This is a genomic window from Pseudomonas sp. WS 5021 (assembly GCF_012985535.1).
Classification (GTDB): domain Bacteria; phylum Pseudomonadota; class Gammaproteobacteria; order Pseudomonadales; family Pseudomonadaceae; genus Aquipseudomonas.
This window is the reverse complement of sequence record NZ_JAAQWP010000002.1, coordinates 1-230,686: the sequence shown is the minus strand read 5'-3', so window position 1 is coordinate 230,686 and position 230,686 is coordinate 1. Positions and strand designations below refer to the sequence as shown.

At 61.0% G+C, this 230,686-nt stretch carries 181 protein-coding genes, 2 tRNA genes and 3 pseudogenes (1 of these 186 cut by a window edge); 94 read left to right on the top strand and 92 right to left on the bottom strand.

The genetic code is table 11. The annotated features are described in order from the left end of the window. The 4 genes from HBO19_RS07385 to HBO19_RS07370 form a co-directional block, all read left to right on the top strand. Positions 1 to 146 carry the 3' end of a sigma-70 family RNA polymerase sigma factor gene (locus HBO19_RS07385; protein WP_169952967.1) on the top strand. The gene continues 370 nt to the left of window position 1, outside the view, so only the last 146 of its 516 coding nucleotides appear in the window; its start codon lies beyond the left edge, outside the window; its stop codon occupies positions 144 to 146. Further along, positions 143 to 1,081, top strand: a complete 939-nt coding sequence (locus HBO19_RS07380) for a FecR family protein (protein WP_170057184.1) — start codon at positions 143 to 145, stop codon at positions 1,079 to 1,081. The genes HBO19_RS07385 and HBO19_RS07380 overlap by 4 nt, the downstream gene beginning before the upstream one ends. Before the next feature lie 65 nt (positions 1,082 to 1,146). Beyond that, positions 1,147 to 3,558, top strand: coding sequence for a TonB-dependent siderophore receptor (locus HBO19_RS07375; protein ID WP_170057183.1), 2,412 nt, complete (start codon positions 1,147 to 1,149; stop codon positions 3,556 to 3,558). A 140-nt stretch (positions 3,559 to 3,698) separates the two neighbouring features. Further along, the gene (locus HBO19_RS07370) at positions 3,699 to 8,693 is read left to right on the top strand and encodes a glycosyltransferase (protein WP_170057182.1); all 4,995 of its coding nucleotides are present in this window, start codon (positions 3,699 to 3,701) and stop codon (positions 8,691 to 8,693) included. 19 nt (positions 8,694 to 8,712) lie between these two features. Here HBO19_RS07370 and HBO19_RS07365 read toward each other — a convergent pair whose 3' ends face one another. Continuing rightward, complete coding sequence (locus HBO19_RS07365; protein ID WP_170057181.1) at positions 8,713 to 10,035, bottom strand: PLP-dependent aminotransferase family protein; 1,323 nt, start codon at positions 10,033 to 10,035, stop codon at positions 8,713 to 8,715. A 91-nt stretch (positions 10,036 to 10,126) separates the two neighbouring features. Here HBO19_RS07365 and HBO19_RS07360 point away from each other — a divergent pair, with 91 nt between their 5' ends. The 5 genes from HBO19_RS07360 (at position 10,127) to HBO19_RS07340 (ending at position 14,921) form a co-directional block, all read left to right on the top strand. After that, complete coding sequence (locus HBO19_RS07360) at positions 10,127 to 11,017, top strand: DMT family transporter (protein WP_170057180.1); 891 nt, start codon at positions 10,127 to 10,129, stop codon at positions 11,015 to 11,017. A 52-nt stretch (positions 11,018 to 11,069) separates the two neighbouring features. Further along, positions 11,070 to 11,564, top strand: a complete 495-nt coding sequence (locus tag HBO19_RS07355) for a PaaI family thioesterase (protein WP_170057179.1) — start codon at positions 11,070 to 11,072, stop codon at positions 11,562 to 11,564. A gap of 46 nt (positions 11,565 to 11,610) precedes the next feature. Further along, a complete protein-coding gene (gene yghX / locus HBO19_RS07350) occupies positions 11,611 to 12,498 on the top strand; it encodes a YghX family hydrolase (RefSeq protein ID WP_170057178.1) in 888 nt (295 codons plus the stop codon). Positions 12,499 to 12,540: 42 nt separating this feature from the next. Beyond that, entirely contained in the window at positions 12,541 to 13,464 is a 924-nt protein-coding gene (locus HBO19_RS07345; protein WP_170057177.1) for a LysR family transcriptional regulator, read from the top strand. Positions 13,465 to 13,694: 230 nt separating this feature from the next. Then, entirely contained in the window at positions 13,695 to 14,921 is a 1,227-nt protein-coding gene (locus HBO19_RS07340; RefSeq protein WP_169952948.1) for an MFS transporter, read from the top strand. Between the two features lie 44 nt (positions 14,922 to 14,965). Here the strand turns inward: HBO19_RS07340 and HBO19_RS07335 are convergent, their stop codons facing one another. From HBO19_RS07335 to HBO19_RS07320, 4 genes are all read right to left on the bottom strand, one after another. Further along, entirely contained in the window at positions 14,966 to 15,934 is a 969-nt protein-coding gene (locus HBO19_RS07335; protein WP_222934686.1) for a DUF2931 family protein, read from the bottom strand. A 92-nt stretch (positions 15,935 to 16,026) separates the two neighbouring features. Next, entirely contained in the window at positions 16,027 to 18,441 is a 2,415-nt protein-coding gene (locus HBO19_RS07330) for a DUF3772 domain-containing protein (protein ID WP_169952944.1), read from the bottom strand. Between the two features lie 104 nt (positions 18,442 to 18,545). After that, positions 18,546 to 20,264, bottom strand: coding sequence for a hydrogenase maturation protein (locus tag HBO19_RS07325; protein WP_170057175.1), 1,719 nt, complete (start codon positions 20,262 to 20,264; stop codon positions 18,546 to 18,548). A 162-nt stretch (positions 20,265 to 20,426) separates the two neighbouring features. After that, on the bottom strand, positions 20,427 to 21,308 hold the full coding sequence (locus HBO19_RS07320; protein WP_170041214.1) for a LysR substrate-binding domain-containing protein: 882 nt from the start codon (positions 21,306 to 21,308) through the stop codon (positions 20,427 to 20,429). Between the two features lie 134 nt (positions 21,309 to 21,442). Here HBO19_RS07320 and HBO19_RS07315 point away from each other — a divergent pair, with 134 nt between their 5' ends. The 3 genes from HBO19_RS07315 (at position 21,443) to HBO19_RS07305 (ending at position 24,906) form a co-directional block, all read left to right on the top strand. Then, positions 21,443 to 21,793 carry a RidA family protein gene (locus HBO19_RS07315; protein ID WP_170057174.1) on the top strand — a complete coding sequence of 117 codons (351 nt, stop codon included), beginning with the start codon at positions 21,443 to 21,445 and terminating at the stop codon, positions 21,791 to 21,793. A gap of 41 nt (positions 21,794 to 21,834) precedes the next feature. Next, entirely contained in the window at positions 21,835 to 23,226 is a 1,392-nt protein-coding gene (locus tag HBO19_RS07310) for an FAD-dependent oxidoreductase (RefSeq protein WP_169952936.1), read from the top strand. Positions 23,227 to 23,562: 336 nt separating this feature from the next. Then, positions 23,563 to 24,906: an MFS transporter gene (locus HBO19_RS07305; RefSeq protein ID WP_170057173.1), complete on the top strand. Its 1,344-nt coding sequence runs from the start codon at positions 23,563 to 23,565 to the stop codon at positions 24,904 to 24,906. Positions 24,907 to 25,012: 106 nt separating this feature from the next. Here HBO19_RS07305 and HBO19_RS07300 read toward each other — a convergent pair whose 3' ends face one another. Next, positions 25,013 to 25,948: an AraC family transcriptional regulator gene (locus tag HBO19_RS07300; protein WP_169952932.1), complete on the bottom strand. Its 936-nt coding sequence runs from the start codon at positions 25,946 to 25,948 to the stop codon at positions 25,013 to 25,015. A 162-nt stretch (positions 25,949 to 26,110) separates the two neighbouring features. On the opposite strand from HBO19_RS07300, the gene HBO19_RS07295 reads away from it, so the two are divergent. From HBO19_RS07295 to HBO19_RS07235, 13 genes are all read left to right on the top strand, one after another. Continuing rightward, a complete protein-coding gene (locus HBO19_RS07295; RefSeq protein ID WP_170057172.1) occupies positions 26,111 to 28,135 on the top strand; it encodes a TonB-dependent receptor in 2,025 nt (674 codons plus the stop codon). 9 nt (positions 28,136 to 28,144) lie between these two features. Next, complete coding sequence (locus HBO19_RS07290) at positions 28,145 to 29,410, top strand: MFS transporter (RefSeq protein ID WP_170057171.1); 1,266 nt, start codon at positions 28,145 to 28,147, stop codon at positions 29,408 to 29,410. An 18-nt stretch (positions 29,411 to 29,428) separates the two neighbouring features. Next, positions 29,429 to 30,529: a hypothetical protein gene (locus HBO19_RS07285; RefSeq protein WP_170057170.1), complete on the top strand. Its 1,101-nt coding sequence runs from the start codon at positions 29,429 to 29,431 to the stop codon at positions 30,527 to 30,529. A gap of 43 nt (positions 30,530 to 30,572) precedes the next feature. Then, positions 30,573 to 31,061 (top strand): PhzA/PhzB family protein, encoded by a 489-nt coding sequence (locus tag HBO19_RS07280; protein ID WP_170041207.1) that lies wholly within the window; start codon positions 30,573 to 30,575, stop codon positions 31,059 to 31,061. Positions 31,062 to 31,084: 23 nt separating this feature from the next. Then, entirely contained in the window at positions 31,085 to 31,573 is a 489-nt protein-coding gene (locus HBO19_RS07275) for a PhzA/PhzB family protein (RefSeq protein ID WP_169952922.1), read from the top strand. A 23-nt stretch (positions 31,574 to 31,596) separates the two neighbouring features. Continuing rightward, positions 31,597 to 32,814 carry a 3-deoxy-7-phosphoheptulonate synthase gene (locus HBO19_RS07270; protein ID WP_170057169.1) on the top strand — a complete coding sequence of 406 codons (1,218 nt, stop codon included), beginning with the start codon at positions 31,597 to 31,599 and terminating at the stop codon, positions 32,812 to 32,814. Further along, positions 32,811 to 33,434, top strand: a complete 624-nt coding sequence (locus HBO19_RS07265) for an isochorismatase family protein (RefSeq protein ID WP_170057168.1) — start codon at positions 32,811 to 32,813, stop codon at positions 33,432 to 33,434. Before HBO19_RS07270 ends, HBO19_RS07265 begins: the two co-directional genes overlap by 4 nt. Next, the gene (locus tag HBO19_RS07260; RefSeq protein WP_170057167.1) at positions 33,431 to 35,344 is read left to right on the top strand and encodes an anthranilate synthase family protein; all 1,914 of its coding nucleotides are present in this window, start codon (positions 33,431 to 33,433) and stop codon (positions 35,342 to 35,344) included. Before HBO19_RS07265 ends, HBO19_RS07260 begins: the two co-directional genes overlap by 4 nt. A gap of 2 nt (positions 35,345 to 35,346) precedes the next feature. Next, the gene (locus HBO19_RS07255) at positions 35,347 to 36,183 is read left to right on the top strand and encodes a PhzF family phenazine biosynthesis protein (RefSeq protein ID WP_169952913.1); all 837 of its coding nucleotides are present in this window, start codon (positions 35,347 to 35,349) and stop codon (positions 36,181 to 36,183) included. 38 nt (positions 36,184 to 36,221) lie between these two features. Further along, positions 36,222 to 36,848, top strand: coding sequence for a phenazine biosynthesis FMN-dependent oxidase PhzG (gene phzG / locus HBO19_RS07250; protein ID WP_275941748.1), 627 nt, complete (start codon positions 36,222 to 36,224; stop codon positions 36,846 to 36,848). A gap of 256 nt (positions 36,849 to 37,104) precedes the next feature. Beyond that, positions 37,105 to 38,604, top strand: coding sequence for a 4-hydroxyphenylacetate 3-hydroxylase N-terminal domain-containing protein (locus tag HBO19_RS07245; protein WP_170057166.1), 1,500 nt, complete (start codon positions 37,105 to 37,107; stop codon positions 38,602 to 38,604). 146 nt (positions 38,605 to 38,750) lie between these two features. Then, positions 38,751 to 39,791, top strand: coding sequence for an NADP-dependent oxidoreductase (locus tag HBO19_RS07240; protein ID WP_169952907.1), 1,041 nt, complete (start codon positions 38,751 to 38,753; stop codon positions 39,789 to 39,791). Further along, complete coding sequence (locus HBO19_RS07235) at positions 39,791 to 40,987, top strand: MFS transporter (RefSeq protein WP_169952905.1); 1,197 nt, start codon at positions 39,791 to 39,793, stop codon at positions 40,985 to 40,987. Before HBO19_RS07240 ends, HBO19_RS07235 begins: the two co-directional genes overlap by 1 nt. A gap of 188 nt (positions 40,988 to 41,175) precedes the next feature. Here the strand turns inward: HBO19_RS07235 and HBO19_RS07230 are convergent, their stop codons facing one another. The 22 genes from HBO19_RS07230 to tssB form a co-directional block, all read right to left on the bottom strand. Further along, positions 41,176 to 42,300, bottom strand: a complete 1,125-nt coding sequence (locus HBO19_RS07230; RefSeq protein ID WP_170057165.1) for a type VI secretion system ImpA family N-terminal domain-containing protein — start codon at positions 42,298 to 42,300, stop codon at positions 41,176 to 41,178. A gap of 23 nt (positions 42,301 to 42,323) precedes the next feature. After that, positions 42,324 to 42,764 (bottom strand): type VI secretion system baseplate subunit TssE, encoded by a 441-nt coding sequence (tssE, locus tag HBO19_RS07225; RefSeq protein WP_170057164.1) that lies wholly within the window; start codon positions 42,762 to 42,764, stop codon positions 42,324 to 42,326. A gap of 3 nt (positions 42,765 to 42,767) precedes the next feature. Further along, the gene (tssJ, locus tag HBO19_RS07220; RefSeq protein ID WP_169952899.1) at positions 42,768 to 43,292 is read right to left on the bottom strand and encodes a type VI secretion system lipoprotein TssJ; all 525 of its coding nucleotides are present in this window, start codon (positions 43,290 to 43,292) and stop codon (positions 42,768 to 42,770) included. Then, positions 43,273 to 44,370 (bottom strand): type VI secretion system baseplate subunit TssG, encoded by a 1,098-nt coding sequence (gene tssG / locus HBO19_RS07215; RefSeq protein ID WP_169952897.1) that lies wholly within the window; start codon positions 44,368 to 44,370, stop codon positions 43,273 to 43,275. Before tssG ends, tssJ begins: the two co-directional genes overlap by 20 nt. Beyond that, the gene (gene tssF, locus HBO19_RS07210) at positions 44,334 to 46,103 is read right to left on the bottom strand and encodes a type VI secretion system baseplate subunit TssF (protein ID WP_170057163.1); all 1,770 of its coding nucleotides are present in this window, start codon (positions 46,101 to 46,103) and stop codon (positions 44,334 to 44,336) included. Before tssF ends, tssG begins: the two co-directional genes overlap by 37 nt. Before the next feature lie 24 nt (positions 46,104 to 46,127). After that, on the bottom strand, positions 46,128 to 47,705 hold the full coding sequence (gene tssA / locus HBO19_RS07205) for a type VI secretion system protein TssA (RefSeq protein ID WP_169952893.1): 1,578 nt from the start codon (positions 47,703 to 47,705) through the stop codon (positions 46,128 to 46,130). Next, positions 47,702 to 51,073, bottom strand: a complete 3,372-nt coding sequence (locus HBO19_RS07200; RefSeq protein WP_170057162.1) for an ImcF-related family protein — start codon at positions 51,071 to 51,073, stop codon at positions 47,702 to 47,704. The genes tssA and HBO19_RS07200 overlap by 4 nt, the downstream gene beginning before the upstream one ends. A 9-nt stretch (positions 51,074 to 51,082) precedes the next feature. Then, entirely contained in the window at positions 51,083 to 52,201 is a 1,119-nt protein-coding gene (locus HBO19_RS07195; protein ID WP_262386241.1) for a hypothetical protein, read from the bottom strand. Between the two features lie 116 nt (positions 52,202 to 52,317). Further along, positions 52,318 to 52,581: a PAAR domain-containing protein gene (locus tag HBO19_RS07190; protein ID WP_170057160.1), complete on the bottom strand. Its 264-nt coding sequence runs from the start codon at positions 52,579 to 52,581 to the stop codon at positions 52,318 to 52,320. A gap of 39 nt (positions 52,582 to 52,620) precedes the next feature. Next, positions 52,621 to 53,280, bottom strand: a complete 660-nt coding sequence (locus HBO19_RS07185; RefSeq protein ID WP_170057159.1) for a hypothetical protein — start codon at positions 53,278 to 53,280, stop codon at positions 52,621 to 52,623. Positions 53,281 to 53,591: 311 nt separating this feature from the next. Continuing rightward, the gene (locus HBO19_RS07180; RefSeq protein ID WP_170057158.1) at positions 53,592 to 54,059 is read right to left on the bottom strand and encodes a hypothetical protein; all 468 of its coding nucleotides are present in this window, start codon (positions 54,057 to 54,059) and stop codon (positions 53,592 to 53,594) included. A gap of 2 nt (positions 54,060 to 54,061) precedes the next feature. Continuing rightward, positions 54,062 to 55,033, bottom strand: a complete 972-nt coding sequence (locus tag HBO19_RS07175) for a hypothetical protein (RefSeq protein ID WP_170057157.1) — start codon at positions 55,031 to 55,033, stop codon at positions 54,062 to 54,064. A gap of 46 nt (positions 55,034 to 55,079) precedes the next feature. Further along, positions 55,080 to 55,811 carry a hypothetical protein gene (locus tag HBO19_RS07170; RefSeq protein WP_170057156.1) on the bottom strand — a complete coding sequence of 244 codons (732 nt, stop codon included), beginning with the start codon at positions 55,809 to 55,811 and terminating at the stop codon, positions 55,080 to 55,082. Further along, a complete protein-coding gene (locus HBO19_RS07165) occupies positions 55,808 to 58,489 on the bottom strand; it encodes a hypothetical protein (RefSeq protein WP_170057155.1) in 2,682 nt (893 codons plus the stop codon). The genes HBO19_RS07170 and HBO19_RS07165 overlap by 4 nt, the downstream gene beginning before the upstream one ends. A gap of 30 nt (positions 58,490 to 58,519) precedes the next feature. Continuing rightward, positions 58,520 to 60,898: a type VI secretion system Vgr family protein gene (gene vgrG, locus HBO19_RS07160; protein WP_170057154.1), complete on the bottom strand. Its 2,379-nt coding sequence runs from the start codon at positions 60,896 to 60,898 to the stop codon at positions 58,520 to 58,522. 2 nt (positions 60,899 to 60,900) lie between these two features. Beyond that, a complete protein-coding gene (tssH, locus tag HBO19_RS07155) occupies positions 60,901 to 63,570 on the bottom strand; it encodes a type VI secretion system ATPase TssH (RefSeq protein WP_170057153.1) in 2,670 nt (889 codons plus the stop codon). Between the two features lie 155 nt (positions 63,571 to 63,725). Continuing rightward, a complete protein-coding gene (locus HBO19_RS07150; protein ID WP_065952232.1) occupies positions 63,726 to 64,217 on the bottom strand; it encodes an Hcp family type VI secretion system effector in 492 nt (163 codons plus the stop codon). A 23-nt stretch (positions 64,218 to 64,240) separates the two neighbouring features. Then, positions 64,241 to 65,959, bottom strand: a complete 1,719-nt coding sequence (locus HBO19_RS07145) for an OmpA family protein (RefSeq protein WP_170057152.1) — start codon at positions 65,957 to 65,959, stop codon at positions 64,241 to 64,243. Between the two features lie 7 nt (positions 65,960 to 65,966). After that, positions 65,967 to 66,650, bottom strand: a complete 684-nt coding sequence (gene tssL, locus HBO19_RS07140; protein WP_170057151.1) for a type VI secretion system protein TssL, short form — start codon at positions 66,648 to 66,650, stop codon at positions 65,967 to 65,969. Further along, positions 66,647 to 68,002, bottom strand: coding sequence for a type VI secretion system baseplate subunit TssK (tssK, locus tag HBO19_RS07135; protein ID WP_170057150.1), 1,356 nt, complete (start codon positions 68,000 to 68,002; stop codon positions 66,647 to 66,649). The genes tssL and tssK overlap by 4 nt, the downstream gene beginning before the upstream one ends. A gap of 23 nt (positions 68,003 to 68,025) precedes the next feature. Further along, complete coding sequence (tssC, locus tag HBO19_RS07130) at positions 68,026 to 69,564, bottom strand: type VI secretion system contractile sheath large subunit (protein ID WP_170041189.1); 1,539 nt, start codon at positions 69,562 to 69,564, stop codon at positions 68,026 to 68,028. Between the two features lie 33 nt (positions 69,565 to 69,597). After that, entirely contained in the window at positions 69,598 to 70,101 is a 504-nt protein-coding gene (tssB, locus tag HBO19_RS07125; RefSeq protein WP_169956516.1) for a type VI secretion system contractile sheath small subunit, read from the bottom strand. A 322-nt stretch (positions 70,102 to 70,423) separates the two neighbouring features. Here tssB and HBO19_RS07120 point away from each other — a divergent pair. Together HBO19_RS07120 and HBO19_RS07115 are read left to right on the top strand one after the other, a co-directional pair. Continuing rightward, a pseudogene (locus tag HBO19_RS07120) lies at positions 70,424 to 71,564 on the top strand (IS3 family transposase). Between the two features lie 249 nt (positions 71,565 to 71,813). After that, positions 71,814 to 72,026, top strand: coding sequence for a DUF1508 domain-containing protein (locus HBO19_RS07115; protein WP_170057149.1), 213 nt, complete (start codon positions 71,814 to 71,816; stop codon positions 72,024 to 72,026). A 677-nt stretch (positions 72,027 to 72,703) separates the two neighbouring features. Here the strand turns inward: HBO19_RS07115 and HBO19_RS07110 are convergent. The 6 genes and pseudogenes from HBO19_RS07110 to HBO19_RS07085 form a co-directional block, all read right to left on the bottom strand. Further along, a pseudogene (locus tag HBO19_RS07110) lies at positions 72,704 to 72,949 on the bottom strand (Arm DNA-binding domain-containing protein); the annotation flags it as partial. Between the two features lie 229 nt (positions 72,950 to 73,178). Next, positions 73,179 to 73,254, bottom strand: a tRNA-Gly gene (locus tag HBO19_RS07105). 63 nt (positions 73,255 to 73,317) lie between these two features. After that, a complete protein-coding gene (gene pgsA, locus HBO19_RS07100) occupies positions 73,318 to 73,878 on the bottom strand; it encodes a CDP-diacylglycerol--glycerol-3-phosphate 3-phosphatidyltransferase (protein ID WP_029293776.1) in 561 nt (186 codons plus the stop codon). A 32-nt stretch (positions 73,879 to 73,910) separates the two neighbouring features. After that, on the bottom strand, positions 73,911 to 75,734 hold the full coding sequence (gene uvrC / locus HBO19_RS07095) for an excinuclease ABC subunit UvrC (protein ID WP_169956616.1): 1,824 nt from the start codon (positions 75,732 to 75,734) through the stop codon (positions 73,911 to 73,913). Between the two features lie 16 nt (positions 75,735 to 75,750). After that, positions 75,751 to 76,392, bottom strand: a complete 642-nt coding sequence (uvrY, locus tag HBO19_RS07090) for a UvrY/SirA/GacA family response regulator transcription factor (protein WP_029293774.1) — start codon at positions 76,390 to 76,392, stop codon at positions 75,751 to 75,753. 151 nt (positions 76,393 to 76,543) lie between these two features. Then, complete coding sequence (locus HBO19_RS07085; RefSeq protein ID WP_169956521.1) at positions 76,544 to 76,909, bottom strand: helix-turn-helix transcriptional regulator; 366 nt, start codon at positions 76,907 to 76,909, stop codon at positions 76,544 to 76,546. 81 nt (positions 76,910 to 76,990) lie between these two features. Between HBO19_RS07085 and HBO19_RS07080 the strand changes: the two genes are divergently transcribed. Continuing rightward, positions 76,991 to 77,230: a DNA-binding protein gene (locus HBO19_RS07080; protein ID WP_169956523.1), complete on the top strand. Its 240-nt coding sequence runs from the start codon at positions 76,991 to 76,993 to the stop codon at positions 77,228 to 77,230. Positions 77,231 to 77,265: 35 nt separating this feature from the next. Here HBO19_RS07080 and HBO19_RS07075 read toward each other — a convergent pair whose 3' ends face one another. Continuing rightward, entirely contained in the window at positions 77,266 to 77,715 is a 450-nt protein-coding gene (locus tag HBO19_RS07075) for a GNAT family N-acetyltransferase (protein ID WP_169956618.1), read from the bottom strand. A 171-nt stretch (positions 77,716 to 77,886) separates the two neighbouring features. Here HBO19_RS07075 and HBO19_RS28430 point away from each other — a divergent pair, with 171 nt between their 5' ends. The 13 genes from HBO19_RS28430 to HBO19_RS07015 all read left to right on the top strand — a co-directional run bounded on the left by HBO19_RS28430 (position 77,887) and on the right by HBO19_RS07015 (position 94,550). After that, on the top strand, positions 77,887 to 78,021 hold the full coding sequence (locus tag HBO19_RS28430; protein ID WP_262376865.1) for a hypothetical protein: 135 nt from the start codon (positions 77,887 to 77,889) through the stop codon (positions 78,019 to 78,021). A gap of 339 nt (positions 78,022 to 78,360) precedes the next feature. Continuing rightward, positions 78,361 to 79,431 carry a 3-deoxy-7-phosphoheptulonate synthase gene (locus HBO19_RS07070; RefSeq protein WP_169956525.1) on the top strand — a complete coding sequence of 357 codons (1,071 nt, stop codon included), beginning with the start codon at positions 78,361 to 78,363 and terminating at the stop codon, positions 79,429 to 79,431. A gap of 80 nt (positions 79,432 to 79,511) precedes the next feature. Then, the gene (locus tag HBO19_RS07065) at positions 79,512 to 79,793 is read left to right on the top strand and encodes a peptidylprolyl isomerase (RefSeq protein WP_032861429.1); all 282 of its coding nucleotides are present in this window, start codon (positions 79,512 to 79,514) and stop codon (positions 79,791 to 79,793) included. Between the two features lie 135 nt (positions 79,794 to 79,928). Continuing rightward, positions 79,929 to 81,788 (top strand): extracellular solute-binding protein, encoded by a 1,860-nt coding sequence (locus HBO19_RS07060; protein ID WP_170057148.1) that lies wholly within the window; start codon positions 79,929 to 79,931, stop codon positions 81,786 to 81,788. Then, complete coding sequence (locus HBO19_RS07055; RefSeq protein WP_170057147.1) at positions 81,788 to 82,864, top strand: microcin C ABC transporter permease YejB; 1,077 nt, start codon at positions 81,788 to 81,790, stop codon at positions 82,862 to 82,864. Before HBO19_RS07060 ends, HBO19_RS07055 begins: the two co-directional genes overlap by 1 nt. Beyond that, the gene (locus HBO19_RS07050) at positions 82,864 to 83,886 is read left to right on the top strand and encodes an ABC transporter permease (protein ID WP_170057146.1); all 1,023 of its coding nucleotides are present in this window, start codon (positions 82,864 to 82,866) and stop codon (positions 83,884 to 83,886) included. Before HBO19_RS07055 ends, HBO19_RS07050 begins: the two co-directional genes overlap by 1 nt. A gap of 14 nt (positions 83,887 to 83,900) precedes the next feature. Next, positions 83,901 to 85,478, top strand: coding sequence for an ABC transporter ATP-binding protein (locus HBO19_RS07045; RefSeq protein WP_170057145.1), 1,578 nt, complete (start codon positions 83,901 to 83,903; stop codon positions 85,476 to 85,478). 105 nt (positions 85,479 to 85,583) lie between these two features. Beyond that, a complete protein-coding gene (locus tag HBO19_RS07040; protein ID WP_169956536.1) occupies positions 85,584 to 86,990 on the top strand; it encodes a sigma 54-interacting transcriptional regulator in 1,407 nt (468 codons plus the stop codon). A gap of 278 nt (positions 86,991 to 87,268) precedes the next feature. Continuing rightward, the gene (locus HBO19_RS07035; protein ID WP_029293751.1) at positions 87,269 to 88,660 is read left to right on the top strand and encodes a GntP family permease; all 1,392 of its coding nucleotides are present in this window, start codon (positions 87,269 to 87,271) and stop codon (positions 88,658 to 88,660) included. Between the two features lie 7 nt (positions 88,661 to 88,667). Next, a complete protein-coding gene (locus HBO19_RS07030; protein WP_057959252.1) occupies positions 88,668 to 89,441 on the top strand; it encodes a 3-hydroxybutyrate dehydrogenase in 774 nt (257 codons plus the stop codon). A 145-nt stretch (positions 89,442 to 89,586) separates the two neighbouring features. After that, on the top strand, positions 89,587 to 91,539 hold the full coding sequence (locus HBO19_RS07025; RefSeq protein WP_170057144.1) for an acetoacetate--CoA ligase: 1,953 nt from the start codon (positions 89,587 to 89,589) through the stop codon (positions 91,537 to 91,539). Between the two features lie 144 nt (positions 91,540 to 91,683). Beyond that, positions 91,684 to 94,233, top strand: a complete 2,550-nt coding sequence (locus tag HBO19_RS07020) for a PAS domain-containing protein (protein ID WP_169956564.1) — start codon at positions 91,684 to 91,686, stop codon at positions 94,231 to 94,233. A 41-nt stretch (positions 94,234 to 94,274) separates the two neighbouring features. Next, entirely contained in the window at positions 94,275 to 94,550 is a 276-nt protein-coding gene (locus tag HBO19_RS07015) for a peptidylprolyl isomerase (RefSeq protein WP_029293742.1), read from the top strand. Between the two features lie 108 nt (positions 94,551 to 94,658). On the opposite strand, the gene HBO19_RS07010 is transcribed toward HBO19_RS07015, so the two are convergent. The 8 genes from HBO19_RS07010 to HBO19_RS06975 form a co-directional block, all read right to left on the bottom strand. Further along, complete coding sequence (locus HBO19_RS07010; protein ID WP_170057143.1) at positions 94,659 to 95,567, bottom strand: sugar kinase; 909 nt, start codon at positions 95,565 to 95,567, stop codon at positions 94,659 to 94,661. A 117-nt stretch (positions 95,568 to 95,684) separates the two neighbouring features. Beyond that, positions 95,685 to 96,893, bottom strand: a complete 1,209-nt coding sequence (locus HBO19_RS07005; RefSeq protein ID WP_170057142.1) for an amino acid deaminase — start codon at positions 96,891 to 96,893, stop codon at positions 95,685 to 95,687. 17 nt (positions 96,894 to 96,910) lie between these two features. Beyond that, on the bottom strand, positions 96,911 to 97,675 hold the full coding sequence (locus tag HBO19_RS07000) for an IclR family transcriptional regulator (protein WP_169956620.1): 765 nt from the start codon (positions 97,673 to 97,675) through the stop codon (positions 96,911 to 96,913). Positions 97,676 to 97,855: 180 nt separating this feature from the next. Then, positions 97,856 to 98,245 (bottom strand): RidA family protein, encoded by a 390-nt coding sequence (locus HBO19_RS06995; RefSeq protein ID WP_032857221.1) that lies wholly within the window; start codon positions 98,243 to 98,245, stop codon positions 97,856 to 97,858. Between the two features lie 15 nt (positions 98,246 to 98,260). Beyond that, positions 98,261 to 99,028 carry an amino acid ABC transporter ATP-binding protein gene (locus HBO19_RS06990; RefSeq protein ID WP_169956570.1) on the bottom strand — a complete coding sequence of 256 codons (768 nt, stop codon included), beginning with the start codon at positions 99,026 to 99,028 and terminating at the stop codon, positions 98,261 to 98,263. Beyond that, a complete protein-coding gene (locus tag HBO19_RS06985) occupies positions 99,025 to 99,675 on the bottom strand; it encodes an amino acid ABC transporter permease (protein ID WP_057440845.1) in 651 nt (216 codons plus the stop codon). The genes HBO19_RS06990 and HBO19_RS06985 overlap by 4 nt, the downstream gene beginning before the upstream one ends. A gap of 12 nt (positions 99,676 to 99,687) precedes the next feature. Beyond that, positions 99,688 to 100,350: an amino acid ABC transporter permease gene (locus HBO19_RS06980; RefSeq protein ID WP_169956572.1), complete on the bottom strand. Its 663-nt coding sequence runs from the start codon at positions 100,348 to 100,350 to the stop codon at positions 99,688 to 99,690. A gap of 52 nt (positions 100,351 to 100,402) precedes the next feature. Next, positions 100,403 to 101,248 carry a transporter substrate-binding domain-containing protein gene (locus tag HBO19_RS06975; RefSeq protein WP_170057141.1) on the bottom strand — a complete coding sequence of 282 codons (846 nt, stop codon included), beginning with the start codon at positions 101,246 to 101,248 and terminating at the stop codon, positions 100,403 to 100,405. A 306-nt stretch (positions 101,249 to 101,554) separates the two neighbouring features. On the opposite strand from HBO19_RS06975, the gene HBO19_RS06970 reads away from it, so the two are divergent. Next, a complete protein-coding gene (locus HBO19_RS06970) occupies positions 101,555 to 101,917 on the top strand; it encodes a thioredoxin family protein (RefSeq protein ID WP_170041174.1) in 363 nt (120 codons plus the stop codon). On the opposite strand, the gene HBO19_RS06965 is transcribed toward HBO19_RS06970, so the two are convergent. The 3 genes from HBO19_RS06965 to rpiB form a co-directional block, all read right to left on the bottom strand. Next, positions 101,914 to 103,476, bottom strand: coding sequence for a TerC family protein (locus HBO19_RS06965; RefSeq protein WP_169956578.1), 1,563 nt, complete (start codon positions 103,474 to 103,476; stop codon positions 101,914 to 101,916). The genes HBO19_RS06970 and HBO19_RS06965 overlap by 4 nt on opposite strands. A gap of 422 nt (positions 103,477 to 103,898) precedes the next feature. Beyond that, positions 103,899 to 104,879, bottom strand: a complete 981-nt coding sequence (locus HBO19_RS06960; protein WP_029293725.1) for a sugar-binding transcriptional regulator — start codon at positions 104,877 to 104,879, stop codon at positions 103,899 to 103,901. A gap of 63 nt (positions 104,880 to 104,942) precedes the next feature. Continuing rightward, a complete protein-coding gene (gene rpiB / locus HBO19_RS06955; RefSeq protein ID WP_029293723.1) occupies positions 104,943 to 105,404 on the bottom strand; it encodes a ribose 5-phosphate isomerase B in 462 nt (153 codons plus the stop codon). A gap of 282 nt (positions 105,405 to 105,686) precedes the next feature. Here rpiB and HBO19_RS06950 point away from each other — a divergent pair, with 282 nt between their 5' ends. From HBO19_RS06950 to dhaL, 7 genes are all read left to right on the top strand, one after another. After that, positions 105,687 to 107,174: a sugar ABC transporter ATP-binding protein gene (locus HBO19_RS06950; protein WP_170057140.1), complete on the top strand. Its 1,488-nt coding sequence runs from the start codon at positions 105,687 to 105,689 to the stop codon at positions 107,172 to 107,174. Continuing rightward, entirely contained in the window at positions 107,171 to 108,148 is a 978-nt protein-coding gene (locus HBO19_RS06945; RefSeq protein WP_169956582.1) for an ABC transporter permease, read from the top strand. Before HBO19_RS06950 ends, HBO19_RS06945 begins: the two co-directional genes overlap by 4 nt. Before the next feature lie 55 nt (positions 108,149 to 108,203). Beyond that, positions 108,204 to 109,211, top strand: coding sequence for a substrate-binding domain-containing protein (locus tag HBO19_RS06940; protein ID WP_169956584.1), 1,008 nt, complete (start codon positions 108,204 to 108,206; stop codon positions 109,209 to 109,211). A 155-nt stretch (positions 109,212 to 109,366) separates the two neighbouring features. Further along, positions 109,367 to 110,122, top strand: a complete 756-nt coding sequence (locus tag HBO19_RS06935; RefSeq protein WP_169956586.1) for an SDR family oxidoreductase — start codon at positions 109,367 to 109,369, stop codon at positions 110,120 to 110,122. Between the two features lie 26 nt (positions 110,123 to 110,148). Beyond that, positions 110,149 to 111,264 carry an alcohol dehydrogenase catalytic domain-containing protein gene (locus HBO19_RS06930; protein ID WP_029293713.1) on the top strand — a complete coding sequence of 372 codons (1,116 nt, stop codon included), beginning with the start codon at positions 110,149 to 110,151 and terminating at the stop codon, positions 111,262 to 111,264. Between the two features lie 156 nt (positions 111,265 to 111,420). Beyond that, on the top strand, positions 111,421 to 112,422 hold the full coding sequence (locus HBO19_RS06925; RefSeq protein ID WP_169956588.1) for a dihydroxyacetone kinase subunit DhaK: 1,002 nt from the start codon (positions 111,421 to 111,423) through the stop codon (positions 112,420 to 112,422). A 3-nt stretch (positions 112,423 to 112,425) separates the two neighbouring features. Next, positions 112,426 to 113,073: a dihydroxyacetone kinase subunit DhaL gene (gene dhaL / locus HBO19_RS06920; protein WP_169956590.1), complete on the top strand. Its 648-nt coding sequence runs from the start codon at positions 112,426 to 112,428 to the stop codon at positions 113,071 to 113,073. An 18-nt stretch (positions 113,074 to 113,091) separates the two neighbouring features. Here the strand turns inward: dhaL and HBO19_RS06915 are convergent, their stop codons facing one another. Then, on the bottom strand, positions 113,092 to 113,967 hold the full coding sequence (locus HBO19_RS06915; RefSeq protein WP_169956592.1) for a LysR substrate-binding domain-containing protein: 876 nt from the start codon (positions 113,965 to 113,967) through the stop codon (positions 113,092 to 113,094). A 150-nt stretch (positions 113,968 to 114,117) separates the two neighbouring features. Here HBO19_RS06915 and HBO19_RS06910 point away from each other — a divergent pair, with 150 nt between their 5' ends. Continuing rightward, positions 114,118 to 115,644, top strand: a complete 1,527-nt coding sequence (locus tag HBO19_RS06910; protein ID WP_170057139.1) for an MFS transporter — start codon at positions 114,118 to 114,120, stop codon at positions 115,642 to 115,644. Here HBO19_RS06910 and HBO19_RS06905 read toward each other — a convergent pair. Continuing rightward, positions 115,637 to 116,242 (bottom strand): LysE family translocator, encoded by a 606-nt coding sequence (locus tag HBO19_RS06905; RefSeq protein WP_169956596.1) that lies wholly within the window; start codon positions 116,240 to 116,242, stop codon positions 115,637 to 115,639. The genes HBO19_RS06910 and HBO19_RS06905 overlap by 8 nt on opposite strands. Before the next feature lie 66 nt (positions 116,243 to 116,308). On the opposite strand from HBO19_RS06905, the gene HBO19_RS06900 reads away from it, so the two are divergent. The 3 genes from HBO19_RS06900 (at position 116,309) to HBO19_RS06890 (ending at position 118,501) form a co-directional block, all read left to right on the top strand. Beyond that, on the top strand, positions 116,309 to 117,226 hold the full coding sequence (locus tag HBO19_RS06900; RefSeq protein ID WP_170057138.1) for a LysR family transcriptional regulator: 918 nt from the start codon (positions 116,309 to 116,311) through the stop codon (positions 117,224 to 117,226). Positions 117,227 to 117,316: 90 nt separating this feature from the next. Then, positions 117,317 to 117,817 carry an AAA family ATPase gene (locus HBO19_RS06895; RefSeq protein ID WP_169956600.1) on the top strand — a complete coding sequence of 167 codons (501 nt, stop codon included), beginning with the start codon at positions 117,317 to 117,319 and terminating at the stop codon, positions 117,815 to 117,817. A gap of 63 nt (positions 117,818 to 117,880) precedes the next feature. After that, the gene (locus tag HBO19_RS06890; protein WP_170057137.1) at positions 117,881 to 118,501 is read left to right on the top strand and encodes a LysE family translocator; all 621 of its coding nucleotides are present in this window, start codon (positions 117,881 to 117,883) and stop codon (positions 118,499 to 118,501) included. 352 nt (positions 118,502 to 118,853) lie between these two features. Here HBO19_RS06890 and HBO19_RS06885 read toward each other — a convergent pair whose 3' ends face one another. The 3 genes from HBO19_RS06885 to HBO19_RS06875 form a co-directional block, all read right to left on the bottom strand. Then, positions 118,854 to 119,891 carry a GGDEF domain-containing protein gene (locus tag HBO19_RS06885; RefSeq protein ID WP_169956604.1) on the bottom strand — a complete coding sequence of 346 codons (1,038 nt, stop codon included), beginning with the start codon at positions 119,889 to 119,891 and terminating at the stop codon, positions 118,854 to 118,856. A gap of 182 nt (positions 119,892 to 120,073) precedes the next feature. Further along, positions 120,074 to 121,342 carry a methyl-accepting chemotaxis protein gene (locus HBO19_RS06880; protein WP_170057136.1) on the bottom strand — a complete coding sequence of 423 codons (1,269 nt, stop codon included), beginning with the start codon at positions 121,340 to 121,342 and terminating at the stop codon, positions 120,074 to 120,076. 91 nt (positions 121,343 to 121,433) lie between these two features. After that, positions 121,434 to 122,336 carry a hypothetical protein gene (locus HBO19_RS06875; RefSeq protein ID WP_170057135.1) on the bottom strand — a complete coding sequence of 301 codons (903 nt, stop codon included), beginning with the start codon at positions 122,334 to 122,336 and terminating at the stop codon, positions 121,434 to 121,436. A 302-nt stretch (positions 122,337 to 122,638) separates the two neighbouring features. Here HBO19_RS06875 and HBO19_RS28425 point away from each other — a divergent pair. Beyond that, a pseudogene (locus HBO19_RS28425) lies at positions 122,639 to 122,740 on the top strand (VOC family protein); the annotation flags it as partial. Between the two features lie 267 nt (positions 122,741 to 123,007). Here HBO19_RS28425 and HBO19_RS06870 read toward each other — a convergent pair. Then, a tRNA-Cys gene (locus tag HBO19_RS06870) sits at positions 123,008 to 123,081 on the bottom strand. A 239-nt stretch (positions 123,082 to 123,320) separates the two neighbouring features. Beyond that, a complete protein-coding gene (gene ggt, locus HBO19_RS06865) occupies positions 123,321 to 125,045 on the bottom strand; it encodes a gamma-glutamyltransferase (protein ID WP_170057134.1) in 1,725 nt (574 codons plus the stop codon). Positions 125,046 to 125,189: 144 nt separating this feature from the next. Between ggt and HBO19_RS06860 the strand changes: the two genes are divergently transcribed. Further along, positions 125,190 to 126,476, top strand: a complete 1,287-nt coding sequence (locus HBO19_RS06860; RefSeq protein WP_170057133.1) for an MFS transporter — start codon at positions 125,190 to 125,192, stop codon at positions 126,474 to 126,476. A 105-nt stretch (positions 126,477 to 126,581) separates the two neighbouring features. Here the strand turns inward: HBO19_RS06860 and HBO19_RS06855 are convergent, their stop codons facing one another. The 14 genes from HBO19_RS06855 to HBO19_RS06790 form a co-directional block, all read right to left on the bottom strand. Further along, positions 126,582 to 127,085 carry a nitrous oxide reductase accessory protein NosL gene (locus HBO19_RS06855; RefSeq protein ID WP_170057132.1) on the bottom strand — a complete coding sequence of 168 codons (504 nt, stop codon included), beginning with the start codon at positions 127,083 to 127,085 and terminating at the stop codon, positions 126,582 to 126,584. Between the two features lie 26 nt (positions 127,086 to 127,111). Further along, on the bottom strand, positions 127,112 to 127,942 hold the full coding sequence (locus HBO19_RS06850) for an ABC transporter permease subunit (protein WP_170057131.1): 831 nt from the start codon (positions 127,940 to 127,942) through the stop codon (positions 127,112 to 127,114). Next, positions 127,939 to 128,850: an ABC transporter ATP-binding protein gene (locus HBO19_RS06845; protein WP_169957087.1), complete on the bottom strand. Its 912-nt coding sequence runs from the start codon at positions 128,848 to 128,850 to the stop codon at positions 127,939 to 127,941. The genes HBO19_RS06850 and HBO19_RS06845 overlap by 4 nt, the downstream gene beginning before the upstream one ends. After that, the gene (locus tag HBO19_RS06840) at positions 128,850 to 130,097 is read right to left on the bottom strand and encodes a nitrous oxide reductase family maturation protein NosD (protein WP_346266486.1); all 1,248 of its coding nucleotides are present in this window, start codon (positions 130,095 to 130,097) and stop codon (positions 128,850 to 128,852) included. Before HBO19_RS06840 ends, HBO19_RS06845 begins: the two co-directional genes overlap by 1 nt. A 172-nt stretch (positions 130,098 to 130,269) precedes the next feature. After that, positions 130,270 to 132,192 carry a TAT-dependent nitrous-oxide reductase gene (nosZ, locus tag HBO19_RS06835; protein ID WP_169957073.1) on the bottom strand — a complete coding sequence of 641 codons (1,923 nt, stop codon included), beginning with the start codon at positions 132,190 to 132,192 and terminating at the stop codon, positions 130,270 to 130,272. Positions 132,193 to 132,230: 38 nt separating this feature from the next. After that, positions 132,231 to 134,411: a NosR/NirI family protein gene (locus HBO19_RS06830; protein ID WP_170057129.1), complete on the bottom strand. Its 2,181-nt coding sequence runs from the start codon at positions 134,409 to 134,411 to the stop codon at positions 132,231 to 132,233. 110 nt (positions 134,412 to 134,521) lie between these two features. Further along, positions 134,522 to 135,802, bottom strand: coding sequence for a C4-dicarboxylate TRAP transporter large permease protein DctM (dctM, locus tag HBO19_RS06825; protein ID WP_099169959.1), 1,281 nt, complete (start codon positions 135,800 to 135,802; stop codon positions 134,522 to 134,524). Continuing rightward, positions 135,802 to 136,434: a TRAP transporter small permease gene (locus tag HBO19_RS06820; protein WP_169957076.1), complete on the bottom strand. Its 633-nt coding sequence runs from the start codon at positions 136,432 to 136,434 to the stop codon at positions 135,802 to 135,804. Before HBO19_RS06820 ends, dctM begins: the two co-directional genes overlap by 1 nt. A gap of 145 nt (positions 136,435 to 136,579) precedes the next feature. Further along, the gene (locus HBO19_RS06815; RefSeq protein WP_169899204.1) at positions 136,580 to 137,563 is read right to left on the bottom strand and encodes a TRAP transporter substrate-binding protein; all 984 of its coding nucleotides are present in this window, start codon (positions 137,561 to 137,563) and stop codon (positions 136,580 to 136,582) included. Positions 137,564 to 137,686: 123 nt separating this feature from the next. Then, a complete protein-coding gene (locus tag HBO19_RS06810; RefSeq protein ID WP_170057128.1) occupies positions 137,687 to 138,508 on the bottom strand; it encodes a CoA ester lyase in 822 nt (273 codons plus the stop codon). A gap of 14 nt (positions 138,509 to 138,522) precedes the next feature. After that, positions 138,523 to 139,719, bottom strand: a complete 1,197-nt coding sequence (locus tag HBO19_RS06805; protein ID WP_169957078.1) for a CaiB/BaiF CoA-transferase family protein — start codon at positions 139,717 to 139,719, stop codon at positions 138,523 to 138,525. A 9-nt stretch (positions 139,720 to 139,728) separates the two neighbouring features. Next, positions 139,729 to 141,078, bottom strand: coding sequence for an MmgE/PrpD family protein (locus HBO19_RS06800; RefSeq protein WP_170057127.1), 1,350 nt, complete (start codon positions 141,076 to 141,078; stop codon positions 139,729 to 139,731). A 10-nt stretch (positions 141,079 to 141,088) separates the two neighbouring features. Continuing rightward, the gene (locus HBO19_RS06795; protein ID WP_169957080.1) at positions 141,089 to 142,252 is read right to left on the bottom strand and encodes an acyl-CoA dehydrogenase family protein; all 1,164 of its coding nucleotides are present in this window, start codon (positions 142,250 to 142,252) and stop codon (positions 141,089 to 141,091) included. A gap of 28 nt (positions 142,253 to 142,280) precedes the next feature. Next, the gene (locus HBO19_RS06790) at positions 142,281 to 143,099 is read right to left on the bottom strand and encodes a MaoC family dehydratase N-terminal domain-containing protein (RefSeq protein ID WP_170057126.1); all 819 of its coding nucleotides are present in this window, start codon (positions 143,097 to 143,099) and stop codon (positions 142,281 to 142,283) included. A 131-nt stretch (positions 143,100 to 143,230) separates the two neighbouring features. On the opposite strand from HBO19_RS06790, the gene HBO19_RS06785 reads away from it, so the two are divergent. Together HBO19_RS06785 and HBO19_RS06780 are read left to right on the top strand one after the other, a co-directional pair. Beyond that, on the top strand, positions 143,231 to 144,118 hold the full coding sequence (locus tag HBO19_RS06785; RefSeq protein WP_170041597.1) for a LysR family transcriptional regulator: 888 nt from the start codon (positions 143,231 to 143,233) through the stop codon (positions 144,116 to 144,118). Between the two features lie 92 nt (positions 144,119 to 144,210). Continuing rightward, the gene (locus HBO19_RS06780) at positions 144,211 to 145,002 is read left to right on the top strand and encodes a MipA/OmpV family protein (RefSeq protein WP_170057125.1); all 792 of its coding nucleotides are present in this window, start codon (positions 144,211 to 144,213) and stop codon (positions 145,000 to 145,002) included. A 563-nt stretch (positions 145,003 to 145,565) separates the two neighbouring features. Here HBO19_RS06780 and HBO19_RS06775 read toward each other — a convergent pair. The 3 genes from HBO19_RS06775 to miaE all read right to left on the bottom strand — a co-directional run bounded on the left by HBO19_RS06775 (position 145,566) and on the right by miaE (position 148,322). Next, positions 145,566 to 146,846, bottom strand: coding sequence for an ATP-binding protein (locus HBO19_RS06775; RefSeq protein WP_169957368.1), 1,281 nt, complete (start codon positions 146,844 to 146,846; stop codon positions 145,566 to 145,568). Between the two features lie 4 nt (positions 146,847 to 146,850). Next, a complete protein-coding gene (locus tag HBO19_RS06770; protein WP_169957369.1) occupies positions 146,851 to 147,558 on the bottom strand; it encodes a winged helix-turn-helix domain-containing protein in 708 nt (235 codons plus the stop codon). Positions 147,559 to 147,719: 161 nt separating this feature from the next. Beyond that, positions 147,720 to 148,322 carry a tRNA isopentenyl-2-thiomethyl-A-37 hydroxylase MiaE gene (gene miaE / locus HBO19_RS06765; RefSeq protein WP_170057124.1) on the bottom strand — a complete coding sequence of 201 codons (603 nt, stop codon included), beginning with the start codon at positions 148,320 to 148,322 and terminating at the stop codon, positions 147,720 to 147,722. Positions 148,323 to 148,479: 157 nt separating this feature from the next. On the opposite strand from miaE, the gene HBO19_RS06760 reads away from it, so the two are divergent. Then, positions 148,480 to 149,346 (top strand): universal stress protein, encoded by an 867-nt coding sequence (locus tag HBO19_RS06760; protein WP_170057123.1) that lies wholly within the window; start codon positions 148,480 to 148,482, stop codon positions 149,344 to 149,346. 655 nt (positions 149,347 to 150,001) lie between these two features. Here HBO19_RS06760 and HBO19_RS06755 read toward each other — a convergent pair. After that, positions 150,002 to 150,472 carry a DUF1289 domain-containing protein gene (locus HBO19_RS06755; RefSeq protein WP_170041082.1) on the bottom strand — a complete coding sequence of 157 codons (471 nt, stop codon included), beginning with the start codon at positions 150,470 to 150,472 and terminating at the stop codon, positions 150,002 to 150,004. Between the two features lie 395 nt (positions 150,473 to 150,867). On the opposite strand from HBO19_RS06755, the gene acnB reads away from it, so the two are divergent. From acnB to HBO19_RS06730, 5 genes are all read left to right on the top strand, one after another. Then, positions 150,868 to 153,477, top strand: coding sequence for a bifunctional aconitate hydratase 2/2-methylisocitrate dehydratase (gene acnB, locus HBO19_RS06750; RefSeq protein WP_169955792.1), 2,610 nt, complete (start codon positions 150,868 to 150,870; stop codon positions 153,475 to 153,477). Positions 153,478 to 153,792: 315 nt separating this feature from the next. Then, positions 153,793 to 154,686 (top strand): alpha/beta hydrolase, encoded by an 894-nt coding sequence (locus HBO19_RS06745; RefSeq protein WP_170057122.1) that lies wholly within the window; start codon positions 153,793 to 153,795, stop codon positions 154,684 to 154,686. 25 nt (positions 154,687 to 154,711) lie between these two features. After that, entirely contained in the window at positions 154,712 to 155,983 is a 1,272-nt protein-coding gene (locus tag HBO19_RS06740; protein WP_170057422.1) for a glycosyltransferase, read from the top strand. Between the two features lie 118 nt (positions 155,984 to 156,101). Next, a complete protein-coding gene (locus HBO19_RS06735; protein WP_169955743.1) occupies positions 156,102 to 156,827 on the top strand; it encodes an autoinducer binding domain-containing protein in 726 nt (241 codons plus the stop codon). Positions 156,828 to 156,855: 28 nt separating this feature from the next. Further along, positions 156,856 to 157,434, top strand: a complete 579-nt coding sequence (locus HBO19_RS06730) for an acyl-homoserine-lactone synthase (protein ID WP_169955744.1) — start codon at positions 156,856 to 156,858, stop codon at positions 157,432 to 157,434. Between the two features lie 42 nt (positions 157,435 to 157,476). On the opposite strand, the gene HBO19_RS06725 is transcribed toward HBO19_RS06730, so the two are convergent. Next, positions 157,477 to 158,754: an HAAAP family serine/threonine permease gene (locus HBO19_RS06725; RefSeq protein WP_169955745.1), complete on the bottom strand. Its 1,278-nt coding sequence runs from the start codon at positions 158,752 to 158,754 to the stop codon at positions 157,477 to 157,479. Between the two features lie 237 nt (positions 158,755 to 158,991). Between HBO19_RS06725 and HBO19_RS06720 the strand changes: the two genes are divergently transcribed. The 8 genes from HBO19_RS06720 to HBO19_RS06685 all read left to right on the top strand — a co-directional run bounded on the left by HBO19_RS06720 (position 158,992) and on the right by HBO19_RS06685 (position 165,679). Beyond that, positions 158,992 to 159,186: a hypothetical protein gene (locus HBO19_RS06720; RefSeq protein ID WP_169955746.1), complete on the top strand. Its 195-nt coding sequence runs from the start codon at positions 158,992 to 158,994 to the stop codon at positions 159,184 to 159,186. A gap of 433 nt (positions 159,187 to 159,619) precedes the next feature. Then, entirely contained in the window at positions 159,620 to 160,114 is a 495-nt protein-coding gene (locus HBO19_RS06715; protein WP_170057121.1) for a DUF4822 domain-containing protein, read from the top strand. Between the two features lie 54 nt (positions 160,115 to 160,168). Then, positions 160,169 to 160,588 (top strand): hypothetical protein, encoded by a 420-nt coding sequence (locus HBO19_RS06710; RefSeq protein WP_169955748.1) that lies wholly within the window; start codon positions 160,169 to 160,171, stop codon positions 160,586 to 160,588. Between the two features lie 157 nt (positions 160,589 to 160,745). Next, positions 160,746 to 161,699, top strand: coding sequence for a 2-hydroxyacid dehydrogenase (locus HBO19_RS06705; protein WP_169955749.1), 954 nt, complete (start codon positions 160,746 to 160,748; stop codon positions 161,697 to 161,699). Positions 161,700 to 161,828: 129 nt separating this feature from the next. Continuing rightward, positions 161,829 to 162,896, top strand: a complete 1,068-nt coding sequence (locus HBO19_RS06700) for a phosphotransferase family protein (protein WP_169955750.1) — start codon at positions 161,829 to 161,831, stop codon at positions 162,894 to 162,896. A gap of 17 nt (positions 162,897 to 162,913) precedes the next feature. Further along, complete coding sequence (locus HBO19_RS06695; RefSeq protein ID WP_169955751.1) at positions 162,914 to 163,681, top strand: SDR family oxidoreductase; 768 nt, start codon at positions 162,914 to 162,916, stop codon at positions 163,679 to 163,681. Between the two features lie 72 nt (positions 163,682 to 163,753). Next, a complete protein-coding gene (locus HBO19_RS06690; RefSeq protein ID WP_170057120.1) occupies positions 163,754 to 165,187 on the top strand; it encodes a PLP-dependent aminotransferase family protein in 1,434 nt (477 codons plus the stop codon). A gap of 84 nt (positions 165,188 to 165,271) precedes the next feature. Next, positions 165,272 to 165,679 (top strand): cupin domain-containing protein, encoded by a 408-nt coding sequence (locus HBO19_RS06685; protein ID WP_170057119.1) that lies wholly within the window; start codon positions 165,272 to 165,274, stop codon positions 165,677 to 165,679. A 29-nt stretch (positions 165,680 to 165,708) separates the two neighbouring features. On the opposite strand, the gene HBO19_RS06680 is transcribed toward HBO19_RS06685, so the two are convergent. Then, positions 165,709 to 166,338 carry a DNA-3-methyladenine glycosylase I gene (locus HBO19_RS06680; protein WP_170057118.1) on the bottom strand — a complete coding sequence of 210 codons (630 nt, stop codon included), beginning with the start codon at positions 166,336 to 166,338 and terminating at the stop codon, positions 165,709 to 165,711. 217 nt (positions 166,339 to 166,555) lie between these two features. Here HBO19_RS06680 and HBO19_RS06675 point away from each other — a divergent pair, with 217 nt between their 5' ends. The 3 genes from HBO19_RS06675 to HBO19_RS06665 all read left to right on the top strand — a co-directional run bounded on the left by HBO19_RS06675 (position 166,556) and on the right by HBO19_RS06665 (position 169,428). Next, positions 166,556 to 167,881: a C4-dicarboxylate transporter DctA gene (locus HBO19_RS06675; protein WP_170057421.1), complete on the top strand. Its 1,326-nt coding sequence runs from the start codon at positions 166,556 to 166,558 to the stop codon at positions 167,879 to 167,881. Between the two features lie 152 nt (positions 167,882 to 168,033). After that, on the top strand, positions 168,034 to 168,735 hold the full coding sequence (locus tag HBO19_RS06670) for a FadR/GntR family transcriptional regulator (RefSeq protein ID WP_169955755.1): 702 nt from the start codon (positions 168,034 to 168,036) through the stop codon (positions 168,733 to 168,735). A 15-nt stretch (positions 168,736 to 168,750) separates the two neighbouring features. After that, complete coding sequence (locus HBO19_RS06665) at positions 168,751 to 169,428, top strand: GntR family transcriptional regulator (protein ID WP_170057117.1); 678 nt, start codon at positions 168,751 to 168,753, stop codon at positions 169,426 to 169,428. A 1,304-nt stretch (positions 169,429 to 170,732) separates the two neighbouring features. Here HBO19_RS06665 and HBO19_RS06660 read toward each other — a convergent pair. Beyond that, a complete protein-coding gene (locus HBO19_RS06660; protein WP_170057116.1) occupies positions 170,733 to 175,592 on the bottom strand; it encodes an NAD-glutamate dehydrogenase in 4,860 nt (1,619 codons plus the stop codon). A 684-nt stretch (positions 175,593 to 176,276) separates the two neighbouring features. Here HBO19_RS06660 and HBO19_RS06655 point away from each other — a divergent pair. The 12 genes from HBO19_RS06655 (at position 176,277) to HBO19_RS06600 (ending at position 191,733) form a co-directional block, all read left to right on the top strand. Then, positions 176,277 to 177,707 carry a DUF6543 domain-containing protein gene (locus tag HBO19_RS06655; protein WP_170057115.1) on the top strand — a complete coding sequence of 477 codons (1,431 nt, stop codon included), beginning with the start codon at positions 176,277 to 176,279 and terminating at the stop codon, positions 177,705 to 177,707. A gap of 93 nt (positions 177,708 to 177,800) precedes the next feature. Then, positions 177,801 to 178,154 (top strand): hypothetical protein, encoded by a 354-nt coding sequence (locus HBO19_RS06650; RefSeq protein ID WP_170057114.1) that lies wholly within the window; start codon positions 177,801 to 177,803, stop codon positions 178,152 to 178,154. 245 nt (positions 178,155 to 178,399) lie between these two features. Beyond that, complete coding sequence (locus HBO19_RS06645) at positions 178,400 to 179,359, top strand: MoxR family ATPase (protein WP_003218556.1); 960 nt, start codon at positions 178,400 to 178,402, stop codon at positions 179,357 to 179,359. Positions 179,360 to 179,364: 5 nt separating this feature from the next. After that, positions 179,365 to 180,297, top strand: a complete 933-nt coding sequence (locus HBO19_RS06640; protein ID WP_169955760.1) for a DUF58 domain-containing protein — start codon at positions 179,365 to 179,367, stop codon at positions 180,295 to 180,297. Then, positions 180,294 to 180,788: a DUF4381 domain-containing protein gene (locus tag HBO19_RS06635; protein ID WP_169955761.1), complete on the top strand. Its 495-nt coding sequence runs from the start codon at positions 180,294 to 180,296 to the stop codon at positions 180,786 to 180,788. Before HBO19_RS06640 ends, HBO19_RS06635 begins: the two co-directional genes overlap by 4 nt. Beyond that, on the top strand, positions 180,781 to 181,869 hold the full coding sequence (locus HBO19_RS06630; protein ID WP_169955762.1) for a VWA domain-containing protein: 1,089 nt from the start codon (positions 180,781 to 180,783) through the stop codon (positions 181,867 to 181,869). The genes HBO19_RS06635 and HBO19_RS06630 overlap by 8 nt, the downstream gene beginning before the upstream one ends. Continuing rightward, positions 181,866 to 183,602: a tetratricopeptide repeat protein gene (locus tag HBO19_RS06625; RefSeq protein WP_169955763.1), complete on the top strand. Its 1,737-nt coding sequence runs from the start codon at positions 181,866 to 181,868 to the stop codon at positions 183,600 to 183,602. Before HBO19_RS06630 ends, HBO19_RS06625 begins: the two co-directional genes overlap by 4 nt. After that, entirely contained in the window at positions 183,599 to 185,239 is a 1,641-nt protein-coding gene (locus HBO19_RS06620; protein ID WP_170057113.1) for a BatD family protein, read from the top strand. Before HBO19_RS06625 ends, HBO19_RS06620 begins: the two co-directional genes overlap by 4 nt. A 479-nt stretch (positions 185,240 to 185,718) precedes the next feature. Next, complete coding sequence (locus tag HBO19_RS06615) at positions 185,719 to 186,042, top strand: hypothetical protein (protein ID WP_262386239.1); 324 nt, start codon at positions 185,719 to 185,721, stop codon at positions 186,040 to 186,042. 209 nt (positions 186,043 to 186,251) lie between these two features. Further along, positions 186,252 to 187,493 carry an exonuclease SbcCD subunit D C-terminal domain-containing protein gene (locus tag HBO19_RS06610; RefSeq protein ID WP_170057112.1) on the top strand — a complete coding sequence of 414 codons (1,242 nt, stop codon included), beginning with the start codon at positions 186,252 to 186,254 and terminating at the stop codon, positions 187,491 to 187,493. Further along, a complete protein-coding gene (locus HBO19_RS06605) occupies positions 187,490 to 191,128 on the top strand; it encodes an AAA family ATPase (protein ID WP_170057111.1) in 3,639 nt (1,212 codons plus the stop codon). The genes HBO19_RS06610 and HBO19_RS06605 overlap by 4 nt, the downstream gene beginning before the upstream one ends. Continuing rightward, a complete protein-coding gene (locus HBO19_RS06600) occupies positions 191,125 to 191,733 on the top strand; it encodes a glutathione S-transferase (protein WP_169955767.1) in 609 nt (202 codons plus the stop codon). The genes HBO19_RS06605 and HBO19_RS06600 overlap by 4 nt, the downstream gene beginning before the upstream one ends. Before the next feature lie 21 nt (positions 191,734 to 191,754). On the opposite strand, the gene HBO19_RS06595 is transcribed toward HBO19_RS06600, so the two are convergent. The 3 genes from HBO19_RS06595 to HBO19_RS06585 all read right to left on the bottom strand — a co-directional run bounded on the left by HBO19_RS06595 (position 191,755) and on the right by HBO19_RS06585 (position 193,542). Continuing rightward, positions 191,755 to 191,934: a hypothetical protein gene (locus HBO19_RS06595; RefSeq protein ID WP_169955768.1), complete on the bottom strand. Its 180-nt coding sequence runs from the start codon at positions 191,932 to 191,934 to the stop codon at positions 191,755 to 191,757. Positions 191,935 to 192,089: 155 nt separating this feature from the next. Beyond that, the gene (locus tag HBO19_RS06590) at positions 192,090 to 193,265 is read right to left on the bottom strand and encodes a lactonase family protein (RefSeq protein WP_170057110.1); all 1,176 of its coding nucleotides are present in this window, start codon (positions 193,263 to 193,265) and stop codon (positions 192,090 to 192,092) included. After that, a complete protein-coding gene (locus tag HBO19_RS06585; protein WP_169955770.1) occupies positions 193,252 to 193,542 on the bottom strand; it encodes a DUF5629 family protein in 291 nt (96 codons plus the stop codon). The genes HBO19_RS06590 and HBO19_RS06585 overlap by 14 nt, the downstream gene beginning before the upstream one ends. Before the next feature lie 141 nt (positions 193,543 to 193,683). On the opposite strand from HBO19_RS06585, the gene HBO19_RS06580 reads away from it, so the two are divergent. Continuing rightward, positions 193,684 to 198,537, top strand: coding sequence for a DUF6543 domain-containing protein (locus HBO19_RS06580; protein ID WP_170057109.1), 4,854 nt, complete (start codon positions 193,684 to 193,686; stop codon positions 198,535 to 198,537). A gap of 45 nt (positions 198,538 to 198,582) precedes the next feature. After that, a complete protein-coding gene (locus HBO19_RS06575; protein WP_170057108.1) occupies positions 198,583 to 203,244 on the top strand; it encodes a hypothetical protein in 4,662 nt (1,553 codons plus the stop codon). A 65-nt stretch (positions 203,245 to 203,309) separates the two neighbouring features. Here HBO19_RS06575 and HBO19_RS06570 read toward each other — a convergent pair whose 3' ends face one another. Further along, positions 203,310 to 205,685: an RND family transporter gene (locus HBO19_RS06570; protein WP_170057107.1), complete on the bottom strand. Its 2,376-nt coding sequence runs from the start codon at positions 205,683 to 205,685 to the stop codon at positions 203,310 to 203,312. 15 nt (positions 205,686 to 205,700) lie between these two features. After that, on the bottom strand, positions 205,701 to 206,741 hold the full coding sequence (locus tag HBO19_RS06565; RefSeq protein ID WP_170041594.1) for a YCF48-related protein: 1,041 nt from the start codon (positions 206,739 to 206,741) through the stop codon (positions 205,701 to 205,703). 328 nt (positions 206,742 to 207,069) lie between these two features. On the opposite strand from HBO19_RS06565, the gene HBO19_RS06560 reads away from it, so the two are divergent. Further along, positions 207,070 to 208,185: a Gfo/Idh/MocA family oxidoreductase gene (locus tag HBO19_RS06560; protein WP_170057106.1), complete on the top strand. Its 1,116-nt coding sequence runs from the start codon at positions 207,070 to 207,072 to the stop codon at positions 208,183 to 208,185. Positions 208,186 to 208,307: 122 nt separating this feature from the next. Here HBO19_RS06560 and HBO19_RS06555 read toward each other — a convergent pair whose 3' ends face one another. The 10 genes from HBO19_RS06555 to HBO19_RS06510 form a co-directional block, all read right to left on the bottom strand. After that, positions 208,308 to 210,011: an AMP-binding protein gene (locus HBO19_RS06555; RefSeq protein ID WP_169955775.1), complete on the bottom strand. Its 1,704-nt coding sequence runs from the start codon at positions 210,009 to 210,011 to the stop codon at positions 208,308 to 208,310. 27 nt (positions 210,012 to 210,038) lie between these two features. Beyond that, the gene (locus HBO19_RS06550; RefSeq protein WP_170057105.1) at positions 210,039 to 211,337 is read right to left on the bottom strand and encodes an acetyl-CoA C-acetyltransferase; all 1,299 of its coding nucleotides are present in this window, start codon (positions 211,335 to 211,337) and stop codon (positions 210,039 to 210,041) included. Continuing rightward, entirely contained in the window at positions 211,334 to 212,236 is a 903-nt protein-coding gene (locus HBO19_RS06545; RefSeq protein ID WP_170057104.1) for a MaoC/PaaZ C-terminal domain-containing protein, read from the bottom strand. The genes HBO19_RS06550 and HBO19_RS06545 overlap by 4 nt, the downstream gene beginning before the upstream one ends. 2 nt (positions 212,237 to 212,238) lie before the next feature. After that, a complete protein-coding gene (locus HBO19_RS06540; protein WP_170057103.1) occupies positions 212,239 to 213,582 on the bottom strand; it encodes a 3-oxoacyl-ACP reductase in 1,344 nt (447 codons plus the stop codon). 143 nt (positions 213,583 to 213,725) lie between these two features. Beyond that, positions 213,726 to 216,251 carry an acyl-CoA dehydrogenase gene (locus HBO19_RS06535; protein ID WP_170057102.1) on the bottom strand — a complete coding sequence of 842 codons (2,526 nt, stop codon included), beginning with the start codon at positions 216,249 to 216,251 and terminating at the stop codon, positions 213,726 to 213,728. Positions 216,252 to 216,556: 305 nt separating this feature from the next. After that, a complete protein-coding gene (locus tag HBO19_RS06530; RefSeq protein ID WP_170057101.1) occupies positions 216,557 to 218,002 on the bottom strand; it encodes an outer membrane protein transport protein in 1,446 nt (481 codons plus the stop codon). A gap of 124 nt (positions 218,003 to 218,126) precedes the next feature. Next, on the bottom strand, positions 218,127 to 218,651 hold the full coding sequence (gene praB / locus HBO19_RS06525; protein ID WP_169955781.1) for an alkane oxidation protein activator PraB: 525 nt from the start codon (positions 218,649 to 218,651) through the stop codon (positions 218,127 to 218,129). 129 nt (positions 218,652 to 218,780) lie between these two features. After that, entirely contained in the window at positions 218,781 to 219,275 is a 495-nt protein-coding gene (praA, locus tag HBO19_RS06520) for an alkane oxidation protein activator PraA (RefSeq protein WP_170041041.1), read from the bottom strand. Between the two features lie 147 nt (positions 219,276 to 219,422). Further along, positions 219,423 to 220,700, bottom strand: coding sequence for an alkane 1-monooxygenase (locus HBO19_RS06515; protein ID WP_169955783.1), 1,278 nt, complete (start codon positions 220,698 to 220,700; stop codon positions 219,423 to 219,425). Positions 220,701 to 221,026: 326 nt separating this feature from the next. Further along, entirely contained in the window at positions 221,027 to 222,025 is a 999-nt protein-coding gene (locus HBO19_RS06510; protein ID WP_262376859.1) for an alpha/beta hydrolase, read from the bottom strand. A gap of 300 nt (positions 222,026 to 222,325) precedes the next feature. Here HBO19_RS06510 and HBO19_RS06505 point away from each other — a divergent pair, with 300 nt between their 5' ends. Genes HBO19_RS06505 through HBO19_RS06495 form a run of 3 tightly spaced genes read left to right on the top strand, consistent with a single transcriptional unit; the run spans position 222,326 to position 225,614 of the window. Beyond that, positions 222,326 to 223,882: an NAD(P)/FAD-dependent oxidoreductase gene (locus HBO19_RS06505; RefSeq protein ID WP_170057100.1), complete on the top strand. Its 1,557-nt coding sequence runs from the start codon at positions 222,326 to 222,328 to the stop codon at positions 223,880 to 223,882. After that, on the top strand, positions 223,879 to 224,775 hold the full coding sequence (locus HBO19_RS06500) for an SDR family oxidoreductase (RefSeq protein WP_170057099.1): 897 nt from the start codon (positions 223,879 to 223,881) through the stop codon (positions 224,773 to 224,775). The genes HBO19_RS06505 and HBO19_RS06500 overlap by 4 nt, the downstream gene beginning before the upstream one ends. Next, on the top strand, positions 224,775 to 225,614 hold the full coding sequence (locus tag HBO19_RS06495) for a metal-dependent hydrolase (protein WP_170057419.1): 840 nt from the start codon (positions 224,775 to 224,777) through the stop codon (positions 225,612 to 225,614). The genes HBO19_RS06500 and HBO19_RS06495 overlap by 1 nt, the downstream gene beginning before the upstream one ends. 44 nt (positions 225,615 to 225,658) lie before the next feature. Here HBO19_RS06495 and hemN read toward each other — a convergent pair whose 3' ends face one another. The 3 genes from hemN to HBO19_RS06480 form a co-directional block, all read right to left on the bottom strand. Next, positions 225,659 to 227,059: an oxygen-independent coproporphyrinogen III oxidase gene (gene hemN, locus HBO19_RS06490; protein WP_170057098.1), complete on the bottom strand. Its 1,401-nt coding sequence runs from the start codon at positions 227,057 to 227,059 to the stop codon at positions 225,659 to 225,661. Continuing rightward, a complete protein-coding gene (locus HBO19_RS06485) occupies positions 227,031 to 228,356 on the bottom strand; it encodes a coproporphyrinogen III oxidase (protein ID WP_170057097.1) in 1,326 nt (441 codons plus the stop codon). Before HBO19_RS06485 ends, hemN begins: the two co-directional genes overlap by 29 nt. 82 nt (positions 228,357 to 228,438) lie before the next feature. Next, positions 228,439 to 228,882, bottom strand: coding sequence for a hypothetical protein (locus tag HBO19_RS06480; RefSeq protein WP_169955789.1), 444 nt, complete (start codon positions 228,880 to 228,882; stop codon positions 228,439 to 228,441). A 328-nt stretch (positions 228,883 to 229,210) separates the two neighbouring features. Here HBO19_RS06480 and HBO19_RS06475 point away from each other — a divergent pair, with 328 nt between their 5' ends. Together HBO19_RS06475 and HBO19_RS06470 are read left to right on the top strand one after the other, a co-directional pair. Further along, positions 229,211 to 229,816 (top strand): SCO family protein, encoded by a 606-nt coding sequence (locus tag HBO19_RS06475; protein ID WP_169955790.1) that lies wholly within the window; start codon positions 229,211 to 229,213, stop codon positions 229,814 to 229,816. Further along, positions 229,816 to 230,286: a copper chaperone PCu(A)C gene (locus tag HBO19_RS06470; RefSeq protein WP_169955791.1), complete on the top strand. Its 471-nt coding sequence runs from the start codon at positions 229,816 to 229,818 to the stop codon at positions 230,284 to 230,286. The genes HBO19_RS06475 and HBO19_RS06470 overlap by 1 nt, the downstream gene beginning before the upstream one ends. Positions 230,287 to 230,686: the final 400 nt, after the last annotated feature.

Genomic DNA, 230,686 nt, shown 5'->3' with positions numbered 1-230,686 from the left:
CACGGATCCGCGAGACCTTTATCCTGCGCCACCTCGATGGCCTGGATCAGGCCCAGATCGCCGAGCGCCTCGGGGTTTCGGTGCGCACCGTGCAACAGGACCTGGTGGAAGCCCTGCTGGCCTGCGACGCGTGCGCCCAGGCATGACCCCGGCCATCCTGCGCCAGGCTGCCGAGTGGCTGGTGCGCCTCGACCATCAGCCCGACGCCGCCAGCCAACAGGCTTTCCACGCCTGGCTGGCCGCCGACCCGCAACATCCATTGGCGGTTGCGCGCTTGCAAGGCCACCTGTCGCCACTCAAGCAGGCGCCGGCCCGGGCCGCGTTGCGCCGGGCGCGCCAACAGCCGAAGGCGATCAAGGGCCTGGCCCTCACCCTGTTAATCGGCCTGTTTGCCCTGCCGGCCTATCAGTACAGCCAGCGCGGCTACCTGTTCGCCGACCTCAGCAGCGCCAGCGGCCAGTGGCAGCAACAACGCCTGGCCGATGGCAGTGCCCTGCAACTGGATGGTGGTTCGGCGGTGGACCTGCACTTCGACGCCCACCAACGGCGCATACGCCTGCTGCGCGGTGAGCTGCTGGTGGACGTGGCCAAGGATGCCCAGCGCCCGTTCTATGTCGACACCCCGCAAGGCAGCATTCGCGCCCTGGGCACGCGTTTTATCGTCGAGCGCAGCGGCGATGCGACGGTGGTCAGGATGCTCGAATCGTCCACTCGCATCGACAGCGGCACCCAACAATTGACCCTCAACCCCGGCCAGCAGGTGCGCCTGGAGGCAAGCGGCCCAGGGCCGGTGGAAAAATTCGATGCCCGCGCCCACGAGGCCGCCTGGAACACCCACCAGTTGCTGGCCAACGACGAGCCCCTGGCGGATGTGCTGGAGCGCCTGGGACGACATCGCAGCGGCCTGTTGCTGTTCGATCGCCAGGCCCTGCAAGGCTTGCGGGTCACGGTCATGCTGCCGGTCGACGACCCGGCGCGGGCCTTGCGCCTGCTCCAGCGCACGCTGCCGATCGAAGTCAGCAACTACACACCGTGGGTCACCCATGTGTCCTTGAAAAACAGCGCGAATAATTCTCAATAAAGTCTGCGTGTTTTCGGTTTTGCCGCGTCCTTTCCTTGGCCAACATCCAAAGGAGCACCGATTACATGTCTTCCAACCCATCCTCCCGTGGCAGCCTGCTGCTGGCCAGCCGCCTGCTGTTTGGCTGCCTGCCGCTGGCATTACCGGCCATTGCCTACGCGCAGCAACAGGTCCAGGCCTTCGATATCGCCCCAGGCCCCCTTGGCGAAGTGCTCAGCCGCTATGCCCAGGCCGCAGGCGCGCCGATAGCCTTCCAGTCGCAACAAGTGGCCGGCCTGAACAGTGCAGGCGTGCGCGGCAGTTACAACGTAGTGGATGGCTTTGCCAAGGTGTTGGAAGGCACCGGCTTTGCGGCGCAAGCCAGCGCCGATGGCTACCAGTTGCAGGCCTTGACCGAGGCCAGCGGCACCCTGGCACTGGCTGCCACCCAGGTCACCTCCAACCAGTTGGGCACCGTCACCGAGGGCACCGGCTCCTACACTCCGGGCACCATTGCCACCGCCACACGCCTGGTCTTGACGCCCAGGGAGACCCCGCAGTCGATCACCGTGATCACCCGCCAACACATGGACGACTTCGGCCTCAACGCCATTGACGATGTGATGCGCCACACCCCCGGCATCACCGTGTCGACCTACGACAGCGAGCGCACCAACTACTTCGCCCGTGGGTTTTCCATCGAAAACTTCCAGTACGACGGCATCCCCACCCTGCGCAACTCGGCCTACTCGTCCGGCCAGACCCTGACCGACATGGCGATCTACGACCGGGTGGAGATCCTGAAAGGCGCCACCGGCCTGCTGACCGGTGCAGGCGCGCCGGGGGCGACCTTGAACCTGATCCGTAAAAAGCCCACCCGTGACTTCAAGGCCAGCATCGAACTGGGTGCCGGCAGCTGGGACAACTACCGCTCCCAGGTCGACGTCAGCGGGCCGCTGACCGACAGCGGCAATATCCGCGGGCGCGCCGTGGCGGCCTATCAGGACAAGCATTCGTTCATGGAGCGCTACCAGCGCAAGACCAGCGTCTACTTCGGCTCACTGGAAGCGGATCTTGACGACGACACCTTGCTGACCGTGGGTTTTGACTATCAGGACAACGACCCCATGGGCTCGGGCTGGTCCGGCAGCCGCCCGCTGTTCAACACCAAGGGCGATCGCATCGACGTCAAGCGCTCCTACAACAACGGCGCCAAGTGGAGCCGCTGGGAGCAATACAACCGGGGCGCCTTCGCCACCCTGGAGCGCAGCTTCGCCAATGGCTGGGTAGCCAAGGCGCAAGTGACCCACCAACTCAGCGGCTACCACGCGCCCCTGGGCTCGATACAGAGCGCGCCAAATCCCGACACCGGCCTGTCCACGGTCTACGCCAATAAATTCACCGGCCAGACCCGTGCCAATGCCGCCGATGTGTACCTCAGCGGCCCCTTCAGCCTGCTGGGGCGCGAGCATGAACTGGTAGTGGGTGGCTCGGCCTCCAACTCCCACTGGAAAGGCAAGGACTACGGCAGCCCCAAACACGCCAACGGCAATGTGGTGGACTTCTGGAACTTCGATGGCAACTTTGCCGAACCCGACTGGGGCGCCCCCACCTACGTCAACGACCTGACCACCCGCCAAAGCGCTGGCTACATGACCTCGCGCTTCAACCTGGCCGACCCGCTGAACCTGTTCCTCGGCGCCCGCGTCGCCAACTACAAGCTGCGCGGCACCGACGACTCCACCGAAACCGGGCGCCTGGTGCCCTACGCCGGCGTGACTTACGACCTGAACGAAAACTTCACCGCCTACGCCAGCTACACCGACATCTTCATGCCGGAAAGCTACAACCGCGACCGCAACAACAAGCTGCTGGAACCCTCCGAAGGCAAGAACTACGAAGGCGGCATCAAGGGTGAATTCTTCGGCGGCCGGCTCAACACCAGCCTGGCCTACTTTGAAGTGCACCAGAGCAACCGCGCAGAAGCCGACGCCGAATACAACGCCGCGCCGACCAACCCGTCATTGGGCTATGCCACCAAGGGCATCGAAGCCAAGACCAAGGGCTTGGAGGCCGAAATGTCCGGTGAACTGCTGCCCGGCTGGCAGGCCCAGGCTGGCTACACCCACAAGATCATCCGTGACCAAAGTGGGCAGAAGGTCTCGACCTGGGAGCCCGAGGACCAACTCAGCTTCTACACCACCTACAAACTCAAGGGCCCACTGGACCGCTTGACCGTGGGCGGCGGCGCGCGCTGGCAGAACCGAAGCTGGCAGGAACTGTACAACCGCTACAAGGCCAAGAACGAGGAGTTTGCCCAGCAAGCCTACTGGCTGGTGGATGTGATGGCGCGTTACCAGGTCACCGAAAACCTGTCGGCGACGCTGAACCTGAACAACGCGTTCGACAAGAAGTACTACACCAATATCGGCTTCTACAACACCGCCTATTACGGCGATCCGCGCAACGTGATGCTGACGACCCGCTGGGATTTCTGATCAGAACATAATTGAAACATAAGGAAAGTCATCGGCTGCCAAAACAAGGGAATCAACCTGGGGCAAACCGCTACACAAGGCTAACGCCCGGTAGCGGTTGACACCCAGGCCCATTCCCGAACTTTGAGGCAGCAATCCTTATGAGCAGTATTTCCCAGCCCAGCCCTGCGCAGCGCCCCCCACGCCAGCTACTCAATCTGCCTGTCACGCCGTTGCCCTCGCGGCACAAGCGTGAAACTCCCACCCCATCTGAATCAGCTGAACATCCTCGCACCGTGGGCGATCGCGAATTGGCGACGGCGTATAGCTCGGCATTACTGGAGGTCGCCAATCGCCAAAAGAATGTGACGATCAACACGATTGCTCCCGACTCCACATTCGGCCAGTGGTGGGCACAATTGCAAAATGCCTTCAAGTCGCCCGACGTCCGTCAGTGGCTTGAAGAAAAAGGCATCAACACCCGCTCGATCACCCTCCACCCGGAGTCAGGAACACTCTCTTTCAAGCGCCAGCACTACCTTGACCCCGAACAGAAGCGCCACACAGTCGGGCTCGACGACGCACGCTGGGCAGCCATCAGTGGGCCCATTCTGCAGGCCGGCAAAGTCATTGCGGCGGGCCACGCTGACACGACGTTCTCGCCCCCCGCAAGCGATATCCATGACCCGGTTCCCTATTGGCTGGTCGGGCACTTTTACAATGAGCGGCTGGACCTGACGGGCCCGTCGATGCGCCTGCGTGCTGAACAAATCGATCAACAGCAAGGCTTTACCAAGCTCGATCCCACCACCAGCGCCGATTTGATCAAGGCGCGCAACGACAGCGCTCTGTACGTGCAAAAAGCGCACTTGGGGGATATTGTCAGCCGCCATCAAGCCATCGCCGAGCTTCGTCACCTGGCGTCTGGCGTCGAATCCGGCAGCGAATATGTGGGGCAAATCCAGAATGCGCTGACCAAAACGATGATCGACCTGCCGGCCGACAGCACTTACCAACCCAGCACCAGCGGCCAACCCAATAGGGTCAGCCTACTGCAGTTTATCCAAGACCATGGCTGGGATATCCCGACCGATCACGCACAACTGGTCAACCTTGCCAGCGCCCTCGCCACGCCACCCCCCAAGGCTGCGAGCAATGGCAACCTGGGTGGCGCGCTGGCCTGGCCCGTATCGCTTGACCAGGACAGCCAGGAACAATTGCAGTCGGATATACGCGCAGGCCAGTTCGGCGATCTGACCCTGCGGCCCTTTCACCGTGTGCTGGATTATCTGCTGCAAGGCAGGCAAGTCTCGCCTCAAGAGCAGAGTAATCCACGCCTGTTGATTGATACCTTGATCAATTCTGCCCGAGGCCAGGCACTGGGCAGTGCCATCCAAGCCACCTTCGCGGCTCGCGCCGTCAAAGGCAGTGCCGCTGATTGGCTGCTGGCGGCCTTGAACGTGGAGAGCACCAGCGCACCCACCGGCCAAGTACCCGGCGAGATCGCGGGCTACCGGCTGGTTTCGCCCGGCAACGTCGGTAAGTCGGCCGCCACGGTCTGCGAGGAATTGGCCGCGCACCTGCTGGCCCAGGGGCGTGCAGCCTCGCCCGCGCAAGCCACGCTTCAAGCCCATCTGCTACTGGCCAGCCGGGCGCCGGCGTTCCTGGTCAAGGACATTCCGGAGCAGGTAGTGGTGGGAACCCACAGTTGGGTCAGCCTGGCCACGGCAACCGCGCGCATTGAAGCAAAAGCCCCCGGGGCAACGGCGACGATGAGCTATGCGCAGATCATGCTCGACGCGGGTACAGCGCCCATCACGGAAGAAGAACGGCAGGTGGAATACAGGGCCCAGAGCGAGGCGATCAAAGACTGGGGGGCAGCCAGCGGCATGGGTTACCCCGTGACGCCCGCCGCAATAACTGCCGTGCGCGAGGCATTCAGCGCGCAAGTGCGCGAACTCAAGGAGGCCTCCGAAACCCAACTGCCGCCCATGCCCACCACCAAAGCCATTGCCCTGGAACAGCTCAAGCATGCGCTGCCGGAGATGGACCCGGCACTCTTCGACAAAAAATGCATTACCTCGCAGCCCGCCAGCAGGTTTTTCCCCGGCCCCTACTCGATCCTGGACCTGTATATCGACGGTCGCGGGCTCAACGGGGCACCCGACTCGGCGGACAACTGGGGAGAGACCGGCCGTGCCTTTGTAAGGGACCTGACGTACGGCACCATCAACATTGAGCCTGATGGCAAACCTGCGGCGTGGGTTTGCTCATCGACTGCGATCAACCTCGACGAGGTCATGCCCAAGCTCAAAAACCTGGCGCGCCCCTTGGAAGTGTTCAAAAGGACATTTGCCGACTACGCCAACGACGTCAAAAAAACCACGGCTACCCAGATCAAGCTACTGATTTCCAAACTGCCGCTCACCGACAGGCAGAACCTGGAGTTCGGAAAAATAACCATCAGCAAGGAGATGCGCTACACACGGGACGATCAGCCCATTCAGGTTGAACCGGGTGTTGTCCTGGTCAAGACCGAACGCAACGGTAGCGTCATGACCTATGCCATTGACCGCTTGAAGGGCACGGTGACCCGGCGGCCAGACCAGAGTTACAAGGAGTACGCTCCCCAGAGCGGTTTCATGCATTCCTCTGGCGGTAAAAGATTCGATGCAATAACACCCTCGGGTCAGTACGCAGCGGGCATAACCCAGGAAACCCCAGGTGTAGAAGACGCCCCCAATAGCTTCAGCAGTGCCAGGACCCGCTACATTGCTGATGCCTTGATCAAGGACATGGAACTGCCTGCTGTAGAACGCTATGCCAAGGGCGCCACCACCTTTGATACGGAAGTACCGACCTATAAGATCCTTGAAGAGATTGCGCTCAATCTCATTCCCTTCAGGTCGGCCATCAAGAACTTTATCGAGGGCAATATCGGCAGCGGCATTGTCGATCTGGCGTTTGATATCTTCGGTTTTGCAATCGGCCTGGGGCCGGCCGCCAAAGGCGCAAAAGCCCTAGCCACCGGAGCATCGGCCCTGTCGAAACTGGGGCGTACCGGGCAGATCATTGGGCGCGCGGCGGTTGGTGCGCTCAATCCAGTAGGGGGTATCGATGACTTGGCGCGCTCTGTCGTAAGCCTGGGGCGTACCGCCCACAAGGGCGTCAAATCCTTGCGCGGCAGCTACCGCAGTGTGAACCTGCTGGAACTGGCAAAAAAACCTGACATTGCCGAAGGCACCTACAAAGCAGCCAGCGGCGCACTTGAAAACAAGGCCCTGGCCAAGTTCGATGAGGCGAGCCAAAAGTGGTATGCCTTTGACCCTCGCACGCAACAGGCGTACGGCAAATCACTGGACCATTTCGTCGTTGATACGCCCAGGTTAAACGACCCCAACAGCTTGCCGGCCATCGGCGCCGAGGTGGCAAAGACCGCCAGCCAGCAGCACGGTCTGGCAGCAACCGGTACGTTCCGGATTGGGCAAGAGACAGTCGAGGGGAACGTCGTACTGTTCCAGGGCAACTGGCATCAATACGACGTGCTCAAGAAAAGAGCCTTTGGCCCCCCACTGAATGATTTCAAACCCAGCCGGGTGGCCGCCAATGGTGAGATGAAATCGCTCAATACCGACCTATTGGGTTACGAAATCAAACATATCGCGGCGGATGAGCTCAGGACTAAAGGGCTGCAAGGCAATGTCTACACGGGCCAGAGCCATAAGGAATACGTCAGGGTCGATGGTGCGTTTTATGAGTCGCGTTTGAAAGAGGGACAGCGGGTCATCGTCCACCCCGGCGGCGCGGGCGCGGATATCCCCGTGCAGGATCTGGGCATGGCTGGGTGGGCCCCCACATCCAGGGCCAACCAGTTGCTGGGAGGGGCCGGCAGCGCGCCAACACCCTGGAAACTTGGCGACAGTACGTATGTAGTGCCAATGGACGATATCAAGGCAACGGGCAACCCAGCGTCGCCCTATGCCATCAACTACATGGGCGAAGACCAGAGTGTCAGCTTCAATAGCTCCATCGGTACATGGAAAGCCACCCGCCTATTGAGCGGCGCTGAACGGCCAAACCATCTCTACTACTGGAGAACCGGCAAAGGTAAATGGCAGCGGGGAACCATCGATGAGCTTAAAAAAGCCAAGCGGATCGACGCACACAACTACCATTTTGTTGAGGCCCCCGCGCCGATCACGATAAATGTCCCCAAAGATGTGCAGCCTTTACCCAAAGAACTGCATTATTTCTGGGCTGGCCAGGACATTCCCGCCAACCTGGTCGACAACATGGCCAACAATGCAAGCAAAGCGTGGGGGTATAAATCTGTGCTGCATGTGGATGCCGATAACCCAGCGGTTTTTCAACAGATAAAAAGCAAACTGCAAAGCAAGGCCCCTGGCCTGACGGTGATGAACCTCAATGAAGACGAGGTTTTCAAACAGCTGAAAAACGGCGAACTGTATAACTACTTTCGCCAAGGCCAGGGGAAAAACCTGGCCGCCGCGTCGGATGTTGCACGCTATCCCATCATGAATAAATACGGTGGCATTTATCTCGATACCGATGATGTCATTCAAGCTGACATCGGCAATACGCTACTAAAAGCGGGCGCCAATGATGTCCTCCTGAATAAACCTGTGGCCCATAGCCTCACTGACTACCACCCGTTCTACAACACCAGCAACTTTGCAACGCAGCCTGGCAACCCTGTCATTACCGATATGATCGCCGAAATGAACCAGCGGTTTTCCGCCAACAAGCCCTACTTCGCAGCCAATCGCCCCACCGTTACCCGAGGGTCAAATGGGCAGGTGCAATACACCCCTGAGTTCAACGCCTATGAGCGCAAAATCTTTCAGACGGTGGGCCCCAATTTGTTTAACGACGTACTTAAATCGAAAAGACCGGACATGTACGACCTGGGTTTCGATGGCATTGCCAAAGAATCAAAAGTTGTCGATAACAAAGTCGTCTCATCCGGGCCGGTGGTCAACATTGAAGCGCGCCTGCGCCAGTTTTACACGAGCAAGGGCATTGTCCCTTCCGAGCTGTTGGGCCTGCGGATCAAGCAAATGAAGGAGCACTACTACCCGCTGTTCCATCAGTTCAAGGTCAAAGTAGGCGCCGAACACTCCTGGATCGACGGCTGAGACCGCGTGCGGCGGGTGGTTACTCAACCACCCGCCGTACCTTGAGCAACGCCGCGCGCAACGCGCTCTTGTCCACCGAGCCCAACGCCAGCCTGATTGCATGGGGCACATGCCCTGACACCGCAAACGGCTCGGCAGTGGACACCGAAACACCCTCCTGCGCCAACGCCATGGTGACCTGATCCGCCCGGGCATCCTCCCCCAACGGCAGCCATAAAAAATACGACGAGGGATGGCTGATGTACTCCACCCCCGCCAGCACCTCAGCCGCCAGCGCCTGCCGGGCCTGGGCGTCCTGGCGTTTTTGTACCTCCAGTTGGAGTACCGTGCCGTCCTCGATCCAGCCGGTGGCGATGGCCGTCATTACCCCCGGCGCATTCCACACCGTGGCCATGACCGTCCTTTCCAGCGCCGCAACCCACGCCAGTGGCGCCACGACGAACCCCACCCGCAGGCCGGTGGCGACACTCTTGGACAGCCCGCCCACGTACACCGTGCGCTCCGGCGCCAGGTGCGCCAAGGGCGCTGGCGCGTGCTCGACGAGGAAGGCATAGGCGGCGTCTTCGATCAGGATCAGCTCGTGTTCGCGGGCGATGCGCACCAGCGCCTCGCGCTGGTCGAGCCCCAGCACCCAGCCCAGGGGGTTGTGCAAGGTCGGCATGCAGTACAGCGCGCGCACCGGGCGTCGGCGACACAGCTGTTGCAACACTGCCAGGTCCGGCCCGCGCGGCGTGACCGGGATCGCAACGAGCTCCAGGTGCAAGGTCTCGGCCAGCACCTTGAAACCGGAATAGGTCAAGGCATCCACCGCCACCACATCGCCGGGCTTGAGCAACGCCATCATGCTCACCGCCAGGCCATGCTGGGCCCCGCTGACCACCAGCACCTGCTCGGCCGCGACACTCAGGCCACGGTGCAGCAGATGCCGCGCCATCACCGCCCGCTCATGGACGCGCCCGGCATGGGGCTGGTAACGCAGCAGCGCTTCCAGGTCGCCAGACAACGCCAATTGGCGCAAGGCCGTGCGCAGCAGGTCGGCCTGGCCGGGCAAGGACGGGTAGTTGAAATTCAGATCGAGCATGCCCGCCGCCACCGCCATTTGCCCACTGCCTTGGCCGGGCGCCAGGGCAATTTCCCGCACAAAAGTGCCACGCCCGGTCTCGCCGCTGACCAGGCCCATGGCCTCCAGTTCGCTATACACCCGGCTGGCCGTGACCAGGGCCAGGCCATGGGTGGTCGCCAATTGGCGGTGGGTCGGCAGGCGGGTGCCGGGCACCAGGGTTCCAGCACGGATATCCCTGGCGAAAGCATCCACCAGGGACTTGTAGCGGGCACGGGGCATGGGCGATGTATCCATGACAATTTTTTGATTGTCGCAATCTTCAGCCCTAGGATGCCCGAAACGCAACCCTCCCCTGTCGAGCGCCCCCTGCATGGAACAAACGTCCCGGACCATCCCCCCCGAACATAGCCGCAGCGGCTGGATCAATGGCTTGATCGGCGTGCTGATTTTCAGCGGCTCGCTGCCCGCCACCCGCTTGGCGGTGCTGGAATTCGAACCGGTGTTCCTGACCGTGGCCAGGGCGAGCATTGCCGCCGTGCTGGGCCTGTGCCTGTTGTGGCTGTTGCGGGAACGTCGCCCCGCGCGCAACCAGTGGGGGCCGTTGCTGATTGTCGCCCTGGGGGTGGTGATTGGCTTCCCGTTGCTCACCGCCCTGGCCTTGCAGTATGTGACCTCGGCCCACTCCATCGTGTTTATCGGCCTGCTGCCCCTGGCCACCGCGGTGTTCGGTGTGCTGCGCGGCGGCGAGCGACCGCGCCCGGTGTTCTGGCTGTTTTCGATCCTGGGCAGCCTGCTGGTGGTGGGCTATGCCCTGGCCCAGGGCCTGAGCGCCGCCCCCGCCGGCGACCTGCTGATGCTATTGGCGGTGCTGGTGTGCGGGCTGGGATATGCCGAAGGGGCCAAGCTGGCACGCACCCTCGGCGGCTGGCAGGTGATCTGCTGGGCGCTGGTGGTTTCGCTGCCGGTGGTCGCGCCCCTGACCTTGCTCCTGGCCCCCGCCTCCTTCACCGGCATCAGCCTGCCGGCGTGGCTAAGCCTGGGTTACGTGGCGCTGTTCAGCATGTTGATCGGCTTTGTGTTCTGGTATCGCGGGCTGGCCCAGGGCGGCATTGCGGCGGTCGGGCAGTTGCAGTTGCTGCAGCCGTTCTTCGGCCTGGCGCTGGCGGCCAGCCTGCTGCATGAACCGGTGAGCCTGGGCATGCTCGCCGTGACCGTGGCGGTGATTGCCTGCGTGGCCTTGGCTAAGAAGTTTGCGCGATAGGGGCGTGGGCCTTTAGGCTCATGGATTGGCCCAAGAACAATAAGGATGCACGATGCACACCCCTTCCCTGCAAGAGACCACGGCGCCGGACGGCGTCTGCTACGGCTGTGGCCCCAGCAACGCCCACGGGCTGCATATCAAGAGCCGCTGGGATGCGGACGGTGTGCATATCGTCGCCGAGCACCTGCCCGACGCCCAATACTGCGGCTGGCCCGACCTGGTCTACGGCGGCCTGATCGCCATGTTGGTCGACTGCCACTCCAACTGGACCGCCATGGCCTATCACTACCGTGCCGAACAGCGCACACCTGGCGAGTTGCCGCGTATCGACTGCGTGACCGGCAACCTCGGCATCAAATTCATCAAGCCCACCCCCATGGGCGTGCCGCTGACCTTGCGCGCGAAGGTCGAGGGTGAGGTCGGGCGCAAGAGCCGCGTGATCTGCGAGGTGTACGCCGATGGCGTGCTGACGGCGATTGGCGACTCGATCTTCGTGCGTGTCGATACCGGGCGCCTGGCCGATACGGCCCATGGCCGCCAGGCCTGAGAATGGTCTACATTCAACGCCACGTGCCGAAAAAAGGAACCTGACGATGACGCGCCTGACCGCTAAAGACTTCGCCCCTGAGCTGCTGGAGCTCTACGACGGCTATGCCCACGGCAAGATCAACCGTCGCGAGTTTCTCGACCGCGCGGCCCTGTTCACCTTTGGCGGCCTGACCGCCTCGGCACTGCTGGCTTCCCTGAGCCCCAACTACGCCCTGGCCGAGCAGGTGAAATTCACCGACCCGGACATCGTTGCCGACTACATCACCTACCCCTCGCCCAAGGGCAACGGCGCGGTACGCGGCTACCTGGTCCGCCCGGCGAAGGCCACAGGCAAGCTGCCGGCGGTGGTGGTGGTCCACGAAAACCGTGGGCTCAACCCCTATATCGAAGACGTCGCCCGGCGCCTGGGCAAAGCCGGGTTTATCGCCCTGGCGCCCGATGGCCTGAGTTCGGTGGGCGGCTACCCCGGCAATGATGAAAAAGGCGTGGCGCTGCAACAGACCGTCGACCCGACCAAGCTGATGAATGACTTCTTCGCCGCTATCGAATGGCTGATGCATCACGACGCCAGCACCGGCAAAGTCGGCATCACGGGCTTCTGCTACGGCGGTGGCGTGACCAACGCCGCGGCTGTGGCCTACCCGGAACTGGGCGCGGCCGTATCGTTCTATGGGCGCCAACCTGACACCAGGGACGTGCCGAAAATCAAGGCGCCGATCATGTTGCACTTTGGCGAACTGGACACACGGATCAACGAAGGCTGGCCGGCTTATGAAACCGCCTTGAAAGCCGCAGGCACGACCTATGAAGCCTACATCTACAAGGGCGCCAACCACGGCTTCCATAACGACTCGACCCCACGCTACGACGAGGCTGCGGCGAACCTGGCCTGGGAACGCACCTTGGGCTGGTTCCGTAAGTACCTCGTGTAATCACACCGCCCCCTGATCAATTCAAATCAAGAAGCAGCAGACATGATCGAAACCCGCCTGCTACGCCAGTTCATTGCTGTGGCTGAAGAACTGCACTTTCACAGGGCCGCCATGCGCCTGCACATGGCCCAGCCCCCTCTGAGCCAGGCCATCAATCGCCTGGAGGGCAAGCTGGGGTTCAGTCTGTTTACCCGCAGCAAGCGCGGGGTAAAACTGACCCCAGCCGGTGGCGCATTCCTCGACGCCGCCTATGGCACCCTCAAGGCGTTGGCGCTGGGCATCGAACACGCGCGCCAGGTGGCGCAGGGTATCGCCGGCAAACTCACGGTGACTGCCGTGTCGATCACCTACTACGAGCCACTGCTCGATAGCCTGCGCCGGTTCCGCGAGACGTTCCCAAAGGTGCAATTGATCATCAAGCTGATGCCTTCTGCCAGCCAGGCCCAGGCCATTGCGTCGGGGGAAGCGGATATTGCCTTCATACGCAAATTGCCGATGGCCGCACCAAACATTGCGTCGCGCCTGTTGCTGGATGAGCAGATCGTGATGGCCCTGCCGGCCGATCACCCCAAGGCCGGCGACGACCAGATCGACTTGCGGGACTTCGCCGGCGAAGACTTTGTGTTCACCCCTCAAGCCCTGGGCAGCGGTTATCACAGCCAGCTTATCGCCCTGTGCGAGGCCGCCGGCTTTTACCCTCGGGTGGTACAGGAAGCCGCGCAGCTCCATACGCTGATCGGCCTGGTCGCCTGTGGCTTCGGCGTTGCCCTGGTGCCGGAGTCGATTGCCAACTCGATCCTGCGCGACAAGGTCGTGTTTCGTCGCATCGCCCCGGTAAGCGCTTTCCCCAACCCAGCCATCGGCCTGTACCTGAGCTGGAACACCGACAACCCATCACCGTTGCTGGACAGCTTTATCGCCCTGCTCGACTTCAGCGCCACTGCTGTGCCTTCGACCACCGATTAGTCGCTGCCCGTGAGCGTGCCACGGCATTAGCACCGCAGAGACGGGTGATCGCTAGCGCTGGCGAGTCGAATCGGGGGCTGGACATGTCAAAACCGTGGGTCGCATTGATTGCAGTGATGATGACTATCAAACCGAGCGGCCTGTTTAATTGGCAACGCTGATTCCTATAATCGCCTCCACATTCTTCCCCGGCCTGGCTTCAGGCTGCATTCCCCCCGGATCTTCGCCCCATGCCAAGCGCTAGCCAGGCCCCTCATAGCCTTCCCGAACATAATCAACAGAGCGTCAAACAGCAGTGGCTGGCGATTCTCTCGGTTGCCGTGGGGGCCTTTGCCCTGGTGACCAGTGAGTTTCTGCCGGTGGGCGTGCTCAATGATGTCGCCAGTGACCTGGGCATCAGTGCCGGCCACGCCGGTTTGATGGTGACCCTGCCCGGCATCATGGCCGCCCTCGCCGCGCCCTTGCTGTCGGTCAGCATTGGCACCATGGACCGTCGCTATCTGCTGATCGGCCTGACGCTGATCATGATCATTGCCAACTCGGTGGTGGCGTTGGCCAGTGATTTTGGCCTGCTGCTGTTCGGTCGTGTGCTGCTGGGCATCAGCATCGGTGGTTTCTGGGCCACCGCCATCGCCCTCAGCGGCCGCCTGGCGCCCAGGGGTGTGGGCGTTGCCCAGGCCACTTCGATCATCATGGTCGGCGTAACCCTCGCCACCGTGCTGGGCGTGCCGGTAGGCACCTGGCTGAGCGGCCTGATGGGCTGGCGCATGACGTTCCTGATTACCGCACTGATGGGCGTGCCGGTACTCCTGGCGCAGATTTTCCTGCTGCCACGACTCAATCCGGAGAAGGCCATTCGCGTCAGCGACCTGCCCGCCTTGTTTATCAACCCCCAAGCGCGGGTCGGGTTAATCGCGGTGTTGCTGATCGGCCTGGCGCACTTTGCCGCGTACACCTACGTTGCGCCCTTCTTCAAGCACAGTGCCGGCTTCGATGGACCAACGATTGGCTCGTTGCTGCTGTTGTTTGGCGTGGCCGGGGTGATGGGCAATATCTTTGCCGGTTTTGCTGCCAACCGCAGCGTACGCCACACCCTGTTGCTGGTGGCGCTGATGATCGGCACCAGCACTGCGCTGTTCCCCCATTTCGCCACCGGCATGACCGGCGCAGCCATGCTGATCGCGCTTTGGGGCTTCGCCTTCGGTGCCTTTCCGGCCTGCGCCAGTATCTGGATGTTTGTCGTGGCGCCCAAGGATGTCGAACGCGGCATGCCGCTGTTCGTTGCGTTGTTCCAGGTGATCATTGCCCTGGGCTCGTTCTTTGGCGGGCGGATCGTCGACCAACTGGGCAGCTCGGTGCTGCTGAGCCTCGCCACAGTGCTGGTGGGCTTGGGTTTTGTGACGGTGTTGGTGCTGGGACGCAATGTCAGCAACAGCCTTGCGGCCCAGCCCTGCTAGCTGGCTGAGCATTGCAGTGGGGCTCTCCCATCGGCAGGGGGAGCCTACTCGATCCTGCGAGACAGCCTGACGTTGGCTTTGCCGATGGGCAACTCCTGCGCGCCCGACCTTAATGCCAGGGAAACCCTGGTGTTTTGCGCGTCAACCTTCACCACCAGGTCGATATCTTTTTGCTTGCCCAGTTTCTGGAAAGCCTCAAAGATTTCTTCTTCATCGAAGGCGTCAATCCACACGCCATACCGGCCGTTTCCATTGCGCCAATAGAGGCCACAGAACTTTGGGATGGCCCTTTTGGCGTAGTGGTTATCCTGTAGATCCTTTGCGAATAAATTTTCCTGCTCGCCGTTGTAGGCACTGAAGCCAAAATCGAGCCACTCGCCCTTCTCCAGGACAACCACCGGTCTCCAGCTATATTTCTCCCGGTAGACGCCATAGATTTCTGGCGCAGGATAGCCTTGCGTCAGTATTTTTTGCCGGATTTGCGGGCTGAAGGTCTTATAGGAAGGATCATTGAGCATGCGCTCTGCATAGCCGTCTTTAAACATGTACTGGGCATTGCTGTAGGCGCTTTGCTTGGTAATGGTTGTAGCATGCGCCTGAAAGGCCCCGACTTCCTTCTGATGCCCCGCTCCGCTCAGCCACAGCACCACCCGGCCCTGTGGCGCCAAGCCCACGACAAAGGTGCTGTAGGTGTCTTTTTTATGGGTGTCCTGATCGATAAAACCCTCATCCAAGAGGCGCTTGATCGCGTCTTTGTCCAAGACCCAGTGACCGCTATAGAACGTGCGCTCCACCAGCGAGTACCAGGTAAATTCCAGCTGATAGGGCACGCCCTTTTTTTCGATCGCGGTGGTCATCGTTCCGCCCTGGCTGCCCCAGCCGGTGTTCTGCGTGCCCCAGATCGCATCAAAACCGTAGGTAAAACCCTCAGCGATTATGGCGCCACGGTAAACCTCCATCGGGTATTCCTGTGGTGCAGATACCGTTCCCGTCCAGCTGTAGGTTTCTGGCATGTCTTTACTCTTGCACGCGGCCATCGAAAAACAGAACAACAGCGCAGCAATCACAGTTATCGGGGTTTTTATTGTCACGCAGCGCTACCTCGTCATGGCTTTACAGGAACATCGCCCGCCACTGCGCTTCCCTCTCCCGGAACCAATACCAAGCTCTGGGGCGAAGACAACGTAATGCCCATTTCCTGAAGGCGCGCAAGCAGGATGAACAGCAAGTCACTGCGGGTGCCGGACACCGAGCGCGGGCTGTTGACGTAGCCGCTGACCCCAATGATCAGGCCGTCCCTGGCCAGGTCCTTGAACGTGACCGAGGGTGCCGGCGTATCGAGAATCGCCTCGTGCTCGGTAAACGACTGCATCAGCAGTTCGCGAACCTTCAATACATCGGTATCCAGCGGCAACGTGAGGGTAATGCCCACCACGCCCAAGGCGTTGCCCATGGTGACGTTGCGCACGTTTTGCGAGATGAATTGCGAGTTCGGCACGATCACCGTCGAGCGGTCGGACATCTGGATCTCGGTGGCCCTGACGTTGATCCGCCGAATATCGCCCTCCACGCCCCCCAGGCTGACCCAATCGCCAACCTTCACCGGCCGCTCCGTGAGCAGGATCAGCCCGGAGATGAAGTTCTGCACAATCGCCTGCAAGCCGAAGCCGATGCCCACCGACAAGGCACTGACCACCCAGGTCAGGCTGGTCAGGTTGATCCGCAGGATCGACATCACCAACAGAGTCAGCAGCACAAAGCCCAGGTAGCCCACCAGGGTCACCAGGGAGGCGCGCATGCCGGCGTCCATGTTGGTTTCCGGCAGCAGCCGCTCGCTCAGCCAGCGCTTCAAGGTGCGCACGGCGAACAGCCCGATGACAAACATCAGCAGCGCAATGAGGATGTCCTGGGGAATGATGTGCAGGTTGCCCAGGGTCTTGCTGGACTCGCCCAGTTGGCTGAAGCCCTGGAGCAACTCGCTGGGGCTGGAGCCTGCCGGAAGGAAAGCCGCCATCACGGCGGTGAGCAGCAGCAATGTACGGCCAACGCCCGCCAGCACCGTACAGGCCTGGGCCTGGTGCCGTGGCGACAGCCCCAGGGCATTGGCCAGTGCCAGGCCGCTGGGCTGCTTGGGCGAAAGCAGGGTTTCGCAGACGTCGCCGAAAAAGGCGATCAGCAGGTAGGCCGACGCCGCCACGACGCTGACCCACAGCAGCTTGACGGTAAGGAAGTAGGCCAGGGACAGATACCCGGTGAACAACGCGAGGACAATCACCGCCACCCAGATTGACGCCACAAAGGGCAGCATACCGGCGAGCCCACCCGGGCGCGGCAGCTCGAGTTTTTTGCGCACATGGCGCACGCGCAACATCGCGGCGATAAAGATCAACGCGGTGGTCAGGGCCGTCAGGCCATTGAGCGCCACGGTCAGCGCCAGGCTGGCGCCAGTGACGTTGTTGATGCGCTCCTCGGTGGCCACCAGCATCAGCGCCACCGCCAGAATCGCCGGGAAAGGCCCCAGGGCACTGGCGATTTCATCGGCAATGGCCGGTAACCGCCAGGACGGTCGCGGCAGCATCAGCAAGGCGCGGCCAAGGCCCGCAATAAACGCACAGAACGTGGCCAGGGTGACCAGATGATCGGAAAGCCGGGCCAGGTTTTCGCTCAACACCGCGTTGCTCTCCAGCCCCCAGCGCATCAGCGAGACCGCCCCCATGATCGTCAGGATCGACGACAACCCCACCGCCACCGCCAACGTACTACGCCGCAGGCGCCCCTCCGGCAGCCAGCGGATCATTGCCCAGGTGAGCAGATGCTCCAGCAGTCGCCGGCCGAAACTCCAGATCAGCACCGCCGCCAGCAGCGTGCTGAAGAACGCCCAGCGGTTCTCGGGGCTGACGGCACTCTTGAGGGCGACGATACCTTCGGCCTTGAGGTTGTCCAGGCGTTGCAAGTCCTCGCTGGTGGGGCGGATCAGGGTCGACCAGAAGGTGGGGCTGAAGGGCGAGTCGGTACGTGAAGTGACTTGGGAGTTGAACAGATTGCGCCGCAGGTTGACGATCTGCGCGGCGAGGTCGCGGCTCGTCTGGCTCAGTTGCTTGGCCTGCTGCTCATCCTCAAGCAGGCTGTTCTTCTTGCGGGTCAGGGCATCCCGTTGCTCGGTGAGGCTCTGCGCTTCGCCGGGCTGGGCCGCGCCCAATACCTTGAGTTGATCGTCAAGGCGCTCCATCTCGGTGGCGCGCACCGTGAGCAAGGCCGCGGCCAGCTGTTGCACCTGCAGCGCACCCTGCCGAAACTCCGCCAGCTTTTCGTCACTGGTACTGACCGGCACGCTCTGGCGAATCAGCTCAAGCTGCTGGCTGAGCTGCTTGAGGTCGGCGTCTTCGGGCAACAGCGGCAAACTGTCGACGACCTCGACTGGCGCCGGTGTGGCGCCCGCCTCTGCCCATCCCGCCGGGCTGATAGCCAAAACCATGGCCAACAAGGCCTGGCAGATGACGCCCCTATAAATTCGCCGCATCAACAATTCACCCTTTCTGTCTTTTTTCCATTGGCATTATGGACCGCCAGGGCCGAAAGGAAATTCCGCCCTGGCGGCAAAAGAGTAGATGCGGGGTGTTCCTCTCAGTCAACCAGCGTGGCCTTGGGCACCAATGCCCACGGCGCCATCAAGCGCTGCGGGGTCTGGCAGGTCTTGCGCTTGAACACGAAGTTGTGGCACTTCTCGGCGAACTGTTGGCGGTTTTCCACCATGTCCAAGCGCATCTGTGCCAGCTCGTTTTCGCGCAGGTGTGCAATCTGCTCCAGGTCCATCTGGGCTTTACGCGCGCGATGCAAGGCGTACTTTTCATCGGTCAACGCGTCGCTGGCCTGTTGCAGCAACCATGAGCCAAATGCCCGTGGGCAGCGTGGGCCGATATCCTGGATCATCCCCCACTGGCGGCCCTGGAAGGCGCTGATCGGCAGGCATTGCTCGATGAGCCTGTGGGCGATTTCACTGCCGACCGCGCGCGGCAGGCTGTAGGTCCAGTATTCGGAGCCATACAGGCCCATGGTCTTGTAATGCGGATTGAGCACCACCCCCGCCCGGGCGAATACGACATCGGCCGCCAGCGCCAGCATCACACCGCCGGCTCCGGCGCTGCCTGTCAGGCCACTGACCACCAGTTGCCGGGCTGTCAGCAGTTCCTGGCAGACATCGTCGATCGCCTGGATATTGGCCCAGGCCTCCAGCCCCGGCACCTCGGCGGCCTGAATCACGTTGAGGTGCACACCATTGGAAAAACTCCCACGCCCGCCCCGGACCAGCAGCACCTGGGTGTCCCGCGCCTTGGCCCAGCGCAGTGCCGCGACGAGGCGCTGGCACTGTTCGGTGCTCATGGCACCGTTGTAGAACTCAAAGGTCAATTCGCCAACGTGACCGGACTCTTGATAACGAATCGGTTGATACGCCATCTCATCGAACCCTTGGTGGGCAATCGAGCCGTCCAGCACCGGTACACCCGCCAGTTGCCCAGCCAGCACGTGACGGGCCGGCAACTTGAAGGTTTCCTCGCCGGGCTGGGCCTTGCGCTTGAGCGAGCCGATCCACAGGCTGTGATCACCGGCCGCGACCAATACCGCGTCATCCTGTACCGCGAGGATTTCCCCCGCCGTACCCCGGCGCGAATCCAGATGCGCGTCATACAGGTAATACTGGCCGCCGGCGAGGCTCGCCAACACACCGGGCTGGCCGTCGGCGGCGTCGATGGTGCGTTTGATGAACCGGGCGCAGTCGTACCAACTGAAGGTGCGGTCAGCTTGCTTCATGTTCGGCTGCAAACGCCCGATGACGTCAGGTTGCGTGTAGTCGAGGGGCACCGGCACGAAACCGCGGGCGAATTTTTCTACTACATCGCGGATGCAATAGATCGCCGCGTCACTCACCGCGCCGTTGTACAGCTCGGATTTACGCACATCGGCGGGCATGTCGAATTCACAGGTCGACCAGATCGGGCCGGCGTCCATTTCCTCCACCGCCTGCAAGGCCGTGACGCCCCAGCGCTTGACCTGCTGGGTGATGGCCCAGTCCAGTGCGCTGGCGCCACGGTCGCCAACAATCCCCGGGTGAATGATTACCACCGGGCGATCCGGATTGCTCCAGAGCTGCTGCGGCACCCGGTCCTTGAGAAACGGGCAGATCACCAGGTCCGCCGCCGATTCCTCGATCTGCCGGCAGACCGTGGCTTCATCGGTGAACAGCACCACACTGGGCACATGGCCCAACTGGCGCAAATCCAGCCAGGCCCGTTGGGTCAAGCCGTTGAACGCCGACGACAACAACATAATCTTCAATGACTGCATGACTGACTCTTCCTTGAGAATGCATGGCCGCAGGCTCCTTGAGCCATCCTTGGCCTTTTATGGAAACCCAAGGGTAGAGGGAGTGTCAGGAAGGGTAGATGACCGAGATCAATCTTGTGTCAGCCAGTGGTTGATCGGCTGCGGGGGTTGCCACGCAGGGCATCAATCGTGCCCGTCCAGCCCTTCTCGAACCAGGTCCAGAAAGGTCGTCAGGATACGCCGGGAGCTCTGCGCGCGCAGGCACACCAATGTCTCGGTGAACTGGCGCTGACAATCGATGATCGGCAACCCGCGAAGCCTGGAGTCCGAGCCCAATTCGGCCGCAGAAACGACACCGACGCCCATGCCAATGGCTACCGCCTCGCGCGCGGCTTCACGCCCCTCCACTTCGATCGCCTTGCGAATGCGCAAGCCCGCCGCCGCCATCTCTTCCTCGAGGGACAGCCGCGTGACCGAGCCCTGCTCGCGTAAAACCATGGGAGTGTTGTCCAGGTCGGCCAGGCAAACCGATTCACGCTGGGCCCAGGGGTGGTCATGCGCCACGAACACAAGCATGGGATCGCTGCGCAGATGCAGCGTCAGCAGGCGATCGTCGTCGATGCTGCGCCCCAGCAAGGCGATGTCTGCCTGATGGCCGAACAATCGCTGCAGGACTTCATCGGTATTGGCGGTCTCAATCTTCACATCCACGCCTGGGTATCGGCTGCAGAAGCGAGAGACATAGGGCAAGACATGCACCGGCGCATCCACGGCCAGGTTCAGCGTGCCCGTCGACAAGGTCCGGTAGTCCGTCAGCATGTCGTGGGCATCGATACTGATATCGAACAGGCGCTGAGTCAGGCCGAACAGCCGCTCGCCCACCTCCGTAAGGCGCACCAGGCGCTTGTCGCGGTAGAACACCATCACCCCGTAGTAGTCCTCGAGCTTGCGAACCTGGTCTGACACCGCAGGTTGGGACAGGCACAGCTGGTTGGCCGCCCGGGTGAAGCTGCCGTTCATCGCGACCGCATGGAAGGCCTTGAGCTGTGTATGGGAGATCGTCATTGCAGCACCTATCTATAGTTTCAGCTTATTCATGCATACGCTAAATCGATTTCATTTATGGAAAATAAACTGCAAGCATGTTTTTCACAAGATGCCCAAGCCGTTATGCCCCAGCCGCTTACAAGGAATGCGCTATGGAAGTTGAACGTTTCGCTGTGTCAAAACGCCGTTCGGACATGGTCCGCTACAACCATCACCTGTACATCGGCGGGCAGGTTGCCCAAGACCTCGCAGGAGATATCCAAGCGCAGACCCTTGAAGTGCTCCTGGGTATCGAACAACTTCTGCTCAGTGCCGGCAGTAGCCGCGAGCGGGTCCTTTCGGTGCGCATTCTGCTCGCCGATCGCGAGGACTATGCAGGGCTGAACAGGATCTGGGATGAGTTTTTTCCTGCCGGCCACGCACCCACCCGTGCCTGCACCCTGGCGCAATTGATCGACCCCGGCTGGCGCGTGGAAATGATCGTAGTCGCTGCGTGCGACTGATTCATAAACCTGCCTCGTAACGATCCAACGGAGACGACCCTATGCGCCCCTACTGGCTGGACCAGGCCTTAAAACATCAACCCGCTGCGCCTTGCCCGCCCCTGCGCCAGAACACGCGCGCCGACGTCTGCATCGTTGGCGCAGGCTATACCGGGCTGTGGACTGCCATCATGCTCAAGGAGCAGAACCCCGAGCTTGACGTGGCGATTGTCGAGGCCGATATCTGCGGCGCCGGTGCCAGTGGGCGCAATGGCGGGTGCGCACTGTCCTGGTCGGCCAAGTACTTCACCCTGGAGCGCTTGTTCGGCACCCAAGAGGCAATACGCCTGGTCCAGGAGTCGGAGCAAAGCATCTACGCCATCGGCCGCTTTTGCGACAAGTACGCGGTCGATGCCGAGTACCGTCTCGACGGTACGCTCTACACGGCGACCAACCGTGCGCAAATCGGCTCCACCGATGGGGTGATCGCCGCGCTGGAACGCAACGGTATCAACTCGTTTTCCAAATGTGCGTTGCCCGATGCACAACGCCTGGCTGGCTCGACCCGCCACCTTGAGGGCTGGTTCTCGCCAGCGGCGGCCAGCGTACAGCCGGGCAAGCTGGTCCGCGGGCTGCGCCGAGTGGCCTTGGACCTGGGCGTGCGTATTTATGAAAGCTCGCCAATGACCCGCCTGGAAGAAGGCGCGCCAGCGATCATCCATACCCCCAACGGGAGCGTAACGTGCGACCGGGTCGTGTTGGCGATGAACGCCTGGATGGCCAGGGCTTTTCCACAATTCGCGCGTTCTGTGGCGATCGTTTCCAGCGACATGATCATCACCGAGCCACGGCCTGACCTGCTGGAAAAAATCGGCCTGACCAACGGCGTCACGGTTCTGGACTCGCGGATATTCGTCCACTATTACCACAACACCCCGGACGGTCGGATCATGCTCGGCAAAGGTGGCAACACCTTCGCGTATGGCGGACGTATCCTGCCGGTGTTCGACCAACCGTCGCCCTATGCAGGACTGTTGCGCAACACACTCAAGGATTTTTTTCCGGACTTCGCCGACGTCGGTATCGCCGCCACCTGGAATGGCCCCTCCGACAGATCAGTCACGGGGCTGCCGTTCTTCGGCCGCATGGGCTCAAGAGGCAATGTCTTCTATGGCTTCGGCTATTCCGGCAGCGGCGTTGGCCCTTGCCATATGGGCGGGCAGATCCTCTCGTCACTGGTGCTGGGCCTGGACAACCCGTGGACGCGCTCGCCACTGCTGCAAGGCCCGCTAGGCCACTTCCCTCCAGAACCGATCCGCTACCTCGGCTCCCTGATGGTGCGCAACGCCATTCGGCGTAAAGAGCATGCCGAAGACCACAACCGGCACCCTCGTCGATTCGATGTGCATCTGGCCAAATTCGCTGCCGCCGCCGGCAAGGCCGACAAGGGTTGACCCACCTCAGTCAGCCCGCATAACAGGCACCACAACGATCTTAGCCACCGTTTCAGCGATGGCTTTATCGGCTCCATGCATCACTCCTCACAACAATAATATTGCTGGAGAAGATCATGACCCACACTGCGTTTGGATATGCACCTCTACTGCCCCCCCGAGCCTTCAGCAGGCCCTGCCTGCTGGCGACAAGGCGCCCTTTACCACTGACAGCCTGACTCCATTCTCACGGCCATCTGATCGATGCCGTGGGCCTGGACGGGCTCGTACCGCAAAAACAAAAACAAAAAAATCCTCTTTTGCGCTGTCTGGCACCTTTTACGGGATCAGAACACCATGAACAAAAATAATCCGTCGGTCCTTGCAAGCAGTTGGCACTCCCTCAAGCGTTGGCGCGTGCAGGTTTTCCTGATCACTTGGGTGGCTTATGCCGCCTTCTACTTCACCCGCAAGGCGTTCTCCGTCGCCAAGCTTGGTATTGGCGAAGACCCAGGCTTTATGCTCGAAAAGACCATGATGGCCAACCTCGACGCCCTCTATCTGGCCGCCTACGCCATAGGTCAGTTTCTCTGGGGAAACTTCTCGGACCGTTTCGGCCCCAGGATCGTAGTCCTGAGCGGCCTGGCCATTTCGGCGGGGGCAGCGCTCCTGATGGGGACCTACGCCACCCTGCCGATCTTCGCGTCTTGCATGATCATTCAGGGTCTTGCGCAATCGACCGGGTGGTCAGGCTTGTGCAAGAACGTCAGCAGCTTCTTCAGTACGGGAGAACGCGGCCGCGTACTTGGCTACTGGAGCACCTCCTACGCCTTTGGCGGCTTGGTGGCTACCCCATTTGCCGGCTGGTGGGCTTACCAGGTCTATCACGACTGGCGCGTAGCGTTCATCAGCAGCGCGATCGTGGTGCTGGTGGCGACCGTGCTGTTCTTTTTCCTGCAACGCAACTGTCCGGAAGACGTAGGCCTGCCGGCTGTAGAAGTTGAGCTCGAACCGGTCAGTAACGTCGTAGTACCACGGGAAAGCATGTGGGCCGGTTTACGGATCGTGATGAAGAATCGTACGGTATTGGTGCTCGGCCTTGCCTACTTCATGCTCAAGCCCGCCCGTTACGCGATCCTGCTGTGGGGCCCGGTGATTATCTACGAGCGCATGCCCGAGATCGGCAAGGTAGCCTCTGCCATCGTGCCTACCTCTTTTGAGCTTGCGGGTTTAGTCGGCCCCATCCTCATCGGTATTGCATCGGATAAATACTTCGGTGCGCGTCGTGTGCCCGCCTGTGTCCTTAGCCTGGTTCTGCTGACTATCTGCCTGGCGCTGTTTGTTCCCGCGATGCAAAGCGGCAGCCTGTACATGGTGGTCGGCCTGCTATTTATGATGGGCCTGACACTCTACGGGCCGGACTCGATGATCTGTGGCTCGGCGGCGATTGACTTCGGCAGCAAGCACGGCGCGGCTTCGGCCGCCGGCTTCGTCAATGGGTGTGGTTCGGTCGGTGCGGTTTTGGGCGGCTTGCTGCCGGGTTACTTCGACACCATCACCGTATTCCTGGTGTTCACCGCCACGGCCCTGCTGGCCAGCCTGATGCTGGTGCCATTTTGGAACAGCCGGCCAAAGACCGTGGAAAACCCGCAGTTGGTCTCAACCCCGACGCCGCCGGTCAGGGTCAGCACTGCCTCTTGATCGCCAACCCTGCAAGGCCCAAGCGCAGGCATGGAGACGGTCGCCTTGGCCTGCTCCGGCCATGCGTCAGGCCTGGCCTATGAGGCACTTGGGGCCGCAGGGCCGGTCATTTTGCCTGGCGCAATGATTTGGGGGTGCGCCCGTAATACTTTTCAAACGCAGCGCTGAAGCTCGAAAGGTGTTGAAACCCGACCTTGTACGCCACCGTAGACACATACATGCCCGACTCCAGCAGCTCCCTGGCCTTTGCCATGCGGATATCCGTGAGCATGCGGTAAGGGCTGGTGCCAAACACCTTGCGAAAGCCCTGTTTAAGCTTGAATTCATTGGTGCTCAACGTAGCGCACAGATACCCGACGGTTAATTGCCGATCGAATTGGCTCATCAGGATATCCCGTGCGCTCAGCATCAAATCCTGGTCTTTTGCGCGGATCTTGTCCTCTACAGGCGTTGGCGCGGGGGCAAGCGGGCGGATCTGCTCCGACAGCAACCCGAGTGCGGCAATGTGGATATCGAGCAGCCCTCCAGCCTGGTCGTGCAGATGGACCAATGAATCGGCCAGCCTCTGGGTGGCCGCACCGTGCTTGCCGCAAAATAAATGGTTGGCCGACAGGTCCTTGGCATTGTCCAACAGCAAGTATTCCAAGCCGTACCGCTGCAGCAGTGGCGCCTTGGCCACCAGACGCAACTGGCGGATAGCCTGTTTGGCCGGATAACACCGCTCTCCCCGCAAACTGCCGTAGGTGGCGACGGTACTATGGCCGCCTATGAAGTCGTAACGCTGCCCGTCCATACCGGTACTGCTCGATTGTCCGGACAACGCAATCGCCACCGTCAGGGCACGCTCCCCTTCAAACGACCCAACTTCCACCAGGTCAAAGTTTGGATTGAAACTGGAGTAGGTCACTGCCAGGCCATCCTCGAATGTCAGCGAGTCACTGAAGCAGGTTCCCAGGCTTTCCGGTAACTGGGAGCGACGCCAAGGCGATTGCCCCAGGCGAGAAGGTGCGGCCCTGTCCGTGGAAGAAAACCGATAGCTCATTTTCATCATTCCTTGTGTTGCGCTTACCCAATGACGGGGGGAGATCTCCGAAATGCCAAACAGATAATCCGGACCTCCAAAAAAGTGTAACAAGATTTATTCGCATTGGCATCCTATAGTGGCCCGACCTTAATTAGCGCCTATTTCGGGCCTGGCTACCACATGAATTATGCCCCTGACTCGGTGCTGCGCACCGTTTTCATTGCGTTGTCTGCCCTTGCCTGCCCGGCAGCTGTTTATGCACAAACCGCGTCGGACTCTGCCGAAAATGCAACCAGCATCGCCCTCCCCTCCGTGGTGGTGACGGCCGACAAGATTGAGCGGCCGCTGGAAATGGTACCCGCCAGTGTCGCGGTGATTGATGGCCAGGATCTTGAGCAATCGGGCATCACGACTATGGAGCAACTGGAGGGTCGCATTGGCGGGTTGTCCTTCCAGCCCTTTGGCCAGGCCGGTATGAAAGCACCGGTGATGCGCGGCGTGACGGCCGGTATCCACTCCTATTCTTCCTCGGTACTGCTCCTGGTCGATGACGTTCCCACATTGATGGCACAGGGCTTCGAGAACAGCCTCCTAGATGTGGATCGTGTCGAAGTACTGCGTGGACCGCAGTCCACCTTGTACGGGCGCAATGCAGAGACCGGCGTGGTCGCCATCCACAGCCAGCAGATGGAAGATACCCCACGGGCCACGGTAACGACCGAGCTGGGCAGCCGGGACAAGCGGGACGTGCGCTTCGCCTTGAGTGGCCCGCTGGTTGCCAACACCTTGTATGGCAGCGTTTCCGGCTCGATCGCACGGCAGTCCGGGTTCATTCATAACACCTATACGGGCGGGGATGAGGACCATACCCACCACAAATACCTGAACCTGGGACTGCGCTGGACCCCAACCGACGCCGATGAAGTGGTCACCCGTTACACCCGTCAGGATTACAACGATGGTGCGGCGCTCTGGGGCAATGCCGGCCAGCCCAGCGACCGCGTTGCATCCACCACGCCCAGCTGGAACCGCTCCCTGGGCCAGACCTTCTCGATCAATGCCTCGCACCTGTTCGATACGGGCCTGCGCCTGCGCTCCATCACTGCCTACAACGACTACCAGGACAAGGTCCTGCAAGACTCCGACTTCATGCCGGTAGAACGCCTGTACATCGGGCGCGACAACCATATGCGCACCCTGTCGCAGGAGTTCCGGGTGGAGGGGCAACTGGGGCGGGCCGACTGGTTAGTAGGCCTATACGGTGATCACGGTAACAACGACTTGCGCAACTTTGCCCTGCGCAGCCCCGTCTTCTCTGATTATGGCGGCCGCTTGAAGACAGATTCGGTGGCCCTGTTCACCCACTGGAATGTGCCGCTCAACGATGACTGGAGCGTTTCGGCGGGCGCGCGCATCGAGCGCATGTCGGCAGGCATCACCCCCACCGGTGGTGGACACAGCAGCCAGGACTGGACCTATGTCTCGCCGAAGCTGAGCCTGCAGTACCAGATCAATGCCTCCAACCAGTGGTACATCAGTGCCAGCCGAGGGGTACGCGCCGGCGGCTATAACATCTTTGTTTCCAGGCTCAACTACCCCTCTTATTCGCCAGAAGATATCTGGTCCTACGAGACCGGCCTCAAAGGCTGGGCGCTGGACAAACAGCTGCGTTACTCCCTCGCGGCCTACGTGATGAAAATCGACAACATGCAAGTGCAAATGCAGCCGGCGGTGGGCGTGATCTACACCGCCAGCGCCGCCAAGGCGACGTCCAAGGGCGTAGAGCTGGACCTGGACTATCTGCTCGGTGCCGGCTGGCAAGTGACCACAGGCCTGGCCTTCAACCACACCACTTACGACAGTTTTCAGGACGGTGCGACCAACTACGCGGGCAACTACAACACCTTTGCCCCCCGACTCAATGGCCATGTAGACCTGCGCTACACCGCGCCACAGAGATGGTATGCCCAAGGCAGCGTGGTGGGCACCAGCAAGATCTACCTGGATGCCGGCAACCGTTACGAACGCAATGGCTACGGCCTGCTGAATCTGGTGGTGGGCTATCCCTTCGGCCAGTGGGAAGTGGCGGCTTATGCCAACAACACGCTCAATAAGAAGTACGACGCCGAAGGTTACAACGCCGGCTACTACACCATCTACAGCCCGCCACGTGAAGTCGGCGCGCGACTGACCTGGCGCATGTGAGGCGTGGTGATGAACACAACTTTCTGGTGGCCACGACAGCTGCTGATCGGCTGGATCAACCTCGCCCTGACGGCACCGTTGATTTATCTGTTCATCGGCCTGCCGTTGGTGATGCGCGAACACGGCTGGAGCGCTACACAAATTGGCCTGATGCAGATGACGGGGTTGCCGGCGCTGGGCAAGTTCCTGCTGGCGACACCCATCGACCGCTGGCAGGTAGGCCGGAACAATTATCGCAATTGGGGAATGCTGCTGGGCGTGGGTTACATCGCCACCCTGCTGTTGCTGGGCCTCCATGATTTGGCTGAGACACCATTTGCCCTGTTGTTCGTGCTAGCCATGGCGGTCAGCCTCTTCGGTACCTGGGTCGATTTGCCCATCAACGCGCTGGCCATCCGGATGCTGCCGCAAACCCAGCGCATGCAGGCCGGTGCGATTCGTTCAACAGCCACCTCGCTGGCGGCAATCGTCGGCGGTGGCCTGATGCTGATCCTGCACAGCCGTACAGGTTGGGCCGCGCCCTTGTACGTTTTGTCTCTCGGGGTGCTTTCGGCAGTGCTGCTGCTCCCGCTGCTGCGAACACCGACCACACTTGCCTGCCCTGTTCCCGAAGAGCGCGACGCCTTTATATCCAGGCCCAGTATGGGGCAATGGCTGGCGTGGTTTACACAACCCGGGCACCGCACCTGGACCGTATTGCTGATCTTGTATTTCCCGTTGATCGGCACCGTCTGGGTGTTCCTCAAGCCGTTGATGCTCGACCAGGGTTTCAGCCCTGAACGCATTGCACAGATTGTCGGCGTGGGTGGCGGGGTGGTCGCCGCTTTCTCCAGCCTGGCCGGGAGCTATGTATCGCGAAAGTGGGGAGTGCGCGTTGCGTTGCCCTTGTTTGCGGCCGGCAACCTGCTGACGCTGGGCACGCTGGCCGCCAGCACGCTGCTTTGCTGGGGGCCTGACGCAATGGCCGTCGCGGCTTTGCTGGTGGCCCTGATGATGGGCGCCAGCGGCGGCCTGGTGTTCGGTTTGATGATGTACCACGTACGGCCCGGGCTGTCGGCGCTGGACTACGGCATCCAGTCGAGTCTGTTCGTAGCAGGTCGCACGCTGCTGCCGATTCTCGCCGGCGTGTTGCTGGACCACACCGGTTACAGCGGCCTGTTCGGCTGCCTGCTGGCCGCCCTTGGCCTGATGCTGGCCTACCTGCTCGGCTGGAGCCTGCGCGCCCCGCGCAAACCCGCCAGCCAAACACCCTCACCCACACAGTCGGTTGAATAATTTCAAGGAGATGACCCGATGCAAGAGCTGAAAGCGCCGAGCACCCTCGCTCAACTGATACCCCTTGAGCGCGTCCGTGAAGTTGCCGCCCGCCACGCGTTGAACGCCGACCAGCAAGGTGTGCTGGCCGCCGAAGTGGTGGAGGCGCTGACCTGCGCCGGTTTTTCCCGCTACTTCGTGCCAAGGGAACAGGGCGGGCACCCCGGCACCTTCGTCGAACTGTCACAGCGCATCGTGGCTGTGGCCAAGGCATGCCCTTCTGCTGCCTGGTGCGCCATCATCCAGGCGGTCGTGGGGCGCATGGCAGCCTACCTTCCAGTGGCTGCACAACAGCAAATCTGGGGAGACAGCCAGGACGTACGCATTTGTGCCTCGTTCCGCTCCACCGGCAAGGTCGAGGCCGTCGCCCAGGGCTGGCGCTTGACGGGGACATGGCACTACCTCTCGGGCGTTGATTTCGCTGATTGGGCTTTGCTGTGCATTGAGGTCGATGACGGGGAGCAACGCTTCGCCGCCATTCCCGCCGGTACCTGGCAAGTCCTCGACAATTGGCAAACCCTGGGCATGCGGGGCACAGGCAGTCACTCGATCATCCTGGACGCAGTGGTTGTACCGACGCATATGACCTTTGCCAGAACCGACTTGATGAAAGGTGGTTCCCGCCACGCCCAGGGCCCGCAGTACCAGGCCTCACCGATTGCCGCCGATGCCCAGCTGTTTTTGGCCTGTGGCCTGGGGGCCGGCTGGCAGTGCCTTGAGCAATGGCGTGACAGCCTCCCCAGCGAGGCAGTGGGTGAAGTGGCCATGGCCTATGCCAGCGCGGAAGCTGCACTGGAGACCTGCGGCCTGTTGCTGCACAACAGTTGCCAGGCGATTGACCAGGGTGAGTTATCACCACTGCAAATCGGACGTTGCGCCCGTGATGCGAGCTTCGCTGCACAACTGCTTCTGGACGCCGTCAACCGCATCTTCCGCCTGAGCGGCGCCCAAGCCCACTTCAGCAGCAATCTGGTGCAGAAAAGCTGGCGTGACGTGCAAACGCTGACGTCGCACATCGCGTTAAGGCCTGACTTCAATTTCATCGGCTATACCCGGCATGCCCTGGCGAACAGGCCGTAGCGCAATGCCCGCCAGGACAGCGGTAGACAGGGAGGCTTAAATCATGCAGGACACCTCACCAATGACAGGCTTCGCAAACCACCTGCAGTTGCGTCGGATCAATCGCGCAACCGTCGAGCGCTACATGCACATGAAGGGCGCCGAACGGCTGCAACGCCACACCTTGTTCAGCGAGGACGGCTGCGGCGGAAACTGGACCACGGCTACCGGAGAGCCCCTGGTTTTCCAGGGCCACGAGAGCCTGGCACGCCTTGCCGTATGGCTCGAGCAATGTTTTCCCGACTGGGAATGGCACAACGTACGGATCTTCGAAACCGACGACCCCAACCACCTCTGGGTGGAGTGCGACGGGCGCGGCAAGGTGCTGATCCCGGGCTATCCGCAAGGCTACTGCGAGAACCACTACCTGCACTCATTCGAACTCGATAACGGCAGGATCAAGCGCAACCGCGAGTTCATGAACCCTGTGCCCAAGCTGCACGCACTAGGCATAGCCATGCCGCAAATAAAGCGCGACGGCATTCCCGTCTAAATACCATCAAAGGAGTATTGATGATGCCAGACACAACTAACCAAGCCGACTTCAGTGGCGCCTCCGATCTTCGCGAGAAGAATCGCGTCACCGTTGCAACCTACATGAATACCAAGGGCCAGGATCGCCTGCGTCGACATGAGTTGTTCGTCGAAGATGGCAGTGGCGGTCTATGGACGACGGATACCGGCGCACCGATCGTGATCAGCGGTAAACAGAAACTCGCGGAACATGCGGTCTGGTCGCTCAAGTGTTTTCCGGACTGGGAATGGTACGACATCAAGATCTTCGGTACCGACGACCCCAATCACTTCTGGGTCGAGTGCAAAGGCCACGGCAAGATCCTCTTCCCCGGTTACCCGGACGGCTATTACGAAAACCACTTCCTGCATTCCTTCGAGCTGGATGACGGCAAGATCAAGCGTAATCGCGAGTTCATGAACGTCTTCCAGCAACTGCGCGCACTAAGTATTACGGTGCCGCAAATCAAACGCGAAGGTATTCCCACCTGATAGCCAGCCAAGCAGGGTCAATAATGGACGATTTATTGCAACGCGTGCAGCGCTGCGAGGTGCTGCAGCAACCCGACTGGGACGATCTGTCGTGCCTGCGCAAGGTTCAGGAGTGCCTGCGGGCCAGCCCGGCGTTGATCCGGGTTGGCGATACCCTGGCACTGCGTGCACAGCTTGCCCGTGTCGCCACGGGCGAGGCGCTGGTGATGCAGTGCGGCGACTGCGCCGAAGACATCGACGACCACCAAGTACACAGCGTGACACGCAAGACCGCACTGCTTGAGACGCTCGCCGGGGCGCTGCAAAAGGCCGGGGGCCGCCCGGTAATCCGGGTCGGGCGGATTGCCGGGCAATATGCCAAGCCTCGATCCAAGCCCCATGAACAGGTCGGCGAACAGCTGCTGCCGGTGTATCGCGGCGATATGGTCAACGGTCATGCGGCGAATGCCAGACAGCGTCAGGCCAACCCACAGCGGATCCTCAAGGGCTATGCATCGGCGCGCAACATCATGCGTCACCTGGGCTGGGACGCCCCGCGCGATCTTGATAAAGGCGCCCCGCCGGTGTGGACCAGTCACGAGATGCTGTTGCTCGACTACGAGCTGTCGATGTTGCGCAAGGATCACCAGCACCGGGCCTACCTGGGGTCGACCCATTGGCCTTGGATTGGCGAGCGCACCCGACAGTTGAACGGCGCGCATGTGGCGCTGCTCAGCCAGGTGCTCAACCCGGTGGCCTGCAAAGTCGGCCCGCAGATGGGTCGCGAGCAGTTGCTGGGGCTTTGCGAACGGCTCGACCCGCAACGCGAGCCAGGACGGTTGACGTTGATTGCGCGAATGGGCGCACAGGCCGTCGGCGAACGCCTACCGTCGCTGGTAGAAACGGTACGTGCAGCCGGCCATCCGGTGATCTGGTTGAGCGATCCGATGCATGGCAACACTATCGTCGCCCCTTGCGGCAACAAGACCCGCATGGTGCAAACCATTAGCGAGGAAATCTGCACCTTCAAGCATGCCGTGACTTCAGCCGGTGGCGTGGCCGCCGGCCTTCACCTGGAAACCACCCCCGACAACGTCAGCGAATGCGCGACAGACGCGGCAGGTTTGCTCCAGGTCAGCCGCCACTACACCAGTCTCTGCGACCCACGCCTCAATCCCCAGCAGGCACTCGCTGCAGTGATGGCCTGGAACGGCTGGCAAGCAGCCCCCACTGCAAACTTCCCACTGGAGACTGTCGCATGACCGGCATCCCAAACATCGTCCCGTATGCCCTGCCCACCTCCCGCGACCTGCCTGTCAACCTCGCACAATGGCGTATCGACCCCGAGCGCGCCGTACTGTTGGTGCATGACATGCAACGCTACTTCCTACGGCCCTTGCCCGACGCCCTGCGTGAAGAAGTGGTGGGCAACGCCGCGCGCATTTGCCAGTGGGCGGCTGACAACGGCGTGCCGGTGGCCTACACCGCCCAGCCTGGCAGCATGAGCGAAGCGCAACGCGGGCTGCTCAAGGACTTCTGGGGGCCCGGCATGCAGGCCAGCGCCACTGACCGCGAGGTGGTCGACGCCCTGGCGCCCAAGCCTGGCGACTGGCTGCTGACTAAGTGGCGCTACAGTGCGTTCTTCAACTCCGACCTGCTGGAGCGGATGCACGCCAATGAGCGCGATCAGTTGATCCTGTGCGGGGTGTATGCCCATGTCGGGGTGCTGATCTCGACCGTAGATGCCTACTCCAACGATATCCAGCCGTTCCTCGTGGCCGACGCTATTGCCGACTTCAGCAAGGAACACCACTGGATGGCCATCGAATACGCCGCCAGCCGCTGTGCCATGGTCGTCACCACTGACGAGGTGGTGTCATGAGCCAAGCCGCCGCCCGCCTTATGGAGCGCATCCTGCAACCGGCGCCCGAGCCGTTTGCCCTGCTGTACCGGCCGGAGTCCGGCGGCCAGGGACTGCTGGACGTGTTGATAGGCGAGATGTCGCAGCCCACGGTCCTGGCCGATATCGACTTGCCCGCCACCTCGATCGGCGCGCCTCGCCTGGATGTATTGACGCTGATTCCCTACCGCCAGATTGCCGAGCGTGGCTTTGACGCCGTGGACGATCAGTCGCCATTGCTGGCGATGAAAATCACCGAACAGCAGCCCATCGGCATCGAACAGCTACTGGGGTTGCTGCCCGACGTGCCCATCCAGTTGAACAACGAGCGCTTCGACCTCAGCGACGCAAGCTACGCCGAGATCGTCAGCCAGGTGATCACCAACGAAATCGGCTGCGGTGAAGGCGCAAACTTCGTGATCAAGCGCACCTTCCTCGCCGAGATCAGCGAATACGGACCAGCCAGTGCCCTGTCGTTCTTTCGTCATCTGCTAGAGCGGGAGAAAGGTGTCTATTGGACATTTATCATCCACACCGGCAACCGCACCTTCGTCGGTGCATCCCCCGAGCGCCATATCAGCGTCAAGGAGGGGCTTGCGGTGATGAACCCCATCAGCGGTACTTATCGCTATCCGCCCGCCGGTCCCAACCTGGCAGAGGTCATGGAATTTTTGGCCGACCGCAAGGAAGCCGACGAGCTGTGCATGGTGGTCGACGAAGAACTGAAAATGATGGCGCGCATTTGTGACGACGGCGGCCGCGTGCTCGGTCCTTACCTCAAGGAAATGGCCCACCTGGCCCACACCGAATACTTCATCGAAGGCAAGACCCGGCGCGATGTACGCGAAATCCTGCGCGAAACCCTGTTCGCCCCTACCGTCACCGGCAGTCCACTGGAAAGCGCCTGCCGGGTCATTCAACGCTATGAGCCACAAGGCCGGAGGTACTACAGCGGCATGGCTGCGCTGATCGGCAGCGACGGCAAGGGGGGGCGTACTCTGGATTCGGCGATCCTGATTCGCACCGCCGACATCGATGGCAACGGCCAGGTGCAGATCAGCGTGGGCTCGACCATCGTGCGCCACTCTGATCCAGTGACCGAAGCTGCCGAAAGCCGGGCCAAGGCCGCCGGGCTGATTAGCGCATTGAAAAACCAGGCGCCCTCGCGCTTCGGTAGCCACCTGCAGGTGCGGGCGGCTTTGGCCAGCCGCAATGCCTACGTTTCCAACTTCTGGCTGATGGACAGCCAGCAACGGCAACAGACCCATGCCGATTTTAACGGGCGCCAGGTGTTGATCGTCGACGCGGAAGACACCTTCACCTCGATGATCGCCAAGCAACTTCGTGCCCTGGGTCTGGTGGTAACGGTGTGCAGCTTGCGCGACGAATACAGCTTTGATGGTTATGACCTGGTGATCATGGGCCCAGGCCCCGGTAACCCGAGCGATACCCAACTGCCAAAAATCGACCATCTGCACGTGGCCATCCGCTCCTTGCTGCGCCAGCAGCGACCGTTCCTCGCGGTGTGCCTGAGTCATCAGGTGCTGAGTCTGTGCCTGGGCCTGGAGCTGCAACGCAGAGCCATTCCCAACCAGGGCGTGCAAAAACAGATCGACCTGTTTGGCCACGCCGAACGGGTCGGTTTCTATAACACCTTCGCCGCCCAGAGCAGCAGTGACCGCCTAGACATCAACGGCATCGGAACCGTCGAAATCAGCCGCGACAGCGAGACCGGGGAAGTACATGCCCTGCGTGGGCCATCGTTTGCATCCATGCAGTTTCATGCCGAGTCGCTGCTGACCCAGGAAGGCCCACGCATCATCGCCGACCTGCTACGCCATGCCCTCCTCCACACACCTGTCGACAGCAGCGCTTCGGCCGCCGGGAGATAACCATGCACCAATACGTCATCATCGACGCCTTTGCCAGCGTCCCTCTGGAAGGCAATCCGGTCGCGGTGTTCTTTGACGCCGATGACTTGTCGTCCACGCAAATGCAACGTATCGCCCGCGAGATGAACCTGTCGGAAACCACCTTCGTGCTCAAGCCGCGCAACGGTGGCGATGCGTTGATCCGGATTTTTACCCCGGTCAACGAACTGCCGTTTGCCGGCCATCCATTACTGGGTACCGCTATTGCGTTGGGTGCGCAGACCGACAATCACCGGCTGTACCTGGAAACCCGGATGGGCACCATCACTTTTGAACTGGAGCGCCACAACACCAGCGTCATCGCCGCCAGCATGGACCAGCCCATACCGACCTGGACCACCTTGGGACGCGATGCGCAATTGCTCAGCGCCTTGGGGATCAGCGGCTCGACCTTTCCTATCGAGATCTATCACAACGGCCCGCGCCATGTGTTTGTCGGCTTGCCGGATATTGCCGCGCTGTCAGCGCTGCACCCCGACCATCGTGCCCTTGCCAGCTTCCATGACATGGCCATCAACTGCTTTGCCGGCGCAGGGCGGCAGTGGCGCAGCCGGATGTTCTCACCGGCCTATGGCGTGGTCGAGGATGCCGCCACCGGCTCTGCGGCCGGGCCCTTGGCAATTCACCTGGCACGCCACGGCCAGATCGAGTTCGGCCAGCAGATCGAGATTCTGCAGGGCGTGGAAATCGGCCGGCCGTCGCTGATGTTCGCCAGGGCTGAGGGCCGGGCCGATCAACTGACGCGGGTTGAAGTATCGGGCAATGGCGTCACGTTCGGCCGGGGGACCATCGTGCTATGAACCCTTCACTACAAGGCAAGCCCCTGCTGGGCAAAGGTATGTCGGAGTCTCTCACCGGCACGCTGGATGCGCCGTTTCCCGAGTACCAGACGCTGCCCGCCGATCCCATGGTCGTGCTGGCCAACTGGTTGGAGCGTGCACGCCGCGTGGGCATCCGCGAACCTCGGGCGCTGGCGCTGGCCACCGCCGACAGCCAGGGCCGGCCATCGACACGCATCATCGTGATCAGCGAAATCAGTACGCGTGGCCTGGTGTTCGCCACCCATGCCGGCAGCCAGAAAGGGCGCGAACTACTGGAGAATCCCTGGGCCTCGGGGGTGCTGTATTGGCGTGAAACCAGTCAGCAGATCATTTTCAATGGTATCGCCGAGCAGCTTTCGTCGGAGCGCGCCGACGCACAGTGGCAGAGTCGGCCCTATGCAACCCACCCCATGTCGGTGGCCTCGCGCCAGAGTGAAGAACTCATCGATATTGAGTCGTTGCGCGCGCAAGCCCAGCGTCTGGCACTAGTCGGCGGCCCGCTGCCACGCCCACCCGGATATTGCCTGTTCGAGTTGTGCCTTGAGTCAATTGAGTTCTGGGCCAACGGCAGCGGGCGGATGCATGAGCGGCTGCGCTATGACCGCTGCGCCGAAGGCTGGAAACATCGCCGGCTACAGCCGTAGGACAGTGCAATAAACACGCTTTGAAAAACCGGGTTGCTGCAACTTCGAACACATTGCACGAACTTCAATATTCATGACACCCGGTCAACAAGACAAGAGTCCGGGTGGGAAACAACGCGTACTCGAAATGCCAAACAGAGAATCCGGATCGCCAAAGTCTGTAACGACATTAATTCCCATCTGAATCTTATAGTGGCGCTAGAACGTTGTCCTTGATCCAGCGCTAGACAGCGGGCCAGAGCCTACGCAAACAACGTTGAACATTACTGAGGTTGCTACCATGCCAGATCTGCAAAACAAGCGTAAATATCTGAAAAGTGCAGAATCCTTCAAAGCTTCACTGCGTGATGACCGCACTGTTATTTATCAAGGCCAAGTTGTTGAAGATGTGACTACACACTTCTCTACGGCTGGCGGCATATCGCAAGTTGCAGAAATCTACGAGGAACAGTTCAGCGGTAAACACGACGACATTCTGACGTACGTACGCCCCGACGGTTACCTGGCCTCTTCTGCCTATATGCCCCCCAGAAACAAAGCAGACTTGGCGTCGCGACGCCGCGCAATCATGTACGTTGCGCAAAAAACCTGGGGCACCCACTGCCGTAGCCTGGACATGATCGCCAGCTTCGCCGTCGGCATGATGGGACACCTGCCGACATTCAGGAAAAAATGCCCCGAGTACGCAGAAAACATCACCGATTACCATGACTACGCCGAGCGCAACAGCCTGTATTTGTCCGAGGCCATTGTTGACCCTCAAGGCTATCGGGCACGGACCCACGGCACCGACCTCAACCTGACGCCGCCCGATCGTGCGGTGATGCGGATCAACAAGCAAAACGCCGAGGGCATCTGGATCAGCGGCGTCAAAGGCGTGGGCACGGTAGCACCGCAATCCAATGAAATATTTGTCGGCAGTTTGCACCCCGCGGCGCCCGACGAGTCATTCTGGGCCTACGTCCCTGCCGATGCGCCGGGGGTGAAGATTTTCTGCCGGGAGATTGTCTCCCAGCCCCACGCCAGCGCCTACGACCACCCGCTCACGTCCAAAGGCGAAGAAGCCGAGGCGATGGTGGTATTCGATAACGTGTTCATTCCACGCTGGCGAATCATGGCGGCAAACGTCCCAGAACTGGCCAACGCCGGTTTCTTCAACCTGTGGACCTCATACAGCCATTGGTACACGCTGGTGCGTCTGGAAACCAAGGCGGACCTGTACGCCGGACTGGCCAAGGTGATCATGGAAGTCCTGGGCCTTGAGGGTATTGCGGTGGTTCGCCAGCGGGTCAGCGAAATAGTGCAGTTTTCAGAAATACTCAAAGGCATGTGCATCGCGTCCATCGAAACGGCCGAGATGTCCGACGGCGACATACTGCTGCCTGGCCCCAACGCACTGGCCGCCGGACGGGTATTTGCCATGGAAAAACTGCCCCGGGTGCTGCATCTGCTCAGAGAGCTGTGCGGACAAGGCCTGATCCTCAGGTTCAACGAGAAAGACTTGGCCGCCGACGCCGCCTTTGGCCAGAAGTTCTCCTGGTTTCTTGACACGCAAAGCGTGGGCGCCAGAGAGAAGAACCTGCTGATGAATCTGGTGTGGGACGTGGCCGCCAGTGAGCACTCCACACGGGCGTTGGTGTTTGAAGAGCAGCACGCACTCAGCGAGCCCCTGCTGCGCGATCGCCTGGTGCTGGACTACGACTACCACCAAAGCACCAGCCTGATACGCCGCATGGTGGGGCTCAACGCCAAATAGACCTAACTGCCGCGCAGGCGCCGCGCAATGAGCCCGGCGCTCGATCAGCGTTGCCCGCCTTGCGGCCTCTGGCATCTCGTAGTTTCCAACCTTCAACGGCTACACCGCCCCAGGAACCTCCAAATGAATACAGCAGGAGCCCGTTCATGACGGAACAAACACTCAAAGCGCGCGAGGTCAAACTACTCGGTTACAACTCACGCGCACTCAAGGCCGAACATTTTGCGGTGGTCGAAACCGCGCTTGCAGCACCCGGCCCCGGGCAAGTACTGGTGCGCAACCGCTGGTTTCGTGTCTCTATCTCTACCCGCTTGATGGCCGAAGCGGGTGCCGAGGAGGTAAAGGGCATTCCCTTTCCACCACTCAAGCCTGGCGACACGCTCGCCGATGGCGCCATTGGCGAGGTGGTACAGGTCGGCGCCGGCGTTGATCTGAGCATCGGCAGCCTGGTCATGCATCCTTTGGGGTGGCGCGATTATGCAATGGTGCCGGTCGCACAATGCACGTACATCGACAGCCCGGTCGTTGACCCCGCCGCGTGGCTCGGGCATGGCTGGACCGCCTTTGCCGCGCTGGTCAAGGGCGTGCAAGTGCGTCCGGGCGATACGGTCTTTGTCACCAGCGGTGCAGGCGCGATTGGCTCAATGGCCGGGCAAATCGCCCGACTGCTGGGTGCTACGCGAGTCATCGGCACGACCAGCAACCAGGAGAAAGCCCGCTGGATGCAGGCGCAGTTGGGTTATGACGCGGTGGTCACACGCGAAGGCGAGCCAATCCGCGAGCAACTGGCCCGCGTTGCTCCAGAGGGTATTGACGTTATCGTCGACATGGTCGGCGGCGAACAACTGGCGGCCGCGCTGGAGATCGCCCGGCACGGTGCACGTTGTGTATTGCTCGGTGCAGTGTCAGCGGAACTGAACCCCCACAGCGCAACCCTGAAGGCACCGGTGGAGCTCGACACCTTCCAGCTGATTCTCAAGGGCGTGACGATACGCGGTTTCAGTGCCGACGAAGAGGCACCAGAAATGTTTGACGCCTGGATCCGGCAACTGGCGCTGTGGCAGCGCGGCAGCGGTATTCGGATTGCCCACACATTGGTCAAAGGCCTGGACCAGGCACCGCTGGCGTTGCAAGAAGCCTGCGCGGGCCACCTCAAGAGCCTGGTCCTGGTGGAGTTGGAACAGTGATGGACACCTCAACCGTTTCACCTCAAGTCAATACCACCGCGGCGCAATCATGGCTGCTGTGGGTGGGTTTTATCCTGGTGTCGCTGAACCTGCGGCTGATCTTCACAACAGTTGGCCCATTGTTGGAGAACCTGCAACTTGGCTTTACCTCCACCTTGCTGGTGACGACCTTACCTCTGGCACTGCTGGGTCTGTTCTCCATGGCCGGCGTAAGGTTGCGACACTGGCTGGGAGAGGAGCGTGCGCTGTTTTTCGCGCTGATCCTGCTAAGCATCGGTTGCAGCGTTCGCGGGCTGGGTGAGTCCGGGCTGATCGTGGGCACCGTAGTGGGCAGTGTGGGTATTGCCGTGATGAACGTGATCATGCCCGTGCTCGCACGAAAACGCTTCGGTCCGCAACGCATGGGTATGGTGATGGGGATCTATGCATTGATGCTTGGAGCCGGTGCGGTACTGGGTGCCAGCGTTTCGCTGCCGCTGTTCCAATGGCTGGGGGCTGATCGCGCCTCGGCGTTCCACGCCCTCGGGCTCTGGGCCGTCCCGGCCTTGCTGGCCTTGTTACTGTGGTTGCCACAGTTGCGGCACGCCGCGCACCATGGGTTGGGCAGCGGTCATAGCGGGCCGAGCGTTAACGTTTATCGCAACCCCACGGCCTGGGCAATCACGCTGTTTTTCGGACTGCAAGTGCTGAACCTGTTCGTGTTTCTGCCGTGGATGCCCACCCTACTCAGGGACCGTGGCACCGATGTGGCTACTGCGGCGCTGATTTTCTCGGTCTCGCAACTGAGCCTGATGGTCGCCAGTTTTTTCACGCCTTTGCTGGCTGCACGCACCCAGGACCACCGCCCGCACATCACTTCAGTCATCCTGTTGTGCCTGGCCGGAACACTGGGGTTAATGTATGCGCCTTTGCCCAGCGCCATCGTGTGGGCCGGTGTGCTCGGCTTCGGGCAAGGTGCCGGGCTTTCTCTGGGGACGTTCCTGTTCGTTGCCAAGGCCGCCAGCATCGACACCGCCACGCGTATTTCGGCCATGGCGCAAACGGTGGGTTATCTGATTGCCGTCGCGGGGCCCCTGGTAGTCGGGGCACTCTATCAACACAGTGGAGACTGGAACCTGCCGGTGTTGTTGCTGGTGGGGATTTTGCTGATTGAATTGATCGTGGCGCTGCCGGCGGGGCGTAACGTCAAGGTGTGAGCCTTCGGAGCGGGATTTTGCGCAGATCTCGCTCCAACCGGGGGCGCTGCTTGAAGTATTGCCCCTGCGAAGTTGGGCTAACGCTTGGGCAGGGTAATGCGGTTCGGGTGGCCTCGGCCACAGCCAAGAGCCATTGCGCGCTGAAAGGAAAGGAGCTCGCCTTGCAGGTGAACACTTGGGTCGGCACTTTATGATCGACCACTTTCCCCCGCCAATGCGGTCTGCTCACAGGCACCCACCTGCGGTACCAGTTGGATATCCACACGCCGATTAACGGTACGTCCGGCCTCGGTCGCATTGCTGGCGATAGGCTGTTTGGCCGCCAAGCCCTGCACCGCGAAACAACTGTCGGCGATGTCGCCCATCTGCTGCATCCAGTCGCGCACGGCTGAGGCGCGGGCGTGGGACAGGGCCAGGTTTTGTTCCACAGGTCCGGTCGCATCGGTATGCCCTGCGATCACGATCAGCCAGCCCGGTTGGGCTTTGATACCGACCAGGGCATTGATCAGTACTTTGGTCGAGCCTGGCTTCAGGATTGCGCTGCCGGCATCGAACAGCGACAGGCTGTCCAATCGCACGGGTTCGGGCATGAGGGGTGGACGGTCTTGATTTGTCAGCCATGTCTGCCAACCAAGTCCCGCGAGCAAGGCGATAATCAGCATCCCGGCAAACAGCCACAAGGCCAGACGTCGCCTGCGTGGTTCCACGTCAGGGGGAGGCATGATCACCACAGGTTTCACCAATGTCGGTGTCATCACTCTAACGGGATCCAGCACTATTTCGCCCGATGCATAGCGCTGTTCAAGGCGCTGGATAAGGCTGCCCACCTGGTAGCGCAGAGCCTGCAATGTCTGCAGAGGATTCGCCGCCTGAGAAAGTAAACGCGCATGCAAACGTGCCAGCTCGGTGTCCAGTTGAACCAACGCGGACACACTGTGGGCGGTCATCGCCATGCTGCGCATCAGCGGTTGCAACTGATCGAACAACCACCCCAGCAGGTCCGGACGCACCGACGCCATCGGCGGCCACAGGCGTGCCCACTCGCGACTCAGGGCTTCCAGCAACACCACGCCCTGGGTGATGTCCTCCAGCCCATGACGTTGACCGCGTGCCAAGGTGTAAAAACACGCTGTTTGTAGGTCGGCACCATTTTGTTGGAACAACGCCAGGCAGCTTTGCTCCACCTTGGCCCAGTCCACATCCGGGCAAGCAGGATGGCTGAGCTTGGCCAATTCCTCACGCAATACCGTAAATTCACTGAAGCCGCGCGGATCACCGCCGACTCGAATACGCATCTCAAACAACGCCGTCATTGGGCTTCCCTTCCGTTCTAGGTTCAAGGCTTGGTCAGGTAGTGCTGTCGTTTCAAGTGACGCACCAGCACTTTGCCCCCGGGCGCCAGGGTGGTGCCGAAGCTCATGTGCTGCCCATCTTTGAGTTGCGCGTCCAGGGCATACTCCAGATGCCCCGGCAGCGTCTGGGGCTGCAGTTCGATGGCGACCGCTGCCAGACGCGGTTCGTACTTGAGCAGGGTGGCGGTCATGGTGCCGATCAAGCCATGGGCCGTGGCGGGCAATCCCTGCAGGATCAGGCCCATGTCCGGCAGCCCGTAATCGGGCAGATGGCTGAGCGCACCGGCGCGGCTGTTGAGGATGCGCTGCAGGTTGTCCAGCACCGAGAGGGCGTGCTGGTCTTCCTCACTGACCTGATGCAGATCCAACTCACCGTCGAAATTTTGCAGCAGCATTTCGTACAGCGAGGGGTTGTACTCGGTCATGGTTCAGTCCTTTGCCAAGGGCCGCAGGGTCAAGCGATTATCCCCCAGCTCGATGACCCGAGCCCGATCCGGGTCCAGGTCATCACGGGTCAACGTCAGGCGCCAGGTGTTCAACTGGGTATCAGGACTGCGAAACAACGCCACCACCGTGACGAACTGCGCGTCCTTGTCCATCGGCACATTCAACTGCGCGCCTTCCTCGGGCTTCACCACCACCGAGCGTTTGTCCAACAACGCGCTCGCCAGCAGTTGATTGTCATCGCCCAGCAGCCCGTCGTAGGTGGCCTGCTCTACCGCCTTGCTGTCGCGCAATTGATACACCCGCACCAGGGTCGGCACCGACAAGGCGCTCATGTCCGTGGCAGAGGTGTTCAACGCCGCGCGTGCACTGAAATCCAGATGCAGGGTTTTCACCTGCTTGTAGAAGATCGCCTTGGTAGTGGATGCCGTGCCATCCGCAACGGTCTGGGCCAGACCACACCCGCCGAGAGCCGCGAATATCACCAGACTAAAAACGGTACGCAACATGCTGTGTTTCCCTATTGTGGGGATTAATCGAAAGGCCTTGGTAGCGGCCCAGGTTGATCGTGAGAGTGTCGTGTTCGGCCACCTGCCAAGCATCGCTTCCCAAGCCCAGCACCCCGGTCATGCCCAACCGAATAGGGGCTTGCCCCAGCACCGGTGCGGGCAGGCTGTGCACTGGCAATGACAACTGCAGTTTCGCCGTGCAGCGCCACCCGAGGTACACGCGCAGCAGCACCAGCAGATCGCTGTACAACTCACCACCGGGCAACCAGCCGATGGCTTCCTGCGTGTCTTCTGTGTAGAGCGTCAGCCGCAGTTGGCTGTTGGCATCAAGGCCAACGCTGCCCAACGGCGTCCCCTGGGACAAGCTCACTGGACGTTGGCGGGAAAGGCTGGCCGGATGTTCCAACGCAATTTTTTGTGGCCAATGCGGGGTCACCTGCGCCTGGGTGTTGGGCGCCAGTAACTTGACCAGCGCGGTGATGCCCTCGGCATTACGTGTGGGCAGGCGCATCACACTGAGCAGGGCCAGAAAACGCGAGACCGGCGTGGCGATCTGCTGGGCGGTGCCAGGAATCCCTAAGCCGATCAGGCCCAACAGGCATTGCGAGGTGGCATCGGTGCCGCCTGCTTCGAAAGTCGCCGGGTAGGAATACTTGCGCCAGATCCGGTAGAACTGGGTGAAGATCCGGTGGTTGAAAATATCCAGGAAGGCTTCCAACGCTTCATGCCCTTCCCGGCGCTGCGCGATGTCATCCAAAAACACCGTCGGCATCGGCGAGTCGACGCCGTACAACCCGAGCAGACGAGTGCGTACTGTCGCCGGCCGTTCCGGATGAGCGACATCGGTTTCAATCGACTTCAACTCGCTGGCTGGAAAGCCCATCCCCGGATCAGGCCGAAAGCGCACCGCATCATCAGCCGGGTGCGCGGTACTGCCCAAAGGCGGATGACCGGGCAGAGCCTGCTCCAGCAACTGGCAAAAGCGGTACAGGTTAGCCTCGGCTACTTGGTCCTGCAGGGCGTCGAGCAGGCCGCCGGCTTTCAGCCGGGAATACGCTGACTGTGGTTCTCGTTCCATCGCAGGCACTTTCCAGTAGGTTGCAGGATCAGCGTGAGCTGGGTGTACAGATGAATGTCGGCATACAAGGAGAAGAAGCGATTGAGCATCTCGCCGAACAGGCTGATGTCGCCCTCCCCCGAAAAGCCATTGGCATCCAGGGTGATTTCGATATCCACCCCACGCAGCAGAAAGCCCTTCTCGAAACGCTGCACCAAATGATGTTTGACCTCGACGATCGCCGCCAAACGACGGCGATTCAGTTCACTGCCGGTCCAGTCGTACAGCGCCAAGGTGCCGCGCAGCACCTCGGCGTTGTCGAGCATCGGTAAGAAGTTCGAGCCCAGGTGACTGAGCACCCGCCAGTGAAAGCGGTCGCGGTTCGGCGGGTAACACGGCAAGGTCGGCGCACACAGATTGCGCACGCGCAAACCGGCCTGGGTGGACTGCACCACCGTATCGAGCAAGGTGCTTTGCAGTGCCTTGCGCGGCAACTGGCCGTGGGTGCCGGTCAAGCGCAATGACAGGCTTTCACGCTCGCGCAGGCGGTCCTTGTCAAAACCCTCGCCGCCGAGGATCAACCAGGTGTCATGCAAACCATTCGCTGCGCGCTTCAGGCGTGTATGGAAGTAGCGTTCTGGGGCATCAAAGCGCAGCATGCCGCCCTTGTGACGAAAGCTGGTGAACGGCACGTAGTCCTGGCGCTCGGCGTTCCTCGACGCAGTGACCCGGTCCACCGAATAGATCTCTGTATGGCCGTCCTGCAATCGCATCGGGCGTAGCAAGTAGTCGGTTTGCAAGGGCGCCAGGGTCAGCGGGTCGGCCTCCAGCGCAAACAGATTGATCACCGGTACCGCGTGCAGGCGGATGTGCTCGCTGCTCAAGTCGAAGTTGGCTGGCCAGGGTTCACGCAACACCACTTCAAGTTCGAACCAGGCCGTGCCAGGCGCAATCTTCAACTGCTCCAGGCCGCACAAGGTCACGAACATGAATTTTTCACGGAAACTGAAATATTCCAACAGCAACTGGTAACCGCTGAAGGCGCTGTCGCCCTTTGGCCACAGCCGGTCTTCATCGGCAAAGCCCTTGGGCGCAAAATGCGCGGTCAGTGGCTGGCGCTCGGTCTGGCCGGGCCAGCGCACATACATCGCTTGTGCATTCAGGGTCAGCGCCTGATGCAACGCGCTGGCCAGCGGCGTATCGGCATTCAGGTATAGCGGCAAACGGCTGAGGTCGATCAGGCTCCAGTCAGTCAACGCCCCACAGGCAAAGCGCAGCCGCAACACCGAGCGACCATCCATTTCATGACCGCGCGCCACCGATTCCAGCGCCAGCGGTCGCAGGGTCAAGTCCTGGGTGGTGGTGTAACGGCAACGGGTGCGTTGCGGGCCGATCGGCTGCGACAGCACCTCAAACCCCTGAGTGATCAACTCGCTACGTTTCATCTGCGTCAGTTCAGGCACCAGTTCAACCACCGACAGCGATGGAATGGTGCGCAGGTAATGCGGCCACAGCAGGCTGACCAGGCCTTCGGTCAGTTCCGGCAGGTCGTCGTCGAGTTTTTCGCGCAAGCGGCCCATCAAGAATGCGAAGCCCTCGAACAGGCGCTCCACATAGGGATCCTGCGCTCCCGGTTTGTCCAGATTGAGCTGCGCCGCCCGATCCGGGAACGCGTCCGCGAACTCCTTGCCGGCCTCGCGCAGGTAGCGCATTTCGGCATCGAAGTAGCGCAGTGTCAGATTGTCCATGTTCACAGAAAGAATCCTGATGTAGGAGGGTTAGCCGCAAAGCACTGCGGCGCGTACCGGATCGATGGCTACCAACGCCGCCAGCAAAGCTTCCATGCGCCGCGCCAGGGTGGGTTTGTCGGCGTCATTGCGCTGGGCTTTCACCCGCAGCAGTTTGAGCAGCCGCGCTTTGACCTCGAAATTCAGCTCGGGCTCCCACTCGGCCAAGGCGTGACGTTGCGCCGTGGCGTCCAGTTCGGCCAACAGATGGATGGCCAGGTCGCTCTTGCTGTACTGCTCGGCCACCCGCGCCATCAACAGGCGCAGCAACCAGCGTTGGCGCCCGGTGTGGATACCGGGGCGTGCGGCCAGCCAGGCCAGTGCCTGATCCACGCCGTCGCTGTCAGCCTGGGCCACGGCCTCGCCTTCCAGGGACAGGATGTCGGTATCGCCAGTGGCCGGTGCCGCCGAGGGTACGGGCAACCATTGCTGGGGCTGGTTGCCGCTGACGTGCTGGGCGATCCACTCGCGGGTGGTTTCGTCGGCAAACGGGCTGCCGTCGCTCCAGCACAGCACCTCCAGACCCGGCAGGCGTTCAAGGAACATGCCCAGGTCACGCTTGGCGATATCGGCCCAGCGATCCTGCGGCGTGGGTTGTTTGCTCAGGGCCTGATACAAGAACCACTGCAGGTCCAGCCAGAAATGGTTCACGCCCTCCGCATAGATCCGCTCGACCTGCTCGATCAACTCCGACCAGTTCTGTTGCAGGTACAAACGTTTGAGCTGTGCCCGGTATTCACCGCGCGGCGGCGCCAAACGCGTGTTGCCGTTAGCCTCCTGCGGGGGTGTCTGATGCACGGTGTCCCAACGCAAGCTCTTCATCAACCGATGAGCCGCCAGCCAACCCAGAGGTTGCTCACGCAGGTAGCCCGCCAATGCCCGACCGCTGTCCAATAGATCACGCCCGGACTTGATCTGCGGCGCTGGCGCATGCGCAGTTGACTCATGGCTGGCGGTGTTCTGCGGCACCAACGCGTCCATGCCGCCGGACTGCGCCAGCCTCGCGGACAAGGCGGCATACAATGGCGCCAAATCAGGGCGTTGCTCCTGCGGCCACACATTCAGTCCGCGCTCCAGCCAGGCCAGTGCTGCGGCGGTGCGCTCGGCCTCGGCCTTGACCACTTCCGGGTACAGCGACAGCGTGTCGAGCACCTTGCCACCGGCCAACCATTCCAGGGCCATTTTGCGGCTGTTGGGGCGGATAGGCAGCACCGCATCGGCAAAGCGTTCCACCAACGCCGCCAGCAGGCTGAGACCATCGGCCAGGCCGACTTCGCCGTCCTTGTGCAAGCGTGCCCACAGGTAATAGGTGGCAACGCGCAGGTCCTTGCAGCTGTGGGTCAACAGCTTCTGCGCCAGTTGGGCGACTTGCTCGGCATCGGCGCCCGAGAGCTTGTTGACCTCTTCGCGCATGCGCTGGAAGTCATCGTCGTAGCCGGGGTCTTCGCCGACGGGGGAGTCGGTGCTGATGGGCTGCAACCAGGGTTGCCATTGGGCGGCCTGTTCGCGGGCGACGGACAACGCGTCGCGCTCGCCGAGGCAGCGGGCGATTAAGGTGCGTAGGCTCATGGGAAACTCCCGTTTTGCGCATAAGGCGTTTCGGCGGCGTTCTCGCTGAGAAATATCTGCCGGGGCAACTTGAAGCCCCTTAATTTGAGCAGGGCCAGCGGCCCGGCATCCAGCTCAGTGCGCAGGTGCCAGATCAGGTTCAAACCATCGGGCGCTTTGAGTACCATGCGGTAGCGACTGTCACCGTCGTCCAACGGCGTGACCTTGGCTTTTTCCAACAAGCGGATCAGGCCCCAGGTGCCGGGGTAATCGCCGAACAACCGCTCGCCGGCCAGCAGACTGGTCCAGCTCAGGCTGACGCCGGGATAGTCACTACGCCCCGGCCAGTTGAACCGCTGCCAACTCTCCTTCTGGTTGAAATACTGGTGCTTGTCGCCGTTTAGGATGAAGGTGGTTTGCACCACATCGCGCACGGGCTTGCCTTGCAGTTCAAAGCTCAGCCCCATGCCTCCGTCGGTGTAGAGCACATCGGCCAGGTCGCTGAGCTGGTTGATGGCGGTCAGAAACTGCGGGTTGAAGCGCAGCCCTTGGCTGTGGCGCGGATCGGCCACCCAACGGCTGCCCTCCTTGCGCAACACGCCGCTCAATTGCCGCTGCAAAAATTGCTCGATGCGGCCGGAGTCCGTGCGGATCATCTGCCCCAGCATCGGCAAGGACGCATCGCTGGCAGTGGCTGTAAATGGGTAGCGGCTGGCGAACGCATCTTCCCAATGGCTGACGATAGAGCGTTGCCACTGGCTGTTGATTCCTGCCGCCGCCGGCTGCAGGACACGTTGCCAGGCGTGTTCCAGCGGCTGCACGAACAGCGTTTGCGCCGCCCCGCCCCACTCCGCGCCCAGGCTGGCGGCCATCAGGCTGCCGTAGGATTGGGTGTCGGTCAGGTCGATACTCCTGCCTTGAAAGACGGTTTGCGCCAGTGCCTGGGTCATTTCCAGCGGATCGGGCGCCGTGCTGACTTGCTGCAGTTTCAGGCGTACCCGAGTTACGCGGGTGAGGAAGGATTGGAGACTGAGGCCATCAGCGCCGCTCTTGCCTTCGGGGCCTTTGCCCAGCAGCGCCAGCAACGGGCCGAAGGTTGCGTCCAAGGGGCTGTCGGGTAGGTGGGCCAGTTGGTCGAGCAGCGGGGCCTTGTCCTGCCCGATCAGCTTTTGCGCGGACTTCATGAGCGAGTCGGCCAGCGCCTGGGTTCGAGTGCCCGCCTGACCGTGATAGGCCACGGTATTCATCAGCGCAATCAGTGGGGATTGGCGCACGTCACTCATCAGCGTCAACTGGTCAATTACTTCGGCGAGGCTCCCGGCCTCCTGCCAGCGCAGGCTGTTGAGCAGATCCAGCCAGGCGCTGGCGTAGTCCTGGAAGTACCGTTCGGTAAGACGCTCGCGGAGCTGGTCCGGGCTCAAGCGGGTGTCGATGTCGGTAGGTTTGTCGCTGAGTACCCAGTCGATTTCCTCGCGGCGGGCATCGGCTATTTCGTCGATGGCTTGGCGCACCTGGCCTTCCCAGGCCTGGCGGGTGAATACGCCCGGCACGCTGGCATCGGTGGAGAACAGGGCCAGGGCATCGGTGTCACCCACCAGTTGGTGAAGACCCAGGTCCGGGTAGTGATTGGCGGTGTCATCGAGCAGTTGTTGGTACAGGCTGGCCTCGGCATTGCGTTGGCCCAACTGGCCGAGCAGTACCTGCCGGACTTGCGCGACCAACCTGGGGTCGGCCTGGATGCGCCAGCCGGGGTTCGCGGCCAGGTGTTCGCCATAGAACCGCCACAGGTTGGGCGCCAGGCTTTGCCAAAGCCCTGGTGATATGCCTGTGCGTGTAGGCTCAACGTCGCTCAGGGTTGTGACCAGGAGACTGGCATCGGCTTTTTCCGGGCGCGCCATCATCAAATAGGCTTTGAGCTGGGCGTAGGCATCGCGGGCACGTTCAGCACGTTCAGGGCTGTCCGGGGCCAGCCTGACCAGCGCGTTGAGCTGTTGGCGCAACGTAGCGGCGGCCGGGTCGCGGATCAGGCGGTTGTTGGCCTCCACATAACGTGGCCACAGCGTTTCAAGCAGTGCTTGATTTTGGTTCAAGCCAAAGCGTTGGTACCACGGAGCGCCGCCCTGGACGCGATCATCCAGGCGTGCCAGCTCGCGGACCAGTTCGTTGAGGGCCTGGAGTTGTTCGTCACCTGGCGAGGAGTGTTGCAGGGCAGTCAGTGAGCTGTGTATCTGGGCGATCTGCGCGCGGTTGCTGACGAAAGACAGCAGCAGACCCGCTCCCCACAGCACGGCCAATCCCAAGGCCAGCGCATAGGTGATCCGGTGTGCGCTCCAGCCCAATCGACGGCCACTGGCCGCTTTATCGTTGAGAACGCCTTGCCAGGCCGTATTCACCGGCCAAAAGTGTTCAAGCGTGCTCTCAACAGGCGGCACCGGCAGACTGAACCATAGGCCGCGTAACGGTACACCGCGGGAAAACGTGCCCAATAGCGGCGTCAGTACCTGGCGCCATCGGGCAATGCCCTCGGCCTGTAAATCGCGGGACAGCCGCAGGAGGAAGTCATGGGTCACGGCATCATGCATTTGCGCCAGGCCCGCGCGGCGCAAAGGGCCGAGCAAACCATCCAGACTGTTTTCTAGAATCAGGGGGGTGACACGTGACGGCAGCAGGCAGCCCACGGGTTGGCTATCGCGATCGGCCTGAGACCATGCACTGTCGCCCACCTGCCATAGGTGCAGCGGCAACTGCCAACGCAACGCACGGGCCAGGGTTTGCAGGCGACGGGCACCGGCGCTCATGGCGGCTGCATCGGTGCATTGGTCTTTGCTCAATGCCCATACCACCCCATTGAGCGCACGCCTGCGGCACAGGCCCCGCCACTGCAAAAGCAACGACTCTTGGGGGTCACCTTGGACGCTACCGGCCCACAGCAGCACGGTGTTTTGCCCTTCCAGCCAACGCTGCTCGCTCAACCCTGGGGCAATCGCCTCAATCTGCTCAGGCTCACCGACCACCAACAACAGTCGAACTCTGCGCCGCCAAAAGAAGCCATAGCGTTCTCGAAGATAAGCACCATTGGGAACGGCACTTTGCGCAACCTGAGCAACGTGAGGTTTAGGACGGGCCGCTTGCGGCTGGAGGTTCTTTGCGTCCTGCTTGCGATACGCCGAACGCCCCAGCTCACGGCCCAGCAAGTGGTAACCCAGCAGAAACAGCACCACGATCAACGTGGTTGCAGCGATCGCCAGCAGCCAAAAGGACTGGCGTTCGCTGCCAGGCTGAATACCCAACCAGTCCGGGTAGCGCCATACCATCACCCCCAGCAGCGTGCCAGCCAACAACAGCATGCCAGCCAGCACCCAGAAGCCTACAAAGCGTCGAAACTGCATTCGAGATCCCTATTTCGAAAGCGGCAGCACAGGCGTCATCGCTGTGCTCCAGAGCCCTGCATCAGTGCAGCCGCTCCCGCTGAAAATAAACTGCGGCCCAGCGCCGCCCTGCATGGTTTGTGTTGCAGCGGCAATGGCCAGCCACGGTGCGGCTTTGCCTGAGTAGCCCAGCGATATGTCCAAGTCCTGGATTCCTTGGTCACGCGTCACCGACATGGGCGCCTCACCCAGTACGGCGTTTATCGCCGCATGACGTTGAGCATCTATTCCTGCCCGCCAAACATGGCGCACCGATTTCGCATCCACCGGTCCCCAGTTCAAGGCTTGCGTCACGGCGTAGTGCAACGCTTCAGTCGATGGTTGCTGTTCAAGCTCCGGGCGATGCAGAACAGCCACAGGAGGCAAAGTCGTTTGCGTCAAACGGTTGCCAAGCAGCAACCCCACTAACACCTCACCTGTTGCTTCGGGCTGCTTCGGTGCGAAGTGCACTGCAATCACCAGCAGCAGTGCCTGATCGTCGCGACACTCATCGAGCCACTGGTCCAGCGCGGGCAAACCACATCCCTCCAAGACGACGAGCGTTTGACGGATACCCGACTTACGCAAAGCCTGTTGCCATACACGGTCCCATGCGCGATCCAGCAAGCCGCTCTCGACCTCCAGCAACACTGCCAGCGGCGTTTCATCAGGCAACTGCTTCAATGACGGCGCCAGCTCGGTAAACAACTGCCCCAGCGTGCGCAGCAATGCAGGCTCGGGGTCTTCATTTACATCGCCAGCCAAACGGCTATGACGTAGCGTTACGCTATCCCATCGGGCGGGTTGCGCCTTTAGGGCTTTGATACTCCCGAGCAACGCATCCATCTGTGCTGCAGGGCTTTCGTCCGGTTTGCGCAAGGCGGTATGCAGGCTTGCGCTCAATACCTCCAGTGAGCGCCGCCCTTGGCGAACTCTCTGCACCAAATCATGCTCACGGGCCTCATCCCAACCATCTGCCGCGTGTTGCTGGCCGAGATACAAGAGCACCCTTGCGGAACTCAGCACACACCAGCCCAGAAACGGGATGCCCAAGGCCAATCCCCAGAACATAGGCGGCTGCTGGCTTACCGGTGCAGTACTGAACAGCAACGCACCCCCTCCTCCCAACAACAGGACGAGCACCAACAGACCAAGCCACCGCCACATACGAGGACGGGCCGGCCGAAGCGCCAGGGCCGGCACCTGATCCATCCTGACCGGCATGGTTAGCTGGCACCTGCAACGGGCAGCGATGAAATCAACGTACAGCCACACGCACAGGCGTGCCCTTCAAAGGCTATCGGGATGCCGTTGTCACGGAAGACCAGGTGGCCCTCGGAAATTTCAGTACGGCCATGGCCTGGGATTGGGCAGTCCACGGGGTCACCTTCACGGGCGACGCCGATACCGCCGAATTTCATGGTGATGGAACCGGAGAGGACTTCGCCTTCGCCGGTTGTTTTGTCGCCTATGCGGATGACTCCTTTCATGCATTACTCCTATGTAAAATACTAATCAGCCAAACAAATTTATTTACTAATCCAGATCCCATCCACGAACTCCAGAAGCTCAGAGCGCGAAATTGAATCCAGATCTTCCACGCGAAGAAGTTTACCGAATTGACTTCCAACATCATTCGTTTTTATTTTCATAGAACCCCTATAATTCATGATATAGGCGGGCAAAAAACAATATGGGGCGGACTGGTTGTTTGTAGGCTGCTTTAGCAATGTTACAAATACACTTTCACGCAATTTAACAACATCAACTTTCTCACACAAAGGATGCGAAGCCATTATGTCAGAAATACTGGATGGATCTTTCCCCAATGCCTCTACGGTGAATTCCTTCCCAAGATACAACCTTTGGATTTCACGCTCGCCGGTCACGGATGCCCCGCCAATCAACCAACCGGTATTATCATGAGAAGTACACTTACAGTCGCACGCGATTAGAAACACACCTTTTTCCTTGCGATTCCAAGATATGGATGCTCGCGGAGCCTCGCATGCCGCTAAGATATTCTTCCCTTCACTGCCGACATCCATAGAGCACTCACCTGAAAAATTACAAACAGCCTCACCCTCAACATCTAAAACATGAGGCTCCTGCGCCCACACTGCCAATGGCACCGTCCCGAAAAGCACAGAAGATACAATCAACCCTAAAGCGTTATATATCACAGACATGCCTTCCTCTTATATCTGCTACAAGATGAAAATTTTTATTATCTCGCCTGGCCGAATACTCACCAATACTAGCCAAATACGGATACCTCCAGCCAACACCCCATCAACATAACTTTGACATAGCGCCAAACTACCTTCACCGCCAACTTGGCACTAAAACAACACGAGCCCGCCATCACAAATATCTTCCGGTATTGCCCATATTGGGCCAGCCCAGAGCATTGCAAAAAAGAAAGCTACGTTTTTAACGAGAACGCCAGACACTCTCAAAGGCACTAGCGAAATTAATAAAACCATTTATTTACACCAATTCAATGGCCCGCAACCCGGCTGGAAATTGGAAATTCCAGACCATCAATATCCGCATGAGCCCCACATACTCCCAACCCAAGCGCGGTCGGGTCAACGCCACCCGAAGACACTTTCAATAGATCGTATTTTTTTTCTATAAGCACCAGACCAAACTTTGAATCATACTCTAACGCACCACCTTTAACAGCCATCTGAAAAGCAAAAGAACAAATATGCTGGTCGGCTTGAGCACTATAAAGCTCAACAAAATAACCAGACGAATTCTTCCTGACTTTTAAGGTATCTCTAAAGCTATTCGAGCAACTCTCTTCCGACCCGACATAAGTGCAAAAACTGCTATCCTTAGAATATTCACCAGCCCAAGTAATATCGAGGACAGCTTTTGGATCACCCCCGCCCCCCGCTTTAGCCGAAGTAAAGACGACAACGAGAACGCAGGTTAAGAAAAAAGACCATCCACTTTTCATTTCTATTTGCCTCCCCTTAGATAACGAGCTCTTTGTCGCCCCTTTTCGTACTGCGCCAACTCCGGAGTCTCCTCAATATAACGTGCCAGCGACTCCGGGTCATTTCCTGAAATGTAAGGCAACTGCCCAGACCATATACTTCCTTCAATCGACTCCAGGCGGTCGAAATCAAGATACCCAAGCAACGAGCCATCTTGGTTCTGTAGGTAATTTGGCCCTACAGAATTTTCCAGTTTACGGAAATCACCTTCGCCGCTGACTATTACTTCTGCTCCTCGCGGCAGAAGATCGAGTACTTTGCCTTGGTGCGACCGATTACGCACATTAAGGCCGTGCTGCTCGGAAGGCCCAGCGCGAACATCTTTAGCGGTCTCCGGGACGAAACGAACTGTACTCTCCGGCCAAAAGGCTGGCCGGGCGATGGTTAAATCGCCTTCGTAGGCCGTTCCGTCTTGCAGATGCATGTACAAACTGTAGAAAATTAGACTGGGAGGAGACTTCGGCTCTCCCTCAATCGCTGGTGGCTCAAGACGGTGACGAACCAACACAAAGTTACGGGAGTAAGGCTTCATCACATGCAGCTTATTGACGATATAAACTGTTCTTGCTGAGTTCTTATTAATACGGTAAGCCACCACCTCGCCATCGGCCAGACAATGCACACTGGCATCATTCGGAACTCCAGTGCCACTATCAAAATGCACACCACCATGCCAAAGCCCGCCCACTCCCAGTGGATATGAACCCGCCGCCGCATTAGCCAACTGCGTTAGTTGCTGTAGTGGAGTGCTCTTATCCTTGAAGGGATGACTCCAATTTTTTATTGCCTCAGGTCGCAACTGGGCAGTCACCGGCGGATGATTTCGGGCGGGCTTTCCATCAGACGTCGGATAGAGCGGTGCCTGCGAACCCTTAGTTTGCGAGTCACTGGAACTAAATATATTAGCAAGCCGTTTGAAAACGCCATCAGCCATGGTGTGTTCGCTCCTGGTTATGAAAAGATGTCATCACCTTTCAACGCTATTGCTCTCTATAGCCGCCATGCGTCCACGAATACCCCCGTATTTTATTTAAGGCCCCCGTATTACCGTATTTCAAAATGCGCCCCTCAACGTCCCGCTCAATCGGATCAAAAATAATTTCACCAATAGTAACTTCACCTCCTACCAGCTTCGCATCACGAATACGAATCGAGCCTTCATACTCATACCAAGATGATACTTCTTTTATATAACCACCAGCCTGCCCAGACGAATCATATATAACAGCCGAAAATATTACCGCCTCGCCCTCGCCATCTTTTCGCTCATAACTTCTGTGCATATAAATCACAACAAATCCAGACTCTTCACCCCACAAGTAAATAGGATATAGATCATTAATCCGCCCTTTCCTTAACTCAGCACTTTCAAAAATATCAAAATCAAATGGCATATATGTCAAGCACTGACTGTCCAGCTTTATTTGACTCAGAGGCAGTTTGACGTCTCTTGGTCTCAAAACAGAAAAAGGCCTGGGCGGATATTGGTTGAATTCCCGAAACACACTTAACTCTGATATTTTTCGCCCAGTCTCATTAGCTTTCAAGCTAGTCAAGCAGCGCATAGCTGACAAGCCATCGCCCGTCCCACTCGATACTTCGCCAGCAATCACCTCGGATAAAACATCGTTACCAGCGCCGTGAAATGCAGCGCTACAACTCATCGAAAAAGTCAACCCCGCCAGCAATACCCACGACAACGTGCTCTTCATTGCGTGATCTCAATTATATTCGGAGTATATTTACCAACATGTAAATGATGGTGATGCCCATCATAATGAACCGTTCGCGGAAGCAGCTTTAACTTTCCACCTTTCTTATATTTCCAAGCATACTGGGTTTGCCAACCGAACTTATACAAAGCCTCATTCATTTTCCCTTGCCTGACCTCATCCAGAGCATCGACTCCAGCCGCCTGATCAAGATAAGTCGGCGTATTCCACGCCTCATCAATTCGCAAGAATCGAAAATCTCCATTCTCTCCATTTATATGCGACGCACTTACACCCGGCGAACCATCAGACATACTAAAGCCCGTCGACACCACGTCTTGATAACCAATATCCATTAGCGCGCCAATGAGACTAGCCAAAGCAGACTGGTTAAGATACTTCCTATCTGTACCAGCAAACCTGAACCCAAAATTCCTAGCGGGTTTCGAACCAAGCCCCGACACATCCATCAAATAAATAATCTCGCCCCCCTTTACACCTTTCCTAACCCACCTTTCTGCTTTAGTGCCCACAAACTTTCCGAAATCATGCTCCACTCCCGAGTTATCAATATAAATATAACAAGCATCTCGCTCTTGCTCCTCGGATGCGTTGATCAAGACTATCTTTTCGATCCGTCCACTCTGGTGTATTCGATACGTTGTGTTGGTAATATTGTATATATTAAAGCTTCCCATCAACCCTATCGGATGAAAGTGATAGACCTTCCCATCAGCCGGCAAACCAACCTTCTCCGCCACTTCCTCCCACCAACTCAGCTGTTTGATCCGTTCCTTCTCCGCCAGCCAATTAGTATGCGGAGTCGAACCGCCGTGACCAAACATCTCATCCAACCCATCCCACTTCTGCGGTTTGTAATACCACTCACTTTCGCAACATATAATTAGCTGCGAGATTGATTGGGCCTGAGCAGGTATTCGAATTGCCGCTTGTATTTCCTCAGCGGTCATTTTCTTATTGCCATCACGATCAATGATGTCGTATAGCCGCTCCTTTAGCGGCCCTGAGTCCCCTGCATCCGCTAACGCGCCATAGCGTTGGAGTTGCTGATCCGTGAAACGCTTAAGTGTTCGAAGGAACGCCGCCACAAAGGCAGGAACAGAGGTATAGTCCGTGATGACAGCATAGCCATGCCATTCCCATGGACTGACCCATGGGGTAACGCCCACCTCCTCGCGCACCCAGCCGTTCAATAGCTTGTTGTCGACATCGTTGAGAAGCTGATTAAGGCGATACCAGTTGTAAGCCTTGTGCCCTGCAGTTGCAGGTACTGTAATTTTTTCTGCAGTAGGCAAGCTATCAAGTAGGCTTTGTGGGATCAATAAATCCGCACCGCTTACTGCGTCGGCCGTACTTAAGGTGGGTAGTTGTTTGGTGCTGAAATGGTCTTGATGGGCCACCACGGGTGTTCCCTTGACCAACTTCAACCAAGTCTTACTCGTGGCGGGTAACTTCGGTGCCCACTCGCGGCACTCCCTAATGAATTGATCTACATCCTCTTCGCTAAAAACCTCGAGATGCAGCTTCTTTTCCGGTTTATCAGCGGCATAGTCCTGGTACCACCCGATGTGACCGATTAGTTCTCCGGCCTTGATCGGGATCGGCTCGTCAAGCACATTCACGCAGTCATATCGGGGCGTACGCAGACTTTGTAGCGACTTGAAATAGACGTATTGAGTGACATGCTCCAACTTTCGAAATTCACCTTCACCACTGACCTTGACTTGAGTTCCGGCTGGCAGCTTTTGGCCAATGGTTTTACTTTTAGGTGTCGCGTCGACATGGACGTTCAACTGATTCTTGAGGCGATACTCTCCCCCCTCAACCGACTCCAGACGGTCGAAGTCAATGTACCCAAGCAACGAGCCATCCTTGTTCAGCAGGTGACTTGGCCCCAAAAACTTTCCCAGTTTACGAAAATCCCCCTCGCCGCTGATCGTTACCTGCGCTCCCCTCGGCAGAAAACCGAGCACTTTGCCTTGGTGCGCTCGATGACGAACATTAAGTCCATACTGTTCGGGAGTTCCGGTACTTACATCTTTCGCGGTCTCCGGAACGAAACAAATTTTACTCTCCGGCCAAAAGGAGGGTCGGTCAATGGTTAAATCACCTTCGTAGGTCGCCCCGTCTTGCAAGTGCATGTACAAACTGTAGAAAAATAGACCGCGAGGAGGAGACTCCGTCTCTCCCTCAATCGCAGGTGGCTCAAGTCGGTGACGGACGAGTACAAAGTTACGAGAGTAAGGCTTCATCAAATGCAGTTTATTGACGACATAAACTGTTTTTGCTGAGTTCCGATCAATACAGTAGGCCACCACCTCACCGTCGGCGATACAGTGCACACTGGCTTTATCTAAACTGCTCAACGTACCGCTGTCAAAATGCACACCGCCATGCCAAAGACCGCCCACTCCCAGCGGGTATGAACCCGACGCTGCATTGGCCAGCTGCGTTAGTTGCTCTAGCGGATTGCTCTTTTCCTTGAACGGGTGGCTCCAATTTTTTATTGCCTCAGGTCGCGACTTGGCAGTCACTGGCCCCATATTTCGGAGCCGCTTTCCATCCGGCGTCAAATAGAGCGGCTCCTGCGAACCCTCCGATTTCGAATCACTGGGGCTAAATATATTGGCAAGCCGTTTGAAAACACCATCAACCATGGTGCGCTCCCTCCTGGTTACGAAAAGAAGTCATCCCGAGAAAACCGTCGAACTCAAAGAGTCAGCGTCATACTCAGTCACCGGGGGAAGTTGTGGCATCTGCGCTACTTGTTTGGCAGCCCCCACTACGTACTCGTAGCTCGCCGACTTGACGATGTAATCCCCTTCGGTGCCCGACTCGATGCTGAACGGGTCCAAGGTGATGTAGCTGCCACCCGCATTAAGGATGATTTTCTTCTTGGCCGTAATACGGATCTCGTCCTCTGTACTGCTGATCTCCAGCCCATGGCGTGCGATCAACTCCAGTTTGTCGTTCTGTGCCTGGATGCTCACCGGCCCTTGGTTGGCAATCAGCTTGATGCCCAGCTTGCGCACGAACACGCTTAGCCCCTGTCCCACACCCATGAACAGGCGCTTGACCACGCTGATATCGGCTTGCCCGCCGGCGTTCAACATCAGGTTGTGCTCAGCGGCTAGTTGCAGATGCTGGCCGCTGGTCAGTGCGATGCCCTGTGGGGCGCTGAGCAGCAGTACCGCCGATTTGAGCTGTTCCAGGTCTTTCTGCAGCAGATTCAGTTGCGCCTGCACATCCGCCGGATCGGCATGGCTGGCTTCGGCATCCACCGAGAGCGCCTGCAACTGCTCACCGGCCTGCTGCAATCGGCCCACGGCGGCGTTCATCTCCAGCATTGGCCCCTGCGCGCGGCGCTGGGCGTCGGCACTGATGAACAGGCCTTTGCCGCCACGGATCGCGGCATGCCCATCGGTGCGCAACTCCGCGCCCTCCCCGCGAGGCTGGCGCTCGGCATCCACCAGATGGCCAAGGTTGAGCTGGCTCTTGCCGCTGTGTTCGGTGCTGAGTTTGAGGTGCTCCTGCCCGCGGGTGTCGTCCATGCGCAGCTTGTTGTTGGCCGGGGTGCGCAGCACGTTGCGCTTATCGTTGCGCAGGGTAACGTGGTCCACATGCTGGCTGTCGTGCAGGGCATGGGCGATGTAGGGCCGGTCCGGGTCGCCTTGCTCGAAGGCCACCGCCACTTCGGTGCCTGCAATCAGCGGTAAATGCAGGTCATGGGTGTCGCCGGCGTAGGGCCGGGCCAGGCGTAGCCAGACGCTTTCCTCACCAGCCTTCCAGCTGTCGCGATCGAACAGGAAGTTCACCCGGTAGCGCCCTTCCAGGTCGATATGGGCGTAGGGGTCGTTGGCCTGTGGGCTGGTGATGCGGGCCGGGACAGTGCCCGCGATTTGCGGTTTTTCCTTCAGTTCTGGACGAAAGCACACCGTTTCTGAATAGGGCATGGCCTGGAAGATGGCCTCAAAGCTGCTGTCGCGGGAGGCCTTGGTAGTCAGGCCGATGATCACCGCACCCGGCGTGAAGGCCTGAGGCGCACCGCCGGAGACCTTGAGCACCTGGCCCGGCGCCAAGGTGGCGCTGCTGCTGATGCCGCTGAGTTGGGTCTGCCCATTCAGGTAACGTTCGTGACGCAGACGCGCATAGAAGTAGCCGCTTTCGCCTTCCAGGTCTTCGTCCTGGGACTGCGCATCGCCGAGTACGCGGTAGGGTTCAGCGTAGTGGTAGGCCTCGCCATAGGTGGTAGTCGCGCCCCGGCTCTGGTCGATTTCGCCGCTCAGGTGGGCGCCGGCATCGCGGTGATGGTAAGCCCGGAAATGCACCTGCTGCTCGACCACTTCGTGGCTCGATTGCAGTTGCCACACCGCATCCTGGCCGCTGCTGCCCAGCCCGGATTGCGGGCGAAGGGGCAGCTCGATGTCGAACTGATAGTGGCGTTGATCGTCGCGAAACTCGACCACATCGATGCCCAAACGCTCGTCGCTGGTGAAGCGGTACCAGATGCCGACCTCGGCCAGCAGGCGGGCAATAAAGACCAGGTCGCTTTCACCGTATTGCATGACCTGTTCGCGCTTGGGGTAGTCGCGTTTGAGGATGAACAGAAAGTCCTGACCTTCCAAGCCGTGGCGGTTACGCAAGATGCTTTCGACGATCTCCGGCACCGATTGGTGCTGGTAGATGCGAAACTGCCGGCCACGACCGAGCAGGGCCAGGCGTGGCTGCAGGGTGATCGCATAGGTGGCCTGGTCATTGGAGCCGGACTGACGCTTGAAGCCGGTGACCACACCCTGCAGGGTGCGCAGCGGTTTGACCTCTGGCGCGCTGAACCCGGCGACCGGCAGCTTTTGCGGTGCGGCGTGCAGGCTGAAGCTGGCGTCCTGGCCGAGCATACTTTCCGCAGCCAGGTCACGCTCGGTGCTGGTGAATTCCACGCGATAGGTGAAAGGTTGGCTCAGGTGTTCTTGACCTTCAAAGGCCAGAACATCGAGCCTGGCCTCAACGTTGCGCACACTCAGCGTATGCCGGCTATGGTCGAAGAAGTTTTGCAATCCATCAAGCATGCTCACACCTCCAGCGCAACGGGCTGAGCCGTGTCTTGAACATCGGTGAATTGCAGGCTGATGCCTTCGTCGTCGCTATAGCCGAGGCGCACGCCGTGGGTACGTTGCTGCGCCGCGCGGCGCTCCAGCAATTGCTGGCTAAGCACCGGCAGGATTTGCTCGTTGAGCAGGCTGTCGATGTTGCGTGCGCCTGAATCGGGCAGCAGGCAGGCGGCAACCAGCGCGTCATTCAGGGCGTCGTCAATCTGACAGTCCAGGCCGTAATGGCGCTGCAGGCGCTTGGCGACCTGGGCCAGCTTGATCGCCACGATGCGCTTGAGTGCATCGGCCTGCAGCGGGCGATAGATCAGGGTTTGAAAGCGTGCCAGCAACGCGGGTTGGAAGTGCTCACTCAGGATAGGACGCAGCAGTTCATGCAGCACGCTGTCCGGTGCGTCAGGTTGTTCCTGCACACAGGTTTGCAGCAGGTCGCTGCCGAGGTTGGAGGTCATGAGGATGACGGTGTTGCGAAAGTCGATCTCGCGCCCTTCGCCATCGCGCATGAAGCCGCGATCAAAGACCTGGTAGAACAGATTGAGCACGTCGCGATGGGCCTTTTCCACCTCGTCGAGCAGCACGACGCTGTAGGGCCGTTGGCGCACGGCTTCGGTAAGCACACCGCCCTGACCATAACCGACGTAGCCGGGCGGTGAGCCCTTGAGTTGGCTGACGGTGTGGGCTTCCTGGTATTCGGAAAAGTTGAGGGTGATCAGTGATTTTTCGCCGCCGAACAGGCTGTCGGCCAGGGCCTGGGCGGTTTCGGTTTTGCCCACGCCGCTGGTGCCGACCAGCAGGAACACGCCCAGCGGCGCCTTGTCATCGGTGAGGCCAGTTTTGGCCGCGCGCAAGCGCTGGGCCATAGCGCTCAAGGCCAGTGCTTGCCCGATGACACGCTCGCCCAGTTGCTGCTCCAGCATCAGCAGGTTGGCCTGTTCATCCTTGAGCAAACTGCCCAGCGGCACCCCGGTCCAATCGGCAATGACTTCCGCTACGCTACGTGCCTCGACGTCCAGAGACAGCAGGGGTTGATTGCCCTGGACATCGCTCAACTGCCGTTGCAGCTTCGCGCAGGCCTCTAGCTGCAACGGCTGCGCTTGACGCGCATCAATCAGTTGCTGGGTCAGGTCAAGTTCTTGCCGATATTGCTGTTCCAAGTCAATGTATTGGCGTTGCAGCTCAGCGTGTTGGGCGGCAATCACCGCCAGGCGTTCATTGGCACCATGCCCGCCAAGGCGCTGATCCTGTTCCAGCGCCTGGCCCTCCAGCTCCAAGGCCACTTGCCGGGCACTCAGGCGGATCAACGCCTGCGGTTCGCAGTCCAGGCTCATGCGCACTCGGGCGCTGGCGGTGTCCAGCAGGTCGACCGCTTTATCGGGCAACTGGCGACCGGTGAGGTAGCGCCGCGACAGGCTGACCGCAGCCTGCACGGCCGCATCCTGAATGTGCACGCCATGATGGGTGGCGTAGCGCCCTTTGAGGCCACGCAACATCAGGCTGGCGTTGGCATCATCCGGCTCATCGACCTTGACCATCTGAAAGCGCCTTTCCAAGGCGGCATCGCGCTCGAAGTACTGTTTGTACTCGCTCCAGGTGGTCGCAGCGATGGTGCGCAACTCACCTCGGGCCAAGGCGGGCTTGAGCAGGTTGGCCGCGTCGGCGCCGCCAGCCTGGTTGCCGGCACCGATCAGGGTATGGGCTTCGTCAATGAACAACAGCACCGGTTGTTCAGACTGTTGCACCGCGTCGATCACGTTTTTCAGCCGTTGTTCAAACTCGCCTTTGACGCCTGCGCCAGCTTGCAATAAGCCAAGGTCAAGGGTGCGCACACTGACTGATTTGAGACTGTCGGGCACCATACCGTGGGCGATGCTCAACGCCAGGCCTTCGACCAGTGCGGTCTTGCCGACACCGGGTTCGCCCACCAGAATCGGGTTGTTCTTGCGACGGCGGCTGAGGATGTCGATGACCTGGCGGATTTCGTCGTCACGGCCAAACACCGGGTCGATCTGCCCTTGTGCTGCCTTGGCAGTGAGGTCGTGGGTGAACCTGTTCAGCACCGCCTGCAACGCCTCCACTTTTTTCGTTGCGCTGGGTGGGAGTATGGCGAGCTCACCTGAAGACATTTCGGGATCACTTGGCTCGACTGCCCCCTGCACTTCAGGGCGTTCCTCGGACGATTGATCCAACAGCACCAAGAGGCGCTGCAACTGAGCCTCACTGAGGCTGAGCAGTGGCCATGCGGTTTCACACACCAACAAGCTGGGCGTTTCCATCAACGCGCTCAGCAGGTGTACGGAACGCAGACTGTCGTTGTTGTCGTCCAGCGAGGCCCGCAACCAGGCGTTTTTGATCAGTTGCTGCAATGGCTCCGACAGTTGCGGCTTGCTCTGCACGCTGCGAGGTAGTTGATCAATGTGTTCAAGCAGCCCGTACCACAGCGTCTCCATATTCCATTCGTAACGACGCGCGATCACGGTCAGGTCACCGTCTCCCTGCCCCAGCAACTTGAGCAGCCAGTGTTCAATGGTGATCTGTGCGTGCGCACGGCTTTGGCACAGCGAGGCCGCTGCACTCAATGCCTGGGCGCAGTAGGGGTTGAGGCGGCGAAGCAAGCGAGTGGAATTGGGTGCCATACGGTTACATCCTTGTGCGGGGATCAGGGTGTGTCGTCGATAAAACCAGCCGGGGTTGTGCAACTCGATGTGTTTGGCTGAACGCCCGCGAACGGACGCTCAACCCAGCACACCGGCAGCCAGCAGGCGAAAGCACGCCTGCGGCTCCGTGCTTATCACGCGCTTTGGCGTTCGTTCCACGAATCGGAGTGGATGATGTTGCCGTCCTTGTAGGTCCAGGTGACCTTTTCGTAACGCAACTCGACCTGCTCCAGGTGGTTGTGCTTCTCTTTGGCTGGGTCTTTGACGTCGTGCATTTTCGGTGCGACTTTCACCACCTTGACGTTTTCCAGTTTGGTGATGAAATACTCGACTTCTTCCCCGGCGTCGTCGATGCGATACCACTTGAACTCAGCACTCTTGAGGGTTTGCCCGGTGGTCACGGCCTTGTAAAGGTAAGGGCTGGACGAATCGATTTCCTTGGAAAACAGAAACGGGGTATGTACGCGCGTCCCGGTCAACTTGCCGGTGTTGTTGTCGGTGGGGATGTACAGGCTGTGGTCCTGGGCAACCACTTCGATGCTGCCTTCGCGCTTTTGCACGTCCACCGAACCTTTGATGCTTGCGCCGCCGTCGTCTTGCAGCCAGAGGTAAACGGGAATTGCCATGTGAAGCTCCTTTTCTTGGAAATTTAACTGTCGCGGGATACGACAGGGGGTTGCCTGTCCGGCTCCGCGGTAGAGAGCACGCACGCCCCTGCCTCCGGTACCAGACGGATATCTACGCGGCGATTGGCTGCACGCCCCGCTTCGGTGTCGTTACTGGCGATCGGCTGGCTGGCGCCGAAGCCCTGCACCGCAAAACAGCTGTCGGGCATGCCGCCCATCTGCTGCATCCAGGCATGCACGACGGCAGCGCGGGCGTGAGATAGCCGAAGGTTGTTATGTGAGTCGCCGGTAGCGTCGGTATGCCCGGCGATCACGATCAGCCAGCCTGGCTGCGCCTTGATGCCGACCAGCGCATTGATTAGGACTTTGGTCGAATCCGGCTTGAGCTGGGCACTGCCGGTAGCGAATAGCGACAGGCTGTCCAGCCGTACGGGGTTGGCAATTCGCGTGGGCGGTGTGGTCGACGGTGGCTCAACATGCGCGGCCAGCACTGCCAGCAACGGGGCGCGCAGGCGTTCGCCGCGGTACAGGCCCAGGCCGAATGCCAAGGGCACGCCGTGCCGGTAGTAAGCGTCCAGGCGCTGGGCATCCTGGCGAAGGACGGTTACCGCGTCTTCACGCCAAAGAAACCCGCGCTGCTCACGCTGAGTCGGCTGTGGAATGGCCGCATAACGCCGTAGATCGTCACTGACCTGACGCACCAACAAGGTGTTCTGCCACGCTGAGCTTGCGAGTGCGACTACACCTGCGACGGCGAATAACCACACTGCTGCAATGCTTGCGCGATGTACCGGGGAGCGCAGCGGACCGAGCGGGAACAGGCAGAGCAACGCGTCCGGGAACGGCAAGACCGCATCCGTCACCACCGGCCTGTTGTCAATCAGCGCCACTTTGCTGCGTAACCATTGCTGCCACAGGCTCCCTTTCACGGCATAAGGCAATGCCGGCACCAACTTGACTGCGCAGATAGTTGCCAAACCTGGAGAGCTGCGAGTGCCGAGGTGTGGCAGCACGGCGTCATGCAGCCAGGCCACAACGCTGTTCAGCTGCACACTCGCGTGCATCCGAGCCGCCTGTATGGACGAGCCAGTGATTTGCTGCTGCCACTCATCCAAACTGACGCAGGCCCCCGCATCACGCACACGGGCCTCGGCCTGGCCGTTGTTCCAACTGAACCAAGGCTCCTCGCCCTGCAAGGTTTGCAGGTAGCTCACCAGCAACAGCGGCAGCGCAATGCCGCGCTTGCGTGCCAAGGCCACCTGGTGATTGAAGGCACGCACTTGACCGGCGAGTACGGCCCCATCGCTATGCGCGCCGGGGTTGACGGTGAACATCACGCCAAGTTGCCCTCCCCAGCCTGGGCGCAAGGCCAGGACGCTATCGGTGACGACCGGCAGCTGCTTCAGGCTGGGCACGCGCACATAGCAACCTTGCTCGGTGACACGCAAGGCCAAATGCTCGGCTGGAACAATGCCGAATAGGCCCTCCAGGCCATCACCGCAAACCAGCACGACGGGGTGACGGAACGACGCCGCAGGCAGGGCCATGTTATCGGCCAGGCGTACCGACCCGCGCTGCCGTTCGACACGGTGACGCAGCGATACCCAGGCCCACGCAACACAACACACGGCTATCAACACGCCGAGGGCACGTACCCATATCGCGAGCGGAATGATGGCCAGCAAAGCCAGGACCAGTGCCCCTGCCCACAGGTAAAGTATTCGATACAGGTTGAAGGTCATCTGGCCCTCACGCCTGATCAGGCAAGAGCGAGGCAATTGCGCCGCTCAATAGGTGATCCATTCCCCACCATGTGGCCGCAAGCAACATCCCCACGGCCACTACATGGACCAGAGGTGAGCGCAGCCAAGCCAGGCCTGCGATCAGCTCACTGCCGTTCGCCTGGGTTATCAGGCTTTGACTGACCCGAAGTGGAGTGATCCGTGCACTGAGGTCAACCAATAACTGCTCACGCTCGGGATCACTCAGATCACGATAGCGCCCACGAAACCCCAACATCAGTACCCGTTGAAAGGCCGTCAGCACCTGCCGATCGGGCGCAGGCTCGCGCAAGACGTCGCGCATGTCCTCGTACAGAAACTCGCCCGCCTGATGGCGATTAAAGAACTTGGTCTGCAACGGTTCGCTGGCCCAGGAGGCGTGCGCGTCACCTTCGGCGCAAGTGAGTACGGTTTCATCCAGCAACGCGCACTGAGCATGACTGATGCGGTCTATGCTGCGTTGGCTCAGGCCCGCCAGTTTCAACTGCTGCCGAACGTGTTCAACCTGCTCAACACAAAGTTGCGACAGGTCCTGGCTGCGCGGCACGGAGGCGCCTTGGCGCAACTCGACCACCAACAGGTAGGTGTCCTGCAACAGCGCATCGATATCCACAACCACTGCTGTGTGTTCTTTGGAAGCCGTCAGGTTCATGAGCGCAGCACCGCAAACAGTTCAAGTTTCACGTCGGCCAAGGTGCTTGGCACATAGAAAGCGCATACCCCTTCGTCCACCACCGCCTGCCCCTTTGAATGATCAAGGTCCAGCGCGAAATACTGGTTTTCCAGACGCAATGGAATCGCCGCCGGTACATGGCTGAGGGATTGCAGCGGAATACCGTCGAGCGCCGCGTTGACCAGGTAATTGACCTCGTCCGGCGTACCGATCTTGCACAGACGTGGGAACTGGTCCTGCAGCTGCGCCGCCGGTAGTCGGCAGCGCACCGACAGATAGAAATCAGCACCATCACGCTCGCGCAGCCGAGGGTCGTTCAGCGTGACCTGCCAGCGATTGGCGCCATGCTCCTCCAGCTCCAAAGCAATGACCCGCGACGGCAGGCTGGCTTCAAGCAACAGGGAAATGGTGTGCATCAATGGTGGAAACACCATCTCCAAAGACTCGTGCCGGTAAGCTGGAATCTTGTCGATATCGTGCTCCAATGAGAACGTCAGCAGACTGCCGGCCAGCTTTATCAACTGCTGATAGACCTGCTCGGGGTGCCGTGCGGGAAATGCCTGAAGATCCGCCAATACCGGCTGATAGGTATTCAAGGCATTGAGCAACCAGAACAGCGATACATCAGCCACAGCAAAGTCGGCCATGCGCTGGTTGCTTTCCCGGCGCATGCCCATAAGCCGTTGCCGCTTGGCCGATAGCTGCGTCAACAGGTTGTCCAACTGGTTCAACAACCCTGCATGGGCAGCGAAGCTCAATAGCGGCGGCACATAGGCAGGATCCAGGCTCCAGGCGCCCTGCCCATCACGCACCAGACGCGCGACCGGGCACGTCAGGTAATCAGCGTTGTCATCGCGATGCAGACGCAGGCTAAGCGCGTGCTCCAGCACACTGATCGACTGCACCTCGTCGGCATAAATGTCCTGCACCTCGCGCCACGACTGGCGATAGCGCATCGGTCGATCAACTCTGCCACCCTCAAACAAGCAGTTGTTGCCGTTGGCCTGCTCCAGCGGCAAGGCCAAATGCAACAACGCTTCCTGATCATCGTCAGCCAGTAACTGCGCCAGCTCCAAGGCAAGAGGCAGACGGTCCACCTGCTCAGTGTCGATCCACGTGCCATCCGGCATCCGCACGCGCAGTCGAGTCACCTTGAGCTTGCCCAACTGCAAAACCTGCGGGTCAAACTCAACGGCCTGGACACCCCAAGGGTGCGCCAGGGTCAGTTGAGCGAGCCGCTCGTTAGTCCAAGCCTCCCAGCGCGCCTGTTGCTGGAATTGCTGCGGACACAGCAACGCCCCGGCGGCCCATAGAGGGCGATCGATCTTCATGGCATCGTTTCCCTACGACTGAATCAGGCTTTGGCCTTGGGCATCTGCGAAACCAGCGACAGATTCACGTCCATGCCCTCGACTTGGAAGTGAGGCACGGCGTACAACTTGATACGGAAGAAGCCGGGGTTATCCTCAATGTCTTCAACCGTCACCTTCGCATCCCGCAGCGGGTGCGAGGCTTGCAGGTCATCGCCCGGATCAGTCATTTCAGTCACCAGCCCGCCGATCCATTTGTTCAGCTCAAGCTCCAGCAGGCGACGATCCTTGGTGGTGCCGATGTTTTCGCGCTGGATCAGCTTCAGGTAGTGGGCTATGCGAGACAGCAGGAAGATGTAAGGCAGGCGCGCGTTGATGCGGCTGTTGGCGGTGGCGTCGGCCGTGTCGTACAACGCGGGCTTTTGCGCAGAATTAGCCGAGAAGAAGCACGCATAGTCGCGGTTCTTGTAGTACGAAAGTGGGATGAAACCGAGATTGGCAAATTCAAACTCGCGCGTTTCCGGGATCATCACTTCGGAAGGGATCTTGACCTGATTGCCAGTGCCCAAGTCGTACAGGTGGATCGGCAACTCAGTGACGGCACCGCCCGATTGCGGCCCACGAATCTGCACGCACCAGCCATTGGTGACGAAGCTCTTGACCATGTTGGCGGCAAAGGCAAACGACGCGTTGGTCCACAGGTACTTGTCGTGATCTGGCCCTTTTACGCTTTCGATGTAATTGAAGCTGCGTACGGGAACGGTGTCGGGCCCATAGGGCAGCCGACCCAGAACGCGTGGCATGACCAAGCCGATATAGCGTGCATCATCACTGTCACGCAATGCCTTCCACTTGATGTATTCGGCACGGTCAAAGTAGTTGCCGATGTCTTTTATCGCGGCGACCTCTTCCATAGAATCTTTGCCAAAGAAGGCCGGGCCTACGGAACCCACAAACGGCATATGCGCAGCGGCGGCCACTTTTGAAATATTGCGCAACAAGGCAATGTCCTGAGGACTGCGGTCGAATTCGTAGTTGGAGATGGCCGAGGCAATCGGCTCACCCCCCGGGGTATCGTATTCCTGAGTATAGGTATGCAGATACAAACCACTCTGGGCGATTTCCGGAGCATCCTCGAAATCCTGCACCAGGTGATCCTTGCTAATATCCAACAGTTCTATACGAACGTTCTGACGGAAGTCTGTCTGGTCGATCAGCGATTTCACGCCACGCCACGTTGACTCAACGCGTTGAAAGTCAGGATGGTGCATGACCACGTCAAGTTGACGACTGATCTGCATATCCAGCAAAGCGATGTGCTCGTCCAGCAGAATCTTGTCCAGCCGCTCGACTTTTTGTGTAGATTGCTTAATCAACTTTAAAAAGACATTCACGGCGGCCGTTACCCGCTCATCAGCCGAGACCTCAGACAGCGCCTCAGAATTCTGGAAAACTTCGATACCTCCCAACTCAGTAACTGGGCTTAAGTTGATCTTGTTAAACAAGGTGGCATAAACACCATTGTTATGTTCAGACAATACTGTAGCGCCGTGCGATTGCACGCTGGAATTTTCTGCAGGCATGATGGAACTTCCTTTTAAAACTACCGATATGAATTAACGTTCTTCCTTGGGCGCCAGAGCAGCCAGCTCGGCTCGAAGTTCATCACTGAGTGCGTCATCCTTAAGGATGCGCTCCAGCTCATGACGAAAGGTCACGTTATCCAACAGGTTCGATTTGAGGTCACGCAACAGGTTGCGCATGGCCAACAAGGCGCGCAGTTGCGGAATCTGCCTCGCTACCTGCTCGGGCTCGAAGTCCTTCATGCTCTGGAAATTCAACTCGACGGAGGTGTCAGACGCATCGCCGGCCAATGTGTTATCGACTGCGAGTTTCACGCTAGGCGAAAACTCACCCAGAACATTGTCGAAGTTGTTTTTATTGATGTTGACCTTGCCTCGCTCAGAGAGCGGGCGTTGCTCCTTGCCATTGCTGTAATCACCCATGATCATCAGCTTGAGCGGCAACTCGACTTTCTTCTGGGCACCACCAGTATGCAAATCAAGCTTGATGTTGACTCGCGCCTTGGGCACTTCACTCTGAAAACTTTTTGAAGCCATGATCCCACCTCTCCAGACACTTTTTTAACAGCAGTTGCTGCCGTAAATAAAGTAAGACTGGAGCCTATACCTCCAGCCTACTCGCCAGCGCATCCACCGGCCGCAGTACATAAACTCCATTTCATGAGATCAAAAAGTGCTACGTACGATGTACTTATTTCCTTCCTCATTACAATGAAGTATCCCAATCAACCTTGACCAGCCCTCAAAGCCCTAGAGGGAACTTTCGACAACGAATTGGCGAGTTTTCCTACATGAACTGAATCGCCCCGGGTCTCGTAGGCACCTCTTTGCCTTAAACTGAAGCCAATTGGGAGATGCCATGAGCAACCCGCGTTACCCCGAAGAATTCAAAATCCAAGCAGTCAATCAAGTGACCGAAAAGAAGCTGCCTGTCGCTGAGGTAGCGGGCCGTCTTGGCGTGTCGACGCATAGCCTCTATGCCTGGAAAGCGCTACAGCAAACCTCAAGAAGAACGGCAGCAGGACGATGATCAGCACGCTGAACGGCGTCGTCTGCGAGCGGAACTCAAGCGCGTCACTGAAGATCGAGGCATATCAAAAAAGTCCGCAGCGTACTTTGCCAAGGAGTGCGGCTGAAGTACGCCTTTATCAAGCAGCGCACTGGCGACTATTCGATTCGAAGGCTTTGCCTCACGCTGAAAGCCCATCCCAGCGGTTATTACGCGCGGCTGTCTGAGCCGCAATCTGTACGCGTCCAACGCGAACAACGACTTCTAGGGTTGATCAAGCATTCCCGACTGGAGAGCGGCGGCATTTACGACTATCGCAAAATCCATGACGATCTGCGCGATGAGGATTGTGGTCGTCATCGTGTGGCGAGGCGGATGCGTCTTGAAGGTCTGCGTTCTCAGACAGGTTATCGACGCCGCCCTGGAAAGTACGGCGGTAAGCCAGCGGTCGCCTCACCCAATTTGCTGAAGCGCCAGTTCGACGTCGTGGAACCCAACAAGGTTTGGGTCAGCGACATTACCTACATTCATACGTATGAAGGCTGGTTGTATTTGGCGGTGGTGCTGGATCTGTTTTCTCGCCAGGTTGTAGGCTGGCCAATGAAGTCGCAGATGACCCGTGATTTGGCGATTTATGTGTTGTTGATGGCGGTTTGGAGGCGTAAACCGAAACAAGAGGTGATGGTTCATTCCGACCAAGGCCCAGTACAGCAGTTCAGATTGGCGCAGCTTTTTGAAGGCAAACAATTTGGTTGCCAGCATGAGCCGCCGAGGCAACTGCCATAATAACGCCGTGGCCGAGAGCTTTTTCCAACATCTAAAGCGGGAACGGGTCAAGCGGAGAATCTACACCACGCGGGAAGATGCCAGTAGTGATGTATTCGATTACATCGAAATATTCTACAACGTAAAACGCCGCCATGGTTTCAACAATCAACTTTCACCAGTAGAGTTTGAAAAGCGTTACGCAATGAGCTTGCAAGGTGTCTAGAGAATCATGAGCGATTCGTACAACCTATCATACCAGAAGATCCATTTACGATTCCTTCATCAACGTTAACGATACAAAGTCAAACACCATCTCAAAATCAACACGCCTACGTCCGTTAGGTCGAACGTAATTTGCAATCTTCGACACATTGCGACGCAACTCGAATCTCTATGTTTATAGACGCTCTCTCGGCATGATTGATAGCGTTAAACGCCCGCTACATAAGTATCGACGTCCGAGGAGAAGCATATGGCAGAGTCTGCCCACTTTTACGTATACAAAGACATCAAAAACGAATGGCGTTGGCGATTCATCGCTAAAAACGCAAAGATCATCGCCGTCAGTTCCGAGAGTTACCACAACCTCAAGGACTGCGAACACTCTATTGAATTAGTGAAAACACAGGACTTCGCCACCCGGGTTATTGGCGACGATTCCTTCATGCGGTTACGTACACAGTAATCAGCTTCGGCCCGTGCAGCACTGCATAGTGCTATCTCGAATCACCTCCACGCTTGATCCAGACGATCAACACCCGCCTATAAGGGGCTGCGCCCGTTGCCGATTGACGCTGCCCCGCCACCCACCATCCTCTCCAGGCTAGCGCCCAGCACTACCGACTCGTTCCGCACCCGCCTAGGTAGCCCAGATCTTCAAGGCTACGGCGCAGCAGCACCTGGATGACGAGCAACTCGAACGTCGACCTTGTCTGTTCAATGACACCCATGCGCTGATCATCACCTCAAACGCTGCGTCGACGGTGGATGACGACAGCCACCCAAATCCGGGAATCGTGGTGCAGGTGATCTACGGAGTATTTGCCCACGATTAATCACCGCCCCTCCTGGTGGGCGATCTCTATTCCGAACATCCCTTTCTACTTTTGCCTTCTTTACGGACAGTGCAATAGAAGACTGATAACCCGTCCTACTCTCGACGCCTTGGTTCAACCGCCAAATCTGCCGCGACCAAACCGCGTCCTCGAGCTGCCAAGCCACGCGCTGCTTCCACGGCCCCGACCTTGCAGACCCTCAGCTACATCGAAGCGCGCCTGGGCAACTTCAACAGCCTGATCATGATGCGCGTGCGCGAGACCGCCACCGCCGAACTGCTGATCCAGTAACTGCCTAAGGACGCGCCTGGGGATTGACCCCTTGAGCCAATAATTTGCCCGCTTCGTCCTGAAGGGAACGCGCATCACGCAAACTGACCTGCGGATAGGTGTCCAGCGACATGCGTTTTTGCTTGCCGTTCCAGCAGTAACGGAAGTGCCACGAGCGCCCGCCCGAGGCTGTCACCGCCAAGGACAGGCCGTCAATATCGCCGAGGGTGTAGTCTTTGCCAGTGGGCGTGGCCTGCCGGACGGCAGCATATGAAAGAGCCATGCTTCTAGCCTCCTGAAGGTTGAATTCAGGGCTAGATGTTCAGCAAACGACTCGTTGGGCTCCTGCAACAATCCGATCTCGAAGCCCGCCATTTTCATGGACTAGATTCTGGACTAAACACGTCCGGATACCCGTGGCTTTCGATGGATACTGACGGAACGAAAAAAGACGCCTAAGCGTCTTTTTTCAATGATCTACAGACTTCAATGGAACCCTGTAGATCGATATTTGGAGCGGGAAACGAGACTCGAACTCGCGACCCCGACCTTGGCAAGGTCGTGCTCTACCAACTGAGCTATTCCCGCGTCTTGGTGATGCGCATTCTATAGAATCCTCACCACCCGTCAACCCCTTGATTCAAAAAAGTTTTATTTCTTTTCCACGGTCGTGCGCAGATGGGGCCAGGCGGCGCGCAGGTATTGCAGCATGGACCACAAGGTCAGGCCGGCGGCGATCAGCAGCAAGGCGTAGCCCAGTAGTACCCAGAACGTGAAATTCGACGGGTTGGCCAGCAGGATGACCAGCGCCAGCATTTGCGCGGCGGTTTTCCATTTGCCCATGTTGGACACGGCCACATGGGCGCGTGCGCCGATTTCGGCCATCCATTCGCGCAAGGCCGAGACGACGATTTCACGACCGATGATCACGGCGGCAGGCAGGGTCAGCCACAGGTTGCCGTGCTCTTGTACGAGCAGCACCAGCGCCACGGCGACCATCAGCTTGTCGGCTACGGGGTCGAGGAACGCGCCAAACGGCGTGCTCTGCTCCAGGCGTCGTGCCAGGTAGCCGTCTAGCCAGTCGGTCGCGGCCGCGAAGGCAAAGACCGAACTGGAGGCCATGTAGCTCCATTCATAGGGCAGGTAAAACAGCAAAATGAAAATCGGAATGAGCAGGACGCGTAGAACGGTGATCAGATTAGGGATATTCATCGGCACAACTGGCTACGAGGTGAGAGGGCATTCTACTCGCTGTGTAGGTTTGCATAAATCAACTCAGCGAGCTTTTTACTGATACCAGGGGCTTTGGCTATTTCTTCAATGCTGGCACGGGACAATTCCTGCAATCCACCGAAATGTTTCAACAGTTCACGCCGCCGCTTTGGTCCCACACCCGCAACCCCTTCCAGGGTTGAGGTGCGCCGGGTCTTACCACGGCGGGCACGGTGGCCGGTAATGGCAAAGCGGTGGGCTTCATCGCGGATCTGCTGAATCAGGTGCAGCGCCGGTGAGTCGCCCTTCAAGGTGAACTCATGGGCCGCATCATTCAAGTACAACGTTTCAAAACCGGCCTTGCGCGTCGCACCCTTGGCCACGCCGAGCAGGATCAGGTCGGGCACTGCCAGTTCGTTGAGCACATCACGGGCCATGGACAACTGGCCCTTGCCGCCGTCTACCAGCAGGATATCCGGCAGCTTGCCCTCGCCGTCCTTGAGTTTGCTGAAGCGCCGGGTCAGGGCCTGGTGCATGGCGGCATAGTCATCACCAGGGGTGACGCCTTCGATGTTGTAGCGTCGATAGTCGGACTTGATCGGCCCTTCCGGACCGAAGACCACGCAGGACGCCACGGTCGCCTCGCCGCTGGAGTGGCTGATGTCGTAGCACTCCAGGCGTTGCGGCGGCTCGTCGAGCTTGAGCACGTCGGCCAGCGCCTCAAAGCGTGCGGCCACATGCTGGCGGTTGGCCAGGCGCGCGCTCAGGGCCTGCTCGGCGTTGGTCACCGCCAATTGCTGCCAGCGCGCACGGGTGCCACGCACCCGGTGGCTGATGTCCAGTTCGCGGCCGCGCAGGGCGTGGATCGCATCGATCAGCGCAGGGAAGTCTTCGTGAACCACGTTGACGATCAATTCACCCGGCAAGTCGCGCTCGGGGCTGCTGACGTAATACTGGCCGAGGAACGCAGCCATGACTTCGGCCACCTCCTCCTCGATCCCCGTCTGGGGAAAGAAGTTCTTGCTGCCCAGCACCCGACCGCCACGCACGCTGATCAGGTGCACACAGGCCCCGCCCGGGTTGACGAAGGCCGCAATCACGTCGACGTCACCGGTGCCGCCCTCCATGCTCTGCTGGTCCTGTACCCGGCGCAACAACGACACCTGGTCACGCAGCTCGGCGGCCCGTTCGAAATCCAGGACACTGGCCGCCTGCTCCATGGCCCCCGACAGTTCGTCGGCCAGGGCATTGCTGCGCCCTTCGAGGAACATCACCGAGTGACGCACGTCTTCGGCATATTCCTTAGGCTCGACCAGCCCGACACAAGGCGCCTTGCAGCGCTTGATCTGGTATTGCAGGCACGGGCGGGTACGGTTCTTGTAGAAGCTGTCTTCGCACTGACGCACGAAGAAGGTCTTTTGCAGCAGGCTCAGGCTCTCGCGGATCGCCCCGGCGCTGGGGTACGGGCCAAAATACTTGCCCTTGCGCTTCTTCGCCCCGCGATGGATGCTCAGGCGCGGAAAGTCACCGTCCGACAGAAACACGTACGGGTAGGACTTATCGTCACGCAACAGAATATTGTAGGGCGGCCGCCATTCCTTGATCAGCGTCTGCTCAAGCAGCAACGCCTCGGTTTCATTGGCGGTGATGGTGGTTTCGACCTGGGCGATACGCCCCACCAGCGCGGCGGTCTTCGGCGCCAGGCCGGTCTTGCGAAAGTAACTGGCCAGGCGCTTCTTGAGGTTCTTGGCCTTGCCGACGTACAGCAGACGCGCCTCGCTGTCGAACATGCGATACACGCCAGGCCGGCCACTGCAGGTCGCTAGAAATGCACTGGGATCAAACGCGGCAGTTATTTCAGTGGCTTGCATTTCAGGCGCTGGCGTCCACCATGCCGTGGCGAACCGCGAGCAAGGTCAGTTCAACATCACTGCTGATGGATAGCTTCTCGAAGATTCGATAACGGTAGGTGTTCACGGTTTTCGGCGACAGGCAGAGCTTGTCCGAAATCGACTGGACCTTCTGGCAACCGACAATCATCAGGGCGATCTGGATCTCGCGCTCGGACAAGGCATCAAACGGCGAATCGCTGACCGGCTGGAAAGACTTGATCGCCAATTGCTGGGCAATCTGCGGGCTGATGTAGCGCTGGCCGGCAAATACCAGGCGGATAGCCTGGACCATCTCCGCGAGCCCCGCACCTTTAGTCAGGTAACCCGCTGCACCTGCCTGCAGAAGCCTGGTAGGAAAAGGGTCTTCCTCACAAACCGTAACCACGACAACCTTGATATCCGGATGACTGCGCAGCAACTTGCAGGTCGCGCCAAGACCGCCAATCCCCGGCATCTTGACGTCCATCAAGACCACATCGGGTTTCAATTCACGCGCTTTGATCAGGGATTCCTCCCCCGACTCGGCCTGACCGACTACTTGCAGGCCATCGATGTCAGCCAGCATTCGTGTAATGCCTGTACGAACGAGATCATGGTCATCGACTACTAGCACCCTAATCAAGCAGACACCTCGCGAAATGGTCTTATAGGTTGCCGGACACCTTAGCAAAAAACCACGGCACAGACCTAGCTGAACGCGTCATATATATAGAGTTTCAATCCACTACGAACGCCTGCCGAGCGGCAGGCGGGGTTGTTTCCTGGGCAAAAGGTCAGGATTCCTTGGGGATCGGCCGGGATTTTCCGTTTGCCACAGAGCAATGCTCTGCCAAGGTGCTGGTCAGCCTGCGGATTGCATCCTGATCCTCTTTAAACATCGCGCGGTAGTTGCCCAGGACTTTTTCTTCGATCTGGCTCAGGTTGTCCAACTGGATGGGAGTTGGGCTACCTGTCAAAACAAACAGAATATCGACACCTTTTTCTGCGACGCGGGATAAGTAATCGGCCTTGGGTGCGCGGCCACCACTTTCATATTTACCTTGCGCGTTAGCCTCCACGCCTCCTATTTCACCAAAAACCTTTTGCGACAAGCCAAGTCGCTCTCTTTCTTGCCGTAAGCGCGAACCTATTCCACTCATTTGGATGTAATATCCTTTCTGGCACACCCCAAGAGGTGACGATGTCATCTCGTTTTACACAAACTTGAACGGTTTTGAACTATGCCCGGAATCCGTACCGCTGCACAAGCCAAAGCCTGGCTGGAACATCAAGGCAAATCGGTCCAGGCATTCGCCAGGGAACATGGCGTGGATCCGGCGACCACCTATCAAGTGCTCGCTGGGCGTAAAAAGGGGCGGCGGGGAGAAGCCCATAAGGTCGCGGTCCTTTTGGGCATGAAAGAGGGGATCATCCTTAACGAGGCAAAAAGCCCGGGCAATGATCAGGAGATTGGCTCCTAAGAGCAGTATGCACCGATTCAAGTCGAGCGCGAGGTTTACCGGGACGACTGCGCTGATAGACAAACGGACTCCATGCGCCAGAAACACCCCTCCTCACCGACAATACTCAGGCCCTGTCGCTGATACAGCCTTCTAGCCGGATTGGTCTTGAATACCGTCAAGCGCAGATAACCCCGCTTTTCGACATGCGCCTTGCAGATCATCTGCTCCAGCACCCAACTGCCTGCGCCCTGGCGGCGAAAAGCCTCGAGAATGTGCAGTTCGCGAATGTATAGCGCATTGTCATCGCGGCTGAGGCTGACGAACCCTACCAGCCTGTCATCCTGGCAAATCAACCAGTTTTCCCGCCCGGCCCAGGCGGTGTCGAAGCCTTTGTCGGACCATGTCAGATCGTACTGCCGATAGTAATGGCCCATCGCCTGGTGTGTCAGGCTGCGCGCAAAGGCCAGGTGTTGATCCGATGCTGCCTTGAGGGTGAATGCCATAGCAGTGGGCTCCATTGCGTCACAGGTCGCGTCCAGGCAATCATTGTGAGTATCCATCCAGCATATCGGGACATCCGCCATAGTGGTAAGCCCCTCCTCGCGATAGAAATTACTGATTGAATCCAGCAGCCTGCGTCAGTTAAGCTCCACCCCATCATTTGGAGAAACACCATGTTGCAACTCACCCTCACCCAGGCTTGCCCTACTGCCAACGCACAGCGTTCGGTCGTGGCTACCCGCGTGAACGGTTTGAGCGCACTGGCCAGCTTTTATTTTGGGTATTGGTTTAGCCACTGGCGCGCCTGATACCTGAAATCGGCGCCCACTACTCAAGGGGTCGCCTGCCAGAGAAATCTAACCCCCGGTCGGCTCCCCGACCGGGGGTTTTGTTTTTTCAGCCCTGAACATTTTTTGCTACACACCGAACTTAAAGGAAACCACACCATGAACTTCAGCACTTATTACCGTTACGACACCTGCACCGCCTGGCGATTTAGCAAGCTCCGTTCGGGACAGCCTGCCGCCTCCGATCGGTCACCTCTTGGTGGCAAGCCAACACACGCAGCCAATACGGCCAATTGTCGAACACCCCAGTAGGGCAGAGCGCGCGGGAACAGCCCGCCGCTTGCCCAGGAAGCAGAACATATGAACTCCTCCATCGCCGCCCTGCCCGTCACCACCCTGTCCAGCGCCAATGAAGCGCTGACCCAGCGTTTGCCCAGCGCCCTTGAGCTCAAGCACCAATTGCCTCTGAGCCCGTTCCTGACCGAGCAAGTCAACGCTCATCGCCAGGCGATCCGCGCGATTCTCACGGGTGAAGACTCGCGCCTGCTGGTCATCGTCGGCCCCTGCTCGATCCATGACCCCGAATCCGCCATGGAATACGCGCGCAATCTGAAGAAACTGGCCAATGACGTCAGTGACCAAATGCTCCTGGTAATCCGCGCCTACGTCGAAAAACCGCGCACCACCATCGGCTGGAAAGGCCTGGCCTACGACCCGCACCTCGATGGCAGCGATGACATGGCCGCCGGCCTCACGCTGTCACGGGAATTGATGCGCGAAATGCTGCGCCTGGGCTTGCCGGTCGCCACCGAGTTGCTGCAACCAATGGCCGCCGGCTACTTCGACGATGTGCTCAGTTGGGTCGCCATCGGCGCCCGCACCACCGAATCGCAGATCCACCGGGAAATGGCCAGCGGCCTGGGCATGCCCGTCGGCTTCAAGAACGGCACCGACGGCGGCGTGGCCATCGCCTGCGACGCCATGCGTTCGGCAGCCCATCCGCACCGCCACTTTGGCGTCGACAGCCAGGGCCATCCGGCGATCATCCAGACTCCGGGCAACGCCGACACCCACCTGGTGTTGCGCGGCGGCCATCGCGGCCCGAACTACGACCGCCAGAGCGTGGCCCAGGTCAAGACCGACCTGGCCAAAAGCAAAGTGGCCACGCGGATCATGGTCGATTGCAGCCACGCCAACAGCGGCAAGGACCCGATGCGCCAGCCAGCGGTGTTCAACGACGTGCTGGAGCAGCGCTTGCAGGGCGACACCTCGCTGATCGGCATGATGCTGGAGAGTCATTTGTTCGAAGGCTGCCAGCCGCTCAGCCCGTCGATGCGCTACGGCGTCTCGGTGACCGACGGCTGCCTGGGTTGGGATGGGACTGAGCAGTTGCTGCGTGAAGCGGCCGCACGTCTGCGCGATCAAGCCTGATGTAAATCAGTGGAACTTTGCCGGGAAATAACCGCCTGAATCCGGTACGCTCACCTTTTTTATTCAAGGAGTTACCCATCATGGCTAAAGCTACCGCCCGTCACATCCTGGTTGCCACCGAAGACAAGTGCAACGAACTCAAAGCCCAGATCGAAGGCGGCGCTGATTTCGCAGAAATCGCCAAAGCCAACTCCAGCTGCCCATCGAGCCGTGATGGCGGCAACCTGGGTTCGTTCGGCCCTGGCCAGATGGTCAAGGAATTCGACACTGTCGTGTTCAGCGCCCCGGTCAACACCGTGCAGGGCCCGGTGAAAACCCAGTTCGGTTATCACCTGCTGGAAGTGACCAGCCGCCAGGACTGATCCACATCTTTGCAAAACACAACGGCCCGCCTTTTGGTGGGCCGTTGTGTTTGTGTGCCAGTGGGGTGACTGGCGACCCGCGTGCGGTTAGGGTACAAGTCCCCTTCCTTCTTCACCCGGCGCTCAAGGCTGATAATGCGACTGGACTTCCTCACGTTAGTTGGCTTTACCCTGGCCCTGCTGCTGGCGAGTTCCATCTCGTTTGCTGCCCCGCAACAGGCATTGACCGTCTACGGCGAACCTGCCAAGTACCCCGCCGATTTCAAGCATTTCGACTATGTGAACCCCGATGCCCCCAAGGGCGGCAGCCTCAAGCGCTCGGCCCTCGAAGTCGGCCGCTTCGACCATGTACTGCCGTATATCGACAAAGGCATCGGCGTCAGCCAGCTGGACGGCTGGGTGTACTCGCCCCTGGCCTACCGCTCGCTGGATGAGCCCTATACCGTCTACGGCCTGGTCGCGCAAAAGATGGAGCGCGCCGAGGACGGCCTGTACCTGCGTTTTTTCCTCAACCCCAAGGCGCGATTTGCCGACGGCAAGCCGATCACCGCAGAAGACGTACGCTATAGCTTCAACCTGCTGATGACCCAGGGCAGCCTGCGCTTTCGCACGCTGTTTGCCGACGTCAAGCACGTCGAGGTAGAAGGCCCCCTGCAAGTGCGCTTTGACTTCTCCAGCAGCGAGAACCGCACCCTGCCCCTGGATATCGCGACCCTGCCGGTGTTCCCCGAACATTGGTGGAAAAGCCGCGACTTCGCCAACGGCGGCGGCTATGAGGTGCCCCTGGGCAGCGGTCCGTACAAAGTCAGCAAGATCAATTCCGGCAGCACTATCACCTTCCAGCGCGACCCCGACTGGTGGGGCAAGGACTTGCCCGTCAGCCGCGGCCTGTACAACTTCGACCGCTTGAGCCTGGAGTACTTCGGCGATACCGAAGTCGCGCGCCAGGTCCTGCGCGGCGGCGCCTATGACTTCAACCGCGAGTTCTCCGCCACCGGCTATTCCATCGGCTACAACGGCCCGGCCCTGGACGATGGCCGCCTGCAACGCGCGCACCTGGCCAAGCAAGCCCCGCAAGCGGCCCAGGGCTACGTGTTCAATATGCAAAAGCCGATATTCCAGGACCGCCGCGTGCGCCAGGCCCTGGCCATGCTCTGGGATTTCGAGTGGGCCAACCGGCAGATGATGCGCAACCTGTATATCCGCCAGCAAAGCTACTTTTCCAACAGCCCGCTGGCCGCCACCCAACTGCCCGACGCCCAGGAACTGGCGATTCTCGAACCCTTGCGCGGGCAGATCCCCGACGAAGTCTTCACCCAAGTGTTCAAGGCGCCGACCACCGACGGCAGCGGCATGATCCGCGACAAGCAACTGCAAGCCCTGGCCTTGCTGGAAGACGCCGGCTGGACGCCCAAGGGCGACAAGCTGGTGAACGCTGCCGGCGAACCCCTGGAGTTCACCTTCCTCAATGTGCAAAACGGCCTCGAACGCCTGCTGCTCCCCTATAAACGCAACCTGGCGCAGATCGGCATTACCCTCAACATCCGGCGCATCGACTCATCCCAGTACGTCAACCGCCTGATGACCCGCGACTACGACATGATCGTCACCGGCTTCCCGGTCACCACTTCGCCAGGCATGGAGCTGTACAACTACTTCGGTTCCTCGTCGGCCTTCGACCCGGGCAGCAACAACTACATCGTCCTGCAAAACCCGGCGGTCGACACCCTGGTCACCGGCCTGGTGCGTGCTACCACCCAGGCGCAGATGCTCAGCTACGCCCATGCCCTGGACCGGGTGCTGCAATGGAATTACTACTGGATCCCCAATTACTACCCGCCCGGCACCTCGGCCGCGTGGTGGAACCGCTTCGGTCGCCCGGCCATCGAGGCCAGCAACGACGAGGCGCTGGAATCGTGGTGGGAGGTCAGCCCGACACCCCTGACCAATGAGCAGATGAAAGCCGAACTGAACAAGCCGCGAGGTGCCCGCTGATGTTTGCCTATATCGTGCGGCGCCTGCTGCTGATCATCCCGACCCTGGTGATCATCCTGCTGGTGAACTTTGTGATCGTCCAGGCCGCGCCCGGCGGGCCGGTGGAGCAAGCCATCGCCCACTTGCAGGGGATTGGCGGCGGGGGCGTCGGCGGCTCGGGCGTCGGCGGCTCGGCCGGCGACGGCGTCAGCAGTGGCTCACGCGCCAGTCGCGGCCTGGACCCCAAGCTGATCAAGGACATCGAAAAACAATACGGCTTCGACAAATCCGCGCCCGAACGCCTGTGGCTGATGCTCAAGAACTACGCCCAGCTGGATTTTGGCAACAGCTTCTTTCGCGGCGCCACGGTGATCGACCTGATCCTGGAAAAGATGCCGGTGACCCTTTCCCTCGGCCTCTGGGCTACGCTGATCACCTACCTGGTGTCGATCCCTCTGGGGATCCGCAAGGCGGTGCGCCACGGCAGCAGTTTCGATGTGTGGAGCAGCACCGCCATCGTCATTGGCTACGCGATGCCGGCCTTCCTGTTCGCGATGTTCTTGATCGTGGTCTTTGCCGGCGGCACCACCCTGAACTGGTTCCCGGTGCGGGGCCTGGTGTCGGAGAACTTCGAGCAACTGAGTACCCTGGGCAAGGTCGCCGATTATTTCTGGCACCTGGTGCTGCCGGTCAGCGCCCTGGTGATCGGTGGTTTCGCCACCTTGACCATCCTCACCAAAAACTCGTTCCTCAATGAAATCACCCGTCAGTACGTGGTCACCGCACGCGCCAAGGGCCTGAGCGAACGGCGCGTGCTCTACGGCCATGTGTTTCGCAACGCCATGCTGCTGGTGATCTCCGGGATCCCCCAGGCGTTTATCAGTGTGTTCTTCGCCGGTTCGCTGCTGATCGAGGTGATCTTCTCCCTCGACGGCCTGGGCCGCATGAGCTACGAAGCGGCGGTGTCGCGGGACTATCCGGTGGTGTTTGGCTCACTGTTTATCTTCACCCTGTTTGGCCTCTTGATAAAACTGATCGGCGACCTCTGCTACACCCTGGTGGACCCGCGTATCGACTTTGCCGCGAGGAACGCCTGATGCTCAATCTGTCTCCCGTAGCCCGTCGGCGCTTCGAACGCTTCAAGCAAAACCGCCGGGGCTGGTGGTCGCTGTGGCTGTTTATCGGCCTGTTTATCCTGACCCTGGGCGGCGAGTTGATCGCCAACGACAAACCGCTGGTGCTGAGCTATCAGGACCAGTTGTATTTCCCGGTGTTCAAGCGCTACACCGAGCAGCAGTTCGGCGGGCAACTGCCATTCCAGGCCGACTACCGCAGTGACTACGTGCAGCAACTGATCAAGCAAGACGGCGGCTGGATGCTGTTCCCGCCGATCCCCTTCAGCGATGACACGCCCAACTACGAACTGACCCGCCCTGCCCCCAGCCCGCCGTCCACGGTGAACTGGCTGGGCACCGACGACCAGTCCCGCGATGTGCTGGCGCGGGTGATCTTCGGCGCACGGGTATCGATCCTGTTCGCCCTCGGCCTGACCGCGATCAGCGCCGTCATCGGCATTGCCGCCGGTGCCTTGCAGGGCTATTACGGCGGCTGGGTCGACCTGCTCGGCCAGCGCATCCTCGAAGTGTGGTCTGGGCTGCCGGTGCTGTACCTGCTGATCATCCTCTCGGGGTTTGTCGAGCCCAACTTCTGGTGGCTGCTGGGGATCATGGCGCTGTTTTCCTGGCTGGCCCTGGTGGATGTGGTGCGCGCCGAATTCCTGCGCGGGCGCAACCTGGAATATGTGAAAGCCGCGCGAGCCCTGGGCCTGAGTGACGGCAAGATCATCCGCCGGCACATCCTGCCGAACGCGATGACCGCCACCCTGAGCTACCTGCCTTTCATCCTGACCGGGGCGATTTCCACCCTCAGCGCCCTGGATTTCCTCGGCTTCGGCATGCCGGCGGGCAGCGCGTCCCTGGGTGAGTTGATCGCCCAGGGCAAGCAAAACCTGCAGGCGCCGTGGCTCGGGCTCACGGCCTTTTTCACCCTGGCGCTGATTCTGTCGCTGCTGGTATTTATCGGCGAGGCGCTGCGTGACGCCTTCGACCCACGATCATGAAGGGCGATGCATCCATGACTGACAACCTGATCGAGATCCGCGACCTGTGCGTCGCCTTCAACGGCCAGACCGTGGTGCGCAACCTGAGCCTGGATATCCGCCCCGGCGAGTGCCTGGCGCTGGTGGGCGAGTCGGGCTCGGGCAAATCGGTGACGGCCCATTCGATCCTGCAACTGCTGCCCCAGGCCGGCACCGCTACCACAGGGTCGGTGCGCTATCGCGGCCAGGAACTGCTCGGCGCCACCGCCAGCACCCTGCAAAAACTGCGGGGCAACCGTATCGCGATGATCTTCCAGGAGCCGATGACCTCCCTCAACCCCTTGCACAGCATCGAAAAGCAGATCGGCGAAACCCTGCTGCTGCACAAGGGCCTCGGCGGCAAGGCGGCCCAGGCGCGTATCCTCGAGCTGCTGGACCTGGTGGGCATCCGCAATCCCCAGGAACGCCTCAAGTCTTACCCCCATCAGTTGTCGGGCGGCCAGCGCCAGCGGGTGATGATTGCCATGGCCCTGGCCTGCGAGCCGGAACTGCTGATCGCCGACGAGCCGACTACCGCCCTGGATGTGACGGTGCAGCGCAAGATCCTGCTGCTGCTCAAATCCTTGCAGCAACGCCTGGGCATGTCTTTGCTGCTGATCAGCCATGACCTCAACCTGGTGCGCAGCATTGCCCAGCGCGTGTGCGTGATGCAGGCCGGGGAAATCGTCGAGCAGGCCGACTGCCAAACCCTGTTCAACGCCCCACGACACCCCTACAGCCGCCTGCTGCTGGATGCCGAACCGGTCGGCACGGCACTGTGCCAGGATGCACGCGAGACGGTGTTGCAGGTCGACGGACTGAGTGTGCGTTTCCCCATCGCTGGCGGGCTGTTCCGGCGCAAGCAGTACCTGCAAGCGGTGGACGGCATCAGCCTGGAACTGCAACGGGGCAAGACCCTGGGGATCGTCGGCGAGTCCGGCTCCGGCAAGTCCACCCTCGGCCAGGCGATCCTGCGCTTGCTCGACTCCAGCGGCAGCATCCGCTTCCAGGGCGAGGCCCTCGATAGCCTCAGCCAGAAACAGATGCGCCCGTGGCGCAAGCAGATGCAGGTGGTGTTCCAGGATCCCTATGGCAGCCTCAGCCCGCGCATGTCGGTGCAACAGATCATCAGCGAAGGCCTGGAAGTGCACGCGCCCTGCAGCCTGCAGGAGCGTGACGCGCAGGTGATCAAGGTGCTGCAAGATGTGGGCCTCGACCCGGCCAGCCGCCATCGCTACCCCCACGAATTCTCCGGTGGCCAGCGCCAACGCATCGCCATCGCCCGCGCCCTGGTGCTGCGCCCGGCCTTGATGCTGCTGGACGAGCCCACCTCGGCCCTGGATCGCACCGTGCAAAAACAAGTGGTGGCGCTGCTGCGTGAATTGCAGGAAAAGTACGGCCTGACCTACCTGTTTATCAGCCATGACCTGGCCGTGGTGCGGGCCATGGCCCACGACATGATCGTGATCAAGGACGGCAAGGTGGTCGAGCGCGGGCCGAGCCAGGCGGTGTTCGACTCACCACAGCACCCCTACACCCAGGAACTGCTGGCCGCAACGCAACTCCCTCTGTAGGAGCCGGCTTGCCGGCGATGGCGCCAGTAAAATCGCCATCGCCGGCAAGCCGGCTCCTACAGGGGATCAGGTCATTCATTCATCTTTTTTGTTGGCGCCCCGAGCATGAACACCACCGAAAGCCTCAAGGACTACCCGCACGTTCGTGGCCTGGCGATCCAGTCCCTGTTCGAGATCATCGAGCAGTCCAGCGAAGGCACGGTGATTGTCGACCGCGACGCCAACATCGTGTGGATGAACGAGCGCTACGCCAAGCGCTTCGGCCTCAAAAGCGCCGACCAGGCCATCGGCCAGCCGTGCGAGCAGGTGATCTCCAACAGCCTGCTGCGCCAGGTGGTGCGCAGTGACCAGCCGATCCTCCTGGATATCCAGGACACGCCCAAAGGCCCGTTGGTGGTGATGCGCCTGCCGATCCACGACGATGCCGGCAAGGTCATCGGCGCCATCGGTTTTGCCCTGTTCGATGAGTTGCGCAACCTCTCGCCGATGATCGAGCGCTACCTGAGCATGCAACAGGAGTTGGCCTCGACCCGTTCGCTGCTGCGCTCGCGCCAGAGCAAATACAACTTCGCGCACTTTATCGGCACCAGCGCTGCCAGCCTGGAGGTCAAGCGCCGGGCGCGGCGCAGTGCCAGTGCCGAGTCGCCGGTGTTGCTGCTGGGCGAAACCGGCACCGGCAAGGAGCTGTTGGCCCAGGCCATCCATGGCGCCTCGCCACGCGCCCATAAGGCCTTTGTCAGCATCAACAGCGCCGCCATCCCCCACGACCTTCTGGAAGCCGAGTTTTTCGGCACCGCGCCCGGCGCATTCACCGGCGCCGACCGCAAGGGCCGCGCCGGCAAACTGCAAATCGCCCAGGGCGGGACGTTGTTTCTCGATGAAATCGGCGACATGCCGTTGCCCCTGCAAAGCAAACTGCTGCGGGTGCTGCAGGAGAAAGAGTTCGAGCCGGTGGGCTCCAACGAAATGATCCACAGCGACGTACGGGTGATCGCCGCGACCTCCACCGACCTGGAAGCCGCGATCAAGCGCGGCGAATTTCGCGCCGATTTGTATTACCGCCTCAACGTATTGCCGATCCAGGTCCCGCCCCTGCGCGAACGCCTGGATGATATTCCGGCGTTGAGCGAAGCGATCCTGGAAGAACTGCGCAGCCAGCATGAGCTGGACCGCGAAGCCCTGGCGCTGCTGGCCGAGCATGCCTGGCCAGGAAACATCCGCGAGTTGCGCAACGTGCTGGAGCGCGCTGCGTTGCTCAGCGATGACCTGGTGTTGGATGCGCGGGAAATTCGTGCGGCGATTGGTACGTTCAGCCCGGTAGAGCGCAGCGCCGTGGCGCCAGTCGAGGTCCAGACCTTCAGCGCGGCACGGCAGCGGTTTGATCGGCAGTTGATTGCGGCCGCGTTGCGCCAGTGCGAGGGCAATGTGATCGAGGCGGCCAAGCAATTGGGGCTTGGGCGCTCGACGCTGTACAAGAAGATGGTGGCGCTGGGCATCGCTCAATCTCAATAAAGAGACACAAATCTATTTACCAAGACACCCCCCCCTGTGGGAGCGGGCTTGCCCGCGATAGCGGTGTGTCAGGCGACAAATCCATGCCAGGTAGACCGCCATCGCGGGCAAGCCCGCTCCCACATTTGATCTGGATTTGTCTTGATATAGAGACATGTCCTGACCATAAACTATAAATATCTATATACATCAACAACTTACAAACTTGGCACGCTTCCCGCTATAGCCCCTTCCTACAGCATTACCCCACAACAATAACAATCCGATGGAGACACACCATGAGTGTGATCATTGCCCTGGCGGCGCTCGCGCTGCTGATGCTGGCCGCCTACCGTGGCTATAGCGTCATCCTGTTTGCCCCCATCGCCGCCCTTGGCGCCGTACTGCTCACCGACCCTTCCGCCGTCGCCCCCGCCTTTACCGGGGTGTTCATGGAAAAAATGGTCGGCTTTATCAAACTCTACTTCCCGGTGTTCCTGCTCGGCGCGGTGTTCGGCAAGCTGATCGAGCTGTCAGGCTTTTCGCGCTCGATCGTCGCGGCCGCCATCCGTCTGCTCGGCACCCGCCAGGCGATGCTGGTGATCGTGCTGGTGTGTGCCCTGCTGACCTACGGCGGCGTGTCGCTGTTTGTGGTGGTGTTCGCGGTGTACCCGTTCGCCGCCGAGATGTTCCGCCAGAGCAATATCCCCAAGCGCCTGATCCCGGCGACCATTGCCCTGGGCGCGTTCTCGTTCACCATGGACGCCCTGCCCGGCACGCCGCAGATCCAGAACATCATCCCCAGCACCTTCTTCAACACCACCGCCTGGGCCGCGCCCTGGCTGGGTCTGATCGGCACGATCTTTGTGTTCTGCGCCGGCATGCTGTACCTGGCACGCCAGCGCAACAAGGCCCAGCGTGCCGGCGAAGGCTATGGCACCGACTTGCGCAACGAGCCGGAAACCGCCGAAGACCTGAGCCTGCCCAACCCGTGGATCGCCCTGTCGCCGCTGATTCTGGTGGGGGTGATGAACCTGCTGTTCACCCACTGGATCCCGCAGTGGTACGGCAAGACCCACAGCCTTGCCCTGCCGGGCATGAGCGCGCCGGTGACCACGGAAATCGCCAAGCTCACCGCAATCTGGGCGGTGCAGGCGGCGTTGCTGGTGGGGATCATCATGGTCCTGGTATTCGGCTTTTCGGCGATCAAGAGCAAGCTGGCCGAAGGCAGTAAAAGCGCAGTCAGCGGCGCGCTGCTGGCGGCGATGAACACCGCTTCGGAATACGGCTTCGGTGCGGTGATCGCTTCGCTGCCGGGCTTCCTGGTGTTGGCGGACTGGCTCAAGGGCATCCCCAACCCGCTGGTCAACGAAGCGATTACCGTGACCCTGTTGGCCGGTATCACCGGCTCTGCTTCCGGCGGCATGAGTATCGCCCTGGCGGCCATGTCCGAGAGCTTTATTTCCGCGGCCCATGCCGCCAATATCCCCCTGGAAGTGCTGCACCGGGTCGCGGCCATGGCCAGCGGCGGCATGGACACCCTGCCACACAACGGCGCGGTCATCACGCTGCTGGCAGTGACCGGGCTGACCCACCGCGAAGCCTACAAGGACATTTTCGGCATCACGATCATCAAGACCCTCGCGGTGTTCGTGGTGATTGGTACTTTCTACGCCACCGGCATTGTGTGAGGTTTTCATGACGACATTGAACGGCAAGACCGCCCTGGTCACCGGCTCCACCAGCGGCATCGGCCTGGGCATTGCCCTGAGCCTGGCCAAGGCCGGCGCCAACCTGATCCTCAACGGCTTCGGCGATGCCAGCGCGGTGATCGCCCAAGTGCAGGCGTTTGGCGGCAAGGTCGGCCATCACCCGGCCGATGTCAGCGACCCGGCGCAGATCGCCGAGATGGTCGCCTACGCCGAGCGCGAGTTCGGTGGCATCGACATCCTGGTCAATAACGCGGGCATCCAGCATGTGGCGGCGGTGGAAGATTTTCCGGTGGAGCGCTGGGACTCGATCATCGCCATTAACCTGTCGTCGGTGTTCCACAGCACGCGCCTGAGCCTGCCGGGCATGAAGGCCAAGGGCTGGGGGCGGATCGTCAACATCGCTTCGGTGCACGGCCAGGTCGGCTCGGTGGGCAAGGCGGCCTACGTCGCGGCCAAGCATGGGGTAATCGGCCTGACCAAGGTCGTTGGCCTGGAAACCGCCACCAGCAACGTGACCTGCAACGCCATTTGCCCGGGCTGGGTCTTGACCCCGCTGGTGCAAAAGCAGATCGATGACCGCATTGCCGCAGGCGTCGACCCGCAACAGGCCCAGCATGACCTGCTGGCCGAGAAGCAGCCGTCATTGGAATTTGTCACGCCACCGCAGTTGGGTGAGCTGGTACTGTTCCTGTGCAGCGAGGCCGGCAGCCAGGTGCGTGGCGCTGCGTGGAACATCGATGGCGGTTGGTTGGCCCAGTAAACCCAAACACCGCAAACCACCTGTAGGAGCTGGCTTGCCTGCAATAGCGGTCGGCCAGCCACCACCGCTATCGCAGGCAAGCCAGCTCCCACAGTTTGGATGTGTGGTGCCTGGCAGATTTCATACAAGAACAAGAGAGTGCGCCATGTCCGATATCCTCTGGCAACCCAGCCCGGAACGCATCCACAACACCCGGATGGACCAGTTCCGGCGCTTTATCAATGATCGCCACGCCTTGCAGATCAACGATTACCCCAGCCTGCACCAATGGAGCATCGACCAGCGCCCGGCGTTCTGGGCGGCGATTGTCGAGTTCTTCGACGTGCAGTTTCGTACGCCGCCCGGCACAGTGCTGGTGGAAGGCGCGCAGATGCCCAGCGCGCAATGGTTTCCCGGCGCCACCCTGAACTTTGCCGAGCACCTGCTGCGCCGCCGCGATGACCACCCCGCCGTGGTCGCCATCAGCGAAGACGGCCAGCGCGAACAACTGACCTATGCCGAACTGGCCCGCCACGTCGCCGGCCTGCAGCGCAGCCTGCAAGCAGCCGGCGTGGGCCTGGGAGATCGGGTGGCGGCGTGCATGCCCAATACCTGGCAAACCCTGGTGGGCATGCTCGCCACCACCAGCCTCGGGGCGATCTGGTCGTGTTCCTCGCCGGACTTCGGCACCCAAGGGGTGATCGACCGCTTCGGCCAGATCGAACCCAAGGTGCTGATCACCTGCGCCGGCTATCGCTACGCTGGCAAGCTGATCGACCAGAGCGCCAAGCTCAATGAAATCCTCGAGCGCCTGCCCACCCTGCAACACCTGATCATCGTGCCCTACGCCCGGCCCGAGGCGCGCGTCGAGGATTACCAGACCCAGGCCAACGTAGCCCTGTGGGATGACTTCTACCGCGCGGGCGGCGAACCGCAGTTTGTCGCCGTGCCCTTCGACCACCCGCTGTACATCCTCTACTCCAGCGGCACCACCGGCGTGCCCAAGTGCATCATCCACGGCACCGGTGGCGTGCTGCTGACCCACCTCAAGGAACACGGCCTGCACGCCGACCTGTCGCGCGACGACTGCTTGTTCTACTACACCACCTGCGGCTGGATGATGTGGAACTGGCTGGTCTCGGTACTGGCCATCGGCGCCACGGTGGTGCTGTATGACGGCTCGCCGTTTCATCCGGGGCCCGAGCGCCTGATTGACCTGATCGACCAGGAGCGCATCAGCGTGTTCGGCACCAGCCCGAAATTCCTCGCCACCCTGGAAAAAGCCGGCCTGCAACCGCGCCGCAGCCATGACCTGGGCAGCCTCAAGGGCCTGATCTCGACCGGCTCGCCACTGTCGCCCCAGAGCTACGACTACGTGTACCGCGACATCAAACAGGAGCTGTGCCTGTCGTCGATGTCGGGCGGTACCGATATCGTCTCCTGCTTTGTCATCGGCAACCCGGTGCTGCCGGTACGGCGCGGTGAAATGCAATGCAAGAGCCTGGCGATGGCCATCGAAGTGTGGGACGACCAGGGCCGGCCGCTGGTCGGCGAAAAAGGTGAACTGGTGTGCACCCGGCACTTCCCGGCCATGCCCATCGGCCTGTGGCATGACCCCCAGGGGGAAAAACTGCGCGCCTCGTATTTCAGCCAGTTCCCAGGTGTGTGGGCCCAGGGCGACTATGCCGAGCAACGCGCCAATGGCAGCCTGCTGATCCACGGGCGTTCGGATGCAGTGCTCAACCCCGGCGGCGTACGCATCGGCACGGCGGAGATCTACCGCCAGGTGGAAAAAGTCCCGCAGGTCCTGGAAAGCCTGGCCATCGGCCAACGCTGGCAGGACGATGTGCGCGTGGTGCTGTTTGTGCGGCTCAACGACGGCGAACACCTGGACGCCGCACTCGAACAGCAGATCCGCGAGGTGATCCGCGCCAACACCACGCCGCGCCACGTGCCGGCGAAGATTCTCAGCGTGAGTGACATCCCGCGCACCATCAGCGGCAAGATCGTCGAACTGGCGGTAAGAAATGTCGTGCATGGCGAACCGGTGAAAAACACCGATGCCCTGGCCAACCCCGAGGCCCTGGAGCAGTTTCGCGACCGCCCTGAGCTGGCATAAAAGATGAAAGGTTTCAGCGCCCACACACTCATTTGAAGATAAACCCCTCAAGCATGCTATTTTTCGAGGGGTAGCCAGCCGTTTCCGCAGCACGGGATAATCGGCTTCTGTCATTCTTCAAGACGTTACGCGCGGGACACTTACATGAACGGATCACCCACCGGCAGCGAGGCCGCGGCCCTGATCGCACGGCTGGACTGGGCCACAAGCCCCCTCGGTGATGCCAGCCACTGGCCACAAAGCCTGCGCACGGCAATCGATATCGTCATCCACTCACCGATGCCGATGCTGTTGCTGTGGGGCGACGAACTCACGCAGATCTACAACGATGGCTTCGCCCTGCTGGCCGGCAACAAGCACCCCCAGGGCTTTGGCCAGCCGACCCACCGGGTCTGGCCGGAACTGCAACACTTCACCGCCCCCATCTACAGCGCCGTGCTGGCCGGCCAGGTGCGCACCTTCAGCGAGCAGCGTTTTGTCCTGCAACGCAACCACCGCGATACGGAAATCTGGCTGGACCTGACCTACAGCCCGATCCGCGACGAACGTGGCCGGGTCGCCGGGGTCCTGGTGACGGCGATTGAAACCAACGAGCGCCGGCAACTGGCCCAGGAGCTGCAACAACGCTCCGAGGCCAGCCTCAAGGCCCAGCACGATACCGAGCAACGCTTGCAACTGGCCCTGGCCGCCACCGATGCAGTGGGCACCTGGGACTGGGATATCAGCGAAGACCGCTTTATCGCCGACAGCCATTTTGCCCAGTTGCATGGGGTTGATCCGGTTAACGCCCACCAGTTGCCCATCAGTGACTACCTGCAAGGCGTGCACCCGGAAGACCGTGGCATGGTGGCCCGCAGCATCAAGCATTGCATCACCCATGGCACTGAGTACGCCGAGGAGTATCGCCTGCTCCAGGCCGACGGGCAGATACGCTGGGTGTTCGCCCGGGGCCGCTGCTACAAGGATCACCACGGCCGACCGGCGCGTTTTCTCGGTGCGGCCCTGGACCTGACTGAACGCAAGCACACCGAGCAAGCCCTGCGCCAGAGCCAGACCGAGCTGCAACTGATCATCAACGCGATGCCGGTGCTGATCGGCTATGTGGATCACCAGGAGCGCTTTCGCCTGAACAACAGCGCCTACCTCGACTGGTACGGCCTGACCCCGCAAGAGCTGTATGGCAAGACCATCCTCGAAGTGATCGGTGCCCAGGTGTACGCCGGGCGCGCCGACAAAATCGCTGCTGCGCTCAAGGGCAAGGCGTGCAGTTTCATCACCGTCACTCCCCATCGCGACGGTCGGCCCCGGCATGCGCTGATGAAGTACCTGCCACGCTTCAGCGCCGATGGCTCGGTCAATGGCTTCTACATCTTTGTGATCGATGAGACCGAACGCAAACTCACCGAAGAAGCCCTGCGCCACCTCAACGACAACCTCGAAGAACGCGTGGCCCAGCGTACCCAGGCCCTGGCCGAGGCCAACCAGCGCCTGCAAAACGAAATGTTCGAGCGCGAGCGCGCTGAAGATGCGCTGCGCCATGCGCAAAAAATGGAAGCGGTCGGCCAGCTCACGGGCGGGATCGCCCATGACTTCAACAATATGCTCACCGGCATCATCGGCAGCCTGGACCTGATGCAACGCTACATCGCCGCCGGGCGCAGCGATGAGATCGGGCGCTTCACCGATGCCGCCGTGTCCTCGGCCCATCGTGCGGCGGCCCTGACCCATCGCCTGCTGGCCTTCTCCCGGCGCCAGTCGCTGGACCGCCGGCCCCTGGACCCTAACCAGTTGGTTGCGTCCCTGGAAGACCTGTTCCGCCGTACCAAAGGCGCCCATATCGACCTCAAGGTGCAACTGGGCAGTGATATCTGGCCGGTGAACACCGACGCCAGCCAACTGGAAAACGCCCTGCTCAACCTGGTGATCAACGCCCGCGACGCCATGCCCGATGGCGGCCAACTGAGCATCGAGACGGCCAACAGCTACCTCGACGGCACCGACATCACCACCCTGGAACCGGTCAAGGCCGGCGACTACGTGATGCTCGGCGTGTGCGACAACGGCGCCGGCATGACCCCCAAGATCCTGGCCAAGGCCTTCGATCCGTTTTTCACCACCAAGCCCATCGGCCAGGGCACCGGCCTTGGGTTGTCGATGATTTATGGCTTTGCCCAGCAATCCGGCGGCCACGTCACGATCCACAGCGAACCGGGGCGTGGCACCTGCGTGCGCCTGTACCTGCCGCGCCTGCACGGCACCGCCCTGGAAAAAGTCCTGCCGCAAATCCCCGTGGAAGCCCCCGTGGCGCTGGATGGCGAAGCCGTGGTGGTGGTCGAGGACGATGCCGCAGTGCGCATGCTGGTGGTCAACCTGCTCGATGAGCTGGGCTACACCGCCCACCAGGCTGCCGATGCACGCGCGGCCTTGCCGTTGCTGGAGTCTGACCTGCGGGTGGACTTGCTGGTGACCGATGTCGGCCTGCCCGGCATGAACGGCCGGCAACTGGCGGAAATCGCCCGCCAGCACCGCCCTGAGCTCAAAGTGCTGTTCATGACCGGCTATGCCGAAACGGCCGCCGAGCGCCGCGGCTTCCTGGAAGACGGCATGGACATGGTGGCCAAGCCGTTTTCCATCGACCAGTTGGCCACGAAAATCCGCAGCATGATCGGCGTCAATGGCCAAGTTGATGCATAATCCCGCGCCTTCAAGCCCGACCGTTGCAAGGTAACTGCCCGATGAAAGCCCAAGCCCGCCATATCCTGGTCAAGACCAGCGAAGAAGCCGAACAGCTCAAGCAGCGTATTGCCAAGGGCGAAGCCTTTGATGTGCTGGCCAAGAAGTTCTCCACCTGCCCGTCCGGCAAGCGCGGCGGCGATCTGGGTGAAGTGCGGCCGGGGCAGATGGTGGGGGTGATCGATGCGGTGATCTTCAAGAAACCGCTGCGGGTGGTGCATGGGCCGATCAAGAGCAAGTTTGGGTATCACCTGGTGCAGGTGTTCTACCGCGACTGAGGGGTTGGCTCAAGGCCGCTATCGCAGGCAAGCCAGCACCCACATCTGGATGTGTGAACCCGGCCAAATGTGGGAGCCGGGCTTACCCGCGATCCGCCGCAGGCGGCCTTATAGCCTGGGAATCAGCGCACCCGGAACCTGGATCACCTGGCTCGCCAACCGATGCCCCGCCAAGCCCGCTTCTTGCGGCGAACCACCCCTGAGCCGGCTGGCCAGATACGCCGCACTGAACGAATCCCCCGCCGCCGTGGTGTCCACCACCTTCTCTACCACCACCGCCGGCACCGCAAAACGCTCGCCGCCCCGGCGAATCAGACAGTCATCCGCCCCGCGCTTGAGCACCACTTCATCAATCCCCGGATAGGCGGCGAACACCTGCTCGCTGTCGGCATAGCCAAACAGCGCACGTTCGTCGTCCTCGGTGAGCAAGGCCATATCCACCAGCGCCAACACCTGCTGATAGGCCTCACGAGCGGCTTCGACACTGGCCCACAGACGCGGCCGATAGTTGTTGTCGAACACCACCCGGGCGCCACGTTGCCGGGCTTGCAGCAGCGTGGCCAGCAGGCGTGCACGCCCCACTTCACCCAATACCGCCAGGGTGATGCCGCTCAAATACAGCACATCGTAGCTGGGCAAGGCGGCCAGGACCGGTTCGGACCCTGGCGTGGTGAAGCAATCGCGCACCGCCGCTTCGTTGCGCCAATAGAGGAATTTGCGCTCGCCATTGGCATCGGTCTGGATGCAATACAAACCCGGCAGGCGGCCTGGCAGGCGCTGGACGCGGTCCAGGCCAAGGCCTTCGGCGGCCCATTGCGCGCACATGGCATCGCTGAAACTGTCATCGCCCAGGGCGGTGACGTAATCCACCGTGCTGTTGGCGCCCAGCTCGCGGCGCAGGTAGACGGCGGTGTTCAGGGTGTCGCCACCGAAGCTCTGTTGCAGGCTGCCGTCGGCGCGGTGTTGCAGTTCGATCATGCATTCGCCGATCAGGGCAATGCGCGGGTGTGGGGTCATGCTCGGATTCTCGGCTGGGTTTTGGGGCCTCATCGCAGGCCAGCCAGCTCCCACATTGGGATTTGTGAACACATTCAAATGTGGGAGCTGGCTTGCCTGCGATGGCCGCGACGCGGTCTAGAAACAGGTTTGTAGGGTTTCCACTACCTGCAACTGCTCATCCACCAAACACCCCACCTGCCACTTATCAAAGGTCAGGCACGGGTGCGAAGTGCCAAACGAGATGATGTCGCCAATACGCAGTTCAACCCCCGCCGCCACGCTCATGAAGGCGTGCTGGTCCATTACCGCCGTAACCTTGCAAGCACTCACGTCATCGCCCACCGCCGGCAACACGCCGGCCTTGTAGCGCTTGAGGGGCACCGGCAGGCCGGCGTCGTAGGCCACGTCACGCTTGCCCAGGGCAATCACTGCAAACCCCGGCTGCGGCAACGATTGCACATGGGCCCAGACTTCCAGGGCCGGGCGCAGGCCTTCAGTGAGGTCGCTGCGCCGGTCCAGCACACAGCATTGCGCCTCCTTGTAGATGCCGTGGTCGTGGGCCACATAGCTGCCGGGGCGCAGTACGCTGAGGAAGCGCCCTTCGGCGTTTTGTGCGGCGAAGGACTCGGCGATCAGGTCATACCAGGCCGAGCCCGATGCGGTGATGATTGGCTTGCCCAGGTCAAAGGCCCCGCTGTTCTGCATATCCACCGCCAGGCGCACCAGGGACGCAGCAAACTCGCGAATGCCGCTGACGGCATGCTCGCCGTGGATCACCCCTTCGTAACCTTCGATGCCGGTGAGGGCCAGGGCCGGCTGGGCCTTGATTGCCCGCGCCAGGTCCAGCACCTCTTGCTCGCTGCGGCAACCGCAACGGCCGCCGACCACGCCGTATTCGATCATCACGTTCAGGCGCAGGCCACGGGCAGCGAAGAACGCGCCCAGGTCAGCCACGTTGTCCGGGTGATCGACCAGGCAATGGAAGTCAAAGCCGGGGTCAGCCAGCAGCTCGGCGATCAGCGCCATGTTCGGCGCGCCCACCAATTGGTTGGCCATCAATACCCGGCGCACGCCACCGGCATAGGCCGCGCGGGTCTGCACGGCGGTGGCCAGGGTGATGCCCCAGGCGCCCTGCGCCAACTGACGCTGGAACAGCGCCGGCATCATGCTGGTCTTGCCATGGGGCGCCAGCTGCGCGCCGCTGCTGCTAACAAAGCCCTGCATCCAGCGGATGTTGTGTTCCAGGGCCGCGCGGTGCAGCACCAGGGCGGGCAGGCTGACGTCGCGTACCAGGTGGGCACCGCTGGCGGCGGCACCTTTTTCAACGGCATTGAAGGCAGACATGGCGTTACTCCGTTTCGCTATTCATTGATGCGACGGGCCAGGTTGTTGGCGCTTTCGATCAGCACCCGGCGGTAGTCGGCGTAATTGTTCTTGGCGTCGGCCCGTGGGGCGACGATGCACAGGGTCGCAATGGCGACGCCTTGGGCATCGCGCACCGGGGCGGCAAAGCAGTGGGTAAAGGTGTCGGCAACACTGTCGAAGGAAAAGAACCCATCGACAGTGGCCTGGCGGATCTGCCCGAGGAAGGTGTCCAGGGGTAAACGCTGGCCGTCCGGCAGGATAAAGTCGTCGTGGTCGATCAGGTCGATGATCTGCTGGTCGCTCAAATGTCCCAGCAACAAGCGCCCGGAAGCGGTCCAGGGAATCGGCGCGTTTTCACCGATATCCGAAGAAATCCGGAAATGCCGCTCGCCCTCGCGCATCAGCGCCACCGTGTACTTGCGCCCGTTGAGCAGGCACATCTGCGCGGTCTCGTGGGTTTGGCTGACGATCTCCTGCAAGGCGTGATCGGCCTCGCGGGTCAGGTCGAAATGGCGCAAGTGGGCCTGGCCGAGGAAGTACAACTGACGCCCCAGGTACACGTGCCCGTCCTTGCCCACGGTTTCGAGAATCCGCCGCTCCAGCAGGGAGGCGACCAGTTCGTAGACCGTGGACTTGGGGCTGCCGATGCCACTGGCAATATCGTTGGGGCGCAGGGGCTGGCCGACTTCCTTGAGAAAATCGAGGATATCGAACGCCCGGTCCAGGCCTTTGGCGCGGCGTTTGATGGTGTCTTCGGTCATGGCGGTCTTCATCAGCGTAAGAGGTCCATGTGGGGCGGGGCTGTTGTGGGAGCGGGCTTGCTCGCGAAAGCGGTGTGTCAGCCAACAAATCTGGCACTGATACACCGCTTTCGCGAGCAAGCCCGCTCCCACCCGAATTCACTCCCACATTGAATTTTTAATGGTCTTGAGGTCGGGCATTTAGCCTTTTTTCTTGTAGGCCACGCAATCGATCTCAACCTTGCAATCGACCATCATATTCGCCTGCACACAGGCCCGTGCCGGGGCGTGTTCGGGGGTGAAGTACTCGCCGAAGACTTTGTTGAAACTCCAGAAATCCCGCGGGTCCTCCAGCCATACGCCGACCCGGACCACGTCTTCAAGGCCGTAGCCGGCCTCTTCAAGGATCGCCACCACGTTCTTCATGGTCTGGTGGGTCTGCTCGACAATCCCGCCATTGATGATTTCGCCCTCCACCGCCGGCACCTGGCCCGACACGTACAACCAGCCATCGGCCTCCACCGCACGGGCGAATGGACGGGGTTGGCCACCACCGGCGGTGCTGCCGGCGCCGTAACGAGTAATGCTCATAATGTTGCTCCTTGATTAAAAACGAATACTTTTCAGAAATTCCGCCAGGCGTGGCGATTGCGGGCGCTCGAAGATGTCTTGGGGCGGGCCCTGCTCTTCAATCCGGCCCTGGTTCATAAACACGATGTTGTCCGAGACCTCGTAGGCAAAGCGCATTTCGTGGGTCACCAGCAACATGGTCATACCCTCTTGCGCCAGGCCCTTGATCACACTGAGCACCTCGCCGACCAACTCCGGGTCCAACGCCGAGGTCACTTCGTCGAACAGCATCAGGCTGGGGTTCATCGCAATCGCCCGGGCAATCGCCACCCGCTGTTGCTGACCGCCGGACAACTGACCGGGGAAGTGGTTGCGCCGTTCCAGCAGGCCCACGCGCTCCAGCCATTTTTCCGCGAGGGCCACTGCCTCGTCCTTGCCCATATGCTTGACCTTGAGTAGGCCCAGGGTGACGTTCTGCAACGCGCTCAGATGGGGGAACAGGTTGAATTGCTGGAACGCCATGCCGGTCATGGCGCGGTGTTGGGCGATGAGTTTTTCCGGGTGGCGTACGCGCTTGCCGGCAACATCGGCATAGCCAATGGACTCTCCGTCGAGGGTAATCTGCCCGCCCTGGAACTCCTCCAGCAGGTTGACGCAGCGCAGCAGCGTGGTCTTGCCCGAGCCGCTGGAGCCGATCAAGGTCACCACGTTGCCGCGCTGCAACGACAGGTCGACGCCCTTGAGGACTTCCACCGCGCCGTATTGTTTGCGCAGGCCGCTGATGTTGAGCAATGGTTGATTCATGGCAAGGCCACCCGCTTTTCAATGTAGCGCCCGAATAACTCGATGGCGTAGTTGATGACAAAGAACAGAAACCCGGCGAACAGGTAGAACTCCAGGGTCATGAAGGTCCGGGCGATCACTTGCTGGGTGCTCAACAGCAATTCGGCGACGCCGATCACCGACAGCAGGGTCGAGGCCTTGACGATCTCGGTGGAGGAATTGACCCAGGTCGGCAAAATCTGCCGCAACGCCTGGGGCAACAGCACATAGCCCAGGGACTGGTAGAAGGTCAGCCCAATGGCCTTGCCCGCTTCCAGTTGCCCACGGGGAATGGCTTGCAGCGCACCGCGCACAATCTCGGCGACATGGGAGCCGCAAAACAGCGTCAGGCCCAGGGCGCCGGCCTGGAACGCACTGATCTGCCAACCGAGCGCCGGCGCCATATAGAAGCAGGCCAGCACCAGCACAAACACCGGGGTGCCACGGATCAGGTCAACGTACAGACGAAACGGCGCGCGCATCCAGAACTTGCCGTAGGTCAGCACCAACCCGGCGACAATGCCGATCAGGGTGCCGAAGATAATCGCCAGCACCGAGCAATACACACTGGTCTGGAACCCCGCCCACAGGGTTGCCCGGGCGATCCACAACTCATGCAGCCAATACATGCAAACCCCCTCTCATCGACGAATCGCCAGGCGCTGTTCCAGGTAACGCAGCAGCAGGGCGATGAGGTAACAGGCAGCCACATAGAGCGCGGTCGTCACCAGCCAGGTTTCAATCACCCGGTAGCTTTCGACGTTGATCTTGCGGGCGTAATAGGTCAGCTCCGGCACCGCAATCGCCGCCGCCAGGGAGGTGTCCTTGAACAGCGAGATAAAGTTGTTCGACAGCGCCGGCAGCACGTTGCGCAGCATCACCGGCACGGTGATATAGGCGCGGATCTGCCACTCCCCCAGGCCAATCGCCAGGCCGGCTTCGCGCAGGCCCTTGGGAATATTCAACAGGCCGGCACGAAACACTTCGGTCAGGTACGCCCCGGCGTACAGCGACAGGGTGATGATGAACGAGGGGATCTTGTCCAGGCGGATGCCCAGGCTGGGCAAGGCGAAGTAGATCAACAGGATCAGCACCAGGATCGGCGTGTTGCGCACCACCGTCACATACACCGAGGCCAGGATGCGCAGCGCACGGTGCCGGGACAGCATGGCAAAAGCCATCAACAGGCCGATCACGCAGCCGATGGCAATCGACAGCAAGGCCAGTTGCAGGCCCAGGCCGAGGCCTGCGAGCAAGGTGTCGAAATCGCGCCAGACTGCGGCAAAATTCAACTGATAGTTCATGGTCGGCAGTACCTTGAGCGGGGCGCCCGCTGCGACGCCGCGCGCTCAACAATCATTTGAATTCCACCGGAAAGCCAATCGCCGGGCTCGGCAGGTCGACGCCAAACCACTGCTTGAACGAGGCCGCATAGGTGGGGAACTCGACGCCGGTCATGGCTTCATGCAGCGCCGTGTTGACGAAGTTCAGCCAATCCTGGTCGCCACGCTTGACCGCGCACGCGTAGGTTTGCGGGCTCCAGGCGTAGGTGGGGCTGCGGTAGCGGCCGGGGTTCTGCACCATCAGGTATTTGACCGAAGACTGGTCGGTGGCGGCGGCGTCGGCACGCCCGGAGTTCACGGCCTGGTACATCAGGTCGACGCTGTCGTATTGGTCGACCTTGGCCTTGGGCAGCGCCTGGTGCACCAGTTCTTCGGCGTAGACGTTTTGCAGCACCGCCACGGTGACGTCGTCGCCCGCTGCCTGCAGGTCTTCGAGTTGCTGGTATTTGCTGTTGGCCGGCAACAGCAGGCCCACGCCTTCGCGGTAGTACGGCAGGGTGAACGCCACCTGTTGCGCGCGGCTGGCGGTGACGGTGATGAACTGGCAGCTCATGTCGACTTTGTTGGTCAACAGGTTGGGAATCCGCGCATCGGAGGACTGCACCACAAACTCGACCTTGCTCGGGTCGTTGAACAGGCCCTTGGCGACAATACGTCCGATATCGATATCAAAACCCTGCAACTTGCCATCCGCTCCCTGGAAGTGCCACGGCGCATTGGTACTGCCTGTACCGACAATCAGGTGCCCACGCTTGAGCACATCGTCGAGCTTGCTGTCGGCCTGCACTTGGCTGGCGAGGGAAGCCGAGGCGGCGAACAGAAAAACACAGGCTTTAAACACGGAAGGTCGGCGATGCATGACAAGCACTCCAGGAGTTGTGTATTCCGCTATACCGGAACATGGTATGTAACAACGGAATAGACAGCAGAAAGTGTGCCACAGCCAGTAACAGAAAAATATTGAAGAGTTAAAGGTGTTTTAAATCAGCCAGATAACAAGGCATCGACGAACCAGCGCCGCGCCAGTCACACCAGGCACACTGCTACCGTGCGCCCCAATCCGTTGCGATCCGTCACATTTGGGTGCGTTACCTGTGAATTCTCACAGTAGACCGTCCGGCCCGCCCGGCTTAGGGTTTGGCCACCGGCCTATAAGGAGATTGTCATGGGACTGATCAACACGCTGATCGACAACGCAGATGCGTATAGACGGGCGCTGCAGACACAACGCACGGTGTTCATGCTCTTTGTATCGCCCCAGTGCCCGGCGTGCGGCGCGGCCAAGCCACTGTTTCGCAAAGTGGCCGGCCGCTATCGCCGTCAGGCAGCGCTTTATGTACTCGATACGAGCCAGACCCCACGGCATCCCGAAGTGACCGGCACACCGACGCTGCTGATATTGAAAAACGGCAGGCTGGTCGAAAAGCTCAAGGGGTTCGGCCCCTGGGAGACCCAGGAGCAGACCCTGAAGAGAACCTTCGAGCGGCACACCCGTGGTGTGCCAACCAAAAGGGCAAAACCCCGTTAACCCGCCGTGACAGGCATCAGCAACACCTGCGTCACCCGGCGCTCCTCCACCGCCGCCACCGTCAAGCGCCAGCCTTCGTATTCCAGGCTGTCACCCACCACCGGCAGGCGATCCAACAGGCTCATGACCAGGCCAGCCAAGGTCTGGTAATCCTCGGTGGCCACCGCCTGGAAACCCGTGCGCTGGCGAATCAGGTTCAGGTTCAACGCACCGTTGGCACGGTAACCGCCCTGCTCCTGGACGATGTCCGGGCCTTCGACTTCACTGGCATCGGGCAACTCACCGGCGATGGATTCGAGGATGTCAGTCATGCTCAACACCCCCATGAAATCGCCGAATTCGTTGATCACAAAGGCGATGTGCGTCGACTCCTGGCGCATCTGCTCCAAGGCGTTGAGGATCGAGAAGCTGTCGAGCAGGTTGATCGCCCGCCGCGCCAGGTGTTCGAGGTTCGGCTCGTTGCCGGCCAGGTACTCCTTGAGCAGCTCCTTCTTATGCACGAAGCCCAGGGGCTCATCCACCGCGCCATTACGGATCAGCGGCAAGCGCGAGTAGGACGAGTGCATCAATTTCAGGCGAATCGTCTCCGGGTCGTCGGCCAAGTCGATGTAGTCGACATTCGCCCGAGGGGTCATCAAGGTGCGGATCGGCCGCTCGGCCAACTGCAATACACCGCTGATCATCACGCGCTCACGGCGGTCGAACAGCGGGCCTTGACTGCCCTGGGAGTCGCCCAGCAGGTCCGTAACGTCCTCACCCACCTCTTCCACCGCCAGGCTGCGACCACCCAGCAAGCGCATCACCGCATGGGCAGTGCGCTCACGGATCGGCCGCACGCCTTGCGCCGACTTCTTGCGGCGCGCCCGGGCGATCTGGTTGAACACCTCGATCAGGATCGAGAAACCGATGGCCGCGTACAGGTAGCCTTTCGGGATGTGGAAGCCCAGGCCTTCGGCGGTCAGGGCGAAACCAATCATCATCAAGAAGCCCAGACACAGCATGATCACCGTCGGGTGCGCGTTGACGAAGCGGGTCAGCGGCTTGCTGGCCACGATCATCACGCCGATGGACACGATCACCGCGATCATCATCACCGCCAGCTCGTCCACCATGCCGACCGCAGTAATCACCGCGTCGAGGGAGAACACGGCGTCCAGCACCACGATCTGCGCCACGATCGGCCAGAACATCGCGTAGGCCGCATTGCCGGTGCGTTCGGTGACATGCCCTTCGAGCCGCTCATGCAACTCCATGGTGGCCTTGAACAACAGGAACACACCACCAAACAGCATGATCAGGTCGCGTCCGGAGAAGCTCTTGTCGAACACCTCGAACAACGGCTGGGTCAAGGTCACCAACCAGGAAATACTCGCCAGCAAGCCCAGGCGCATGATCAGCGCCAGGGACAAACCGATCAACCGCGCACGGTCACGCTGCTCTGGTGGCAGCTTGTCCGCGAGGATCGCGATAAACACCAGGTTGTCGATACCCAGTACCAGTTCCAACACAATCAAGGTCAACAGGCCGAGCCAGGCCGTTGGATCCGCTAACCATTCCATATAGAAGTCTCTGTCTCTTTATTGATTTTCAGAATGCCGGGCACAACAAGACGCGGTCGGGTGACCGGGAAAAGGTTAGCAGTCTGAATAGAGGATGTTTCAGCGGGAACGTCGGCAGTAGCGGTCTTGGGGAAAGACGACTGGGGGGCTCCGAGAGGGTGTTCATGCAAGTCCTGCAGTGAGAAAAGGACTTTAATCCTACAGCGGAAACACAAATCTCCTACAATTTAAAACTATTACAAGATCTGTAAAAGCCGCCCCCAGAAGCCTGTGCTGTGGGCTTGTGTAGGAGCTGGCTTGCCAGTGATGCAGACACCTCGGTGTATCAGGTAGATCGAGGCGATGCTATCGCTGGCAAGCCAGCTCCTACACAAGCCAGCCCCCTCACACACGCCAGAGCCCATATTTTGAGAGGAGACAGGTCAGGTTTTACGGGTAGCGTCGTCCAGCGCCAGGATGGTGTGGGCATTGGTAACCGTGGTCGCCAGGGTATTGATCACCCCCGAGCGCAACGCCCCCAGGGTCGCGGCGGCCTTGGTGTTTTCACTGGCAATCGCCACCACATCGGGAATGCGGAATAACTCCTGCACCGTCAAGCCGATCACCCGCCCCTGGATGGCGTTGACCGCCGGCTGGCCATGAATGTCGATAAAGTCGTAGCCCATCATGTCACCCACCGTGCCGGACAAGCGCGCCTGGGCGATTTCCTGGGGTGAGAACCAGCCCATGCGCACCATGTTGCTGTTTTCGCTCATGTCACCAATACCGATCAGCGCCATATCGGCACGCCGTGCGCGGTCGAGGGTCGAGCGTACGGTGTCGTTGCTGATCAACACACTGCGCAGTTCCGGGTTGGCCACCAGCGCCGGGGCGTACAGGCTTTCGCTCTCGCCACCAAAACGCAGGGCCAGGCGGCGGCAGATATGGTCGGGGTTCATGTATTCGCCGGCCTTGAGCGAACCGCCAATGGCGCAGACAAACGTGCAGTTGCGCGTTACCGGCAAAAACACGTTATCGGCCACCGCCCCCACATTGCGCCCCATGCCCACGGCGACAATCATGCCGTCGCCCAGGGTCTTGTTCAGGTAGTTGGCCACCAGGCTGGCCACGGCGGAACGCTGGGTGTCGGCGTCGCTGTGGTCGACCGCGATCAACGCGCGATCCAACTGGAAACGCTCCACCAGCGCCTGTTCCAGTTCGTTGTTCATCGCCGGATGCTGCAGCACCCGCACCTCGACAATCCCTTCATCGCGCGCACGCTTGAGCAGCCGGCTGACTTTCGCCCGGGACAGGTCAAAGCGCTTGGCGATGGCTTCCTGAGTGACGTTCTCAAGGTAATAGAGCATCGCCACTTCGGTCATCAGATCGATATCGCTGGCGGTGCGCAGGGTACTGTCACTCATGGGGACGGGCTTCCGTTTCGGCGTCAAAGGCGCATTCTCCCGACTCTTGCCCTGCTCCGTCCACTACTGATGCCCATCACGCTCAATGGCATTGATGCGCTCGACCTTGGCCCCGGACCGCGCCGCCTCGAACTCCGAGGCCAGAAACGCGGTGACGATGCTCTTGGCCAGCTCCGCCCCCACCACCCGCGCACCGATGGACAGGATCTGCGCATCGTTGCTCTTGCGCGCGCGCTCCGCCGAATAGGTGTCATGGGCCTGGGCCGCGCGAATACCCAAGACTTTATTGGCCGAGATCGCCATGCCGATGCCCGTGCCACACACCAGCACCCCCAGGCGCTGTTGCCCGGCATTGATGGCCGTGGCCACCGCCAGCGCAATATCCGGGTAGAGCACCGGAGCTGTGGAATGGGTGCCAAAGTCGGTCACCGGATACCCCAGCGCCTCGATATGGCGCTTTAACAGCTCCTTGAGCTCAAAACCCGCTTCGTCACATCCGATAGCCACCGGGAAAGGTGTGTTCATGGCATTAGGCTCCGCTGCCGTGGTGAAGCTTAAGACTGATCATATGATCACTCAATGAAATTTCGATCAGTCATTTCTCGGATATTCCCTCGCAACTGTCAAGCACGTTTTAACTGACCCTCCAGTCAAACCCCTCTAAAACGCCATACATCAAGAAAACCTTGGCGATTACAAGTTTTCAATGAAAGAGATTGACTGATCAGAATTTCATTTGATACACATATGCTCACGCAACAACACGACTGTGTACCTAATAAGAACTCACAGCACGAGGACACGCCGATGGCCACGCCATTACTGCTCCAGGCTGAACACGTCGCCAAGGCCTACGCCGGCATCCCTGCCCTGCGTGACGGCCGCCTCTCGCTGCGGGCCGGCAGTGTGCATGCCCTGTGCGGCGGCAATGGCGCCGGCAAATCCACGTTCCTCAGTATCTTGATGGGCATCACCCAGCGTGACGCCGGCAGCATCCTGCTCAATGGCGCCCCCGTGCATTTCCATCGCCCCAGCGAAGCATTGGCGGCGGGGGTCGCGATGATCACCCAGGAGCTGGAGCCAATCCCCTACATGAGTGTCGCCGAAAACATCTGGCTGGGCCGCGAACCTCGGCGCGCCGGCTGCATCGTCGACAGCAAGGAACTGCACCGGCGTACCCGCGAACTCCTGGAAAGCCTGGAGTTCGAGGTCGACGCCAGCGCGCCCATGCACCGCTTGAGCGTGGCGCAGATCCAACTGGTGGAGATCGCCAAGGCATTCAGCCATGACTGCCAGGTGATGATCATGGACGAACCCACGTCCGCCATCGGCGAGCGCGAAGCCGAAACCCTGTTCAAGGCCATCCGCCGCCTCACCGCCCGTGGCGCCGGGATCGTCTATGTGTCCCATCGCCTCAGCGAGCTTGCGCAGATTGCCGACGACTACAGCATCTTTCGCGATGGCGCCTTCGTCGAAAGCGGGCGCATGGCCGATATCGACCGCGCCCACCTGGTGCGCGGCATCGTCGGCCAGGAACTGACACGCATCGACCACAAGGTCGGACGCGAAAGCGCCGCCGACTGCTGCCTGGACGTCCAGGGCCTGAGCCGCAGCGGCGAGTTCCAGGACATCAGCCTGCAATTGCGCCAGGGCGAAATCCTCGGCATCTACGGCCTGATGGGCTCGGGGCGCAGCGAGTTCCTCAACTGCATCTACGGCCTGACCACCCCGGACGCCGGCAGCGTCACCCTGCAAGGCAAGCCGATGCCCATCGGCCTGCCCAAGGCGACCATCCGCGCCGGCATGTCCCTGGTCACCGAAGACCGCAAGGAAAGCGGCCTGGTGCTCAGCTCCAGCATCCTCTCGAACATCGCGTTGTCGGCGTACAAGCAGCTGTCGAACTGGTCGCTGATCAACGCGCGCAAGGAAAACCAACTGGCCGAGGACATGGTCAAGCGCCTGCAAATCAAGACCACCTCCCTGGACCTGCCGGTGGCGTCCATGAGCGGTGGCAACCAGCAAAAGGTGGTGCTCGCCAAATGCCTGTCGACCCAACCGGTGTGCCTGCTGTGCGACGAGCCGACCCGGGGCATCGATGAAGGCGCCAAGCAGGAGATCTATCACTTGCTCGACCAGTTCGTGCGCGCCGGTGGCGCGGCCATCGTGGTGTCGTCCGAGGCCCCGGAACTGCTGCACCTGAGTGACCGTATCGCGGTCTTCAAGGGCGGCCGCCTGGTGACTATCAGCAGCGACACCGCCCTTTCCCAGGAAGCCTTGTTGAGTCTTGCCTCATGAACGCCAAAACCCTTGCCACGCCACTGACCACCCCCGCGCGCAGCCGCCTGCGGCTTTCCCTCGACCGCTTTGGCCTGCCGCTGGTGTTTATCCTGCTGTGCGTGGTCATGGCGTTTGCCAGCGAATACTTCATGACCTGGCGCAACTGGATGGACATCCTGCGCCAGACATCCATCAACGGCATCCTGGCGGTGGGCATGACCTATGTGATCCTGACCAAGGGCATCGACCTCTCGGTAGGCTCGATCCTCGCCTTCGCCGGCCTGTGCAGCGCCCTGGTCGCGACCCAGGGCTACGGCCTGCTCGCTGCCGTCAGCGCCGGGATGTTTGCCGGGGCGATGCTGGGGGTGGTCAACGGGTTCATGGTGGCCAACCTGTCGATCCCGCCCTTTGTCGCCACCCTCGGCATGCTGAGTATTGCCCGAGGCATGACCTTTATCCTCAACGACGGCAGCCCGGTCACCGACCTGCCGGACGCCTACCTGGCGCTGGGCATCGGCAAGCTCGGACCGATTGGCGTACCGGTCGTCATCTTTGCCGTGGTCGCACTGATTTTCTGGATGGTGCTGCGCTACACCACCTACGGGCGCTATGTGTACGCGGTGGGCGGCAATGAAAAAAGCGCGCGCACCTCAGGGATCGGCGTGCGCAAGGTGACGTTCTCGGTGTATGTGGTTTCGGGTTTGCTGGCCGGCCTGGCAGGCGTGGTGCTGTCCGCGCGCACCACCTCCGCCCTGCCCCAGGCGGGTATGTCTTATGAGCTGGATGCGATTGCCGCCGTGGTGATCGGCGGCACCAGCTTGTCCGGCGGCGTCGGCACCATTGTCGGCACGCTGTTCGGCGCGCTGCTGATCGGGGTGATCAACAACGGCCTGAACCTGCTCGGCGTGTCCTCCTATTACCAACAGGTCGCCAAGGGCCTGATCATCGTGCTCGCGGTGTTGATCGACGTGTGGCGCAAGAAAAAACGCTAGTCGCTTTTGCTCTGAACCGAACTGAACGACCACAACAATAAACGGGGTTCTCATCATGAAATTCGCTACATCGTTTGCCGCCGTGGCGGCCCTCTCCCTGCTCGCCAGCAGCGTCACCCTGGCCGCCGATGGCAAGACCTACAAAGTCGGCGCCGCCGTGTACGGCCTCAAGGGCCAGTTCATGCAGAACTGGGTGCGCGAGCTCAAGGAACATCCGGCAGTCAAGGACGGCACCGTGCAGTTGACCGTGTTCGACGGTAACTATGACGCGCTGACCCAGAACAACCAGATCGAAAACATGGTCACCCAGCGCTATGACGCGATCCTGTTTGTACCTATCGACACCAAGGCCGGCGTCGGCACGGTGAAGCAGGCGATGTCCAATGATGTGGTGGTGATCGCCTCCAACACCAAGGTCGCCGATGCCAGCGTGCCGTACGTGGGCAACGACGATGTCGAGGGCGGTCGCCTGCAGGCCCAGGCCATGGTCGACAAGCTCCAGGGCAAGGGCAATGTGGTGATCATCCAGGGCCCGATCGGCCAGTCGGCGCAGATCGACCGCGAAAAGGGCGAGCTGGAAGTGCTGGGCAAGCACCCCGGAATCAAGATCATCGAGAAAAAGACCGCCAACTGGGACCGCGCCCAGGCCCTGACCCTGACTGAAGACTGGCTGAACGCCCACCCCAAGGGCATCAACGGGGTGATCGCGCAAAACGACGACATGGCCCTGGGCGCCGTGCAGGCCCTCAAATCCCATGGCCTGACCTCCAAGGAGGTGCCCGTCACCTCCATCGACGGCATGCCCGACGCCATCCAGGCGGCCAAAAGAGACGAAGTCACCACCTTCCTGCAAGACGCCCAGGCCCAGTCCCAGGGCGCACTGGACGTGGCCCTGCGGCAACTGGCGGGCAAGGACTACAAACCCAAGTCGGTGATCTGGGAGCGTTATGCCAAGGACGTGACCTGGGGCGACGGCACCGCGAAGAACTACATCCTGCCGTGGGTGCCGGTGACCAATGCCAATGCGGATGCGCTGTACCAGCAGGTCAGCGGTACTAAATAGCAGTTCGACCTGTAAATGCTATCCAAATGTGGGAGCGGGCTTGCTCGCGAAGGCGGTGGATCAGCCAACTGATGTGTCAACTGACACACCGCCTTCGCGAGCAAGCCCGCTCCCACCTTTGAATCTCCAGCGACTGAGAGAATGGAGTTAAACCAATGTCTGGATTCTGGAACCAAGCCTTCGACCTCACCGGCCGTTGCGCCGTGATCACCGGCGGGGCCGCCGGGATTGGCCTGGCGTGTGCCAGCCTGCTGGCAGAGCGTGGCGCGCGCGTGGCCCTGCTCGACCGTGACCCAGCCGTGGTTGAAGTGGCCGCCAGCCTGGGCAGCGGGCATCTGGGCCTGGCCGTCGACCTGCGCCAGCTCGACCAGGTGCAGAGCAGCATCGATTACGTGTTCGCGCACTTCAAGCGCCTGGATTATTTGGTCAACAGCGCCGGCGTAGTGATGCTCGACAAGGCCATCGATGTCAGCGAAAACGCCTGGGACATCACCCTGGATATCAACCTCAAGGCCAGCTTTTTCGTGGCCCAGGCCTGCGCCCGGCACATGCTCGCCCAGGGCAGCGGGCGCATCGTCAACCTGGCATCCCAGGCGGCGGTGATCGGCCTGGATCGGCATGTGGCCTATTGCGCGAGCAAGGCCGCGATTGTCGGCATGACCAAGGTCCTGGCCATGGAATGGGCCCCGCACATCACTGTAAATGCCATATCCCCCACCATCGTCGAAACCGCCCTGGGCAAGAAAGCCTGGGCCGGTGAAGTAGGCGAACGGGCCAAATTGCAGATCCCGGCGGGCCGTTTTGCCCAGCCGGATGAAATCGCCGGGCTGGCGTTGTACCTGCTCAGCGACGCAGCCCAGATGATCACCGGCGCCAATATGGTGATCGACGGCGGCTACAGCATTCAGTAATCCATCTATTCGTCGTGAGGTCTGTCATGTCCACCGCTACCGAACGTACCGCCGAACAACTCCACCCGGTAATCCCCAAGACCATGCAGGCCGTGGTTTGCCATGGCCCGGAAGACTATCGCCTGGAAACCGTCGATGTACCGACGCCAGGCCCCGACGAGATCCTGACCAAGGTCGAGCTGTGCGGCATCTGCATGGGCGATATCAAGACCTATCGCGGCGCGCCGTCGTTCTGGGGCGACGCCGAGCAGCCGCGCTACGTCAAGCCGCCGATGATTCCCGGGCATGAGTTTGTGTGCCGCGTGGTCGCCCTGGGCCCAGGCGCAGAAAAGCGTGGGGTGAAGGTCGGCGACCGAGTGATTTCCGAGCAGATCGTGCCGTGCTGGGGCTGCCGCTTCTGCAACCACGGCCAGTACTGGATGTGCCAGAAACACGATCTCTACGGCTTCCAGAACAACGTCCAGGGCGCCATGGCCCAGTACATGATTTTCACCAAGGAAGGCATCATCCACCAGGTACCCGACTCCATCGCGCCAGACGAAGCGATCCTTATCGAACCCCTGGCCTGCTCGCTGCACGCGGCGGAACGGGCCAATGTGGATTTCGACGACGTGGTGGTAGTCGCCGGCGCCGGCACCCTGGGCCTGGGGATCATCGGCGCGGTGCGCATGCGCAACCCCAAACGCCTGATCGTGCTCGACATGAAACCCGAACGCGCCGAACTGGCCCTGCGCATGGGCGCCGACGAAGTCTGGAACCCGGCCGAGGTCGATGTACTGGCGAAAATCCGCGAAATCACCGACGGTTATGGCTGCGATATCTATATCGAAGCCACCGGGCACCACAAGGCGGTGAACCAGGGCCTGGCGATGCTGCGCAAGTTGGGGCGCTTCGTCGAATTCAGCGTATTCAACGACGAGGCCACGGTAGATTGGTCGATCATTGGCGACCGCAAGGAACTGGACGTACTCGGCTCGCACCTGGGCCCTTACATGTACCCACGGGCCATCGACTTTATCGGCAAGCGCAAGATCGACATGCGCGACGTGGTCACCCACAAGTTTGCGCTGGCGGATTTCAAGGAGGCGTTTGCGGTGATGGAGCGTGGGGACAAGTCCTTGAAGGTTGTGCTCGAACCCTAAAACACCCCAACCGCTTTTTACTGTAGGAGCGAGCTTGCTCGCGAAAAACCTGAGGGCGACGCACTCATCCAGGTAGCCCGCGTTAGCGTTAACGTTTTTCGCGAGCAAGCTCGCTCCTACAGTTAGTTGCTCACAACAAGAACAGGAACCCGCGTTATGAATCGAGTCATCAACGATCCGGACCAAGTGGTCGAAGACATGCTGCGCGGCATTCTGGTCGCCCACCCGGAGCTGCGCCAAAGCGACAGCAACCCCCGTGTGATCAGCAAGGCCAAGCCCTCCGGCCAGGGCCGCGTAGGTATCGTCACCGGCGGCGGTTCCGGCCATGAACCGGCGTTTCTCGGCTATGTCGGCCCCGGCCTGGTGGACGCGGTGGCCGTCGGCGAAATCTTCTCCTCACCCACCGCCAAGAGTTTTTTCGATGCGTTTCGCGTCGCTGATCACGGTGCCGGCGTGGCCTGCCTGTACGGCAACTATGCCGGCGACAACATGAACGTGAAGCTGGCAATGAAAATGGCCGCCAGCAAAGACATGCGGATCCGCACCGTGGTCGCCAACGATGACGTGGCGTCGGCGCCCAAGGCCGATATCGCCAAGCGGCGCGGGGTGGCCGGGGAAATCTTCATGTGGAAAATCGGCGGGGCCGCCGCCGCGCAGCACTATGACCTGGACGGGGTGATCCGCGTCGCGCAGAAGGCGGTCGATCACTGCCGCTCCATCGGCATCGGCCTGACGCCCTGCACCATTGCAGCGGTGGGCAAGCCGAACTTCCAGATCCCGGACGGCCAGATGGAGTTGGGTATCGGCCACCACGGCGAACCCGGGATCGAGGTGATCCCGATCGAATCCGCGGCGGCCATGGCTCAACGCATGCTGGCACCGATCCTCGCCGACCGCGATTTCAGCCAGGATGACAGCGTGGTGGTGCTGGTCTCGGGCCTGGGCGCGACGCCGGTGATGGAGCTGTACATCTTCTACGCCGAAGTCGAAAGCCAGCTCAAGGCCAAGGGCCTGAAGATCCATCGCTGCTACGTCGGCAACTACTTCACTTCCCTGGAAATGATGGGCGTGACCCTGACCCTGCTGGGCCTGGATGCCGAGCTGAAAACCCTGATCGACCAACCTTGCCGCTCCATCGGCATGACCCAGGCGGAATAAACCATGAGCCAGCATTTTTCCACCCACGACGGCAGCGCGATTGTCACCGACCTGGTCAGCGTGATCGTCGCCAACCGTGAATACCTCAGCGAAGTTGACGGCGCGATTGGCGATGGCGACCACGGCATCAACATGGCCAAGGGCTTTGCCCATTGCGGCCGTACGATCGAAGGCCGGCAACTGACCCTGGCCGAGGCCCTGGATGAACTGACCCTGAGCCTGATGGAAGGCATCGGCGGCTCCATGGGCCCGCTGTATGGCAGCCTGTTTATCGGCATGGCCGACGAGGTGCGTGGCAGCGACAACATCGACGCCGCCACCTTCGCCCATCTGCTGCGCGGTGGCCTGACTTCATTGCAGGACATCACCGAAGCCGGCGTCGGCGATAAGTGCCTGATGGACACCTTGATCCCGGCGGTGGAGGCGTTTGAGCGGGCGCAAACGGCGGGTGCGTCCTTCAGCGACGCCCTGGACGCGATGAAAAGCGCCGCCTCCCAGGGCCGCGATTCGACCAAGGACCTGGTGGCCAGGATTGGCCGGGCCAGCCGCCTGGGCGAACGCTCGCTGGGGGTGCTGGATGCCGGGGCGGTGTCCTGCTGCCTGATCCTCACGCAACTGGCAGACTCGATCCAGCCGCGCCTGGCCCGGTAGGAACCGGATTGCCGGCGCCTACGGGGTGGGGTTTTGCTTGATGTGCTGGATGTACCGCGCCACCGCCGGGGCTTTTTCAAAGCGCCGGTAAATCAGCGACAGCCACGACGATGCATCGCTGCCCTGGAGGGTGCGGTAGTGCACACCCGGCAGGCTGACATGCCCCACCACCGACTCCGGCACCACCGCCACGCCCTGCCCCAGCGACACCAGGGCAATCACCGCCACCAGGCCGCCCGGCTGCGGTCCCAGGCGCGGGGCATAGCCGCCTTGTGCGGCCACCTGCAAGGTGCCGCTGATTTGCTCGGGCAGGATGAAGGTCTCGTTCTGCAAGTGCGCGCAGGTGATCGCCTTCAACCCCAGCAGCCACGAGCCCTGGGGCAGCGCCAGGACAAAACCCTCACTGCCCAGGCGCAGCGCCTCCACACCGTCGGGCAAGGTCATGGGTGAGCGAATGTAGCCAATGTCGTAGCGCCCTTCGGCCACCAGCCCCGGCAACAGCGCCATGGGGCTTTCCCGCACGCTGAGGCTGACATCGGCAAACTGCGCGCAAAACCCCTGCACCTGGCGTTGCAATACCCCGGAATACACCGCCGACGCGACATAGCCCAATTCGATATGACCGATCTCGCCACGCCCGGCGCGTTGGGCATTGCGCTGGGCGAACTCGAACTGGCGCACGGTGCTTTCGGCTTCACCCAGCAACGCGCTGCCCGCCTCGGTCAGGCTCACGTCACGCTGGCGCCGGATAAACAGGCGCGTGCCCAGGGCACGTTCCATATCCTGGATCTGCCGGCTCAACGTCGGCGGGGCAATATCCAGTTGCTCGGCGGCACGCGTGAAATTGCGGTGCCGGGCAACGGCCAGGAAGTAGCGGAAATGACGTATTTCCATATAAGGATTAGCTCAAAGGTAATGATGTGCTTGGCTTCGGCTAACAGAACCACCGGAAGTTGACGTTAAGCTCAGGGGACGCCCACAGTAGAGAACCCTCATGATGCCCGTCAAATCCAGCTTGCCTGTTGCCTGCCAGGTAATCATGCCATGAGCCGGGTCAGCCCACGCCTTACCCTGTTGACCGCCTCCGGGGTCTGTTCGCTGATTGTCCTCGACACCAACATCGTCGCGGTGACCCTGCCGACCATTGCCCGCGACCTGGGCGCCAATTTCGCCGATATCGAATGGGTGGTCAGCGCCTATATGCTGGCCTTCGCCGCCCTGCTGTTGCCGGCCGGGAGCATTGCCGACCGCTTCGGCCGCAAGAAGACCCTGGTGTGGGGCCTGGGTATTTTTATCCTCGCCTCCCTGGGCTGTGGCGCTGCGCCCAGCGTGCTGCTGCTGGATATTGCCCGCGCCGTGAAGGGTGTCGGTGCCGCACTGCTGCTGACCTCGGCCCTGGCTTCCATCGGCCATGCCTTTCACGATGAACTGGAACGGGCCAAGGCCTGGGCGTTCTGGGGGGCCTGCATGGGCGTGGCGATGACCGCCGCCCCAACCCTCGGCGGCCTGATTACCCATTACATGGGCTGGCGCTGGATTTTCTACCTCAACCTGCCGGTGGGCCTGGCGTTGCTGGCGCTGGTCCTGCATGCCATCCCGGAATCGCGCGACAGTCAATCGGCGCGCCTCGACCCTTGGGGCAGCCTGACCTTCAGCGCCAGCCTGCTGTGCCTGATCTGGGGCCTGATCGAAGCCAACCGGATCGGCTGGGACAACCCACTGACCTATGCGCGCCTGCTCGGCGGTGCGTTCCTGCTGGGCCTGTTTGTGCTGGTGGAACGTGTGCAGCGCCGGCCAATGGTGGACCTGCAACTGTTCCAGTACCCGCGATTTATCGGCGCGCTGCTGGGGATGTTTGCCTACGCCGGGTGCGCCCAGGTGATGATGACGCTGCTGCCGTTCTACCTGCAAAACGGCCTGGAGTTTTCTGCGATTGCCTCGGGCCTGGGAATGCTGCCGTTTGCCCTGACCATGCTGATCTGCCCGCGTATCGGCGCACGCCTGGCCAACCGCTTCGCCCCCGCGACCATGATGGCAACCGGGCTGGCCCTGGTGGGCTGCGGCAACCTGTTCAGCGCCTGGGCGGTCAGTGTCGGCGGTTACCTGCCGTTCGCCCTGGCGATAGCCGTGACCGGCGCCGGTGCCGGCCTGCTCAATGGCGACACCCAGAAAAACATCATGGCCTGCGTACCGAGGGACCGTGCGGGCATGGCCTCGGGCATGAGTACCACCATGCGTTTCAGCGCGATCATGTTGGCGATTGGGGTGTATGGCGCGCTGCTGGCCAGCCATAGCGAGCATCTGCTGCACGCCAGCCTCGGCGCGCAATGGCAGGCCCAGGTACCGGGGATTGCCTCGCGGGTGGTGGCCGGGGATATGCCAGCGGCCATGGCGCTGCTGCCGGAATCGGCGCAGGGGCCGGTGCAACCCTTGGCATGGCAGGCATTTGTCGGTGGGTTCGGCAGGGTGTTGTGGGTGGCGGGGCTATTGAGCCTGCTGGGAGCGCTGGTAGTAGGCCTGTTGATGAGGCATCCGATTCCACTGCTGCAGCCCGTAGCCCCAGTCAAGTGAGCGTCAGCAAGATCCCGAAGCTCACCAGCAATGCGCCAAAAATCCGGTCGATCCACTGTCGCGCGGCCAATAACCTGGCGCGCACCGCCCCGGCGGAGAAGCACAGTGCGACGAGGCTGAACCACACCACATGTGCTCCAGCGATAAATAGCCCGTACCCGATTTGTGCCGTCACAGCGGTGTCCGGCCGTACGACTCCCATGAACAGACTGACGATGAAGATCGATGTCTTAGGATTCAACGCATTTGTGAGAAATCCCGTACGCAGCGCTCCCAGATCAGACATGGCGGGCGGTGGCGCATCCGACGGTTCAGTGGCCGGCCCGGAACGAAGCATCTTGATGCCCAAGTAGACGAGATAGGCCGCTCCAGCCAGCTTCAACACATTGAACAACCAAGGCGTTTGTTGCAGCACCAAGCCCAATCCGAGCAGCGTGTAGCACACGTGAACAAGCACCCCTAGGCCAATTCCGACAGCGGTGAGCACGCCCGCCCTTCGAGACAGGAGCAATCCGTTGCGAGACACCATGGCGAAATCCGGCCCTGGACTGATGCACGCCAGTAGTGTGATGGTGATTACCGCTATCCATTCGCCCATGCTGTACCCTTTGAATTCTTGGTGGTGTAGGGCAATATTTACAGATCCTATGCCTTGGTAAAAACGATGATTTCTGAAGAAAATGGTGACTACAACTCACTGACTTCTGAGACTCGCATGCCGTCTCTGCTGGCATTGCGCTGCTTCGAATCAGCCGCACGCCTGGAAAACTTCGCCCGCGCAGCTGACGAGTTGCACCTGACACCGGGGGCCATCAGCCGCGCAGTGCGCCTGCTTGAGGAGGATTTGGGCGTCGACCTGTTCGAGCGGCGTGGTCGCAGGGTGTTTTTAACCGATGCCGGAAGACGCCTGGCAAAAGCCACCAGTGAGGGGCTGGGGTTGATGACCCAGGCCGTTCGCGAGATACGCACCGACGCCCGTCGAGCTCGCCAGCTCGTCCTGTCCTGCGAGCCCACGCTGTTGATGCGCTGGTTGATCCCTCGCTGGAGCGACTTCCAGACCCTTCACCCAGGCCTGGACATTCACCTGGTTGCTGGCGGCGGCCCCTTTTCATTCAACCAGGGTATCGACCTGGCCATCCGGCGCGACGATTTTCCCTGTCCTCCCGGCTACCATACCGAGACGCTATTCCCAGAGCAGGTCGGCCCCGTATGCCGGCCAGAAAAGGCAGATCAGTGGTTTGGCAAAAATCGCAAATCCCTGCTCCCCTCTGCCCTGCTACTGCAAACAGCTAGCCGGCCCACGGCTTGGCACGAATGGGCTTACGCAAAGCAACTGCCTGCTCCAGAAATGGAAATGCAATCTTTCGAGCACTTCTATTTCAGCATCCAGGCCGCCGTTGCAGGCCTTGGGGTAGCCATCGGCCCATGGCACCTGGTGCGCGACGATATCCAAAGCGGTGTGTTAGCCGCGCCATTGGGCTTTGTTGAAGATGGCTCGCGGTACTGCCTGCTATCGCCTACAGCGCCAAGGCCCGGTAGCGTGGAGATGGCGCTACTTGAATGGTTGCAAACTGTGGGGTGAGATGTCTGGGTGTTCAGTCATACCCCGGCGAACTAGCCAACTTGCCGAACGCGAAGCCCCTAAATAACAGGCGATAGAAAAGGACATACCGTGCTTATCGTATTCAGCGGCCTTCCCGGCACCGGCAAAACCACAATCGCCAAGGAGCTAGCGGCTAAAACCGGCGCCGTTTACCTGCGGATCGATACGATTGAGCAAGCGATCCGCAACTGCGCAGTTCTTGCACAAGACGTGGGGTCCAGCGGCTATAGGGTCGCGAATGAACTTGCCCTGAGTAATCTTCGCCTTGGCCACACGGTCATCGTTGACTGCGTAAACCCTGTAAGCGAAAGCCGAATAGCCTGGAGCGAAATCGCCGTAAAGGCGGGTATCGAGTTATTCAATATTCAAGTGATTTGCTCTGATAAAAATGAACACCAGCAACGGGTGGAAACCAGGAAGAGTGATATTGCGGGGCTGATCCCACCCACCTGGCAGTCTGTGCTGGATCATGAATACGAAGCCTGGGAAGAAGCTCCGTTTTGCATAGATACTGCGCTGGTTTCACCGGCGCAAGCGCTCTCGATGATCACCGACCGATTACTGTCTTAGCGGGTAATGACGTCTATAAAGCTTCAAACATAGGATTGATGCACAGCGATTCTGGAGATGCATATGGACTTGGCAACACTCGCGTTATTCCTGCCCGCATGCTTTGCGCTGAATATGGCGCCAGGGCCCAACAATCTGCTGTCTATCAGCAATGCAACCCGCTATGGCTATCGCACATCCTGCCTGGCTGGCGTAGGTCGCTTGCTGGCGTTCGCAATCATGATCGCACTTGCCTCGGCGGGCTTGGCCGTGGTGTTGCAAACTTCAGAGCTAGTCTTTTACGGGATCAAAATAATTGGCGCGGCTTATCTTTTCTACCTGGCGTATCAACTGTGGAACGCCGCACCGCAAGTAGCAGCCGAATCCGAAACCTCTCAGGTGGGACTGTGGGGGTTGGCAAGACAGGAATTCCTCGTGGCCGCCGGCAACCCCAAAGCCATTCTGATCTTTACCGCGTTCTTACCTCAATTCGTTGACCCAGCGGTAGACGTGGGCTCCCAGTTCACGCTGCTGGGATTGCTGTTCCTGGTATTGGAATGGATTGCCATTGGCATCTACGCATACATCGGACTGCACATGCGCCGCTGGTTTACCCAGCCTCGAGGCAAGAAGATTTTTAATCGTTGCTGCGCGGGTTTGTTGTCCGCAGCTGCCTCGATGTTATTGATGGCGCGGCGTGGGTGAATCTCATCAACAAAACAAAAACGGGACAGATTGATCTTCAAGCGGACGCAAGCTGAATCGCCCCTAGTTTCGTAGACGCCATCAAGCTACAAGGAAGGGTTGCTAACCCTGCATAACTGTCCGCTTTTGGCCGATTTCTGCCGGTGACAACCGACTGAAAACGGCCAAAAGCAGACGCTCAGCGATGGGGGCTAAGCGATGTATTTCATCCCATAATAAGCTTCAGAAAGCTTTCAGCCTCAGAACGGTTATGGAACATCAAAGTGAAGGTGCCCAGCGTAAGCAAGCAGCAAGGGGGAGATTCGATTTCTTCGAAAACGATTTTCACAGACGTCCTCCAGTCAAACCTTAATTACGTAGTTACAGGAAGTAGCGGTTTGACCTGCCTTCCATCCTGAAACACCCGATCCTTACCATCATGCTTGGCTTTATACATATTGCTGTCGGCGCATTTGAGCACCGTTGACATGTCCGATGTCGCTCGGAACGGCGCGACGCCCGCGCTGCAAGTGAATTGATGCGGAGGCAATACGCTGCTACGGATGTTGGCCAGCAGGCGCAACGCATATTCATTAGCAACCGCATCATCTTCGCCCAACAACAAGACACCGAACTCCTCACCTCCAATCCGTCCGACACAGTGGCTGCCAGCGGTGGTTTTCAGGCACCCGGCCATGGCACACAAAATCTTGTCACCGACATCGTGACCGTACTGATCGTTTTTTAATTTAAAGTCGTCAATGTCCAACATTATGAAGTAGCCGCTGGGACCTTCAGCCAATGCCTTTTTTAAGGTCTCTATAAAGGCCCGCCGGTTAAGTAAGGAGGTGAGAAAGTCTGTCTCCGCCAATGTCCTGAACTCACTTTCGACCAACAATACCGACCGCATGCTTCTTAAAAAGGTAAAGCTAAGAGTAAAACCAATGGACATGGAGGCAACGCAAAAAATTACCACATAAACTTCCAGTCCCCGGTAAAAGCCAACGTCCAAAGTGGGCCACATCAGCATCCAGACCAGCAATGTAGAAAAAAGATAGTCCTGAACTGTGACGAATAAGATAGCACTGCTTACCACGATAATCACAGCAAGGGGCAGCGTAAAGACGCGTAACTGCACATTGGTGTCAATCACATATGCAAAGCCGAGTGACAAAATCAATATATAGACGCCGCCGAGCATTCTCCATATGCGGAAATCAGCAACTACGCGATGGACGTACCAAATAACAAACAACAATGTTGTGACCAATAGGTTCGGTAGATTTAACGTTGTCGCAGGCTCAATCAGCAAAACGCAAAGCCAGGAAACAATTCCTGCCATTTCAATCTTGGTAACCGCTGGTGACAGCAGCGTTCGCATTCTTGGTCGGATTTTGAAAATCGCCGGCATCCCTAAACTCCTTTTCCGAAACGGCCTGAATGTGACGTGAACGTGTGAGCAATACCTGACCAATGACTTAAGTGTATTTCGGCATCTATACTCCTGTTATCAATCGGAAAAGACTGCACGCAAAACTTTCATATTGCTTTCACCATCAACGAAGAGGCGTTACCGCGACGCAGATAGAGCATTCAATGCAGGTCGCTGGTGACTCTGCCAATGGCTTTCACGACTTGCTTTGCGCCTGACTGGATAGCCACCATCGCCATACCTGCCTGTTCGGACAGTTCCAATAAAACGTCGGCTTGGTCTCTGCTGCACTGGACATGCAACGCTGCTGCGCCGGCCAATTCTCGGTTTTGCCTGACCACGCCGTTAATCTCCCGCGTGGCTGCACTGGTACGGCCGGCGAGCTTGCGCACTTCATCCGCCACAACAGCGAATCCTCGCCCATGCACTCCAGCGCGTGCAGCTTCGATAGCGGCGTTAAGCGCCAAAAGATTGGTCTGGGTGGCAATGGCGCCAATCGTGTCGACGATGGAACCGATCAACTGCGACTGCGATTCAAGCGCGGTCATGCTGTCGGTCACCAAGGCCATCTGTTGGGCGATATTCTGTGTTCCAAGTACGGAGTCGGCGACCAATTCCATACCTCGGTTAGCTTTTACATCGGTATCTAGCGACACCTCGTAAGCCATGGTCGCTGCTTGTTTGATTTGGTCGGCTTTTTCAACTTGCTCGGTCACTACACTGGCGAATTTGGCAATTTTATAAACCCGACCGGAAGCGTCTCTGATGGGATTGTAAGTGGCCTCTAGCCACACCACTTTTCCGCTTTTATCTACCCGGCGAAAGCGACCAGCGTTAAACACGCCCTTGTTCAGACTCTTCCAGAACTCGGCGTAATGCGCCGACGCCACGTCCTCCGCGAGGCAGAACAGGCGGTGATGCTTGCCCTGTATCTCCGCAAGGCTATAACCCATGGCCTGGACGAACGATTCGTTGGCGTAAATGACCTCACCCGCGAGACTGAACTGAATCATCGCCATCGAGCGGTTCAGTGCGTTGAACATTTCGATGACCTCCTGTTCGTCTTGCGCCAGAGGTGGTGCAACCATGCCGTAGCCTTGAAACGTCCGGTTCGCTGCAGCGATCCAACCTACATTGAGTGTCACAGCCCGGCCGTCGGAGGCACGATAGCGTTGCCGTTGGATGGCGTACAGGTTGGGTGCAAAATCATTCTGCGGCTCCGCGTTGATGTTACTCATTGCCATATTTGAAAGCTGTTCGAGCGAGTATCCCAGCGTTTGCGCAAACCGCTGGTTGGCCGAGATAATCCGACCAGCACCATCGACACGTATTGAAAGAAAAACCACTTCGATACCGGCAACTGTACCGAGCGACAGGGACAGTTCCTCTTGGCAGGCAAAAAGAGCATTCTTTATCTGGCGATTAAACACGCTGAACTCCGGTATAAAAAATTACAACAGAAAAAGACATTGCTCAGTGTTTAAGTCGATCCCGAGAGGGAAGGTTAAATAACAAACGAACTCATTGGGGCCAGCGTCCACTAACAATGCAAATACAGCCAGACTTATTTTCCACTTCGCTTTCATCAACTCCCAGTTCCATGCTGACCCGTGCAACTGCGAAGTAAATTGACATGGCCCGCCGCATCAGTTCGAGAAAGGCCGGGCTCAACTCCACCAAGCGTTTATCGCATTTGAAATAGCCGTGTAACTGGCCTTCCTTGATCATGCGCTGCATGTGTGTCTTGGATACGCCCAGACGCGATGAAAGCTCAACGTAAGAGGATACTTTGTAGCCAGTCTCTAACGAGCCGTTGCGCAAGGCATCAGCATAGAGTGCGAGCATCGGCAGGTGACCGCCATCCCGGTTGAGAATCCATTTCGCTTCAGGCAAAAGCTTGTCGAGCAGGAAGTCGCCTTCAAGTATTCTGGCAAAACCTCGAAAAAAAACGCGCAATAGATCCGCACTTTTCCCCATGCCCGACAACCAACTGTCGTATGGAGAGATCATCTGCGAAGGCAGTAGATACGATTTGATTAGCTGCGCGGTATTGCACAGCGCTTTATCCGTGGGTCGGAAGCTACGTTGGCGTCCGTCCTGGACATGTAACCGGACATCCAGATATCCGGCGATAGATAAGAACGAGCAATATGAGTCCAGGCTGTTGCGAGACATATAGCCACGTTCTTGGCAAAATGCTTTCACTTTGGATAAGGGAACTTGCTCATCTTTATAACTAAAGCTCAACAAAGACAGGGCTACCATGAATCGGTCATATTTCAACAGGTTTTTATAGAATGAAGGCTTTTGTCGATAGCTCTCCATAACCAAATCGAAATGCAGGAGAACAGCTTCGTCTATATTGCCTCGGGTCATTTCGTAACTGGTCTCTTTCAAATTCTCAAGCAGATCAGTCTTGTTCATCGAGTACACAACCCTTAATCGGCAATATCAAACGGCTACTATTCACAATACGCACAGTATATGTGTATTCGAACCGCTGGCAGGTTCACCCCAAAAATGTTTTATGACCTGACTCGCTTCGATTACCGGTCATCCGCAAGCGTGTCTGATCGATGCCCTCCGGCTTAAAGACGCGCTGCGTGCATGAATCCGTTCGACCAATTGCAGCCAACAACGCATCACGATAATTCCCGCCCGTTCTTGCATCATGATCCTCGCCACGTTCCCCTCGTGCCACCGAACTATAGTTGTAGGATCTAACCCATCTTGGAGTAGGCCAGCGCGAATTCATCGGCCAGGATCCTGACGGTTGTCTCGTCAGGTTGGTAGCGCGGTTGGGTGAGAGGCCGACTTACTCAATCTGAATTTGAATCTGAGCCAAGCCGATGTTCAGGTTTTGGGTTCAGCGGACGCAGTTCAACGTCCGCTAATGGCCGTTAGTGAACGCTCAGGCTCCTGAGTCTCGAGCACAATCCCACGCCCAATCGAGCAGAGCCATACCGATAACGGCGTCTTAAATTTCCCGTAAAAAGATAGGGTTGCGGAAGCGATCCGAAAAATTGCGGAAGTGATCGTCAAATCTTAGGCAATAAAAAACCCCGTAGACCATTGATCTACGGGGCTTTCAAGAGTGGAGGCCGAGGTCGGAATCGAACCGGCGTAGGCGGATTTGCAATCCGCTGCATAACCATTTTGCTACTCGGCCTCAAACGATCAATACCAAAACCACTGACATTCACCGCATATAAACTTGAGTGGGCTATGTGAAGCTTGCCTCTACTCTATCTCATTGAAAACATTGAAGTTTTTTATGTCTCAGCGCGTTCAATGGCGGCAATTATGTACTCATTTGCCGGGGCTGGCAACCCCTTGATTTCAAAAAATATTCTTCTGTAGGGCAGAGCCGGGGCGGTCTGGGAGAACACGCCCCTGCCCTGCCTATGCTTAGTAGCCCAGTGACAGCCCGGTATTGCGCCGTGGGTCGTTGGCGCCGTAGAAGCGGTTGTTGCCCACGGGCTTGCCGTCCAGGGACGGGGCGCCGACGAGGATCGCGGCCAGGTGGTTGGCGTCTTGGGGGCCGGCGAATTTGTGGCCCCAGCTTTCGAGGATTTTCTGGGTGTCGGGGCTCAGGGCGAAGGTTTCGAGGTTGGTGGTGTCGGGCATCCACTGCTGGTGGAAACGTGGGGCGTTGACGGCCTCCTGGATGTTCATCTTGTAGTCGATGACGTTGAGGATGGTGAGCAAGGTGGCGGTGATGATGCGGCTGCCCCCCGGTGTGCCGATGACCATCACGGCCTTGCCGTCCTTGGTCACGATGGTCGGGCTCATGGACGACAGGGGCGCCTTGCCCGGGGCGATGGCGTTGGCTTCGCCCTGGACCAGCCCGTACATGTTTGGCACGCCGACCTTGACGGTGAAGTCGTCCATTTCGTCGTTGAGGATCACCCCGGTCTTGCTGGCCATGACGCCGGCACCGAACCAGTCGTTGAGGGTGTAGGTCACCGACACCGCGTTGCCCCATTTGTCGACGATGGAGTAATGGGTGGTGTTGCTGCCTTCATGGGGCGCAACGCCGGGCTTGATGGCCATGGAGTCGCCGGCCTTTTGCGGTTCGATGGCGGCGCGCAGTTTGGCCGCGTAGTTCTTGTCCAGCAGATGCTCCACGGGGTTCTGCACGAAGTCCGGGTCGCCCAGGTAGCTGTTGCGGTCGACGTAGGCGTGGCGCATGGCTTCGATCTGGTAATGGGTGCCCTGGGCCGAGCCGTAGCCCAGTTCGGCCATGGGGTAGCCTTCGAGGATGTTCATGATCTGGCAGATCACCAGGCCGCCCGAGCTCGGTGGCGGCGCCGAAACTACGTGGTAGCCGCGGTAGTCGCATTCGATGGGGGCCAGCTCGCGGGTCTGGTATTTGTCCAGGTCGGCCTGGGCGATGATGCCCTTGCCAGCCTGGCTGGAGTCGACGATAGCCTTGGCCACCCAGCCTTTGTAGAAGCCATCGGCGCCCTTGGCGGAGATTTCCCGCAGGGTCCGCGCGAGGTCTTTTTGCACCAGTTTCTGCCCAACCTGCAGCGGCTCGCCTTTGTTGAGGAAGATGCCGCGCAGGTCCTGGTCTTTTTTGAATTCTTCGGTGGCGCTGTGCAGCATGTCGATATCGCCCTGGTCGAGGGCAAAGCCGTTTTCTGCAAGCTTGATAGCCGGCGCGATCACCTGGGCACGCTTGAGGGTCCCGTATTTACTCAGGGCCAGCTCCATGCCGGAGACGGTGCCGGGCACGCCGACCGCCAGGTGGCCCTTGGCGCTGAGGCCAGGGACGACATTGCCGTCCTTGTCCAGGTACATGTCGGCGGTGGCCGCCAAGGGGGCTTTTTCGCGGAAGTCGAGGAAGGTCTTGCGCCCGTCCGCCAATTGCACGGTCATGAACCCACCGCCGCCGAGATTGCCCGCTGCCGGGTAGACCACCGCCAGGGCGTATCCCACGGCCACTGCCGCATCCACGGCGTTGCCGCCAGCCTTCAACACATCGACACCCACGTGGGTCGCCAAATGCTGGGCCGTCACCACCATGCCGTTTTCACCGGCCACCGGGGCCTGGGAGGCCGCCTGCACACAGCTGAATGTCAGGACCAGGGCCGTCGCGATCAAGGTTCGGGTAAAGGGTTGGTAGTTCATCCGTGGATACTCTGTTTATTAGAAGCGTTAAACGTAGCTTCTTTCGCACAGCAACCCCAGCCAAGTGGCGCTTTTCAGACAGAGCTTGTCGGTGACGGAATGCTATATTCGCCCCGCCCTCCTCATTGCCCATGAGACACACCGATGCCCACGGTCGCCGACCCAATCCACGCGCTGTACCACAAGATCACCTGGAAGCTGATTCCGTTCCTGTGCTTCTGCTACCTGGCGGCCTACCTGGACCGCATCAACATCGGTTTTGCCAAGTTGCAGATGCAAGACCAGTTGCAGTTCAGCGAAACCGCGTTCGGCCTGGGCGCCGGCCTGTTTTTTGTCGGCTATATCCTGTTTGAAGTACCGAGCAACCTGATCCTCGAGCGCGTCGGCGCACGGATCTGGATCGCGCGCATCATGATCACCTGGGGCCTGCTCTCGGCCTGCACGTTGCTAGTCACCTCCACCACCCAGTTCTATGTGCTGCGGTTTTTGCTCGGCGTCGCCGAAGCGGGATTCCTGCCGGGGGTGTTGTATTACCTGACCACCTGGTTCCCCACCCATCGCCGGGGGCGGGTGATTGCGCTGTTCATGATCGGCCTGCCGCTGTCCAGTGTGATTGGCGGGCCGTTGTCCGGCTGGATCATGGGCCACTTCGACCAGGTGGGCGGCCTGCGTGGCTGGCAATGGCTGTTCCTGCTCGAAGCGCTGCCCAGCGTGCTGTTGGGGGTATTGGCGTTCTGGGCCCTGCCCAATACCTATCACCAGGCCAAATGGTTGTCAGCCGCCGAAAAGACCCTGCTGCAACAGCAGTTGCAGGCCGATGACAGCCAGGCCAGCCAAAGCCCACGGCGCTTTCGCGAGGGGTTCTTCAACCTCAAGGTGTGGATGCTTGGCGGGATTGATTTTTCGATCCTGCTCAGTGCCTACGCCATGGGCTTCTGGATGCCGACCCTGATCCGCAACGCGGGGGTCAGCGACACGTTCCGTATCGGCCTGCTCACCGCCCTGCCCAGCGTCGCCGCGCTGGCGGGCATGCTGCTGATCGGCGCCAGTTCCGACAAATACCGTGAACGCCGCTGGCACATTATCGTGCCGTTTTTGGTGGGCGCCGCGGCCATGGCCAGCAGCACGTTCTTCACCCATAACGTGATCGCCACCGTGGCCCTGTTTGCCGTGGCTTCGGCGGCGATCCTCGGTGCGGTGCCGGTGTTTTTCAGCCTGCCGGCGACCTTCCTTACCGGCACTGCGGCAGCCACCGGTTTTGCCCTGGCCTGCTCCCTGGCGAATATCGCCGGGCTGGTCAGCAACTCGTTGATGGGCCTGGCGATAGATATCACCGGCAGCAGCGCTGGGGCCATGTGGTTCTTTGCCGCCAGCCTGTTGCTCAGTTGTTTGCTGGTGATTGCGTTGCCGGCGAAATTGGTCAACCGCTAGGCTGTGGGAGCTGGCTTGCCTGCGATAGCGGTGTGTCAGCCGCCAGAAATGCTGACTGAACTGCCGTCATCGCGGGCAAGCCCGCTCCCACAGGGGGAGGCAGGCTCAATGACCGCTATGGGCCATGCCACTCGGCTGCTGCAACAGTGCCAGGTCTATCTCTTCGAAACGCAGCACCCGCCCGCCAGTATCTGCCGCGACTTTCTGCGCCACCACCTGCTCGGCAAACGAGGCCAGCACCACGCCCATGGCGCCCTTGAGCCCGGTGCCGAGCACGTAGTAGGCGGTCTTGGCGTCGATCAGGTGGGCATCGTCCGGGGTATTCCAATGGCTGCGCCCCATGTCATGCACATACAGCTTTGACTGGGCATGATGATTTTCCGGCTGCAACCACCAGCCGAGCATTTCTGCGGTCGAGCAGAACTTCTTCGCCGCGCCCTGCTCCACCACCTCGCCCTTGGGCCCCGGGAATTCGCTGATCACCATGCCACACACATGGCACTCATCCGCCGGATGGAACGCCACCGGCCCATCACCTGCCCCCGCCGCCACCAGCTTGTCACACCCCACCAACAGCAGGCTCAACAGCAACACCCATCCGATTTTCATGCTCAGCTACTCCACCGATAAAAAAATCATGCCGCGCGCCGCCCGAACAGCCAATAGGCCCAGGCCAGCGGCCCGGCGACCCACGCCGCCAGGCACAGCCACAACGCCGCCTCCGGCACTGCCAAGTCACCGCCCAGGGCCATCACGCCTACCGACGCGGGGCCGGCATCGAAGCCCGACAGGTTGATCAGCCGGTACACATCCGCCGGGTTGAACAGCAACAGCCAGGGCAGCAGCGTCGGGCTGAACTGCCCCTCGCTGAGCACCAGCAGCGCCAGCAATGCCAGGTCAAAGACCAGCACAAAAAAGAACCACACCCCCAGGGCCAACCCGGCCGCCGTGGATTTCTCCGCCGAGACGCTGCTCAACACATACGCCATCCCCAAAAAGCCCCAGCCGAGCAAGGTCGAGGTCAGCATGAAGCGACCAAAGGCCCAGAGCAGCAGGCTGAATTCGACGTCATCCACCAGCAGCGCGATGGCGAGCATGGCGCAGCCGAATCCGATAAAGGTCGCCAGCGCCAGGATCAGCCCATGCCCGACAAACTTGCCGAGCAGGATCTGCCCGCGCCTCAGGGGATAGGTGAGCAACAGCAGCAAGGTGCCGCTTTCGTCCTCGCCGACAATCGCGTCATAGGCCAGCAGCAGCGCAATCAATGGCATCAGGAAGGTCGCCAGGCTAGCCAGGCTGGCGATGGTTGCCGGGATCGAGGTAAAGCCCAGTTGCCCGGACGCCGCCGCACCGAGCCACCCAATACCGATGGCCAGCACCGCGAACAACAGGCTGATGGCCAATAACCAACGGTTGCGCAGGCCATCGCTGAACTCTTTGCGGGCCATGTTCCAGATCGGCGTCATTGGGCACGCTCCACAGGGCTGTCCATGTAATGGCGGTACAGGTCTTCCAGGGACGGCACGACAATTTCCACGTCAGTGGGGCTGTCCTGGTCGAGCAATTGGCGCAGCAGGTCCAGCTTGTTGCCATTGAACGCCGCCACTTGCAGCCCTTGCGCGCCCCAGCGCTGGGTCACGTGGCCGGCCTCGCTCCAGCGTTTTTGCAAGAGCGCCGCACGTTGCAGGCCGCTGCTGCGGATCAGGGTCGGCAGCCCCGCTTCTTCGCGCAAGGCCGCCAGGGTGCCGAGGGCCAGCAGGCGGCCCTGGGTGAGGATCGCGGCACGGTTGATATGGGCCTCCACGCCCGGCAGCACATGGGAGCAGAGGATGATGCTGGTGCCCTGCCCGCGCAGGCGGTCGAGCAAGCAATACAAATCCTGGGTGGCGATCGGGTCCAGGCCCACGGTGGGTTCGTCGAGCAGCAACAGGCGCGGCTCGCCAAGCAGGGCCTGGGCCAGGCCGAGGCGCTGGCGCATGCCCTTGGAATAGGTCTTGACCCGCCGCCGCGCCGCCGCTGTCAGGCCGACGTCTTCCAGCAACGTCGAGACCTGGCTCATCGGCGCGCCCTTGAGCCGGGCAAAATGCTGCAAGGTCTCCAGGCCGCTGAGTTGCGGGTAGAACGTGACGTTTTCCGGCAGATAGCCGAGCATCCGGCGCACCTGGGGATCACTGGGCGCGCGGCCAAACACCCGTACCTGGCCGCTGCTTGCCTGCAATAAACCGAGGATCAGTTTCATGCTGGTGGTCTTGCCCGCGCCGTTATGGCCGAACAGGCCCAGCACCTCCCCGGGCGCCAGGCTCAGGCTCAAGTCATGCAGCACAGTGGCGGGCCCATAACGCTGGGTCACGCCTTCGATTTCGACGACAGGCATCATGCGGGCTCCTTGAGCGGGGAAAGCGTGGGGTCTTTCATCAGCGGATGGCTGTCCATCACCCCCGGCGACTTGATCACCGGAAACGCCCGTTGCACCCAGCGCAGCAACTCGATGCCGGGGCTGTTCATCAGCAGGCGCACCTGGGGATACAACCACAGCAGGCGGTCGACGTTATCGTTGGGCTCGTAGGCCACATCCCCCAGGCCGTCGTTATTGCGGTCCCAGCCCAGGTAATCGCTCCAGTAATTGCCGCGGCCATCTGCCGACCATTCCTGCAAGCGGGTGGCCACGTACTTGACCTGGCGCTGGTTGCCGACAAAGGCATTGTTGGCAATCCGGTTGTCTTCGGAGCCGGCCGTGAGGTGAATGCCCACCGCGCTGCGCCCAAAGTGGTTGTGTTCGATGCTGTTGAACAGCGAGTTGTAGATAAACAGCGCCTTGCCTTCGGCCCCGGTGATCATGGTGTCGCCGGTGGTGCCGTCGCGCACGTCGTTGACCACATTGTCGCGCAGGGTGGAATAGGTGATGTAGTTCATCAGGATCCCGTAGTTCTGGTCCTGCTCGGAGCGATTGCCGATCACCGTCAGCTTGCGGCTTTGCATCAGCGCATAGCCGGTGCGGGTGCGGCGGGTGATGTTGCCGAGCACCTGGTTGTCGTTGGCGAACATGTAGTGGATGCCGTAGCGCAGGTCTTCCAGGGTGTTGCCTTGCAGCAGGTTGCCGTTGGAGGTGTCGATGTAGATGCCATCGCGGGCATCGCGCACCAGGTTGCCGATCACCCGCGCGCCCTTGACCGCGTACAAATGGATGCCATTGCCCCGGTCCTGGGAACGCATGGCCGGGTCGCCCTGGATCTGGTTGTCGATCACGCTCACATCCGCCGTGCCATCGACCCACACGCCAAACCCCTGGCCGCGCAGGCGGTTGTTCTTGATCAAGGCGCCGTGGGCCTTGGGCTGGATGAAAATGGCCGCGTTCATCGCGGTGAGGTCATGGCCCCAGTCGAGGAAGGTGCAGCCCTCGACGGTGACGTCGGCAGCGTTGATCAACAGACCATTGCCCTGGCCCTGGCTGTGGATCACCGCACCGGGTTCGCAAGTCAGTTGCAAGGGCTGGTCGATGCTGAAGGAGCCCTGGTAGTCACCGGCGGGCAATTGCCAGTGGTGCGGGCCTGCGGCTACCAACGGCAGGTCGGTGATGGGCAGTACAGCGGCACTGGCGGTGGCCGAAAATAGCAGCCACACACACCCGGTCCATAACGTGCGGGGTCGAGCCACGGAGTATTCCTTTTTGATCAAAACAGATCCCATGTGGGAGCTGGCTTGCCTGCTATAGCGGTGTGTCAGGCAACCGACAGTTTTCTGATGCACCGCTATCGCAGGCAAGCCAGCTCCTACATTTATTGGGTGCTCGCCGTTAAGTGCGCTCCACCAGCATCCGCCCCACCATCTCCATATGCAGCGCATGGCAGAACCAGCTGCAGTAGTACCAATGCAGCCCCGGTTTGTCGGCGATGAAGGTGATGGAAGAAGTTTGCTGCGGGCTGATTTCCATGCTCACGCCATGGTTGGTCATGACAAAGCCATGGGTCACGTCCTCGATCTGGTCGATGTTGGTGATGGTCACGGTGACCTCATCGCCGTGCTTGACGGTAAATTCCGTCAGGCCGTAGGTCGGCGCCATGGAGGTCATGTACACCCGCACTTTCTTGCCGTCGCGGATCACCTTGTTATCGGTCTCCAGCTTGATCCCGTCCTTGGCCGCAATGGCCACGGTTTCGGCAAAGAACGGGTCGTTGCGCTCCCAGATTTTCTTGGTCTTGATCTGGTCGCGCCGCGCCATCACGCAGTCGTGGGGTTCGGCGAAGGTCGGGCCGTCGTGGACCAGTTTCATTTCATCGCCGGAGATATCGATCAACTGGTCGTTTTCCGGGTGCAACGGGCCGGTGGGCAGGAAGCGGTCCTTGGAGAACTTGCTCAGTACCACCAGCCATTGGCCGTCGGCATCCCGGGTTTCGGTGAGCGAGGCGTGGTTGTGGCCAGGCTGGTAGTGCACATCGAGCTTCTGCTTGATGTAGTTGACCTTCTCACCGCCGTAGGCGCGGATGGCTTCGGCGATGTTCCACTTGACCACCTGGCTGTCGATAAACAGCGTGGTGTAGGCAAAACCCCGGCCATCGTAGGTGGTGTGCAGCGGGCCCAGGCCCAGTTCCGGCTCGCCGACTACCACGCCGCGCGGGTCTTTGATCTTGTCGCTGAACAGGTCGTCGAGCTTGTCGATGGCAATGATGGTGCAGGTCGGCGACAGCTTGCCGTTGGCGATAAAGTACTTGCCGTCCGGCGAGGTGTTGCAGCCGTGGGGGTTCTTCGGCACCGGGATATAGCGGGTGAATTCGCTGTCCTTGCCGTCGTCGCCCTTGCGCCCGTCCACCACCGGCACCTTGACCCCGTCGAGGTTGATGAACTTGCCGGCCTTGATCGCTGCCTCGATGCGCGGGATGTTGAACACCACCACCCAGTCGCGCTCGTTGCGCATCATGCCGCCCAGGTCGGAGGCCTTTTCCGAGTTGTAGCAGGTGGCCGCCGCGTATTTGCCGGTGTAGTCCATGTCGGCGTTGTCGAGGTTGCCGTCGACGATGACCTGGAAGGCCATTTCCATCTTCTCGGCGTCGATGGCGTTGAACAGGGTGAAGCTGTTCTTGTCCTGCAGGTCGAAGGTGTGGCCGTCATTGGGGTGCGGGATGATGAACTCGGCGTTGCAGAACACGTACTTGGTGTACGGCACCTTTTGCAGGCGCAGGCCGTGGATCGCCTGGGCGTTGGGCACGGTGACGATCTTGTCGCACTTCATGATGTCCAGGCGGATCCGCGCCACGCGGGTGTTGGCCTTGTCGTTGATAAACAGGTATTTGCCGTCGTAGCGGCCATCGGTGGTGGACAGGTGCGGGTGATGGCAATCGCCGTTCTGGTACTTGGCGCCCTCCCCCAGGATGCGCTTGCTCTCGTTGGTCAGGCCCCAGCCGGTAGCCGAATCAACGTTAAACACCGGGATGCGCATCAGCTCGCGCATTGACGGCACGCCCAACACCCGCACTTCGCCCTGGTGGCCGCCGCTCCAGAACCCGTAGTACTGATCCAGCTCCCCTGGGCCCACATGGATTTTCGACTTCGCTTCCTTGGCCGCCGCCGCAAAGGACTCGCGGGTAAACACCGTACCGCCGAGGGCCGAGGCCCCTGCCAGCACCGCGCCGGTGACGGCGCCAGTGCCAAGGAAGCCACGCCGGCTCATGCCTTCGGGTTCCGGGGTGGTCCCGGTTTTGTTCGATTCGCTGTCGTTCATGATGTGCTCCAGATATGAAAAGTGGGTGCCCAAGGCCGTCATTCAGGCACCGCCACCTGCACCACCGGGATCAATTGCCCAGGGGTGGGTGCGGCCTTGTTGCGTTTCTTGCGCTTGTTGATCAGGGGCGGGCATTTGTGGTCGTTGTGCCAGGTCATCTGGCAATCGAGGCAGTAGTGGCATTCATTGGCGTTGATATGGCCGTCGGGGTGGATCGCCTGGATCTCGCATTCCTTGGCGCACAACTGGCACGGATCGCCACACTCCTTGCGCCGCTTGAGCCAGTCGAACAGCCTGAATTTGCTGGGGATCGCCAGCGCCGCGCCCAGTGGGCAGAGGTAGCGGCAGTAGACTTTGCGCGTGAACAGGTTGATCACCAGCAGCGCCACGGCGTACAGCACGAACCACCATTGGCGGTCGAAATGCAGGGTGATGGCGGTCTTGAACGGTTCCACTTCGGCAAAACGCTCGGCGGTGGCCATCGACTCCAGAGACAGGCCAAACAGCCCCAGCAGGATCAAATACTTGATCGCCCACAGCCGCTCATGCACGGCAAACGGCAACTCGAACTGGCGCACCTTGAGCTTGCGCGCCGCCTCGTTGAGCAGCTCTTGCAGCGCCCCGAACGGGCACAACCAGCCACAGAACACCCCCCGGCCCCACAGCAGGATGCTGGCGGCGGTGAATACCCAGAGCATGAAGATCAGCGGGTCGGTGAGGAACAGCTCCCAGCGGAACTGCTGGAACAGCGCATGCACAAAGGTCAGCACATTGACCACCGACAGTTGCCCCAGGGCGTACCAGCCGATAAACACCACCGTAAACAGCAGATAGCCACGGCGCACCCAGTGCAGCAGACGCGGGCGCCGGGCCAGGCTGTCCTGCAAAAACAAAATCACCGTCAGCAGCACCAGGGCGGCGCCCAGGATCAGGATCTGCACGTGTTTCTGGTACCAGATCGTCAGCCACATCGGCCGGTTGGCTTCGTCGATGGCGGCCTGTTCGGCGGCGGTGGGCAACGGGCGCTCCAGATACGCCTCGGGCATCTGGTAGGGCAATTCAAAACTGCTGAAGGTGCCACTGACCGGGCCGGTCTGGCGCCGTACCAGCAGCTCCAGGGTCCACGCTGAGCCTGGATCGAACGCAGCCTGGGGGCGCACGATAAACACCGACATTTCATCGAACTCGGGCATGCCCTCGGCGAACACGTCGTACAGGCGCTGGTGGTCCATATCGCGGAAGCTGATGACATTGCCGAACTGGCGCAACTGCACCCGATCAAAAATCCCGCCGCGCACATAGCCCGAGCCCTTGAACGAAAAAATCCCGCGTCCCAGCACCGCGATGGCCTGCTCGCCGGGCTTGAGGCCCTGCATCAACACCCGGTACTGCGCGTCACCCAACAGGTTGCGGCCGATGGTCGGCGCGTTGAGATCGGCCACATACAAGTCGATAAACGTCTCGTCGACCTGCCCCGCCCCCGCCACGTCCACGCCTTCGGCCTCGGTGCCCTTGAAGGCGGCATCCACCTGGCCGCGCGTCAGGTGCAAGCGGCGCACCGCGCCATTGCCGGTCAACTGCGCCCAGTTGGCCGGCTCGAACAGGTCAGCGCGCACCAACGCAACTTTCTGCGCGGTGCTGGCCTTGTCCTCGATCAGCTTGAGCGACACCGCCACTTCGTGGGCGGCGCGCATGATCACCTCATTGACCACCATCGCCGTGACCGTGGCACCGGCCACCGCATCCACGGTCACCGCCTGGCTGTCACTGGAATGCCCCACCACCACCCGCTGCTTGACGTTGATCCCGCTGTAGCGGGCGGTGAAGTCATGCAGCTTGGCCTCGGGAATGCCGATCAGCAGGATCGGCTCGTGGTGCTCCAGCACATAGGCATCACGGATCACCCCGGCCGGGTCGAGAATCACCTGGGTGTTGATCGGTTTGCCGGAGTACGCCGGGATGTCCACCACGTCCAGGCTCTGGAACACATAGCCGATGACCGCGCCTTTGGCCGACAGCGTGCGCACCTTGAACTTGCCTTCGGCGGCGGAAATGGCGTCGGCCTGCGGGAAAATCTTGTCGATGCGCTGCTGTTCAATCGCGCCGTAGGACTTGGCCTGGGCCGGGCCGGCCAGGCTGAACAGCAGCACCAGGACAACCAGCCAGGTAACGGGACTTGCAGCCAGGGTAGCGAGGGTCGAGGGCTTGGGGCGGTTCATGGACTCACTGACTTCAACGGCCGGGATATGCAGCCGATGGTAGGTGGCACGTGGCCAGTGAGCCCTTGATTGAAATCAAGTCTGGGGGTGGTGCGGCGTTTGGGCGCTGGCTACATGCCCAACCACTGCGGCAGCGCCAGTGAGATAAACGGCACGTACGTCACCAGGACCAGGAACGCCAAGAGGATCATCAGCCATGGCATCGCTGCGCGGATCGTCTGGCCCAGGGTCAGGCCGGTCACCGCCGAGGTCACGAACAGGTTCAGCCCAACGGGCGGATGCACCAGGCCGATCTCCATGTTCACCACCATCACAATCCCCAAGTGAATCGGGTCGATGCCCAGCTTCATCGCAATCGGGAAGAAGATCGGCGCCAGGATCAGCACAATGGCCGAGGGCTCCATAAAGCTGCCGGCGATCAACAGCACCACGTTGACCATCAGCAGGAAACCGATCGGCGTCAGCCCTTCGGAGATGACCCAGGCCGTGATTTCCTGCGGGATCTGTTCGGTGGTCAGCACATGGGCAAACAGCATGGCGTTGGCGATGATGAACATCAGCATGATCGACAGGCGCCCAGACTCCAGCAGCACCTTGGGGCAATCCCTCAAGCGCATGTCCTTGTACACAAACAGCGCGACAAACGCCGAGTACACCGCCGCCACGGCTGCAGCTTCAGTGGGGGTGAACATGCCGCTGTAGATACCGCCGAGGATGATCACCAGCAGCAACAGGCCCCAGAACGCGCGGCGCGCGCAGCCCAGCCACTGGGCAAAGGTCGCCCGGGGTTGTGCCGGCAGCTTCTTGATACGCGCCACGATGTAGATCGCGATCATCAGCATCAGGCCCAGCAGCAAGCCGGGGATCACCCCCGCCATAAACAGCTTGCCCACCGAAGTTTCCGTCGCCGCCGAGTACACCACCATCACGATGGAAGGCGGAATCAGGATGCCCAGGGTCCCGGCATTACAGATGATCCCGGCGCCAAACTCCTTGGGGTAACCGGAGCGCACCATACCGGCCACGGCAATCGACCCCACCGCCGCCACCGTCGCCGGCGATGAACCGGACAGCGCGGCGAACAGCATGCACGCCAGCACCGCCGCAATCGCCAGGCCGCCACGGATATGGCCGACACAGGCGTTGGCAAAATCGATCAAGCGTTGCGCCACGCCGCCGGTGGTCATGAACGCCCCCGACAGCAGGAAGAACGGAATCGCCAGGAAGGTGTAGGCATCGCTGGTTTCAAACAGCTTGATCGCCAGGGAGCTTAACGAGTCCTGGCTGAACATCAGGATCGACATCGCCCCCGACAACCCCAGGGAAATCGCGATGGGCACGCCGAGAAACATGAACACCAACAGCAGTAAAAACAGACAGAGAACGGCCATCAGTCACGCTCCTCATGGCTACCGGCCAACTTGCTGGCTTCACCGGCTTCGTCGGCCAGCCCCAACCCGACCTGACGGTGGGTAAACAGGCGGTAGAAAATTTCCAGGTAGCGGATCAACACCAGGGCAAAGCCGATCGGCACGATCAGCGCGATATGCCCCACTTCCAGGCCGAAATGATCGAGGTCCTCGGCCCCGATCCCGGCCGCCAGCACGGCACTCACCCACTTGTAGCTGGCCACCATGAACAACCCGGCGTAGGCCAGGCAGCACAGGCACGCGAGCATTCCCAGCAGGCGCTGGACCCGGCGTGGCGTCAGGCGCACCAGGGCATCGACCCCCAGGTGGCCGGCGGTGCGCACGCCATAGGAAATCCCGAAGAAAATCAGCCAGCCGAACATCGCCTTGGTCAGCGCGACGCTCCAGGTCATGTCCTGGGCCCAGGTCATGGTGCCGTCGCCCAGGGCGTTGAAAAAACTGCTGCTCCAGGCCCATTTGTCGGCCAGGGCAAAAAACAGGGTGTAGATGTTGTTGAGCATGACGTAGACAAACGTCACCAGGGTCATGGCGGCCAGCAGGAAGGCGATAAAACCTTCCTCCAGGTGCTCCCAGACGCGCCTTAGGGATTGCATGGCAAAACCTCGCTTACAGGGAAAGGGGTCGCAACATGTGGGAGCGGGCTTGCCCGCGATGGGGCATCAACGGCCTCTCGGCTGGCTCAGACGCCGCCATCGCGGGCAAGCCCGCTCCCACATTGGGTCGGGGTCGCGCAGGCGATCAGTGGTTGGACGCGTCTGCGGCCTTGATCAGGTCAGCGCCAATCGGCCCCTCGAACTTCTGCCACACCGGACGCATGGCTTCGCGCCATAGCTGGCGTTGCTCGGGGGTCAGCTCGATGATTTCGCTGGTCTTGGCGTCGATAATCTTCTGCTTGGCCGACTGGTTCAGCGCTTCGGCCTGCTTGTTCACCTCGACGGTGACTTCGACCATGATCTGTTCCAGGCTGCTGCGGATGTCCGGCGCCAGGCCGTTCCAGAACTTGGCGTTGGTGATCACCATGTAGTCGATCAGGCCGTGGTTGGACTCGGTGAAGTACTTCTGCACCTCGTTGACCTTCTGGCTTTCATAGTTCGACCAGGTGTTTTCGGTGCCGTTGACAGTGCCGGTCTGCAAGCCTTGGTAGACCTCGGCAAAACTCATCTTGCGCGGGTTGGCACGGATCGCCTTGAACTGCTCCTCCAGCACACTGGAGGCCTGCACGCGGAACTTCAGGCCCCGGGCATCCTTGGGCTCGTGCAGGGCCTTGTTGGCCGACAGTTGCTTGAGGCCATTGTGCCAATAGGCCAGGCCGAGGATGTTCTTGTCCTGCATCGACGTCAGCAGTTGCTTGCCTTCAGCGGCCTGGAAACGGTCGACGGCGGCCAGGTCGTTGAACAAAAACGGCAGGTCGTAGATCTGCACCTGCTTGGTGTACTGCTCGAACTTGGCCAGGGACGGCGCCAGCATCTGCACATCGCCCAGCAGCAGCGCTTCCATCTCCTTGCCGTCGCCAAACAGCGACGAGTTGGGGTACACCTCGACCTTGACCTTGCCCGCCAGGCGCTCTTCGGCAAGTTTCTTGAACAGCAGCGCGCCCTGGCCTTTGGGGGTGTTTTCCGCTACCACGTGGGCGAACTTGATGATGATCGGATCAGCCGCCTGGGCCAGGCCTGCGGCAAACAACGTGGCGGCGCACAACAGCGCCCGAGAAAGCTTGAGCATGGGTATCACCTTTTTATTGTTGTGGTGGTGTCAGGCAAGGTGCCTGATGTGAGGCGTGTAGTGAATTTCAAATTTTTAAACACTGCGTTCGGCCAAGCCGAACACCAACCTGGGGAGCAATGCCTATCCCGCGTGGGAGTTCTGTGCTGCCAGCAGCCTTTGGGCCCGCAGCAACACCGGCGCATCCACCATCTGCCCATCAATCTGGTAGGCCCCTGCCCCATGGGCACCGGCCTCCACCACCCGTTGCGCCCAGGCCAGGTCCGCCGCACTCGGCGCCAGGGCCTCATGGATCACCGGCACCTGCTTGGGATGGATACACAGGGCCCCGGCAAAGCCCATTTCATAGGCATGCCGGATCGAGTGGCGCAGGCCCTCCGGGTCGTCGATCGCCGGGTGTACACCGTCCAGCGGTGCCACCAGGCCGGCGGCGCGCGAATGCACGATCAGCGCCAGGCGCGCCTGATCCAGGGCAAAATTCGCCGCCGCCGAGTGGCTGCTCAGGTTCAGGTCCAGCGCCAGGTCCAGGCCACCGAACGACAGGCGCTGCACTTGCGGCGCATGGGCGATTTCGGCCACCGACAGCAGGCCTCGTGCACTTTCGATAATCGGCCAGATGACTTTGCCGGCGGCGGCGACCACCGCCACCTGGGTGGCACTTTCCACCTTGGGCAGCAACACCCCGGCCACGTTGCCGTGGGCTTTGCAGAACGCCACATCGGCAAAGTGCTCGGCGTGTTCTGGGGCATTGATGCGTACCCACACACAGGCATCGGGGTTGGCCGTTAAAAACCCGCCGAGGTTGTCCCGGGCCTGGCGCTTGAGCGGTTCTTCCACCGCGTCTTCAAAATCCACGATCACCGCATCGGCACCACTGGCCAGTGCTTTGGCAAAGCGCTCCGGGCGGCTGCCCGGCACGAACAAGGCAGAACGAATCAAAGGCATCACAGAACTCCTGATTAGATAACGCCGCGCGCGCGCAGGCTGTCGATGGCCTCACCCGAGTAGCCCAGCGCCTGGAGAATTGCCTGGCTGTGCTGCCCCAGTCCCGGTACGCCGTCCATACGCGGGCTAAACGCGGCGTTACGCGCCGGTGGCAATAACGACGGTAACGGCCCGGCCGGGCTGTCGATTTCACGCCAGCTGTCGCGGGCCTTGAGTTGCGGGTGGTCCCACACGCCTTGCATATCGTTGACCCGTGCACTGGCGATCTGCGCGTGTTCCAGACGCTGGATCACGGCCTCGGTGTCGAGTTGGGCAAAGCTGTCGACAATGATCTGGCGCAGCACTTCGCGGTTGGCCGAACGCTTGAAGTTGGCCGAGAAGCGTTCATCCGTCGCCAGCGTAGGGGTGAGCAGTACCTTGTCGCAGAACGCCGCCCATTCACGTTCGTTCTGCAAACCGAGCATCACCGTGCCGCCATCACCGGTGGGGAACGGCCCGTAGGGGTAGATCGTCGAATGCGCCGCGCCGGCCCGCGGTGGCTGCGGGGCACCGTCGAAGGCGTAGTACATCGGGTAGCCCATCCACTCCACCAGGCTTTCGAGCATGCTCACGTCAATGCGGCTGCCCTTGCCCGTCTTGCCGCGCAATAGCAGTGCCGACAGGATGCCGCTGTAGGCGTACATGCCGGCGGAGATATCCGCGATGGAACAACCGGCCTTGGCCATCTGCTCTTCACCGGGGCCACCGGTCACCGAAAGAAAACCGCCCTCGCTCTGGATCAGCAGGTCATAGGCTTTCTTTTTCTCGTAGGGCCCGCCTTCACCGTAGCCGGAAATATCACACACAATCAGTCGTGGAAAGCGCGCCTGCAGCGCCTCGAACGCGAGCCCCATACGCGCCGCCGCACCGGGTGCAAGGTTCTGCACCAGCACGTCGGCATCGGCCAGCAAGGTGTCGAGGATAGCGCCGGCCTCCGCCTGCTTGAGGTCCAGGGTCAGGCTTTCCTTGGAGCGATTGGTCCACACAAAATGCGAGGCCAGGCCGCGCACGCGCTCGTCGTAGCCACGGGCAAAATCACCGCTGCCCGGGCGTTCGATCTTGATAACCCGCGCTCCCAGGTCGGCCAGTTGGCGGGTACAGAACGGCGCAGCAATCGCGTGTTCCAGGCTGACCACGGTGATGCCGTCCAGCGGTCGTTGATTAGCAGTCATGACAATTCCTCAAAGCCAATGGGCCATGGATACGGCGTTGCGCAGGTTCCAGACTTTTTCGATCAAGGCGCTGGCCTGGGCCGGCGTGCGGGCGCCGCTGAACTGGCAGAGGCGCTGGAACTTGTCCGCCAACTGCACTCGGTCCAGGGTGTTGCCCGGGTCGCCCTTGGGCTCGTCAATCGCACCATGCAACGTGCGGCCATCGACGCAGGTCACGGTGACGCGGCCCAGCCAGCGCTGCGGATAGGCGTCGTCGACTGCGCGGTCGAAGATCATGCTGACCTTGTCGCGGAACGCAGCGACGGCGGGATCGCTCAGGGCCCACTGATGAAACTCGGTAAGCCCGGCTTTGCCGTGCACAGCAATCAGGCCGAGCACGGTACCCATGGAGAACTTGGCCTGGTGCACGGTGGCCGGTACGGTCACGCGGCCGAGCACATCAATAGCGCCTTGGTACACGCGGGTCTCGACCCTGGCGATATCCGCAGCGGCCAGGCCTTCGCGCTGCATCAAGTCCAGCAACGCATCGGCGGCCGGGTGGGTATGGCGGCACGAAGCGTGGAACTTGAACGAGGTTTCCAGCAGCGCCCAGCGGCTACCGAGGCCCGCGGACAATTTGCCCGGCTCGGCGTCAGTGGACATACCCGCCGCCAAACCCTGCTCGCCTTCGAGGATATTGCGCGCACCGCTCAGGCCATCCGCCGTCAGGTACGCGGCCAGCAAGCCATCCGCTGCGGCCTTGGCGGTGTGCAACTGCTTGGAATCAGCCGCATCGCGCAGGAACTCCCAGAGCCCGGCGGCCTGGGTGCCGGCGCTACCGAGCAGGTTGATGAATTGTTCTTCGTTGAAGTCCAGCAACTTGCCCACGGCCACCGCCGCCGCCAGGGTGCCGACTGTGGCCGTGGTGTGGAAGATCCGGTAGTGGGAACGGCCCATGAACTCGCCGATGCGAATCCCGGCCTCATAACCGGCCACCGCGGCCAACAACAACTCGCGACCGGATTTGCCGAGATCTTGCGCGGCGGCCAGGGCAGCGGGAAACACCACCGTCGCGGGGTGCAGCACCGAGCTGTTGTGCAGGTCGTCCTGCTCCACCAGGTGCGATGAGGCCGCGTTGACCAGCGCGGCAAAATACGCGCTGCTGCTGCCACCGTTGACGATTATCTGCGAAGGCCCGGTGGCCGGGCCCATCTTTTGTGCATAGCGCTCGAACAAGGGAATCGGGTGCGAACCTTGGCTGGCCAGCGCCGAGGCCAGCCAATCCAGATACAGTTCTTCGATACGCGCCAGCACCGCGTCGGGCAATTGCGCGTCATTCAACTCGGCGAGGAACCGGCACAAGGCTTGGGTATGGCTCATGCTCAGGCCCTCAGAAGCTGCGTGGCAGCTCGAGCAGATGCTCGGCCACGTACGACAGGATCAGGTTGGTGGAGATCGGCGCCACCTGGTACAGGCGCGTCTCGCGGAATTTGCGCTCCACGTCGTACTCGCAGGCAAATCCGAAGCCGCCGTGGGTTTGCAGGCAGGCGTTGGCCGCTTCCCAGGACGCCTTGGCCGCCAGGTACTTGGCCATATTGGCGCTGGCCCCGGCATTGACGCCGCGGTCGTATTCCTCGCAGGCACGCCAGCGCATCAGGTCCGCCGCCTCGATTTCGATATGGGCTTCGGCAATCGGGAACTGCACCCCCTGGTTCTGCCCGATGGGCCGGCCAAACACCACGCGGTCGCGGGCATAGGCACTGGCCTTTTCGATAAACCAGCGGCCATCGCCGATGCATTCGGCGGCGATCAGCGTACGTTCGGCGTTGAGGCCGTCAAGGATGTATTTGAAGCCCTTGCCCTCCTCGCCGATCAAGCTGTCGAGGGGCAGCTCGAGGTTGTCGAAGAACAACTCGTTGGTCTCGTGGTTGACCATATTGGCGATGGGCTGCACGGTCAGGCCGTTGCCGATGGCCGCGCGCAGGTCCACCAGGAAGATCGACATGCCCTCGGACTTTTTCTTCACCTCGGCCAGCGGCGTGGTACGCGCCAGCAGGATCATCAGGTCGGAATGCTGCACCCGCGAGATCCACACCTTTTGCCCGTTGATCACGTAGTTGTCGCCGCGCCGAATCGCGGTGGTCTTGATCTTGGTGGTGTCGGTGCCGGTGGTGGGCTCGGTAACGCCCATGGACTGCAGGCGCAATTCACCGCTGGCCAGCTTGGGCAGGTAGAAGCGCTTTTGCGCCTCGCTGCCATGACGCAACAGGGTGAACATGTTGTACATCTGGCCATGGACGGTGCCGGAGTTGCCGCCGCAGCGGTTGACCTCCTCGAGGATCACCGAGGCTTCGGCCAGGCCCAGGCCGGAACCGCCGTATTGCTCGGGAATCATAGCCGACAGCCAGCCAGCGTCCGTCAGGGCCTTGACGAAGGCTTCGGGGAAACCCTTTTCTTCATCGATTTTGCGCCAGTAAGCGGCGTCGAATTCAGCGCACAAGGCGCGCACGCCTTCGCGGATGGCGTTGAGTTCTTCGTTGTCATGGGGGTTCATTAACGGCTCTCCGCCTGTTGTTCTTGGATTATTCGAAATGCACTTCAGCCTGCTGCGCCAGGCCAGCAGCGTTACCGGCCCACAGCTGGGCGACACCGGCCGCCGTCACTCGCCCGCCCACCTCAAACGCCTGTGGCGCAATCAACGGGCGCACGCCGCGATAGGCAAAACGGCGCAAGGTGGCTTCGGGATGTGCCCGGCAAAAGGCGCGCAGGCTCAAGGTGGCGATCAGCGGCCCATGCACCACCAGCCCCGCATAGCCTTCGGTGCCGGTCACGTAGGGGTAGTCGTAGTGAATGCGGTGACCGTTGAAGGTCACGGCGCTGTAGCGAAACAGCAAGGTCGGCGTGGGCTCGATCGCCTCGTACCAGTCGCCCCGGGCCAGGGCATCGCCGCTGCCGGCCTTGGGCGGTGTGGGCTCGCGGTAGACGATGTCCTGTTCCTCACGGATTGCCAGGCGGCCCTCCTGGGAGTAGTCGTGGCGCACGGTGACAAACAGCAACGAACCGCTGCGCCCGGTCTTTTCCTCGACCTGGGTGATGGTCGACACGCGGGTCGCCGCCTCACCGGCACGCAAGGCGTGCAGGAACTCGATACGCCCACCGGCCCACATGCGGTTGCGGTTATCGGCCGGCGGCAGGAAGCCGCCACGGGCCGGGTGGCCGTCGGCGCCCAGGGCGGTTTCCGCCAGCGGGTCCTGGAAGAAGCACCACTGCCATAGCGGTGGTAAATCTGCTCCGTCGTCCGGCACCGCCTCGCCGAAGGTGGCGGCAATACGCTTGAGTAGGTTACGGCTCAAATGGTCGTGGGCGGTTTCGCTTCGGCCAATCCAATCAGTGGCGCTCATCGGGGGCAGGTCCTCGGGCAGTGAGTGTCTGCCCCGGATCATGCAAGCGCCTGGCCGTTCTGAGAATTTGCATTTCAATAAACCAGCGTTCGGCTATGCTGAACGCCGCTATCTTCACCTGGGAGCCTTGCATGCACTTCGACCTGGCCGACCTGCGCCTGTTTATCCATATCGCCGAATCCCCCAGCCTGACCCAGGGTGCCAAGCGTGCGTTCCTCTCGCCGGCAGCCGCCAGTGCACGGATCAAGGCCCTGGAGGGCCAGTTGGATACGCGCCTGCTGTACCGCGACAGTCGCGGCGTGGAAGTCACCCCGGCCGGTGAACGGCTGCTGCACCACGCGCGGCTGATCATGCGCCAGGTCGATTACCTGAAAAGCGAATTCACCCAATATGGCGCCGACTCCGCCGGGCATATCCGTATCTTTGCCAATACCACCGCAGTCACCGAGTTTCTCCCGGAAATCCTCGCTGGCTTCCTCTCCCAGCGCCCCGGCGTGACGGTCGACCTGCAGGAGCGCCTGTCCCGTGACATCGTGCGCGGGGTGCTCGACGGCACCAGTGACATGGGCATCATCGCCGGCCCCGTGCAGGCGCCGGGCTTGCAGGTCTTGCACTTCAGCACTGACCACCTGGTGCTGACGGTGCCGGTGGGCCATCCCCTGGCCAACCAGCCGTCAGTGACCCTGGAACAGACCCTGGCCTATCAGCATATTGGCCTGCACGAAGGCAGCACCTTGCTCAGCTTCTTGCGTGAACACGTCGAGCACCTGGGCAAGCAACTGTCCCTGCGCATCCAGATGTCGAGTTTCGAAGCCATCTGCCGCATGGTCGAGGCCGGAGTCGGCATCGGCATCATCCCCGAGTCCGCCGCCGTGCGGCACAGTCGGACCATGCAACTGGTGAGCATCAAGCTCGATGAAAGCTGGGCGGTGCGCGAACGCAGCATCCTGGTGCGCGAGCTGGATGCCCTGCCGGGCGCGATCCGCGCGCTGATTGCGACCCTGAGGCCAGCCGTTTAACAGTCTTTGACAGTTTCCCGACAAAGCTGTCAAAGACCCCTGCCCCCGCCGTCCCTAGGATTTGAGCCTCCCTTGGAACGACGAAGGCCATCATGCGTTCAAAAACGATCTACCTCGCTGCCACTTCTGTGTGCCTGATCAGCTGCACTCAACTGTCAGCCGCCGCCGACTGGCAATACAGCCTGCAAGCCGGGGCAGCCAACCTGCCGCGCTACAGCGGCAGCAATGAGCGCATGACCGCGCCCATGCTCGGCGCAAACATCGTCAGCCCGTGGGGGATTTTTCTCGATACCAACAAGGGGCTGGGTTGGGGTTATGAAGATGACAACCTCAGTTTCAATGCCTATGTCGGCGCCAGCACTGCGCGCAAGGACCAGAAGAAAAGCACCAGCCTGGGCTCCGACCGGCTCAAGGGCATGGGTCAAATCAAGTCGCGGCCGCAGTTCGGTGTGAGTGCCAGCTATACCCTGGGCACCGCAATCCTCGGCGCGACCCTGGAACATGCGCTGGAGCAAGACGATAAAAAAGACAGCGGCAAGGCGTTTACCTCCCTGGAGCTGAGCATTGGCACCAACCTGTATGACGGTGACTACGGCACCGTGGACGCCAGCCTCAACAGCCGCTTTGGCGATGGCAACTATGTGCAGACCTGGTATGGCGTGACCACAGGCCAAGCCCAAAGCAGCCGCTTTCGCGCGTATGACGCCAAGGGTGGGATGGTCAGCCGGGGCTTGAACCTCGATTGGAGCGTGCCGTTGGGCGACCACACAACCTTCTCGACCTTGCTGGATGTGCAGTATTTGTCCGGTGATGCGGGCAAAAGCCCGATTGTGGAACGCAGGATGCAGACGTCGGTGATGGGCGTGTTGAACTACACCTTTTGATTTGCAAACCCAATCAGACAGGGGGGGCTGGCTTGCCGGTCGCCGCATTGCTGCGATGATCATTCGCTCTTTTTGGGTTGTTGGGGGGGGTGTATATATCCGTTGCCGCTGTTACGGCCACTTAGGGTTCCGCCCTTACGGCGGGTCACTTTCGAAGAGCGCGAAAGTAACCAAAGCGCTTTTGCCCCACCACTCGGTGCCTCGCCTAGGCTCGGCATGCCCGCAGTCAGGCATTGCTCCGTGGGCCCGCCGCGATCGGCCATCCATGGCCGTGTCGCGGCTACCCCGGCATCCATGCCGGGGTGCCCACTGCGCAATACCTGCCTGCGGCCATCGTGGTTTAACGGGGCGCCTAAGATCAAAAGCCAGATCAAAAGCAGAGCAACAGCAAAGCCAGAGCGCGAAGCTGCATTCGCCTGTGGGAGCTGGCTTGCCTGCGATGGCGGCCCAATAGATCGCCACAGAGTGTCAGGTACCCAACGTCATCGTTTACGACCATCGCAGCGAGGCGGCGACCCGACTAGCCAGCCCCACATTTACAACCTTCATGAGTTTGCAAAAGGTTAGTCGGCGTAGGCCCAGGTCATGCGGAACGACGCCCCGCCCCACTGCGAATCCAGCACCTGCACCTGTCCGCCATGCCACTGGCTGACCCGCTGCACCAGCGCCAGGCCCAGGCCAAAGCCGCCGGTGCGGCGGTCGCGGCTGGCGTCCAGGCGCATAAACGGCTGAAAGATTTTCTCCCGGCCGTCCTCGGGTACGCCGGGGCCGTCGTCGCACACCCGTACCTCGTAGCCACTGCCAAATTTGACCAGCGATACCTCTACCCGCTGCTCCGCGTAACGAATGGCATTGCGCAGCAGGTTGATCACCGCGCGCGCCATAAACCGTGGTTCGATCTGGATGAAATCAACTTCACAGGTGCGCAGCGATAACTGCACGCCTTCGGCCTCGGCTTCCAGGGCCACGCTGCCGATCACACTGTCGAGCCAGCTTTGCGCCTCGATATTCTCGCGGGTGACCTGCGTCGCGCCACGCTCAAGGCTGGCGTAGGTCAACAGCTCAGAAACCATATCCTCCAGCTCGCCGAGGTCGGCGTACATGTCGCCAATCAGCGCGCGGCTCTGGCGCGGGTCGGCTTCCTGCTTGAGCTGATCGAGCTCAAACGACAAGCGCGCAATCGGGGTGCGCAACTCATGGGACACCGCGTTGGTCAGCTCACGCTGGTTGGCGATCAGGTGCTCGATGCGCTCGGCCATCTGGTTGAAGTGCCCGGCCAGCTCGCGCACGCTCGAGCGCCGTGGCAGCAAGATGCGCGAGCCCAGGTCATTGTTACCAAAACCCTGGGCCGCCACGCGGATATGCTCCAGGTCGCGCCAATGCGGGCGCACCCAGAAATACAGGACGATGGCCAGGCACAGGCCCAACAGGCTATAGGCCCACAAGTACAGCCAGCGCGGTTCCACCGGGAGTTTGACCTGAAGCAACTGCGCGCCACCGTCGATTTCGGTGATGAACTCCATGAAGTCGCCGCGCACCACCAACTTGCCGTCAGCCAGTATTTGTTGCTCGCGAGGGTCGAATCCCGCCGCCTTGCGGTCGATAAAACCCAGGCGCAATCCATAGTGCTTTTGCAGCTCGGCCAGGCGCGCCTCGCGAGCGGCGCCCGCCGGCAACGGGCGTAATTGCTCCACCAGGCCGTAGGCCGGGCCGCGCATGGCTTCGCGGTTGTAGGTTTCGTTGGCTTCGGGCAGCAATTCGTCGAAGGTGTAGTTCACCAACCAGATTGCCCCGGCCAGGCCCAGGGCCAGGATGATGTACAGACGCAGGAACAGGCGCAACATCGGGCTAGACCTCCCAGGCAAACGGGTTGAACAGGTAGCCCTTGCCCCAGATGGTCTTGATGCACACCGGCTCACGGGGGTTGTCATTGAGTTTGTTGCGCAGCTTGCTGATATACACATCGACACTGCGGTTGAGCCCGTCAAAGGCGATCCCGCGCATGCGGTTGAGGATATCGTCACGCGAGAGGATCTTGCCCGCACTGCTGGCCAGTAACCACAGCAGCTCGAATTCCATGGTGGTCAGGTCGATCTTTTCGTCACCCAGGCTCACCCCTCGGCAACTGCGGTCAATCGCCAACTGGCCGAACGCCAGGGAGCCGCGCACTGTCGGCTCCGGCAGATGGCGGCGCTGCAAGGCCCGCAAGCGTGCCAGCAACACCGGCGGCTTGATCGGCTTGATCACATAGTCATCGGCGCCGGACTCCAGGCCGAGGATATGGTCCAGGTCGTCTTCCTTGGCGGTGAGGATCACGATGGGGGTGTCGGACACATTGCGGATCTCGCGGCACACATGCAGGCCGCTCTGGCCGGGCAGCATCAGGTCGAGCACGACGATCTTCGGTTTGAACGCCAGGAACACCGCCAACGCCTCATCGCCCCGGTGCACCACGCGCACTTCAAAGCCATGCTGTGACAGAAAATGCGCGATCAGCCCTGCCAGCTTCTCATCGTCCTCAACGAGCAGGACCTTGCCCAGACCCAAGTTTTCCATAAGTTTCCACTGTGCCAGCGCCGATTGAAGTGCGCGCATTATAGTGGGCAACAGCGATCCACAAGCGCACGCAGGGCCCCATACAGCGGGGCTTTGACGCAAACTTCATGTTTTTAAGAGTTTTTTACAAATAGCCCGCAGTCTTTCACGGGCGTTTGAGATCAGGCCGGCACGCCGCTGTGGAAACGGAACTCGACGTCCGGTGATTCGATCAGTTCCTGCTCGGCGGCGCGGACCCGCTCGATCACTTGGGCAACATCCTTGGCCTCGCCGTATTGATAGGCCAGCTTCAGATAACCCTGAAAGTGCCGCGCCTCGCTTTTCAGCAGGCCAAAGTAGAACTTGCCGAGTTCTTCGTCCAAATGCGGCACCAGTGCTTCGAAACGCTCGCAACTGCGCGCTTCGATAAAGGCGCCCACCACCAGGGTGTCCACCAGTTTCACCGGCTCGTGGCTGCGCACCACCTTGCGCAAGCCCGAGGCATAGCGGCTGGCGTGCAGTTGGCGCAGTTCGATCTTGCGCTTTTTCATCAAGCGCATGACTTGCTCGTGGTGGACCAGTTCTTCGCGGGCCAGGCGCGACATCATGTTGATCAGGTCAACATGGGAGTGGTACTTGGCAATCAGGCTCAAGGCGGTGCTGGCGGCCTTGAACTCGCAATTCTTGTGGTCGATCAGCAGGGTTTCCTGGTCGGCCAGTGCGGCCTGGACCCAGGCGTCAGGGGTGCGGCAACCGAGGAATTCATGGATTTCGGGCAGGTTCATCGGGCTCACGGGCAAAGGATCACAAAAGGCCGCCGATTATACCGACCCCGCCGCAGACCACCAGTCACGGGCCTTGATGTGCATCAACATGACGTACGGCGGGCAACAACTATAGTTGTTCGAAGCCTTGCCCTTCCCACCCTTGGAGATCTCGCTCATGAACGAAATTGGCAAAATCCTGGTGATCATCGAGCCCGAACACTCGGAAAGCCTGGCGCTCAAGCGCGCCAAGCTGATCGCCGGGGTGACCGACGCTCACTTGCATTTGCTAGTGTGCGATGAAAAGCATGAGCATTCGGCCTTGTTGAGCTTGCTCAAGGCCGGCTTGCAAGAGGATGGCTATAGCGTCAGCACCGAACAGGCCTGGCACAACAACATGCATAAAACCATCATCAGGGTGCAGCAGAGCGAGAGCTGCAAGCTGGTGATCAAGCAGCACTACCCCGACAGCCCGCTGAAAAAGGCCCTGCTGACACCGGAAGACTGGAAACTGCTGCGCTTGTGCCCGGCCGCCGTGCTGCTGGTCAAGACAGCGACCCCATGGACCGACGGGGTGATCCTGGCGGCCATCGACGTGGGCAACCTCGATAACGAGCATAAAGCCCTGCACGCCGCCATCGTCGATCATGGTTTTGACATCGCCAGCCTGGCCAAGGGCCAGTTACATGTGATCAGCGCCCATCCGTCGCCCATGCTGTCGGCAGCTGACCCGGTGTTCCAACTCAAGGAAACCATCGAGGCCCGCTATCGCGAGCAGTGCAAGGCGTTCCAGGCCGAGTTCGACATTGACGACAGCCGGCTGCACATCGAAGAAGGTCCGGCCGATGTGCTGATCCCCCATGCCGCCCATAAACTGCGCGCGGCGGTCACGATCATAGGCACCGTGGCACGCACCGGGATTTCCGGGGCGCTGATCGGCAATACAGCGGAAGTGGTGCTCGATGCACTGGAGAGCGACGTGCTGGTACTCAAGCCCCAGAGCATCATCGATCACCTGGAGGAACTGGCCAGCAAGGCAAAATGAAGATCAAACATGTGCGAGCGGGATTGCTCGCGATGGCGGCGGGTCAGTTGATACATCCCTGACTGAACTGGCGCCATCGCGGGCGAGCCCGCTCCTACAGCGGATCTTGGCAGGGCAGGATATTTTGGCCACACCGCAGAACAATTGTGGGAGCTGGCTTGCCTGCGATAGCGGTAGGTCAGTTGATATATCCCTGACTGAACTGGCGCCATCGCGGGCGAGCCCGCTCCTACAGGGGATCTTGGCAGGGCAGGATATTTTGGCCACACCGCAGAACAATTGTGGGAGCTGGCTTGCCTGCGATAGCGGTGGGTCAGTTGATATATCCCTGACTGAACTGTCGCCATCGCGGGCAAGCCCGCTCCCACAAGGGATCTTGGCGGTGCAGAGTATTTTGGCCACACCACAGAACAATTGTAGGAGCTGGCTTGCCTGCGATAGCGGTGGGTCAGTTGATACAACTCTGACTGAACTGGCGCCATCGCGGGCAAGCCCGCTCCTACAGGGGATCTTGGCAGGGCAGGATATTTTGGCCACATCGCAGAGCAATTGTGGGAGCTGGCTTGCCTGCGATAGCGGTGGGTCAGTTGATACAACTCTGACTGAACTGGCGCCATCGCGGGCGAGCCCGCTCCCACAGGTTGATCAGCGACAGTCAGTGACCTAGTGCATCCTTGAGGAAGCCTGGCGCGATGTAGCGCTGGTAATGCGCTTCGGACAGGATAAAAAACTCCCGATCAATGGCATCGCGCAGTTCCGGCAGGTTCCAGTCGCGAAACTCGGGCATCAGCACCATGCCATAGGCGTCCAGGTTGTTGATCACCCGGGCGCCCCGGGCGATCAACTGGTAGGCCCAGCAGTATTCGGACTGGTGCGGCACAAAGCGAATTTTGCGCTGCTCCAACTGCCAGCGCAGCCGTTTGGGGTCGAACACCTCCAGTTTGCCCGCCATCACCTGCACCAGCAGTTGCTCAAGCCGCAGCCATACTGCGCGTTTTTCTTCCTCGCCATAGCCGTTCCACTGGATCACTTCGTGGTGGAAACGCTTGCAACCCCGGCACACGAGATCGCCGTAAACCGTGGAGCACAGGCCGATGCAGGGGGTCTTGATGGTGTGATTGGACATGGGTGGCAGCGCACAAATCAGCGAAACAGTGGCCCATGTTAGCCCTTTGTCTAAGGTTCATCACCCTGCAAACTTGCTGCGGCAACTTACCTTTAGAAATTTTTTGCCGTAGAATCATCCGGCCTTGTAAGGCGCCAAATAATCCGTTGGAAGCTGTTTTCAAAGCGTCACGAGCACAGTCGTTCCTTCAGAACGGTGTTGGCGCTGGTTATTTACCCTCCAAATAACCAGCACCAACCCTCATCAGCTCCGTTCTGCAGGCGTAAAACTTTGAAAGCAGCTTCTGTGAGAAATGCCGGCAGCGCTGGCTCTACGGCCCAAAAAGCCCTCGAGCGCATGCGTGCCGTGCATGTCTGGATGAGCGTCCCGTGGGACCACTGATGAGGGTAATAACTGTGCTTGAAGCCTACCGCAAACATATCGAAGAGCGTGCAGCCCTGGGTATCGTTCCCCAGCCGCTAAACGCCGAACAAACCGCAGGCCTGGTCGAGCTGCTGAAAAATCCCCCGGCTGGCGAAGAAGAGTTCCTCGTTGACCTGATCACCAACCGCATTCCACCAGGCGTTGACGAAGCTGCCTACGTCAAGGCCGGTTTCCTGTCTGCCCTGGCCAAGGGCGAAGTTTCTTCTCCCCTGATCGACAAAAAACGCGCTGTTGAACTGCTCGGCACCATGCAAGGCGGCTACAACATCGTGACCCTGGTCGAGCTGTTGGACGACGCCGAACTGGCGGCCGTTGCAGCTGCCCAGCTCAAGCACACCCTGCTGATGTTCGATGCGTTCCACGACGTCGCGGAAAAAGCCAAGAACGGCAACCAGCACGCCAAGGAAGTGATCCAGTCCTGGGCCGACGGCGAGTGGTTCAAGAACCGCCCGACCCTGGCCGACAAGATCAGCCTGCGCGTGTTCAAGGTCACCGGCGAAACCAACACCGACGACCTGTCCCCTGCTCCCGATGCCTGGTCCCGTCCTGACATCCCGCTGCACGCCCTGGCCATGCTGAAAATGGCCCGTGAAGGCATCGTGCCGGACGAGCAAGGCAAGACCGGCCCGATGAAGCAGATCGAAGAAATGCGCGGCCAGGGCTTCCCGATCGCCTACGTCGGTGACGTGGTCGGTACCGGTTCGTCCCGTAAGTCGGCGACCAACTCGGTACTGTGGTTCTTCGGCGACGACGTACCTTATGTGCCTAACAAGCGCGCTGGCGGCTTCTGCTTCGGCAGCAAGATCGCTCCCATCTTCTACAACACCATGGAAGATGCTGGCGCACTGCCAATCGAATTCGACGTCACCAACATGCACATGGGCGACGTGATCGACCTGTACCCGCATGCTGGCAAAGTCTGCAAGCACGGCACCGATGAAGTCCTGACCACCTTCGAAATGAAGACTCCGGTCCTGTTGGACGAAGTTCGTGCCGGCGGCCGTATCCCGCTGATCATCGGCCGTGGCCTGACCGAGAAGGCTCGCGCCGAGCTGGGTCTTGGCCCCACCGACCTGTTCAAGCTGCCTGAAGCCCCTGTCGACACCGGCAAGGGTTTCACCCTGGCCCAGAAAATGGTCGGCAAGGCTTGCGGTCTGCCAGAAGGCAAAGGCGTTCGTCCAGGCACCTACTGCGAACCGAAGATGACCACCGTGGGTTCCCAGGACACTACTGGCCCCATGACCCGTGACGAACTCAAGGACCTGGCATGCCTGGGCTTCTCGACCGATCTGGTGATGCAGTCCTTCTGCCACACCGCGGCCTATCCAAAGCCGATCGACGTGACCACCCACCACACCCTGCCTGACTTCATCATGACCCGTGGCGGTGTATCGCTGCGTCCGGGCGACGGCATCATCCACAGCTGGCTGAACCGCATGCTGCTGCCGGACACCGTGGGTACCGGTGGTGACTCCCACACCCGTTTCCCGATGGGCATTTCGTTCCCGGCCGGTTCTGGCCTGGTAGCGTTCGCCGCAGCCACTGGCGTAATGCCACTGGACATGCCGGAATCGATCCTGGTGCGCTTCAAAGGCAAAATGAAACCTGGCATCACCCTGCGTGACCTGGTACATGCCATCCCTTACTACGCGATCCAGTCCGGCCTGCTGACCGTTGAGAAGAAAGGCAAGAAAAATGCCTTCTCCGGCCGCATCCTGGAAATCGAAGGCCTGAACGACCTGACGCTGGAGCAGGCTTTCGAGCTGTCCGACGCCTCGGCCGAACGTTCGGCTGCCGGTTGCACCATCAAGCTGTCCAAAGACTCCGTCACCGAGTACCTGAACTCCAACATCACCCTGCTGCGCTGGATGATCGGTGAAGGCTACGGTGATGCACGTACCCTGGAACGCCGTGCCCAAGCGATGGAAGCCTGGGTTGCCAACCCTGAGCTGATGGAAGCCGATGCCGACGCCGAATACGCCGAAGTCATCGAGATCGACCTGGCTGAAATCAACGAGCCAATCCTCTGCGCGCCAAACGACCCGGACGACGCCCGTCTGCTGTCCAGCGTTGCTGGCGAGAAGATCGACGAAGTGTTTATCGGTTCGTGCATGACCAACATCGGTCACTTCCGCGCTGCCGGTAAGCTGCTGGAGCAGGTCAAGGGTCAGCTGCCAACCCGCCTGTGGCTGTCGCCGCCGACCAAGATGGATGCTCACCAACTGACCGAAGAAGGCTACTACGGCATCTACGGCAAGGCTGGCGCACGCATGGAAATGCCGGGCTGCTCGCTGTGCATGGGTAACCAGGCTCGTGTTGAGCCGAACTCCACTGTAGTGTCGACTTCGACCCGTAACTTCCCGAACCGTCTGGGTGATGGCGCGAACGTCTACCTGGCTTCGGCCGAGTTGGCGGCAGTCGCTTCTACCCTGGGTCGCTTGCCGACCGTCGAAGAGTACATGGGCTACGCGGCGAAACTGGACACCATGGCCAGTGACGTCTACCGCTACCTGAACTTCGACCAGATCGCCGAGTTCCGCAAAATCGCAGCAAGCGCCAACATCCCAGTGGTTCAAGCCTAAGGGTGTGTTGATGTGAAGAACGCCGCGTATCGCAAGGTACGCGGCGTTTTTTTATGCCTGGAAAAACCTGCCAGGCACTGGCTGTCGACGGCCTTTCTCCCACGACCTACCAGATCAGGTAGTTGTCCCGCCACACCTTGAAGACCGAAACTCTCTACACCCTGATGCCCGCGTCATGGGATCTGCCTGCTTTGGATGTACTCGCGCTGTATGCCGTACTACTTCTAATAAAAACAGCCAAACCTTGTCCTCGATGCCCGAACCCGGTGGCAGGGGCGCTCTCACCCGTTTTTAAGTGATTAATGGAGGTGTGTTATGTGGCGCAACCAATACGTGATCAAGAACGTCTTCAAGGACTATGCGGTGTCGGTAGAACAAATCGGCGATGCCCCCGATAAAAAGAACGTACTGCTGGTCAATGGCGCCATGGCCACCACATCGGCCTTTGCCCGCACCAGCAAATGCCTGGCCGAACACTTCAACGTGGTGCTGTTCGACTTACCGTTCGCCGGAAACTCCCGGGCTCACAACCCGAGCCGTTGCCTGGTGACCAAGGACGACGAAGTACAGATCCTGCTGGCGCTGATCGAAGGCTTCAACATTCACCATCTGGTCTCCGCCTCCTGGGGCGGCCTGTCGACCCTGCTGGCCCTCGCGCAAAAGCCGGACAACATCGAAAGCTCGGTGGTGATGTCATTTGCCCCCGGACTCAACGGCCCGATGCTCGACTACGTCAGCGGTGCCCAGGCCCTCATGGCCCGGGATGACAATGCAGGTATCGGCCACTTGCTCAACCAGACGCTGGGCAAGCACCTGCCGCCCCGGCTCAAGACCGCCAATCAACAGCACATGGCGCAGTTGATCAACGCCGAACAACATCAAGCGCGATTCCATATCGACCAGGCCCTCAAGCTCAATGAAGGGGCTTACCTGCCGCAGTTGTCGAACATCGATAGCCATGTGCACTTCTTGAACGGTGCCTGGGACGAGTACACCAGCGCCATGGACGTGCAGCGCTTCAAACAGTACATCCGCGACTGCAGCTTCTCCACGGCAGAGTGCAGCGGGCATTTTCTCGATCTGGAGTCCAGGGCCGCGGCCAACGGCGTGCACCGCGCGCTGCTCGGCCATCTACTGAGGCAGCATGACGCCCGGCCAGAGGCGTTCTGCGTGCCGCCCCCTCAGCAAGCGCAGTTGAGCTTCGCCTGAACACTTTTGAGCAAGGATGTAGATGATGCGAGTAATCATGATTGCCATCGGATCGGCCGGTGACGTTTTTCCCTTCATCGGCCTGGGCGCGGCCCTGACCCTGCGCGGCCACCAGGTGACGCTGTGCAGCATGCCGGCGTTTCAGCGCACCATCGAGGCACGGGGCCTGGCGTTCGTGCCGTTGTGCGATGAAGCGACCTACAACGCCGCCATGGGCGATCCTCGGCTGTGGGATCCGAAAACCTCCTTCGCCGTGCTGTGGCAAGCCATCGCCGGCCTTTTAGAGCCGGTCTACGATTATGTAACCGCCCATAACACCGACGATACGGTGGTGGTGGGCTCGCTGTGGGCCCTGGGCGCTCGAATCGCCCATGAAAAATATGGCTTCCCTTACCTTTCCGTCCAGGTGTCTCCCTCAACGCTGCTGTCGGCCCACTTGCCGCCCGTACACCCCACGTTCAATGTGTCGCCCCGCTTGCCATTGACGGTGCGCAAATTGCTCTGGCGCGGGATCGAATACCTGAGCCTGGACCGAACCTGTGCCCCACAAATCAATGCGTTACGTCGCAAGCGTGGTTTGCCAGGCGTGGCGAAGAACATCTTCAGCCAATGGATGCATGCGCCCCACGGGGTGATTTGCCTGTTCCCCGAATGGTTCGCCCCCGTACAGCAAGACTGGCCACAACCCTTGCACATGGCCGGTTTCCCGCTGTTCGACGGTGGCACCCTGGGGCTCGATGAACAGACCCGGGCCTTCCTGGATGCAGGATCGGCCCCCATTGTCTTCACCCAAGGTTCCACTGAGCACTTCGACCAGCAGTTTTACCGCTTCGCCCTGGAAGCGCTGCACAGGGTCGGCGCACGTGGGATTTTTCTGACCGGTGATCGGCCACTCCTCAAAGACCTGCCACCCACTGTGCTGCAGTGTCCGTTTCTGCCGATGAGTTCGCTGTTGCCCCGCGCCGCCGGCCTGGTCCACCCCGGCGGCATTGGCGCCATGAGCCTGGCCCTGGCGGCCGGCATTCCACAGATTGTCCTGCCGATTGCCCATGACCAGTTCGATAACGCCGAACGACTGGTGCGCATGGGGTGTGGGATACGTCTTGCCCTGCCATTGGACAGGCATGACCTGCAAGGTGCGATCTCAGCGCTCTTGCATGACACCCGGTTGCAAGGGGCCTGCCTTCGGGCGAGCAACCTGATGCCCACGGATGCTGCGTCCTGTGAAACAGCGGTCATGGCCATTGAGCAGTGCCACGCGCGCCACTCCCTGCCTCGCCTGTGCCGAGCGTCATAAACACGGCCTCCACGGCAAAAGTACCGTGCCAGAGCCGTCGGCACAGCGCCGGAAAAGTTTGACAGAAATATCTCGTGGGCTAGATTGCCAAAGGTTCCAGGAATCGAGGCGACTGTCCATGGAGAAGGAGAACGACCTCATCCGCTGGTGGAATCGCTTGCGGATAGAGATGCTCACGCAACAGGAAGGGGCACAAGTGTTCGCACTGCTGGAGCGGGAAGTGTTGCAACTGGGGTTCGAGTACTACGCCTATGGCGTACGCCACCTGACCCCCTTTACCCGCCCTAAAACCAAGATTTACGGCTCCTACCCCGAAACATGGCTGGAGCATTACAAGGAGCAAAACTACGCGGCGGTCGATCCGTCGATTCTCAGTGGCTTGCGTTCCACCGAGATGGTGCTGTGGAACGACGCACTGTTTGATAACAGCCGCAAGCTATGGCTGGAAGCCCGGGATTGGGGCTTGTGCATCGGCGCCACACTGCCGATTCGCAGCCACGATCATTCGCTGCGGGTACTGTCGGTGGCCCGGCGCCAGGACCAGATTTCCCAGGCCGAAAGCGACGAGATTCAATTGCGCCTGCGCTGCATCCTCGAACAGGTGACACAGCGCCTGACAGACCTTGGCCATAGCGAACGCTGCCATCAGTCGGTCTGCCTCAGCCAGCGGGAGCGGGAGATTTTGCAGTGGACCGCCGATGGCAAGAGTTCAGGCGAGATCGCGCTGATCCTGACCATCTCCATCAACACGGTGAATTTTCACCTCAAGGCCATCCAGAAGAAATTCGGGGCGGCCAACAAGACACTGGCGGCTGCCTATGCCGCCGCACTGGGCCTGATCTAGGGCCCGCCGATCACGATAAGGACATCCAATGATCAGCATCATCACCCGCCATCACCATGAACTGTCTGCAGCCCTTGAGGACGATCTGGGTCGCTACCGGCACGAAGTGTTCATCCAGCAACTGGGCTGGCAACTGGACTCCACCTACGCCCTGCCCCAACGCGAATTCGACCAGTTCGACCAGGCCGACACGCGCCACATCCTCGCCCTGGACCCAAAAGGCCAGGTCTGCGGTTGCGCGCGGCTGCTGCCAACCACACAACCTTATCTGCTGTCGGAAGTCTTCGGCTTTCTGTGCGACCAGCCGAGCCCACGCAGCAGTGACACCTGGGAAGTGTCGCGCTTTGCCGCCCGCGCCCTGGAAAAAGGCCGCCTGCCGATGCGCGTCTGGTGGAACAGCCTGCACCATGCCTGGAGCCAAGGCGCCAACCGGGTGGTGGCGGTGACCACGCCGGCGCTGGAGCGTTACTTCCTGAAAAATGGCGTGCAGCTGAGTCGCCTCGGCTCCCCGCAACGGGTGAACAAAGACCATGTGGTAGCGCTGAGTTTTCCTGCCTGGCAGAAAAACGGCCGACTCGCGTTACAGGCGCAGTCGGCCGTTGCCTAGCTGAATGTACGAATAAAGCCGAGGTAGCCGGCTCTGGTCACATCAAGGGATCAGCGAGTAAATCAGCGAGGAGATGGCTACCAGGCCGACCAGGGTCACGAACACATTGGACATCTGCCCGCGGTACTTGGCCATGGCCGGCACCTTGCGGATCGCGTACATCGGCATCAGGAACAGGATCGAGGCGATGATCGGCCCACCCAATGTCTCGATCATCCCCAGGATGCTCGGGTTGAGCGTGGCCACGATCCAGCACACCACCAGCATGAAGCCTGCGGTCATGCGGTCCAGGGCCTTGGCGCCCGGACGACGGCCGCTCTTCACGATCAGGCCCTTGAGGCCTTCGCTGGCACCGATGTAGTGGCCCAGGAACGACTTGGCAATCGCCACGAACGCAATCAACGGCGCAGCAAAGGCGATGGTCGGGTTATCGAAGTGGTTGGCCAGGTAAGACAGGATCGACAGGTTCTGCGCCTTGGCCTCGGCCAGTTGGCCTGGCGACAGGGTCAGCACGCAGCTGAACACGAAGAACATCACCATCGCCACCATCAACAGGTGCGCGCGGGACAGGATCTGCGAGCTGCGCTCTTCGGCGTGGGCGCCGTACTGGCGCTTTTGGTCAACGGCAAAGGCCGAGATGATCGGCGAGTGGTTGAACGAGAACACCATCACCGGAATCGCCAACCACAGCGTGTGCAGCAACGCTGACGGTGCCGGCACAGTGCTGGCAGTGCTGAGAATGCCGCCGTTCCAGTGCGGCACCAGGTACACCGCCAGAAACAGCAAGGCGACGATAAACGGATAGACCATCAGGCTCATGGCCTTGACGATCACCTGCTCGCCGCAACGCACCACGGCCAGCAGGCCCAGGATCAGCACGAACGACAGCAGCGCCCGTGGCGGTGGCTCGATGTGCAACTGGTGCGACATGAAACTGCCGACCGTGTTGGTCAGCGCCACGCTGTAGATCAGCAGGATCGGGAAGATGGCAAAGAAGTACAGCAGGGTGATCAGCGCACCGGCCTTGATGCCGAAATGCTCTTCAACCACCTCGGTGATGTCCGAGCCCGCACGCCCCGACAGCACAAACCGGGTCAAGCCACGGTGTGCGTAGTAGGTCATGGGGAACGCCAGCAACGCGAGGATCAGCAACGGCCAGAAGCCGCCCAAACCTGCGTTGATGGGCAAAAACAAAGTACCGGCACCAATCGCCGTGCCGAACAGGCCAAGCATCCAGGTCGTGTCCTGGCGGCTCCAGCCCGTGAGGGTTACAGGTGTCGTTGCGTAGCGTTCATCGACGCTATTGGCCTGATCATTCATCCGCTCGGTTCTCCGCTTTCATACGATCGCGACGAGTCAGAAAAACCTGACAGGCAGCGCCACAACCGCAACAGGGGCGCGATTGTCCGGGATTCGCTTGAATAAGCAAAGACTTAGCTGAGGAATGGTTGTGCGTAGCAGATAAATCAGATTGACGACAATTTGTTTGAACCCGGAACGTTACGCCAGTGCGGGCCACTCAAAAAGCGCTCTTTACCAAACCCTGGAGACTCAAGCATGACTACATTAGGACTGAATTTGTTCAATGCCGGCCAATTGGTCGATAGCGTAACGTCTTGCGTTGCCGATCACATCGAGGCACGGGAAAAGCTCAAGCAACCCCAGAATCAAACCTTCTCGTTTGGTGGCGTTGAATACACCGCCGCGCCCAAGCCTCGCAACACCCTGATCCCCACACCTAGAATCGGCTAAACGTTCGCGACCTGCCAGGGCACGGATCTATTGCGCAATAGATTCGTCGCCCTCTATCCGCCCCGCCGTCGCCCCGTGGCTGGGATGCAACGGCCCAGAACACGCTTGAACATGCACAGGCGTCGGTGAGGAATGGGCGTGCAGTGCAACTGCGCTCAAGCAACCAATAACCCTACAACCGCCACCCAAACACAAAGTTTATAAATACTTAAAATCTGCAAGTTACGCCGATCTATTTGTAGGAATAGGCCTACTTACCTATCCCGCTTCATATTTAACATTCAAATTATCTTTTAACTTAATTACCAATGGAATTGTTACAAACATATACCCAGGCATTGATAGCGCCCCCTATCAGCCCTATATTTCCCCCACCCCAATATAGACAACAACAAAAAAAACAACTTATCAAATTCCCTCCCGGAGTTATTTAATGCGTAAATACAATGCTATTTTTGCAGGCCTGTTTCTCGCTGGGCTGCTTACCCCGCTCACCAGCCAGGCACAATGGGCAACGTCCGATATTCGCGCACTGGCCGCCTCGCCTCAGTGGCTGACCACCAAGGTCTACATCGAGGGCGCACCGCACGTAGACGTCAAGGACAAGTACCCGGGGGTGGTTGGCATCTCCATGTGGGACCCGGAGCGCAATCGTTATGAGTTCTTCTACGCCGACACGGGGTTGTCAAAGTATGAGCATGGCGGCGGCGGTTACTTCCTGGTCACGGGCGACAAGAAAAACCACATCCTGGTGCCCGACAAAGGCCCGATCAGAAGCGTAGTGCGCCGGCTGGAAGTCTTGAACAACCAGGACTTCACCTACTCTCGGGAAGTCCCGCGCGACATGCTCGAAACTAATGAAACCGTGCGCATCTATGTTGTTCACGCACCTTACAAAGGGCCGATCAAAACGTCCACCTCCCACTAACTTCATATTAATACCCCACGCAATATCCATAAAACCAACAAAAAGACACTACCTATGAAAACCCAACTCAAGTCCTTACTGATATCTACCGTTTGGTTATCCGCCCTTATTTCGAGCGGTGCCAATGCACAACCGATAGCCAAAGAACCTGTTGCCACTCCCGACAACGCAGTCATGCTGACGGTATTTCTAAAACATGACCAATCACGCCCACTAAGCGAACTAAGGGCACAACTGGCCAAACAGGAGTTCTATAAGGTATTTCCACCGGCGGGCGTAGAAGTCGTCAGTTGGAACATCACCATGGGTATCGGACAGGTCATTGTCCTACGCCTGCCCGCCTCTCGCCTGTCAGCGGTCAACCTGGCATTGGAAAACACCGCCTGGGGGACCTACAGGACCGAGTTCTTCCCGACCTATGATTTCAAGGAAATCGCCCAGGCCGAACAAAACAAGGTACGCCAGGCCCAGTAATACCCCACTCGATGCCAGCGTCTTCAGCCTATGCAGACGCTGGCATCCCCGCGCGCCAAAGCCTTGCATCCAGGGAAGATCTTTCACCCGCAAGCATTTCGCACTGCAAAAAATGCCGCATAATCCAGGACTCAAACCCCACAACAAGAGCCGCCCCATGCCCGCCACTGTTCTGGTCCTGGTTGAAACCATCAATGACTACCTGCCCATCATCGAGAGCAATGGCTTTCATGTGATCCTGGCCCCGACACCGGCCGAACGCAGCCAGGCCATCAAGAGCCATGGCGCACAGATCCAGGCCGTGCTGACCCGTGGCCCGCTGGGCTTGCATGCCGATGAGATCGCCGCCCTGCCCTTGCTGCAAATCATCTGCGTGATTGGCGCAGGCTACGAGCAGGTGGACCTGCAGGCCGCCAGCAATCGCGGGATCGTGGTGACCAACGGTGCCGGCGTGAATGCACCGTCGGTGGCGGACCACGCCATGGCGCTGCTGCTGTCGATGGTGCGCGATATTCCCCGGGCCGATGCCGCAGTACGCCGCAGCGAATGGCCCAAGGTCATGCGCCCGTCCCTCGCCGGCAAGCAACTGGGCATCCTCGGCCTGGGCGCGGTGGGCCTGGCGATTGCCCGGCGCGCGGCCCTGGGGTTTGACATGCAGGTCAGCTACCACAGCCGCCAGCCCCGCAACGATGTGGACTACACCTACTGCGCCACGCCAGTGGAACTGGCCCGCAACTCCGACTTCCTGGTCATCGCCACCCCCGGCGGCCCTGGCACCCGCCACCTGATCGACCGCCAGGCCCTGGATGCCCTGGGGCCCAACGGTTTTGTGGTGAACATCGCGCGGGGCAGCGTGATCGTCACTGCCGACCTGATCAGCGCCCTTGAACAACGGCGCATCGGCGGGGCAGCGCTGGACGTGTTCGATGATGAACCCAACGTGCCCGACGCCCTCAAGCGGCTCAGCAACACCGTACTCACCCCGCATGTGGCCGGGCTGTCGCCTGAAGCGGCCCACGACACCGTGCAACGGGTGGCAGACAACCTGCTCGAATACTTCGCCGGGCGCCCGGTCCTTACACCGGTCGCCTTGCCTGCGCCCGAAAAGTGACCGATCAGGCACGCTGATTGCCGTCCAACACGCTAGCCTATTAAGCCGTCGCCGCCTTGTGGCGGGTCGGCTGTGCGCATTAGATTAGCCAATAGTCCAAGGCCTCAAGAATAAGCAGAAGGGATAAGCATGGCGCTCAATGACCAATCCACCCAGATTCGCCCCGGCGAAGAACTGGATGCCAGCCTCATCGACCCCTACCTCAAGGCCCATATCCCGGGCCTGAGTGGCAGCGCCAGAATCAGCCAGTTTCCGGGCGGCGCCTCCAACCTGACCTATCTGCTGGAATACCCCGAACAGGAATTCGTGCTGCGGCGCCCGCCCTTCGGGCACAAGGCCAAGTCAGCCCACGACATGGGCCGAGAGTTCCGCATTCTCAACCAGCTCAAGGATGGCTTCCCCTACTGCCCCAAGGCCTACGTGCACTGCACCGACGAATCGGTGATCGGCGCCGAATTCTATGTAATGGAGCGGGTCAAGGGCATCATCCTGCGCTCGGACCTGCCGCCGGAGCTGGGCCTGGACGCAGAACGCACCGAAGCCCTGTGCAAGAGCTTTATCGACAAGTTCGTCGAACTGCACCAGGTGGACTACCACGCCTGCGGCCTGGCCGACCTGGGCAAGCCCGAAGGTTACGTGGCACGCCAGATCAGCGGCTGGAGCGATCGCTACGAGAAAGCCCTGACCCCCGACGCCCCGAAATGGGAAGCCGTGCGCGCCTGGCTCAACGACAAGATGCCCGCCGACCACCCCACCTCAAGCATCGTGCACAACGACTATCGCTTCGACAATGTGATCCTCGACCCCGACAACCCGATGCAAATCATCGGCGTGCTGGATTGGGAACTGACCACCCTGGGCGACCCGCTGATGGACCTGGGCAACAGCCTCGCCTACTGGATCGAAGCCGCTGACCCCGCGCCCGTGCAACTGATGCGCCGCCAACCGAGCAACGCCCCCGGCATGCTCACCCGCCGCCAGTTTGTCGACTACTACGCCGAGCGCTCAGGCATCCAGATCGACAATTTCGACTTCTACTACACCTACGGCCTGTTCCGCCTGGCCGGCATCGTGCAGCAGATCTACTACCGCTTCTTCCATGGCCAGACCCAGGACAAACGCTTCGCGCAGTTCATTCACATGAACAAGCTGCTGGAGCAGATGAGCCTGAACGTCATCCACAAATCCACGCTCTGACCCGACAAGGAACCACCATGTCCAAGACCAACCTGTTCGACCTCGACGGCAAGATCGCTTTTGTCTCCGGCGCCAGCCGTGGCATCGGTGAAGCCATTGCCAAGCTGCTGGCCCAGCAAGGCGCCCACGTGATTGTCTCGAGCCGCAAGATCGACGGCTGCCAGCATGTGGCCGATGCGATCATCGCCGCCGGCGGCAAGGCCACGGCCATCGCCTGCCATATCGGCGAGATGGAGCAGATCAGCGAGGTGTTTGCCGGCATTCGCCAGCAGTTCGGGCGCCTGGACATCCTGGTCAACAACGCCGCGACCAACCCGCAGTTCTGCAACGTGCTGGACACGGACCTCGGCGCGTTCCAGAAAACCGTCGACGTGAACATCCGTGGCTACTTCTTCATGTCGGTGGAAGCCGGCAAGCTGATGCGTGAGAACGGCGGCGGCAGCATCATCAACGTGGCCTCGATCAACGGCATCTCCCCAGGGCACTTCCAGGGCATCTACTCGGTGACCAAGGCCGCCGTGATCAATATGACCAAGGTGTTTGCCAAGGAATGCGCGCCGTTCGGCATCCGCTGCAACGCCCTGCTGCCAGGCCTGACCGATACCAAGTTCGCCTCGGCGCTGGTGAAAAACGAATCGATCCTGAACATGGCCCTGGCCCAGATCCCCCTAAAGCGCGTAGCCGACCCCAGCGAAATGGCCGGCGCGGTGCTGTACCTGGCCAGCGATGCGTCAACCTACACCACCGGCGTTTCGCTGAATGTGGACGGTGGGTTCCTCTCCTGATCCCACATTTTTGATCGGCGTTGCCCTTGCATACGAGTAACCTTGGCAGGATTGACCGCCTCGGAATGAAACATGGAACTGCACGTCGTCATCCAGGGCCGCAAGGACCTGGCCGAACAGCTTTACCAGCAACTGCGCGACGCCATTGAGTCAGGACGCCTGGCCGCTGGCGCGCAGTTGCCCCCCAGCCGCTTGCTGGCCGAGCAGTTGGGGATCTCGCGCAAGACCGTGTCTGACACCTACACCACCCTGACCTACGAAGGCCTGCTGATCGGCAAGATCGGCCGTGGCACCTTCGTCAGCGCCCATGCGCTGCGGCCGAAGGGCCTGCAAAGTGCGGCCGACCTGGCCTGCGCCGCCAACCTCGCCAAGTGGCAAGCCCTGCCCTCGCCCATGCGCCACCCGACGCGCGAGAGCACGTTGCGCTGCGAGTTCATCGGCGGTGCCACCACCCGCAGCCTGTTCCCCCAGGACGAATGGCGGCGCTGCACCCAGGACGCCTTGCGGCGCATCGCCCAGAACAGTGGTTTCTACGGCCAGCCCGAGGGCTTGCCGGCCTTGCGCAATGCGATTGCCGGGCACATCGCGTTTTCCCGAGGGGTCAACTGCCGGGATGACGACATTGTGGTGTGCAACGGTGCCCAGCAGGCACTGGACCTGATCGCCCGCGTGGTCCTCGAACCGGGCAACATTGTCGCCATGGAAGACCCCGGCTACACCCCGGCGCGCCTGCTGTTCGAAGCCATGGGTGCCACCGTGGCCGGCGTGCCGCTGGACGCGCAGGGGATCCAGGTCGAGTTGATTCCCGAGGGCACCCGGCTGATCTACGTCACCCCGTCCCACCAGTTTCCATTGGGCATCCCCATGAGCCAGCCACGCCGCGAAGCGCTGCTGGCGCGGGCGCTGGCCCTGGGCGCGATTGTCATCGAGGACGACTACGACAGTGAGTTCCGCTACGAAGGCCGCCCCACCGACGCCCTGCAGAGTATGGATACACGGGGCATCGTCGCCTACGTCGGGACCTTCTCCAAAACCCTGCTGCCGGAGCTGCGCCTGGGCTATACGGTGCTGCCCCCGGCCATTCGCGGCGCGGTGCTCAAGGCCAAGCAACTGAGCGACCAGCACAGCTCGACCCTGCCGCAATGGGCCCTGGCCAAGTTCATCAGCGAAGGCTACCTGCTCAAGCACATCCGGCGTTGTCACACCGTCTACAGTAGCCGCCGCGAACGCATTCTCAGCCGCCTGGCCGGCGACCTGTCACCTTGGTTCGAGGCCGTGCCCAGCGTGGCCGGGTTCCACCTGGCGGCACTGTGCAAAGTGCCGATCAACATCCCCCTGCTGATCGAACTGGCGCGGCAGGTGGAAGTCGGGCTGTATCCGCTAGATGTGTTTTTCCATCAGGCGCCGGTGCGTAGCGGCCTGATCATCGGTTTTGGCGCCATCGAGACCCTGGACATCGACCCGTCCCTGGACAAGGTGCGCGATATCCTGCAGCAGATTGGCTGAGGGGTTTTCCAGCAGATTGGTTATAGGTACGCCGCGCGCCCGGGCGTAGGGTGAGGGGATCTGAAACGATGGGAACCCCGCACCATGAAAACACTGCTCGGCACCACCCTCCTGCTGGCTTCGCTTAGCGCCTTTGCCCACGAGCCGGTGTACAACCAGGAATCGATCAAGGTCCTGCAAGAGCACGCCTTGAGCAACGTACCCGGCAAGAAAACCATCATGCTCACCGTGGATTACGCGCCGGGCCAGGCCACCGTGCCCCATAGCCATACCGGCACGGCAGTGGCCTACGTACTTGAGGGGCAAATCACCTCGCGCGTCAATGATGAACAGGCCATTACCTACAAGGCCGGGCAATCGTTCTACGAACCGGCCGGTTCGCGCCACTTCGAATCAAGCAATGCCAGCCAGACCCAGCCGGCCAGGCTGCTGGTGGTGATGGTGCTGGATGACAAGGCCGAGGTGCTGACGCCCCTGCCACCGCAAAACTGAACGGTAGGAGGCTTGCCAGCTCCTACCATTCAGGGACGCTTGAACTGACGCCGCAGGTCTTCGATCGGTTGCCGACAGGCGCAGCCATCCAAGTGATCGTTGACCATGCCCATTGCCTGCATAAACGCATACATCGTCGTCGGCCCGACGAACGTCCAGCCGCGTCTCTTCAAGGCCTTGGACAAACGCACCGAAGCCGGCGACGTCGGGTTGCCCGTCCAATAGGCCATATCCACCACCGTCGGGCGCTCGGCCGCCGTCGGTTCAAACGCCCACAGCCACGCCGCCAGCGAGCCGTGCTCATCCACCAGCTCGCACGCCCGGCGCGCATTGTTGATGGTCGAGACGATCTTTGCGCGATTGCGCACGATGCAAGGATCAGCCATCAGGCGCTGGACATCCTCCTCGGTGTACTGCGCCACCCGGCGAAAATCAAAACCGGCGAAGGCCCGCCGAAAATGCTCGCGCTTGCGCAGGATGGTGATCCACGCCAGGCCGGCCTGAAAGCCTTCCAGGCAGATCTTCTCGTACAGCGCCCTATCCTCGGCCACCGGCACCCCCCATTCATGATCGTGGTAATCGGGGTATTCGGCGGCGGCCATACGCCATGTACAGCGGGTCAGTCCCGCTTCATCGGTTGTCAGTCCCGGCTTATCCATACATCACCTCAGCGGCCAAGCCCGGGATGATAAGCGAAAAATTTTCCAGGCCGCCAACCGCTCAAGCATCACGGTTACCGAGCAACTGGTAAGACCGGAGCACACAAACACCCCTTCATCCCCTTGTAGTTTGCAAAAAACCGAGCGTAGACTGGCCGCGCACTGGACTTACCGGTAAGACCACAACAATTAAGCCCTGGACCCACCAGGGCACCGAATAGAGATCCCTCCCATGCTCAGATGGTGCTCGCGTTCGATTTTCCTGCAAGTCGTCATAGGCCTGATGCTCGGCATCGCGTGCGGCTTGGTCCTTCCCGAATTCTCCTCACAACTCAAACCCCTGGGTGACGGCTTTATCAAGCTGATCAAGATGCTGATCGGCCTGATCGTGTTCTGTGTGGTGGTCAGCGGTATTTCCGGCGCGGGCGACCTGAAAAAAGTCGGGCGCATCGGCCTCAAGTCGGTGATCTATTTTGAGATCCTCACCACCATCGCTCTGGTGCTCGGCCTGGTCCTGGCCTTCAGTACCGGAATTGGCAGCGGCGCCAATATCCACCTTGAACAGCTGTCTTCCGCAGGCCTCAATGAATTGGCGGATCGCGGCCAGCATATCAAGGGCACCAGCCAGTTCTTGATGGACCTGATCCCCAACTCCGTGATCGGGGCCTTCGCCGACAACAACGTGTTGCAGGTGCTGTTGTTCTCGGTGCTGTTTGGCAGTGCGCTGAACCTGGTGGGCGAAGCGGCTTCGGGCATTTCACGGCTGATCAACGAACTGAGCCATGTGATCTTCCGGATCATGGGCATGATCGTGCGCCTGGCGCCCATTGGGGTTTTCGGCGCCATCGCGTTTACCACCAGCACCTATGGCCTGGATTCGCTGCAGCACCTGGGCAGCCTGGTGGGCCTGTTCTACCTGACCTGCATGGCCTTTGTCGCGCTGATCCTGGGCACGGTGATGCGCCTGTCGGGCCTGCGTATGCTGCCGCTGCTCAAATACCTTCGCGAAGAGTTGCTGATCGTGATGGGCACCGCGTCGTCCGATGCGGTGTTGCCACAGATCATGCGTAAACTGGAACACTTGGGCATTGGCAGTTCCACCGTCGGCCTGGTGATCCCCACTGGTTACTCGTTCAACCTCGATGGTTTCTCGATCTACCTGACCCTGGCCATTGTGTTTATCGCCAATGCCACTGGGACACCGTTGTCGATGACCGACCTGCTGACCATCCTGCTGGTGTCGCTGATCACCTCCAAGGGCGCCCACGGCATACCGGGCTCGGCCCTGGTGATTCTGGCGGCCACCCTGACGGCTATTCCTGCCATCCCGGTGGTGGGCCTGGTGCTGGTGTTGGCGGTGGATTGGTTCATGGGGATTGGTCGTGCGCTGACCAACCTGATCGGCAACTGCGTCGCGACCGTGGCCATTGCCCGCTGGGAAAAGGACATTGATCTGCAACGGGCCACCAAGGTACTGGAGGGGCAGCAAGGGTATGCGTTCCAGGCCAAGAAGCCGGTATTGCCGGCGCACCAGGAGTTCTAGCGCAGATCGAATGTGGGAGCGGGCTTGCTCGCGATAGCGGTGTGTCAGCCCCTACATGTGCTGACTGATCCACTGCTATCGCGAGCAAGCCCGCTCCCACCGTTAATCGTCGCCATTTTTACCGTTTGTGTTTGCAACATAAGGAGCCCGGCGTGATCAGCACTTCAACCGTCGTCAATTCAGTCGTAGAAAAACTGCGCGCCGCCCTGGCACGGGGCCAATGGCGGCGTGGCGAAATGCTCCCCGGCCAGCGCGAACTGGCCGAACAACTGGGCATCAGCCGCCCCAGTCTGCGTGAAGCGGTGATCGTCCTGGAAACCCTCGGCCTGGTGCGCTCGATGCCCGGCAAAGGCGTGGTCGTGCTGGAAACCAGCGTCAGCGAGCCACAAGCCCATGACGCCGTGGCCGACGCCAGCCTCGCCGATATCCTGCAACTGCGCTACACCCTGGAGCCGTTTATCGTCGGCCTGGTGGCCCAGTCCATCACCAGCAAGGAAATCGGCCAACTGCGCCTGACCCTGATGGACATGCGCGAAGCCCTGGAAGCCAACGACAGTGAAGCCGGGATGAACGCCTACATTGCCTTCCATGAGGAGCTATTCGCCCTGACCTCCAACCCGATTTTCCAGAACGTGGTGCAGCAGACCAGCAACGCCCTCAAGCAAAGCGCCCAGGTGTTGCGCAATTCCCCCGAACACCTGGCCGAGCGCCTGCAGGAAAACGAAGCCGTGGTGCGCGCGATCCGCAACAAGAACAGCGCCCTGGCCAGCGCCGAAATGCGCCGCCATATCCTCAACGAGGGCCAGCGCATGGGCACCGCCCTGAATATTCCCGACGACCATCTCGGCAACTGACTCTGGAGGCTGGCCATGAGCGCTCACGCCCTGCAACGCACTTTTGCTGTCACCGCCCCACCCGCTATGCGCCTGGTGCCCGGTAAACGGCCATCGGTGGATGACCTCTACCCACGACTGTTCGATGCCATCCTCGAACAGCGCATCGTGCCCACCAGCCGGTTTACCGAAGAAGGTCTGGCCCAGCAATTTGGCGTCAGCCGCAGCGTGCTGCGCCGGGTCCTTGCGCGTCTGGCCGAGCAGCAAGTGATCATCCTGCGTCCCAACCTGCGCGCCCAGGTGGCGGCGCCGGATGCCGAGCAGGTGCAACATATGCTTGAGGCGCGGCGCTTGATGGAAGTGACCGTGGTCCAGTTGGCGTGCGTACAGGCCAGCCCTGGGCAGGTGCGGCGCCTGCGCGAACTGGTGGCCCGCCAGCGGGCGTGCGTCGAGCAGGGCCAGCAAGGCCCGGCCATCCGCCTGTACGGCGAGTTTCACCTGTTGCTGGCGGCCATTGCGGGCAACCGGCCATTGGCGCAGTTTCTCAACAGCCTGGTACCGTTGACCTCGCTGGTCATTGCCCGGCAAGGGGCGTTCACCGGCGCCTGGCTTGAGCAGGCAGAGATTGTCGAAGCGGTGGAGCGACGGGATGCGGGTACGGCAGCATGCTTGATGACCCAGCATCTGGATCATCTGCAAGCAAAACTCGCGTAAGCCCATAGAGATTCAAATGTGGAAGCTGGCTTGCCTGCGATGGCGCTGGGTCAGCCGCGAGCAACAGTGACGGGACTGCCGCTATCGCGGGCAAGCCCGCTCCCACAGGGGATCTCATTGGGGCAGAGAATTTTGGCCCCGCCACAGATCAAATGTGGGAGCTGGCTTGCCAGCGATGGCGCTGGGTCAGCCGCCAGCAACAATGACTGGACTGCCGCTATCGCGGGCAAGCCCGCTCCTACAAGGTATCTCACTGGGGCAGAGAATTTTGGCTCCACCACAGATTAAATGTGGGAGCTGGCTTGCCTGCGATGGTGGTGGGTCAGCCGCCAGCGACAGTGACTGGACTGCCGCTATCGCGGGCAAGCCAGCTCCTACAAGGGATCTCACTGTGGCAGAGAGTTTTGGCCCCATCACAGATTAAATGTGGGAGCTGGCTTGCCTGCGATGGCTGTGGGTCAGCCGCCAGCAACAGTGACTGGACTGCCGCTATCGCGGGCAAGCCAGCTCCTACAAGGGATCTCACTGTGGCAGAGAATTTTGGCCCCACCACAGATTAAATGTGGAAGCTGGCTTGCCTGCGATGGCGCTGGGTCAGCCGCCAGCAACAGTGACTGGACTGCCGCTATCGCGGGCAAGCCCGCTCCTACAAGGGATCTCACTGGGGCAGAGAATTTTGGCCCCATCACAGATTAAATGTGGGAGCTGGCTTGCCAGCGATGGCGCTGGGTCAGCCGCCAGCAACAGTGACTGGACTGCCGCTATCGCGGGCAAGCCCGCTCCCACAAGGGATCTCACTGGGGCAGAGAATTTTGGCCCCATCACAGATCAAGTGTGGGAGCTGGCTTGCCAGCGATGGCGTTGGGTCAGCTGCCAGCAACAGTGACGGGACTGCCGCTATCGCGGGCAAGCCCGCTCCTACAAGGGATCTCACTGGGGCAGAGAATTTTGGCCCCACCACAGATCAAATGTGGGAGCTGGCTTGCCTGCGATGGCGCTGGGTCAGCCGCCAGCAACAGTGACTGGACTGCCGCTATCGCGGGCAAGCCCGCTCCTACAGGGGATCTCACTGGGGCAGAGAATTTTGGCCCCATCACAGATCAAGTGTGGGAGCTGGCTTGCCTGCGATGGCGGTGAGTCAGCCGCGAGCAACAGTGACGGGACTGCCGCTATCGCGGGCAAGCCCACTCCCACAGGGGGCGGTCGGGGCAGCAAATTTTGCATACGCCCCACCTTGTTCCGAACCCACAAAAAAGCCCCGTCTCTCGCGAGACGGGGCTTTGTTTTAACGCTCCAGCAGCCGATTACAGCACCGCTTGACCACTCATTGCCAGGTCCAACAGTTCCCGATTGGCCACCGCGTACATGGCGTAGTCCGTACCCACCGCAGCACGGATTTCCACCATCATCGCGCGCCAGCGCTCGACCATGCTCGCGTTCTGCTCCAGCCACAGGGCCACGCGGGCTTCCATGTCTTCTGGCGCATCGGCCATTTGCAGAACCTTGATGGTGATCGCCCGTTGCTGCCAGTCCACGTCATCGCGGAAGGCTTCGCGGGCCTGGGCCTGCCAGTTGTTGCCCACCGGCAGATCGCTGATCTGCTGCAGGTACCACGGCAAGTCCAGGGCGCTGCCTACGGCGAAGTAGGCCTTGGCCACATCGGCAGCGCTCTGGCCGGTAACGTCAGCGGCTTCGATGATCGGCAGCAAGGTGTACAGGTGCGTGGTGCCAGCAACCATGCGCGCCAACAACTCCGGCACACCGGCTTCGACATAGGCCTGGTAACGGTTCTGCCAGCCTTCGCGGGTCGGGCCTTCCAGCAGTTCGTCGAGCTTGAGGCCCAAAGCTGCCAGGTGCGGACCGAAGTGCGCCACATCGCGCGCGGCGTCCTGCTCGTTGCGACGGCTGCGCAGGAACCAGCGGGTAGCCCGACGGCCCAGGCGCATCAGCTCGTCCATCAACGCCAGTTGCACCTCGGCGGAGACCTGGTGATCCAGGGCTTCGATCTGCCGGAACCAATGCGGGAGGTGGAAGATGTCACGCACGATCACATAGGCGCCCGCCACGTTCGCCGGGCTCATGCCGGTCGACTCTTTGAGGCGTTGCACGAAGGTGATGCCCATGTGGTTGACCAGGTCGTTGGCGATCTGGGTGCTGACGATCTCGCGCTTGAGGCGGTGGCGACGCATGGCCTCGGAGAACTTGGCCACCAGGCTCGGTGGGAACGCGGTCTCCATGTCGCGGGTCAGGTAGTCGTCATCCGGCACCAGGGACTTGAGCAGCGCTTCCTTGAGGTCGATCTTGCTGTAGGAAATCAGCACCGACAGTTCCGGGCGCGTCAGGCCCTTGCCAGTCGCGGCGCGCTCGACGAGCTGCTCCTCGGTCGGCAGGTACTCGATGGCGCGGTCCAGCTTGCCACGGCCTTCCAGGTCGCTCATCAGGCGCTTGTACTCCGCCGCACGCTCGTAGGCTTTGCGGGCGGCCAGGGACAGGGCCTGGGTCTGCTTGTAGTTGTTGCCCAACACCAGGCTGCCGACTTCGTCGGTCATGCTCGCCAGCAACTGGTTGCGTTGCTTGTCGGTCATGTCGCCCGCCTGCACCACTTCGTTGAGCAGGATCTTGATGTTCACTTCGTGGTCGGAGCAGTCCACGCCACCGGCGTTGTCGATAAAGTCGGTGTTGGAACCGCCGCCATTGAGGCTGAATTCCACACGACCCAGCTGGGTCATGCCCAGGTTACCGCCCTCACCCACTACCTTGCAGCGCAGCTCGTTGCCGTTGACGCGCAGCGCGTCGTTGGCCTTGTCGCCCACATCGGCGTGGCTTTCCGTGCTGGCTTTGACGTAGGTGCCGATACCGCCGTTCCACAACAGGTCCACCGGTGCCTTGAGCAAGGCATTCAGCAGCTCGGTCGGGGTCAGCTTGTCGGCCTGGATGTCGAAGCGTTCTTTCATCTGTGGCGAGATGGCAATGCTTTTGGCGCTACGCGAGAAGATACCGCCGCCTTCGGACATGATGCTGGTGTCGTAGTCCGACCAGGCCGAACGCGGCAGCTCGAACATGCGCTGGCGCTCGATGAAGCTGGTGGCCGGGTTCGGGTTTGGATCGATGAAGATATGCAGGTGGTTGAAGGCGGCGACCAATTGCAGCTTGTCGGACATGAGCAAGCCGTTACCGAACACGTCACCGGCCATGTCGCCAACGCCGACCACCGTGATGCTGTCTTGCTGCACGTTGATGCCGCGCTCACGGAAGTGACGCTGCACCCCGACCCACGCGCCCTTGGCGGTGATGCCCATTTTCTTGTGGTCATAACCGGCCGAGCCACCGGAGGCAAACGCATCCCCCAGCCAGAAGCCGTAGTCGATGGCGATACCGTTGGCGATGTCGGAGAAGGTCGCGGTGCCTTTGTCGGCCGCCACTACCAGGTACGGGTCATCGTTGTCGTGGCGCACCACGTTCAACGGAGGCACCAGGGCGCCGTCTTTCAGGTTGTCGGTAATGTCCAACAGGCCGGAAATGAAGATGCGATAGCAGGCGATGCCCTCGGCCGCGATCTCGTCGCGGCTGCCGCCCAATGGCAGGCGACGCGGCAGGAAGCCGCCCTTGGCGCCGACCGGCACGATCACCGAGTTCTTCACCTGCTGGGCTTTGACCAGGCCCAGCACTTCGGTACGGAAGTCTTCTTCACGGTCGGACCAGCGCAGGCCGCCGCGAGCGACGTTGCCAAAGCGCAGGTGCACGCCTTCGACGCGCGGCGAGTAGACGAAGATCTCGAACTTCGGCACAGGCTTGGGCAGCTCGGGAATGGCGTGGGGGTTGAACTTGAAGCTGAAGTACGACTTGTTCTGGCCGTTGGCATCAGTCTGGTAGAAGTTGGTGCGCAGGGTGGCCTTGATCAGGTCCAGGTAGCGTCGCAGGATCCGGTCCTCGTTGAGCACCTGCACGTCGTCCAGGGCAGTGAGGATCGCTTGCTCCAGGCGTTGCTGCTTGTCTTCCAGGTCGTCGGCGGTGAGCTTGCGCGCCAGGTAGAAGCGGGTCTTGAACAACCGGGTCAACTCGCGGGCGATGTCGGTGTGGTTGTTCAGGGTGCTGGCGATATAACCCAGGTCGAAGCCCAGGCGGATCTGCTTCAGGTAACGGGCGTAGGCACGCAGCAGTGCAACGTCACGCCATGGCAGGCCGGCGGTCAGTACCAGGCGGTTGAACGCATCGTTCTCGGCGTCGCCGTTGACGATATGCACGAACGCGTCCTGCAGGGTGTCGTTGAGCTGCTGGATATCGAGGTTCAGGCCTTCGGCGGCGGTGAACGCAAAGTCGTGGATCCAGAACTCGCGGCCATTGGCGTGACGCAGGCGGTACGGGAACTCACCGAGCACGCGCAGGCCGAGGTTTTCAAGGATCGGCAACACGTCGGACAGCGCCAGCGGGGTATCGGCGTGATACAGCTTGCAGTGCAATTCCTGCTGGCCGGTCACGTGGCCCAAAGGCTGGTAGAAGCTCATCACCAGTGGCTTGGCTTCCGTCAGGTTCAACAGATGCTGCATGTCGACCACGGCTGAATGCGCGGCGAAACGCTCGCGATAGCCTGCGGGGAAGCCTTTGGGGAAGTCCGCCAGCACGTTCGTGCCGTGGGCTTCGCCGAAGCTCTCGACCACCAGGCTCGCGTAGTCGTCCTGCCAGCTGCGGCAGGCCTGCACCACTTCTTTTTCCAAAAGCAGGGGGTCGATATCCAGGCGGTTCTTCGGGTCAACCCGCAGAATCAGTTGGACACGGGCCAGCACGGACTCGGAGAAGAAGGTCCAGAACTCGCAATCCGAGGCCTTGAGGCGATCCATCAGCACTTGCTGGATCTTCTGGCGCACTTCGGTGGAGTAGATATCACGCGGCACGTAGGCCAGGCAGTAGCAGAAACGACCGTACGGGTCTTTGCGCAGGAACACGCGGATCTTGTTGCGTTCCTGGATCTGCACGATCGACATCACGGTGCTGAACAGCTCGTCCACCGGGGTCTGGAACAGGTCGTCGCGAGGCAGTACTTCAACCACCTGGGCCAGTTCCTTGCCCAGGTGCGCCTTGGCCTGGAAACCCGAGCGGCGCTCGATTTCCGCGACCTTGCGGCGGATATAAGGAATCACCCGCACGCTTTCGCCGTACACCGAGGAGGTGTAGAGGCCCATGAAGCGGCATTCCTTGATGACCTTGCCATCGGCATCGATCTGGCGGATCGACACGTAGTCCGGGTAAGCCGGACGGTGCACACGGCTTGGGTGCGCAGCCTTGGCGAACGACAATACAGTCGGCTCGCGCAGATAGGCCACGGCGTAATCTTCGATGCGCAGGTCTTCAGCGGTGAGGCCGGCGCGCAGCAGTTTGGTAAGGCCGAGGAAGGAAGTGGCGTCATATTCCAGATGACCGCCGTCCTGCTCGTCATGCACCACAAACTCTTCGTAGCCCAAGAAGGTGAAGTGGTTGCCCACCAGCCATTCCAGGAAGCTCTTGATCTCGGCCTTTTCTTCGCCTTCGATGGCGAACTGGCTGTTGTCGATACCGGCCAGCAGTTCCTGGACTTTGGCCTTCATCGGCTCGAAATCAGCCACGGCCACGCGCACCTCGCCCAACACCTGCTCAAGTTCCGTGCTCAGGACATTCAGCTCGGCGGCATTGGCGCAGCGGTCGATCTCCAGGTACATCAGCGATTCTTGCAGGACGTCTTCGCCCTGGGTGCCCTTGGGCAGGATTTCCAGCAACTCGCCCTTCTTGCCACGGCGCACGCTCAGTACCGTGGTTTGCAGGGTATGGATGCTGTAGCCGCGGCGGTTCAGTTCGGTGCGCACCGAGTCGACGAGGAACGGCAGGTCGTGGTGCAAGACCTCGACCGCCGTGTGGGTCGACTGCCAGCCGTGGCGTTCGTAATCGGGGTTGTACACTCGCACTTGCGGCTGGGTGTGATCAAAGCGCTCAAGCAGGCGCCAGGCAGACAGGGTGCAACCGGCCAGGTCGGACATGCGACGCTGGGTCAGCTCGTCCAGGGAAATAATGCCGAAGAATTGTTCAGCGAACAGCGCCACTTGTGGCAGTGCCTGTTCACTGATGTGCTGCGCCAGTGCCGCTTGCAGTTGATGCTGGAAGTCGGCTTTGCTGGCTGCGGTGAAGAACGCCATCTGTGGTACTCCGCTTGGGCTTGTTATTGATGGAAGCGTCGCGTGTTATCCCCTGGTGGGGAGACCGTCATTTCTGTTCGCCGGTGATGATGATAAACACCATAAACGAATCAGGGTGACAGGTGGGTGAAGCTGGACAAGTCAATGAGGTCACATTCGACGTCCACTGGAAGCACCCCCTGCGCATGACGGTACGGCGGGCAGGTCAGAGTCACGCAAAAGGCACATCCGTTGCGCAGCTTAACGAGTGCGGCAAGCTGGCTGCTTGCTGCACTGCGACATATTCGGTCAACACACGGCATTGCGCGGTTGCACCAAGAGCAACCCTTCCTACCGCTCAGGTGTAGGTTGAGGATTAAAAGCGCAGCCGCCAAGCAGGCATGATCAACCTGCCGCCCGGTAAAACTTCATACATCCGTAAAATCTAATTCCTAACTCCGCGCAGGAACCGTATTTCAATATTGAGTCACTTAGTTTGAGCAGGTATTTCCTTCGACAAAGGCTCTATTACCACTCAACGAGGCGCTATTGAACGTATATTCCCCCGCCCTCCGCACCCCGCTGCCAGGGCACCAGCCCCCTTGCATACAGCCCCCTGCACCATCACGTCCGGGTAGTGCAGCCACTGCAGGGCAAGACCTTACGGCGGCCTGTTTCAAAGCGCCCGTAGCCACCAATAAGGCCGTGCAACAACTCATCACCGACTACACCTACCCCAAGACACCGGACGAAGTTACTTCGCTCCACGTCAGGCGCCAGATCAAGCAAACGTTCGGTAAAGATATTGACCCCGATAAAACTTACTTAGTGAGCATTCAATATGATCACCGCACTAACGCCCCACCTTATAGCGGGGTCATTGTTCAAAAAATATCACTGACCCAGGCAGCAAGGCTCAACCAGCAGGACGAACCTGAGTTCCACGGGGCGCTACGTTCAAAAGAAGACGGGCCCTTTGAAATAAGACAAAGCTCAACACATACCCACGACCCTGACGGCTTTGGCAGGTTCGCGCGCCCAAATGAATCGGGGTTCACCAGCCACTTTCAAGGTATTTACACTGAGCCGTCGCAAGCGACTGCCCATCTCTATGATGCAAGCAATAGAGTCGATATCAGCGCCACCGACTTCAAACAGATGGTATGGGATAACAGTTATAAGTCCCCCTATGACCAGTACCTGAACAGTTACTGGAACAGCAATTCCCGCCATGCCTATGCCCAAGCCTCCAGAGGCGCCTTCTTGCAGGCGTCGCACAGGTCCCTGAGCGAAAACGATCGACAGATCGCCATGGGTGCCGCAGGACTACCGGCCGACCAAAGTTACCAGTCCCTTAGTCACAATGACCTGATACAGCCCTACAAGGCTGATCCAAATCTGCAAACCAAATTCCTCACGTTCAAAGGTTTTAACATGCGCGCCTTTTACACTTTGGATAAGTCCACAGGCCGGGTCTTGTTGTACCTGCCTGGCCATGGGTCCATGTTGAAAGGCTTCGACTCCAAGAAACACATGAATAAGTGGCTGGCCGAACAATTGAAGGACCCGCAACAAGTCGACAGTTTCAAACTGTACTTCCGCCCCCAGGACCGTCCCGATGAATTCCTGTCCAAAGGCATTGATGCGCTCATAGACAACACCCGTAATGTGCTTAACAGTGACCTTCCTGTCGCTACGCAAGAAAAGCTCGGGTACTTTGACGAGGGCGGCCTATTCGATGGCCAGGTAGTCCAAGGGAACCCGTTTGAGGAACTGCAGCAACGCACCGAGCAAGACCTGAAAAACGCCACTCGCTTTCAATTCGTACTCAATCGCGACGTCACGGCAAAGACTGCCTTCAAGTATTTGAATTGGGCCAAATATGGGCTGCTGCTTTTAGCTCCGCTAGGTATCGCTTTCCCACCGCTGGGCGCTGCACTGACAGTAGCGAGCGTCTCAGTGGGTGCAGCAGAGCTCGGCGTTGGCATTGACAGCTATATCAATAAGCGCCCCGAGGCAGACAAGCTCATCAGCGAAGGCACGGCAAAAACCTTTGTCCCGCTGTTTACCAGTGGTCTGGGCAATGCCTTTAAACCGATCAGCAGCACAATCAGCGCCTGGGCTTTCAATCCCTGATGCCCGTTTGACACAAAAGCCGACACAAAGCCCGAGGTAATGGCAGAATTACAGCCTGCCGGCCTTGTCGCCGCCTTCCACACAGGACTCCACATGCAACTGACCACCGCCCACCTGCTCGCCACCCCTTGCGATGACGAAGAAGACAACATGGCCATGCTGTGCTGCCACGGCACCCAGGGCGAGATGTTCATGCTGTCCCGTTATCCGGATGAGGACGAGGTGGAGCTGACCTGGGACTACGAGCCTTCGACCCTGGATGGCTTGAAGATCACCTTGAGCGCGACCACCCTGCTGGTGGAGATCGGTGCGGCGGACAAGGATGCGCTGGGCGGCAATGATCACCTGCTGATCAACCACGCCACCGCCGAGTCGGACATGGCCGAGGTAGAAGAAACCTTGCAGAACATTCTCAAGGGCACTGGCACTTACATCCGCACGCTTTGACTGGCGGCGGCTAAATCGCCATCGCAGCGATGGGGCGACCTGACACGCCCGCTCCCACCTGTGGGAGCCGGGCTTGCCCGCGATGGGGCCCTCATCAACGCCAAAAACCTCAGGCCTTTGCTGTAAGCCGCAAAAAATACCCCCCGGTTCGTTAGTCGCCAGCCCCTCCAATGCATTAAAGTAAGCGCCCCAGGCCTTGGCGTTTTTCACAATCCCCAGGCTCATCTTTCCAGGAACCGTCATCGATGGAACATCGTGAAGCGCTGCTCGCGCTGCGAACCTTTCTTTCTACGCAGATTCTCGGCCAGGAAAAACTCATCGAGCGCTTGCTCATTGCCCTGCTCGCCGACGGCCATATGCTGGTAGAAGGCGCTCCCGGCCTGGCCAAGACCAAGGCCATCAAGGAGCTTGCCGAAGGGATCGAAGCACAGTTCCATCGTATCCAGTTCACCCCCGACCTGTTGCCCGCCGACATCACCGGCACCGAGATCTATCGCCCGGAAACCGGCAGCTTCGTGTTCCAGCAAGGGCCGATCTTCCACAACCTGGTGCTGGCGGACGAAATCAACCGCGCCCCGGCCAAGGTGCAGTCGGCGCTGCTCGAAGCCATGGCCGAGCGCCAGGTCAGTGTCGGGCGCAGTACCTACGAGCTGTCGCCGCTGTTCTTGGTGATGGCCACGCAAAACCCCATCGAGCAGGAAGGCACCTATCCCCTGCCCGAAGCCCAGCTCGACCGCTTCCTGATGCACGTCAAGATCGGCTTCCCCGATGCCGCCGTGGAGCGGCGCATCCTGCAACAGGCCCGTGGCGAAGCGCTCAACGGCGAGACCAAGCCCGAGCGGCGGGTCAGCCAGCAGGCGATCTTTGCCGCGCGCAAGGAAATCCTCGGCCTGTACATGGCCGATGCCGTGGAGGAATACCTGGTGCAACTGGTCATGGCCACGCGCACGCCAGCCAAGTTCGACCCGGAAATGGCCGAGTGGATTGCCTACGGCGCCAGCCCCCGGGGCTCGATCGCCCTCGACCGCTGCGCCCGCGCCCACGCCTGGCTGGCCGGGCGCGACTTTGTCAGCCCGGAAGATATCCAGGCGGTGCTGTTCGACGTGCTGCGCCACCGCATCATCCTGTCCTTTGAAGCCGAAGCGGCCGGCATCGACCAGGACCGCGTGGTGCAACGCATTCTCGACGTCGTTGCCGTCGCTTGATCCCCATGAACGCCGGCGATGGAATCCGTGTTTCCCTCAGCGAATTGATCGAGATGCGGCATCGCGTGCGGGAGGTGCAACTGTTTTCCACGCCGAGCCAACGCAGCCCGCTGATCGGCCTGCACCATTCCAAATTGCGCGGGCGCGGCGTCGACTTCGACCAGGTGCGGGTGTACCAGGCCGGCGACGATGTGCGCACCATCGACTGGCGCGTCACCGCCCGCACCCAGGAGCCGCACACCAAGCTGTTCCATGAAGAGCGGGAGCGGCCGATCTTTATCATGGTCGAGCAAAGCTGCCGGCTGTTTTTCGGCTCCGGGCTGATGTTCAAGTCAGTCCTCGCCGCCCAGGCCGCGAGCCTGATCGGCTGGGCCGCGCTGGGGCACAACGACCGGGTCGGCGGCCTGGTGTTCGGGGATAACGAGCACTACGAGATCAAGCCCCGGCGCAGCAAACAAAGCCTGCTGCAACTGCTCAACCGCCTGGTGCGGGTCAACCAGAGCCTGAACACCGAGAGCCGCCCCGAAGCCGATGCCCTGGGCATGGCCCTGCGCCGTGGCCGCGAGGTACTGCGCCCCGGCAGCCTGGTTATCGTGATCTGCGATGAACGCGCCCTGACCGAAGGCGCCGAGCAGCAACTGAGCCTGCTGTCGCGCCATTGCGACCTGCTGCTGCTGCCGGTCTCAGACCCGCTGGACCACGCCCTCCCCGCCGCCGGCCTGCTGCGTTTTGCCGAGCGCGGCGCACAACTGGAAATCGACACCTTGAACTTCGAGCTGCGCCAGGCCTACAAGGCCCAGGCCGAAGCACGCATCGCCCGTTGGGAACTGCTCGCGCAGAAGCTGCGGGTGCTGCTGATGCCATTGAGTACCCAGAGCGAAATGGTCGAGCAGCTACGTGAATACCTCAACCCCCAGCGCCCGGTGAAAAAGCCATGAGCAGCCTGGACTCGTTGCAACCGCTGATCGCCCCGCCGGCCATTGGTTTCTGGCCACCGGCGCCGGGCTGGTGGCTGTTGCTGGTGCTGATCCCCCTGGCGGGCTGGGGCGTGTGGTGGCTGCGCCGCTTTCTGCCCGGCAAACGCCCGCTGGCCCGGGCCGAGCAACCGCTAGACCCTCTGCGTATCGCCGCCCTCGCGGAGCTGGCGCTGATGCCCAAACCCTACGATGGCGCACCGGCCGGCGCCTGGCTGCAGCAGCTCAATGGCCTGCTCAAACGCCTGTGCCGCAACGACTACCCCTACAGCCAGAGCCACACCCTCAACGGGCGCAAATGGCTGGCCTTTCTTGACAACCGCTGCCCGGCGGCCGGCCTGACGCGCTGGATGGTCCTGGTGGAAGGCGCCTACAAACCCGAATGCAAGCTCGACGACAAGGCCATCGCCGGCCTCACGCAAGCGGTCGACACCTGGATTCGCAAACATGTTTGAGTTCGCCTGGCCGTGGGTCTTTGCCCTGTTGCCCTTGCCGTGGGTGATGCGCCTGATCCTGCCAGTGGCGGACAGCGGCGAGCCGGCGTTGAAGGTCAGTTTCCTCGGCGACCTCGAAGGCCTGGCCCGGCGCCGTGCGCGCATCAATCTGCCGGGTTGGCGCCAACAAGCGCCGTTCGTGGTGCTATGGCTGTTGTTGCTGACCGCCGCCGCCCGCCCGGAATGGCTCGGCGAGCCGCTGCCGATTGCCGCCAGCGGCCGCGACCTGCTGGTGGCGGTGGATGTGTCGGGCTCCATGGACTTCCCCGATATGCAATGGCAGGACGAAGACGTCAGCCGCCTGAGCCTGGTCAAGCACCTGCTGGGGGACTTTCTCGAAAGCCGCGAAGGCGATCGCGTGGGCCTGATCCTGTTTGGCAGCCAGGCCTACCTGCAAGCGCCGCTGACCTTCGACCGGCGTACCGTGCGCACCTGGCTGGATGAAGCGCGCATCGGCATTGCCGGAAAAAATACCGCGATTGGCGACGCCATCGGCCTGGCCCTAAAGCGCCTGCGGCAACGCCCGGCACAAAGCCGGGTGTTGATCCTGGTCACCGACGGCGCCAACAACGGCGGCGAAATCGACCCACTGACCGCCGCCCGCCTGGCCGCCGAAGAAGGCGTGAAGATCTACCCCATCGGCATTGGCGCCAACCCCGAACAGACCGGGACCCTGGGCATGCTCGGCCTCAATCCCAGCCTGGATCTGGACGAGCCGGCGCTCAAGGCCATCGCCGCGGCGACCGGCGGGCAATATTTCCGCGCCCATGACGGTGCCGAGCTGCAAGCGATCAAGCAAACCCTCGACCAGTTGGAGCCGGTGGCGCAACAGCCGACCCAGGCCCGCCCGGCCCAGGCGTTGTATAGCGGGCCCCTGGCGCTGGCGCTGTTTCTCAGCCTGCTGTTGGTGATCCAGGAACGCTGGCCGGATAACGCCTTGCAACGGCTGCTCAATAAACTCTCGACCAAGGGCCATTTCCTGCAACAGCACCCACAATGGCGCCAACGCCTTCAACGCCTGCGTTTGCGGAGGCGTCGATGATCGCTTTATGGCCGCACTGGTTCCGTCCCTGGTGGTTGTTGCTACTGCCCGTGCTCGGCTGGTTGCTGTGGCAACTGTGGCATCGGCAAAAACGCGCCGGGCGCTGGCAGATGATCCTGCCGCCGGCCTTCCACGCGGCCCTGCTCAGTGGCGGCAATGGCCGGGAGAGCAAATCGCCGTGGCTGCTGCTGGGCCTGGCCTGGCTGCTGGCCCTGCTGGCCTTGCTCGGCCCAGGCTGGCAACGGGTCGAGCAGATCAGCCAGAAACCCGCCGACCCGCTGGTGGTGTTGCTGGAACTGACCCCCGAGATGCTCGCCACCGACAGCCCGCCCAACCGCCTGGAGCAGGCACGGCGCAAGCTGGTGGACCTGCTGCAGGCGCGCAGTGACGCGCAGACCGCCATCGTTGTGTATGCCGGTAGCGCCCACACACTGGTGCCGCTGTCCGACGACCTGGCCACCAGCCGCAACCTGCTGGAAGCCCTGCGCCCGTCGATCATGCCCGAGGCCGGCCATCGCGCTGACCTCGCTGTGGAAAAAGCCCTGGGCCTGCTCAAGCACGGCGGCCTGGGCCAGGGTCGCCTGTTGTTGATTGGCTCGTCGCTGTCCAAGCAGGAGCGCCAGGGCATTCGCCTGCTGCTGCAAGGGCAGGCACCGAGCCTGTCGATCCTGGGCATTGGCAGCCGTGAAGGCACGCCGGTGACTCAGGAAAGCGGCGAGTTCCTCAAGGACGAACAAGGCGCGATCCTGATCCCGCGCCTGGACAGCCCGACGCTCAAGGCCTTCGCCAGTGAAATGGGCGGCCGCTATCGTCAGGCCCGCCTGGACGACAAAGACCTGCGCAGCCTGGGCCTGCTGGACGGCCCGCAAAACCTGCGCGACGACGGCCAGCGCCTGCAACTGGATACCTGGGCCGACCAGGGTTACTGGTTTTTGCTGCCCCTGCTGCTGCTCGCCGCCTGCGCCGGGCGCCGTGGCTGGCTGTTCTGCCTGCCGCTGCTACTGCTGGCGGCGCCGCAACCAAGCTATGCGTTCAGCTTTGATGACCTGTGGCTGCGCCCCGACCAACAAGGCCAGTACCTGCTCAAGCACAAACGCCCGGCCGAAGCCGCCGAACACTTTGAGAACCCACAATGGCAAGGTGTGGCCCTGTATGAAGCGGGCAACTACGCCGAGGCGGCCCGGCGCTTTGCCGAGGGCAGTGACGCCTACTCCCACTACAATCGAGGCAATGCCCTGGCCCGCGCCGGCGAGCTGGAAGCCGCGATAGACGCCTATGAACAGGCCCTGGAAGCCCAGCCCGACCTGCAGCCGGCCCTGAAAAACAAAGCTCTGGTGGAACGCCTGCTCCTTGAAGAACCGGAGCCCGAGCCGCCAGCCCCCGAAAAAAACGAGGATGACGAATCCCCCCAACCCGGCCAAACTGCGCAACCAGGCGACAACAGCCAGCAAACCAACGGCGGCGAGCAATCGCCCCAGGGCGCAGGCCAGGCGGGCACCGGCGAGACACAAACCGGCACCCCGCCCACCGCGGGCAACAACGAAGTACCCGGCAGCGAACTGGGCGACGAACAGACCACCACGCCGCCCTTGCGCCCGGCGGATGCCAACCTCGACGAGGAGCACCGCCAGGCCCTGGAACAATGGCTGCGACAGATCCCGGACAACCCCGGAGAGTTGTTGCGACGCAAATTCTGGTACGAACAGCAACAACATCAGGACAAGACTCGATGAGCCGCTGCACCCCATTTGTCTTATCGCTAGCGCTGTGGGCCGGTCACGCCCAGGCGGCCGACCTGGCCGCCAGTATCGACCGCAGCCGCGTCAATTCCGGGGAAACGGTGGAGCTGACAATCGAGTCCGATGACGTTACCCAGTTCGGCAAGCCGGACCTGTCGCCCCTCGACCCGCTGTTCGACGTACGCGGCACCCGCCAGATCAACCAGCTCACCACCCTAGACGGCAGCAACCACGCCACCACCCGCTGGATCATCACCTTGCAGCCCAAGACCACCGGCACTGTGGTGATCCCAGCGCTGCAACTGGGCGAATTCAAGACCCAGCCGATCAGCCTGCAAGTGGACGAAACCCTCGGCCAGGACAGCGACAACCAGCTCGAACCGGTATTCATCGAAGCCAGCCTCGATCAGGACAGCGTATATGTGCAGGCCCAGGCCCTGCTGACCGTGCGTATCTACCATTCGGTGGCGCTGTATGACGACAGCGTCCTTACGCCCTTGCAGTTGTCTGACGCGCGCGTCGAGCCAGTGGGTGATTCGCGCACCTATGAAAAAGTCATCAACGGCGTGCGCCATGGCGTGATCGAAATGCGCTACGGGATCTACCCGCAGCACAGCGGGCAACTGCTGATCCCCGCGCAAATGTTCAGCGCCACCATGGTCGAACCACGCCCGGCCCAGGGCACCGCGCCCCAGGCGCCCAGGCCCGGCAAGTTGTTGCATGTCAATTCCACCGAGATCCCCCTGACGGTCAAGCCCAAGCCTGCGCTCTATCCAGCGGACGCCCCCTGGCTGCCGGCGCGCAGCCTGAGCCTGGGCGAAAGCTGGAACCCGGAACCTACAAACGTGCAGGTCGGCGACTCCCTGACCCGCATCCTTACCCTCAAGGCCGAAGGCCTGGCCAGCGCCCAGTTGCCCGCGCTGCCCAGCACCGAAATCGCCGGCCTGCGGCGCTACCCCGACCAGCCGGTGCTGAGCAACCAGAACAGCGAGCGCGGGGTGATCGGCAGCCGTGAAGACCGCGAAGCCCTGGTACCCAACCGCGCCGGCGCCCTGGAATTGCCCGCCGTGGAAGTGGTGTGGTGGAACACCCACGAAGACCACCTGGAGCGCACCAGCCTGCCGGCCCGCACCCTGCAGGTGGCGGTCAACCCGAGCCTGGTGGTCGACACCCCGGCCACCCCCACCGTGATCACCGCACCGGACGATGGCCGCCTGTGGATCTGGCAGCTCACCAGCCTGTTCCTCGCCTGCACCACCCTGCTCGGCTTCGGCCTGTGGTGGCGCGCCCGCTCCCGCCCGGCGATCCAACGCGCCGCCCAGAGCGGGCCCAGCCCCCGCACCTTGCTCGACGACCTGCGGCGTGCGAGCCAGGCCAACGACCCCCAGGCCACGCGCCAGGCGCTGGACGCCTGGGCACGCCAGCAACCGGAAACCCTGGCAGAGATGGCGGCGCGGTTTGTGCCGCTGTCCGATGCCCTGGATGGGTTGAACGGCGCGCTCTATAGCGAAAGCGGCCAGTATTGGCAGGGCGAAGAGTTGTGGCGGGCAGTCAAGGCCATTCCCATGGCCGAACGCGAACAGGCCCCGGTGGCCGACAGCACCAGCTTGCCGCCGCTGTATCCCAAGTAACCGCCCACGCTGTACCGACGGTGAACTCAGCTGTAGGAGCTGGCTTGCCTGCGATGGCGGTGTATTAGTCGATAAATGTGTTGGCTGACCCAGCGCCATCGCAGGCAAGCCAGCTCCCACAGGGGAATGCAGCTTCGCGCTCTGGCGTTGGAGGGCTCGTCACAGATTGTTAAAGGCCAGCAATCCATATCCCTTTAATTTGCAGGACGTTTCCTAGACAATCCTTCGGCCTTGCGCCTGCACAGTCCACTGGCTAGCCTTCGCTCCTTCGCTGAGCATCAGCGATCGGGTGTGAGAACCTGCCAACCAGTAGGCGCCAAGCGCCACTACCGTCATTACCATGTTCTATGGCGGCTGTGTGCGGGCAGACTTCGGTCTGGCCGGAGTCCTACTGTCCGGTATTCTCACCCTGCACATAGCTGCCACCTTTTTGTCGAGTGAGACCGACATCGGGATGGCTCCCTTTTCAGTAGGAGCTTATGCATGAACAAAATCGTCCCCGACCCACCCCGCTTCACCCCGCTTCACCCCGCTTCACCCCCGACCGCGAAATATTTGACCGCGCCCTGAGCCACTACCTACAACCCGCCTCGCCCCCTTCCTTCACCGTGCATCAAGACCTCAGTTTTGAAGACGCCCTTGCCCAAATCAGCGACCTGCTGCGCTGCGCAGCCGCCACCGCAGCCGGCACCACCCAAGGGCTGACCGGCAATCAACGGCACATGGCAGGCGCCACCGAGCACTTGATAGACAAGGCGAAAATCCTGGCCGACCGTGCGCTCGACTGCCTCAAACCCCATTGACCTTCCACACGCAGCCTGCGTGGATGCGAAGGCCATGCGTTAGAGATGGCGGTGTATCAGCCAATAAATGTCTTGGCTGATCCAGCGCCATCGCCGGCAAGCCAGCTCCTACAAAGGATGCAGCTTCGCGCTCGGTTCTTGATCTTGGGCGCCTCGTTACCATTTACAGGTAAACTCCGCTCCTTTACCTATTCCCCACGGAGTTCGCCTTGCGTCTGTTTCACACCTCCGACTGGCACCTGGGCCAAAACCTCCACGGCCAGGAACGCGACTTCGAGCACGCTTGTTTCCTCGACTGGCTGCTGGGCCAGATCAAGCTGCACGGCCCCGATGTGCTGCTGATCGCTGGCGATATCTTCGATACGGTCAACCCGCCCCTCAAGGCCCAGGAGCGTCTGTATGACTTCATCATCAACGCCCATGAACAGAACCCCGACCTGACCGTTGTGATGATCGCCGGCAACCACGACTCCGGCTCGCGCATTGAGCTGCCGGCGCCATTGATGCGGCGTTTGCGTACCCATGCCCTGGGCCGGGTGCTGTGGCTGGATGACGGGCAACTGGATGTGGAGCGCTTGCTGATTGCCCTGCCGGACAAAACCGGCGCCGTGGCCGGCTGGTGCCTGGCGCTGCCGTTCCTGCGCCCGGCCGAAGTCACCGGTGCGCTGTTGGGCGACGATTACCTCAAGGGCATCGGCCAGGTGCATGAGCGCCTGATCGCCGCAGCCAACGCCAAGCGCCAACCGGGCCAGGCGCTGGTTGCCATCAGCCACGCACATATGGCCGGTGGCTCGGTGTCGGAAGACTCCGAGCGCAGCCTGATCATCGGCAATGCCGAAGCGCTGCCGGCCAGTCTGTTCGATGCCAGTGTCAGCTATGTCGCCCTCGGCCACTTGCACAAGCCCCAGCGGGTCAATGGCGAGGAACGCATCCGTTATTGCGGCTCGCCGATCCCGCTGTCATTTTCCGAAATCGGCTATCAACACCAGATCCTCGACGTGCAACTGGACGGTGCAACCCTGGTCAGCGTCGAACCGCGCCTGATCCCCCGCGCCGTGCATCTGCTACGCCTGGACGCCGCGCCCCTGGCCGAGATCCTCAAGCAACTGGCGCAGTTGCCCGACGTCGATCTGCTGGCCGACACCCAGCGCCAGCCCTGGCTGGAGGTGCGCGTGCGCCTCGACGAACCCCAGCCTGACCTGCGCCAGCAAGTGGAAAACGCCCTGCTGGGCAAGGCCGTGCGCCTGGTGCGCATCGCCGCCGAGTACGCCGGCAGCGGCGCGCGTCAGGACCAAGGCGATGAGCCGTTGATCGAACTCGACCAGCTCACGCCCCAGGAATTGTTCAGCCGCGCCTGGCAGGAAAGCTATGGCAGTGACGTGGACGAACAGACCCTCAAGGATTTCGCCGTGTTGCTCCAGGACGTGCAACACGAGGAGCAACAGCCATGAAGATCCTCGCCATCCGCCTGAAAAATCTCGCGTCCCTGGCCGGGCCGTTCGAAATCGACTTTACCGCCGAGCCCCTGGCCAGCGCCGGGTTGTTTGCGATCACCGGGCCCACCGGCGCCGGCAAAAGTACCTTGCTCGATGCCTTGTGCCTGGCGCTGTTTGGCGCCGTGCCACGCCTGGGCGACACCGGCCAGGCAAAAATGCCCGATGCCGATACCGATATCTCCATCGGCGACCCGCGCACCCTGATCCGCCGCGGTACCGGCGGCGGGTATGCCGAAGTGGACTTTGTCGGCGTCAGCGGCCGGCGCTACCGCGCGCGCTGGGAGGCCAATCGCGCCCGCGACAAGGCCAGCGGCAAGCTGCAGAACAGCCGGCAAAGCCTGATCGACCTGGACAGCGAGCAACTGCTGGCCAGCCAGAAGACCGAATACAAGACGCAACTGGAGCTGGCCCTGGGCTTGAACTTTGAACAGTTCACCCGTGCGGTGCTGCTGGCGCAAAGTGAGTTCAGCGCCTTTCTCAAGGCCAACGATAACGAGCGCAGCGAGCTGCTGGAAAAGCTCACCGACACCGCGCTCTACACCCAGTTGGGCCAGCGCGCGTTCATCAAGGCGCGGGAGGCCAAGGAAGCCCACAAGCTGCTGCAAGACCAGGCCACTGGCGTCACGCCGTTGCCGGCCGAGGCCCGCGCCGAGCTGGATCAACAATTGAGCGCGGCCCAGCAGCAACTCAAGACCCAGCAGGCCCAGCTCAAGCAACTGGAACTGCAACACACCTGGCTCAAGGAGCTGCGCGAGTGGCAGGAGCGCCAACACAGTGCGGCCGAGCAATTGCAACAGGCCGAGCAGGCATGGCACACCCAGGGCCCGCAACGCCTGGACTTGAGCCGCCTGGAGCAACTGGCGCCGCAGCGTCATCATTTTGCGCGGCATAGCGAACTGAACGGCCAATTGGAGCCCCTGGCCGCGCAGATCCGCCAGCACCTTGAGCAACAAACCGCCCTGCACGCACGCCAGGAGCAACTGCAACAGCAGCAAGCCAGCGCACACAGCGCCTTGGCCGCCGCCTTGCAACAGCAGACCGAAGCCGTGCCGTTGCTGCGCCTGGCGTTCGAGGAACAAAGCAGCCTCGCCCGCCTGACCCGCGAGCTGGCCCAAAGCAGTGAACAGCAACAACTGGGGCAAGCCGCCTGCACCGAAGGCCAGGCCGCGCTCGATACGTTGCATACCCAGCAGCAACAGGTTGCCAGCCGCCTGCAACAACTGGCGGCGCAACTGGAACGCAGCGCCACCCTCGCGCCCTTGAGCGACGCCTGGAACGCCTACCGCGACCGTCTGCAACAACTGATGCTGATCGGCAATCGCCTGAACAAGGGCCAGGCCGAACTGCCGCAACTGCAAGAACGCGCCAACCGCGCCGGCGAGCAATGGACCCAGCAACGCACGGCCCTGGAGTTGCTGTATCAGGAAGCCGGGGCCGAGCCCCATGCGGTGGCCGAGCAGATCCAGTTGCTCGATAGCCTGCTCAAGGACAATCGCAAGCAGCAACGGGCCTTCGAGGACCTGACGCGGCTGTGGGACAGCCAGCAGCAATTGGACCAACAGCAACAGGAGCTGGCCCAAAGACAGGCCAGCGCCCAGCAACAGCGCGAGCAACTGAACCAGACCGGCCTGCAAGCCAAGGCCGAGCTGACAGTGGCCGAGCAGACCCTGAGCGTGACCAAGCAGTTACTGGAACGCCAGCGGCTGGCACGCAGCGCCAGTGTCGAGGAGCTGCGTGGGCAATTGCAGGATGAGCAACCCTGCCCGGTGTGCGGCAGCGTCGAGCATCCGTATCACCAGCCCGAAGCCCTGTTGCACAGCCTCACGCGCCATGATGAAAGCGAAGAAGCCAATGCGCAGAAAGCGGTCGACACCCTCAAGGAAACGCTCACCGAACTGCGCGCTGCAGTCGGCGGCTTGATCGCCCAGCAAAAAGAATTCCTGCAGCAGCAAGAGCAATTGGCGACCCAGCTCCAGGGCCTGGCGCCGAGCCTCGAGGCCCACCCGCTGAGCGCCGCGCTGTTCAACCAGGACAGCGGCAAACGCAGCGCCTGGCTGGCGCAGCAGTTGGGCCAGCTCAGCCAGAGCATCACCCAGGACGAACAGCGCCAGGGCGCCCTGCTCAACCTGCAACAAAATGCCGGGCGCCTGCAGCAACAGCTGCAAGCCGCCCAGGATGCCAGCCAGCAAGCCCGCCAGCAGTTGATCGACCAGCAACGGGAACTGGCCAGCGACCGCGAGCGCCTGGACGAAGAGCTCAATGCTTTCGCCAGCCTGCTCCCGGCCGAGACCCTCGAAGGCCTGCGCACGCAGCCGGCGGCGACGTTCATGCTGCTGGACCAGCAGATCAGCCAGCGCCTGGAGCAGCTTGGCTACCAGAAGGATGAACTGGCCGAGCAGCAACAGCGCCAGCAAGCCATCGAAAAAGAACAGGACCGCCAGCAGCATCGCCAGCAACAATTGGCCGTGCAGCACCAGCAGTTGGCCGAGTTGACCCAGCAACAGCAGGCCACCCAGGAAAAACTCAGCGCCCTGCTGGGCACACATGCCAGCGCCGAGCACTGGCAGCAGCAGCTCGAACAGGCCGTGGAACAGGCCCGTCACAGCGAGACCCAGGCCAATCAACAGTTGCAGGACACCCGCAGCGAACTGATCCAACTGGCCGCCGACCTCAAGGCCCGCCAGGAGCGCCAGCAAGCCCTGGACAGCGAACTCCAGGCGTTGCACAGCCGTATCAGCGAGTGGCGCGCCCAGCATCCGCAGCTCGACGACGCAGGCCTGGCACATCTGCTGGCCTTCGACGAGGCTGGGATCAGCGAACTGCGCCAGCAGGTACAGCACAGCGAAAAAGCCATCGAACAGGCCAAGGTCCTGCTGCAAGAACGCGAGCAACGCCTCAAGGACCACCAGGCCCTGCACAACGGCAACCTTGACGCCGAACAGCTGGACAGCGCCCTGGCCGAGCTGAACCAGCAACTGCTTGGCGGCGAAAAACACTGCGCCGAACTGCGCGCGCAACAAGCCGAAGACCAGCGGCGCCAGGACGCCAACCAGAGCCTGGCGCTCACCACCGCCAAGGCCTATGAGGAGTGGCAGCGCTGGGCGCGGCTCGATGCACTGATCGGCTCGGCCACCGGCGACAAGTTCCGCAAGTTCGCCCAGGCCTACAACCTCGACCTGCTGGTACACCACGCCAACGTGCAACTGCGCCAACTGGTGCGCCGCTACCGCCTCAAGCGCGGCGGCAGCATGCTGGGCCTGCTGGTACTGGACACGGAAATGGGCGATGAACTGCGCTCGGTGCATTCGCTGTCCGGCGGCGAGACGTTCCTCGTCTCCCTGGCACTGGCCTTGGGGCTGGCGTCGATGGCCTCCAGCACGCTGAAGATCGAGTCGTTGTTTATCGATGAAGGCTTCGGCAGCCTGGACCCCGAATCCCTGCAATTGGCCATGGACGCCCTCGACGGCTTGCAGGCCCAGGGGCGCAAGGTGGCGGTGATTTCCCACGTACAGGAAATGCACGAACGAATTCCGGTGCAGATCCAGGTCAAGCGCCAGGGCAATGGGTTGAGCACCCTGGAGGTGAAATGAGCGAAGGGGTGTTGTATTCGTTTCGCCGCTGCCCCTACGCCATGCGCGCGCGGATGGCCCTGCGCTATTGCGCGGTGGCGGTGCAGGTGGTCGAAGTCAGCCTCAAGGCCAAGCCGGCGCAGATGTTAGCGCTTTCGCCCAAGGGCACGGTGCCGGTGTTGAGTGTGGGCGGCCAGGTGCTCGACGAGAGCCTGGCGATCATGGGCTGGGCATTGGCGCAGCATGATCCCGAAGATTGGCTGCTCAAGGAGGATCCGGCGGCGCAGGGGCTGATGGCAGCGTTGATTGCCGAGAATGACCAGGCCTTCAAGGAGCATTTGAATCGCTACAAATACGCCGAGCGCTACCCGGAGCAGCCGATGGAACACTATCGGGCCGAGGGCGAGGTGTTTTTGCGCAAGCTTGAAGGATTGCTGACGCAGCGCGACTACCTGCTGGCCGATCACCTGAGCCTGGCGGATGTGGCGCTGGCGCCGTTTGTGCGCCAGTTTGCCCATGTGGACCGGGAGTGGTTTGCAACGACGCCTTATGTGCACTTGCAGCAGTGGCTGGAGCGGTTTTTGGCGTCGCCGCTGTTTGTCCAATCCATGGCCAAAAACCCGTAGCCACGGTGCAGCCTTGGCGTGTCAGCCTTGGGTCTTGTGATCCAGGGCGGCATAGAAGTTGGCGCTCTGTTGCAGGTATTTCTGGGTGTAGGCGCTGGTGCTGGATTTTTTGCTGCTGATCTCCACGCTGGCGCTGGCTGGCAAGGCCACGGTGGCGGAAACAGCGGAGGCAGCGATGATCGAGAAGAGATTGAAGTTCATGGCGGTAACCCTTGTGTTCAGTTGGCTGGATGGCTTGTGAAGGCCTTGGAGCAAACTTACGCCTGGGTTCCGGCTGGCTGAAATGCTTTGAAACAGTAGCCGTTATCACTGGGATTGATACAAGGAGTCAGGCCCCGCACGGCGGGGCCTGTGGCTTATTGACGCACCAGGAACTTGAGGTCGCTGGGGGCATCAATCGGCAGTTTTTGTACGGTTTTGCCCAGTTGACCGGTCTGGGTGTCACGCGCGATCACCACAATCTGGTTGCTCTTCTGGTTGGCAATCAGCAAGAACTTGCCGCTCGGGTCGAGGCTGAACTCACGGGGATGGTCGCCTTCCACCGTGCGGCGCTGGATCTCTGTGAGCTGCGCGGTGGCAGGATCAATGGCAAACACCACGATCTGGTTGGCGGTGCCACGGTTGCTGACGTAGAGGAACCTGCCATCGCTGGAAGCGTGCAGCGCAGCGCCAGCCTTGTCCGACAGCGGCTGCCCAGCGGCAAAGTCCACCAATTGGCGCTGGGTCAGCCTGCCGTCCTGGTAGTCGTACACCGCAACCTGCGCGCTCATCTCGGTGGTCAGCCAGGCATGCTTGCCATCGGCGCTGAACAACAGGTGGCGCGGGCCACTGCCCGGCGGTAACTGCACGAAAGCCGGATCAGCCGGGGTCAGCGGCTGTTCGTGGTTGGCCTTGGGGTCGTAGCGGTAGGCAAAGACCTTGTCCGCCCCCAGGTCCTGCACAAACACGTACTTGCCATCGGGTGACGACACCACTGAATGCACGTGGTTGGACGCCTGGCGCTCAGGGTTGACCCGGCTGGCCGGGTGCGCGCTCAGTTGCACCGGCGGCGACAGCTTGCCTGCGGCATCCACCGGCAGGACGGCCAGGCTGCCGCCCGGATCTTCCAACACCGAATAGTTGGCGACAAACAGGTAGCGCCCATCGGCGGCCAGGCTGGAATGGGTGGGTTCGTTGCCCAGGCTCTGCACCTGGTTGACCAGGGTCAGTTGCTGGTTGGCCGGGTCAATGCGGTAGCTGCTCACGCGCCCCACCGGGTCTTGTTGGCCGGGGCCGTTTTCATTGACCACGAACAGGTGTTGCTGGTCCTGGGACAGGGTCAGCCAGGACGGGTTCTGCGCCTTGGCCGCCAGCACCGGCGCGCCGCTGAACTGCCCGGTACGGCTGTCGAACTGCAGGCGGTAGATACCTTCGCTGGTACCTGCCGTGTAGCTGCCCACCAGCAGTGCAAAGGTCTCGAGCGGCGCGGCCTGGGCCGACATCGCGCCGACACTGCCGGCCATCAGCAGGGGCCAGAATTTACGCATCAGCATGTTCGTCGTCCTCGTCTTCGTTGCTGCCAGTGATGGCGCTCAGGCACACCAGGCGGTGCTCGCCCGAGTCACCGCTGAGGGTCCAGCTTTGCAAGGTTTCATCGAACGTCGCGGCCTGCACCTGGGCGATGCTGAACGTCCAGCGTTTCTCGGCCCGACCGTCCATGCTCTTGATCAGTAACTGCCGATCATCGAAGGTGAAATCAAAGGCATGCAGCCCATCGATTACGAGCATGTCGCTGGTTGCAAGTTCAGTGGCCAGGGTAGCAGCAGTCATCAGGATCATTCATCAGTGGAAAAACGTTGATGATAGGCCAAACCGTGGTCGCCGTCGTGTCGCGATAACCGGCTACCACACTGCGGCCCCAGCGGCTTGCCATTCTGCGGGAGAACCCCATCGCGCAGAACGGAACCTCTTATGCCCGACACTTTACCCGCCCCACCCCCTGGCCCATTGCTGTTCACTCACCGCAGCAACACCCCGGCCCTGGCCGTCGCCCGCCAATTCGCCGATCGCCCGACCTTGCGTCAGGTGGTCGAACACCACCTGCAGGAACGCCTGCTGGAACAGTTCCCGGCGCTGGCCCTGGACCTGTCCACCGTCAAGCTGGCGACCCCCAACCAAAAACGCGGCTGGGACCTCAGGCGCTTGAGCGATGTGGTCCTCGACCACCTGGGCAATGGCACGCCCCTGAACCTGACCCAGGTCATCGACGAACGCCGCTGCTTTCTCTCCCAGCAGCCACCCTCACGCCTGACCTATGAAGCCAATGGCCCGCGCGAACCGGACATGGCGGTCATTGAACGGTTGATCGTGGACCTGCCCTTTACCCTGCCGATCGCTTTCCAGCAGGCCCTGACGAACTACTGGAACCTCAGCGCAGACACCCGCGCCAGCCGCTGGCAATGGCTCGGCGACCTGTTGGCCGATAACCTGAAAAGCACCGCAAGCCTGCTGCCGGCAGGCCCAACCCGGGACATGCTGTTTGACCTGACCCGCCAACCTGACCGGCGCGAGCGCCTGGCCGGGCCTGCGGGCATCGTGTACGCCTACTGCCTGGAGGCTTGCGTCGTCAGCCCGGGCAGCGATGCCCGCCTGTTGAGCACCGACCTGCTGTTGGTACAAGGCCCTCGGATCCTGCTGTGCCAGGCCTCGGGCAATGTGGAGCCGTATGCTTCATTGGAGGCTTTCACCCAGGCCTGGGGCCAACGCCTGGCCAGCCGCTTGCAGGTCGACAAAGTCGTGGTCAAGCGCTACGAACCCGATGGCAATCTCTTCGATACCCAGGCCGCCCTGCTGCTCAACCAGCAATTGGACGACCTCCAAGCCATCCAACTGCCGGCCGCCGAGGGCGTACGCGCCCTGGAGCAGCAGTTCACCGAGGCCACCGACCCGGCACTCGCCTTGCGCGCCGCCCCCGCGCCAGACCCGACGCACCAACCCGCTCTCCAGGCAGCGTTGCCGTCCTGGCTGCAGGCGGCCAGCGCCGAACAGCGCTTTGCCTATCGCCAAGAGCTGCTGGAACAGGCGCGCCTGCAACGCAAAACCGAAGGTGCGTCCTTTCTGGACGGCGTCGAGAACCTGCAGGCCTTTACCACCCGCACCCTGCGCGAGCAGATGCGCCGTGACCACCCCGAGTCCAGCGTGGAACCGGACAACCTGGAACTGACCTTCCATGTCCCGGTCGGTGACATCCACAGCGGCTACCTGGCCCCGGTGCGCATGAGCCTGACAGCACTGGCCATCAACAACCTGGCTGCGGCGCCACAGGGCCGGCTAACCCTTCGGGACACATCGGGGGCGGCCGTCCCGGACTGGCTGACCGAGGACTACATACTCGGGGAAAAAGGCCTGTTCCATAGCACCCCCGGGCTGATCCGCCAGGTGGACGTTGGCCAACACTATCCGCAGAAAATCCGCGAGCTGCTGCTGGGGGACAGCCCCGGGATACGCCGGCGCGAGGTGCTGTTCGGCGACGAACTGGCCGTGCAACTGCCACGCCAGGCCCTGGAACTGGCAATACGCGGGCAACAGGGGTTCACCTTCCTCGGTTATCGCTACGTCAAAGCCGTGCTGCACCGCAGCGCGCCGCAGCGGGAGGTGGATGCCCAGGACATCGTGATCCGCCCGCTGGCCTTCGCCCGCAAACCCGGGGCGCTGCCGGATATCGTCAGCAATATATTTATCATCGAGCCCCGGGATATCGACGCCGGGCCGGCGATTCTCTACCGCCCGCTGTACCAGGACGCGTTGCAGCAATTCAGCCAGCGCGCGGCCCTGTTCGATGCCATCGCCGCGCCCGGGGCCTTGCAAGACAGCGTGCTGGCCTGGATGTCGGACCAGGCCCGGCCGATCTACAGCCACGGCGGTTTCCATAGCCCGCATATCCTGCGTTTCGGCCAGGGCGACGACACCGTGCAGTGGCCCGCGCCGCCCCCGGCACAGTTGGCGCAGGACACCAACGGTGGGCAAATTCCCGGGTCCCTGGCCCAGTCCCTGGCCACCGGCAACCTGACCCAGTACCTGTACGGCAGCAATGCCCGGGCACTGGTGGACCTGGCCGACCGGGACGCGGTATCCAATACCGAAAGTCGCTGGGCAGTGCTGCTCGAAGGTGGCTGGCTGCTGTTCAACGCCTTGCTGTTGCCGCTGCTGCGCGGGCCGGCGATGGTTGCAGGCTGGATGGTGCAACTGGCGGTCAGCCTGCGGCACGATATCGCGGCCCTGCAAGGCGAGGATGACGCCGCGAGGGAGCTGGCCTGGGTCGATGTGCTGCTCAATATCGGCCTGATTCTGTTGCATGTAGCCTCCCGCCCCCCTGAATGGCTGGCGCACGACAGCGAGCCGCCCTTGCCGCTGACCCTCGCAGCGCTACGCCGCCCGGCGGGCGCGACCCAGCCGGCCATCCCGATCGAGCTGGGCCCGGTGGGCCTGCCCGCCGAACCACCGGCCGGCGACCAGACCCTGGTGGATTTTGTCCACTCCAACGCGCGCGACAGCAGCCGCCGCCGCCTGCTCGATGCCTTGCGCGAGCTGCATGTACCCTGGCCGGTGCCGGCCCCGTTGCCCCTGGAGATCGGTGATTTCAAAGGGTTGTACCGCATCGGTCAACAGTGGCACGCCTCGGTGGCCGGCCTGCTGTTTCGGGTGAATATCGTGCCGGACCTGGGCGAAGTGTCCCTGATCCATCCGCAAAAACCGCAACATCCTGGGTTCGCGCTCACGCGCAATGCCCAAGGCCACTGGGTCCTGGATCTGGGCCTGAAACTGCGCGGTGGTGGGCCGAAGAACCGGTTCAAGGCCAAGCTGGCGCAAATCGCTCAGCAACGCACCCAGGCCTCGGATGAGATCAATCGCATCAGTGACGAGGTCAGCGCCCTGATCAAACGCCTGCAACCCATCGACCGGGTGCTGGAGGCTGCCCGACTGAAGTTCGAGACCGCCCACAATGCCCTGGGCGAGGCCCGCAACCGCTTGCGCAGTGCCCCTGACGACCCGGCGCGGGTGGCCGAACACCGCAACAGCGTGGCCCAACGCTCCTGGGCCAGGACCGGGTTCCAGGCCTTTCAGGAGCGCTTTGACCAGGCCGCCGCCCAGTTGCTGCAACAACGACGCCTGCTGATCGAGGCCTACGGGCAGATGAAGGCCGTTGACAGCCACTTCGACTATGAGGGCCAGTGCGTGGAGCAATACCAGTCGATGCTGGCCACCGATGAGATACGCGTCAGCCAACTGGCCTCCCTGTATCTGGCAAGCTTTGTCTCCGAGCACGGCGAATCGCTGATCGAACTGCAAGGCACGGCGCACGACACGGCGGCGGTGCACTATGTCAAAGACCTGCTGGAGACTAATTTTGCGGTTTCCGAGCGTCATGCCCAGGCAATGCTTGCCATCGAGAACACCCTGGAGGAGATGGCCGCGCGCTTGAAGACCGGCCCTGCGCAACGCCTCAAATACCTCAATGGTCATCCCAAGCGCCGCTTCTACAACCGCCTCAACGCCACCCTCGAATCCCTGGATGTGCTGACCGATTTGAGCATTGACCAGACGGTTGCGGCCACCACGCCCCAGGAACAGTACTTCCTGGAGCGCCATGACCACTTGCAATCCTCGTTGTCGTCCCTGGAAGACTCGCACCTGGACCTGCTGACCACCGAGGGGTTCACCTCCACCGAGCGCAAGGAGGTGTTGACCAACCTGATCCAGCACTACAACCGGCGCCTGCAGATTTATCAGAGCCTGCTGGAGCTCGACTCGCCCCTGGCCCACCCACGGTATATGCCGCTGTTGATCGAGCGGTTGTACACCGTGCGTGACAGCGCCGAGGCTGATCTGGCTGCGTTGTTGCGCGAAGATGAGTTCCTCCCGCCCCAACCGGGCGCCTTCAAGCCGGTACGGGCACCGTCAAGGACCAAGCGCGTGTTCAAGTCAAGGGACAAGGGGGCCCTGGTGGGCGATCTGGAACCGGCCCAACGCGACCTCCCCTTCCCCACCATCGTGACCCGCAATCCCATCACTCAGCAGATCAGTGGGCGTTTCATGGAGCAGCCCCAGGAAGGCTGGGTGGAGATCATCGAGGCCAGGCCCACCCCACCCGCCAAGCCCGCCCAGGTGCCGGCGCTGGCGACCTTGCGCAGCCAGGCGCAACGGCTGCTGGAGGAAGTGCCGGCTATCGAGCGCTCCATCGAGTTCCAGAAAAAGAAACTCAGCGACCCTTCGCGCCGCGATGAACTCAACCCCCAGGACTGGCGCGACATGCTCGTGCACCAGGCCGAACGCCTGGAAACGGTGGCGGCCGGGCTGGCCCAGCACCACGGGGACAAGCCCGACATGCTCCAGACCGTGGAGCGCCTGCGCCTGCGGGCCGTCGAACTGCGCGCACAAGGCACACAACACTGCATCGAGGGCTACAAGGCGCAACGCCCGCGCCAGGAAAATATCGAATTCCTGCGCGCCCACGCGGCGATCGACATCGGCCTGGTCCACGGCCCGCAACGCACCGCGGCCAAGGACTACGTGTCGGAGTTCGCCGTGCGCGAGAAGAACCGCCTTACGGTGCTGTGGTATGCCCACTTTCACTACCCCCAGGCCGACAGCGTGCCAGGCGCCTACACCGCCGCGCACCTCAAGCGCCCCGAACAGCGCTTTGTGACCCTGCGGGACCTGATCGCCCAGGCCGGTGCGGACAGCCAGGCCATCGTGCGAGACCTGTACCACCCGATCACCGCGCCGCTTGACCAACGCCTGTTCCTCAGCCTGGTGCCCGCCTAGAACCCGGCCATGAAGGGCAACGACTGCCAATAAAAAAGGATGTTTATGCAAACCCTCACCCCCTCCTCTATCGCCCATGCCGTGAGCGCTCAATTTGCTGATCGCCCGACACTGGAAACGGTAATCCGCCAACAACTCGCGTCGGCCATCGGCGCCAAATACCCCACGTTGACGATAGACCTGAGCCGCACTCGCCTGGCCCGGCCGCAACGCCGCAGTTGGCTGTTACAGCCATTTATGGCAGTGGTTCAGGATGCGCTGGCCAGTGGCATCGCGCTGGACTTCAGCGACGTGGACAACGTGCCCTGGTACCTCTCGGACGAGCCGCCAAAACGCCTGAAACTGCCCGGTTTGAGCCGGGAAAACCTCGATATGCAGGTCATCGCCAGCCTGATTGGCGAACTGCCCCAGACCCTGCCCATCGCCCTGCAAAATGCCTTGGCCGACTATTGGGACGCCGGTCATTGGCGCTGGCTTGCGCACGTACTGATGGACACCTTGCGCGTTTGCGCCCTGCGTCACACAAGCCTGGATGCACAGGCGCAGGAGGCGGTCGACCAACTGGTCACCCTCCCCGACCGTGAAGCGCGGATCGCCCGCCATGGCCAAGGTGTGGTGTTCGCCTATGGCCTGGAAGTCACCCTCAAAAGCGCGGAACAGAGCAGCCACCTGCTGAGCCCGGAACTGGTGTTGATCCGTACCGTGCAAGGCAAGACGCCGGCGCTGCTGTGCAGCCCCGGCGGTGGCATTGAAGCGTTTGCCTCCATGGATGCGTTGGTCCAGGCCTACGGCCAGCGCCTGGGTAGTCAATATCAGGTCGACGATATCCTCATCCAGCGCTACGAGCCCGACGGCGATATCTTCGAGCACCAGGCAGCGATGATCCTCAATCGCCAACTGGTAGACCTGGGCAACCTGCGCCTGCCCACGGCCCAGCCCTTCAGCGCCTGGCAGGCGCTGTATGCTGAACTCACCGATCCCGGGCGGTTTTTGCGCGACTCACCGGCCGCCCCACTCCAGGCCCTGGACACCCTGCGCCAACACCTGCCGAGCTGGCTGCAACAGGCCAGCGTCGACGACCGCGCGACTTACCGGCGGTATGCCCTGGCACTGGCCAGCGCCAAACAGCGCGGCGGCGGGCGCCACTTTTTCAGTGATCTGGACGATATCCGCACCTTCACCGTCAAGGCCCTGCTGCAAGCCCTGCAACACGACGCGGTGACCTTCGACTCCCTGTTGCCTACGCCACCGTCTGTCGCCGCCCTGCACCCCGACGACCTGCAACTGACCTTCACTGTCACCTCGGGCTATCCGGGCGCCGTCGGAATTATCCGCCACGAGCGCATGAGCCTTACGGACATGGCCATCGACAACCTGGCCAGCCGCCCCAGCGGCACCGTGACCTTGAGCAATCGCCATGGCCTGGCGCTGCCGTCCTGGCTGACCGCCGACTATTTGATGGGCGCCGGTGGCCTTATTGAAAAGGTCGATATCGGTCAGCACTACCCGCGCCTGCTGGAGCAGCACCTGTTGGGCGACAGCCCCGAGGCGCAGCAGCGTGAAACGTTGTTTGCCGATCAGCAGGCCGCGCAATTGCCGTTGCTGGCGCTGGAGTTGTGCCTCAAACAACAGGCCGGCGTGAGCCGCCAGGGCGCACGCCTGGTGGCCGCGCTGATGCAGGGCAATGTTGCCGAGCAGCAGGTCGACAACCGCCAAGTGGTGATCCGCCATTTGGCGTTGGTACGGGCCCCTGGCGCCCCTGCCGACAGCGTCTGCAACATGTACCTGATCGAAGCGTTGAACGCCGATGTCGGCCCTCATCTGCTGTATCGCCCGTTGTATGCCCAAGCACTTCAGGAATTCGCCAGCCGCCAGACGCTGTTCGAGGCCATCGCCCAGCCCGGCGAGCTACAGGACAGTGTGCTGACCTGGCTAAGTGACAGCGCCCGGCCGATTTATGCCCACGGCGGGTTCCGTGAGCCGCACTACCTGCGCTTCGGCCAGGGCGATGAATTTGCGCCCTTGAGCAAGCCGGTGCCGGCGACCCTGTCCCGCGATGGCATCAACGAGGAATTGCAACAATGCCTGGCCACCGGGCGCCTGATGAGCTTCCTGTTCAGCGACCATGCCCGCTCACTGGTGCAACAGGCCGACCGCGAGTCGGTGTCCAACAGCGAGAGCCGCTGGCAGGTACTGCTGGAGGGTAGCAGCCTGTTGTTCGGCAATCTGTTGCTGCCATTGTTGCGCGGGCCGGCGATGCTCACTGGCTGGCTGCTGGGCCTGATGGCCAGCCTGGGCCAGGACATTGCGGCACTGGCCGCCGAGGATCAGCAGCAGCGCGAGCTGGCAGCGGTTGATCTGCTGCTCAATCTCGGCCTGCTGCTGTTCGAGGCGGCTCCCGAGGTGACGGCGTCTTACCCGCCCCTGGCTGCCGGGCTCAAGGCGCGTGCACTGCCTTCGGCGCTCGCCCCGCGTATTGCCGAACAATGGCCGGTGCCCCTGGCACCGACGATTCGCGAGGGAGCCGTGACCCTGCCGGGCATGTTGCCGGACACCAGCCGCAATGTGTTGGACTTCAGTTTCGCGCAGACCCGTCAACGCCTGACGCCTGCCCAGCGCGTGCGGCTGAGCAGTTTCAAGGCCATCCGGCCGACGCCCCTGCCGCGCCCCGTGCTGAATGGGCCACGCAAGGGGCTGTACCTGGTTGAAAACATTTGGCACGCCGAGGCGAATGGCGAATGGTTGCAAGTGACCCTGGGGCCGGAGGGCGACATCAGGGTCGTCGCCCCTGGCGATACCACCCGCAGCGACCCTTACCTGCGCAGCGATGCCAACGGCGTGTGGTCGGTAGATACCCGCCTGCGCCTGCGAGGTGGCATGCCACCCAGGCGGATCGCCGCCGAACGTCAGCGACGGGCTGAGCGGATCAGCCAACTGACGCGTTCTTACGAACAGTTCATCCAGGGGCAGGTGGCCCGGCAAAAACGGATCGAGATTATCCTGGGAGTGATGACCAGCACCGCCGAAGACCCACGCTTTGGCGAAGCGCAACAGGCTGACAGTCGCCAACGCTTCGATACGGCCCTGCAGGAACAGACATTGGAATACCAGCAACAGTTGGACAGCCTCAAAGAACGCAGCGAGCTGGGGATTGCCTTGCCACCCGAGTCGGTGGCGAGCTTGCTGGAAAACATCGTCAACAACACGCGCAAGCATGTGGTGGTGGCCAAGAAAGATCGCGACGCGCTGTACCGCAACAACAGACACTTCACGTTCCGAGGAGAACGCCTGGCCGAGGCTGTGTTCGGTGACTTTGCAGCTTACCGGCGGTTCATCCGGGAAATGATTGTCATCAATGAGCGTTCGATCCACTGGCTGGAGCAGCGTGATCGTTACCTGGACCAACTGTTCAACCTGGGCAACCCCGGCAGCGAACACTACCGCCGCCTGACCTGGGACCGTCCCCAGGAAATCAGCGCCCTGGCCGTCAAGGACTTGCTGATACGCAACTACGCACTGATGACCCACAACCACCCGGATCATCCACTGGTCAATGTACTGATCGACATCCTTGAACCCCTGCAGGAACACTTGCGTACCCACAGTGAGCTGAACGATCTGGAACTGACGGCCGAGGACCGCGTCAGCGTGCTGGAAAGCCTGGTGGAGCACTATGGCCGGGGCCTGGATTCGTTGCAGGGGGTCGGCATCGTCAAAGCCGATGAGCTGGACAGCGAGCATTTTGCCAAGTTGCTCAAGCTGGTGGAGGGACTGTACCAGGACGCGGCCCAGCAACTGGCCAGCGAAATCAAACCCGTCGCCCAGCCACCCAGGCGCCCGAGCCGGCGCAACCCGGCGGTGGCCGGCAAGCCGCTGAAAAAAATCATCCGCACCCCGAAAAAAGGCACGTTTATCGGTGAGGTCAAACCCGTGGGCAGCGTGGAAACCGTCGAAGTACGCTCCCAGGTCAATGACGAGCTGCTGGGCCTGTATTCACAGCGGGGCGAGCAATGGATCGCATTCAAAGAAGCATCGCCCCCGCGCTCTCCGGCGGCACCGCGCGCGCTGAACCTGGTCAAGGGTGAGGCCCGCAAACTGCTGGCCATGCTTGAAGAGCACCTCAAGCGTGGCGAGCAATACAAGAAGATTTCCCGGCACCCGGAAGAGGTCCAGGAGGTGCTGCAGTATGAGTCGACGCGCTATGACAAGCTGGCCACCGAGCTGCACCAGGCGATCCAGGCCCTGCCCGTCGAAGCCCGCACACCGGCTGACCAGCCCCTGGAAAATGACATGCGCCAGGCCGCGGCCCGCCTGAGTGAGCGTGGCCAGGCGCTACGCATCCAACTGTGCCTGGAACTGCCGCCAACCCACGGCAACCTGGAATACCTGATCGAGCAGAAACACGCCAATATGGCGTTGCTGGGCGAGCGTATCCAGTTAAGCGGCGAGCGCCGGGACTTCGTCCAGGAGTATGCCGTCAACGACCCGCACGGTTACCCGTTGTGGTACGCCCACTTCCACTACCCGGCAGCCGATACGCCCAAGGAACACTACACCGCCGCCCACCTCAAGACACGCGAGCAACGCCGGGTCGGCTACTACTCGCAACTGGCCAGGGCACAAAGCCCCCAGGCGGTCGTGGATGTACACCGTGGTTTGATTGGCAAGGCGTTGGCCGAGCGGTGGTTCCTGCCATTGGCCACCTGACAGGGCACACACGCTCGCGGGTGACAACAGGCCCCTGGGGACAAGGGCCTTGCCTGCGGTAAGGCTCAGTGGGCAAACAGCGAATTGCCCTTCTGCCCCGCCAGTTTCTCCGGTTTGATCAGGAACCGCGCCAGGGCCGGCAGCAGCCACAGTGCACCGAACATGTTCCACAGCAGCATGAAGGTCAGCATCAGGCCCATGTCGGCCTGGAACTTGATGGCCGAGAAGATCCAGGTGCACACGCCGATCGCCAGGCACAGGCCGGTGAACAGTACGGCTTTACCGGTGGATTTGAGGGTCTGGTAATAGGCTTCCTGCAACGGCAAACCGGCGCGCAGGAAGCTTTCCAGGCGGCTGTAGATATAGATGCCGTAGTCCACGCCAATCCCCACGCCCAGTGCCACCACCGGCAAGGTCGCGACCTTGACGCCGATGCCCATGAACGCCATCAGCGCGTTGCCCAGCACCGAGGTCAGCACCAGCGGCAATACGATGCACAGGGTCGCGGCCCAGGAACGGAAGGTGATCATGCACATGGTCGCCACGCACAGGTAGACCAGGATCAGGATGGTCAGCTCGGCTTCCTTGATCACCTCGTTGGTAGCCGCTTCGATCCCGGCGTTGCCCGCGGCGAGGATGAACTCCAGGCCTTCCTTGTTGTTTTCCTTGGCGAAGTCCTGCACCGCATGCACCGCACGGTCGAGGGTCTCGGCCTTGTGGTCGTTGAGGAACACCAGCACCGGCGCCAGGGAGCAATTGTTGTTGTACAGGCCATCGGCACGGGCGATGGAGTTGTTCAACACATCCGGGTTACGCGACAGGGTTTCCCATTTCAGGTTGCCCTCGTTCATGCCCTTGATCATCTGTTTGGACACGGTCACCAGGGAGATCGCCGACTGCACGCCCTCGGTGTTCTGCATTTTCCACATCAACTGGTCGATGGGCGCCATGGCTTCGTAGCGCGAGCAGCCTTCGGCGCGGGTCTTGACCATCACCACCAGCACATCGGAGCTGGTGGAGTAGTTGTTGATGATGAAGTTGTTGTCTTTGTTGTAGCGCGAGTCCGGGCGCAGCTCCGGGGCACCCTGGTCGAGGTCGCCGATCTTCAGGTTCTGGCTGTACCACAGGCCGCCACCGAAGGCGACCAGGGCCAGCGCAATGGAGATGGGCGCGACTTTCGGGCTGGCAAAGTTCGACAGCAGGCGCCAGAACGGATGATCGCGGTTGGCGTCCTTTTTGCTCTTGGCAATCGCACGTTTGCTGATACCCACATAGGAGATCGCGACCGGCAGCAGGATCAGGTTGGTGAACACGATCACCGCCACGCCGATGGAGGCGCCGATGGCCAGTTCGCGGATCACGCCGATATCGATGATCAGCAGGGTGATAAAGCCCACCGCGTCCGCAAGAATCGCGATCATCCCTGGCAGGAACAGTTGCCGGAACGTACGGCGGGCCGCCGTCAGGGCGTTGTCGGCCTCACTGGATTGCAGGGCGATGCCGTTGATTTTCTGCACACCGTGGGAGATGCCGATGGCAAAGATCAGGAACGGCACCAGCATCGAATACGGATCCAGGCCGAACCCGAAAAAGTGCATCAGGCCCAGTTGCCAGACCACCGCTACCAGCGTGGTACTCAACACCGCGATGGTGCTGCGCACGCAGTTGGTGAACCACAGCAGCAGCACCAGGGTGATTACGAACGCAACGCCGAAGAACAGCACCACCATGATCAGGCCGTCGATCAGGTCGCCCACTTTCTTGGCGAACCCGACGATATGGATCTGGACGTTGGGGTTCTGCTCCTGGAACTTGGTGCGGATCTTGTCTTCCAGTTCGTGAGAGAACTTCTGGTAGTCCAGGGCCAGCAATTTGCCTTGGTCCTGCGGGTCCGGGTAGGACTCCAGCAGCGGGATATCGACGATGCTCGACTTGAAGTCGTTGGCCACCAGGCGCCCCACCTGCCCGGACTTGAGCACGTTGTTGCGCAACTGGTCGAGGCTTTCCGGCGAGCCGTTGTAGCTCTGCGGGATCACTTCGCCGCCGGCAAAGCCCTCCTCGGTCACTTCGGTCCAGCGCACGCTGGGGCTCCACAGGGACTTGAGGCCGGAGCGGTCGACGCCGGAAATGTAGAACACTTCGTCGTTGATCTGGCGCAGGGTCTCCATGTACTCCTTGGAGAAGATGTCACCGTCCTTGGCCTCCACCGAGATACGCACGGTGTTGCCCAGGTTCGCCAGGTCGTTGCGGTGCTCCATCATCTTTTCGATGAAGGGGTGTTGCAGGGGGATCATTTTTTCGAAGCTGGTGGACGGGCGAATCAACGTCGCCTGCCAGAACAGGAAGATGCTCACCAGCAGGCAGATCACGATCACTGCCGGACGGTTATTGAAGATCAGGCGCTCAAGAAAGGTCGCTTTATCGTTGTGATGACTGCTCATTCTATCCCCGCCTTCTTATTGTTTTTTGCGTTCGGCGCCAGTTGGCTCGGCGACGCGCACGCCACCCTGCCCCACCAGAATCAAGTCGCCATTGCCCGCCGCCGTCACCGCCGAGAGTGAAATGCGGTCCGGGCGGTTGAATACGCTGAACGTCAGGCCATCGTCGTGGCTGACCACCACGCTGCCGCCGTTGCCAACCACCACCAGGGTGCCGTCGTCGAGCAGGGTCGCACCCGACAGGCCAAACTCCAGGGCGCCACGGGCGGCCTTGAGCTCTACCGGCATCCAGGTGTCGCCAAAATCGGTGGAGCGGAACAGGTTGCCACGCAAGCCATAGGCCAACAGGGTCTTGGGCTGGGCGGTGCCGATCACGCCAAACAGCGAGCCCTCGTAGGGGCCTTCGAGTTTTTCCCAGGTCTGGCCCGCGTCGCTGGAGCGGAACATGCTGCCCTGCTCGCCAACGATAAACAGGCCGGCGTCCTTGACCTGGGCGATGGCGTTGAGGTGGTACTGGTCTTCGTTGTCCAGGCGGTCGCTGACGTCCTCCCAGGTCTTGCCCGCGTCGGTGGTCTCGATCAGCGCACCGTAGGCGCCCACCGCAAAGCCGTGGTTGGGGTCGTTGAACAGCACGTCCAGCAGCGGCGCTTCACGGCTGAGGTCCTTGAACTGCTCGGTCCAGGTAGCCCCGGCATCGCTGCTGGCGAGGATCTTGGCGTCATGCCCCACCGCCCAACCATGCTGCTCGTCGATGAAAAACACCGCCGTGAGCAACTGCCGGGTCGGCACCTTGGCCTGCACCCAGGTCGCGCCCTGATCATCGGAATAGAGGATATGCCCGCGATCACCGACCGCCACCAGGCGCTTGCCGGCGTGCACGACGTCGATCATCAGGCCTTTTTCGGCTTTCGGCGATTCAATGGCAAATGCCGCAGGTTCTGCGGCGTCGGTTGCAGCCTGGGCAGCCGTCGACAACGCGACAACCCCCAGCAGCGAGAGCGCTGTAGCCAGCACCGCGACCTTGCGCGACGCGAGCGGGCGGCAAAAACCCACACCCATGACAGGCTCACTCATAGACCTTTCTCCCATTTATTATTGTTAGGTCGTAACACCTTGCAGGGTGTTCGCAGTGCGCAAACCTGCAATCTAGAGCCCCTTGAGGAAGCAGGGGCCATCCTATCGGGCTTTGGAATCGTCTGACAATCGGCGCTACGTTATCTTTTGTTAACTAGAGGCCTTTTGCCTTCGCGCTGAATATAGCCGCATTCGCTGGAATGATGACTTGCCCGCAGTCAGCTGGCGGTATTTTTATTCCACATATTGATTGTAGAGAATTTTTATTCTATTAATTGCCCTCCTGAAAACAATAATCAAAAGGACCACCGCCATGCGCGCACTTGGAATCGGCCTGATCGGTACAGGCTTCATGGGCCGTGCCCACGCACTGGCGTTCAATAACGCCCGTGCGGTGTTTGACTTGCCCTTCAACCTGACACTGGCGGCCCTGGCCGATGCCGACACCGAGCGTGCGCAGCGCTGTGCCAGTGCCTGGGGGTTTGCCCAGGCACACGGCGACTGGCAACAACTGATCGATGATCCGCAAGTGGACCTGGTGGCCATCACCACCCCCAACCACCTGCACTACCCCATGGCCATGGCGGCACTGGCGGCGGGCAAGGCGGTGTATTGCGAAAAACCCCTGGCGACCAGCCTGCAGCAAGCCGACGCCATGCGCCGCGCCGCCCGCGACGCCGGGGTGGTGACGCGAGTCGGCTACAACTACCAGCACAACCCGATGATCGTCCTGGCGCGGCAGATGATCGAGGCGGGCGAGCTGGGGCAGATCATCAGTTTCCAGGGCGAGTTCAGCGAAGACTTCATGGCCGACCCGGCGTCGCCCTGGTCCTGGCGCTGTGAGGTAGAGCATGCCGGCGGCGCCCTGGCGGACCTGGGCAGTCATCTGCTGGCCATGGCACGTTACCTGGTGGGCGATGTGAGCAAGGTGTGCGCCGACAGCCAGACCGTCCACGCCCAACGCCCGGCCAGCCCTGGCAGCACCCAATTGCGCTCAATTGCGGTGGACGACCAGGTACATGCCCTGCTGCGTTTTGCCAATGGCGCACGCGGCACCGTCAGCAGCAGTTGGCTCAAGCACGGCTACAAGAATCACCTGAGTTTCGAGATCAGCGGCACACGCGGCACCCTGGCGTTCGATCAGGAGCGGTTGAATGAGCTGCGCCTGTTTCGCGTCGGTGACCAGGGTTTCCAGCGCCTGCTGGCAGGCCCCGCCCTGCCCGGCTATGCCGCGTTCAGCCCGGCGGCGGGCCATCAGTTGGGGTACAACGAACTGAAGACCCTGGAGGTGCAGGAGTTGATCATGGCACTGGCCGGGCAAGGTGCAGCGGGTACTGATTTTGACGCGGCATGGGAGGTGGAGCGGTTGGCGACAGCGCTTCGGCTGGCGGTGCGGGAAGAGCGGTGGGTCAACGTGAGCGAAATTTAAAGACCCGCACCGATCAATGTGGCAGCGGGCTTGCCCGCGATGGCGGGCTGTCAGTCAGCACATTTATTGACTGACACTCTGTCATCGCGGGCAAGCCCGCTCCCACATTAGACCGTATCAAGTCAGCGCAATGCGCGGCGCAGGACCTTGCCCACCGTGGTCTTGGGCAACTCTTCGACGCGGAACTCGACAAACTTGGGCACCTTGTAACCCGTCAGGTATTCCCGGCAATGGGCCAACAGCTGTTCCTGAGTCAGGCTGGGGTCGCGGCGCACCACGACAATCTTTACCTTCTCCCCGGTCACCCCATCCTCCACGCCAATCGCCGCCACTTCCGCAACCCCTGGATGCAACGCCACCACGTCTTCGATTTCATTGGGGTACACGTTGAAACCCGACACCAGGATCATGTCCTTCTTGCGATCCACCAGGCGGATGAAGCCCTGTTCGTTCATCACCCCGATATCCCCGGTCGACAGCCAGCCCTCGGCGTCCAGTACCTCGGCGGTTTCCTTGGGGCGCTGCCAGTAGCCCTGCATTACCTGTGGGCCGCGTACCTGCAATTCGCCCTGCTCGCCGATGTCAGCCACTTCACCGTCCTCGCGGATGAAGCGCACCCAGGTCGACGGCAATGGCACGCCGATGCTGCCGGTAAATTCCATGTCGCGCATGCGTGAGATATCGATGGGGCTGATGCTCACCACCGGCGAGCACTCCGTCAGGCCGTAACCCTCGATGATCGGCAGCCCGGTGACTTCTTTCCAGCGCTTGGCCACCGCGGTGTGCGTGGCCATGCCGCCAGCGATGACCAGGCGCAGGTCGGAAAAGTCCCGGGCGCGGAACTCTGCGTTCTCCAGCAAGCCGTTGAACAACGTGTTGACCCCGGCAATGCCGTTGAAACGCTCCTTGCGCAGGATCATCTGCACCCGCTTCACGTCCCGTGGGTTGGCGATCAGGATATTGCGCCCGCCCAGGCACATGAACATCAGGCAATTCACGGTCAGGGAAAAGATGTGATAAAGCGGCAACAGGGTGACGTTGGTTTCCTGCTGGTTCTGGTCCAGTTGATCGCCCACCCAGGCCTTGGCCTGCAACAGGTTGGCGATGATATTGCGGTGGCTGAGCATCACGCCCTTGGCATCGCCGGTGGTGCCTCCGGTGTATTGCAGGAACGCCAGTTCTTCACGCGCCAGCGGCACCGGGGTGTGGGTCAGGCCCCGGCCCTGTTTGAGCGTCTGGTTGAAACGCAGCGCACCCGGCAGATTGAAAGCGGGCACCTGTTTTTGCACACGGCGCAGGATGAAGTTCATCGCCGCGCCCTTGAAGGTGCCGAGCAGGTCGCCAATGGCCGCGATGACCACGCGTTTGATCGTGCTGCCGGCCACGACTTTTTCCAGGGTGTGCGCGAAGTTCTCGAAGATCACCACAGTCTCGGCGCCGCTGTCCTTGAGCAGGTGCTTGAGTTCGTGGGAGGTGTACAACGGGTTGACGTTGACCACCACCGCACCGGCGAGGATGGTGCCCAGCAGGCAGATCGGGTACTGCAGGCAGTTGGGCATCATCAATGCCACGCGATCGCCCTTGCGCACGCCCTGGGCTTGCAGCCAGGCGGCAAAGGCGATGCCCTGGGCCTGCCAAGTGGCGTAGGTCATTTCGGTGCCGATGCTGACGTAGGCCACACGGTCGCGGTATTTGTGCAAATGCTCGAGAAACACCTCGCGCAACGACGGGTAGTCCTCGATGCCGGCATCGATGTCGCTGGGCACGCCGGGCAGGTAGGCGTTCAGCCAGATACGTTCGGTTTGGTCCAGGCTTACAGCATTCATCGCAGTCTCCTTATTGTTGTTGTAGGGCTACTTTTCAACGATGGCGGTAATGCCCAGGCCGCCGGCGGCACAGATGGAAATCAAGCCGCGCCCGCCACCACGCTGGTGGATGGCCTTGGCCAGCGCCGCCAACTGACGGCCACCGGTGGCGGCAAAGGGATGACCGCAACCGAGCGAGCCGCCGTTGACGTTCATCTTGGCGCGGTCGATAGGCCCCAGCGGCGCCTCCAGCCCCAGGCGCTCACGGCAGTAATCGGCGTCTTCCCAGGCCTTGAGGGTGCACAGCACCTGGGCGGCAAAGGCTTCGTGGATCTCGAACAAATCAAAGTCGGCAAAACCCAGGCCTTCGCGCGCAAGCATGCGTGGCACGGCGTAGGCCGGTGCCATCAGCAGGCCCTCACTGCCATCGACGAAGTTCACCGCCGCGGTCTCGCCGGTACGCAGGTAGGCCAGCACCGGCAGGCCGCGGGCGGCGGCCCATTCCTCGCTGGCCAGCAGCACCACCGAAGCGCCGTCGGTCAGCGGCGTGGAGTTGCCGGCCGTGAGGGTGCCGTTCTGCCGGTCATAGGCCGGGGACAGGCTGGCGAGCTTCTCCAGGCTGGCGTCGGCGCGCAGGTTGTTGTCGCGGGACAGGCCGCGATAGGGGCTGATCAGGTCGTCGAAGAAGCCGTTGTTATAGGCCGCTTCGAGGCGCTGGTGGCTGGTCAGGGTCAGTTCGTCCTGGGCCAGGCGCTTGATCTGCCAGCGCTTGGCCATTTCTTCGCAGTGTTCGCCCATGGACAAGCCGGTACGCGGCTCGCCATTGCGTGGCAGCAAAGGCTTGAAAAACATCGAGGGACGCACCGCCAACAGGCTGCGCAACTTGTTGCCGGCGCCCTTGGCGCGGTTGGCCGCCAGCAGTGTGCGGCGCAGGGACTCGTTGATGCCGATGGGCGCGTCGGAGGTGGTATCGGCGCCTCCGGCAATCCCCACTTCAATCTGCCCAAGCGCGATTTTATTGGCCACCAGCAACGCCGCCTCAAGGCCCGTGCCGCAGGCTTGTTGCAGGTCGTAGGCCGGGGTCTCGGCAGACAGGGTGGTGGACAGCAACGATTCTCGGGCCAGGTTGAAATCCCGCGAATGCTTGATCACCGCGCCAGCGGCAAACTCGCCCAGGCGCAGGCCGTGGAGGTTGTAGCGGTCCACCAGGCCTTGCAGCGCAGCCACCAGCAAATCCTGGTTGCTGTCGTGGGCGTACACCGTGTTGGAGCGGGCAAACGGAATGCGGTTGCCACCAACAATCGCCACACGGCGCGTCGGGGCGGGGTTGAAGCTGTAGTCACTCATGGACGACTCTCATCAAAACGTGGGTGCCAGATAAACAGGCCGCGCATATGGGGTTTGTCGCCGGCCGGGTTGCGCACCTCGAACGCGCGGCGCGGGCCGTCTGCCGGGGCATTCCACAGGGCGACCTGGCCGGGCAGGAAGATCGGCAACTTGAACTCGCAATGGGCCTCGGCCACATCCAGCCCGCCCGGGGGTTGCTGGGCGGCCAGGGCACGGCCCAGGGTCCACATGCCATGGGCAATGGCCCGGCGAAAACCGAACAGGCGCGCGCCGATCAGCGAGGTATGGATCGGGTTGAAATCCCCCGACACCTTGGCAAAACGCCGCCCCAGATCCGCCGGCAGCACCCAGCGCTGGGTCCGCCGCAGGTCCTCTTCGGGTAATTGCAGGCTGTGCCCCCAGGGTTCGCCCAGCGGGTTGGCGATATCCCGGCGCAGGTACAGGCTTTCGCTTTGCCACACCAACTCGCCGGCGCTGTAGGCATGGGTGGCGATGCTCAAGGCCTGGCCCCTGGCATGGGCCACCCAGCGCTCGGCAAACACTTCCAGGCGCAGGGCCTGGCCTTCCTGCAGGCGCCGATGCTGGCGGATGCGGTTGGCCAGATGCACCATGCCACTGGCGGGGTACGGAAAACTCGGGCGCGTCAGCAGCATCAAGTGCAAAGGGAACGCCAGCACATGGGGATAGGACAGCGGCACCCCTTGCTCACGCCGGAAACCACAGGCCCGGCCGTAGGCGGCAATATCCCTGGCACTCAACTCCACCGCCGAGCGCACCAGGCGCTCCCTGGGCAAGGCCGGCGCCCCCTCAAGCTTGGGTTTGCGCAGCGCCAACAGGCCATCGAGCAACAGGCGATTGCGCGATGGCGGCGGATCGATAATCTGCGTCACGTAGTCCATGCTCAGGCTCCCAACAGGCTTTGGCCGCACACCCGCACCACCTGGCCGTTGACCCCGCCCGAGGCCGGATGCGCCAGCCAGGCGATGGTTTCGGCGACGTCGATGGGTTGCCCGCCCTGGGACAGGGAGTTCATGCGCCGCCCCGCTTCGCGAATCATCAGCGGGATTTTCGCGGTCATCTGGGTCTCGATAAACCCCGGCGCCACGCCATTGACCGTGACGTGCCGCGCCGCCGCCACGGGCGCCAGGCCCTGCACCAGGCCAATCACCCCGGCCTTGGAGGTGGCGTAGTTGCTCTGCCCCAGGTTGCCGGCGATCCCGGAGATCGACGACACACAGACCACCCGCCCACCGGCATTGAGCCCCTGCCCCTGCAGCAAGGCTTGACTCAAGTGCAACGGCGCTTCGAGGTTGACCGCCAGCACACTGCGCCAGGCGGTTTCGGTCATTTTCGCGATGGTCTTGTCGCGCGTGATCCCGGCGTTATGCACCACCACATCAAACGCGCCGTGCTCGGCCACATAAGCCTGCAACTGCTGCACCGCATCGGCGGCGGTGATGTCCAGCGCCCAGGCGTGGCCGCCGACGCTGCTGGCCGCCTGTTCCAGGGAGGCCAACGCTTGCGGCACATCCACGCACACCACGTGCGCGCCGTCACGGGCCAGGACCTGGGCGATAGCCAGGCCAATGCCACGGGAGGCGCCGGTGACCAAGGCGCGGCGGCCGCTGAAGGGCTTGTCCCAGTTGATGGCGGGGGCGGCATCGACCGGTTGTTCCAGGCGCACCACCTGCCCCGAGACATAGGCCGAACGCCGCGACAGGAAAAAGCGCAGGCTGCTTTCCAGGGCCTGCTCGGCACCCGGCGCGACATAGATCAGTTGCACCGTGATCGCCCGCCGCAGCTCCTTGGCCAGGGATCGCACCAGGCCTTCCAGGGCACGCTGGGCGATGGCCTGGGGCAAGTCCTGGCAGTGTTCGGGCGCGGTGCCCAGCACCACCACGCGGGCGTGCTGCCCCAGGCGCCGGGCGTTGGCGTGGAAGAATTCGTAGAGTTCGTCCAGTTGCTTGAGGTCGAGCACGGCACTGGCATCGAACACCGCGCCCTGGACCTTGACCGTAGACGGCGCCTTGAGCGTGGCGGCCTGGGCCGGCACGGTGTCGGTGGCCTTGAAGATGCGCCGCACCTCGTCCGCCAGGCGCCCTGCCCCGGCGATGATCACCGGGTTGGCCAAGCCTTGCTGGCCGCTGCGATGACGTTGCAGGGGCAAGGGTTGTGGCAAGCCGATAGTCTGGGCCAGGCGACGGCCCCAGGCAGAGTTCACAAAAGAGAGATAGCTGTCGCTCATAAATCGATCCGTTTTCCTGACCTGCAAACCCAATCTCCTGTGGGAGCTGGCTTGCCTGCGATGGCGGTGTGTCAGATTGCATCTTTGGCACAGACACACCGCTATCGCAGGCAAGCCAGCTCCTACAGGGCGCGTGTTGGTGTTTAGTTCACCGGGGCGTTTTCACGTTTTTTGCTGCTGGGTTTGGCCACTTGCTCCAACGCCTGTTGACGCTTTTGCAGTGCCTCCAGCAACCCGAAGTCCTGCGGGAAGTCGTCCACCTGGATACCGTGGTCGGCGTACTCCACGTAGCGCGCCAGCAGGGTATCTTCGTCGGCGCTGATCAAATCCAGGGCCCGGGCCTTGATGCGCCAGGCGGTAAACGCCGTGCTGCTGATCGGCATCGGGTCGAGGGTGCCTTGCTTGACGGCCGCCTTGAGTCGCCCTTCGATCAACTCCACCTGGGGCAGCAGGCGGAACGCCAACTCGCCGTAGGCCAACTTGTCAACTTCCGGACGCGGGATGTAGGAGTTGGCCAGCAAACGGTCGCGGCTTTCGCCCGGGGTCTGCACCAGTTCGGCCACCTGGGCCAGCAAGCGGTCTGACGGCTTGCGCTGGGGAATGCCGAACGGGAAGCTCAAGCCACGAATCACTGCCGCAGCCGGCTTCGAAGGATAATTGTCGAGCACCTCGGCCAGGGCTTCATGGGCCCGCAACAGGGCGTCCTGGGCCGACCAATGCACCAGCGGCAGATCCGCCTGGGGCCGGCCATCGTCTTCAAAACGCTTGAGCACGCAGGACAAGATGTAGAGCTGGGACAGCATATCGCCCAGGCGCCCGGTGATGCTTTCCTTGCGCTTGAGCGCCCCGCCCAGCACGCCCATGGAAATATCGGAAATCAATGCCAGCACCACCGACAGCCGATTGGCCTGGCGGTAGTAGGACGCAAGCGAAGGGTCGGTCTTGGCCGGCACGGCAATCAGCCGCCCGCCTGTAAGAGAATGCACCGCCGCACGTACGGTATTGGCCAGCACAAAGCTCAGGTGACCGAACATGGCACTGTCGAACGCCAGCAGCGCCTTGCGACTATCGGTGTTGCGCGCCGCTTCCATCTCGCGAAACACATAAGGATGGCACCGGATCAGGCCCTGGCCGTAGATGATCAGGCAGCGGGTCATGATGTTCGCGCCTTCCACCGTGATCGCGATGGGGCTTTGTTGATAGGCACGGGCCAGGAAGTTGTTGGGCCCCATGCAGATGCCCTTGCCGGCGACGATGTCCATGCCATCGTTGACGATGATCCGCGCACGCTCGGTGACGTGGTATTTGGCAATTGCCGAGATAACCGAGGGTTTCTCACCGGCATCCAACGACGCCACCGACACCTTGCGCACCGCATCGCAGGCATACAGGTGCCCGGCCATGCGCGCCAACGGCGCCTGCACCCCTTCAAACTTGCCAATCGGCAGGCCGAACTGCTTGCGCATCGCCGCATAGGCCGTGGTACCGCGTACCGCCACCTTGCCCAGGCCAACGTTGGCCGACGGCAGGGAAATCGCGCGCCCGGCGGCCAGGCATTCCATCAACATGCGCCAGCCGTTGCCCACTTGCTCGCGGCCGCCGATCACCCACTCCAGGGGGATAAACACGTCCTTGCCGGTGGTCGGGCCGTTCTGGAACACCGCATTGAGGGGCCAATGACGGCGACCACTGTTCACCCCGGGATGGGACGTGGGGATCAACGCGCAGGTGATGCCCAGCGAACCGGGCTGACCCAGCAGGCCGTCCGGGTCTTCGGCGCGAAAGGCCAGGCCCAGCACTGTGGCGATGGGGCCGAGGGTGATATAGCGCTTGTCCCAGGTCACGCTGAAACCCAGCACTTGCTGGCCTTCATGCATGCCCTTGCAGACGATGCCCAGGTCGGGAATCGCCCCGGCGTCGGAGCCGGCATAGGGGCTGGTCAGGGCAAAGCACGGGATGTCTTCGCCACGGGCCAGGCGCGGCAGGTAGTAATTGCGCTGGGCGTCGGTGCCGTAATGCAGCAGCAGTTCGGCAGGCCCCAGGGAGTTGGGGACCATCACCGAAATCGCCGCCGCCGAGCAACGGGTCGACAGCTTCATCACCACTTGCGAATGGGCATAGTGGGAGAAGCCTTTGCCGCCATATTGCTTGGGAATGATCATGCCGAGGAAGCCGGCGTCCTTGGTGTACTGCCAGCCTTCGGGCGACAGGTCCTGCCAGACCTGGGTGGTTTCCCAGTCATTGGCCATGTCGCAGAGGGTTTCCACTTCGTTGTCGAGGAACGCCTGCTCTTCGGCGCTCAAGCGTGCCGGAGCGGCTTGCAGCAGGCGCTGCCAATTGGGTTTGCCGCTGAACAACTCGGCGTCCCACCACACGGTGCCGGACTCGATAGCCGCGCGCTCAGTGTCGGACATGGCCGGCATGATCGTGCGAAACAGGCCCAGGGCCTTGCTGGTCAACAGTGCGCGGCGCAGCGGCTTGATGCTCAGCAGCAGCGCCGGTACCACCACCAGCAACGCCGCAACGCTCAGGCCAAACCCAGCGACCACATTGAACAGGTAGCCGCCCGCCAGCCAGGCCAGGCCAGCCCCCAGCCACAGGGTGGCTGCCGCTTGTCGATACGCCAGGGCAGTCGCCGCAGCGAGTCCCGCCAATAACCAGATAACCATGGAGATACCTCTACTTGATCAGGGCAACTATTCAGGGCACGGCACGCATGTCAGCAGGTCGGTATGGCCTGCGACTGATCACCACACTACAAACTTGAAAAGACAAATTCAAATTTTGTTTTGAAATTTTTATTTAATCTGTTTGCGAAATAATTCTCGGCCGAACGTGTCAGCCGAAGTGTTGAAGGGAGAAAGAAATCACCAAGGGTCGCGTGGGCGACCCATGGGTGCAGCACCGGGTAAACGCAGTAGAAAGATGCGCTGACTACGCGTTTACCCAGGCACTACGCAGATACAACCTCAGGTCAGAAGGCGTAGGTAGCCGAGAGGCTGACCACTTCGCCCTTGGCCTCGGATTTGCCATCCAGCGACGCCGCGCCCAGACGATCAACGTTCTTGGTCTTGAGCTTGACGGTTTCCACAAACTGGCGGGAATACGCGCCGTCGATGCTCAGGCCAGGAATGGCGCGGATGTTGTAGCCAAAGCCCAGGGAGGCGAAGGTGCGATCACCATCCGGGATACGTGGGTCACGGGTGGAGTTGCGGGTTGGGGTCTGGTCGAAGGCCACACCGGCACGCACGGTAAAGTCATCCGTGAGTTTGTAGTCGCCACCGAACGAATACATCCAGGTGTTCTTGTACTTGTACGGGATCGACACGATGGTGCTGCCATTGGACTTCAAGGTCAGCGCCTCGAAGGAGGACCATTGGGTCCAGGTCACACTGGCGCCCAGGGTCAGGCGGTCATTGAAGTCGTGTACCCAGTCCAGGGACGCGTTGGCAGGGATATCCAGTTGCGTGGAGGCATTGGCACCACCCGGATACAGCTTCAGCCCAGGGTAAGCCAACTCGACCAGGGTTTTACCGTCGATCACAGGAATGGTCATCAGTGCTTCCGAGCCCGGATCGGCGTACATGTTGTACTTGCCTTCCAGCTTGTTCTTGATCTTGGCGTGGTAGTTCAAGCCCAGGGTGTCTTGCGCCGTAGGTTTCCAGGTCATCCCTGCAAACCAGCCCAGAGAGTTGTTGTCGACCTTGACGCGCATCAAGGCGAAGCCCTGGCCGGCGGGAAACGGAACGAAACCGAAATCCGGCGACTGCGCAGCAGCGGCATACAGGTCGACGTTCTGGCTCACAAAGCCTTTGGTGTGCTGAAGAATCGCACCACCACCGATGGAAAACTCATCATTGACCTTGAACGACAGGGAGCCGGTCAAGCCAACGGTTTCGATGCGGGTATCCACTGCAAAATCGCGGCCTTTCCAGTCCTCATCCCAGGTTGTGCGGGCGCCCATGGGCACCACCTGGCTCAGGCCAAAGGCAAAACGGTCGTTGATCGGGATCACCATAAAACCGGTGGGTACCCAGGCTTCGAATCCGCCTTGGCCGCCGTCACCGGTGCGCGGGGTCGACGAGACAAGTTCCCCGGTCGTAGGATCCATGACAGTGGTAGACGTCGGATTACCAGCGTAGTCATACGCCGAGCCTTTGTATTTGATATCGATATTTGCGTAGTTGATGGTGAACTGCGAAATAGTCTTGTCAATGAAAGCCATGGCAGCTGGGTTGTTGTAGGCCGCTGACGGATCGTTTTTGAACATCGAACCACCACCGAACGCCCGACCCCAGCCAGCAGTGTTAGCAGTAGGAGTCATGAAGCCGCCTGCCTGGACCGAGCCTGCAGTCACCATCAGCCCACTCAACAATGCCAGGCTGAGGAACACTTGTGCCTGTTGTTTCTTATTATTCATGCCCCACTCCTTATTGTTTTTTTTCGTCTCAATCGATAAAACCGATCAGACTTTCTTCAACAGGCGCCTCTTACGAGGCGCCTGTCTTTACTGGGTGATCAGCCCTTTTGGAGCAGTTCCTACATTAAGGAATAATAGTGACCCCAAGAGCGCCAACATTCAGTTTCACAACGGTGCAATTGCCAGAAAGCGGCTGATTGTTCGCAGTCAATGCGATACTTGGAGACGGTGCTGGTGTCGATGACAACAGCACGTCAATGGAGGAAGGGCCGCAGTTGGTTGGCGGTGGGAAGCCTGGAGTGACGATCTTGTAGCCAACGTTGTGAGCCTTGCCAGTCGTTGCAGTGAGAGGCTCCAGCAACCAAGGCAATCCAGTGATCTGAGGCAGGTCGCACAGAGAGCTGGTGCCTTGAGAGATGGTGACCTTGGTGATATCCGCCTTGCCATCTGAACGGACCGTGCCTTCAAAAACAGCCTTACAGGTCACCGAGCTCTGGAACGAAGAAGGCGACTTAACCTCAATGCTCCCAGTCGCCCCTGTAACAAACGTCGCTCCAATTGGACTAAAAGACGCCGCACTGGCCATCGAAGCCGCGCCAAAGCACAGAGCAAACGAACTTACACAAACGAGGGTTTTCAAACTTTTCATTATTTTTCCTCACATGTATGGCGAGTCATTTCGCCGGGGTAATGGCCATGATCGAGAGGTCACGGAGAAACAGCAGAACTTCCCTTTCCAGCCAAATTTCAATGCAATTACCGCTACAAATTCGGGTGTTTACTCGACGACTTTGAACGTCGGCGGCATCTTGATCGACACCGTCTTGATCTTGCAGTCTTCGCCAATCGGCACATTGGCCGCTTCCAACTTGCCGGTGGCGTTATCCCAGGTGCCTTCGGCAGTGGATGGGCCGCACTTGCCGCCCAGGCCAAAGGCGTGCACATCGACGCTGATCTTCGACATGGAGCCGCTCTTGGCATCCTTGGCCACTAAAATCCACGGCAGGTTGATGGCTTCGACGCGGCTGCACTTGAGGCCACCGTCGAACTCGACCTTGTCGACATTGACTTGCGAGCCATCGGCCGCGACCTTGCCGGCCACCTTGATGGTGCAGTCGGCGCTGATCAGCGCGCCCTTGGAAAAGCTGATGGGGCCCTGGGCAGTGAAGGCGCTGCCGGCAGGTTCGATGCGTGCGGCCTGGGCCTGGTGATAGGCGATAAGGCCCAGCGCAGCGAGCACGATATGGGTGGTGAACTTGGCAGGTGTTTGCATGGTGTACGTCCTTCCCTTGATTTTATTTTTGTTAGGGTCAAACAACTTTCTTGCAACTTAAGCAGCACTCGAATCCGGCAAACCGTGGGCGATGAAAACCTGCGCGATACACAGACCCCGAGTGCGCCCTACAACAGTTGATTCACATTAGAAGGTGCTGGTCTTGCCGTACTTCTCCAGTATCTTCAAGCGTTTGGATGGCTGGATATTGGCCAGGGTGACATCCCCCGAATAATGCCGTAGTACCCGGTGATCCATACGCCGGCGCCACAAGTAAGGGATATAGGCCCAGACAATCATGCTGGCGTAGCCATACGGCAGTTGCGGCGATTCATCAAAGTGGCGCAACGACTGATAACTGCGAGTCGGGTTGGCGTGATGATCGGAGTGGCGCTGCAACTGGAACAGAAAGATATTGGTGACAATACGGTTACTGTTCCACGAGTGGCGCGGCGAACACCGCTCATAACGGCCATTGGGCAACTTCTGGCGTTTAAGCCCGTAGTGCTCGACATAGTTCACTACTTCCAGCAACGAGAAGCCGTAGATGCCCTGGATCAACAGGAAGGGAATCACCGCCGCACCCAGCCAGGCGATCATCGCGCCCCACAACACCACGCTGTACATCCAGGCGCTGAGTACGCCGTTCTTCCAGTGCCAGGCTGGCAGGCCGAGCTTGCGCAGGCGTTCGCGTTCCAGGTTCCAGGCCGAGCGCGCACTGAACCACACCGAGCGCGGCAGGAAGGCCCAGAAGCTCTCCCCCAGCCGCGAGCTGGCCGGATCTTCCGGAGTGGCGACGCGCACGTGATGGCCACGGTTGTGTTCGGTGTAGAAGTGCCCGTAGAAGGTCGGCGCCAGGGTGATCTTCGCCAGCACAATCTCCAGCAGGCGCGGCTTGTGCCCCAGTTCATGGGCGGTGTTGATCGCGATGCCAGTGGCGGCGCCGGTGGACATGGCCATGCCCAGGTAGGTGAACCAACTCACCTCGCCATGCAGTTGCACCCGGGCGGTCAGGAAGCTGGCGGTTTGCGCCATCCAGCTCGATGGGTCCATGGACGCCGTGAGTTGCAGCAGGCCGCCGTTGATCATCCAGTCGATGCCGCTGACCGCCAGCCAACCGGTCATCACCAGGGATGAAATAACCAACAACACCCCGGTGTAGACGATCCAGCGGTAGTACTTCTGCGACTCAAGGCCGCTGACAGCGGATTCTGGCGGGTTGCTGACGTCTTCCCCAAGCAGGCCGTCGATCAACGGGATCAGCCCGAAAATCACCAGCACACCGACCCACCACAGCTCTTGTACACCCGTAGTAATAGCCAGGGCGCCCGACAGCAGCGGGGTCGCCAGAGGCATGATGCCCAGCCACCACAGGTGGCGCTTGCCGTCGGTCCAAACGTGCGGGGCAGCCAGGGTCTGATTCATGGCAACCTCCGGACGCACTGCGCGGCAGGGAGGGAGAGCGAAGCAAAAGAGACAGGAAACAGGTTCAGGCGGCACTGAAGGCCACTTGAAATCAACCATGCGATAAAAGGCGTTTTTTTCATTATTTTATTCGCTCTTAGGCATTTCAAAAATCATTTCAAAATAAATATTGAAATATTTTTTTAAATAAATAGCGCGGAACCGATAGGTCGTCAACTACTTTTTCGAGGCCTTTTTTACGTGACCGGGCAGTCTCTTTTTCAGCCGTTCGGTCAGGTGTCTAGGGCAAGCGTTAGCGACTTTCGACCGCACCGTGGGGTTCATGATTATTTGCTCGCCAACGCAAAGGGCGGGTGCAGGACTGTGGCTGTTTCCAGCGGCCTGCTGCGCTTGGCCACCTGCTCGACCAATGCTGCCACCCGCTCGGTAGCGGTGATGGGCAACATATGGCCACGGCCTTCGACCAGCTGCAGCTTGAGCCCTGGCACCTTGTCCGCCAGGGCCTGGCCGTGCATGCGAAAGTCCAGCACCTTGTCCCGCGAGCCATAGATCAGGCCGATGGGCAGGCGCAACTGGGCGTAGCGCTTGACCATATCGGGCAGGTAATCGTTGACCAGGCCGATCTCGGTGGAGGCGGCATAGAAGTTATCGGGACGCATCCCCAGCAGGCCGCCGCCACGGGTGGCGAAGTCGGCCGGTGCCGGGTCGGGAGCGAATACGCCCTTGACCACCGCGCCACTGGTGAGCATGCCGATGGGCACGGTCAGCGTGCGCGACACCCAGCGCCGCAGCCAGCCAGGGCGCACCGCCAGCGATAGAAATACCAGGGGGATCATGCGCTGGGGATGAGTCAGCGGGGCCACCAGCACCAGCCCGGACACCGCATGGGGATGGTCCAGGGCCAGGGCCAGGGAAATCGCCCCGCCCAGGGAATGCCCCAGCACCAGGGGCTGGCCCAGGTCCAGGGTCTGGATAAAGGTCGCCACTTGCCGGGCCTGGCTTGGCAGGTCGGCGCCGGTGCCTTTGTGCCGGGTGGAATAGCCTGAGCCGGGGCGGTCCAGGGTGATCACCCGAAAGTGCTCGCGCAATTGCGCGGACAAGGCATAGGTCAGGTTGCGACTGCTGCCCATCAGGCCGTGGATCATCACCAGCGGCGGGCCCTTGCCCTCGTCTACATAATGAAAGCGCTCGCCATCGATCTCCACAAAGCGCCCGTTGCTTGGAACAGCCGCTTCGATACGGCGCGTCATCCAGGCACTCAAGCCCCATAACGCCGCACTGGCAGCCATAAACACACCCGCAGCGACAACCCATTCGACAGCCATAGCTCGGTCCTCTGCTTCCCTGCTGCTGGCGATCCGACCGGTATTGGTCAAGACCTCAGCCATCGTCCACACCCTGGACTTCAACTGCGTGCGTAAAGGTTCGTCCGTCGGACAAATCGCACATAAAGGACAAGGTTGTAGCGTAGGCGATATTTTCAGGTAGATTATTTAAAATCTTTTTTAAAATAATAAATACAATTTTTCTTTGCAATGGTGTTCTATCTAAAAAGCCAAAAACAAAAAAGGAGCACATCCGATGTCAAAACCCGTAAGGCGCCCACAGCCCACGAGGGACACCCTATGAATGCCTCTACCCCGCCGAGCGGCCCGGCAGATTGCGTTGATATCGCCATCATTGGCTCAGGCTTTGCCGGCCTGTGCATGGCGATCAAACTCAAGCAAGCCGGGCTCGACGACTTCTTCATTGCCGAACAGGCCGACTCCCTGGGCGGCACCTGGCGCGACAACCACTACCCGGGCTGCGCCTGTGACGTGCAATCCCACGTCTATTCGTTTTCCTTTGCGCCCAACCCCGACTGGACCCGGCAGTTTGCCCCCCAGGCGGAAATCCGTGCCTACCTGGAGCACTGCGCGCAGCGCTTTGAACTGGCGCCGTACCTGCGTTTTGGCATGGGCCTGCAACGGGCGGTGTTCGATGAGCAGTTGCAACGCTGGCAACTGCAGTTCAGCAATGGCCGCCGTGTCAGTGCGCGGGTGCTGGTGTCGGGTATGGGCGGCCTGTCCCGCCCGGCGCTGCCGAATATTGCGGGGTTGGACAGCTTCAAGGGCAAACGCTTTCACTCCCAGCACTGGGACCACGACTATTCACTCAAGGGCAAGCGCGTGGCGGTGATTGGCACCGGCGCCAGTGCCATCCAGTTCGTGCCGCGTATTGCCCCGCAGGTGGCGCACCTGGACCTGTTCCAGCGCACCGCGCCGTGGATCATGCCCAAGCCGGACCGCCCCATCTCACGCTTTGAGCGCTGGCTGTTCAAGCATCTGCCGTTCACCCAGCGCCTGGTGCGCGGGGCCTTCTACTGGGCCCTGGAAGGTCGGGTGGTGGGGTTTGCGCTGCACCCGCGCCTGATGAAAGTGGTGCAGAAAATCGCCCTGCGTCACCTGCACAAACAGGTGGCGCGCCCTTCCCTGCGCAAGGTCCTGCGGCCGGACTACACCATCGGCTGCAAGCGCGTGCTGATCTCCAACGACTACTATCCGGCGCTGTCACGCAGCAATGTCGAAGTGGTCACCGAGACGGTGCTGCGGATCGAAGCCGACGGGGTCATCACCGCCGATGGCATCAAGCACCCGGCTGACTGCCTGATCTTCGGCACCGGGTTCCAGGCCACCGATCCCCTGCCCCGCGACTGCATCATCGGGCGCGGTGGCGTCGACCTGATGGAGGCCTGGCGCGATGGCGCCCACGCATACAAGGGCACCACCGTACCGGGCTATCCGAACCTGTTCCTGATCGTCGGGCCCAACACCGGGCTGGGCCACAACTCGATGATTCTGATGATCGAGGCGCAAGTCACCTACATCCTCGATGCCCTGCAACAGATGCGCCGCCAGCAAATTGCCACGGTCGAGGTCAAGCCCGCCGTAGAAAGCGCCTACAACCAGCAAATCCAGGCAAAGCTCCAGCGCACCATCTGGAACACCGGCGGCTGCCGCAGTTGGTACCTCGATCCGCGCACCGGCAAAAATACGACGTTGTGGCCCGGTTCGACCTGGCGTTTCAAGCAGGTCACCCGCCAGTTCGCCCTGCGCGATTATCAAGTCACGCCATTAGTGACCGGCGCCCCGTCGCGCCCCGTCGCGCCACCCCATGCCACCGCAGAAGGAAGCCTGTCATGAAGTCATTCAATGGCCGTGTGGCAGCCATCACCGGTGCCGCGTCCGGCATGGGCCGCGCCTTGGCCCTGGCCCTGGCCCGCGAGGGTTGCCACCTGGCCCTGGCAGACAAGAACCAGGCCGGGCTGCAACAAACCGTGGAGCTGGTCCAGCGCAGCACCCTGGCGCCGATCCGCGTGACCTCGCGGGAGGTGGATGTTGCCGACCGCCAGGCCATGGAGGATTGGGCCGCCAGTTGCGCGGCAGAACACGGCCAGGTCAATTTGATTTTCAACAATGCCGGGGTGGCCCTGTCGAGCACCGTGGAAGGTGTGGACTACGCCGACCTGGAGTGGATCGTCGGCATTAACTTCTGGGGTGTGGTGTACGGCACCAAGGCCTTCCTGCCGTACCTCAAGGCCAGTGGCGACGGGCATGTGGTCAACACCTCCAGCGTGTTCGGCCTGTTCGCCCAGCCCGGCATGAGCGGCTACAACGCCACCAAGTTCGCGGTGCGCGGCTTCACCGAAGCCCTGCGCCAGGAGCTGGATTTGCAACGCAGCGGCGTCTCGGCCACCTGCGTGCATCCCGGCGGGATCCGTACCGACATCTGCCGCAGCAGCCGGATCGACGCGAACATGACCGGGTTCCTGATCCATAGCGAACAACAGGCCCGCGCCGACTTCGAAAAACTCTTTATCACCGACGCCGACCAGGCCGCCAAGGTGATCCTGCAAGGCGTGCGCAAGAACAAACGCCGCGTGCTGATCGGCCGCGACGCCTACGCCCTGGACCTGCTCGCGCGCTGCCTGCCAGCGGCCTACCAGGCACTGGTGGTGTTTGCCAGCCGACGCATGGCACCAAAAAAACGCAAGCCACCGCTGCCCAACCCCATCACTGAACAGGAGTCGCCATGATGCTGCCCATTCGCCGCGACCTGCATTTCGTCCTGCCCGCCGAGCGTATCAAGGACTGGCATGAGCAAGGCCCGTTCATCACGCACTTTTTCAATGCCCTGTCGTTGCTGTTTCCCCAGGGCGAACTGTTCTTCATGGACAGCGTGCGCCACTATCGCCAGCGCATCGACGACCCGGCGTTGAAAAAGGAGATCCAGGGCTTTATCGGCCAGGAAGCCATGCACAGCCGCGAACACGTGGCCTACAACGACCTGCTGCAAGCCGCCGGCCTGCCGGCCCATCTGCTCGACCGGCGCTTGAAATTTATGCTCGACCTGCAAAAGAAGCACTTGCCGCCGTCCTTCAACCTGGCGGTGACCATCGCCCTGGAACACTACACGGCGATGCTCGCGGAGATCCTGCTCAGCGACCCCACCCGTTTTGGTGATTCGCTCAAGGGCTACCAGCAAATGTGGTACTGGCACGCCCTTGAAGAAACCGAGCACAAGGCCGTGGCCTTCGATGTGTGGAACAGCGTGATCAAGCCGGGGCCCAAGCGTTACTTGCTGCGCACCGGGACCATGCTGTTCACCACGGTGTTTTTCTGGCTGGTGGTGTTTGATTTCCACCTGCGCCTGTTGATCGCCGACCGCCGCGCGGGCGGGCATCTGAAGGGGTTCTGGCGGATGCTGAAGTTTCTCTACGGCCCCAAGGGCGTGTTCCCGCGCATGGCGCGGCCGTGGCTGCATTACTTCAAGCCGGGGTTTCATCCGTGGGATCACGACAATCGGGTACGACTGGAAGGGATCGATAAGCTGGTGGAAGAGGTGGAGCGCACCAACTCGGTTGCCGGAACGTAGCCTTGCGGGAGCCGGCTTGCCGGCTCCTGCAGCACGCCAACGGCTCAGACCGTGCGCGAAAACTGGCCCTTTTGCTGCCCGCCCAGGTACGCATCAAAGGCCATCGCCACGCTGCGCACCATCAATTGCCCCTGGGGCAACAGCTGCACGGCATCGTCCTCGATGTGCAGCAAACCATCCGCCACTTGCTCATCCAACCGCGACAACGCGTGGGCAAAGTATTCGGTAAAACGGATCGCATGCCCGGCCTCGACCCCGGCAAAGTCGATGCGCCCGTGGCACATCAGGCCGTTGATCACGTCGCGGCGCAGCACGTCATCGGCGTTCAGGCGGTAGCCGCGCTGCACCGGCAACAGCCCGGCGGCGATCCGCGCGTAGTACTGGGACAACTCCTTGACGCTCTGGCTGTAGCTGTCGCCCACCTTGCCGATGGCCGACACGCCCAGGCCGATCAGATCGCAATCGGCATGGGTCGAGTAGCCCTGGAAGTTGCGCTGCAAGGTGCCATTGGCCCGGGCCAGGGCCAGTTCGTCGTCGGGCAAGGCAAAGTGGTCCATGCCGATATACACATAGCCCGCCTCGGTCAGCCGGCGAATGGTCAATTCCAGCAGCTCCAGCTTGCGCTCCGGCGGTGGCATGTCTTCGGGGCGGATCATGCGCTGGGCACGGATTTGCGTGGGCAAATGCGCGTAGCTGTAGGCCGCCACGCGGTCTGGGCGCAGGGCAATCAGCTTGCCCAGGGTCACGTCGAAGCTGGCCACGGTCTGCAACGGCAGGCCGTAGATCAAATCCACACTGATCGACTTGAACCTTGCCTGCCGGGCGGCCGCGACCAACTGCACAATCTGCTCTTCGCTCTGCACGCGATTGACCGCCGCCTGCACATCGGCATCAAAGTCCTGCACGCCAAAACTCAGGCGATTGAAGCCCAGCCCGCGCAGGTTGTGGATCCGTTCGACGCTGATGGTGCGCGGGTCCACTTCAATGGAAAACTCATGATTGTCACTGGTATCCAGGCTGAAGCCCTGCGCCAGGCAGTCCATCAATTCGGCCAGTTGTGCATCGTCGAGGTAGGTCGGCGTACCGCCGCCCAGGTGCAACTGGGTCAGGGGCCGCGCGCGGTCGAACAGCGCGGCCTGCATCTGGATTTCGCGCTTGAGGTAGCCCAGGTACTCCGCGGCGCGATGGGTCTTGCGCGTGATGATCTTGTGGCAACCGCAGTAGTAGCAAAGGCTCTGGCAGAACGGGATATGGATGTACACCGACAGCGCCTTGGGTGCCAACGCCTGGTTGCTGGCCGCTACCGCCTGCTGGTAATCGTCCAGGGCAAAGGCTGAGTGAAACTGCGGCGCGGTCGGGTACGAGGTGTAGCGCGGCCCCGGGCGGTCGTATTTCTGCACCAGGGCGCGGTTGAACTCAAACGCTTTCATGATCGATGGTCTCATCGTTGGAGCAAGGGGGAACCGCGCTGCCTGCCCGGTCAAACAGTGCGCATAGAGCTTCGACCCGCTGCCGGCCCGCTGGCAGCACACATAGGAAGCGCTCGGACAGGTCGATCAGGCCGTCCTGGTGCAGATGCTCCAGCAGCGGCCAGATCGCCGAGAAATAGCGGGAAAAAATCACCCCATAGCGGCGCTCAAGGGCCTGGATGTCCAACTCCAGGTCACAGGCCAGGCGCTCCATCACATGCTGGCGGATCTGGTCGCCGGCCTCGCAGCGCCAGCCGCGGGCGGTGGGCAGCAGGTCGCTGTCCAGTTGCTGGCGATAGCGCGCCAGGTCTTCGGTGTTTTGCGCATACAGGGTGTCGAGCTGGCTGATGGCGCCCAGGCCAAAGCCGATATGGTCACAGTAGCCGTGCCGGGTAAAACCCTGGCAATTGCGGCTCAGGTGCCCACGCTCCTGGGCCAGTGCCAGGTCGTCGTCGGGGCGTACGAACTGGCCCAGCCCGATGTAGTGATAACCGGCGGCCTCCAGGCGCTGGAAGGCGATGCGGCGCATGCCACACTTGTCGACATTCGATGAAAGCGCACGCCGTGGCTGCTGCTGGTAACGCCGTGGCGCCTGGGCATAGTCGAACACTTGCAGGCGGTCCGGCTCCAGGGCGATCAGGCTGGCCAGCTTGGCGGCAAAGCTGTCGCAGGTCTGCCAGGCGTGGCCGTAGCCGAGGTCGACATTCACCGAACGAAAGCCGAAGGTGCGCGCCGCGTCGATCAGCGACTGGATCGGGGCCGGGTCCTGATAGCCGGCCACCGACGGCGTGGCCTCGGCACTGGCATCCGGCACGCCGATATTGATGTGGTTGAACCCCAGGTCGCGCAACAGGCCCATGGTTGCCCAGTCGGTGTGCAGCGGGTCGAGGTCGAGGCTGTAGTCACCCTGGTCATGCTCAAGAAAATGCAGGCGGCTGCGCAGGTGCGCCATCAAGCGTTGCAGGTCGGCGATCGCCGGGGTGGCGCCGCCCAGATGGAATTGGTCCACCGGTTGCCGGCCGCCCACGTGGCAACCGACCAGGTGGATTTCCTGCTCCAGCGCGCCCAGGTAGTCATCCGCCACCAGGCCTGCCGGCCACTGCAGGTTCAGCGCCAGCGGGCGTTGGCGCTGACGGCTGCTGCGCAAGGCGCGCAGCAGGTCGAGGGAGCCGATGCCCGGATGGAATTTGCCGATGTCGACCTGGCTCTGGTCCAACACGCTTTGGTCACGGCGCAGGCGCCACTCGCGGGCGGGATGAATGACAGTGAGCATGACGGCCTCCGGGTCTGGCTACGGTGGGTCATTGTGCGGTGCGACCGGGCAGCGCACCTTGATATGCATCAAGCGCCGACGTTTACCAGGTGATGTAGAACATGCTCTTGGCCAGCAACACAATGGCAACCATATGGCAGAACAGGCTCAGATGGACGAAGCGCAAATAGGCCGCGCTGACCCGCCCACGGCGCATCAACCACACCGTCAGCAAAAAATGCATCAGCACGCTGGCGGCGAGGATCAGCTTGAGGGTCAGCAAGGCACCGAATGCCGAACTCGATGGCGCCGCCAGCACTGGCAGATAGCGCAACCAGACCATGCCGATCCCGGCGCCAAACAACACCAGCAGCACCCACGGCATCAAGGCCCTGGCGCGGCGGCCGATGCCCTGCTCCACCAGCAACATCACGCGGGCCGGCAGTTGCTTGTGCACACTGGCAAGGATCAACACTTCAAAGAACACCGTGCCGATAAACATCAGCGCCGCGAACAGATGGGCCAGCAGGAACAGGAGATAGAGCATCAGAGCCTCACGGTGGCCGGTCCTTGTACCGTGACTGTGCCCCAGTGCGGACGAGCGGCGCCTTGATGCCGGTCAAGGGCCCTGATAATCGTTGAAACATTTGCCCAACGCCTTGTGCGGTGGGCCTTTGGCGGTCTCTGCGACAGTGTGCCACAGACTCAATCAGCGCCCTGGCTGGTAAGGTGGCCACCGCCCCTGTGGCAGAACGTCGCAGATTATCAAGCGTGATCAAGGCCGGTAGACTACCCAGCCTTATTGTTCACCGCTTTTCAAAGCCTGACTGACCTGTTATGCGCAGCCGTCAGGCGCTTCACGGGACGCCCATTTCATGAGTACGTTATTCACCCGTCGCAAGGTCCTCACCGGTATGGGCCTGCTGGGCCTGGGCCTGTTGAGCGGCTGTGACACCGGCCCCAAGCTGAACTTCAAGTACGGCAAGGACCTGAGCGACAAGATCATGGGCCGCACGTTCAAGCTCAAGAACACCGACGGCGAGACCGTCACCCTGAGTTCGTTCCGCGGCCTGATGCCGGTGGTGTTCTTCGGTTTCACCCAGTGCCCGGCCGTGTGCCCCACCACGCTTGCGCGCATGGCCCAGGCCAAGAAGATGATGGGCCGCGACGGCGAAATCATGCAGGTGATCTTTATCACCCTGGACCCGGAACGCGACACGCCCCAGGTACTCGACGCCTACGTCAAGGCCTTCGACCCCAGCTTCGAAGCGCTCTACGGCACGCCGGAAGAAATCGCCGTGGCCGCCAAGGAATTCGGGATCTTTTATGAAAAGATCCCCGCCGGCGACACCTACACCCTGTCCCACACCGCCACCAGTTTTGTGTTCGACACCCGCGGCAACCTGCGCCTGGGCCTGTCGGCATCCCTTAACGCCAAAGAGTGCGCAGAAGACCTGCTCACCGTCATGGAGGTCTGCTAATGACTGCTGTCCATACCCTCAAGCGCATCGCCCTCGGTCTTTCCCTGCTGGGTCTGGCCGCCCACGCCAGCGCCCAGGTGCAGGTCAGCGACGCCTGGGCCCGCGCCACCGTGCCGGGGCAGCATTCGAGCGGGGCCTTCATGACCCTCACCGCCGACAGCGACAGCAAACTACTGAGCGTCAAGTCGCCGGTGGCCAAGGATGTGCAGATTCATGAGATGAGCATGAAAGACGACGTCATGCGCATGGGCCCGGTGGACGCCGTGGCACTCCCGGCCGGCCAGGCGGTGAAGCTCGATCCCGAGGGCTATCACGTGATGCTGATGGGCCTGACGGGCCAGATCAAGGAAGGCGACCAAGTGCCGCTGACCCTGACGGTGGAAGATGCCAAGGGTGACAAGCAGACCCTCGAAATCCAGGCGCCGGCCCGCAGCCTGGGCAGTGCTGACGGCCATCATATGAACCATTGATCCTGAGGGTGGGAGCTGGCTTGCTCGCGGTGGACATAGGTATCTACACAACTCTCTTCTGGGTTTGTGTACATATCCATTGCTGCGGTCACGGCCACTTAGGGTTCCGCCCTTACGGCGGCTCACTTTTGGAAAAGAGCCCGGAGTGCCGGCCCAGCCAAAAGCAACCAAAAGGGCTCTTGCCCCACCACTCGGCACCTCGCCCAGGCTCGGTGTGCCCGTCATCCGACATTGATTTGGGGGGCCGCCGCGATGGGCCATCCATGGCCCAGCGCGGCTAACCCGGCGTCCTGCCGGGTTACCCCCCAAATCAATATCGGATGACGGCCAGCGTGGTTTAACGGGGCGCCTAAGATCAAAATCACAAGCAAAGCGAGGCGGCCTGACAGCCGACCTGATC

Bases quoted from the DNA above. Each gene is read 5' to 3' on its own strand.
- HBO19_RS06810 (WP_170057128.1), bottom strand. From the start codon at position 138,508: ATGCCTTTGATTCGTTCTGCCTTGTTCGTGCCGGGCAGCCGCCCGGAG.
- dctM (WP_099169959.1), bottom strand. From the start codon at position 135,802: ATGGCCGTTCTCTGTCTGTTTTTACTGCTGTTGGTGTTCATGTTTCTC.
- HBO19_RS06935 (WP_169956586.1), top strand. From the start codon at position 109,367: ATGTCTGGATTCTGGAACCAAGCCTTCGACCTCACCGGCCGTTGCGCC.
- HBO19_RS07330 (WP_169952944.1), bottom strand. From the start codon at position 18,441: ATGCGGCGAATTTATAGGGGCGTCATCTGCCAGGCCTTGTTGGCCATG.
- HBO19_RS06495 (WP_170057419.1), top strand. From the start codon at position 224,775: ATGCTGCCCATTCGCCGCGACCTGCATTTCGTCCTGCCCGCCGAGCGT.
- HBO19_RS07260 (WP_170057167.1), top strand. From the start codon at position 33,431: ATGAGCCAAGCCGCCGCCCGCCTTATGGAGCGCATCCTGCAACCGGCG.
- HBO19_RS06615 (WP_262386239.1), top strand. From the start codon at position 185,719: ATGCATGAACAAAATCGTCCCCGACCCACCCCGCTTCACCCCGCTTCA.
- HBO19_RS07010 (WP_170057143.1), bottom strand. From the start codon at position 95,567: ATGACCCCACACCCGCGCATTGCCCTGATCGGCGAATGCATGATCGAA.
- HBO19_RS07265 (WP_170057168.1), top strand. From the start codon at position 32,811: ATGACCGGCATCCCAAACATCGTCCCGTATGCCCTGCCCACCTCCCGC.
- HBO19_RS06930 (WP_029293713.1), top strand. From the start codon at position 110,149: ATGTCCACCGCTACCGAACGTACCGCCGAACAACTCCACCCGGTAATC.
- HBO19_RS07180 (WP_170057158.1), bottom strand. From the start codon at position 54,059: ATGAAAAGTGGATGGTCTTTTTTCTTAACCTGCGTTCTCGTTGTCGTC.
- HBO19_RS06505 (WP_170057100.1), top strand. From the start codon at position 222,326: ATGAATGCCTCTACCCCGCCGAGCGGCCCGGCAGATTGCGTTGATATC.
- vgrG (WP_170057154.1), bottom strand. From the start codon at position 60,898: ATGCTTGATGGATTGCAAAACTTCTTCGACCATAGCCGGCATACGCTG.
- HBO19_RS06510 (WP_262376859.1), bottom strand. From the start codon at position 222,025: ATGGCTGTCGAATGGGTTGTCGCTGCGGGTGTGTTTATGGCTGCCAGT.
- HBO19_RS06640 (WP_169955760.1), top strand. From the start codon at position 179,365: ATGAACGCCGGCGATGGAATCCGTGTTTCCCTCAGCGAATTGATCGAG.
- HBO19_RS06715 (WP_170057121.1), top strand. From the start codon at position 159,620: ATGCGTAAATACAATGCTATTTTTGCAGGCCTGTTTCTCGCTGGGCTG.
- HBO19_RS07065 (WP_032861429.1), top strand. From the start codon at position 79,512: ATGGCTAAAGCTACCGCCCGTCACATCCTGGTTGCCACCGAAGACAAG.
- HBO19_RS06470 (WP_169955791.1), top strand. From the start codon at position 229,816: ATGACTGCTGTCCATACCCTCAAGCGCATCGCCCTCGGTCTTTCCCTG.
- praB (WP_169955781.1), bottom strand. From the start codon at position 218,651: ATGAAAAGTTTGAAAACCCTCGTTTGTGTAAGTTCGTTTGCTCTGTGC.
- HBO19_RS06875 (WP_170057135.1), bottom strand. From the start codon at position 122,336: ATGAACAAGACTGATCTGCTTGAGAATTTGAAAGAGACCAGTTACGAA.
- HBO19_RS07175 (WP_170057157.1), bottom strand. From the start codon at position 55,033: ATGGCTGATGGCGTTTTCAAACGGCTTGCTAATATATTTAGTTCCAGT.
- HBO19_RS07070 (WP_169956525.1), top strand. From the start codon at position 78,361: ATGAACTCCTCCATCGCCGCCCTGCCCGTCACCACCCTGTCCAGCGCC.
- HBO19_RS06705 (WP_169955749.1), top strand. From the start codon at position 160,746: ATGCCCGCCACTGTTCTGGTCCTGGTTGAAACCATCAATGACTACCTG.
- HBO19_RS06985 (WP_057440845.1), bottom strand. From the start codon at position 99,675: ATGTATTGGCTGCATGAGTTGTGGATCGCCCGGGCAACCCTGTGGGCG.
- HBO19_RS07310 (WP_169952936.1), top strand. From the start codon at position 21,835: ATGCGCCCCTACTGGCTGGACCAGGCCTTAAAACATCAACCCGCTGCG.
- HBO19_RS06950 (WP_170057140.1), top strand. From the start codon at position 105,687: ATGGCCACGCCATTACTGCTCCAGGCTGAACACGTCGCCAAGGCCTAC.
- HBO19_RS07005 (WP_170057142.1), bottom strand. From the start codon at position 96,893: ATGTCTGCCTTCAATGCCGTTGAAAAAGGTGCCGCCGCCAGCGGTGCC.
- HBO19_RS07060 (WP_170057148.1), top strand. From the start codon at position 79,929: ATGCGACTGGACTTCCTCACGTTAGTTGGCTTTACCCTGGCCCTGCTG.
- phzG (WP_275941748.1), top strand. From the start codon at position 36,222: ATGTCGGAGTCTCTCACCGGCACGCTGGATGCGCCGTTTCCCGAGTAC.
- HBO19_RS06965 (WP_169956578.1), bottom strand. From the start codon at position 103,476: ATGGAATGGTTAGCGGATCCAACGGCCTGGCTCGGCCTGTTGACCTTG.
- praA (WP_170041041.1), bottom strand. From the start codon at position 219,275: ATGCAAACACCTGCCAAGTTCACCACCCATATCGTGCTCGCTGCGCTG.
- HBO19_RS06995 (WP_032857221.1), bottom strand. From the start codon at position 98,245: ATGAGCATTACTCGTTACGGCGCCGGCAGCACCGCCGGTGGTGGCCAA.
- HBO19_RS06565 (WP_170041594.1), bottom strand. From the start codon at position 206,741: ATGGGTGTGGGTTTTTGCCGCCCGCTCGCGTCGCGCAAGGTCGCGGTG.
- HBO19_RS07115 (WP_170057149.1), top strand. From the start codon at position 71,814: ATGGCAGAGTCTGCCCACTTTTACGTATACAAAGACATCAAAAACGAA.
- HBO19_RS06795 (WP_169957080.1), bottom strand. From the start codon at position 142,252: ATGAACCCCCATGACAACGAAGAACTCAACGCCATCCGCGAAGGCGTG.
- HBO19_RS06575 (WP_170057108.1), top strand. From the start codon at position 198,583: ATGCAAACCCTCACCCCCTCCTCTATCGCCCATGCCGTGAGCGCTCAA.
- HBO19_RS06925 (WP_169956588.1), top strand. From the start codon at position 111,421: ATGAATCGAGTCATCAACGATCCGGACCAAGTGGTCGAAGACATGCTG.
- HBO19_RS06770 (WP_169957369.1), bottom strand. From the start codon at position 147,558: ATGGAAAACTTGGGTCTGGGCAAGGTCCTGCTCGTTGAGGACGATGAG.
- HBO19_RS07270 (WP_170057169.1), top strand. From the start codon at position 31,597: ATGGACGATTTATTGCAACGCGTGCAGCGCTGCGAGGTGCTGCAGCAA.
- HBO19_RS07185 (WP_170057159.1), bottom strand. From the start codon at position 53,280: ATGTCTGTGATATATAACGCTTTAGGGTTGATTGTATCTTCTGTGCTT.
- HBO19_RS06685 (WP_170057119.1), top strand. From the start codon at position 165,272: ATGAAAACACTGCTCGGCACCACCCTCCTGCTGGCTTCGCTTAGCGCC.
- HBO19_RS06710 (WP_169955748.1), top strand. From the start codon at position 160,169: ATGAAAACCCAACTCAAGTCCTTACTGATATCTACCGTTTGGTTATCC.
- HBO19_RS06885 (WP_169956604.1), bottom strand. From the start codon at position 119,891: ATGCCGGCGATTTTCAAAATCCGACCAAGAATGCGAACGCTGCTGTCA.
- HBO19_RS06695 (WP_169955751.1), top strand. From the start codon at position 162,914: ATGTCCAAGACCAACCTGTTCGACCTCGACGGCAAGATCGCTTTTGTC.
- HBO19_RS07050 (WP_170057146.1), top strand. From the start codon at position 82,864: ATGCTCAATCTGTCTCCCGTAGCCCGTCGGCGCTTCGAACGCTTCAAG.
- tssG (WP_169952897.1), bottom strand. From the start codon at position 44,370: ATGGAACGAGAACCACAGTCAGCGTATTCCCGGCTGAAAGCCGGCGGC.
- HBO19_RS07170 (WP_170057156.1), bottom strand. From the start codon at position 55,811: ATGAAGAGCACGTTGTCGTGGGTATTGCTGGCGGGGTTGACTTTTTCG.
- HBO19_RS06980 (WP_169956572.1), bottom strand. From the start codon at position 100,350: ATGAACTATCAGTTGAATTTTGCCGCAGTCTGGCGCGATTTCGACACC.
- HBO19_RS06555 (WP_169955775.1), bottom strand. From the start codon at position 210,011: ATGAATGCTGTAAGCCTGGACCAAACCGAACGTATCTGGCTGAACGCC.
- HBO19_RS06790 (WP_170057126.1), bottom strand. From the start codon at position 143,099: ATGAGCGCCACTGATTGGATTGGCCGAAGCGAAACCGCCCACGACCAT.
- HBO19_RS07255 (WP_169952913.1), top strand. From the start codon at position 35,347: ATGCACCAATACGTCATCATCGACGCCTTTGCCAGCGTCCCTCTGGAA.
- HBO19_RS07015 (WP_029293742.1), top strand. From the start codon at position 94,275: ATGAAAGCCCAAGCCCGCCATATCCTGGTCAAGACCAGCGAAGAAGCC.
- HBO19_RS06780 (WP_170057125.1), top strand. From the start codon at position 144,211: ATGCGTTCAAAAACGATCTACCTCGCTGCCACTTCTGTGTGCCTGATC.
- HBO19_RS07305 (WP_170057173.1), top strand. From the start codon at position 23,563: ATGAACAAAAATAATCCGTCGGTCCTTGCAAGCAGTTGGCACTCCCTC.
- HBO19_RS06820 (WP_169957076.1), bottom strand. From the start codon at position 136,434: ATGCAATCCCTAAGGCGCGTCTGGGAGCACCTGGAGGAAGGTTTTATC.
- HBO19_RS06540 (WP_170057103.1), bottom strand. From the start codon at position 213,582: ATGAGCGACAGCTATCTCTCTTTTGTGAACTCTGCCTGGGGCCGTCGC.
- HBO19_RS07335 (WP_222934686.1), bottom strand. From the start codon at position 15,934: ATGCCAGAAACCTACAGCTGGACGGGAACGGTATCTGCACCACAGGAA.
- tssE (WP_170057164.1), bottom strand. From the start codon at position 42,764: ATGACCGAGTACAACCCCTCGCTGTACGAAATGCTGCTGCAAAATTTC.
- HBO19_RS06580 (WP_170057109.1), top strand. From the start codon at position 193,684: ATGCCCGACACTTTACCCGCCCCACCCCCTGGCCCATTGCTGTTCACT.
- HBO19_RS06485 (WP_170057097.1), bottom strand. From the start codon at position 228,356: ATGCTCACTGTCATTCATCCCGCCCGCGAGTGGCGCCTGCGCCGTGAC.
- HBO19_RS06850 (WP_170057131.1), bottom strand. From the start codon at position 127,942: ATGACGCCGATCTGGAACATGGCCCGCAAAGAGTTCAGCGATGGCCTG.
- HBO19_RS06970 (WP_170041174.1), top strand. From the start codon at position 101,555: ATGGGACTGATCAACACGCTGATCGACAACGCAGATGCGTATAGACGG.
- HBO19_RS07145 (WP_170057152.1), bottom strand. From the start codon at position 65,959: ATGACCTTCAACCTGTATCGAATACTTTACCTGTGGGCAGGGGCACTG.
- HBO19_RS06475 (WP_169955790.1), top strand. From the start codon at position 229,211: ATGAGTACGTTATTCACCCGTCGCAAGGTCCTCACCGGTATGGGCCTG.
- HBO19_RS06560 (WP_170057106.1), top strand. From the start codon at position 207,070: ATGCGCGCACTTGGAATCGGCCTGATCGGTACAGGCTTCATGGGCCGT.
- HBO19_RS07370 (WP_170057182.1), top strand. From the start codon at position 3,699: ATGAGCAGTATTTCCCAGCCCAGCCCTGCGCAGCGCCCCCCACGCCAG.
- HBO19_RS07315 (WP_170057174.1), top strand. From the start codon at position 21,443: ATGGAAGTTGAACGTTTCGCTGTGTCAAAACGCCGTTCGGACATGGTC.
- HBO19_RS07235 (WP_169952905.1), top strand. From the start codon at position 39,791: ATGGACACCTCAACCGTTTCACCTCAAGTCAATACCACCGCGGCGCAA.
- HBO19_RS06660 (WP_170057116.1), bottom strand. From the start codon at position 175,592: ATGGCGTTCTTCACCGCAGCCAGCAAAGCCGACTTCCAGCATCAACTG.
- HBO19_RS06900 (WP_170057138.1), top strand. From the start codon at position 116,309: ATGATTTCTGAAGAAAATGGTGACTACAACTCACTGACTTCTGAGACT.
- HBO19_RS06805 (WP_169957078.1), bottom strand. From the start codon at position 139,719: ATGACTGCTAATCAACGACCGCTGGACGGCATCACCGTGGTCAGCCTG.
- HBO19_RS06625 (WP_169955763.1), top strand. From the start codon at position 181,866: ATGATCGCTTTATGGCCGCACTGGTTCCGTCCCTGGTGGTTGTTGCTA.
- HBO19_RS06760 (WP_170057123.1), top strand. From the start codon at position 148,480: ATGAACGAAATTGGCAAAATCCTGGTGATCATCGAGCCCGAACACTCG.
- tssC (WP_170041189.1), bottom strand. From the start codon at position 69,564: ATGCCTGCAGAAAATTCCAGCGTGCAATCGCACGGCGCTACAGTATTG.
- HBO19_RS06500 (WP_170057099.1), top strand. From the start codon at position 223,879: ATGAAGTCATTCAATGGCCGTGTGGCAGCCATCACCGGTGCCGCGTCC.
- HBO19_RS06890 (WP_170057137.1), top strand. From the start codon at position 117,881: ATGGACTTGGCAACACTCGCGTTATTCCTGCCCGCATGCTTTGCGCTG.
- HBO19_RS07340 (WP_169952948.1), top strand. From the start codon at position 13,695: ATGCCAAGCGCTAGCCAGGCCCCTCATAGCCTTCCCGAACATAATCAA.
- tssL (WP_170057151.1), bottom strand. From the start codon at position 66,650: ATGAACCTGACGGCTTCCAAAGAACACACAGCAGTGGTTGTGGATATC.
- HBO19_RS06590 (WP_170057110.1), bottom strand. From the start codon at position 193,265: ATGCTGATGCGTAAATTCTGGCCCCTGCTGATGGCCGGCAGTGTCGGC.
- HBO19_RS06570 (WP_170057107.1), bottom strand. From the start codon at position 205,685: ATGAGCAGTCATCACAACGATAAAGCGACCTTTCTTGAGCGCCTGATC.
- HBO19_RS06600 (WP_169955767.1), top strand. From the start codon at position 191,125: ATGAGCGAAGGGGTGTTGTATTCGTTTCGCCGCTGCCCCTACGCCATG.
- HBO19_RS07020 (WP_169956564.1), top strand. From the start codon at position 91,684: ATGAACGGATCACCCACCGGCAGCGAGGCCGCGGCCCTGATCGCACGG.
- ggt (WP_170057134.1), bottom strand. From the start codon at position 125,045: ATGAACTACCAACCCTTTACCCGAACCTTGATCGCGACGGCCCTGGTC.
- HBO19_RS07190 (WP_170057160.1), bottom strand. From the start codon at position 52,581: ATGAAAGGAGTCATCCGCATAGGCGACAAAACAACCGGCGAAGGCGAA.
- HBO19_RS07000 (WP_169956620.1), bottom strand. From the start codon at position 97,675: ATGACCGAAGACACCATCAAACGCCGCGCCAAAGGCCTGGACCGGGCG.
- HBO19_RS07150 (WP_065952232.1), bottom strand. From the start codon at position 64,217: ATGGCAATTCCCGTTTACCTCTGGCTGCAAGACGACGGCGGCGCAAGC.
- HBO19_RS06665 (WP_170057117.1), top strand. From the start codon at position 168,751: ATGAGCGCTCACGCCCTGCAACGCACTTTTGCTGTCACCGCCCCACCC.
- HBO19_RS07345 (WP_170057177.1), top strand. From the start codon at position 12,541: ATGATCGAAACCCGCCTGCTACGCCAGTTCATTGCTGTGGCTGAAGAA.
- HBO19_RS06730 (WP_169955744.1), top strand. From the start codon at position 156,856: ATGATCAGCATCATCACCCGCCATCACCATGAACTGTCTGCAGCCCTT.
- HBO19_RS06725 (WP_169955745.1), bottom strand. From the start codon at position 158,754: ATGAATGATCAGGCCAATAGCGTCGATGAACGCTACGCAACGACACCT.
- HBO19_RS06905 (WP_169956596.1), bottom strand. From the start codon at position 116,242: ATGGGCGAATGGATAGCGGTAATCACCATCACACTACTGGCGTGCATC.
- yghX (WP_170057178.1), top strand. From the start codon at position 11,611: ATGACGCGCCTGACCGCTAAAGACTTCGCCCCTGAGCTGCTGGAGCTC.
- HBO19_RS06585 (WP_169955770.1), bottom strand. From the start codon at position 193,542: ATGACTGCTGCTACCCTGGCCACTGAACTTGCAACCAGCGACATGCTC.
- nosZ (WP_169957073.1), bottom strand. From the start codon at position 132,192: ATGAACGACAGCGAATCGAACAAAACCGGGACCACCCCGGAACCCGAA.
- HBO19_RS06545 (WP_170057104.1), bottom strand. From the start codon at position 212,236: ATGGACTACGTGACGCAGATTATCGATCCGCCGCCATCGCGCAATCGC.
- HBO19_RS06605 (WP_170057111.1), top strand. From the start codon at position 187,490: ATGAAGATCCTCGCCATCCGCCTGAAAAATCTCGCGTCCCTGGCCGGG.
- tssH (WP_170057153.1), bottom strand. From the start codon at position 63,570: ATGGCACCCAATTCCACTCGCTTGCTTCGCCGCCTCAACCCCTACTGC.
- HBO19_RS06515 (WP_169955783.1), bottom strand. From the start codon at position 220,700: ATGAATCAGACCCTGGCTGCCCCGCACGTTTGGACCGACGGCAAGCGC.
- HBO19_RS07075 (WP_169956618.1), bottom strand. From the start codon at position 77,715: ATGGCATTCACCCTCAAGGCAGCATCGGATCAACACCTGGCCTTTGCG.
- HBO19_RS07275 (WP_169952922.1), top strand. From the start codon at position 31,085: ATGCCAGACACAACTAACCAAGCCGACTTCAGTGGCGCCTCCGATCTT.
- tssB (WP_169956516.1), bottom strand. From the start codon at position 70,101: ATGGCTTCAAAAAGTTTTCAGAGTGAAGTGCCCAAGGCGCGAGTCAAC.
- HBO19_RS06745 (WP_170057122.1), top strand. From the start codon at position 153,793: ATGTGGCGCAACCAATACGTGATCAAGAACGTCTTCAAGGACTATGCG.
- HBO19_RS06630 (WP_169955762.1), top strand. From the start codon at position 180,781: ATGTTTGAGTTCGCCTGGCCGTGGGTCTTTGCCCTGTTGCCCTTGCCG.
- HBO19_RS07025 (WP_170057144.1), top strand. From the start codon at position 89,587: ATGTCCGATATCCTCTGGCAACCCAGCCCGGAACGCATCCACAACACC.
- HBO19_RS06735 (WP_169955743.1), top strand. From the start codon at position 156,102: ATGGAGAAGGAGAACGACCTCATCCGCTGGTGGAATCGCTTGCGGATA.
- HBO19_RS06775 (WP_169957368.1), bottom strand. From the start codon at position 146,846: ATGTTGCGCCTGTTCCTGCGTCTGTACATCATCCTGGCCCTGGGCCTG.
- dhaL (WP_169956590.1), top strand. From the start codon at position 112,426: ATGAGCCAGCATTTTTCCACCCACGACGGCAGCGCGATTGTCACCGAC.
- HBO19_RS06960 (WP_029293725.1), bottom strand. From the start codon at position 104,879: ATGAGTGACAGTACCCTGCGCACCGCCAGCGATATCGATCTGATGACC.
- HBO19_RS07285 (WP_170057170.1), top strand. From the start codon at position 29,429: ATGCAAGAGCTGAAAGCGCCGAGCACCCTCGCTCAACTGATACCCCTT.
- HBO19_RS06480 (WP_169955789.1), bottom strand. From the start codon at position 228,882: ATGCTCTATCTCCTGTTCCTGCTGGCCCATCTGTTCGCGGCGCTGATG.
- HBO19_RS06940 (WP_169956584.1), top strand. From the start codon at position 108,204: ATGAAATTCGCTACATCGTTTGCCGCCGTGGCGGCCCTCTCCCTGCTC.
- HBO19_RS06680 (WP_170057118.1), bottom strand. From the start codon at position 166,338: ATGGATAAGCCGGGACTGACAACCGATGAAGCGGGACTGACCCGCTGT.
- HBO19_RS06945 (WP_169956582.1), top strand. From the start codon at position 107,171: ATGAACGCCAAAACCCTTGCCACGCCACTGACCACCCCCGCGCGCAGC.
- tssK (WP_170057150.1), bottom strand. From the start codon at position 68,002: ATGAAGATCGATCGCCCTCTATGGGCCGCCGGGGCGTTGCTGTGTCCG.
- HBO19_RS06915 (WP_169956592.1), bottom strand. From the start codon at position 113,967: ATGGAAATACGTCATTTCCGCTACTTCCTGGCCGTTGCCCGGCACCGC.
- HBO19_RS06740 (WP_170057422.1), top strand. From the start codon at position 154,712: ATGCGAGTAATCATGATTGCCATCGGATCGGCCGGTGACGTTTTTCCC.
- HBO19_RS06535 (WP_170057102.1), bottom strand. From the start codon at position 216,251: ATGGTTATCTGGTTATTGGCGGGACTCGCTGCGGCGACTGCCCTGGCG.
- HBO19_RS06720 (WP_169955746.1), top strand. From the start codon at position 158,992: ATGACTACATTAGGACTGAATTTGTTCAATGCCGGCCAATTGGTCGAT.
- HBO19_RS07325 (WP_170057175.1), bottom strand. From the start codon at position 20,264: ATGCAGTCATTGAAGATTATGTTGTTGTCGTCGGCGTTCAACGGCTTG.
- HBO19_RS06845 (WP_169957087.1), bottom strand. From the start codon at position 128,850: ATGCCTGTCGTCGAAATCGAAGGCGTGACCCAGCGTTATGGGCCCGCC.
- HBO19_RS07380 (WP_170057184.1), top strand. From the start codon at position 143: ATGACCCCGGCCATCCTGCGCCAGGCTGCCGAGTGGCTGGTGCGCCTC.
- HBO19_RS06910 (WP_170057139.1), top strand. From the start codon at position 114,118: ATGAGCCGGGTCAGCCCACGCCTTACCCTGTTGACCGCCTCCGGGGTC.
- HBO19_RS07365 (WP_170057181.1), bottom strand. From the start codon at position 10,035: ATGCCCCGTGCCCGCTACAAGTCCCTGGTGGATGCTTTCGCCAGGGAT.
- HBO19_RS07360 (WP_170057180.1), top strand. From the start codon at position 10,127: ATGGAACAAACGTCCCGGACCATCCCCCCCGAACATAGCCGCAGCGGC.
- HBO19_RS06645 (WP_003218556.1), top strand. From the start codon at position 178,400: ATGGAACATCGTGAAGCGCTGCTCGCGCTGCGAACCTTTCTTTCTACG.
- HBO19_RS07375 (WP_170057183.1), top strand. From the start codon at position 1,147: ATGTCTTCCAACCCATCCTCCCGTGGCAGCCTGCTGCTGGCCAGCCGC.
- HBO19_RS06785 (WP_170041597.1), top strand. From the start codon at position 143,231: ATGCACTTCGACCTGGCCGACCTGCGCCTGTTTATCCATATCGCCGAA.
- HBO19_RS06700 (WP_169955750.1), top strand. From the start codon at position 161,829: ATGGCGCTCAATGACCAATCCACCCAGATTCGCCCCGGCGAAGAACTG.
- HBO19_RS06860 (WP_170057133.1), top strand. From the start codon at position 125,190: ATGCCCACGGTCGCCGACCCAATCCACGCGCTGTACCACAAGATCACC.
- HBO19_RS07300 (WP_169952932.1), bottom strand. From the start codon at position 25,948: ATGAGCTATCGGTTTTCTTCCACGGACAGGGCCGCACCTTCTCGCCTG.
- HBO19_RS07320 (WP_170041214.1), bottom strand. From the start codon at position 21,308: ATGACGATCTCCCATACACAGCTCAAGGCCTTCCATGCGGTCGCGATG.
- HBO19_RS07280 (WP_170041207.1), top strand. From the start codon at position 30,573: ATGCAGGACACCTCACCAATGACAGGCTTCGCAAACCACCTGCAGTTG.
- HBO19_RS07030 (WP_057959252.1), top strand. From the start codon at position 88,668: ATGACGACATTGAACGGCAAGACCGCCCTGGTCACCGGCTCCACCAGC.
- HBO19_RS06620 (WP_170057113.1), top strand. From the start codon at position 183,599: ATGAGCCGCTGCACCCCATTTGTCTTATCGCTAGCGCTGTGGGCCGGT.
- HBO19_RS07200 (WP_170057162.1), bottom strand. From the start codon at position 51,073: ATGCAGTTTCGACGCTTTGTAGGCTTCTGGGTGCTGGCTGGCATGCTG.
- hemN (WP_170057098.1), bottom strand. From the start codon at position 227,059: ATGAGACCATCGATCATGAAAGCGTTTGAGTTCAACCGCGCCCTGGTG.
- HBO19_RS07055 (WP_170057147.1), top strand. From the start codon at position 81,788: ATGTTTGCCTATATCGTGCGGCGCCTGCTGCTGATCATCCCGACCCTG.
- HBO19_RS06830 (WP_170057129.1), bottom strand. From the start codon at position 134,411: ATGAACCGCCCCAAGCCCTCGACCCTCGCTACCCTGGCTGCAAGTCCC.
- HBO19_RS06990 (WP_169956570.1), bottom strand. From the start codon at position 99,028: ATGAATCAACCATTGCTCAACATCAGCGGCCTGCGCAAACAATACGGC.
- HBO19_RS06650 (WP_170057114.1), top strand. From the start codon at position 177,801: ATGCAACTGACCACCGCCCACCTGCTCGCCACCCCTTGCGATGACGAA.
- pgsA (WP_029293776.1), bottom strand. From the start codon at position 73,878: ATGAATATCCCTAATCTGATCACCGTTCTACGCGTCCTGCTCATTCCG.
- HBO19_RS07080 (WP_169956523.1), top strand. From the start codon at position 76,991: ATGCCCGGAATCCGTACCGCTGCACAAGCCAAAGCCTGGCTGGAACAT.
- HBO19_RS06595 (WP_169955768.1), bottom strand. From the start codon at position 191,934: ATGAACTTCAATCTCTTCTCGATCATCGCTGCCTCCGCTGTTTCCGCC.
- HBO19_RS07165 (WP_170057155.1), bottom strand. From the start codon at position 58,489: ATGGTTGATGGTGTTTTCAAACGGCTTGCCAATATATTTAGCCCCAGT.
- HBO19_RS07045 (WP_170057145.1), top strand. From the start codon at position 83,901: ATGACTGACAACCTGATCGAGATCCGCGACCTGTGCGTCGCCTTCAAC.
- HBO19_RS07085 (WP_169956521.1), bottom strand. From the start codon at position 76,909: ATGAGTGGAATAGGTTCGCGCTTACGGCAAGAAAGAGAGCGACTTGGC.
- rpiB (WP_029293723.1), bottom strand. From the start codon at position 105,404: ATGAACACACCTTTCCCGGTGGCTATCGGATGTGACGAAGCGGGTTTT.
- HBO19_RS06975 (WP_170057141.1), bottom strand. From the start codon at position 101,248: ATGCATCGCCGACCTTCCGTGTTTAAAGCCTGTGTTTTTCTGTTCGCC.
- HBO19_RS06800 (WP_170057127.1), bottom strand. From the start codon at position 141,078: ATGAGCCATACCCAAGCCTTGTGCCGGTTCCTCGCCGAGTTGAATGAC.
- HBO19_RS06755 (WP_170041082.1), bottom strand. From the start codon at position 150,472: ATGTCCAATCACACCATCAAGACCCCCTGCATCGGCCTGTGCTCCACG.
- HBO19_RS07240 (WP_169952907.1), top strand. From the start codon at position 38,751: ATGACGGAACAAACACTCAAAGCGCGCGAGGTCAAACTACTCGGTTAC.
- HBO19_RS07290 (WP_170057171.1), top strand. From the start codon at position 28,145: ATGAACACAACTTTCTGGTGGCCACGACAGCTGCTGATCGGCTGGATC.
- HBO19_RS07035 (WP_029293751.1), top strand. From the start codon at position 87,269: ATGAGTGTGATCATTGCCCTGGCGGCGCTCGCGCTGCTGATGCTGGCC.
- HBO19_RS07295 (WP_170057172.1), top strand. From the start codon at position 26,111: ATGAATTATGCCCCTGACTCGGTGCTGCGCACCGTTTTCATTGCGTTG.
- HBO19_RS07355 (WP_170057179.1), top strand. From the start codon at position 11,070: ATGCACACCCCTTCCCTGCAAGAGACCACGGCGCCGGACGGCGTCTGC.
- HBO19_RS06815 (WP_169899204.1), bottom strand. From the start codon at position 137,563: ATGCTCAAGCTTTCTCGGGCGCTGTTGTGCGCCGCCACGTTGTTTGCC.
- HBO19_RS06550 (WP_170057105.1), bottom strand. From the start codon at position 211,337: ATGAGTGACTACAGCTTCAACCCCGCCCCGACGCGCCGTGTGGCGATT.
- HBO19_RS07230 (WP_170057165.1), bottom strand. From the start codon at position 42,300: ATGACGGCGTTGTTTGAGATGCGTATTCGAGTCGGCGGTGATCCGCGC.
- HBO19_RS28430 (WP_262376865.1), top strand. From the start codon at position 77,887: ATGTTGCAACTCACCCTCACCCAGGCTTGCCCTACTGCCAACGCACAG.
- HBO19_RS06690 (WP_170057120.1), top strand. From the start codon at position 163,754: ATGGAACTGCACGTCGTCATCCAGGGCCGCAAGGACCTGGCCGAACAG.
- HBO19_RS06530 (WP_170057101.1), bottom strand. From the start codon at position 218,002: ATGAATAATAAGAAACAACAGGCACAAGTGTTCCTCAGCCTGGCATTG.
- miaE (WP_170057124.1), bottom strand. From the start codon at position 148,322: ATGAACCTGCCCGAAATCCATGAATTCCTCGGTTGCCGCACCCCTGAC.
- HBO19_RS06855 (WP_170057132.1), bottom strand. From the start codon at position 127,085: ATGAAAATCGGATGGGTGTTGCTGTTGAGCCTGCTGTTGGTGGGGTGT.
- tssJ (WP_169952899.1), bottom strand. From the start codon at position 43,292: ATGTTGCGTACCGTTTTTAGTCTGGTGATATTCGCGGCTCTCGGCGGG.
- HBO19_RS06635 (WP_169955761.1), top strand. From the start codon at position 180,294: ATGAGCAGCCTGGACTCGTTGCAACCGCTGATCGCCCCGCCGGCCATT.
- tssA (WP_169952893.1), bottom strand. From the start codon at position 47,705: ATGAGCCTACGCACCTTAATCGCCCGCTGCCTCGGCGAGCGCGACGCG.
- HBO19_RS07040 (WP_169956536.1), top strand. From the start codon at position 85,584: ATGAACACCACCGAAAGCCTCAAGGACTACCCGCACGTTCGTGGCCTG.